The 224,853-nt window shown below is 64.4% G+C and carries 212 protein-coding genes, 3 tRNA genes, 5 pseudogenes and 4 riboswitches (1 of these 224 only partly in view); of the genes and pseudogenes, 127 read left to right on the top strand and 93 right to left on the bottom strand.

Features of this window, described 5'->3' with window-relative positions:
* From ACVIGB_RS13680 to ACVIGB_RS13645, 8 genes are all read right to left on the bottom strand, one after another.
* On the bottom strand, positions 1-642 hold the 5' portion of the coding sequence (locus tag ACVIGB_RS13680; RefSeq protein ID WP_456722299.1) for a P1 family peptidase. 354 nt of this gene lie to the left of the window's left edge; 642 of the gene's 996 nt are visible here — the first part of the coding sequence; its start codon is at positions 640-642; its stop codon lies off the left edge, out of view.
* Between the two features lie 197 nt (positions 643-839).
* Positions 840-2,399: a GMC family oxidoreductase gene (locus tag ACVIGB_RS13675; protein WP_456722300.1), complete on the bottom strand. Its 1,560-nt coding sequence runs from the start codon at positions 2,397-2,399 to the stop codon at positions 840-842.
* Between the two features lie 149 nt (positions 2,400-2,548).
* On the bottom strand, positions 2,549-4,159 hold the full coding sequence (locus ACVIGB_RS13670; RefSeq protein WP_456722301.1) for an ABC transporter substrate-binding protein: 1,611 nt from the start codon (positions 4,157-4,159) through the stop codon (positions 2,549-2,551).
* 262 nt (positions 4,160-4,421) lie between these two features.
* Positions 4,422-4,538: riboswitch (glycine riboswitch) on the bottom strand.
* Positions 4,539-4,541: 3 nt separating this feature from the next.
* A riboswitch (glycine riboswitch) is annotated at positions 4,542-4,651 on the bottom strand.
* A 274-nt stretch (positions 4,652-4,925) separates the two neighbouring features.
* Positions 4,926-6,044 (bottom strand): branched-chain amino acid ABC transporter substrate-binding protein, encoded by a 1,119-nt coding sequence (locus ACVIGB_RS13665; protein WP_212309946.1) that lies wholly within the window; start codon positions 6,042-6,044, stop codon positions 4,926-4,928.
* 166 nt (positions 6,045-6,210) lie between these two features.
* Positions 6,211-6,960: an ABC transporter ATP-binding protein gene (locus ACVIGB_RS13660; RefSeq protein WP_171947637.1), complete on the bottom strand. Its 750-nt coding sequence runs from the start codon at positions 6,958-6,960 to the stop codon at positions 6,211-6,213.
* A complete protein-coding gene (locus tag ACVIGB_RS13655; RefSeq protein WP_456722302.1) occupies positions 6,957-7,790 on the bottom strand; it encodes an ABC transporter ATP-binding protein in 834 nt (277 codons plus the stop codon). The genes ACVIGB_RS13660 and ACVIGB_RS13655 overlap by 4 nt, the downstream gene beginning before the upstream one ends.
* Positions 7,787-9,112: a high-affinity branched-chain amino acid ABC transporter permease LivM gene (gene livM, locus ACVIGB_RS13650; protein ID WP_092115273.1), complete on the bottom strand. Its 1,326-nt coding sequence runs from the start codon at positions 9,110-9,112 to the stop codon at positions 7,787-7,789. The genes ACVIGB_RS13655 and livM overlap by 4 nt, the downstream gene beginning before the upstream one ends.
* 10 nt (positions 9,113-9,122) lie before the next feature.
* On the bottom strand, positions 9,123-10,040 hold the full coding sequence (locus tag ACVIGB_RS13645) for an ABC transporter permease subunit (protein WP_092115272.1): 918 nt from the start codon (positions 10,038-10,040) through the stop codon (positions 9,123-9,125).
* 278 nt (positions 10,041-10,318) lie between these two features.
* On the opposite strand from ACVIGB_RS13645, the gene ACVIGB_RS13640 reads away from it, so the two are divergent.
* Positions 10,319-10,462 (top strand): hypothetical protein, encoded by a 144-nt coding sequence (locus tag ACVIGB_RS13640; protein ID WP_176530348.1) that lies wholly within the window; start codon positions 10,319-10,321, stop codon positions 10,460-10,462.
* A gap of 104 nt (positions 10,463-10,566) precedes the next feature.
* Here ACVIGB_RS13640 and ACVIGB_RS13635 read toward each other — a convergent pair whose 3' ends face one another.
* Positions 10,567-11,325, bottom strand: coding sequence for a hypothetical protein (locus tag ACVIGB_RS13635; RefSeq protein WP_456722303.1), 759 nt, complete (start codon positions 11,323-11,325; stop codon positions 10,567-10,569).
* Between the two features lie 182 nt (positions 11,326-11,507).
* Between ACVIGB_RS13635 and ACVIGB_RS13630 the strand changes: the two are divergent.
* A pseudogene (locus tag ACVIGB_RS13630) lies at positions 11,508-12,036 on the top strand (hypothetical protein).
* A 129-nt stretch (positions 12,037-12,165) separates the two neighbouring features.
* A complete protein-coding gene (locus ACVIGB_RS13625) occupies positions 12,166-12,666 on the top strand; it encodes a DUF3806 domain-containing protein (RefSeq protein WP_456722304.1) in 501 nt (166 codons plus the stop codon).
* On the opposite strand, the gene ACVIGB_RS13620 is transcribed toward ACVIGB_RS13625, so the two are convergent.
* The 4 genes from ACVIGB_RS13620 to ACVIGB_RS13605 all read right to left on the bottom strand — a co-directional run bounded on the left by ACVIGB_RS13620 (position 12,612) and on the right by ACVIGB_RS13605 (position 17,813).
* Complete coding sequence (locus ACVIGB_RS13620; protein WP_456722305.1) at positions 12,612-13,001, bottom strand: carboxymuconolactone decarboxylase family protein; 390 nt, start codon at positions 12,999-13,001, stop codon at positions 12,612-12,614. The genes ACVIGB_RS13625 and ACVIGB_RS13620 overlap by 55 nt on opposite strands.
* Positions 13,002-13,040: 39 nt before the next feature.
* Positions 13,041-15,467: an SIR2 family protein gene (locus ACVIGB_RS13615; protein WP_456725183.1), complete on the bottom strand. Its 2,427-nt coding sequence runs from the start codon at positions 15,465-15,467 to the stop codon at positions 13,041-13,043.
* A 183-nt stretch (positions 15,468-15,650) separates the two neighbouring features.
* Entirely contained in the window at positions 15,651-16,433 is a 783-nt protein-coding gene (pcaD, locus tag ACVIGB_RS13610; protein WP_092125773.1) for a 3-oxoadipate enol-lactonase, read from the bottom strand.
* Positions 16,434-16,457: 24 nt separating this feature from the next.
* Positions 16,458-17,813: a 3-carboxy-cis,cis-muconate cycloisomerase gene (locus ACVIGB_RS13605; RefSeq protein WP_456722306.1), complete on the bottom strand. Its 1,356-nt coding sequence runs from the start codon at positions 17,811-17,813 to the stop codon at positions 16,458-16,460.
* Positions 17,814-18,023: 210 nt separating this feature from the next.
* Between ACVIGB_RS13605 and ACVIGB_RS13600 the strand changes: the two genes are divergently transcribed.
* The 19 genes from ACVIGB_RS13600 (at position 18,024) to ACVIGB_RS13510 (ending at position 35,880) form a co-directional block, all read left to right on the top strand.
* Positions 18,024-18,470 carry an SRPBCC family protein gene (locus ACVIGB_RS13600; RefSeq protein ID WP_016840413.1) on the top strand — a complete coding sequence of 149 codons (447 nt, stop codon included), beginning with the start codon at positions 18,024-18,026 and terminating at the stop codon, positions 18,468-18,470.
* 168 nt (positions 18,471-18,638) lie between these two features.
* Positions 18,639-19,124, top strand: coding sequence for a (2Fe-2S)-binding protein (locus ACVIGB_RS13595; RefSeq protein ID WP_456722307.1), 486 nt, complete (start codon positions 18,639-18,641; stop codon positions 19,122-19,124).
* 37 nt (positions 19,125-19,161) lie between these two features.
* Positions 19,162-19,968 carry an FAD binding domain-containing protein gene (locus tag ACVIGB_RS13590; RefSeq protein WP_092115265.1) on the top strand — a complete coding sequence of 269 codons (807 nt, stop codon included), beginning with the start codon at positions 19,162-19,164 and terminating at the stop codon, positions 19,966-19,968.
* 102 nt (positions 19,969-20,070) lie between these two features.
* Complete coding sequence (locus ACVIGB_RS13585) at positions 20,071-20,979, top strand: AAA family ATPase (protein WP_092115264.1); 909 nt, start codon at positions 20,071-20,073, stop codon at positions 20,977-20,979.
* Positions 20,980-21,178: 199 nt separating this feature from the next.
* Positions 21,179-22,381, top strand: coding sequence for a vWA domain-containing protein (locus ACVIGB_RS13580; protein WP_171947635.1), 1,203 nt, complete (start codon positions 21,179-21,181; stop codon positions 22,379-22,381).
* A 29-nt stretch (positions 22,382-22,410) separates the two neighbouring features.
* Entirely contained in the window at positions 22,411-22,734 is a 324-nt protein-coding gene (locus ACVIGB_RS13575; protein ID WP_456722308.1) for an XdhC family protein, read from the top strand.
* Positions 22,735-22,902: 168 nt separating this feature from the next.
* A complete protein-coding gene (locus ACVIGB_RS13570; protein WP_456722309.1) occupies positions 22,903-23,604 on the top strand; it encodes an XdhC family protein in 702 nt (233 codons plus the stop codon).
* Entirely contained in the window at positions 23,601-25,205 is a 1,605-nt protein-coding gene (locus tag ACVIGB_RS13565; RefSeq protein ID WP_456722310.1) for an NTP transferase domain-containing protein, read from the top strand. The genes ACVIGB_RS13570 and ACVIGB_RS13565 overlap by 4 nt, the downstream gene beginning before the upstream one ends.
* A 234-nt stretch (positions 25,206-25,439) precedes the next feature.
* Positions 25,440-25,844, top strand: a complete 405-nt coding sequence (locus ACVIGB_RS13560; protein ID WP_456725184.1) for a DUF4189 domain-containing protein — start codon at positions 25,440-25,442, stop codon at positions 25,842-25,844.
* 207 nt (positions 25,845-26,051) lie between these two features.
* Positions 26,052-26,462 (top strand): DUF2000 family protein, encoded by a 411-nt coding sequence (locus tag ACVIGB_RS13555; protein WP_092115259.1) that lies wholly within the window; start codon positions 26,052-26,054, stop codon positions 26,460-26,462.
* Positions 26,463-26,812: 350 nt separating this feature from the next.
* Positions 26,813-27,538, top strand: coding sequence for a TetR/AcrR family transcriptional regulator (locus ACVIGB_RS13550; protein ID WP_456722311.1), 726 nt, complete (start codon positions 26,813-26,815; stop codon positions 27,536-27,538).
* Complete coding sequence (locus ACVIGB_RS13545; RefSeq protein WP_456722312.1) at positions 27,535-28,320, top strand: HlyD family secretion protein; 786 nt, start codon at positions 27,535-27,537, stop codon at positions 28,318-28,320. Before ACVIGB_RS13550 ends, ACVIGB_RS13545 begins: the two co-directional genes overlap by 4 nt.
* Entirely contained in the window at positions 28,317-29,276 is a 960-nt protein-coding gene (locus tag ACVIGB_RS13540) for an ABC transporter ATP-binding protein (RefSeq protein WP_456722313.1), read from the top strand. The genes ACVIGB_RS13545 and ACVIGB_RS13540 overlap by 4 nt, the downstream gene beginning before the upstream one ends.
* Positions 29,277-29,281: 5 nt before the next feature.
* Complete coding sequence (locus ACVIGB_RS13535; RefSeq protein ID WP_456722314.1) at positions 29,282-30,445, top strand: ABC transporter permease; 1,164 nt, start codon at positions 29,282-29,284, stop codon at positions 30,443-30,445.
* Positions 30,446-30,556: 111 nt separating this feature from the next.
* Entirely contained in the window at positions 30,557-31,870 is a 1,314-nt protein-coding gene (locus ACVIGB_RS13530) for an adenylate/guanylate cyclase domain-containing protein (RefSeq protein ID WP_456722315.1), read from the top strand.
* A 71-nt stretch (positions 31,871-31,941) separates the two neighbouring features.
* The gene (locus ACVIGB_RS13525) at positions 31,942-32,670 is read left to right on the top strand and encodes a GntR family transcriptional regulator (protein WP_456722316.1); all 729 of its coding nucleotides are present in this window, start codon (positions 31,942-31,944) and stop codon (positions 32,668-32,670) included.
* 45 nt (positions 32,671-32,715) lie between these two features.
* Positions 32,716-33,960: an MFS transporter gene (locus ACVIGB_RS13520; RefSeq protein WP_456722317.1), complete on the top strand. Its 1,245-nt coding sequence runs from the start codon at positions 32,716-32,718 to the stop codon at positions 33,958-33,960.
* A gap of 15 nt (positions 33,961-33,975) precedes the next feature.
* Entirely contained in the window at positions 33,976-34,875 is a 900-nt protein-coding gene (locus ACVIGB_RS13515) for an amidohydrolase family protein (protein WP_456722318.1), read from the top strand.
* 90 nt (positions 34,876-34,965) lie between these two features.
* Positions 34,966-35,880: a PhzF family phenazine biosynthesis protein gene (locus ACVIGB_RS13510; RefSeq protein ID WP_456722319.1), complete on the top strand. Its 915-nt coding sequence runs from the start codon at positions 34,966-34,968 to the stop codon at positions 35,878-35,880.
* On the opposite strand, the gene ACVIGB_RS13505 is transcribed toward ACVIGB_RS13510, so the two are convergent.
* Together ACVIGB_RS13505 and ACVIGB_RS13500 are read right to left on the bottom strand one after the other, a co-directional pair.
* Positions 35,877-36,338: a DUF488 domain-containing protein gene (locus ACVIGB_RS13505; protein ID WP_456722320.1), complete on the bottom strand. Its 462-nt coding sequence runs from the start codon at positions 36,336-36,338 to the stop codon at positions 35,877-35,879. The genes ACVIGB_RS13510 and ACVIGB_RS13505 overlap by 4 nt on opposite strands.
* Positions 36,339-36,348: 10 nt before the next feature.
* Positions 36,349-37,176 (bottom strand): DUF72 domain-containing protein, encoded by an 828-nt coding sequence (locus ACVIGB_RS13500; protein WP_171947634.1) that lies wholly within the window; start codon positions 37,174-37,176, stop codon positions 36,349-36,351.
* A gap of 141 nt (positions 37,177-37,317) precedes the next feature.
* On the opposite strand from ACVIGB_RS13500, the gene ACVIGB_RS13495 reads away from it, so the two are divergent.
* From ACVIGB_RS13495 to ACVIGB_RS13445, 11 genes are all read left to right on the top strand, one after another.
* A complete protein-coding gene (locus tag ACVIGB_RS13495; protein ID WP_092115248.1) occupies positions 37,318-37,689 on the top strand; it encodes a hypothetical protein in 372 nt (123 codons plus the stop codon).
* Positions 37,690-37,756: 67 nt separating this feature from the next.
* Positions 37,757-37,960 (top strand): hypothetical protein, encoded by a 204-nt coding sequence (locus tag ACVIGB_RS13490; RefSeq protein WP_176530371.1) that lies wholly within the window; start codon positions 37,757-37,759, stop codon positions 37,958-37,960.
* Between the two features lie 244 nt (positions 37,961-38,204).
* Positions 38,205-39,338: a glycosyltransferase gene (locus tag ACVIGB_RS13485; RefSeq protein ID WP_456722321.1), complete on the top strand. Its 1,134-nt coding sequence runs from the start codon at positions 38,205-38,207 to the stop codon at positions 39,336-39,338.
* Between the two features lie 7 nt (positions 39,339-39,345).
* Positions 39,346-40,848: a glycosyltransferase family 39 protein gene (locus ACVIGB_RS13480; protein WP_456722322.1), complete on the top strand. Its 1,503-nt coding sequence runs from the start codon at positions 39,346-39,348 to the stop codon at positions 40,846-40,848.
* 77 nt (positions 40,849-40,925) lie between these two features.
* On the top strand, positions 40,926-41,621 hold the full coding sequence (locus ACVIGB_RS13475; RefSeq protein WP_456722323.1) for a DUF899 family protein: 696 nt from the start codon (positions 40,926-40,928) through the stop codon (positions 41,619-41,621).
* A gap of 329 nt (positions 41,622-41,950) precedes the next feature.
* Positions 41,951-43,174, top strand: a complete 1,224-nt coding sequence (locus ACVIGB_RS13470; protein WP_456722324.1) for a DUF2778 domain-containing protein — start codon at positions 41,951-41,953, stop codon at positions 43,172-43,174.
* A 192-nt stretch (positions 43,175-43,366) separates the two neighbouring features.
* The gene (locus ACVIGB_RS13465) at positions 43,367-44,323 is read left to right on the top strand and encodes a GAF domain-containing protein (RefSeq protein ID WP_456722325.1); all 957 of its coding nucleotides are present in this window, start codon (positions 43,367-43,369) and stop codon (positions 44,321-44,323) included.
* A gap of 187 nt (positions 44,324-44,510) precedes the next feature.
* Entirely contained in the window at positions 44,511-46,028 is a 1,518-nt protein-coding gene (gene adh / locus ACVIGB_RS13460; protein WP_456722326.1) for an aldehyde dehydrogenase, read from the top strand.
* A gap of 85 nt (positions 46,029-46,113) precedes the next feature.
* Complete coding sequence (locus ACVIGB_RS13455; RefSeq protein WP_092125767.1) at positions 46,114-46,464, top strand: DUF779 domain-containing protein; 351 nt, start codon at positions 46,114-46,116, stop codon at positions 46,462-46,464.
* 108 nt (positions 46,465-46,572) lie between these two features.
* Positions 46,573-48,069, top strand: a complete 1,497-nt coding sequence (locus tag ACVIGB_RS13450) for an AMP nucleosidase (RefSeq protein WP_456722327.1) — start codon at positions 46,573-46,575, stop codon at positions 48,067-48,069.
* A 297-nt stretch (positions 48,070-48,366) separates the two neighbouring features.
* On the top strand, positions 48,367-49,173 hold the full coding sequence (locus ACVIGB_RS13445) for a Crp/Fnr family transcriptional regulator (protein WP_456749146.1): 807 nt from the start codon (positions 48,367-48,369) through the stop codon (positions 49,171-49,173).
* A 16-nt stretch (positions 49,174-49,189) separates the two neighbouring features.
* On the opposite strand, the gene ACVIGB_RS13440 is transcribed toward ACVIGB_RS13445, so the two are convergent.
* The 5 genes from ACVIGB_RS13440 to ACVIGB_RS13420 all read right to left on the bottom strand — a co-directional run bounded on the left by ACVIGB_RS13440 (position 49,190) and on the right by ACVIGB_RS13420 (position 51,959).
* Entirely contained in the window at positions 49,190-49,387 is a 198-nt protein-coding gene (locus tag ACVIGB_RS13440) for a hypothetical protein (RefSeq protein WP_456722328.1), read from the bottom strand.
* A gap of 41 nt (positions 49,388-49,428) precedes the next feature.
* Positions 49,429-49,641 carry a hypothetical protein gene (locus ACVIGB_RS13435; RefSeq protein WP_092115238.1) on the bottom strand — a complete coding sequence of 71 codons (213 nt, stop codon included), beginning with the start codon at positions 49,639-49,641 and terminating at the stop codon, positions 49,429-49,431.
* A 216-nt stretch (positions 49,642-49,857) separates the two neighbouring features.
* Entirely contained in the window at positions 49,858-50,304 is a 447-nt protein-coding gene (locus tag ACVIGB_RS13430) for a phasin family protein (protein WP_456722329.1), read from the bottom strand.
* A gap of 422 nt (positions 50,305-50,726) precedes the next feature.
* Complete coding sequence (locus tag ACVIGB_RS13425; RefSeq protein WP_456722330.1) at positions 50,727-51,356, bottom strand: glutathione binding-like protein; 630 nt, start codon at positions 51,354-51,356, stop codon at positions 50,727-50,729.
* A gap of 9 nt (positions 51,357-51,365) precedes the next feature.
* Entirely contained in the window at positions 51,366-51,959 is a 594-nt protein-coding gene (locus ACVIGB_RS13420; protein ID WP_456722331.1) for a cysteine hydrolase family protein, read from the bottom strand.
* Positions 51,960-52,087: 128 nt separating this feature from the next.
* Between ACVIGB_RS13420 and ACVIGB_RS13415 the strand changes: the two genes are divergently transcribed.
* From ACVIGB_RS13415 to ACVIGB_RS13400, 4 genes are all read left to right on the top strand, one after another.
* Positions 52,088-52,924 (top strand): LysR family transcriptional regulator, encoded by an 837-nt coding sequence (locus ACVIGB_RS13415; RefSeq protein ID WP_456722332.1) that lies wholly within the window; start codon positions 52,088-52,090, stop codon positions 52,922-52,924.
* Positions 52,925-53,272: 348 nt separating this feature from the next.
* Positions 53,273-53,342 (top strand) — tRNA-Phe (locus ACVIGB_RS13410).
* A gap of 3 nt (positions 53,343-53,345) precedes the next feature.
* Positions 53,346-53,412, top strand: a tRNA-Ile gene (locus ACVIGB_RS13405).
* A gap of 334 nt (positions 53,413-53,746) precedes the next feature.
* On the top strand, positions 53,747-54,898 hold the full coding sequence (locus tag ACVIGB_RS13400; RefSeq protein WP_456725186.1) for an SPFH domain-containing protein: 1,152 nt from the start codon (positions 53,747-53,749) through the stop codon (positions 54,896-54,898).
* A gap of 268 nt (positions 54,899-55,166) precedes the next feature.
* Here the strand turns inward: ACVIGB_RS13400 and ACVIGB_RS13395 are convergent, their stop codons facing one another.
* Entirely contained in the window at positions 55,167-55,760 is a 594-nt protein-coding gene (locus ACVIGB_RS13395; protein ID WP_456722333.1) for a TetR/AcrR family transcriptional regulator, read from the bottom strand.
* 219 nt (positions 55,761-55,979) lie between these two features.
* Here ACVIGB_RS13395 and ACVIGB_RS13390 point away from each other — a divergent pair, with 219 nt between their 5' ends.
* Complete coding sequence (locus ACVIGB_RS13390) at positions 55,980-56,780, top strand: DUF3313 domain-containing protein (protein WP_456722334.1); 801 nt, start codon at positions 55,980-55,982, stop codon at positions 56,778-56,780.
* Between the two features lie 185 nt (positions 56,781-56,965).
* On the top strand, positions 56,966-60,325 hold the full coding sequence (locus tag ACVIGB_RS13385; protein WP_456722335.1) for an adenylate/guanylate cyclase domain-containing protein: 3,360 nt from the start codon (positions 56,966-56,968) through the stop codon (positions 60,323-60,325).
* A gap of 81 nt (positions 60,326-60,406) precedes the next feature.
* Here the strand turns inward: ACVIGB_RS13385 and groL are convergent, their stop codons facing one another.
* On the bottom strand, positions 60,407-62,047 hold the full coding sequence (groL, locus tag ACVIGB_RS13380; RefSeq protein WP_092115232.1) for a chaperonin GroEL: 1,641 nt from the start codon (positions 62,045-62,047) through the stop codon (positions 60,407-60,409).
* A gap of 42 nt (positions 62,048-62,089) precedes the next feature.
* A complete protein-coding gene (locus tag ACVIGB_RS13375; RefSeq protein ID WP_092115231.1) occupies positions 62,090-62,404 on the bottom strand; it encodes a co-chaperone GroES in 315 nt (104 codons plus the stop codon).
* Between the two features lie 390 nt (positions 62,405-62,794).
* Here ACVIGB_RS13375 and ACVIGB_RS13370 point away from each other — a divergent pair, with 390 nt between their 5' ends.
* Both ACVIGB_RS13370 and ACVIGB_RS13365 read left to right on the top strand, forming a co-directional pair.
* Positions 62,795-63,085: an usg protein gene (locus tag ACVIGB_RS13370; RefSeq protein ID WP_092115230.1), complete on the top strand. Its 291-nt coding sequence runs from the start codon at positions 62,795-62,797 to the stop codon at positions 63,083-63,085.
* A gap of 110 nt (positions 63,086-63,195) precedes the next feature.
* Positions 63,196-63,774, top strand: a complete 579-nt coding sequence (locus ACVIGB_RS13365) for a cupin domain-containing protein (RefSeq protein ID WP_207830855.1) — start codon at positions 63,196-63,198, stop codon at positions 63,772-63,774.
* A 115-nt stretch (positions 63,775-63,889) separates the two neighbouring features.
* Here the strand turns inward: ACVIGB_RS13365 and ACVIGB_RS13360 are convergent, their stop codons facing one another.
* On the bottom strand, positions 63,890-65,146 hold the full coding sequence (locus tag ACVIGB_RS13360) for a NupC/NupG family nucleoside CNT transporter (RefSeq protein WP_456722336.1): 1,257 nt from the start codon (positions 65,144-65,146) through the stop codon (positions 63,890-63,892).
* A 114-nt stretch (positions 65,147-65,260) separates the two neighbouring features.
* On the opposite strand from ACVIGB_RS13360, the gene ACVIGB_RS13355 reads away from it, so the two are divergent.
* The gene (locus ACVIGB_RS13355) at positions 65,261-66,484 is read left to right on the top strand and encodes an MFS transporter (RefSeq protein WP_456722337.1); all 1,224 of its coding nucleotides are present in this window, start codon (positions 65,261-65,263) and stop codon (positions 66,482-66,484) included.
* 335 nt (positions 66,485-66,819) lie between these two features.
* Here ACVIGB_RS13355 and ACVIGB_RS13350 read toward each other — a convergent pair whose 3' ends face one another.
* Positions 66,820-67,581, bottom strand: a complete 762-nt coding sequence (locus ACVIGB_RS13350) for an SDR family oxidoreductase (protein WP_456722338.1) — start codon at positions 67,579-67,581, stop codon at positions 66,820-66,822.
* Between the two features lie 12 nt (positions 67,582-67,593).
* Positions 67,594-68,355 (bottom strand): peptidase, encoded by a 762-nt coding sequence (locus ACVIGB_RS13345; RefSeq protein WP_456722339.1) that lies wholly within the window; start codon positions 68,353-68,355, stop codon positions 67,594-67,596.
* A 295-nt stretch (positions 68,356-68,650) separates the two neighbouring features.
* On the opposite strand from ACVIGB_RS13345, the gene ACVIGB_RS13340 reads away from it, so the two are divergent.
* Positions 68,651-70,246: an ABC transporter substrate-binding protein gene (locus tag ACVIGB_RS13340; protein WP_456722340.1), complete on the top strand. Its 1,596-nt coding sequence runs from the start codon at positions 68,651-68,653 to the stop codon at positions 70,244-70,246.
* Positions 70,247-70,273: 27 nt separating this feature from the next.
* Here ACVIGB_RS13340 and ACVIGB_RS13335 read toward each other — a convergent pair whose 3' ends face one another.
* The 4 genes from ACVIGB_RS13335 to ACVIGB_RS13320 all read right to left on the bottom strand — a co-directional run bounded on the left by ACVIGB_RS13335 (position 70,274) and on the right by ACVIGB_RS13320 (position 74,381).
* Positions 70,274-70,699, bottom strand: coding sequence for a carboxymuconolactone decarboxylase family protein (locus ACVIGB_RS13335; RefSeq protein WP_456722341.1), 426 nt, complete (start codon positions 70,697-70,699; stop codon positions 70,274-70,276).
* A gap of 152 nt (positions 70,700-70,851) precedes the next feature.
* Positions 70,852-71,694 carry a transglutaminase family protein gene (locus tag ACVIGB_RS13330; protein WP_456722342.1) on the bottom strand — a complete coding sequence of 281 codons (843 nt, stop codon included), beginning with the start codon at positions 71,692-71,694 and terminating at the stop codon, positions 70,852-70,854.
* Between the two features lie 153 nt (positions 71,695-71,847).
* Positions 71,848-72,792 (bottom strand): alpha-E domain-containing protein, encoded by a 945-nt coding sequence (locus ACVIGB_RS13325; RefSeq protein WP_092115222.1) that lies wholly within the window; start codon positions 72,790-72,792, stop codon positions 71,848-71,850.
* A gap of 170 nt (positions 72,793-72,962) precedes the next feature.
* Positions 72,963-74,381, bottom strand: a complete 1,419-nt coding sequence (locus ACVIGB_RS13320; protein ID WP_163161604.1) for a circularly permuted type 2 ATP-grasp protein — start codon at positions 74,379-74,381, stop codon at positions 72,963-72,965.
* 227 nt (positions 74,382-74,608) lie between these two features.
* Here ACVIGB_RS13320 and ACVIGB_RS13315 point away from each other — a divergent pair, with 227 nt between their 5' ends.
* The 3 genes from ACVIGB_RS13315 (at position 74,609) to ACVIGB_RS13305 (ending at position 76,689) form a co-directional block, all read left to right on the top strand.
* On the top strand, positions 74,609-75,361 hold the full coding sequence (locus ACVIGB_RS13315) for a competence/damage-inducible protein A (RefSeq protein ID WP_456722343.1): 753 nt from the start codon (positions 74,609-74,611) through the stop codon (positions 75,359-75,361).
* Between the two features lie 6 nt (positions 75,362-75,367).
* A complete protein-coding gene (gene gpt / locus ACVIGB_RS13310; RefSeq protein ID WP_092115219.1) occupies positions 75,368-75,895 on the top strand; it encodes a xanthine phosphoribosyltransferase in 528 nt (175 codons plus the stop codon).
* 170 nt (positions 75,896-76,065) lie between these two features.
* A complete protein-coding gene (locus tag ACVIGB_RS13305) occupies positions 76,066-76,689 on the top strand; it encodes a hypothetical protein (protein WP_456722344.1) in 624 nt (207 codons plus the stop codon).
* Positions 76,690-76,705: 16 nt separating this feature from the next.
* Here the strand turns inward: ACVIGB_RS13305 and ACVIGB_RS13300 are convergent, their stop codons facing one another.
* On the bottom strand, positions 76,706-77,728 hold the full coding sequence (locus tag ACVIGB_RS13300; RefSeq protein WP_456722345.1) for a methionine synthase: 1,023 nt from the start codon (positions 77,726-77,728) through the stop codon (positions 76,706-76,708).
* Between the two features lie 100 nt (positions 77,729-77,828).
* Between ACVIGB_RS13300 and ACVIGB_RS13295 the strand changes: the two genes are divergently transcribed.
* From ACVIGB_RS13295 to ACVIGB_RS13285, 3 genes are all read left to right on the top strand, one after another.
* The gene (locus tag ACVIGB_RS13295) at positions 77,829-78,533 is read left to right on the top strand and encodes a glutathione binding-like protein (RefSeq protein WP_092115216.1); all 705 of its coding nucleotides are present in this window, start codon (positions 77,829-77,831) and stop codon (positions 78,531-78,533) included.
* 100 nt (positions 78,534-78,633) lie between these two features.
* The gene (locus ACVIGB_RS13290) at positions 78,634-79,245 is read left to right on the top strand and encodes a DsbA family protein (RefSeq protein WP_456722346.1); all 612 of its coding nucleotides are present in this window, start codon (positions 78,634-78,636) and stop codon (positions 79,243-79,245) included.
* Positions 79,245-80,216 (top strand): NADPH:quinone oxidoreductase family protein, encoded by a 972-nt coding sequence (locus tag ACVIGB_RS13285; protein ID WP_456722347.1) that lies wholly within the window; start codon positions 79,245-79,247, stop codon positions 80,214-80,216. The genes ACVIGB_RS13290 and ACVIGB_RS13285 overlap by 1 nt, the downstream gene beginning before the upstream one ends.
* A 161-nt stretch (positions 80,217-80,377) precedes the next feature.
* Here the strand turns inward: ACVIGB_RS13285 and ACVIGB_RS13280 are convergent, their stop codons facing one another.
* The 11 genes from ACVIGB_RS13280 to ACVIGB_RS13230 form a co-directional block, all read right to left on the bottom strand.
* Positions 80,378-81,055, bottom strand: coding sequence for an esterase/lipase family protein (locus tag ACVIGB_RS13280; RefSeq protein ID WP_456722348.1), 678 nt, complete (start codon positions 81,053-81,055; stop codon positions 80,378-80,380).
* On the bottom strand, positions 81,052-81,942 hold the full coding sequence (locus tag ACVIGB_RS13275; RefSeq protein WP_456722349.1) for a crotonase/enoyl-CoA hydratase family protein: 891 nt from the start codon (positions 81,940-81,942) through the stop codon (positions 81,052-81,054). Before ACVIGB_RS13275 ends, ACVIGB_RS13280 begins: the two co-directional genes overlap by 4 nt.
* 135 nt (positions 81,943-82,077) lie before the next feature.
* Positions 82,078-83,496, bottom strand: a complete 1,419-nt coding sequence (locus ACVIGB_RS13270; protein ID WP_456722350.1) for an amidase — start codon at positions 83,494-83,496, stop codon at positions 82,078-82,080.
* A complete protein-coding gene (locus ACVIGB_RS13265; protein ID WP_456722351.1) occupies positions 83,489-84,661 on the bottom strand; it encodes a M20 aminoacylase family protein in 1,173 nt (390 codons plus the stop codon). The genes ACVIGB_RS13270 and ACVIGB_RS13265 overlap by 8 nt, the downstream gene beginning before the upstream one ends.
* A gap of 5 nt (positions 84,662-84,666) precedes the next feature.
* Complete coding sequence (locus ACVIGB_RS13260; protein ID WP_456722352.1) at positions 84,667-86,187, bottom strand: M81 family metallopeptidase; 1,521 nt, start codon at positions 86,185-86,187, stop codon at positions 84,667-84,669.
* Positions 86,188-86,431: 244 nt separating this feature from the next.
* The gene (locus ACVIGB_RS13255; RefSeq protein ID WP_456722353.1) at positions 86,432-88,096 is read right to left on the bottom strand and encodes an ABC transporter ATP-binding protein; all 1,665 of its coding nucleotides are present in this window, start codon (positions 88,094-88,096) and stop codon (positions 86,432-86,434) included.
* A complete protein-coding gene (locus tag ACVIGB_RS13250; protein ID WP_092115207.1) occupies positions 88,093-88,980 on the bottom strand; it encodes an ABC transporter permease in 888 nt (295 codons plus the stop codon). The genes ACVIGB_RS13255 and ACVIGB_RS13250 overlap by 4 nt, the downstream gene beginning before the upstream one ends.
* A 3-nt stretch (positions 88,981-88,983) precedes the next feature.
* The gene (locus ACVIGB_RS13245; RefSeq protein ID WP_176530409.1) at positions 88,984-89,925 is read right to left on the bottom strand and encodes an ABC transporter permease; all 942 of its coding nucleotides are present in this window, start codon (positions 89,923-89,925) and stop codon (positions 88,984-88,986) included.
* Between the two features lie 263 nt (positions 89,926-90,188).
* Positions 90,189-91,505 carry an ArgE/DapE family deacylase gene (locus ACVIGB_RS13240; protein ID WP_456722354.1) on the bottom strand — a complete coding sequence of 439 codons (1,317 nt, stop codon included), beginning with the start codon at positions 91,503-91,505 and terminating at the stop codon, positions 90,189-90,191.
* Between the two features lie 126 nt (positions 91,506-91,631).
* Entirely contained in the window at positions 91,632-92,939 is a 1,308-nt protein-coding gene (locus ACVIGB_RS13235) for a D-amino acid dehydrogenase (protein ID WP_456722355.1), read from the bottom strand.
* A 68-nt stretch (positions 92,940-93,007) separates the two neighbouring features.
* A riboswitch (glycine riboswitch) is annotated at positions 93,008-93,122 on the bottom strand.
* 3 nt (positions 93,123-93,125) lie between these two features.
* A riboswitch (glycine riboswitch) is annotated at positions 93,126-93,231 on the bottom strand.
* Positions 93,232-93,323: 92 nt separating this feature from the next.
* The gene (locus ACVIGB_RS13230) at positions 93,324-94,454 is read right to left on the bottom strand and encodes a M20/M25/M40 family metallo-hydrolase (protein ID WP_176530412.1); all 1,131 of its coding nucleotides are present in this window, start codon (positions 94,452-94,454) and stop codon (positions 93,324-93,326) included.
* Between the two features lie 269 nt (positions 94,455-94,723).
* Between ACVIGB_RS13230 and ACVIGB_RS13225 the strand changes: the two genes are divergently transcribed.
* The gene (locus ACVIGB_RS13225) at positions 94,724-96,343 is read left to right on the top strand and encodes an ABC transporter substrate-binding protein (protein WP_456722356.1); all 1,620 of its coding nucleotides are present in this window, start codon (positions 94,724-94,726) and stop codon (positions 96,341-96,343) included.
* Positions 96,344-96,427: 84 nt separating this feature from the next.
* Here the strand turns inward: ACVIGB_RS13225 and ACVIGB_RS13220 are convergent, their stop codons facing one another.
* On the bottom strand, positions 96,428-96,742 hold the full coding sequence (locus tag ACVIGB_RS13220; protein WP_456722357.1) for a hypothetical protein: 315 nt from the start codon (positions 96,740-96,742) through the stop codon (positions 96,428-96,430).
* A gap of 281 nt (positions 96,743-97,023) precedes the next feature.
* Here ACVIGB_RS13220 and ACVIGB_RS13215 point away from each other — a divergent pair, with 281 nt between their 5' ends.
* Both ACVIGB_RS13215 and ACVIGB_RS13210 read left to right on the top strand, forming a co-directional pair.
* Positions 97,024-97,311 (top strand): PilZ domain-containing protein, encoded by a 288-nt coding sequence (locus ACVIGB_RS13215; protein ID WP_456722358.1) that lies wholly within the window; start codon positions 97,024-97,026, stop codon positions 97,309-97,311.
* Between the two features lie 194 nt (positions 97,312-97,505).
* Positions 97,506-99,428 (top strand): phospholipase D-like domain-containing protein, encoded by a 1,923-nt coding sequence (locus ACVIGB_RS13210; protein ID WP_456722359.1) that lies wholly within the window; start codon positions 97,506-97,508, stop codon positions 99,426-99,428.
* An 18-nt stretch (positions 99,429-99,446) separates the two neighbouring features.
* On the opposite strand, the gene ACVIGB_RS13205 is transcribed toward ACVIGB_RS13210, so the two are convergent.
* A tRNA-Leu gene (locus ACVIGB_RS13205) sits at positions 99,447-99,533 on the bottom strand.
* A gap of 186 nt (positions 99,534-99,719) precedes the next feature.
* On the bottom strand, positions 99,720-100,166 hold the full coding sequence (locus ACVIGB_RS13200; protein ID WP_456722360.1) for a MarR family winged helix-turn-helix transcriptional regulator: 447 nt from the start codon (positions 100,164-100,166) through the stop codon (positions 99,720-99,722).
* Positions 100,167-100,313: 147 nt separating this feature from the next.
* Between ACVIGB_RS13200 and ACVIGB_RS13195 the strand changes: the two genes are divergently transcribed.
* Positions 100,314-101,096 carry an alpha/beta hydrolase gene (locus ACVIGB_RS13195; RefSeq protein WP_456722361.1) on the top strand — a complete coding sequence of 261 codons (783 nt, stop codon included), beginning with the start codon at positions 100,314-100,316 and terminating at the stop codon, positions 101,094-101,096.
* A 91-nt stretch (positions 101,097-101,187) separates the two neighbouring features.
* Here ACVIGB_RS13195 and ACVIGB_RS13190 read toward each other — a convergent pair whose 3' ends face one another.
* Genes ACVIGB_RS13190 through ACVIGB_RS13175 form a run of 4 tightly spaced genes read right to left on the bottom strand, consistent with a single transcriptional unit; the run spans position 101,188 to position 104,805 of the window.
* The gene (locus ACVIGB_RS13190) at positions 101,188-102,210 is read right to left on the bottom strand and encodes a quinone oxidoreductase family protein (protein WP_456722362.1); all 1,023 of its coding nucleotides are present in this window, start codon (positions 102,208-102,210) and stop codon (positions 101,188-101,190) included.
* A 9-nt stretch (positions 102,211-102,219) separates the two neighbouring features.
* On the bottom strand, positions 102,220-103,128 hold the full coding sequence (locus tag ACVIGB_RS13185) for a 3-keto-5-aminohexanoate cleavage protein (RefSeq protein WP_456722363.1): 909 nt from the start codon (positions 103,126-103,128) through the stop codon (positions 102,220-102,222).
* Positions 103,129-103,138: 10 nt separating this feature from the next.
* The gene (locus ACVIGB_RS13180) at positions 103,139-103,894 is read right to left on the bottom strand and encodes an SDR family NAD(P)-dependent oxidoreductase (protein WP_456722364.1); all 756 of its coding nucleotides are present in this window, start codon (positions 103,892-103,894) and stop codon (positions 103,139-103,141) included.
* Between the two features lie 8 nt (positions 103,895-103,902).
* Entirely contained in the window at positions 103,903-104,805 is a 903-nt protein-coding gene (locus tag ACVIGB_RS13175; protein WP_456722365.1) for a dioxygenase family protein, read from the bottom strand.
* 125 nt (positions 104,806-104,930) lie between these two features.
* Between ACVIGB_RS13175 and ACVIGB_RS13170 the strand changes: the two genes are divergently transcribed.
* Together ACVIGB_RS13170 and ACVIGB_RS13165 are read left to right on the top strand one after the other, a co-directional pair.
* The gene (locus ACVIGB_RS13170) at positions 104,931-105,944 is read left to right on the top strand and encodes a LacI family DNA-binding transcriptional regulator (RefSeq protein ID WP_456722366.1); all 1,014 of its coding nucleotides are present in this window, start codon (positions 104,931-104,933) and stop codon (positions 105,942-105,944) included.
* 301 nt (positions 105,945-106,245) lie between these two features.
* Entirely contained in the window at positions 106,246-106,680 is a 435-nt protein-coding gene (locus ACVIGB_RS13165) for a twin-arginine translocation pathway signal (RefSeq protein WP_456722367.1), read from the top strand.
* 51 nt (positions 106,681-106,731) lie between these two features.
* Here ACVIGB_RS13165 and ACVIGB_RS13160 read toward each other — a convergent pair whose 3' ends face one another.
* Positions 106,732-107,934, bottom strand: a complete 1,203-nt coding sequence (locus tag ACVIGB_RS13160) for an FAD-dependent monooxygenase (protein ID WP_456722368.1) — start codon at positions 107,932-107,934, stop codon at positions 106,732-106,734.
* A 7-nt stretch (positions 107,935-107,941) separates the two neighbouring features.
* Positions 107,942-108,187, bottom strand: a complete 246-nt coding sequence (locus ACVIGB_RS13155; protein WP_092115185.1) for a zinc-finger domain-containing protein — start codon at positions 108,185-108,187, stop codon at positions 107,942-107,944.
* 249 nt (positions 108,188-108,436) lie between these two features.
* Here ACVIGB_RS13155 and ACVIGB_RS13150 point away from each other — a divergent pair, with 249 nt between their 5' ends.
* Together ACVIGB_RS13150 and ACVIGB_RS13145 are read left to right on the top strand one after the other, a co-directional pair.
* Positions 108,437-109,570, top strand: coding sequence for a hypothetical protein (locus ACVIGB_RS13150; protein WP_456722369.1), 1,134 nt, complete (start codon positions 108,437-108,439; stop codon positions 109,568-109,570).
* 76 nt (positions 109,571-109,646) lie between these two features.
* The gene (locus tag ACVIGB_RS13145) at positions 109,647-110,399 is read left to right on the top strand and encodes an alpha/beta fold hydrolase (protein ID WP_456722370.1); all 753 of its coding nucleotides are present in this window, start codon (positions 109,647-109,649) and stop codon (positions 110,397-110,399) included.
* 15 nt (positions 110,400-110,414) lie between these two features.
* Here ACVIGB_RS13145 and ACVIGB_RS13140 read toward each other — a convergent pair.
* Positions 110,415-111,746 (bottom strand): annotated as a pseudogene (locus ACVIGB_RS13140) (hypothetical protein); the annotation flags it as partial.
* Between the two features lie 242 nt (positions 111,747-111,988).
* Between ACVIGB_RS13140 and cysE the strand changes: the two are divergent.
* On the top strand, positions 111,989-112,816 hold the full coding sequence (gene cysE, locus ACVIGB_RS13135; RefSeq protein ID WP_092115182.1) for a serine O-acetyltransferase: 828 nt from the start codon (positions 111,989-111,991) through the stop codon (positions 112,814-112,816).
* A gap of 138 nt (positions 112,817-112,954) precedes the next feature.
* Positions 112,955-113,173, top strand: coding sequence for a DUF3126 family protein (locus ACVIGB_RS13130; protein WP_050406403.1), 219 nt, complete (start codon positions 112,955-112,957; stop codon positions 113,171-113,173).
* Between the two features lie 145 nt (positions 113,174-113,318).
* On the opposite strand, the gene ACVIGB_RS13125 is transcribed toward ACVIGB_RS13130, so the two are convergent.
* The 5 genes from ACVIGB_RS13125 to ACVIGB_RS13105 all read right to left on the bottom strand — a co-directional run bounded on the left by ACVIGB_RS13125 (position 113,319) and on the right by ACVIGB_RS13105 (position 117,859).
* On the bottom strand, positions 113,319-114,065 hold the full coding sequence (locus ACVIGB_RS13125; RefSeq protein ID WP_456722371.1) for a TSUP family transporter: 747 nt from the start codon (positions 114,063-114,065) through the stop codon (positions 113,319-113,321).
* Positions 114,066-114,180: 115 nt separating this feature from the next.
* Positions 114,181-114,843: a family 16 glycoside hydrolase gene (locus ACVIGB_RS13120; protein WP_456722372.1), complete on the bottom strand. Its 663-nt coding sequence runs from the start codon at positions 114,841-114,843 to the stop codon at positions 114,181-114,183.
* Between the two features lie 74 nt (positions 114,844-114,917).
* Positions 114,918-115,874 carry a Fe-Mn family superoxide dismutase gene (locus ACVIGB_RS13115; protein WP_456722373.1) on the bottom strand — a complete coding sequence of 319 codons (957 nt, stop codon included), beginning with the start codon at positions 115,872-115,874 and terminating at the stop codon, positions 114,918-114,920.
* Between the two features lie 36 nt (positions 115,875-115,910).
* The gene (locus tag ACVIGB_RS13110) at positions 115,911-116,555 is read right to left on the bottom strand and encodes a hypothetical protein (RefSeq protein ID WP_092115178.1); all 645 of its coding nucleotides are present in this window, start codon (positions 116,553-116,555) and stop codon (positions 115,911-115,913) included.
* 593 nt (positions 116,556-117,148) lie between these two features.
* Entirely contained in the window at positions 117,149-117,859 is a 711-nt protein-coding gene (locus ACVIGB_RS13105) for a hypothetical protein (protein ID WP_456725187.1), read from the bottom strand.
* 219 nt (positions 117,860-118,078) lie between these two features.
* Here ACVIGB_RS13105 and ACVIGB_RS13100 point away from each other — a divergent pair, with 219 nt between their 5' ends.
* Together ACVIGB_RS13100 and ACVIGB_RS13095 are read left to right on the top strand one after the other, a co-directional pair.
* On the top strand, positions 118,079-118,408 hold the full coding sequence (locus ACVIGB_RS13100) for a DUF6949 family protein (protein WP_092115175.1): 330 nt from the start codon (positions 118,079-118,081) through the stop codon (positions 118,406-118,408).
* 155 nt (positions 118,409-118,563) lie between these two features.
* Positions 118,564-119,094 carry a gamma carbonic anhydrase family protein gene (locus ACVIGB_RS13095; protein ID WP_092115174.1) on the top strand — a complete coding sequence of 177 codons (531 nt, stop codon included), beginning with the start codon at positions 118,564-118,566 and terminating at the stop codon, positions 119,092-119,094.
* Between the two features lie 4 nt (positions 119,095-119,098).
* Here ACVIGB_RS13095 and ACVIGB_RS13090 read toward each other — a convergent pair whose 3' ends face one another.
* The gene (locus tag ACVIGB_RS13090) at positions 119,099-119,353 is read right to left on the bottom strand and encodes a hypothetical protein (protein WP_092115173.1); all 255 of its coding nucleotides are present in this window, start codon (positions 119,351-119,353) and stop codon (positions 119,099-119,101) included.
* An 87-nt stretch (positions 119,354-119,440) separates the two neighbouring features.
* On the opposite strand from ACVIGB_RS13090, the gene ACVIGB_RS13085 reads away from it, so the two are divergent.
* The 3 genes from ACVIGB_RS13085 to ACVIGB_RS13075 all read left to right on the top strand — a co-directional run bounded on the left by ACVIGB_RS13085 (position 119,441) and on the right by ACVIGB_RS13075 (position 120,760).
* Positions 119,441-119,752, top strand: a complete 312-nt coding sequence (locus tag ACVIGB_RS13085) for a hypothetical protein (RefSeq protein ID WP_456722374.1) — start codon at positions 119,441-119,443, stop codon at positions 119,750-119,752.
* 155 nt (positions 119,753-119,907) lie between these two features.
* Positions 119,908-120,408 (top strand): hypothetical protein, encoded by a 501-nt coding sequence (locus ACVIGB_RS13080; RefSeq protein ID WP_456722375.1) that lies wholly within the window; start codon positions 119,908-119,910, stop codon positions 120,406-120,408.
* Positions 120,409-120,610: 202 nt separating this feature from the next.
* A complete protein-coding gene (locus tag ACVIGB_RS13075) occupies positions 120,611-120,760 on the top strand; it encodes a hypothetical protein (RefSeq protein ID WP_456722376.1) in 150 nt (49 codons plus the stop codon).
* Between the two features lie 396 nt (positions 120,761-121,156).
* Here ACVIGB_RS13075 and ACVIGB_RS13070 read toward each other — a convergent pair whose 3' ends face one another.
* From ACVIGB_RS13070 to ACVIGB_RS13060, 3 genes are all read right to left on the bottom strand, one after another.
* Positions 121,157-121,648, bottom strand: coding sequence for a hypothetical protein (locus ACVIGB_RS13070; protein WP_456722377.1), 492 nt, complete (start codon positions 121,646-121,648; stop codon positions 121,157-121,159).
* Between the two features lie 159 nt (positions 121,649-121,807).
* Positions 121,808-122,347, bottom strand: a complete 540-nt coding sequence (gene fabA / locus ACVIGB_RS13065; protein WP_456722378.1) for a bifunctional 3-hydroxydecanoyl-ACP dehydratase/trans-2-decenoyl-ACP isomerase — start codon at positions 122,345-122,347, stop codon at positions 121,808-121,810.
* 24 nt (positions 122,348-122,371) lie between these two features.
* Positions 122,372-123,001 (bottom strand): TetR/AcrR family transcriptional regulator, encoded by a 630-nt coding sequence (locus ACVIGB_RS13060; protein WP_456722379.1) that lies wholly within the window; start codon positions 122,999-123,001, stop codon positions 122,372-122,374.
* Between the two features lie 171 nt (positions 123,002-123,172).
* Between ACVIGB_RS13060 and ACVIGB_RS13055 the strand changes: the two genes are divergently transcribed.
* On the top strand, positions 123,173-123,511 hold the full coding sequence (locus ACVIGB_RS13055; protein ID WP_456722380.1) for a hypothetical protein: 339 nt from the start codon (positions 123,173-123,175) through the stop codon (positions 123,509-123,511).
* Positions 123,512-123,641: 130 nt separating this feature from the next.
* Here ACVIGB_RS13055 and ACVIGB_RS13050 read toward each other — a convergent pair whose 3' ends face one another.
* From ACVIGB_RS13050 to ACVIGB_RS13035, 4 genes and pseudogenes are all read right to left on the bottom strand, one after another.
* The gene (locus ACVIGB_RS13050; protein ID WP_092115167.1) at positions 123,642-124,256 is read right to left on the bottom strand and encodes a transglutaminase-like cysteine peptidase; all 615 of its coding nucleotides are present in this window, start codon (positions 124,254-124,256) and stop codon (positions 123,642-123,644) included.
* Between the two features lie 334 nt (positions 124,257-124,590).
* Positions 124,591-125,209: pseudogene (locus ACVIGB_RS13045) on the bottom strand (PilZ domain-containing protein).
* Positions 125,210-125,358: 149 nt separating this feature from the next.
* A complete protein-coding gene (locus tag ACVIGB_RS13040) occupies positions 125,359-126,915 on the bottom strand; it encodes an FAD-dependent monooxygenase (RefSeq protein ID WP_456722381.1) in 1,557 nt (518 codons plus the stop codon).
* 271 nt (positions 126,916-127,186) lie between these two features.
* Positions 127,187-128,146 carry an acyl-CoA desaturase gene (locus ACVIGB_RS13035; protein WP_456722382.1) on the bottom strand — a complete coding sequence of 320 codons (960 nt, stop codon included), beginning with the start codon at positions 128,144-128,146 and terminating at the stop codon, positions 127,187-127,189.
* 173 nt (positions 128,147-128,319) lie between these two features.
* Between ACVIGB_RS13035 and ACVIGB_RS13030 the strand changes: the two genes are divergently transcribed.
* Positions 128,320-129,282, top strand: a complete 963-nt coding sequence (locus ACVIGB_RS13030; RefSeq protein WP_456722383.1) for an MBL fold metallo-hydrolase — start codon at positions 128,320-128,322, stop codon at positions 129,280-129,282.
* A gap of 29 nt (positions 129,283-129,311) precedes the next feature.
* Here ACVIGB_RS13030 and ACVIGB_RS13025 read toward each other — a convergent pair whose 3' ends face one another.
* A complete protein-coding gene (locus ACVIGB_RS13025; RefSeq protein ID WP_456722384.1) occupies positions 129,312-129,839 on the bottom strand; it encodes a hypothetical protein in 528 nt (175 codons plus the stop codon).
* Between the two features lie 235 nt (positions 129,840-130,074).
* On the opposite strand from ACVIGB_RS13025, the gene ACVIGB_RS13020 reads away from it, so the two are divergent.
* The 3 genes from ACVIGB_RS13020 (at position 130,075) to ACVIGB_RS13010 (ending at position 134,494) form a co-directional block, all read left to right on the top strand.
* The gene (locus ACVIGB_RS13020) at positions 130,075-131,226 is read left to right on the top strand and encodes a zinc-binding dehydrogenase (protein ID WP_456722385.1); all 1,152 of its coding nucleotides are present in this window, start codon (positions 130,075-130,077) and stop codon (positions 131,224-131,226) included.
* 122 nt (positions 131,227-131,348) lie between these two features.
* Positions 131,349-133,295 (top strand): cyclic nucleotide-binding and patatin-like phospholipase domain-containing protein, encoded by a 1,947-nt coding sequence (locus ACVIGB_RS13015; RefSeq protein WP_456722386.1) that lies wholly within the window; start codon positions 131,349-131,351, stop codon positions 133,293-133,295.
* 59 nt (positions 133,296-133,354) lie between these two features.
* On the top strand, positions 133,355-134,494 hold the full coding sequence (locus tag ACVIGB_RS13010; protein ID WP_456722387.1) for an amidohydrolase/deacetylase family metallohydrolase: 1,140 nt from the start codon (positions 133,355-133,357) through the stop codon (positions 134,492-134,494).
* 690 nt (positions 134,495-135,184) lie between these two features.
* On the opposite strand, the gene ACVIGB_RS13005 is transcribed toward ACVIGB_RS13010, so the two are convergent.
* Positions 135,185-135,865 (bottom strand): Crp/Fnr family transcriptional regulator, encoded by a 681-nt coding sequence (locus ACVIGB_RS13005; protein WP_456722388.1) that lies wholly within the window; start codon positions 135,863-135,865, stop codon positions 135,185-135,187.
* Between the two features lie 2,116 nt (positions 135,866-137,981).
* Between ACVIGB_RS13005 and ACVIGB_RS13000 the strand changes: the two are divergent.
* Positions 137,982-138,428 (top strand): annotated as a pseudogene (locus tag ACVIGB_RS13000) (amidohydrolase family protein); the annotation flags it as partial.
* Between the two features lie 211 nt (positions 138,429-138,639).
* Entirely contained in the window at positions 138,640-139,488 is an 849-nt protein-coding gene (locus ACVIGB_RS12995; protein WP_456749145.1) for an SDR family NAD(P)-dependent oxidoreductase, read from the top strand.
* Between the two features lie 25 nt (positions 139,489-139,513).
* Here the strand turns inward: ACVIGB_RS12995 and ACVIGB_RS12990 are convergent, their stop codons facing one another.
* Positions 139,514-140,737, bottom strand: coding sequence for an ABC transporter substrate-binding protein (locus ACVIGB_RS12990; RefSeq protein WP_456722390.1), 1,224 nt, complete (start codon positions 140,735-140,737; stop codon positions 139,514-139,516).
* 515 nt (positions 140,738-141,252) lie between these two features.
* Between ACVIGB_RS12990 and ACVIGB_RS12985 the strand changes: the two genes are divergently transcribed.
* Positions 141,253-143,262 carry an SPFH domain-containing protein gene (locus ACVIGB_RS12985; RefSeq protein ID WP_456722391.1) on the top strand — a complete coding sequence of 670 codons (2,010 nt, stop codon included), beginning with the start codon at positions 141,253-141,255 and terminating at the stop codon, positions 143,260-143,262.
* A 319-nt stretch (positions 143,263-143,581) separates the two neighbouring features.
* On the opposite strand, the gene ACVIGB_RS12980 is transcribed toward ACVIGB_RS12985, so the two are convergent.
* Positions 143,582-145,192 carry an ABC transporter substrate-binding protein gene (locus ACVIGB_RS12980; protein ID WP_456722392.1) on the bottom strand — a complete coding sequence of 537 codons (1,611 nt, stop codon included), beginning with the start codon at positions 145,190-145,192 and terminating at the stop codon, positions 143,582-143,584.
* 363 nt (positions 145,193-145,555) lie between these two features.
* Here ACVIGB_RS12980 and ACVIGB_RS12975 point away from each other — a divergent pair, with 363 nt between their 5' ends.
* The 4 genes from ACVIGB_RS12975 (at position 145,556) to coaA (ending at position 150,375) form a co-directional block, all read left to right on the top strand.
* Positions 145,556-146,416: an FAD binding domain-containing protein gene (locus tag ACVIGB_RS12975; protein ID WP_456725188.1), complete on the top strand. Its 861-nt coding sequence runs from the start codon at positions 145,556-145,558 to the stop codon at positions 146,414-146,416.
* Positions 146,417-146,420: 4 nt separating this feature from the next.
* Positions 146,421-146,903: a (2Fe-2S)-binding protein gene (locus tag ACVIGB_RS12970; RefSeq protein WP_456722393.1), complete on the top strand. Its 483-nt coding sequence runs from the start codon at positions 146,421-146,423 to the stop codon at positions 146,901-146,903.
* Positions 146,900-149,158: a xanthine dehydrogenase family protein molybdopterin-binding subunit gene (locus ACVIGB_RS12965; protein WP_456722394.1), complete on the top strand. Its 2,259-nt coding sequence runs from the start codon at positions 146,900-146,902 to the stop codon at positions 149,156-149,158. The genes ACVIGB_RS12970 and ACVIGB_RS12965 overlap by 4 nt, the downstream gene beginning before the upstream one ends.
* A gap of 254 nt (positions 149,159-149,412) precedes the next feature.
* A complete protein-coding gene (gene coaA, locus ACVIGB_RS12960) occupies positions 149,413-150,375 on the top strand; it encodes a type I pantothenate kinase (RefSeq protein WP_456722395.1) in 963 nt (320 codons plus the stop codon).
* Between the two features lie 222 nt (positions 150,376-150,597).
* Here coaA and ACVIGB_RS12955 read toward each other — a convergent pair whose 3' ends face one another.
* Positions 150,598-151,542 carry an ornithine cyclodeaminase family protein gene (locus ACVIGB_RS12955; protein ID WP_456722396.1) on the bottom strand — a complete coding sequence of 315 codons (945 nt, stop codon included), beginning with the start codon at positions 151,540-151,542 and terminating at the stop codon, positions 150,598-150,600.
* Positions 151,543-151,685: 143 nt separating this feature from the next.
* Here ACVIGB_RS12955 and ACVIGB_RS12950 point away from each other — a divergent pair, with 143 nt between their 5' ends.
* A complete protein-coding gene (locus ACVIGB_RS12950; protein ID WP_456722397.1) occupies positions 151,686-152,426 on the top strand; it encodes a bestrophin-like domain in 741 nt (246 codons plus the stop codon).
* A 145-nt stretch (positions 152,427-152,571) separates the two neighbouring features.
* The gene (locus ACVIGB_RS12945) at positions 152,572-152,952 is read left to right on the top strand and encodes a COG4315 family predicted lipoprotein (RefSeq protein ID WP_456722398.1); all 381 of its coding nucleotides are present in this window, start codon (positions 152,572-152,574) and stop codon (positions 152,950-152,952) included.
* A gap of 110 nt (positions 152,953-153,062) precedes the next feature.
* Here ACVIGB_RS12945 and ACVIGB_RS12940 read toward each other — a convergent pair whose 3' ends face one another.
* Entirely contained in the window at positions 153,063-153,644 is a 582-nt protein-coding gene (locus ACVIGB_RS12940; RefSeq protein ID WP_456722399.1) for an HdeD family acid-resistance protein, read from the bottom strand.
* A 239-nt stretch (positions 153,645-153,883) separates the two neighbouring features.
* Here ACVIGB_RS12940 and ACVIGB_RS12935 point away from each other — a divergent pair, with 239 nt between their 5' ends.
* Positions 153,884-154,105: a dodecin gene (locus ACVIGB_RS12935; RefSeq protein ID WP_092125751.1), complete on the top strand. Its 222-nt coding sequence runs from the start codon at positions 153,884-153,886 to the stop codon at positions 154,103-154,105.
* 327 nt (positions 154,106-154,432) lie between these two features.
* On the opposite strand, the gene ACVIGB_RS12930 is transcribed toward ACVIGB_RS12935, so the two are convergent.
* Complete coding sequence (locus tag ACVIGB_RS12930) at positions 154,433-154,993, bottom strand: N-acetyltransferase family protein (RefSeq protein WP_456722400.1); 561 nt, start codon at positions 154,991-154,993, stop codon at positions 154,433-154,435.
* An 18-nt stretch (positions 154,994-155,011) separates the two neighbouring features.
* Positions 155,012-157,370: pseudogene (locus ACVIGB_RS12925) on the bottom strand (Orn/Lys/Arg family decarboxylase).
* 54 nt (positions 157,371-157,424) lie between these two features.
* On the opposite strand from ACVIGB_RS12925, the gene ACVIGB_RS12920 reads away from it, so the two are divergent.
* Positions 157,425-158,687 carry an acyl-CoA dehydrogenase family protein gene (locus tag ACVIGB_RS12920; protein WP_456749144.1) on the top strand — a complete coding sequence of 421 codons (1,263 nt, stop codon included), beginning with the start codon at positions 157,425-157,427 and terminating at the stop codon, positions 158,685-158,687.
* Between the two features lie 39 nt (positions 158,688-158,726).
* On the opposite strand, the gene ACVIGB_RS12915 is transcribed toward ACVIGB_RS12920, so the two are convergent.
* From ACVIGB_RS12915 to ACVIGB_RS12900, 4 genes are all read right to left on the bottom strand, one after another.
* Positions 158,727-159,149 carry a cupin domain-containing protein gene (locus ACVIGB_RS12915; protein WP_456722403.1) on the bottom strand — a complete coding sequence of 141 codons (423 nt, stop codon included), beginning with the start codon at positions 159,147-159,149 and terminating at the stop codon, positions 158,727-158,729.
* 147 nt (positions 159,150-159,296) lie between these two features.
* A complete protein-coding gene (locus ACVIGB_RS12910) occupies positions 159,297-159,914 on the bottom strand; it encodes a tetratricopeptide repeat protein (protein ID WP_456722404.1) in 618 nt (205 codons plus the stop codon).
* A gap of 362 nt (positions 159,915-160,276) precedes the next feature.
* Positions 160,277-162,010, bottom strand: a complete 1,734-nt coding sequence (locus tag ACVIGB_RS12905; protein WP_456722405.1) for an adenylate/guanylate cyclase domain-containing protein — start codon at positions 162,008-162,010, stop codon at positions 160,277-160,279.
* 142 nt (positions 162,011-162,152) lie between these two features.
* Positions 162,153-162,707 carry a PAS domain-containing protein gene (locus ACVIGB_RS12900; protein ID WP_092115143.1) on the bottom strand — a complete coding sequence of 185 codons (555 nt, stop codon included), beginning with the start codon at positions 162,705-162,707 and terminating at the stop codon, positions 162,153-162,155.
* 453 nt (positions 162,708-163,160) lie between these two features.
* Here ACVIGB_RS12900 and ACVIGB_RS12895 point away from each other — a divergent pair, with 453 nt between their 5' ends.
* Positions 163,161-163,994 carry a rhomboid family intramembrane serine protease gene (locus ACVIGB_RS12895; protein ID WP_456749143.1) on the top strand — a complete coding sequence of 278 codons (834 nt, stop codon included), beginning with the start codon at positions 163,161-163,163 and terminating at the stop codon, positions 163,992-163,994.
* A 204-nt stretch (positions 163,995-164,198) separates the two neighbouring features.
* Positions 164,199-164,627, top strand: coding sequence for a CBS domain-containing protein (locus tag ACVIGB_RS12890; RefSeq protein WP_092115142.1), 429 nt, complete (start codon positions 164,199-164,201; stop codon positions 164,625-164,627).
* A gap of 17 nt (positions 164,628-164,644) precedes the next feature.
* On the opposite strand, the gene ACVIGB_RS12885 is transcribed toward ACVIGB_RS12890, so the two are convergent.
* Positions 164,645-165,691: a patatin-like phospholipase family protein gene (locus ACVIGB_RS12885; protein WP_425304804.1), complete on the bottom strand. Its 1,047-nt coding sequence runs from the start codon at positions 165,689-165,691 to the stop codon at positions 164,645-164,647.
* A 258-nt stretch (positions 165,692-165,949) separates the two neighbouring features.
* On the opposite strand from ACVIGB_RS12885, the gene ACVIGB_RS12880 reads away from it, so the two are divergent.
* Positions 165,950-167,020 (top strand): hypothetical protein, encoded by a 1,071-nt coding sequence (locus tag ACVIGB_RS12880; protein WP_456722406.1) that lies wholly within the window; start codon positions 165,950-165,952, stop codon positions 167,018-167,020.
* A 280-nt stretch (positions 167,021-167,300) separates the two neighbouring features.
* Entirely contained in the window at positions 167,301-169,799 is a 2,499-nt protein-coding gene (locus ACVIGB_RS12875; protein ID WP_456722407.1) for a putative bifunctional diguanylate cyclase/phosphodiesterase, read from the top strand.
* A 245-nt stretch (positions 169,800-170,044) separates the two neighbouring features.
* Here the strand turns inward: ACVIGB_RS12875 and ACVIGB_RS12870 are convergent, their stop codons facing one another.
* Complete coding sequence (locus ACVIGB_RS12870; RefSeq protein ID WP_456722408.1) at positions 170,045-171,079, bottom strand: methyltransferase; 1,035 nt, start codon at positions 171,077-171,079, stop codon at positions 170,045-170,047.
* Positions 171,080-171,254: 175 nt separating this feature from the next.
* Here ACVIGB_RS12870 and ACVIGB_RS12865 point away from each other — a divergent pair, with 175 nt between their 5' ends.
* Entirely contained in the window at positions 171,255-172,826 is a 1,572-nt protein-coding gene (locus tag ACVIGB_RS12865; protein ID WP_456722409.1) for a winged helix-turn-helix domain-containing tetratricopeptide repeat protein, read from the top strand.
* Positions 172,827-172,929: 103 nt separating this feature from the next.
* Here the strand turns inward: ACVIGB_RS12865 and ACVIGB_RS12860 are convergent, their stop codons facing one another.
* Positions 172,930-173,493 carry a nitroreductase family protein gene (locus ACVIGB_RS12860; protein ID WP_176530462.1) on the bottom strand — a complete coding sequence of 188 codons (564 nt, stop codon included), beginning with the start codon at positions 173,491-173,493 and terminating at the stop codon, positions 172,930-172,932.
* 84 nt (positions 173,494-173,577) lie between these two features.
* Positions 173,578-175,623 (bottom strand): threonine--tRNA ligase, encoded by a 2,046-nt coding sequence (gene thrS / locus ACVIGB_RS12855; protein WP_456722410.1) that lies wholly within the window; start codon positions 175,621-175,623, stop codon positions 173,578-173,580.
* Between the two features lie 228 nt (positions 175,624-175,851).
* Between thrS and ACVIGB_RS12850 the strand changes: the two genes are divergently transcribed.
* Together ACVIGB_RS12850 and ACVIGB_RS12845 are read left to right on the top strand one after the other, a co-directional pair.
* Positions 175,852-177,141 (top strand): ATP-dependent Clp protease proteolytic subunit, encoded by a 1,290-nt coding sequence (locus tag ACVIGB_RS12850; protein WP_456722411.1) that lies wholly within the window; start codon positions 175,852-175,854, stop codon positions 177,139-177,141.
* Between the two features lie 120 nt (positions 177,142-177,261).
* The gene (locus ACVIGB_RS12845; protein WP_456725189.1) at positions 177,262-178,398 is read left to right on the top strand and encodes an MFS transporter; all 1,137 of its coding nucleotides are present in this window, start codon (positions 177,262-177,264) and stop codon (positions 178,396-178,398) included.
* A gap of 72 nt (positions 178,399-178,470) precedes the next feature.
* Here ACVIGB_RS12845 and ACVIGB_RS12840 read toward each other — a convergent pair whose 3' ends face one another.
* Complete coding sequence (locus ACVIGB_RS12840; protein WP_456722412.1) at positions 178,471-178,638, bottom strand: hypothetical protein; 168 nt, start codon at positions 178,636-178,638, stop codon at positions 178,471-178,473.
* Positions 178,639-178,740: 102 nt separating this feature from the next.
* A complete protein-coding gene (gene yidD / locus ACVIGB_RS12835) occupies positions 178,741-179,052 on the bottom strand; it encodes a membrane protein insertion efficiency factor YidD (protein ID WP_456722413.1) in 312 nt (103 codons plus the stop codon).
* A 282-nt stretch (positions 179,053-179,334) separates the two neighbouring features.
* Here yidD and ACVIGB_RS12830 point away from each other — a divergent pair, with 282 nt between their 5' ends.
* Positions 179,335-180,252, top strand: a complete 918-nt coding sequence (locus ACVIGB_RS12830) for a hypothetical protein (protein ID WP_456722414.1) — start codon at positions 179,335-179,337, stop codon at positions 180,250-180,252.
* 21 nt (positions 180,253-180,273) lie between these two features.
* On the opposite strand, the gene ACVIGB_RS12825 is transcribed toward ACVIGB_RS12830, so the two are convergent.
* Positions 180,274-180,720, bottom strand: coding sequence for an iron-sulfur cluster assembly scaffold protein (locus ACVIGB_RS12825; RefSeq protein WP_298373163.1), 447 nt, complete (start codon positions 180,718-180,720; stop codon positions 180,274-180,276).
* 239 nt (positions 180,721-180,959) lie between these two features.
* On the opposite strand from ACVIGB_RS12825, the gene folE reads away from it, so the two are divergent.
* The 10 genes from folE (at position 180,960) to ACVIGB_RS12775 (ending at position 189,922) form a co-directional block, all read left to right on the top strand.
* On the top strand, positions 180,960-181,640 hold the full coding sequence (gene folE, locus ACVIGB_RS12820) for a GTP cyclohydrolase I FolE (RefSeq protein ID WP_456722415.1): 681 nt from the start codon (positions 180,960-180,962) through the stop codon (positions 181,638-181,640).
* A 28-nt stretch (positions 181,641-181,668) separates the two neighbouring features.
* On the top strand, positions 181,669-182,097 hold the full coding sequence (gene hisI, locus ACVIGB_RS12815; RefSeq protein ID WP_229167966.1) for a phosphoribosyl-AMP cyclohydrolase: 429 nt from the start codon (positions 181,669-181,671) through the stop codon (positions 182,095-182,097).
* Positions 182,098-182,346: 249 nt separating this feature from the next.
* Entirely contained in the window at positions 182,347-182,958 is a 612-nt protein-coding gene (locus ACVIGB_RS12810) for a c-type cytochrome (RefSeq protein ID WP_456725190.1), read from the top strand.
* A gap of 13 nt (positions 182,959-182,971) precedes the next feature.
* On the top strand, positions 182,972-184,222 hold the full coding sequence (locus tag ACVIGB_RS12805; RefSeq protein WP_456722416.1) for a c-type cytochrome: 1,251 nt from the start codon (positions 182,972-182,974) through the stop codon (positions 184,220-184,222).
* A 113-nt stretch (positions 184,223-184,335) separates the two neighbouring features.
* Positions 184,336-184,515: a hypothetical protein gene (locus tag ACVIGB_RS12800; protein ID WP_212309828.1), complete on the top strand. Its 180-nt coding sequence runs from the start codon at positions 184,336-184,338 to the stop codon at positions 184,513-184,515.
* On the top strand, positions 184,515-185,078 hold the full coding sequence (locus tag ACVIGB_RS12795; RefSeq protein ID WP_456722417.1) for a cytochrome C oxidase subunit II: 564 nt from the start codon (positions 184,515-184,517) through the stop codon (positions 185,076-185,078). Before ACVIGB_RS12800 ends, ACVIGB_RS12795 begins: the two co-directional genes overlap by 1 nt.
* Entirely contained in the window at positions 185,068-186,693 is a 1,626-nt protein-coding gene (locus ACVIGB_RS12790; protein ID WP_456722418.1) for a b(o/a)3-type cytochrome-c oxidase subunit 1, read from the top strand. The genes ACVIGB_RS12795 and ACVIGB_RS12790 overlap by 11 nt, the downstream gene beginning before the upstream one ends.
* Positions 186,690-187,481: a c-type cytochrome gene (locus tag ACVIGB_RS12785; protein WP_456722419.1), complete on the top strand. Its 792-nt coding sequence runs from the start codon at positions 186,690-186,692 to the stop codon at positions 187,479-187,481. The genes ACVIGB_RS12790 and ACVIGB_RS12785 overlap by 4 nt, the downstream gene beginning before the upstream one ends.
* A gap of 92 nt (positions 187,482-187,573) precedes the next feature.
* Positions 187,574-188,578, top strand: a complete 1,005-nt coding sequence (locus ACVIGB_RS12780) for a transglycosylase SLT domain-containing protein (protein WP_456722420.1) — start codon at positions 187,574-187,576, stop codon at positions 188,576-188,578.
* A gap of 162 nt (positions 188,579-188,740) precedes the next feature.
* The gene (locus ACVIGB_RS12775) at positions 188,741-189,922 is read left to right on the top strand and encodes a DUF2336 domain-containing protein (protein WP_092115130.1); all 1,182 of its coding nucleotides are present in this window, start codon (positions 188,741-188,743) and stop codon (positions 189,920-189,922) included.
* 54 nt (positions 189,923-189,976) lie between these two features.
* Here ACVIGB_RS12775 and ACVIGB_RS12770 read toward each other — a convergent pair whose 3' ends face one another.
* From ACVIGB_RS12770 to ACVIGB_RS12760, 3 genes are all read right to left on the bottom strand, one after another.
* A complete protein-coding gene (locus ACVIGB_RS12770) occupies positions 189,977-190,555 on the bottom strand; it encodes an Hpt domain-containing protein (RefSeq protein ID WP_456722421.1) in 579 nt (192 codons plus the stop codon).
* A gap of 9 nt (positions 190,556-190,564) precedes the next feature.
* On the bottom strand, positions 190,565-191,110 hold the full coding sequence (locus ACVIGB_RS12765) for a response regulator (RefSeq protein ID WP_092115128.1): 546 nt from the start codon (positions 191,108-191,110) through the stop codon (positions 190,565-190,567).
* Positions 191,111-191,228: 118 nt separating this feature from the next.
* Complete coding sequence (locus tag ACVIGB_RS12760; protein ID WP_456722422.1) at positions 191,229-192,008, bottom strand: NAD kinase; 780 nt, start codon at positions 192,006-192,008, stop codon at positions 191,229-191,231.
* A 162-nt stretch (positions 192,009-192,170) separates the two neighbouring features.
* Between ACVIGB_RS12760 and ACVIGB_RS12755 the strand changes: the two genes are divergently transcribed.
* Entirely contained in the window at positions 192,171-193,754 is a 1,584-nt protein-coding gene (locus ACVIGB_RS12755; protein ID WP_456722423.1) for a S10 family peptidase, read from the top strand.
* A gap of 282 nt (positions 193,755-194,036) precedes the next feature.
* On the opposite strand, the gene ACVIGB_RS12750 is transcribed toward ACVIGB_RS12755, so the two are convergent.
* Positions 194,037-194,918, bottom strand: a complete 882-nt coding sequence (locus ACVIGB_RS12750; RefSeq protein WP_456722424.1) for a LysR substrate-binding domain-containing protein — start codon at positions 194,916-194,918, stop codon at positions 194,037-194,039.
* A 182-nt stretch (positions 194,919-195,100) separates the two neighbouring features.
* Here ACVIGB_RS12750 and ACVIGB_RS12745 point away from each other — a divergent pair, with 182 nt between their 5' ends.
* Positions 195,101-195,562 (top strand): (2Fe-2S)-binding protein, encoded by a 462-nt coding sequence (locus ACVIGB_RS12745; RefSeq protein WP_456722425.1) that lies wholly within the window; start codon positions 195,101-195,103, stop codon positions 195,560-195,562.
* A 2-nt stretch (positions 195,563-195,564) separates the two neighbouring features.
* Positions 195,565-197,742: a molybdopterin cofactor-binding domain-containing protein gene (locus ACVIGB_RS12740; protein WP_456722426.1), complete on the top strand. Its 2,178-nt coding sequence runs from the start codon at positions 195,565-195,567 to the stop codon at positions 197,740-197,742.
* Between the two features lie 275 nt (positions 197,743-198,017).
* Here the strand turns inward: ACVIGB_RS12740 and ACVIGB_RS12735 are convergent, their stop codons facing one another.
* The gene (locus ACVIGB_RS12735) at positions 198,018-199,397 is read right to left on the bottom strand and encodes a M20/M25/M40 family metallo-hydrolase (protein WP_456722427.1); all 1,380 of its coding nucleotides are present in this window, start codon (positions 199,395-199,397) and stop codon (positions 198,018-198,020) included.
* A 182-nt stretch (positions 199,398-199,579) separates the two neighbouring features.
* Entirely contained in the window at positions 199,580-200,476 is an 897-nt protein-coding gene (locus ACVIGB_RS12730) for a DUF2189 domain-containing protein (protein WP_456725191.1), read from the bottom strand.
* A gap of 567 nt (positions 200,477-201,043) precedes the next feature.
* Between ACVIGB_RS12730 and coxB the strand changes: the two genes are divergently transcribed.
* The 6 genes from coxB to ACVIGB_RS12700 all read left to right on the top strand — a co-directional run bounded on the left by coxB (position 201,044) and on the right by ACVIGB_RS12700 (position 206,589).
* Positions 201,044-201,877 (top strand): cytochrome c oxidase subunit II, encoded by an 834-nt coding sequence (gene coxB / locus ACVIGB_RS12725; RefSeq protein WP_229168327.1) that lies wholly within the window; start codon positions 201,044-201,046, stop codon positions 201,875-201,877.
* Positions 201,878-201,948: 71 nt separating this feature from the next.
* Entirely contained in the window at positions 201,949-203,724 is a 1,776-nt protein-coding gene (ctaD, locus tag ACVIGB_RS12720) for a cytochrome c oxidase subunit I (RefSeq protein WP_092115121.1), read from the top strand.
* Entirely contained in the window at positions 203,721-204,425 is a 705-nt protein-coding gene (locus ACVIGB_RS12715) for a cytochrome c oxidase subunit 3 (RefSeq protein WP_456722428.1), read from the top strand. Before ctaD ends, ACVIGB_RS12715 begins: the two co-directional genes overlap by 4 nt.
* Before the next feature lie 15 nt (positions 204,426-204,440).
* Positions 204,441-205,163 carry a heme-copper oxidase subunit III family protein gene (locus tag ACVIGB_RS12710; protein WP_092115119.1) on the top strand — a complete coding sequence of 241 codons (723 nt, stop codon included), beginning with the start codon at positions 204,441-204,443 and terminating at the stop codon, positions 205,161-205,163.
* A gap of 9 nt (positions 205,164-205,172) precedes the next feature.
* Positions 205,173-205,580: a cytochrome C oxidase subunit IV family protein gene (locus tag ACVIGB_RS12705; RefSeq protein WP_456722429.1), complete on the top strand. Its 408-nt coding sequence runs from the start codon at positions 205,173-205,175 to the stop codon at positions 205,578-205,580.
* A 100-nt stretch (positions 205,581-205,680) separates the two neighbouring features.
* Positions 205,681-206,589, top strand: a complete 909-nt coding sequence (locus tag ACVIGB_RS12700) for a heme o synthase (protein ID WP_456722430.1) — start codon at positions 205,681-205,683, stop codon at positions 206,587-206,589.
* 131 nt (positions 206,590-206,720) lie between these two features.
* Here ACVIGB_RS12700 and ACVIGB_RS12695 read toward each other — a convergent pair whose 3' ends face one another.
* Together ACVIGB_RS12695 and ACVIGB_RS12690 are read right to left on the bottom strand one after the other, a co-directional pair.
* Positions 206,721-206,939 carry a GDCCVxC domain-containing (seleno)protein gene (locus ACVIGB_RS12695; protein WP_456722431.1) on the bottom strand — a complete coding sequence of 73 codons (219 nt, stop codon included), beginning with the start codon at positions 206,937-206,939 and terminating at the stop codon, positions 206,721-206,723.
* Between the two features lie 101 nt (positions 206,940-207,040).
* Positions 207,041-207,190, bottom strand: a complete 150-nt coding sequence (locus ACVIGB_RS12690; RefSeq protein WP_456722432.1) for a hypothetical protein — start codon at positions 207,188-207,190, stop codon at positions 207,041-207,043.
* On the opposite strand from ACVIGB_RS12690, the gene ACVIGB_RS12685 reads away from it, so the two are divergent.
* The 16 genes from ACVIGB_RS12685 (at position 207,189) to ACVIGB_RS12610 (ending at position 221,374) form a co-directional block, all read left to right on the top strand.
* Positions 207,189-207,746 carry a sigma-70 family RNA polymerase sigma factor gene (locus tag ACVIGB_RS12685; RefSeq protein WP_456722433.1) on the top strand — a complete coding sequence of 186 codons (558 nt, stop codon included), beginning with the start codon at positions 207,189-207,191 and terminating at the stop codon, positions 207,744-207,746. The genes ACVIGB_RS12690 and ACVIGB_RS12685 overlap by 2 nt on opposite strands.
* Positions 207,743-208,384: an NrsF family protein gene (locus ACVIGB_RS12680; protein ID WP_456722434.1), complete on the top strand. Its 642-nt coding sequence runs from the start codon at positions 207,743-207,745 to the stop codon at positions 208,382-208,384. The genes ACVIGB_RS12685 and ACVIGB_RS12680 overlap by 4 nt, the downstream gene beginning before the upstream one ends.
* Positions 208,385-208,500: 116 nt before the next feature.
* Complete coding sequence (locus tag ACVIGB_RS12675) at positions 208,501-208,770, top strand: hypothetical protein (RefSeq protein ID WP_456722435.1); 270 nt, start codon at positions 208,501-208,503, stop codon at positions 208,768-208,770.
* A 114-nt stretch (positions 208,771-208,884) separates the two neighbouring features.
* Positions 208,885-209,244 carry a hypothetical protein gene (locus ACVIGB_RS12670; RefSeq protein WP_456722436.1) on the top strand — a complete coding sequence of 120 codons (360 nt, stop codon included), beginning with the start codon at positions 208,885-208,887 and terminating at the stop codon, positions 209,242-209,244.
* Between the two features lie 101 nt (positions 209,245-209,345).
* Positions 209,346-209,753 carry a FixH family protein gene (locus ACVIGB_RS12665; protein ID WP_456722437.1) on the top strand — a complete coding sequence of 136 codons (408 nt, stop codon included), beginning with the start codon at positions 209,346-209,348 and terminating at the stop codon, positions 209,751-209,753.
* Positions 209,750-211,213, top strand: a complete 1,464-nt coding sequence (locus ACVIGB_RS12660; protein ID WP_456722438.1) for an efflux RND transporter periplasmic adaptor subunit — start codon at positions 209,750-209,752, stop codon at positions 211,211-211,213. Before ACVIGB_RS12665 ends, ACVIGB_RS12660 begins: the two co-directional genes overlap by 4 nt.
* On the top strand, positions 211,210-214,413 hold the full coding sequence (locus ACVIGB_RS12655) for an efflux RND transporter permease subunit (protein ID WP_456722439.1): 3,204 nt from the start codon (positions 211,210-211,212) through the stop codon (positions 214,411-214,413). Before ACVIGB_RS12660 ends, ACVIGB_RS12655 begins: the two co-directional genes overlap by 4 nt.
* Before the next feature lie 101 nt (positions 214,414-214,514).
* Positions 214,515-214,952 carry a hypothetical protein gene (locus ACVIGB_RS12650; protein ID WP_456722440.1) on the top strand — a complete coding sequence of 146 codons (438 nt, stop codon included), beginning with the start codon at positions 214,515-214,517 and terminating at the stop codon, positions 214,950-214,952.
* Between the two features lie 77 nt (positions 214,953-215,029).
* The gene (locus ACVIGB_RS12645; RefSeq protein ID WP_456722441.1) at positions 215,030-215,353 is read left to right on the top strand and encodes a hypothetical protein; all 324 of its coding nucleotides are present in this window, start codon (positions 215,030-215,032) and stop codon (positions 215,351-215,353) included.
* Between the two features lie 9 nt (positions 215,354-215,362).
* Positions 215,363-216,781, top strand: coding sequence for a TolC family protein (locus ACVIGB_RS12640; RefSeq protein WP_456722442.1), 1,419 nt, complete (start codon positions 215,363-215,365; stop codon positions 216,779-216,781).
* A 12-nt stretch (positions 216,782-216,793) separates the two neighbouring features.
* Positions 216,794-218,149, top strand: a complete 1,356-nt coding sequence (locus ACVIGB_RS12635) for a multicopper oxidase family protein (RefSeq protein WP_456722443.1) — start codon at positions 216,794-216,796, stop codon at positions 218,147-218,149.
* Between the two features lie 56 nt (positions 218,150-218,205).
* On the top strand, positions 218,206-218,667 hold the full coding sequence (locus ACVIGB_RS12630; protein ID WP_456722444.1) for a cupredoxin domain-containing protein: 462 nt from the start codon (positions 218,206-218,208) through the stop codon (positions 218,665-218,667).
* A gap of 29 nt (positions 218,668-218,696) precedes the next feature.
* Entirely contained in the window at positions 218,697-218,993 is a 297-nt protein-coding gene (locus ACVIGB_RS12625; RefSeq protein WP_456722445.1) for a copper-binding protein, read from the top strand.
* Between the two features lie 165 nt (positions 218,994-219,158).
* Positions 219,159-219,908, top strand: a complete 750-nt coding sequence (locus ACVIGB_RS12620) for a cation transporter (protein WP_456722446.1) — start codon at positions 219,159-219,161, stop codon at positions 219,906-219,908.
* A 148-nt stretch (positions 219,909-220,056) separates the two neighbouring features.
* Positions 220,057-220,332, top strand: coding sequence for a hypothetical protein (locus tag ACVIGB_RS12615; RefSeq protein ID WP_456722447.1), 276 nt, complete (start codon positions 220,057-220,059; stop codon positions 220,330-220,332).
* Between the two features lie 172 nt (positions 220,333-220,504).
* Positions 220,505-221,374 (top strand): DUF1932 domain-containing protein, encoded by an 870-nt coding sequence (locus ACVIGB_RS12610; RefSeq protein ID WP_456722448.1) that lies wholly within the window; start codon positions 220,505-220,507, stop codon positions 221,372-221,374.
* Positions 221,375-221,591: 217 nt separating this feature from the next.
* On the opposite strand, the gene ACVIGB_RS12605 is transcribed toward ACVIGB_RS12610, so the two are convergent.
* A complete protein-coding gene (locus tag ACVIGB_RS12605) occupies positions 221,592-222,149 on the bottom strand; it encodes a tetratricopeptide repeat protein (RefSeq protein WP_092115103.1) in 558 nt (185 codons plus the stop codon).
* Between the two features lie 286 nt (positions 222,150-222,435).
* On the opposite strand from ACVIGB_RS12605, the gene ACVIGB_RS12600 reads away from it, so the two are divergent.
* The 4 genes from ACVIGB_RS12600 to ACVIGB_RS12585 all read left to right on the top strand — a co-directional run bounded on the left by ACVIGB_RS12600 (position 222,436) and on the right by ACVIGB_RS12585 (position 224,849).
* Positions 222,436-222,756 carry a His-rich protein BRANT gene (locus tag ACVIGB_RS12600; protein WP_456722449.1) on the top strand — a complete coding sequence of 107 codons (321 nt, stop codon included), beginning with the start codon at positions 222,436-222,438 and terminating at the stop codon, positions 222,754-222,756.
* Between the two features lie 218 nt (positions 222,757-222,974).
* Positions 222,975-223,415 (top strand): hypothetical protein, encoded by a 441-nt coding sequence (locus tag ACVIGB_RS12595; RefSeq protein WP_456722450.1) that lies wholly within the window; start codon positions 222,975-222,977, stop codon positions 223,413-223,415.
* Between the two features lie 281 nt (positions 223,416-223,696).
* On the top strand, positions 223,697-224,413 hold the full coding sequence (locus ACVIGB_RS12590; protein WP_456722451.1) for an outer membrane protein: 717 nt from the start codon (positions 223,697-223,699) through the stop codon (positions 224,411-224,413).
* 196 nt (positions 224,414-224,609) lie between these two features.
* Positions 224,610-224,849: a DUF6719 family protein gene (locus tag ACVIGB_RS12585; protein ID WP_050402822.1), complete on the top strand. Its 240-nt coding sequence runs from the start codon at positions 224,610-224,612 to the stop codon at positions 224,847-224,849.
* Positions 224,850-224,853 lie beyond the last annotated feature (4 nt).

Raw genomic sequence — 224,853 nt, 5'->3', positions numbered from 1 at the left:
CGGCGTGAACGCGGACGGCAGGCCGCGACCGCCGAACTCGCCGCCGACCTCGAACGGCGCTGCCCAGAACCACGGGCCGCTGCCGACCGTGACGCTGCCGACCGCGTTGACCACCGCGAGCGCCGCGACCTTGACGCCGTCGTCGGTGACGGCCGACGCCGAGCCGAGGCCGCCCTTGAGGGTGGCGGTGGTCGCGCCCATGCCGGCGCCGACGCTGCCGAGCTCGAAATTGCCGGAGGCGGCATTCGCCGCCGCATAGCCGAGATCGCGATAGGGCGGAAAGCGTCCCCACGCCTTGTTGCCGCCGTTGAGCAGATCGAAGCAGATCGCGCCCGGCACGATCGGGATCACCGCATCGCGGATCCGAAAGCCGCGGCCGCGCTCGGCGAGCCAGGCCTGCACGCCGCCGGCCGCGTCGAGCCCGAGCGCCGAGCCGCCCGACAACGTAATGGCGTCGATCGCCTCGACGACGTTATGCGGGGACAGCAGCGCATCCTCGCGGGTGCCCGGCCCGCCGCCGCGGACATCGATCGAGGCCACCGCCGGCCGCTCGAACAGGATGGCGGTGACGCCGGAAGCAATCACGGCGTCGTCGGCGTGGCCGACGCTGACGCCGGCAATATCGGTGAGAAGGTTTTTCACGATTGAGTCCGTCCGCGCCTTGTCCGAGCTTTGGCTGCTCGAACCGGTATAGCAGCCGCGGCGGCCTCGGCCAGAGCGTTTTCGAGCGAAGTGGACACCGGTTCGCGTGAAGAAAACGCGTCAAGACAAGAATCTAGAGCTTCGGTTCTGATTCAATCAGAACCGAAAATGCTCTAGAGGCGCGTTGACGGCCTGGTTTATGACCTCATCATCCGGGCAATGGCTTCGCCAATGACAACCGTTGTGAAGTGCGTATTGGCCCGGCAATCGGACGGCATGATCGATGCGTCCGCGACCCGCAGGCCGCCGATGCCCTTCACCGTACCGTCGGGATTGACCACGCCCGCGGGATCGTTGACGCCGGCCATCCGGCAGCTGCCGGCTGCATGCTGGATATCGCCGGTCTCCCGTCGCAACACCGCCTCGAGCTCGGCTGTTGGCAGGGCTGCGGCGGCTGGCAGGGTCAGCTCGGTATCTCCGAGACGGATCCAGTCCGATATGCCGGCCAGTTCCGGCTGGGTGGCCAGGACGGCGAACCGCTTCACCGCATCGGTCATGCGCAGCATGTCGCGTTGATCGGCCAGCATGTTCTCCTCGACGATCGGATCGATCATCGGATCGGGCGAAGCCAGTTTCAGCTGACCACGCGAATAGGCATTGAACAGTCCTGCGCCGATCGCTCCGGGATTTCCGATACCGCGATGGTTGAAACCGATCATGATCATATCGCGCTTGCCGCCGTCGGCGAGACCGGACGAATATGTCACGCAGCAATTGGTGTGACGCGTGTCCCGATCGGTGGGCCGCAGCTCCTCACGCAGCTGGATCGTCATGCGAAACAGCGGATGGTCGAAGAAATTGCGGCCGACCGGCAGATCACGCTCGACCGCGATCCCCATGGCTCGCAGCTCTTCCGCCGGGCCAATGCCCGATCGCAGCAGGATCGCGGGGCTGTGGATGGCGCCGCCGCACAGTACGATCTCGCGTGCGTCGATCTCGCTGGTGCCCTGGCCGTCGATATGGACCCGGACGCCGGTCGCCCTGCCGTCGCGGATCAGGACCCGGTCGACCAGCGCCTTGCCACGGATCTCCAGATTGGCGCGGCCACGCGCCGGCTCGAGATAGCCTTCGTTGGTTGTGATGCGACGGCCGTTGCGGCTGTTGATCGGATAGCAGGCAACGCCTTCGCCATCGGGGCCGTTGACGTCGGCGCACCACGGATAGCCGCTGGCGAGCGCCGCATCGCGCAGGCCGCGATCAATCGGGCCCCACGTCGCTAGCGGCGCGCGATAGACCGGTAGCGGTCCGCCGCGTCCATGTCCCTTGGTGTCGCCGAATTCCGCGTCGTCCTCGATGTCCGAGAAAAACGGCATGATCTCGCGCGCGGACCAGCCGGTGCAGCCGAGCGCGGCCCATTCGTCGAAAGCATCCGCGACGCCGCGAATGGCGATCTGGCCGTTCATCATCGAGCTGCCGCCCAGCCCCTTGCCGCGCCAATAGAAGCGCGGCTCCTGCCCCGCGATGCGGCGGGTCAGGAGGTCCGGCCACTGCCACTTCTCCTGGAATTCCCGGCGGTGAATGATGGGAATCGGGTTGGGCGTCCTGATCTCCCAGGGTGCTTCATCGGCACGCCAGTCGAGGCCCGCTTCGAGCAGCAGCACCCGCCGCTTTCGATCCTCGGACAACCGGGCGGCAATGGCAGCGCCGGCAGAGCCGCCGCCGACGACGATCACATCGTACGTGGTATCAAGTGACATGGCATCAAACCTTGCTGCGTCGGAAAGTCCAAACAAGGGACATCAGATGGCATCCCGATATCTCTGATGTTTCTCGTTTCATCGCCCGCTGGAGACTTCGGCCTGTCCCGGATAGCCGCCAGCGTCGATCAGAATCATGTGGGTTGAGATTACTCGGGTTTATCGATGTTCCAGAACAGCGGCGTGGCCGGACCATCGAGCATGCCTGTCAGCTCCTTGTGCCACACGCTCGGCGCAAAATACTGGCCCAAGGGAACGTAAGTCACCTCGTCGAGCGCGCGCGCTTGAATCTCCGCCGCGATCTTCTTCTGGGCCTCGGGCGAGCCGGCGCGGGCGAAGGCATCGCGAAGGCTCTCTATTTGCGGGTCGTCCGGCCAGCCGACCCATCCGCCCTTGCGACCCCTGCTGTTCAGGGGAGCGCTCACGACAGGATTCATGATGTCGGCAATACCCCAGTTGGTGAAGAACATGTTCCAACCGCCATCCTTCGGCGGCTTCTGGCTTGCGAAGACCATGTTCGCTGTCTGCCAGTCCATGGACTGGACCGTCACCTGGAAGCCGGCTTGACGCAGCAGCTGCGCCGCGACGATGGGCTGCGTCTTGAGGGTCACCACATCGGTCGGTGCCAGCATCACGACCGGCGTGCCGTCGTAACCGGATTCGGCCAGCAGCTTCTTGGCCTCGGCCATGCCGCCGCCCTTGACGAGAGAGTCCGATCCGAGATCGGAGGCGAGCGGTGTGTCGCAGCCGAAAACGGCGCCGCAAATCTTATAGAGCTTCGGATCCCCGACCATGGCGTCGAGTATGTCCTTCTGGCTCAGCGCCATCATGGCAGCCCGGCGCACCTTGACGTTGTCGAATGGCGGATAAAGAAAATTCATCCGCCCGATGGTCTGGAAGCCGAGGCCGCTCAAAGGGCGCGACGTCAAATCCTTGTCGGCTTGCAGGATCGGCAGCATGTCGAATGACGGCCGCTCCAGGAAATCGATGTCGCCGGACTGAAGCGCGCTGGTTGCAGTCTGAACGTCGGGCATCGTGATCCATTCGACGCGATCGACCTTCACCACCTTGCCGCCTGAGGTCCAGCTTGGCGGCTCGGCGCGCGGCACGTAGTCCTTGTTCTTCTCGTAGACGGCCTTCACGCCGGGCTGGAATTCCGCCGCGACGAACTTGAAAGGTCCCGAGCCGATCTGCTCGGGGATCGGCCGATCCGACGGTGTGTCGGCAAGGCGCTTCGGCATCATGAAAGGCACCAGCGTGGATGGCTTACCGAGCGACTCCAGCACCAGGCCGTAGGGTTCCTTGAGTTTCAGCACGATCGTCCTGGTGTCGGGGGCCTCAAGGCCGGCGGTGAAGTCCATCAGCTTCTGGCCCATGCCGTCGACGGCGGCCCAGCGCTTCAATGACGCGATGCAGTCATCCGCAGTCACCGGCGTTCCGTCATGCCACTTCAGGCCGTCGCGCAGCGTGAACGTGTAAGTCAGCTTGTCGTCGGACACCTTCCAGTCCGCCATTTGAGGCCGGATCGTGAAACTGGAATCCATCGCTACCAGCGTGTCGTAAACCATATAGCCGTGGTCACGCGTGATGTAGGCCGACGAAACGATCGGATCGAGCGCTCGCAGGTCCGAATGCATCACTGCCCTGATCGTCTTGGCGTGAGACAGGCCCGGCCATACCAGCGCGGTGGCGATCAGCAGCCCGCGTAGCGCGGTTTTCATTGACATCGGGGTGTTTCTGGCTCGCGGGGTGGCTGACATCATTTTCCTCGGATGAACGCTGAACGGACTTTGATCGGCGCGTTGAAGAGCGCATTGGTTGGATGGTAGCCGCCCGCCGGTTCGGGATGGCTTTTGTCGCGGCGTCGAGACATCCGTCGAAGGCAATCGCGCGTCCGCGTCACACGGATGGTCGTTGCGCCGGTGAGGCCGGCGCCGACGGGTGCAATGAAGGGCATGTCTTGAAGAGGCTCCCGGACGCTAGAGTCGCCCCGACGCCGGCGTAAACCGGTGGAGGCGCCCCATCTGTCTCGGTACCTGAGAGCTTGATCCGCTGCAGCCGCTGCTCAATGCAATGGCTCGATGACGGATATCCCCTTCGGTGGACACCGCATCGAGGATACGGTGTCTCTCTCCAGATCGTCCTGACGACACGGTCCTTGTGCCTGAGAGTTTCCGGGGCGGTTGCTCCGTCGGCGCCGAACACGAAAACGATGCGCTCGCTTTCGTTTCGATCTCTCCCGCATCGTCGCGTTGGACTATCAAAACGATATTGTGCGCTCCCAAGCCAGGCAAGACTAAACTTCAATCGGGATCTGCCCACATCATATGCGATCAGTCTTGCGAGGCTCATGGCTCCGCCAACTGCGTGGTCGTGCAATTCGGAATTGGAGCTGCGGAAACAGAAACGGTATTTCCGTCTGCGAGGCTTCGTGCGACAGGCCGGGCGTCGCGATCCTGCCCAACAAAAAACGCCCCGGCGGACCGGGGCGTTTTCGTTGCTCTGACTGGATCAGGCGCGAGAGGCTCAGGAGCCCTTCGGATTGATCTCGGTGTAGTTGCCCTTGGCGTCCCACTTGTAGACGACGTAGTCGATCGCCTTGATGTCGCCCTTGGCGTCGAAGCCCATCTTGCCGAGCACGGTGTCCCAGTCGCCGGCCTTGATGGTGTCCATCACCTTCTTGGCGTCGGTGCTGCCGGCCTTGGCGACGGCCTGCGTCCAGACCTGCATCGCGGCGTAGGTGTAGAGCGTGTAGCCTTCGGGATCGATGTTCTTGGCCTTGAACTTCTCGACGATCGCCTTCGCGGTCGGCTTGTTGCGCGGATCGGGGCCGAAGGTGAACAGCGTGCCTTCGGCGGCGGGGCCGGTGATCGAGGCGAACTCCTTGTCGTTCATGGCGTCGCCCGCCATCAGCACGGTCTGCAGGCCCTGGTCGCGCATCTGGCGCAGGATCAGGCCGGCTTCCTGATGGTAGCCGCCGACATAGACCAGATCGATATTGTCGCGCTTCAGGCGCGAGACGATCGAGTTGAAGTCCTTGTCGCCCTTGTTGTAGGACTCGAACATCTTCTCCTGGAAGCCGGCCTTGTTCAGCGCCTTCTTGGTCTCGTCGGCGAGGCCTTTGCCGTAGGTGGTCTTGTCGTTCAGGATCGCGACGTTCTTGCCCTTGAAGTTCTTCATGATGTAATCGGCGGCGACCAGGCCCTGCTGGTCGTCACGGCCGCAGACGCGCGCCACGTTCCAGAGCTTGCGCTCGGTGAACAGCGGGTTGGTCGAGGCCGGGGTGATCTGCAGCACGTTGGCGTCGGCATAGGCCTCGGAGGCCGGGATCGACGACGACGAGCAGAAATGGCCGGCCACGAACGGGATCTTCGCGGAGCCGATCTTTTCCGCGATCGAGCGCGCCTGCTTCGGATCGCAGGCATCGTCGTCGGCTTCCAGCGCGAGCTTCTTGCCGAGCACGCCACCGGCGGCGTTGATGTCGGCGACTGCCTGCTCGGCGCCGTTCTTCATCTGCCGGCCAAAAGCGGATTCGGAGCCCGTCATCGGGCCCGCGACTGCGATGGTGATGTCTTGCGCGAACGCGCTCGCCGATAATGCGAACGACGCGCCCAGTGCCAGGCCGATCAGCTTCAGTGATTTCATGAGACGTCCCTCGTGGTCGTTGCCTCTTGCGGAAGGGCCCGGCACGCCGGGCCCCAAAACCGCGGGCATTCTCGGCTGATTTCGCGGCGAAGTCACCGGCAATTTTCAGGCAAATCGACGCTGCATCAGCCGCATCCTGCTGCAAGGGGCGGCGCTCGGGGCTGAGCTAGCCGCGGCGGCCGCCTTCCAGATAGGCGGCGCGGATTTCCGGGCGCTGCAGCAATTCGGCGCCGGTTCCGGCCAGCGTGATCAGGCCGTTGACCATGACATAGCCGCGATGGGCGAGCTTCAGCGCATGGTTGGCGTTCTGCTCGACGATCAGCACGGTGAGGCCATCCTGCCGGTTCAGCGTGCGGATGGCGTCGAAGATCTGGCGTGCGATCAGCGGCGCGAGGCCGAGCGAGGGCTCGTCCAGCATCAACAGGCGCGGCCGGCTCATCAGGGCGCGGCCGATCGCGAGCATCTGCTGCTCGCCGCCCGACAGCGTGCCGCCGCGTTGTGCGACGCGCTCCTTCAGCCGCGGAAACAGCGCGAACACGCGCTCCAGCCCGGCCTCGCGTTCGGCCTCGCTGCATTCGGTGGCATCGGCGCCCATCTGCAGGTTTTCCGCGACGCTCATGCGCGGAAAGATCCGCCGGCCCTCGGGCGATTGCGCGATGCGCAGCCGCGCGATCTCGTGGGTCGGCACGCCGGTGATGTCATGGCCGTCGAATTCGACGGTGCCGGCGCGGGCGCGCGGCCGGCCGAAGATCGTCATCATCAGCGTCGACTTGCCGGCGCCATTGGCGCCGATCAGGGCGACGATCTCCCCTCGATTGATCTCGATGTCGACGCCCTTCAGCGCCTCGATCTTGCCATACGCCGCACGCACGCCGCGCACCGCGAGCAGGGGCGTGATTGCCGCTGCCGCGCTCACGTGCCGCTCTCCATCACGGCGATCGCCTCTTCCTCGTCGGCGCCGAGATAGGCGGCGATCACCTTGGGGTCGTCGCGCACCGCTTGCGGCGTGCCTTCGGCGATCTTGACGCCGTAGTCCATGACCACGATGTGATCGGAGATCTCCATCACCACAGACATGTCATGCTCGATCAAGAGGATCGAGGTGCCCTGTTCGTTGCGGATCGACAGCAAGAGCTCGTTGAGCCCGCCGCTCTCGCGCGCGTTCAGTCCGGCGGCCGGCTCGTCGAGACAGAGCAGCGCCGGCTCAGTGCACATCGCGCGCGCGATCTCGAGCCTGCGCTGGTCACCATAGGGCAAATTGCCGGCGGCATCGTCGGCGCGGTCGAGCAGGCCGACGCGGTTGAGCCAGCTCCGCGCCAGCTCGATGGCGCGCGCTTCGGCCTCGCGCCAGGACGGCAGCCCGAGCAGGCCGAGCAGGGTCAGGCCCGAGGCGCGCATCAGCGCGTTGTGCTGGGCGACCATGAGGTTTTCCAGCGCGGTCATGCCGGGAAACAGCCGGATGTTCTGGAAGGTGCGCGCCACCTTGGCCTGCTTGGAGATGCGGAAATCGTTCAGCCGCTCGAGCTGGATGGAGCGGCCGTCGTCGTGGGCGAGGCGGATCGCACCGCCGCTCGGCCGGTAGAAGCCGGTGATGCAGTTGAAGACGGTGGTCTTGCCGGCGCCGTTCGGCCCGATCAGCGCAGTGATCTTGCGCCGCTCGGCCGCAAAGGAGAGCTCGTTGACCGCGACGATGCCGCCGAAGCGCATCATCAGGCGGTCGACGGTGAGGATGTGGTCGCCGCTCATCCGTGGCCCTCCTTGACGAGGTCGGAGGAGATCGCCTGGTTGCGCTCCAGGAACACGGTCGGCGCGCGATGGCCGATCAGTCCGCGCGGCCGCCAGATCATCAACAGCACCATCGCGATGCCGAACACCAGCATGCGGTATTGATCGAGGCCGCGGAACAGCTCGAAGCCGCCGATCATGGCGAGCGCCGCAAGCGCGACGCCGAGCTGCGAGCCCATGCCGCCGAGCACCACGATCGCCAGCACCAGCGCCGATTCCTGGAAGGTGAAGGATTCCGGGCTGATGAAGCCCTGCCGCGTGGCGAAGAACGCGCCGGCGAGGCCGCCGAACATCGCACCGGTCGCGAATGCCGTCAGCTTGGTGGTCGTGGTGTTGATGCCGAGCGCGCGGCAGGCGACCTCGTCCTCGCGCAGCGCCTCCCAGGCGCGGCCGATCGGCAGCCGCCGCAGCCGGATCGTCACCCAGTTGGTGAGCAGCGCCATCGCCAGGATCAGATAGAACAGGAAGACGAGGCGGTGGGTCGGCGAGAACTCGATGCCGAGCTTGGCGGCGAGCCCGTCGTCGCCCGGCGTCAGCGGAATGCCGAACATGGTCGGGCGGGGAATGCCCGAGACGCCGTTGGGACCGCCGGTCAGGCTCTGCCAGTTGATGATGACGAGGCGGATGATCTCGCCGAAGGCGAGCGTCACGATCGCCAGATAGTCGCCGCGCAGCCGCAGCACCGGGAAGCCGAGCAGCACGCCCCAGAACGCCGCGAGGATGCCGGCGAGCGGCAGGCAGACCCAGAACGACAATCCGAAATTGGTCGCAAGCAGCGCGTAGGAATAGGCGCCGACGGCATAGAAGGCGACATAGCCGAGGTCGAGCAGGCCGGCGAGGCCGACCACGACGTTCAATCCCCATCCCAGCATCACATAGGTCAGGACCAGGATCCCGAGGTCGAGAATGTAGCGCTGATCGTAGAAGATCACGGGGACGAGGAAGGTGAAGACCAGCAGCGCCGTCGCGAGCCAGCGGCCCGCGAATGCAAGCGTGGTTTGCACCGGCTTGGGGACGATGCGCACCTTGTCGACCGGGCCCCACCATTGCCGCAACAGTTCGACGATGATGCTGCCGCCGAACACCGTGCCGACCATGGCGGCGAGGTCGCCGAACCGCGTCCAGTAGATCAGGCCGCCTTGCGGTCCGGCCTCGGTGCGCACGCCGATCATCAGCGAGAACAGCACCAGCGCGACCAATGCGCTGATCAGGGCTTTCTTGAGAATGAAGGCGCCGCCCGAGGGCTGCGCGGCGTGCGAGGGGCGGGCTGAGGTCGCGCTCACGAAGTGCCTGTCAGACTTTTTCGACTTCGGGACGGCCAAGCAGGCCGGTCGGCATGAAGATCAGCACCACGATCAGGATCGAGAACGCGGCGACGTCCTTGTATTCCACCGAGAAATAGGCCGACCAGAACGTCTCGATCAGGCCGATCGCAAGCCCGCCGAGCATCGCGCCCGGCAGCGAGCCGATGCCGCCGAGCACGGCGGCGGTGAACGCCTTGATGCCTGCGACGAAGCCCATGAAGAAATCGACCAGGCCGTAATACAGCAGATACATCATGCCGGCGACGGCGGCGAGCGCGGCGCCGATCACGAAGGTCATCGAGATGGTGCGGTCGACATCCACCCCAAGAAGCGCGGCCATGGTCTGGTCCTGCTCGCAGGCGCGCATGTCGCGCCCGAGCCGGGTGCGCGACACCAGCCAGGTGAACAGCGCGAGCAACACGATGGTGGCGAGCACGACCATGATCTGGATGTTGGAGAGCTGCACGGCGAAGCCTTGCGCGCCCTCATGCAGGGTGTAGCCGCCGGTGATGATCGGCGGCACCGGCTTGACGCGCGCGCCCTGCGACACCTGCGAGAAGTTGGTCAGCACGAACGACATGCCGATCGCCGACAGCATCGGCGCCAGGCGGAACGAATGCCGCAAGGGCCGGTAGGCGATGCGCTCGATGGTCCAGCCATAGAGCGCGGTGATCGCCATCGAGACCAGCAGCACGATCAGCAGGATCAGGGGGATCGCAGTGAGGCCGAGCGACACCAGCACCAGGAACGAGATCAGCGCGATGAAGCCGCCGATCATGAAGATGTCGCCATGGGCGAAGTTGATCATGCCGACGATGCCGTAGACCATCGTGTAGCCGATGGCGATCAGGCCATAGATCGAACCGAGCACGAGGCCGTTGATCAGTTGCTGGGCGAAATAATCCATGCGCTGCCGTAACTCGAGGGGTGACGCGCCGAGGGCCCCCGGCAGCCTGATCCGTCGCGTCGTGGTATTTTCTAACAGTGGAACCCCGGCGGCGGCAACAGCGTGGCAGCAGCAGACGAGGGCTTGTACATAACTACTTCGGCGGGTGCGGTTCCGATGTCACAGGGTCGACACCCCGTTGCCTTGCAATGATCGCGCCGGAACCCATGTTCCCCGAGCAACCGCGGTCCTGACGGTGCGTTGTCCCGAGCTTGATGAAAGCAAAGGGAGTTAAGCGAATGAGCAATCAGAACCAGAACCCCGGCCAGCAGAACCAGAACCCGAGTCAGAAGCCCGGTCAGCAGCAGGGCGGCGGCCAGAAGCCTGGCCAGCAGCAGCAGGATCCCGGCCGGCAGGGCCAGAAGCCCAATCCGGAGCGCTAGTTCGGCGCAATTGAGCAGATTCAACCCAAGGGCCTCGCCGAACGGCGAGGCCTTTTTGTTCGGGACTTCTATTTCGTTGGGTCTTCCGCTTCTGCCTGTGTTGCTCAGGCCAGCTGATCGGCGAAGCGGCCGCGGAAGGCATATGAACCGAAATGCGTGAGCTCGCTTCGAAGGTCCAGCCAGATTTCGCCGCCGAGATCGATCCAGCGCCGGCAGAAGGCGTAATCTTCGGACAAATACTCGCCGGTCGTCTTGTCGATCATACATTCGAACAGCGAGACGCGGTCGAGGTCGGCGCGAACCAGGTCGCCGGTGTTCAAGTCGTTGCTTTTGTGGTTCGCCCGATATTTGAGCTCGGGATGGGCGTCGCACAGCCTGACGAGGGCGGATCGCTTCATCATCAGGAAGCCGGTTCCGGCATATCGGACCTTGGCGAAGCCATCGCCGCGAGCCGTGAGCTGGTCGCCCTCCCATGTGACGACATAGTCCAGCGAGGAAGACGCGAGGTTCTTGCGCTTGGCTTCCGCAGCCCGCTGCACCTTTGCCCAATCGATGTGCTTGAGCGGGTAGGCCGCGGCCGCAACATCGGTGCCGCAATCCAGCAGCCGGAACACGGCCTCGGGTTCGAACCCGATATCGGCATCGATGAACAGCAGATGGCTGGCGCCGGATAGGAGGAACTGGTGGGCCAGTTCGTTCCGGGCGCGCACGATCAGCGATTCGTTTCCTATCAGGTGGAACTGGATGTCGATGCCCCGGGCAGTGGCCGCAGCCTGAAGCTTCAGGGCGGACAGCACATAGGCCATCTTCAGGTCGCCGCCGAAACAGGGCGTCGCGACGAAAACGCGGGTTCTTTCGGTCATTTTACCCCCTCTATCCTGACTGGCGCCGATCCTGGCCGGGCCCGATCGCATCGATCCGGAACCATCGCACCGCGCTTAACCTTAACAAAGGGTTTAAATTGCTGCCGGCAATCGATCGGCGTTACCTCGCAGGCTGAACCGTCGCCGATCCAAAAGGCGCCGGAGAGAAGCGGGAAGCGGCAATGTCGAGCAACTGGCGGATCAGCTCCTTCAACGGCGCGCTGCTTGCGGCCTATTTCATTCCGGTCTGGACCATCATCGCCTTCAGCATCATGGTGTCGCCCGATCCACGGCCTCTATGAGCGGCCGAGCGTATCGATCGCGCTCTATGCCAGCGACCACCTGCACCTCGCCAAGATGGCGACGGTGCGGCTCGCTTGGCTGCTGGCGCTGGCGCGGATCACCGTGGTGGCGTTCTTTGCGGTCTTCCTCGCGATGGCCGCGTTCTCGCCGTTGCGCAAGAGCAGCAGCGGCGCCGACGAGGCGCTGGCGGTCGCGCTCTGCCTGGGCAGCGTGCTGAGCTTCGCCAGCATGATGATGGCATCCAAGGTCGGCGAGATCGAAGCGTTGCGGATGCATGCGGCCGAGCTCCTGATGCTGCTCGGCACCGCGATCGTGATGCTGTTCGAGACCTCGCCGAAGCCCGTCACCAAGGCGCCGGCCGCCGAGGCAAGCGCACCGGCAAGCGAGCTATCCCTTCAGCAGCCCTAGCAGGTTCGTTGAAGAACCCATAGCCTGTCCGCTTTCGGCATGGTTCAATCGGTGATGCATGTTCGCCGTCGCCTGCAATCTTGTGCGGGCGCCCAAGCCGATCGTGGCGTCCACATCGCGAGATTCTCGATGGAACAGAAAATTGAGCCGCTTTCAGAAGCTGATGCGGCGCACGTCGAAAAGCAAAGGTCGTGGGTTCGAGATCACTATGCGCCAGAAACTCGCGATCAGTACGAAACCCTTGAAGGGAAGCTCACCCTTCTTGAAACGATCATAAAAGAAAAGTGGATCGAACCACATGAGACTTGGAAGCTGCAATGCCTCGGCATCACTTTCGGTGATGCCTTGGCTCAGGAAATGGGGCTTTCTTGGACTGCCGTCGAAGATCAGTACGGGCGCGATCCGGCGCTTCACGAACCGGGAACAACGATCCTGGTCTTTCCGCTGACGACGATTTCCAAGCGAATTGAGCGCGGGGAAACGGTATCTGTTCGCGACCTGTTTGCAAAAGCTTGCGACTATCGCGAGCGTCAGAGCCAAGATTCGGTAGGCCGAAACGCGCTGATTGCCATTGTTCAATGGCCTGCCGCCAGCTCGGCGATGATCGCGCCGGCTTCCTTGACGGCGTGATTGGCCGCGGGCACGCCGCAATAGATCGCCTGCTGCAGCAGGATCTCCTTGATGTCCTCGGGCGTGAAGCCGCCTTCGCTGAGCGCTGCGCGCACATGCAGGCGGAACTCGTCCCACTGGCCGAGCGCGACCATGGTGCCGATCACGAGCACGCGGCGCGTGCGGTGATCGAAATGCGGCCGGGTCCAGATGTCGCCCCACGCATAGCGCGTGATCAGGTCCTGGAAGTCGGTGTTGAACGCGTTGCGGTTCTTGATCGACTTGTCGACCCATTCATTGCCCAGCACCTTGCGGCGCTGCGTCATGCCGTCGTCGCGGCGCTGATTGTCGTCCATCGTATCCCTAGCGTGGTAGCCGGTCGTAGCTGGTCAACACTACTTATCGTTTTCATCCAGAATCTCAAGGCAATCGAAGATGCTCTTCCTTGCGGTGGTGAGCATCCTCGATGGCCTTACGGCTTTCAGCTCCTCGATCCGCTTCGTCCATTCGATGAGGATGGCGCGCGTCATTTCCTTCTGCTTCTTCGAAAACGCGATCACGCGCATTTCGACAAACTCCGGGAAGAGCATCACCACCTTGAAGGGGTGGTTGCCGGTGCTCTTCATGTAGGTTTGTTGCATCGCAAGCTGGCTGGATTTCTGGAAGGATTCGAAGAAATCAGACCACAGGTTCGTCTTGGACCTGCTCTCGATCAGGAACTGGGCGTAGCTGTTCTCGATCTTGTAGCGATAGAAGTCCGAACGGCGATCCAGGATCTTCATGGCCTCCATGAAATATCGGTTCGCTGCGGTGTAGTCGCCGAACGAGCTGGCGGCGATTGCGTATTGCAGCCAGTAGTAGGGGCTGAAGTCCTTGTAACCCAGGTTGCCCACCTGATCGTAGAAGTCGGCGATCTTGAGATACTTGTTCTTCGTCACACCGATCAGGGAGTCGATGTTCGAGAATTGCATGACCTTGCTGTTGAAGGTTCGGTACCGTTCCGCGCGCCTGAACCTCTCGGAGCTGGTTGCCAGCGCGCGCTTCAGGACATCGAAGATGACCAGGTCGGAAACGATGTTCTTCAGGACGTATCGCGCCAGAATGGGCGATCGTGCCAGCACCTCGATTCCGGAAAGTGCAAAGAACTCCCGGACGTAGCTGTCCTTGATCATCGAGTTGATCTTGAAGACGTCGAATCCCAGCAGTTCCGACAGGAACTCGTAGGTCGGGCGCATTTCGATCGCGTTCATGATGAGAGCCAGGACGATCGCCGGCTGCCCCTCGTTGGTGCCGCGGCCGAAATAAGCCCGGATCTTTTCGTCGGCCGACACCGAGCCCACCACGCCGAGCATGACCGATTGCATCTCGTATCGGCAATCTCGCGCGATGATCTTCTCCTTGTCGGAGGACGTTTTCGCCTTCGGAAAGTTTGACCAGTACGCGCCGGAATTGAGGATTCTGATCAGCGCCGCGACGTCGACCTCCAGTATCTTGTTGACGTCGAACTCGACCGTGGATTTTGGGACCACGTGCCTCAGCTCCGTCAGCTTGATCTCGAATGCCGACGAGCGCGCCGTCAAAACGATCCGGGCGCGAGATAGTTGCGAAAATAGCGGAGCCAGCAAGTCATCGTTGTCGATCAACTCTTCGACGACGATGACGTAGTCGGTCAGCTTGCTGAAGAATTCGATATCGAAGGCAAATACGTCTGAGCGGCGAGCGAAGGTGAAGACCCGCAGCCCCGCAGATAGCAGCTGGAACATGATCTGTTCCAGCACGAGCGTCTTTCCGTTGCCCGTCTGGGCATGGATCACCACGCTCGATCCCTCGTTCTTGAGGGCAGCGACGATGTTCGGTGCTATCGCGCGATTGACGACATACTCTCGCGAGGGGGACAGCTTTGACGACCAGAACAGCTTCCGGTCATAAACACCCCTGATCAGCAGCGCCGCAACGTCCCTGTCCGTGATGGTTTCGGCCACGGGCATCGCAGGCAGCAGGACTTCCTCGAAATTTTCCGGACCCAGCACATTGGTCGCGGAAATTCCGTTCGTCAAAACTTCGGAGATGACCTCTGCGAGGCCTTCGTTTCCGACCTTCAGCACGCTTCCAAAATGCTTCAGAAACCGCTCGTCCGCGTTGGATAGTCCCTTCCACTGGATCGCAACCGTCTTCTCCTTCAGGTTCGGGTTCTCGCCCAGGATTCGGGAGATGTCGGTGTCATAGAGCGAATAGCCGGCGAACACGATCAGGTCCGAAAGCAGGAAGTCCTGCCGCAGCGTCGCCGCCCAGCCGGAAGCAAACAGGTTTGAATCGATATAGGACGTGAACGTCAGGGCGAAGTCGTCGATCGTGGTTTCGCTGTCGATTGCCCCGACATATCCATTGATGTGAACAATGTGGCGATCGTCACCCTCGAATGTGAGTGGGATCGATGCGCGAGAAAACGACCGAGGTCGTGTTCCGTTGGGGGCGGCGACGTGTTCGGCAACGTCGTCATAGTTGGTGGTATAGATGCGCTTCCAGGGGTAATTGAGAACTTTTCGCTGTTGTTCGGTGATGCTCTTGATCGAGAATGTCGACTTGATCAGCTTCACCAAAGCCAGTGGATCGCCGTTCTGTTCCTGATAGATTTCCGACAGGATCGTCAGGGGAACGGAGCTGTTCTCACCGATGGCTTGCGACAGCTCCGCCGCAAAATCCTTGGCAAGCGGTACCGGTAGGTCCCGGCTGTTGGTTGCTCCGTCGGAAAAGCCAGCGCCCAGAAAAAGAATGGCGCCGCCTGGGCGTGGGTGCGCCAGCTTACGGCGAAGATCCTCCATCGTAATCACTTTTGAATCCCTCAATAATTACGGTGCCTATCCTCGTCGGTTGATCAATGGGGCATCCTAAGGTTGAAATTTGGCCATTCTGATATGCGTCAGGATGCGATGCAATCGAAATAGAGTGGATTTTCTAGAAAATGGCTGGGGTCGCGTGGCGATTCCGCAAGCGACCTTTGTTTCCTAACGTTGCGTCAGGAAGCCGACCACGGCTTCGGTGAAGGCGTGCGACTGCTCGACATTGGAGATGTGCGCGGCATCGAGCAGTGTCATGCTGGCGCCGGGAATGCCGCTGCGGATCATTTCACCCGCCGACACGGGCGTCGCCATGTCCTGCTTTCCCGCGATCACCAGGGTCGGGCTCTTGATCCTGGGCAACAGCGCGCGCTGGTCGAGCGTCGACAGCGCTTCGCAGCAGGCGAGGTAGCCCTCGACGGGAGAGGCCAGCAGCATCGCCTTCATGCGTGCCGCGGTCTCCGGCTCACGCTCGCGGAAGTCGGCGGTCAGCCAGCCCGCGATCACGGCGTCGGCGACCGCCGCGATGCCGCCTTGCTTCACCGCCTTGATGCGGTTCAGCCAGTTGGTGGGATCGGGATAGTAGCAGGCGGTGTTGGCGAGGATGATCTTGCCGAATCTTTCAGGGGCGTTGGCGCCGAGCCATTGCCCGACCATGCCGCCCATCGACAGGCCGCACCAGTGCACCTTCTCGATGTTGAGGTCGTCGAGGATCGCGAGCACGTCGCGGCCGAACCGCTCCATCGCGTAGGGGCCCGCCGGCACGCCGGATTTGCCGTGGCCGCGACGATCGTAGCGGATGACGCGGAACATCTGCGTCAGCGCCCGCATCTGCGGCTCCCACATCTGCAAGGTGCAGCCGAGCGAGTTCGACAGCATCAAGGTCGGTCCGCCGTCGCGGCCATCCACCTGGACGTTGAGCAGGCATCCGTCGGCGTTGATCATCGGCATCGTCTTGTCCCTCTCGTCATCCCGCTACTTGTCGTCCAGTGAAGCCAGCAGGCGGTCGATCAGCGCCTGCGAGGCGCCCTGATAGGCCATCGGCTCGAACAGGTCCGCGATGCGCTTGGCATCGAGATGCGCGGTGACCTTGGCGTCCGCCGACAGCACGTCGCGCAAATGCTTCCTCTCCGCGACCGCTTTCTTGCTGGCGGCCTCGATCAGATGATGGGCGTCGCTCTTGCCGATCGTTTCGGCGAGCGCAAAGGTGACGGCTTCCGCCATGATCAACCCATGGGTCGCATCGAGATTGACGCGCATCCGCGCCGCATCGACCTCGAGCCCTTCGGCGAGATCGACCATGGCGGCGAGCGCGCCCGAGGTCACCAGCATCAGGCCCGGCAATGTCGGCCATTCCGCATGCCAAGGGCCGGCGCTACGCTCATGGTCCTGCACCTGCGCGGCGAGGATCGTAGCAGTGAGGTTGGGCGCCATGGTCGCAGCCCCCAGCGCGCTCGCGGCGGCGACCGGATTGCGCTTGTGCGGCATGGTGGAGGAGCCGCCGCGGCCGGCGCCGGCGGGCTCGAAGGCTTCGCCAACATCGGTCTGCATCATCAGCGAGACGTCGCGCGCGATCTTGCCGCAGCTGCCGGCGAGGATCGCGAACACCGAAGCGGCCTCCGCGATGCGGTCGCGGTGGGTGTGCCAGGGCGCATCGGGCAGGGGCAGGTCCAGCTCTTTCGCAAGGCAGGCTGCGACCGCCAGGCCCTTGTCGCCGAGTGCGGCGAGCGTGCCGGCGGCGCCGCCGAATTGCACGGCCAGCGTCTCGCGGCGCAGGCGCAGCAAGCGCTTGCGGGATCGATGCAGGGCCGCGGCATATTCGGCGAGCTTCAGGCCGAACGGCATCGGCAGCGCATGCTGCAGCCAGGTCCGCGCCACCACCGCGGTGTTGCGATGGGCAAGGGCAAGCCCGGCAAAACCCGCAACGGCGCGGTCGAGATCGGTGAGCAGCGCATCGATGCCGGCGCGCAGCGACAGCATGGTCGCGGTGTCGATGACGTCCTGGCTGGTCGCGCCCCAATGCACGTAGCGCGCCGCCTCGGCATTCGCCTTGGCGACATTGGCGGTCAGGGCCTTGACCAGCGGGATCGCCAGATTGCCGGATCGCGTCGCGGCATCGGCCAGCGCGGCGAGGTCGAATGATTCGGCCTTGCAGGCCGCTGCGATCGGTCCCGCGCTAGCTGCGGGAATCACGCCGCAGGCCGCTTCGGCGCGGGCCAGCGCGGCCTCGAAATTCAACATGTTCTGCAAAGTGGTGGCGTCGTCGCACACCGCGCGCATCGCGGCGCTCGACAGCATCGGCGCAAGCAGGGGGGAGAGGGCTGTGCTCATGGCGCGCGACCTAACCACTGTCGCGCGCTCCTGCCAATGCCCTGCCGCTGGCGCCAATTTCGGCAGCGCCGATTGCGCGATTTTGTGAACAGCGGACGCGTCTTGCTGCGGTGCGAATATGCATCGCTCATCCTCCGAAGGTGCCCTTTCCTTTGCGCCCCGGCTGCTTTACTTGGGGGCAAAGGTTCTAGCGATCGAGGAGGTCCCCCCATGGCCATGACAATGACCGGCGAAGTCCAGCTTGCAGCGCCGCGCCAGGCTGTGTGGGACAAGCTCAACGATCCCGAAGTGCTGAAGGCCTGCATTCCCGGCTGCGAAGAGCTCGAGAAGACCGACGAGGGCGGCTTCCGCGCCACCGCGAAGATGAAGGTCGGCCCGGTCTCCGCCCGCTTCAAGGGCAAGGTCACCTTGAGCGATCTCGATCCGCCGAACGGCTACAAGATCTCAGGCGAAGGCGAGGGCGGGGTTGCCGGCTTCGCCAAGGGCGGCGCCACCGTCGGCCTCGCCGACAAGGATGGCGGCACGCTGCTGAGCTACAACGTAGAGGCGCAGATCGGGGGCAAGCTCGCCCAGCTCGGCCAGCGCTTGATCAACGGCGCCGCCAAGAAGCTGGCGGACGAATTTTTTGCAAATTTCGCCAAAGCGGTGCAGGGTTAACCCCGCAGGCGGGCCGGCTTATTCAGGCCCCGCCGTGCCTTGCCGTTATGTCCTGGGTGGGTGGCTCGAAAGGTTGCCCATCGCGGGGCGCGCCCATATTATGCCGTCTGGAATGATTTTAAACCGCCTGCTTCGCCGATATGCGGTGGCGCAGATAAGAGAGTGCTGATGGCCAAGATTTCAATGATCGTGAACGGCAATCCCGTTAACGCGAATGTCGACCCCCGTACCCTTCTGGTCCAGTTTCTGCGCGAAAACCTGCGGCTGACAGGTACCCATGTCGGCTGCGACACCTCGCAGTGCGGCGCCTGCGTCGTGCATCTGGACGGCAAGGCGGTGAAGTCCTGCACGACGCTTGCGGTGATGGCTGACGGTCATGAGGTCAAGACCATCGAGGGGCTGGCGGCCGATGGTGCGCCGCTGCATCCGATGCAGGAGGCCTTCCGCGAGCATCACGGCCTGCAGTGCGGCTTCTGCACGCCGGGCATGATCATGACCGCGGTCGACCTGGTCCATCGCAAGGGCTACGACCTCTCCGACGAGGTGATCCGCGAAGAGCTGGAAGGCAATCTGTGCCGCTGCACCGGCTACCAGAACATCGTTGCTTCGATCGCCGCCGGCGCCAAGGCGATGGCCAAATCGGACCTCGCCTAATCAGCAATTCGTCGCGACAAGCGATCAGGACATTCCAATGTACGAATTCAAATATCATCGTCCCGGGACCGTGCGGCAGGCCGCCAACCTCCTGGTGAAGAACGAGGACGCCAAGCTGATCGCCGGCGGTCACACGCTGGTGCCGGTCATGAAGCAGCGGCTCGCGAGCCCGCCGCATCTGGTCGACCTCTCCCATATCGAAGGTCTCGACACGATCGAGATGAAGGGCCGCTCGCTGGTGATCGGCGCCACCGCCAAGCACGCTGAGGTCGCGAACTCCGCGGTCGTGGGCGAGGCGATCCCGGCGCTGGCCGAGCTTGCCGGCATGATCGGCGATCCTGCCGTGCGCCATCGCGGCACCATCGGCGGCTCGCTCGCCAACAACGACCCGACCGCCGACTATCCGGCAGCGGTGCTGGCGCTGGGTGCGACCATCGTCACCAACAAGCGCCGCCTCAAGGCCGAGGAGTATTTCCAGGGCCTGTTCACGACTGCGCTCGAGGCCGACGAGATCATCACCAAGGTGATGTTCCCGCTGCCGAAGAAGGCGGCCTATGTGAAGTTTCGCAACCAGGCCTCGCGTTATGCGTTGGTCGGCGTGTTCGTGGCCAAGCGTCCGTCCGATGTGCGCGTCGCGGTCACCGGTGCGGGCTCCGACGGCGTGTTCCGCGTCACCGCGTTCGAGGAGGCCCTGAAGAAGCGCTTCTCGCACAAGGTGCTCGACGGCATCGCGGTTGCGGCCGATGGGCTGAACAGCGACCTGCACGGCAGTGCCGAATACCGCGCCCATCTGATCGGCGTTTTGGCGCGCAGGGCGGTGGAAGCCGCCAACGCCAAGGACTAGATCCAAGGGACTAGATCCCAAGAGCTGGATCCCAAGGTCTAGTTCCACGAACCAAATCCACGGCGTGATTTTGCTAACCCCTGTTCGAAGACTGGCTGTTCCATGAGTGCACCGGCGTTACCCACTTCCGTCGATGCGCTCGAGGAGCTGCTGACATCGCGCGGCTATCTCGCCGAGCGGTCGCTCGCGACCGTGACCTATCTCGCGCTGCGCATGGGCCGCCCGCTGTTCCTGGAAGGCGAGGCGGGCGTCGGCAAGACCGAGATCGCAAAGGTCTTGTCGGCGGCGCTCGGGCGCAAGCTGATCCGCCTGCAATGCTATGAAGGCCTCGACGTCGCCTCCGCCGTCTATGAGTGGAGCAGCGCCGCGCAGATGATCGCGATCCGGTTGGCGGAAGCCTCCGGCGATACCGATCGCGACCAGCTCGCGAGCGACATTTTCGCCGAGCGCTTCCTGATCAAGCGGCCGCTGCTGCAGGCGCTCGAGCCCGACGTCGCTGGCCCCCCGGTGCTGCTGATCGACGAGCTCGACCGCGCCGACGAGGCGTTCGAGGCGTATCTGCTGGAAATCCTCAGCGACTTCCAGGTCACCATCCCCGAGCTCGGCACCGTGAAGGCGCCGGCGCCGCCGATCGTCATCATCACCTCGAACCGCACCCGCGAGATCCACGACGCGCTGAAGCGGCGCTGCCTCTATCACTGGGTGGATTATCCCACAGCCGACCGCGAGCTCGCGATCGTCAAGTCGCGGGTGCCGAACATTTCCGCGAAGCTGTCGCAGCAGGTCGTCCGCTTCGTGCAGGCGCTGCGCAACCAGGATTTCTACAAGTCGCCGGGCGTCGCCGAGACCATCGACTGGGCCACCGCGCTGTCCGAGCTCGACGCGCGCTCGCTGACGCCGCAGGTGGTCGGCGACACGCTGGGCGCACTCTTGAAGTACCAGGACGACATCGCGCGGATGCAGGGCGATGCGTTGCAGAAGACATTGAAGGAAGCGACGAGCGAGACGTAAGGCTCGCGCGTCACAACAAGTTCGTCATTCCGGGATGCGCCGTCCGAACTCGGGCTTACCCGAGTTCGGCAGACTTAAGTGTCCAAATCGGCAACAGCCGACTTGGACGGCGCGAGCCCGGAATCCATACTCACGATCGTGGTTATGGATTCCGGGCTCTCGCTTCGCGAGCCCCGGAGTGACGGGAGTGGATAGACCTATGGCCATCAACCACCTCGCGCCTCCGACGGGCCACATGGCCGACAACGTGATCGGCTTTGCCCGCGCGCTGCGGGCGGCCGGGCTTCCCGTCGGGCCGGGCTCGGTGATCGATGCGCTCGATGCGCTGCAGCTGATCGAGGTCGGGCATCGCTCCGACTTCTACGCCACGCTGGAGGCGATCTTCGTCAAGCGCCATGAGCATGCGCTGATCTTCCGCCAGGCCTTCGAGCTGTTCTTCCGCGCCGCCGAGGAGTGGAAGAGCATGCTGGATTCCGTCCCGCTGCCCGACCACGCCAGGAAGAAGCCGCCGCCGGCCTCGCGCCGCGTCCAGGAGGCGATGGCGCAGCCGGCGAAGAGCGAGGAGCGGCCGCAGGCCCAGGAGCAGGAGCTGAAGCTCTCGGTCTCCGACAAGGAGGTGCTGCAGAAGAAGGATTTTGCGCAGATGACCGCGGCCGAGATCGCCGAGGTGACGCGCGAGATCGCCAGGATGCGGCTGCCGCAGGCCGAGCTGGTGACCCGCCGCTACCAGCCGGATGCGCGGGGCTTGCGGCTCGACATGCGCCGCACCGTGCGCAACTCGCTGCGCACCGGCGGCGAGATCATCGATATCAGGAAGCTCGGCCGGATCGAGAAGCCGGCGCCGATCGTGGCGCTGCTCGATATCTCCGGCTCGATGAGTGAATACACCCGCCTGTTCCTGCACTTCCTGCACGCCATCACCGACTACCGCAAGCGGGTCTCGGTGTTCCTGTTCGGCACCCGCCTGACCAATGTGACGCGCGCGTTACGGGCGCGCGACCCCGACGAGGCACTGGCGAGCTGCACGTCCTCGGTCGAGGACTGGGCCGGCGGGACGCGGATCGCGACCTCGCTGCATACCTTCAACCAGCTCTGGGCCCGCCGGGTGCTCGGGCAGGGCGCGATCGTCCTCCTTATATCCGATGGACTAGAACGCGAGGCCGATGCCAAACTGGCCTTCGAGATGGACCGATTGCACCGCTCCTGCCGCCGCCTGATCTGGCTCAACCCGCTGCTGCGCTATTCCGGCTTCGAGGCCAAGGCCCAGGGCATCAAAATGATGCTGCCCCACGTTGACGAATTTCGCCCGGTGCATAACTTGACGTCTATCAAGGGCTTGATCGGGGCGCTGTCATCCCCGCCGCCGGCGCACCACCGCAGCCTGATCCGTTCTGTAGCCTAAGAAGCCTGACCCGATAGCAGGAGGCCACCATGCTGAACCGCGACGAAGACATCCTTCAGGCCGCCGAGACCTGGCAGAAGCAGGGCCATGGCGTGGCGCTCGCCACCGTAGTCGAGACCTGGGGCTCGGCGCCGCGCCCGGCCGGCTCGAGCCTCGTCATCAATGACGACGGCACGTTCCTGGGCTCGGTCTCCGGCGGCTGCGTCGAGGGCGCAGTGGTAACGGAAGCGCTCGACGTGATCGCGAGCGGCCAGCCCAAAATGCTCGAATTCGGCGTCGCCGACGAGGCGGCCTGGAATGTCGGCCTGTCCTGCGGGGGCACTATCCGCGTGTTCGTCGAGAAGGTCGGGTAGTGCCGCCGATTTGAAGTTCCTGTAGTGCATGCCGCGCGTGCGTTTCTGGAACTTCAAATCGATAAGCGGCACTAAAATCGTCAAGTTGCAAGTGCCCCTCTTGTTTCCGAAGTTCGTACGAGAGGGCGCCGCGAGAGAGGTACGAACTTCGGAAACGGGGCACTTGTCGTGAAACTCGAGATCCTCAAAGAGCTGAACGCCGAGCGCGCCGCGCGCCGTCCGGTCATCATTGTCACCGACACTGCGAATGGCGAGCAGCGCCTGGTCAAGGCGAAAGACATCGCCGCCGATCCACTGCGCGCCGAGCTTGCCAAGCAGCTCAGGATGGGCAAGAGCGGCAATGTCGAGGTCGCGGACAAGAAGCTGTTCCTCAACGTCTACGCGCCGACCGCAAAGCTCGTGATCATCGGCGCTGTCCATATCAGCCAGGCCTTGGCGCCGCTGGCGCGCTCGCTCGACTATGACGTGACCGTGGTCGATCCGCGCACCGCGTTTGCAAGCCCCGAGCGTTTCCCGGACGTGCCGCTGGTCGCCGAATGGCCCGACGTCGCGCTGCCGCCGCTCAATGTCGATCACTACACCGCGTTCGTCGCGGTGACGCACGATCCCAAGATCGACGATCCGGCGCTGCTGCACGCCTTCGACCGCGACTGCTTCTACATCGGCGCCCTCGGCTCGCGGAAGACCCACGCCAAGCGCGCCGATCGGCTGCGCGCGCAGGGCGCCAAGGACAGCGACATCGCGCGCATCCACGCGCCGATCGGCCTCGACATCGGCGCGGTGTCGCCGTCGGAGATCGCGGTCGCGATCATGGCCGAGATCACCGCGCAGCTGCGTTTGCCTCCCAAAGAAAAAGAAGAAGCGGCATGAAGTTCGGTCCCGCCAGTCCGGCCGACGCGATTGGCGGCGTCACCGTGCATACGCTCCGCCAGGGTACGCTGGTGCTCAAGAAGGGCACCACGATCGGCCCTGATGAGGTCGAGGCGCTGACCAAAGCCGGCGTCAAGGACGTCGTCGTGGTGCGGCTGGAGGAGGGCGATGTCTCCGAAGACGTCGCGGCCGCCAGCATTGCGCAGGCGGTGGCGGGCGAGGGCGTCAATGTTGAGCGCGCCTTCACCGGCCGCGCCAATCTGTTCGCGGCGCGCCCCGGCGTGCTGGTGGTCGATCGCGCCGCGGTTGATCGCATCAACGGCGTCGACGAGGCCATCACCTTTGCAACGCTCTCAGCGTTCAAGCCGGTGGTCGAAGGCGAGATGATCGCGACCGTCAAGCTGATCCCGTTCGGCGTCGAGGGCCGGCTGCGCGATGCGGCCGTCGCCGTCGCCGGCAAGGGTACGCTGCGGATCGCGCCTTACGTGATCCGGAAGGTCGGCGTGGTCTCGACGCTGCTGCCGGGCCTCGCGCCGAAAGTGATCGACAAGACGCTGCGCGTCACCGCCGAACGGCTCGCGCCGGCCGGCGCCACCATCATCGCCGAGCGCCGGGTGCCGCATGACGAGACCGTGCTCGCCGCCTCGATCAAGGAATTGCTCGGCCTGGGCGCCGAGCTCGTCATCGTGTTCGGGGCGTCGGCGATCGCCGACCGCCGCGACGTCATCCCGGCTGCGATCACAGAGATCGGCGGCGCGATCGAGCATTTCGGCATGCCGGTCGATCCCGGCAATCTGCTCCTGATCGGCAGCGCCGGCGGCGTGCCGGTGCTGGGCGCGCCGGGCTGCGCGCGCTCGCCGGTCGAGAACGGTTTTGACTGGGTGCTGATGCGGCTGCTCGCCGGCATCAAGGTGACGCGGTCGGATCTCACCGGCATGGGCGTCGGCGGCCTGTTGATGGAGATTGTGACGCGGCCGCAGCCGCGCACCGTTCCCGACACCGAAGGCAACCGCAACGTCGCGGCGATCGTGCTCGCCGCCGGCCGTTCGACCCGGATGGGCGGCCCGAACAAGCTGCTCGCCGAGCTCGACGGCAAGAAGCTCGCGCGGATCGTCGCCGAGCAGGCGCTGGCCTCGAAGGCTTCGGAGGTGATCGTCGTCACCGGGCACCAGGCCGATCTGGTCGAGCAGGCGCTTGATGGACTCAAGGTCAAGTTCGTCCGCAACCCGGATTTCGCCGGCGGTCTCGCCAGCTCGGTGAAGGCGGGCATCTCGGCGGTCTCCGACAGCGCCGACGGCGCGGTGGTCTGCCTCGGCGACATGCCGCTGATCGATGCGAAGCTGATCGATCGCCTGATCGAAAACTTTGCGCCCGACCGCGGCCATCTGATCGCGATCCCGGTCAGCGAGGGCCGCCGCGGCAATCCGGTCTTGTGGTCGCGGCGTTTCTTCAAGGAATTGATGACGCTCGACGGCGACATCGGCGCGCGTCATCTGATCACCAAGCATTCCGAGGTGGTCGCCGAGGTCCCGGTCGAAGGCAACAGCGCCTTCCTCGACATCGACACGCCGCAGGCGCTGGAAGCGGCAAGGCGCGGGTAGCTCCATCCACCGTCGTCCCGGCCAAGCGAAGCGCGAGCCGGGACCCATAACCACAGGATGCACTTGTTGTGCGACGCTGGGGGCCCCAGCGAATTCGATCACACAAGGCGGTGGTAATGGGTCCCGGCCTTCGCCGGGACGACGAGCGGATAGAACTCGTCGCAACCCGTCATTCACCATCTGGAAACGACCCCTTTGTACAGTCCGCGCCGGACTTTGGGGGATTTCCGCTTGATCATTTCGACCGCCGCCGCGCGGCGCCGCGCGCTGACGATTCTCGTCCTGACATTGCTGCTCGGTGCCACGCGTTTCTCCGTGGAAACCTTCGTCCCCAAGGCGCACGCCGCCGGCGCGTTCGCGGTCGGCAAATGCGGGGCGTATGGCCAGGCCTACGACTATCCGGCGGAAGGCGCGGCGCGCGCCGCGGCGCTGAAGCAGTGCAAGGGCGATTGCACCACGGTGACAATGAAACGCGCCTGCGCCGCGCTTGCGATCGACATGAAGAATCCCTGCGGCGCGCATGGCTACGCGGTGGCGCCGAAGATCTCGAGCTCGCTCAATGCCGCGACCAAGAAGTGCTACGACTATGGCGGCAAGGAATGCGTGATCCGCGCCTGGGCCTGCGACGCCAAAGGGTAAGCGGTCCGTTCGCGAGGCCGCGTGAGGGCTTGCGACATTCGGAAACAACAACTCGGCTCTCGTAGCCCGCATGAGCGAAGCGATATGCGGGTTCGACCGCCCCGGATATCGCTTCGCTCATCCGGGCTACGCGCTGTCACCAATATGCTAGCGTGCCTTGCGCCGCCAGGGCTGGCCCGGCCACAGCTCCGCCGCTAAACTCCCGCCATGCAGTTCGACACCAAGATCGCGGTCGTGATCCGCACCGACCTGGAAGTCTGGCAGAAGCTCAACGTGGCGTCGTTTCTCGCCGGTGGCATCGCCGCTTCCTTTCCAGAATGCATCGGCGAGAACTACGAGGACGGCTCGGGGACCGGATATCTCTCCCTGATCGGCCAGCCGATCCTGATCTATGGCGCCGACCGTGCACAGTTGTCGCGCGCGCTGGATCGCGCGCTGGCGCGCGACGTGCGGCCGGCGCTCTACACCGAGGACATGTTCAGGACCACGCATGACGCCGCCAACCGCGAGGTGGTGAAGGCGGTGGCGCGAAGTGATCTCAACCTCGTCGGCCTCGCCTTTCGCGCCGAGCGCAAGGTGGTCGACAAGATCCTCGATGGGCTGAAGTTTCATACGTAGTCGGGCCAACTCTTTCCGAATCAGGGGCGAGTAGGATGGGTAGAGCGCAGCGAAACCCATCATCTCGCCACGCGGAAGAAAGTTGATGGGTTTCGCTGCGCTCTACCCATCCTACGAACCGGCAATTTAATCATTCGGCTTTTCATGGGTGCGATCGGCGCCCGGCTTTCCCTGCGCCCTCTGATCGCCGGACGGGCGAAAAATACCCAGCATGCTCGGGCGTTTAGGCCGCGATGGCGCGGTCGTATGCCCGCATCCCAGGATCGAACTCACAACAGGAACAGTTGGTGTCGCCGCGCGTCTTCCCTGATCGAATTGACAATGACTGACCAGTCAGTCATATTGTGGCCATGACAAAGCGCACCGAAAAGACGACCCGCACCCAGCCTGCCAAGCGCCGGACCACGATCCGCCCTGCCGCGGCGAGGATCCCGAAGGTGGCCTCGGCACCCTTGCCTGAGGCGAAGCCGGCTGCGAGCCGCGCCGGGAAGTCGGCGGAGCGGCGCGCGGCGATCATCGAGGCGGCGATGGACGAGTTCATCGCACGCGGCTTTGCCGCGACGCGGCTCGACGACGTCGCCAAGCGCGCGGGCGTCGCCAAGGGCACGCTCTATCTCTACTTCAAGGACAAGGAAACGATGTTCGAGGAGCTGATCCGCACCGCACTGGTGCCGCTGATCGGCCGCTTGACCGCGCTGCCCACCATCACCGGTCCCGTGCGCGACGCGGTGGAGGGATTTGCCGAGACCTTCATGCGCGAGATCGTGGCGACCCGGCGCGGCGACATCATCCGCCTGATCGTCGCCGAAGGGCCGCGCTTCCCGGCGATCGCCGATTTCTATTTCCGCGAGGTGGTGTCGAAGGGCCTGACCGGCATGAAGGCGCTGGTCCAGCTCGCGATCACGCGCGGCGAGATCAGGCAGCGGGAGCTCGGAGATTTTCCGCAGCTGGTCGTCGCGCCCGCGATCGTCGCGGTGATCTGGCAGAGCCTGTTTGCCCGGCACGCGCCGCTCGACGGGCTCGCGATGTTCAAGGTGCATCTCGATCTGATCTTCGGCGAACGGAGGAAGACATGACCGCGTCGCGCATGATGAAGCTGATGACGGTCGTCGCGCTGGCGGCGGCGCTCGCCGGATGCAAGGAGAAGCGGGACCCCGGCTTCCAGGGCTGGGTCGAGGCCGACATGATCTTCGTCAGCCCCGATGAATCCGGCCGCGTCATCAAGCTCAACGTGCGCGAGGGCGACGAGGTCAAGCCCGGCGATCAGCTCTATTCGGTCGACGACGATCTGCAGCGCGCCGATCTCAACCAGAACAACGCGACCCTGGCCAACGCGCAGCAGAGCTATGACCGCGCGGCGTCGCTGCGCGGCACCGGCGCCGGCACCCAGGCCAATCTGGATTCCGCCGTCTCGGCGCTGCGCGTCGCGGAGGCGCGCGTCGTCACCTCGCAGACGCGGCTCGACCGCCGCAGGGGCTTTGCGCCGATCGCGGGCGCGATCCAGCAGATCTATTTCCGCGAGGGCGAGATGGTGCAGGCGCAGCGGCCGGTGCTGTCGATCATGCCGCCCGGCAACATGAAGCTGCGCTTCTTCGTGCCGGAGACCGAGCTGCCGAAGCTTGCGCTCGGCGACGAGGTGAGGGTGACCTGCGACAATTGCGCGGCCGACCTGACCGCCAAGATCTATTTCATCGCCACCACGGCGGAGTACACGCCGCCCGTCATCTACAGCCTCGATGAGCGCAACAAGCTGGTCTACCTGATCCAGGCGCGGCCGAGCCGGCCCGACGTGCTGCGCGTCGGCCAGCCGATCAGCATCTACCTCAACCCCAAAACGCCAATGGCGGACCGCAGATGAACGGCGGCCCCACCAGCGCGCGGCCCGACGCATCGTCCATCGCGATCGATGTGAAGGGCCTGACCAAATCGTTTGGCGGGCGCGAGGTGGTCCATGACCTGTCGATGCAGGTCAAGCGCGGCTCGATCTATGGCTTCCTCGGCCCCAACGGCAGCGGCAAGACCACGACCATCCGCATCCTGTGCGGCCTGTTGACGCCCGATAGCGGCGAGGGCACCTGTCTCGGCTACGACATCCGGCGCGATGCCGACAAGATCAAGCGCAAGGTCGGCTACATGACGCAGCGCTTCAGCCTCTACCAGGATCTGTCGGTGCGCGAGAATCTGGAGTTCGTCGCGCGGCTCTATGGCATGCCGGACGCGCGCGGCGCCGCGGCCGACATGATCGCGCGGATCGGGCTGAAGGGCCGCGAGGAGCAGCTCGCCGCCAATCTCTCCGGCGGCTGGAAGCAGCGGCTGGCGCTCGGCGCCTGCACGCTGCCCAATCCGCAATTGCTGCTGCTGGACGAACCGACCGCCGGCGTCGACCCGAAGGCGCGGCGCGACTTCTGGAACGAGATCCACGCGCTCGCGGCCGAAGGCCTCACGGTGCTGGTCTCGACCCATTACATGGACGAGGCCGAACGCTGTCATGAGATCGCCTATATCGCCTACGGTCACTTGCTGGCCCACGGCACGGTGGATGAGGTGATCGCGGCCTCCGCGCTGTCCACCTGGACCGTGACGGGCGAAGACTTCAACGGACTGATGGCCGAACTGTCAGGCAAGCCCGGCGTCGACATGGTGGCGCCGTTCGGCACCAGCCTGCACGTCTCCGGCCGCGACACGGCGGCGCTCGAGGCTGCCATCGCGCCTTACCGCGGCAACTCGAAGTGGCACTGGCAGCCGAGCGAGCCGTCGCTCGAAGACGTCTTCATCGATCTGATGGGGCGCTCCAAGGACAACTTCCAAGGATAACCGCCATGAGTGCGACGGGTACGATCCGAAATGGCGAGGCGAGGGAGCCGGCGTTCGGCTTCTGGCGGCGCAGCTATGCGATGCTGGTCAAGGAATTCATCCAGCTCCGCCGCGACCGCGTCTCGTTCGCCATGATCATCATGCTGCCGGTGATGCAGCTCACGCTGTTCGGCTACGCCATCAACACCACGCCGCGCAATCTGCCGACCGCCGTGCTGACCCAGGAGGACACCGATCTCGGGCGTTCGATCCTGAAGGCGATGGAGAACACCGCCTATTTCCATTTCGTCCGCGAGGTCCACACCGTCGAGGAGTTCGACGAGTTGTTGCAATCCGGCAAGGTGCTGTTCGGGGTCGAGATCCCGCGCGGCTTCGAGCGCGCGGTGCGGCGCGGCGACCGGCCGGCGCTGCTGGTCGCGGCCGATGCCACTGACCCCACCGCGGCGGGTTCGGCGCTCGGTACGCTCGGGCCGCTGGTGCAATCGGCGCTGGCGCACGATCTGCACATCGGCGATCCTCCGGACATGCCGTTCGAGATCCGCGCCCATGCCCGCTACAACCCGGCGGCGGATTCGCGCCTCAACATCGTGCCCGGCCTGGTCGGGACCATCCTGACCATGACCATGCTGATCTTCACCGCGCTCTCGGTGACGCGCGAGATCGAGCGCGGCACCATGGAGAGCCTGCTCTCGATGCCGATCAAGCCGGTCGAGGTGATGTTCGGCAAGATCATCCCCTATGTGCTGGTCGGCTTCATCCAGGCCACGCTGATCATCGCCATCGGTATCTTGCTGTTCGGCGTGCCGGTGCTCGGCAGCCTGACGCTGCTGGCGCTGCTCACCACGCTGTTCATCACCACCAATCTGTCGATCGGCTACACCTTCTCGACCATCGTGCAGAACCAGCTGCAGGCGATGCAGCTCTCGATGATGTTCTTCCTGCCGAGCATCCTGCTGTCCGGCTTCATGTTTCCGTTCGCGGGCATGCCGGTCTGGGCGCAATATATCGGCGAGGGGCTGCCGCTGACCCATTTCGTCCGCATCGTCCGCGCCATCATGCTGAAGGGCGCCGGGATGCCGAACCTGCAATACGACACCATCGCGCTGGTCGCCCTGATGCTGTTCGCCATGACCGTTGCCGTGACGCGCTTCCGCCGCACGCTCGATTGAGGCAGAATGCGAGTGATTGTTGATCGTCATTCCGGGGCGCCTCGACGGGGCGAGCCCGGAATCTCGAGATTCCGGGTTCGCTTCGCGCCCCGGAATGACCGGGGCGGGGAAATGGCGGAATCTTCGGATAGTGACAGCGCAGCGGCAGGCACGACCGTATCCGTCGATTTCAACCACGCTTTGATGCGCGAGGTGATGACCACCGAGCTGCTCCGCATCAAGGTGCTGATCGGCACCGCCATCGTGCTGGGGGCGATCAGCCTGCTGGTGTATTTGTTCGCGCCCGAGGCGGTCAGCCGGGTCTGGCACGGCAACCTCGACCCCGCCTACATCTTCTATGTCACCGTTCCGCTGATCCTGTTCGAGATCTGGGTGCATGGTGCGATCAGCTGGTACAGGCGCAACGGCCGCGACCTGCCGGTGATCCGGCGCTACATCGGCGTGCTGGTCGAGACCTCGCTGCCGACCGTCGTGCTGGCGCTGCATATCGACAGCATGGGCCGCCAGGAGGCGCTCGGCTTCGTGGCTCCGCTGATCTATTTCGTGTTCATCATTCTCTCGACGCTGCGGCTCGATTTCTGGCTCTCGACCTTCACCGGATTCGTCGCGGCGACCGAGCTGTTCTACATGGCGGTGTTCTTCCATGCGGCCGATGGCGTCGCGGCCGATCAGGGCATCTATTATCACGCCGCGCGCAGCACGATCATCCTGATCTGCGGCGTGCTCGCCGGCGCGGTCGGCTTGCAACTGCGGCGGCAGTTCGCGGCCAGCATCGCCGCCGCCACCGCACGCGACCGCATCACCAATCTGTTCGGCCAGCACGTCTCGCCGCAGGTGGTCGAACGCCTGATGGCGGAGGGCGCCACCACCGCGAGCGACATCCGCCGCGTCGCCGTGATGTTCGTCGATTTCCGCAGCTTCACCGCGGGCGCGCGCTCGCGCTCGCCGCAGGAGGTGGTCGACCGGCTCGACGGCGCCTTTGCCGTGCTGGTCGATATCCTCGATCGCCATGGCGGCATCGTGAACAAGTTTCTCGGCGACGGCTTTCTCGCGCTGTTCGGTGCGCCGTTCGAGGCCGGCGACGCCGCGCATCAGGCAGTCGCCGCCGCGCGCGAGATGCTGGCCGCCAACGAGCGCACCAATGCGTCGTCGAGCTGGCCGCTGCGCATCGGGATCGGCATCCATATCGGCGAGGTCGTGGCCGGCAATATCGGCTCGCCGCGGCGCAAGGAGTACACCGTGATCGGCGATACCGTGAATTTTGCCGCGCGGCTCGAGGCGCTCAACAAGGAGCTCGGCTCGCAATTCCTGATCTCGTCCGCGGTGCGCGAGGCGCTCGGCGACGCGTGCCCGGACGCGGTGTCGCGCGGCGAGATCCCGGTGCGGGGTTACGAGCATCCGGTGCCGGTCTGGCAATTGGGGTAGGCAACAGCATCCAGATTTGAGGTAATAAGGTAGCGATTGACGTCGCATCATATACTCATATAGATGACTATATGAATTCAGCTCTCGACGGCCGCCTGCCGCGCTACCAGCGTCTCCGCGACGACCTCGCGGCGCGCATCAATCGCAATGAATGGCGTCCCGGGGACCTGATCCCCTCGGAGGCCGAGCTCGGCGCGCATTACGGCGTCGCGATCGGCACCGTGCGAAAGGCGATCGATCAGCTCGTCAGCGACGGCGTGCTGGAGCGCCAGCAGGGCCGCGGCACCTTCGTGCGCCGCGCGCGGTTCAATTCGTCGCTGTTCCGCTTCTTCCGCTTCCAGTCGGAGAGCGGCGAGCGCCGCGTGCCGCAAAGCCGCATCCTGCGGCGCAAGGCGGTGCCGGCGACTTCGGCGGTCGCCTCGGCGCTGCGCATCGGCGTCGGCGAGCCCGTCATCAGCCTGTCGCGCCTGCGGCTGATCGACGACGTGCCGCTGCTCGCCGAGGAGATCTGGCTCGAGAGGTCGCGCTTCGAGGCGCTGCTCGCGCTCGCGACCTCCGAGTTCGGCGACTTGCTGTATCCGCTCTATGAGGACCGCTGCGGCCAGGTCGTGGTCTCCGCCGATGAAATCCTCACCGTCGAGATCGCGACCGAGATGCAATCGCGCCTGCTGCGATTGGAGGCCAACGCGCCGCTGATCGTGATCGAGCGCCTGGCCTTCGATCTGGAGCGGCGGCCGATCGAATGGCGCCGCTCGCGCGGGCCGGCGGATCGCTTCCGCTACCACGCCGAGATCAGATAGCGCGGCAGTCGAACACAACAACATAAGAATTCACAGGGAGAAGAAATGGCAAACTGGTACAGCGAATGCTCGCCGCTTGAGCGGCGCACCTTCTGGGCAAGTTTTGGCGGCTGGGGGTTAGATGCGCTCGACGTCCAGATGTTCAGCCTCGCCATTCCGGCGCTGATCACAGCCTTCGGGATCAGCAAGGCCGATGCAGGGTTGCTCGGCTCGGTCACGCTGTTCTTCGGCGCGTTCGGCGGCTGGCTTGGCGGCGCGCTCGGCGACCGTTTCGGCCGGGTGCAGGCGTTGCAGATCACGGTCGCGACCTTCGCGCTCGCGACCTTCGCCTCGGCCTTCGCGATGAACTACAGCCAGCTCGTGGTCCTGAAGGCGATCCAGGGCATCGGCTTCGGCGCCGAATGGGCCTGCGGCGCGGTGCTGATGGCCGAGATCATTCGCGCCGAGCATCGCGGCAAGGCGCTCGGCGCCGTGCAGAGCGCCTGGGCGGTCGGCTGGGGCGCGGCCGTGCTGCTCTCGGCTTTGGTCTTCACCTATGCGCCCGCCGATATCGCCTGGCGCATCCTGTTCGCGGTCGGTCTGATCCCGGCGCTGCTGATCCTGTACATCCGCCGCGGGCTGAAGGAGCCGCCGCGCGCCGCAGCGCGCGAGGCCGAGCCGCCGTTCTTCGCGACGCTCGCCGGAATCTTTCACCGCGACGTGCTGCGCTCGACCTTGATCGGCGGCCTGTTCGGCATCGGCGCCCATGGCGGCTATGCGGCGCTGACGACATTCCTGCCGACCTTCCTGCGCGAGGTGCGGCATCTCTCGGTGCTCGGCTCCAGCGCCTATCTCGCCGTAATCATCGTCGCCTTCTTCTGCGGCTGCGTGGTGTCGGGGATCATCAGCGACCGGATCGGGCGGCGCGCCAACGTGACGCTGTTCGCCGCCGCCTGCGTCGTGACGGTGCTGGTCTACATCTTCGCGCCGCTGTCCAATTCGCAGATGCTGGTGCTCGGCTTTCCGCTGGGCTTTTTCTCGGCGGGCATTCCCGCCAGCATGGCGGCGCTGTTCAGCGAGCTCTATCCGGCCGGCGTGCGCGGGACCGGCGTCGGCTTCTGCTACAATTTCGGCCGCATCGTCTCCGCGGCGTTTCCCTTCCTGGTCGGCTACCTCAGCGATCACATCGGCCTTGGTGCTGCGATCGGGATCGACGCGGCGTTCGCCTATTCGCTGGTGCTGGTCGCGGTGCTGATGCTGCCGGAGACCCGCGGCAAGGTTTTCGAGCAGGCCGCCGCCACGCGCGCGTGATGATGAGGAATGATCATGACATCGTACGAACATGGGTTGACGCGGCGCCGGTTTGCCGCGGGAGTGGTTGCCGTGCTGTCGGCAGGCGGATTGACGAGCAAGGTGAGGGCTGAGGTGCCGAAACTCGCGATCGATACCCACGCTCACGTCTTCCATCGCGGGCTGAAGCTCGCGCCCGGCCGACGCTACGCGCCCGACTACGACGCGCCGCTCGCGCTCTATCTGCAGCAGCTCGACCAGAACGGCATCACCAATGGCGTGTTGGTGCAGCCGAGCTTTCTCGGCACCGACAATTCCTATCTCGCCGAATGCCTGAAGGCGACCAATGGCCGCCTGCGCGGCATCGCCGTGGTCGACGTTGCTGTTGCAGCCGACGAGCTACGCGCGCTCGATCGCGCCGGGGTGGCGGGCATCCGTCTCAATCTGGTCGGCCAGAAGCTGCCCGATCTTTCGTCGCCGGAGTGGACGGCGCTGCTGGCACAGATCAGGACGCTCGACTGGCAGGTCGAGATCCAGCGCAACGCCAGCGATCTCGCGACGCTCGTGCCAACGCTGCTCGACCAGGGCGTGAAAGTCGTGCTTGATCATTTCGCTTTGCCCGATCCAAAGCTCGGCATCGACGATCCCGGATTCCGGTCGGTCCTCAAGCTGGGCGCGACGCGCAATGTCTGGGTCAAGATTTCGGCGCCCTATCGCAACGGCGCGGCCGGTGAGGCGTTCACGAAGCAGGCCTATCCGCTGCTGCGCAATGCCTACGGCGTCGACCGGCTGCTGTGGGGCAGCGACTGGCCGCACACGCAATTCGAGGCGACGCAGAGCTACGGGAAGAATCGCAAATTCCTCGACGAGCTTATCACCGATGCCGATGAGCGCGCCCGCGTGCTCGCATCGCCGCGCGAGCTGTTTCGCTTTTAGCTCGCGCGATTGTACCGAGCGCTCTGAAAGGCGTCATTGCTGCTGTGCTACGATGACGCCATCGGAATGACCGGCACAAGGACACGCAAGATGCAGCGCCGCTATATCACCGTCGACGTTTTCACTGACCACGCCTTCGGCGGCAATCCGCTCGCCGTGGTGCTCGACGCCGAAGGGCTGTCGACCGCGCAGATGCAGGCGATCGCGACCGAGTTCAACTATTCCGAGACGACCTTCGTGCTGCCGCCGCAGGACAAGGCCAACGACGCCCAGGTTCGCATCTTCACGCCGGTCAGAGAACTGCCGTTTGCCGGGCATCCCAATGTCGGCACCGCCTTCGTGCTGGCACAGCTTGCGAAGGAGCCGAAGCCACGCCTGATCTTCGAGGAGAAGGCGGGGTTGGTCCCGGTCGATATCGCCCGGGAGGGCGGCAGGGTCGTTGCCACTGAACTGACCGCGCCGCAGCCGCTGTCGCGCCTGTCGCAGTTCTCCGCCGCCGAGGTCGCGAGCCTGTTCTCGCTCACGGCAGACGACGTCAGGACGGATCGCCAGGCACCGCAGGTGGTCGGCGTCGGAACGCCGTTCCTGGTCTTTGAAGTCGCATCGCGCGATGCGGTGCGGCGGACAAAACCGGATGCGGCGGCGTTCGGCCGCTTCTTCCCGCGTGACGGAGCATTCTCCGCGTACTTCTACACGCGCGACGTCCCCGCCGCGGAGGCGCCTTGCGATCTGCAGGCACGGATGTTCTTTCCGGGATCAAGCGGCCTGATCGAGGACCCGGCCACGGGCAGCGCCACGGTTGCCGCGGCCGCGCTGCTTGCCGCGCTCGATTCGTTGCGCGGCGGCACCCTGAAGCTGACGGTCGGTCAGGGTTTTGACATGGGCCGGCCGAGCCTGCTGCTGACCCGCGTGCGCAAGCAGGATGGCGCAATCGTATCGGCGCATGTCGGCGGGGCCTGTGTGCAGATGATGGAGGGGACGTTGCGCCTGGAGGGGAAAGGCTAAACTTGCGGCGCTGCCAGGTTCTCGATCTTGACGCCGTCGCGCTCCTCGATGATCTCGGCGATCCAGCGGCGGTGACAATGTTCGTGGTCGCGCTCGTAGCAGAGGATGCAGACCGGCCCGGACTTCTTGACCAGCGCCGACAGCTCGTCGAGCTGCTCCTTGGCCTGCACCGTCTTGAGGTGCGCCGAATAGATCTTGTGCAGCAGCGCATATTGCCCGCTGCGCGCCGCCTCCCGGCCGCTCTTCGGGGTGCCGAGGCCGCGGAGGTGGACGTAGCCGATGCCGCGCTCGTCGAGGCCCGCGGCGAGCTGGCTCTTGGAGAAGCCGGGACGGCGCGACGAGGCCACCGCGCGAACGTCGACCAGCAGCTTGACGCCGGCATGCTCGAGTTCGTCGAGCACGGCCTTGGACGGCGTCTGCTCGTAGCCGATGGTGAACAGCTCTTTCGCCTTCGCCATCGGTTCTCCCTCACTTCACCCGTTCGATCAATTCCATCGCGCCCGCGGGCGCGCGGATCTTGCCCTCATGGATCACGTAAGCGAACACGTCGCGCGGCGTCTTCTTCGGCGCTGATTTGTCGACCCGCGGCAGATCGTCCGGCTCGCTGCCGCCGGCCCAGTCCTGAAATCGCTTGGCCCAGGCGTCGAGCTGCTTCGGCGGATAGCAGGTCTTCAGTTCGTCATTGCCCTTCTGTAGCCGGGCATAGACGAAGTCGCTGGCGACGTCGGCGATCGCCGGATATTTGCCGTGCTCGGCGAATACCACCGGCACCTCGTGCTCGCGAATGAGGGCGATGAATTCGGGCACGCAAAAACTGTCGTGGCGCACTTCGACGACATGGCGCAGCGCGCGTCCGTCGAGCTTGCGCGGCAACAGTTCGAGGAACTTGCCGAAATCGGCGCCGTCGAACTTCTTGGTCGGCGCAAACTGCCAGAGCACCGGGCCGAGCCGGTCCTTCAGCTCCAGCACGCCCGAATCATAGAACCGCTTCACCGAATCGCCGGCCTCGGCGAGCACGCGGCGGTTGGTGGCGAAGCGCGGCCCCTTCAGCGAGAAGATGAAGCCGTCGGGCACCTCGCTCGCCCATTTGCGAAAGCTCTCCGGCTTCTGCGAGCCGTAATAGGTGCCGTTGATCTCGATCGAGGTCAGCTTGGAGGCGGCGTAGGACAGCTCCTTCGCCTGCGTGAGCTTCTCGGGATAGAACACCCCGCGCCACGGTTCGAAGGTCCAGCCGCCGATGCCGATATAGATGTTGCCTGCGTCTGTCTTGGTCGCCTTGGTGGGAGCTTTGGCCACGACTGCACTCATCGCGAGGAGGGGGAACGGGGATCGAGAGTAGTCAAAATAATCGTGATTGGCCAGTTTGCCAGATTGGCGCGGCGGTGCTTATCGTCGCTCTCGCTCTTCGCTACGATGCGCCAAAATGGAGAACAACACATGCGCATGCTGGTTGCGGCCGCCCTTCTGATCACGTCCTCCGCTGCCATATCGTCCGCTGCAATGGCCGACGAGGTCGACGATGCGCACAAGCTCGCGATCACCGGTCGCGACGCCTACTGGAATTGTCTCGCCCGCGAATATCCCCGCGACAGCAACAAGACGCTGTCCGACCAGGAGTTCAGCTCGCTGATCGCCAATGTCTGTCCCTCGGAGCGACAGAACTTCCGGGTGTCGCTGATCGACTTCCTGTCGCTGCAGTTTCCAAAGCAGGATGCAGACGCCAATCTGACCACCGCCAACCGCGCGATCGAGCTGGCGCAGAAGGACATCGTGACCGCCTTCACCCGGCGCAGAGCCGCGGCGAAATAGGTTCCCGAATCCTGTTGCGGCCGGCCGATTTTTGATATCAATCCGCGCAGGCAAGGGGATGATCGGCATGAGATCACAATCGACGGCAGGCTTCTTGGGCGCAGTGGTCGCAGCCGTCGCGCTCGCGGCGGCGTTCATCTACGGGCCGTCGCCGAGCCAGCTGCGTAACCCGACCCAGCCCGCAGCAGTGCAGGCGGCTCCCGCCACCGAAGCCGCGCCGGCGGCCCCGGTGCCACGCGGCCCGGTGATCCGGGAAGTCCCCAACAACTAGCGCCACCGGCCCCTTGCGGACCGCCTGAGGCCTTCCCATCTAGCCTCCAACGGCGACGTTGCAGCTTAGGGGCTCCGGCGCTGGGACGACCACGACATTGTTGGCTGCGCCGGATGTACGCGCGCCCCTTGTTCGTGGTCGTTGGCATTTTCGGGGTATTTTGCCCCGTTTTCCCGTTTTCCGAGACGGCGTTTGGGCCGGCCCGCCTTGGCAGCGGGGGAGGCTGCGGCTATACGCTGCGCTCATGAATGACGCTATCAAGCTCGCCCCCGAAACCTCCTCGCAGGCAGCAAGTTTGCCTCAGCTTTCGGTGGTCGTCCCGACCTTCAACGAACGCGACAATGTCACGGTGCTGTACCGCCGGCTCGACGCGACCCTGAAGGACGTGTCCTGGGAGGTCATCTTCGTCGATGACAATTCGCCCGACGGTACCTGGGACGTGGTGCGCGCCCTGGCGCGGAAGGATTCCCGCGTGCGCTGCATCCGCCGGATCGGCCGGCGCGGCCTGTCCGGCGCCTGCATCGAGGGCATCCTGGCGTCGAGCGCGCCCTATGCCGCGGTCATGGACGCCGATCTCCAGCATGACGAAACCCAGCTCCCGAAGATGGTCGCGCTGCTGCAGAGCGGCGAGGCCGAACTCGTGGTCGGCAGCCGCTATATCGAGGGCTACAAGACCGAAGGCTTCAACAAGCAGCGCGCCGGCGCCAGCGCCTTTGCCACCGAGATCGCGCGCCGCTCGTTGAAGGTCGAGATCGCCGACCCCATGAGCGGCTTCTTCATGATCCGCCGCGACCGTTTCGAGCAGCTCGCGCCGCAGCTGTCGACCCAGGGCTTCAAGATCCTGCTCGATGTCGTGGCGACGGCGGAAGGCAAGCTGCGCGCGGTCGAGATTCCCTACACCTTCGGTGCCCGCCAGCATGGCGAGAGCAAGCTTGACTCGATGGTCGCGCTCGACTTCCTTGGTCTGGTGCTCGCGAAGCTGACCAACGACGTGATCTCGCTGCGCTTCATTCTGTTCGCAGCGGTCGGCGGGCTCGGCCTGCTGGTGCATCTCAGCGTGCTGTTCATCGCGCTGGAATTGTTCAAGGCGCCGTTCCCGGAGGCCCAGGCCGCCGGTGCGATCGTCGCCATGACCAGCAACTTCATCCTCAACAATTTCCTGACCTATCGCGACCAGCGGCTGAAGGGCTTTGGCATCCTGCGCGGCCTGCTGCTGTTCTATCTGGTCTGCAGCGTCGGCCTGCTTGCCAATGTCGGCGTCGCGTTCTCGGTGTACGACCAGGAGCCGATCTGGTGGCTTGCGGGCGCGGCCGGCGCGCTGATGGGCGTGGTGTGGAACTACGCGATGTCCGGGTTGTTCGTCTGGCGCAAGCGATGACGGTGGCATGAACGCGAGCGAGGCGCGGCTGGCCCGGAACGCCGCTCTTGCGGTGTGCGCGCTGGTCGTGTTGCGGCTGGCCGCCGCTGCATGGACGCCGCTGACCTTCGACGAAGCCTATTACTGGATGTGGTCGAAGGCGCTTGCCGGCGGCTATTACGACCATCCGCCGATGGTGGCGATCGTGATCCGGCTTGGCACCATGATCGCGGGCGATACGCCGTTCGGCGTGCGGCTGGTGTCGATCCTGCTCGCGTTGCCGATGAGCTGGGCAATCTATCGGGCGGCCGAAATCCTGTTCGGTGGTCAGCGCATCGCCGCGAGTGCAACCATCCTGCTCAATGTCACGCTGATGGCCGCCGTCGGCACGCTGATCGTGACGCCGGATGCGCCGCTGCTGGTTGCGGCGAGCTTCCTGCTGTATTCGCTCGCAAAGGTGCTGGAGAGCGGCCGCGGCGCCTGGTGGCTCGCGGTCGGCGTCAGCGCAGGCCTGGCGCTGCTGTCGAAATACACGGCGCTGTTCTTTGGACCCGCGATCCTGATCTGGCTTGCGATGGTGCCGAAGCTGCGGCGCTGGTATCTCTCGCCTTGGCTCTATCTCGGCGGCCTGGTTGCGGCCGGCCTGTTTGCGCCGGTCATCCTCTGGAATGCCGATCACCAATGGGTGTCGTTCATCAAGCAGATGGGCCGCGCCCGGATCGAGGACTTCCGGCCGAACTACATCGCCGAGCTGATCCCGACGCAGTTTGCGTTCGCGACGCCGTTGGTCTTCATCCTCGGTGTGATGGGCCTCTACGCGCTCTACCGGCGCCGCGCCGGCGCGATGCCCGCGCGCGTGCTGGTCAACACGATGTTCTGGACCATCGTGGTCTACTTCACCTGGCACGCGCTGCATGCGCGGGTCGAGGCCAACTGGTTCGCGCCGGTCTATCCGGCCTTTGCGGTAGCGGCCGCGGTCGCGGCGATCCAGGTGCAGTGGGCGCCGCGCGAGCAACGCACGATCGATTTCTGCCGCCGTTGGGCCGCGCCCACCGGCGTCGTGCTGTTCGCGCTGCTGATCGTGCAGGCCAACACCGGCATGCTCTCGGGCTACCGCCGCGACGCCACCGTGCGCAGCGTCGGCGTCGGCTGGCAGGAGCTCGCGGGCGAGATCGAGGCGGTGCGCGCGCGGTCCGGCGCGAGCTGCGTGCTGTCGCCGGATTACGGCACCACCGGCTGGCTGGCCTTCTATCTCCCCAAGGGCACCTGCGTCGCACAGCAGGGCCAGCGCATTCGCTGGGTCAATATGCCCGAGCCGAGCCCGGCGCAGCTGGCCGGCAAGCTGTTGTATGTGCACGAGGTCGAGCAGCCGATGCCGGCCTCGGTGCGCGACAATTTCGCTCATGTCGAAACGGTGGCCGAGGCCAAACGCATGCGCGGACCGCTGGTGATCGAGAATTACGCGCTTGATCTGCTTGATGGCGCCAAGGGCGAGGTCTTCGACCGTTCGCCGCCGCCGGAACTGCAATAATACCGTCGCCGTTGATGTCGGATCGTCCGGTTCCGGCTCGTCTTCCAGGGAGCCCGTCAACCACGCGAGGTTCCAACATGACCAGTTCGGTCCTCAAGCCCGCCGCCGAACTTGCCAGCACCAATGCCAGGCGCTTTCCCAATGAGAGCGCCGAATATCGTCGGGCGCGCCAGGCGCTGCTCGTCGAGGAGATCGAGCTGCGCCGGCACATCGCGCGCGTCGCCGAGTTACGCCGCGCCTTGCCGCCGGGTGGCGAGGTGACCAGGCCCTATGAGTTCACGGGCGAGTCCGGCGCGGCCTCGCTCGCCGATCTGTTCGGCAACAAGCAGACGCTCATCATCTACAGCTACATGTTCGGCCCGCAGCGCGAGAAGCCGTGTCCGATGTGCACATCGTTCATGGGCACATGGGAGGAGAAGCTGCCCGATATCGAGCAGCGCGTGTCGTTCGTGTTCGTGGCGCGCTCGCCGATCGCGCGGCTGATCGAGGCGAAGAAGGCGCGCGGCTGGACGCGTCACAAGGTCTATTCGGATGCGTCGGGCGATTACACGCGCGACTATGTCAGCGAGGATGACAGCGACGTGCCCGGCTACAATGTCTTCGCGCGCCAGAGCGGCGTGATCCGACATTTCTGGGCAGGCGAAATGGGAGCCGGCACGGTCGACCCCGGCCAGGACCCGCGCGGCGCGCCGGACATGGATCCGCTCTGGACCGTGCTCGACACCACGCGCGAGGGGCGCGGCGCGGACTGGTATCCGAAGCTCAGCTATTGAGAGATGGTTTTTGCTCGATCCCCGCTCGATTACGGGGCGATCGGCAAGGAAATTCTCCCTAGGATTTATCTCGGCATGCGGTAGCGGAACCGCGTGCCGGAATGTTCCATCATGGGACAAAAAAGCCGTTTTGGCGGTCCAATGCCATCTTAAAAAAGCCCTACGCCAGAGGCACTTCCCGCGTTGCAGGGGATCGCATCCGGTTAAGTCGCATTTAACTAAAAGTCGCCTTAATGGCCGTCTGTGCCCCCGCGCGACGTTGAGCCGAACACCGTTCGACGATGCGTCGAGTGAGGGACAAAGGTGGACCTGTTTTGAGCGCCGGGCGTATGGGTACGAGTGCGAGTGCGTATGTTCTTGGGGCGCCAAGCCGCAAGAATTCCTCCCGAAAAATCCTCCCACAGCATTTCCTCGGCAGCGCCGCGGTGGCGGGGCTGGTGCTTGGCTGCGCCTGGACCGTCTATGCCAACATCTTTGCGGCGAGCGTCTATCCGTCAGTCGGCAATGCGTCGTTTGACGCGCCGGTGGTGAAGCGGCCCGTTGCGGTCGCCGCGCGGCCCGCACCCGCGTTCAACGAGGTGTTCGCGTCCTTGACGCCTGCGCCGGCAGCGGCCGCAAAGACCGAGGTCGCGAAGTCGGAAGCCCCGACACCGTCACTTATGTTTAACGATCGGTTTGCGGCCGCCGCGCCCGAGGGCGTCGCGTCCAGCGTCGTGGCCGACGCCGCACCGCAGATCGATCCGATCAAGCAGGCCGCTGAACCCAAGGTCGCCGTAGCGGCGAGGGCGGTGGCGACGGCGGAACTCGCCGAGACATCGAAGCCGTTGCCGGCGCCGAAATCGGTCGAGACCGCCAAGAAGCAAGCCGCCGCCAATCTGAAGGTGGCGCTCAACGATCCCGCTGCGACGGTTGAGCCCAAGGGAATTGAGAAGGCGCCCGAGGCGAAGCAGGCGACCAAATCCGGTGGCGTCCGTGACATGGCCGCGCGCGCCAAGGCCGCAGTGCTGTCGATCGCATCGAGCGAGCGGCAGACCATGGTCGAGAAGCTGTGGGGCAAGCGCGAGTCGAGCGGCGGGCTGCTCTCCTTCGCTTCCGCCGATGCCAATGTCACCGGCAGCATCCCCTCGACGCTGGACCAGAGCCCGATGCTCGGCGGCTCGCCGCCCTATGACCGCCAGACCGCGGTCTACGACATCTCGGCCAAGACCGTGTATTTGCCGGACGGCACGCGGCTCGAGGCGCATTCCGGCCTCGGCTCCCGGCTCGACGATCCCAGGTCCTCGCATATGAAGATGGTCGGCGTGACGCCGCCGCACATCTACGAGCTCAAGCCGCGCGAGGCGCTGTTCCACGGCGTGCCGGCGCTGCGGCTCAATCCGATCGGCGGCGAAGGCAAGATCTTCAACCGCGACGGCCTGCTCGCGCACACCTTCATGCTCGGCCCGAACGGCGACTCCAACGGTTGCGTCTCGTTCAAGGACTATTACGCGTTCCTCGATGCCTACCGTAACAAGGGCATCCGCCGCCTCGCGGTCTTGGCGAGGGTTCAGTAAGCGCCGTCCTGCTGGGGGCGCTGCCCCCACGGCGTGAACGAGCGATGCAGCCCCCGTACCTGTCCGAAGGTCGCGGTGGCCATCCCTTGAAAGGCTGTTGGGGGCGCTATATCCTGCGAAATACAAGGGTGCCAGGGCCAACAGCGCCGCGCTCCCGAGGGTCACAGAACCCGCGGAGCAGGGGAGGGAAGCATGAGCCGGTCGCCAGGCGTCATGCACACGGACAAGGTTCTCGACGTGCTGGCCGGAGGCGGGGCGCCATCCGACCTGTCGGCGTCGTGGCGTCGTTCCGGCCATCTGCATGCGCTCGATCCGGCGAGCCGCCTGCCTTCCCATCGTCTCGGCCAGGCTGACATCGCCGCTGCACAGCAACGCCTTGGCGAATTCCTGAAAGTCGCCCAGAGCACGCTGGACCGGCTGTTCCTTGCCGTGGGCGGGGTCGGCTGTTCGGTGCTGCTGGCGGACCGCGACGGCGTCGTCGTCGACCGGCGCGGCGCGGGCGCCGATGATGCGACGTTCGACGCCTGGGGGCTCTGGACCGGTGCGGTCTGGAGCGAGAAGTACGAGGGGACCAACGGCATCGGCACCTGCATCGTCGAGAAGCGCCCGCTGTCGATCGACCGCGAGCAGCACTTCTTCACGCGCAATTCCGGACTGTTCTGCACCACCGCGCCGATCTTCGACGAGCATGGCGAGCTTGCCGCGGCGCTTGATGTGTCGTCCTGCCGCGCAGACCTGACCGACGGATTTTCCCGGCTGATTGCGACAACGGTGACGGACGCCGCGCGCGCGATCGAAGCCGAGAATTTTCGCCGGGCGTTTCCCGATGCGCGAATTCTGCTGACACCGCGTAGCGAGCGCGCCGTCAACTCGCTGCTCGCGGTCGATCGCGACGATCTCGTGATCGGTGCAACGCGCGCCGCGCGCCGTGCGCTTGGCCTCAATGCGGCGTCGCTGGCGCGGCCGTTGCCGGCGGCCGATCTGATCGGCGAGACGCGCGACGACGGCGGCCTGGCTGCCGCGGAACGCGCAGCGTTGCAGCGCGCGCTGGCGCGCGCCGGCGGCAATGTGTCGAAGGCCGCCAAGGATCTCGACATGTCCCGCGCCACGTTGCACCGCAAGCTGAAGCAGCTCGGCTTGCATCGCTAGAGCATACCCGAAGGCTCAGAACCAGCGCCCGGAGCGTTGCCGCGCCTGTGCCAATTTGCGGCGCACTCTGTCTCAGATTTGCGACAGTTCCCCTGCGGCCCTTGGGGCGGGCCCCTGTTCTGTCTGCCTGATTTGACCGAGCGTCCCGGCCAACGCCGTGTGCATCGGCGTGCCAACGGAGGAACACATGAACAAGGTTGACATGCAGTCCGTGCTCAAGGCGCCGTTCGCCAAGCGCTACGGCAATTTCATCGGCGGCGAATGGCGTGAACCCCGCTCCGGAAAGTATTTTGAGAACATCTCGCCGGTGACCGGCCTTCCGGTCTGCGAGATCCCGCGCTCCGACGCGTCGGATATCGAGGCCGCGCTCGATGCCGCACACGCAGCCAAGGACGCCTGGGGCAAGACCAGCGTCGCCGAGCGCTCGCTGATCCTCAACAGGATCGCCGACCGGATGGAGGCCAATCTCGAAAAGCTCGCCACCGCCGAGACCTGGGACAACGGCAAGCCGATCCGCGAGACGATGGCCGCCGACATGCCGCTGGCGATCGATCACTTCCGTTATTTCGCCAGCGCGATCCGCGGACAGGAAGGCTCGATCTCGGAGATCGACCACGACACGATCGCCTATCACTTCCACGAGCCGCTCGGCGTGGTCGGCCAGATCATTCCCTGGAACTTTCCGATCCTGATGGCGACCTGGAAGCTTGCGCCCGCGCTCGCCGCCGGCAACTGCGTGGTCATCAAGCCGGCCGAGCAGACGCCGGCCTCGATCCTGGTCTGGCTCGAGCTGATCGGCGATCTCTTGCCCAAGGGCGTGGTGAACGTCGTCAACGGCTTCGGCCTCGAGGCCGGAAAGCCGCTCGCCTCGTCGAACCGGATCGCCAAGATCGCCTTCACCGGCGAAACTACGACCGGCCGGCTGATCATGCAATACGCGTCGCAGAACCTGATCCCGGTGACGCTCGAACTCGGCGGCAAATCGCCCAACATCTTCTTCAAGGACGTCTGCGCGGAAGACGATGATTTCTTCGACAAGGCCGTCGAAGGCTTCGTGATGTTCGCGCTCAACCAGGGCGAGGTTTGCACTTGTCCGAGCCGCGCGCTGATCCACGAATCGATCTATGACCGCTTCATGGAGCGCGCGCTGAAGCGCGTCGAAGCGATCACCCAGGGCAGCCCGCTCGATCCGACCACGATGATCGGCGCGCAGGCGTCCTCCGAGCAGCTCGAGAAGATCCTCTCCTACATCGACATCGGCAAGAAGGAAGGCGCCGAGGTGCTCGCCGGCGGCGAGCGCAACAATCTCGGCGGCGGGCTCTCGGGCGGCTACTATGTCAAGCCGACCGTGTTCAAGGGCCACAACAAGATGCGCATCTTCCAGGAGGAGATCTTCGGGCCCGTGGTGTCCGTGACCACCTTCAAGAATGACGAAGACGCGCTCTCGATCGCCAACGACACGCTCTACGGCCTCGGTGCCGGCATCTGGAGCCGCGACGTCAATCGCTGCTACCGGTTCGGCCGGGCCATCCAGGCCGGCCGGGTCTGGACCAACTGCTACCACGCTTATCCGGCGCATGCGGCGTTCGGCGGCTACAAGCAGTCCGGTGTCGGCCGCGAGAACCACAAGATGATGCTCGACCACTACCAGCAGACCAAGAACATGCTGGTGAGCTACAGCCCGAAGAAGCTCGGCTTCTTCTGATATTCCGGCCGCCCCCGCGTTCAGGGGGATGAAGACCACAGGCTTCGGCGGGGTGTCCCGCCGAAGCTCCATGACGGAGGCCGAGATGGCTGACAAGGTGACCGCGACGCCGGCTGCGCTGGCGCTGATTGCCGAGATCGTCGCCGATCATGGGCCGGTGCTGTTTCACCAATCGGGCGGCTGCTGCGACGGTTCGTCGCCGATGTGCTATCCGCAAGGTGACTTCCTGATCGGCGATTATGACGTCAAGCTCGGCGAGATCGGCGGGGCGCCGTTCTACATCAGCGGCGCGCAATACGAGGTCTGGAAGCACACCGATCTGATCATCGACGTCGTTCCCGGCCGCGGCGGCATGTTCTCGCTCGACAATGGCCGCGAACGCCGGTTCCTGACCCGGTCCGAGATCTGCGCGCTGCCGCCGCGCCAGACAGGATAGGGCGATTCGGCGCGACCGGCGCCGATCTGGAACTGGAGGCCATTGTCGCTATACTGCGCTGATCCAGGGCGAGTCCAAGCTCGGCAACGGATCCGGTGCAAAGCGAACATGTCTCCGACACCCCCCATCGAAACCCCACCGCCGATCGCGACCGAAGCGTTCGTCGATGCTGGCGCGGCGGTTGCCCGTCTCGAAGAGATCTATGAGCGCAACACCGGATTCCTGCGCAGTCGCTTCGAGGCCTATGTCAACGGTGTGCCGTGCACGACGCGGGTGCGGGCGCATTACCCCTTCGTCCGCATCACGACCTCGTCGCATGCCCGGCTCGATTCCCGTCTCGCCTACGGTTTTGTCGCGGGACCTGGCGTCCACGAGACCAGCATCACGCGGCCGGACCTTTTCCGGACCTATCTCACCGAGCAGATCGGGCTCCTGATCAAGAACCATGGCGTGGCGGTCGAGATCGGCGAGTCCAACGAGCCGATTCCGATCCATTTCGCCTACCGGCGCGACATCAATATCGAGGCGGCGCTGACCATCGCCGACAGTTCGGCGTTCACAAGGTCGCTGCGCGACGTGTTCGATACGCCCGACCTTGCGGCGATGGACGATGCGATCGCCGACGGGACGTTTGAACTAACGCCGGGCACGCCAGAGCCGCTGGCCCTGTTCCGTGCCGCGCGCGTCGATTACTCCTTGCGCCGGCTCTATCACTACACCGGCACCGATCCCGAGCATTTCCAGAATTTCGTGATCTTCACCAACTACCAGTTTTATGTCGACGCCTTCGCGCAATCGAGCCTGCAGCGTCTCGCATCAGGTGAGGAAGGCCTCGAGGCGTTCGTCGCGCCCGGCAATGTGATCACGCGCAATGCGCTGGCAGGCGGCGGCGTGAGCGGGACGGCCTCGGATCGCGTCCCGCAGATGCCGGCGTTTCATCTCGTCGAGCCCGGCTATCGCGGCATCACTCTGATCAATATCGGGATCGGTCCATCGAACGCCCGCAACATCACCGATCACGTCGCGGTGCTGCGGCCGCATGCCTGGCTGATGATCGGGCATTGCGCCGGCTTACGCAACACGCAGCGGCTCGGCGATTACGTGCTGGCCCATGGCTATGTCCGTGAGGATCACGTGCTCGATCACGAGCTGCCGCTCTGGGTGCCGATCCCCGCGCTTGCGGAGATGCAGGTCGCGCTGGAGGAGGCGGTCGGCGAGGTCACCGGGCTCTCCGGCTTCGAGTTGAAGCGCCTGATGCGCACCGGCACGGTCGCGAGTGTCGACAATCGCAATTGGGAAATCAGCGGCCCGCAGGTGATCCGGCGGATGTCGCAATCGCGCTCCATCGCGCTCGACATGGAATCGGCGACGATCGCCGCCAATGGCTATCGCTTCCGCGTGCCCTACGGCACGCTGCTGTGCGTTTCCGACAAACCGCTGCACGGCGAGATCAAGCTGGCGGGCATGGCGAGCGAGTTCTATCGCCAGCGCGTCGGCCAGCATCTACAGATCGGCCTGAAGGCGCTCGAAAGGCTGAAGGACCAGGAGTCCGAGCGGCTGCATTCGCGCAAGCTGAGGAGCTTTGCCGAAGTCGCGTTTCAATAACTCCGTTCGCTAAGCCGCAGACTACGCTCGAGCTCGGCCTTCAGATCGTTGAACGACTCCTGCACGTATTTCGCCAGCTGGCTGCCTGACGCAGCGGAATCGAAGGCATCATTCTCCGCGCGCGGAAATTGGAACTTTTGGGTTCCGCAGTTCTACGGTCCGACCATGCGCATTTTGCTGTTGCGTCCGGCGGCGCATTTGCATCTAACTTCCCGGAGTACTGCCTGCAGAAAATTCCGCCTTGCGGTCAAGCGTTTGGAGTTTGTTTTTGAGAGCGTGTCTGAGTGAGTTGGTTGCGTGTCGCTTCACTACGGGTCCCCGCTAGTGAGTGCTTCCGGCGGAAGTGGTAATCGCCTTCTTGCAACACTGCCGGCAGCGGACCGCGATCTGCTGGGTCCCGAGCTCGAGACGGTCGCGCTCGATCAGGATGCGGTCCTGGCGCGAGCCGGTGACGAGATCGACTACGTCTTCTTTCCTCACAGCGGGGCGATCACGCTGATGATCGACATGGCGGACGGGCAAACGGTTGCGACCGGCGTAGTCGGGCGCGAAGGGGCGGTGGGCAGTCTTTCGGTGCTCGGGTCGTCCCCGTCGGGTGTTACCGCAGTGGTTCGTGCGGCGGGCACCGCCTCGCGGATCTCCGCGCCGCGCTTTCATGCCGCCTTCGGCCGCAGTCCCGCGATCCGGCAGGCGATGCAAAAGCACATGAGGTCGATGCTGATCCAGTTCCAGCTCGGCTCCGCCTGCAATGCGCTGCACCCGGTCGAGGCCCGCATGGCGCGCTGGCTGCTCCAGCTTCGCGATCGCGTCGACAGCGACGTCCTCCCGCTGACCCAGCAGGCGCTGTCGCAAATCCTCGGTGTGCGACGAACGACGGTGACGCTGCTGATGCGCAATCTGCGCACGCGCGGCGCGATCAAATCCGATCAACGAGGCCGGATCGAGATCGACCGCTCGCGGCTCTCGGCGGCGGCATGCGAATGCCACCACGCCATGCGTCTCGAAGCCGAAGCGATATTCTCGGACGATAAGGCCCGATCTCGCGCGGCGGCTCGAACCGACAGTCGGCGCATCTCCGAAATCGAGACGGACGACGCGCTGTGAGCGCGGTGCGGCGCGATCAGCTTCTCCGCCACCGATCAAGCTTCTGTGCAGGGGTGGATGCCGTCTCGAGCTTCGCAATCTCGCGCAGCACCTTCGCAGTCTGGCGCAATTCATTGCGCTCCGGTCCCGGCTTCAGCCGTCGTGCTTCGTCGAGAAAGTCCCTGGCCTGCAGCAGCCAGGTGGATGTTTCCTTTGCGATCTGCATGCGCGCCATGGTGTCCCTCCACCGCGATCATCAATGGTCTGTGTCGCCGTTCATGCCGGCGAGCCGGCGCGGCAGCGCCGCACGCGGATGCTCGGCTCGTCGACCCATGCGTCCCGCGCGAACCAGGCGTGATCAATGCGGCAGAATGGGCAATTGGTTCGCGAGAAGAACACCGCGCTGCGTCTAAAGCTCTCGCGATCGGTCCGGATGCCGGTGGAAATCGGGTGTCCGGTTTGCGGACATTTGACCATGAGCATGCCCATGTGAGCCTCCCTCGATATTGCTTTTGCTCTTTGCAGAAAAGCACCGGCCGGCTGGATTGCGCCCGTTTGTCGGTGCGGCTACTTGGGGGGCATCGCGCACCTTCGGCATTTGACGGAGCATCGGGCAGTGGGGGCTGCATGCTCGTCGCTGGGCTTATTCCAACCGGCCGGATCCCTCCTCAAGCGAATCCTCGACGTGAATTGAGCGCCGCTTTTTTAGCCGGCTTGGTGGAGAACCTTGGCGAAGTGCTTCTTGACCGGTTCACTTGTTTCCCTGGCAAGCTTCTGGCCAAGCGCCCACAATTCCCTGTTCTGGTCGGATGCCAAATCGAAGGCCTTGCGGGCCTGCTCAGTGGACAAGGTCAGGACATCTGCCGCTGACTTGCTGCCGAGGAGCTGGACGAAGAAATCGAGCGCGGAGGCCGCATTGGCGTGCGAGATTTCGAACACCCTAAGCCCGTAGTCGGTCGCGCCTCGCGCATTGCACGAATACGCTTCGCCCAACGCCTCCGTCATCTGTTTGGAGGCGACCTGCGCGCGGGCAAACCCTTGCTCGGCAAGATCGCCGATCACGCCGGGCAAGCCGATCTTCGGGAAACTCAACAACGGCATTCCGAAGACATTCGTGCCGTTTACCGTGACTTTCATTTCACCTTCACTCAAGGTGCAGTCCCCTTCTCAAGCGAAAGAATTCCTCGCAACGCTCGCTCGCGTCACGAGAGCTGACGCTCCGTGTTCGATTCAGATTTGGGTGAGCTTCGATCCAGTCCCGACACTACTCTGCGGAATGAAAGCGCGACTGTCGGTTCGGTTTGCGACTCTCGCGAAGAATTTTTTTAAGATTGTCAACTCACACCAACGTATGTTTACGGGTGCTGTGCATACTGTGGATATCGTGAGCAGCAGAAAACGCCTGCTTCAGCGTGAGGTTGCGCAAAGCATTCGCAGGGGGCGGTGTGGAAGGGGCCCAGCTGGTTTGCCCAAATCAAAAACGCCGGCATTGCCAGGCATTGCGGCCTTCGCGTTCTCACGGCACCGCCTCTACCACCTCCAGCGGAGGGTCTAGCGGTTCGTGCCCGCTGCGATCATGCTGTTACTGTCTTCCACAATTGCGTCTCGATGCCGATCGCGGCCTCGACCTGTGGCCGCACCTGCATCCGCGCGAGATAACCGGCCAGATCGGGCCATTGCGCAAGGTCGACACCGGCATGGCGAAGCAGCAGCAGCGCCCAGGCGAGATAGCCGTCGGCGACCGTGAAGCGGTCGCCGACGAGATAGTCGCGACCATTGAGGCGCGCGGCGGCGACCGACACGGTTTGCCCGATCCGTTCGCGCGCGCTGGCCTTCGATGCATCGTCCTTGTACCAGAAGGTCGGAAACAGGAAGCCTTTGTGGATCTCGGTGCCGATGAAGCTCAGCCATTCCTGCAAGCGATAGCGGTCCAGATCGCCCGGCGGCGGCGCGAGACCGAGCTCGGGCTTCCGATCGGCGATATACTGCAGCACGGCCGCGCTTTCGGTCAGCCGCTCGCCGTTCTCAAGAACCAGTACCGGCACCGCACCCTTCTGTGACACCACGCGAAAATCGCTGTCGTCGTCCAGCACCTTCTTGGTCCAGATATGGGCCAGGTGGTAGCGCGCCTCGATGCCGGCTTCCATCAACGCGATGCGGCTGGCGAGCGAGCAGGCCATGGGAAAGAAATAGAGCTGGAGCATATTGCATCCTCAGGCGAGGGCGTTGCCGCGCGCGATGATCGCGAAGCGGTCGGACAGTTCGGCGAGGGCGACGTCGTGAATGAGCTTCGCGGCGATCGTGCCGCCAGTGCCGTCGGGCAGGTCGCGGGTGGCGCAGCTGTCTGCGTCGATGGTGGTGCGGAAGCCGAGATCGAGCGCGGCGCGGGCGGTCGAGCTCACGCACATATGCGTCATGAAGCCGGCAAGCACGAGCTCCTTGCGGCCGGTCGCGGCAAGCTGCGCGTTCAGGTCGGTGCCGGCGAATGCGTTCGGCAATTGCTTCTCGATCACGATCTCACCGGGCCGCGCCGCCAGCGGCGCGACGATCGCGCCACGCTCCGCGGTGCGATCGAACAGGCTTCCCGGCGCTCCCTTGTGCGCGATGTGGATGATCGCAGCGCCGCTTTCCCGCGCGCGAGCGAGCAATGCGATGGCGCGCGCTATCGCGGGTTTGGCGTCGGGCAAGGCGAGGGGACCGGCGAGATATTCGTTCTGGATATCGATCAGCACGAGGCAGCTGTCGCCGAGGCGGGGCGGGGTGAGGTCGATACCGGCAAGCTGCATCAGCGTTTTGGCTGCGGTCATGGTCCTGAGAACTCCGGAGGATGCGTCTTGCGAAAATATAGCCGCGGACCGGCCTGCTGTTATGCAGGGATATTGCAGCCGGTGGCTGCGTTATTGCAGGCAGGCCGGAGGCGATGTAGCCTGAGGCCATGAACTGGGACGACCTTCGCATCATCGCGGCCGTCAGGGACGAGGGCACCTATGCCGGCGCCAGCGCGCGGCTGCGGATCGACGAGACCACGGTCGGCCGCAGGCTGGCGCGGATCGAGCGTGCGCTCGGGCTGCGTTTGTTCGAGGCTGCCGACGGCATCCGCAAGCCGACCCGGCAGTGCGACGTGGTGCTCGCGCACATCCAGGCGATGGCCGCGCATGCCGAGGAGATCGGCCGGATCGGCGAAAGCCTGCCCGGCCCGGTCGGCCGGCTGCGCATCGCCTCCACCAATGCGATCGCGGAGGAGGTGCTGGCGCCGCGCACCAGCGAATTGCTGCGCGCCCATCCGGGCCTGACGTTGCAGTTTCTGACGTCGAGCGAGAATGTAAAATTCTCGCGCTGGGAGGCCGATCTCGCGATCCGCCTGCGCAAGCCCGACAAGGGCGACTTTGCGATCTCGAAGCTCGCCGAAGTCAGGCTGTATTTCTTCGAGCCGGTCGCGACGACAGCGGGCGAAGCAATGACGTGCGCGTATCCCGACGAGCTCGGAGGGATTCCGGAAATGCAGTTCCTGCGCGGAAAGCGGCTTCGTGCGCGCTGCGTGACCGACAATGTCCGCATCATCCACAAGCTGATCCAGTCGCATCAAGCAGTCGGTGTGCTGCCGGAGCACAGTTGCGTGGACCTGATGACCGATCGCCGTCTGCGCGCCACGCTGCTGCCGAAGCGGCGCGACGTCTGGCTTCTGGTGCAAAGCCATCTCAAGCGCGATGCGGCAACGCGAGTGACCATCGACTGGCTGCGCGCCTGCTTCCAGGACGTCGCACGCGGCTGATGGGTGGGCGGAAGCAGGCGCGGATTTCTCCTCTCGTCATTCCCCAGTGCGCAATTGCGCACCTGAGGGCGGCGCGCAGCGCCGAGCCCGGAATCCATTTCCCAGCGAAACTTGCGGCTCGATGGATTCCGGGCTCTCGCTTCGCGAGCCCCGGAATGACGAGGAGAAGGGTGCGACGGTGGCGCCACAACGCATCCCGTCATGAAAAAATCACACGCCGCCTCTTGCAACCTGGGCGCGCTTCGTTTATTAGCCCGCTCCTTCGCTTCGGCCACGGGTTTGGGCTCGTTGAGATCCCGACTGGCGCGAGCCGCTCTGCGGTGTCGTGTTCCGCCGAAATGAAGATCGCGAGATGTAGCTCATGGAGAGCATCGGGGATGAAACCCCGAAGGCACCGGTTCGATTCCGGACGTCTTACAAAGGATAGCTCAGTTGGTTAGAGCAGGTGAATGATACTCATCGTGTCGCGGGTTCGATTCCCGCTCCAAGCGCTCCGTTCAGCCTGAAAAGCTGATACCTCTGAAGGGGACCGGACGCGCGCTTCAGTCGCAGTCCGGCCGTCCTGCCGCAAGGCTCTTCGTCCGAACATCGACACTGTGAGACCGGCTTTGCGCCGCGGTGGATACCGCTTGCGCTGATGCCGGGTGGCTCCGCTCGGCCGTGCGGCACTTGCCGCGCGAACGCGCGCGTGCGCCCGTCATCGCGCAGGCTCAAGCCACGGCCCGCTTGGCTGACAGGAAGCCGCGTTCGCGTCCTCACGTCCTTTGCAAACTGAAACCCGCTCTCTGGCCCACGGGCCGGAAAGCAACGATGGAGGCTGCCATGACCTGGCATGTTCTGACGACCATAGTGACGGTGAAGGATGGCGAGCGCGCGTTGCTGACGCGCGACGGCCGGCTCGAGCAGGTGCTCGCGCCCGGACGTCATCGCCTGTTCGATCCCCTGCATCAGCTCAAGGCCGAGCTGTTCAGCGTCGTGCGGACCGAATTCCCCGCGGATCGTTACGCGGTGATCAAGGCCGCGCGCCCTGATCTCGCCGACGAGCTGTTCGAGGCGGTCGAGACTCGCGCGAACGAGATCGCGATCGTCAGCCTCGACGGCCGTCCCGTTCAGCTGATGACGCCCTGGCAGACGCGCGTGTACTGGAAGGTCGCGACGTCGGTTGACGTCGAGCTCATCGACGTGACCAGCGATGTCAGGGTCACGGCCCGCCACCTCGCGATGATCCAGCCCAACCGGGCCGGCGTCATCACCGAGGCGGTGGTCGAGAACCACGAGGCCGGTCTGCTCACCGTTGAGGGCAAGCTGGTTGAGCGGCTCGCGCCCGGCCGGCACGCGTTCTGGATCGCGGGCCGCAAGATCGAGGTCAAGCGCCTCGACCTGCGTCCTCAGGCGATCGAGATCACGGCGCAGGAGATGCTGACCAAGGATCGCATCGCGCTGCGCGTGACGCTGACCGCGTTCCGCCGGATCGTCGATCCCGAGCGGGTCGTGGCCGCGGTGCCCGACGTGGATGCGTGGCTGTACCGCCTGGTGCAGTTCGCGATCCGCGAGGCGGTGGCCGGCCGCACGCTGGACGAGGTACTGTCTGCGAAGGCGGCGCTCGACGAGGAGCTTCGCGACTATGTCCGCGCCCGTGTCGCGGATTCCGGCGTCGAGGTCACCGAGCTCGGCGTGAAGGACGTGATCCTGCCCGGCGAGATCCGCGAGCTGGTCAACAAGGTGGTGGAGGCGGAGCGGGTGGCGAAGGCCAACCTGATCCGCCGGCAGGAGGAGACCGCGGCGACGCGTTCGCTGCTGAACACCGCCAAGCTGATGGAGGAGAACCCTCTGCTGTTGCGGCTCAAGGAGCTGGAGTCGCTCGAGCGTCTGGTCGAGAAGGTCGGCCGCATCGACCTGCATGCGGGCGACGGTCAGGGCCTCGATGCGCTCCTGACCAAGCTGGTCCGCCTCAAGGCGCCCGAGAGCGCGTAAGACAGGAAGGGCCGCCCACGGGCGGCCCTTCGAGTTTTGGAAGCAGCGTTGATCGGCCAGCGGCGCGGAAATCTATCTTTCGTCATTCCCCGGTGCGCAATTGCGCACCTGAGGGCGGCGCGTAGCGCCGAGCCCGGAATCCATAACCACGACTGTCGAGATGATCCCGGGTTGGTGGATCTCTTTCCAGGGATATCGAAATTGAAATTTGTGGTTATGGATTCCGGGCTCGCGCTTCGCGCGCCCCGGAATGACAAGAGAAGTGGAGTCAGATCTCGGCCTTCAGCTTCGCGAAGGCATCCTGGACGTATGTCGTGAGCTTACGCTTGCGGCCCTGCTCGATCCATTTGTCGACGGCGAGACGAAGCGTTCCGATCGAGACCATCGCGACGAGACGGAGCGGCTCGCGGCGTTCCTTGTCTGGCCATATCTCGCAGAGGGCCTCGAAAACCACCTGTTCGCGCCGCAGATTATTGCCGTACCTGCTCGCGCTTAACGCCTCGCTCTGCCGGATCAGGCGAATGATCGCCATGAGTCGAGAGGTCTCGAAACGGGCAGCGACGTCGAGCAGCGCTTCGCGGACGACATCGATCGGTGAACCGGCGGCGGCATTTCCCAGGACTGACGCCCTGAGCTCGTCATCATAGCCGGCAAGATGCGCGAGCAGGATGTCGTCCTTGCTCTTGAAATAATAGAAGAAGGTTCGGCGCGAGATGCCGGCCGCGGCCGCGACCTCGTCCAGCGTTGTTGCCTCGTAGCCCTTGGCAAGAAACAACTCGATGCCGACCTCGGCGATATGCTGAAGCGTCTGCCGACGATTGCGCTCGCGCAGGCCTTCGGGTTTCGAGAGGGGGTCGGGCATCAGCCGCTTCTCTCATCAGGATGAAATCAGGAGCCGGCGGTCACGCCTTAAAACCGCCCAACACGAAATTTACACCAAGTGTAATATTTACACCTAGTGTAAGTCGCCGGTGCCCCAATGACAACCTGCTTACGCGTGAGTTGGATCAAATTGCTTCCGGAGGCAAATGGATTCTCGAGCGGGCGGGGGGCGCAACTGCGGGGCTGGGCGGGGGCGACGTTGCTCGGTCTGCTGGTCTCGGGCTGCGCGACCGCGACGCTGGATCAGGCCGGTTCACTCCGCTCCTACGACAATATGGAGCAATCGGACGGGATGTTGACTCGTTCGAAGCTGCGGGTGAGCAAGGAAGAGGTGCTGGCGGCGAAGACGATCAGGATCGTGCCCACCGTGTTCTCGGACGGAACGGCAGTGCCCTTCACGGCTGCACAGCGCAGGCTCGTCACCAACGCCGCCGACCGGGCATTGTGTGCGGGCCTGAGCGAACGCTTCTACGTGGTTGCGTCGGAGCCGGCGGACCTGACCGTTCACGCCGTCATCACGCATGTGGTGCCGACCGATCCGACGGCGGTCGGCGTCTCCAAGGGTGTGTCGGTGGCGAAGACGATTCTGTTGCCCGGCGTGCCCGTGCCCGTTCCGCGCATTCCCGTGGGGCTCGGCAGCCTGTCGCTTGAAGCCGAGGCGCGTGATCCGGCCGGACAGCAGAAGGCGGCGATGGTCTGGGGCCGCGCGGCCAATGCCTTCGACAACGGGCGGATGTCGGAGGAAGGGGATGCGTACGGCCTTGCGGCATCGTTCGGCGGCGATTTCAGCCAGATGTTGGTCACCGGCGTGACGCCGTTCGGCGGCGTGCCATCGATGCCCTCGATGCAGCGGCTCGGCTTCCTGCTCGGCGGCGCGCCGAAATATCCGGCGTGCGAGGCGTTCGGGCGCGCACCGGGTCTCGTCGGCATGGTCGGCGACAGCGCCGGCGTGCCGCCGGACTGGACCGACAAGGGACCGGTTGCAGCGAAGGTGGAGTGAGGCGGCCGGCACGCTTACGAATGTTCGCGTGCACACGGCTGTAACGGGGCACCGCGGTGGCACAATTCGCGTATCCTGCCCTGCGTGGACTTGCCGCAAAACAGAAGGTGCCAGCACAGACAGATTGCGATAACGTCTGTTCGCCGTGGTCCATTCGGCCAGCCGTCAACCCGTCGGTGAAGCCAATGCAGCAGATTGCGGAATGGCTCGACAAGCTGGGGCTTGGGCAATACGCGCTGCGTTTTGCCGAGAACGGCATCGATGTTGGTGTTCTTCCCGAATTGACGGATGAAGACTTCGACAGGCTCGGGGTCCTGCTCGGCCATCGCCGCAAGATGCTGCGTGCCATCGCCGATTTCAATCAAACCGAACTGATCGCGGCGCCGGTTCCATCGCACGATGCCGAGCGACGCCATCTCACCGTGATGTTCTGCGACCTGGTCGGCTCGACGGCCTTGTCGGCGCGTCTCGATCCCGAGGACATGTGGGAGGTGATCCGCGCCTATCGCGCGGCCTGTGCGCGCGTAATCGCGACATATGATGGCGTCGTTGCCAGATTTATCGGCGACGGGATCCTCGCTTATTTCGGCTATCCCCGTGCCCACGAGGATGACGCGGAGCGCGCGGTGCGCGCCGGCCTCGATGTCATCGCCGCAATCGGCAAGCTCGAGACCCGCGCGGAAGAGGGAGTTGCGGTACGGATCGCGATCGCAAGCGGGCTTGTCGTGGTCGGCGACCTCGTCTCCGGCGGCGCATCGGAGGAGCAGGCGCTGGTCGGCGATGCGCCGAACATCGCGGCGCGGCTGCAGAGCCTGGCGGAGCCGGGCGTGGTCGTCGTGGCCTCCTCGACACGCCGGCTGCTCGGCAATCTGTTCACGCTTCGCAACCTCGGTCGCCGCGAGGTCAAGGGTATCTCCGAGCCGATCGCGGTGTGGGCCGTCGAAGGCGAGCCGGCATCGGAAAGCCGTTTCGAGGCGGTGCGGACCGCGCGCTCGATCGGCTTTGTCGGCCGCAAGGCGGAGATCGAATTTGCATTGTCGCGCCAGCAACTGGCGTGGCAGGGCCAGGGCCAGGCAGTGCTGATATCGGGCGAAGCGGGCATCGGCAAATCCCGCATCGTGGCGATGCTCTCCGACAGCCTCGCGCCCGCGACGTACCGCCGGGTGCGCTATCAATGCTCGCCCTATCATACCAACAGCGCGCTGCATCCCTTCGTCGCCCAGCTCGAGCGTGCCGCCGGCATCCGCCTGGAAGATGTGCCGGAGCAGAAGCTGGACAAGCTCGAGGCCATGCTGGCGCTCGGGACGCAGCATGTGCCCAGCGTGACACCGCTAATCGCGGCGCTGCTGTCGATCCCGACCGGTGACCGCTATCCGCCGCTCGGCCTGAGCCCGGCGCAGCAGCGGCGGCAGACATTCGCAGCGCTGCTCGACCAGCTCGAGGGCCTTGCCCGGCAGCAGCCGGTGCTTGTCGTCTGCGAAGACATGCATTGGGCCGATGCCACGTCGCTCGAATTGCTCGACCTCGCGGTCGACCGGATCAGGGGACTGCCGATCCTTATGCTGATGACGTTCAGGCCCGAGTTCGAACCGCCGTGGGCGGGGCTCGCCAATGTCAGTCTGCTGCGGCTGGATCGGCTCGATCGGCAGGACACGCGCGCCCTGATCGAGCAGGTGACTGTCGGCCGGTTGCTACCCGGCGAGATGATGACACAGATCATCGAGCGGACGGATGGTGTCCCGCTGTTCGTCGAGGAGCTGACCAAGATGGTCATGGAATCGGGGCTGCTCGTCGAGAATGCCGGACGCTACCGCCTCGACACTCCGCTGCCGCCGCTGGCGATCCCGGCGACGCTGCAGGACTCGTTGATGGCCCGGCTCGACCGCCTGGCGCCGGTCAAGGAGGTGGCGCAGATCGGCGCAGCGATCGGCCGTGAGTTCTCATACGCGCTGCTGCGCAGCGTGGCCGGTCGCGATGATCTGACGCTTGCCGCGGCGCTCGCCCAGCTCGAGGAGGCGGAGTTGCTGTTGCGTCGGGGCACGCCGCCGGATTCAAGCTACAGTTTCAGGCACGCATTGGTCCAGGAAGCGGCTTACGAGAGCTTGCTCAAGAGCCGCCGGCAATTGCTCCACAAGCAGATCGGCGATGTGCTGCGCGCCAAGTTTGCCGAGATCGCCGAGATCGAGCCGGAAGTCGTTGCGTATCATTTCACCGAGGCGGGGCTCGGCCAGACTGCGCTGGCGTGGTGGCACAAAGCCGGTCAGCAGGCGCTGAAGCGCTCGGCCTATTGCGAGGCGATCGCACATCTCGGCAAGGCGGTCGCCATCGCCGATGAACTGCCCGACGAGCGGGGGCGGATGATCGGCCGGCTCCATCTGCAAATCGCCTACGGCCGCGCGCTGCGGGGCAGCCTTGGGCACAGCGCCCCCGCGACGGTGGCCGCCTGGACGCGAGCCCGGCGGTTCGCCTCTGACATTGACGATCCAATTGAACTGGCGCCGATCCAGTCGGGCCTCTTCAACGCCTGCTTGACCCACGGTGAGCTCGCGCCGATGCGGGAGTTGGCGGAGGCGATCATGGGCGCGGCGGAACGGCATCCGGAATCGCCGGTGGCGACGATCGTCGCGGGCTGGACCAGCGGAGTGACCTGCTGGTTTGCGGGCGACTACCTGAGTGCGGGCATCCATCTCGAGAAGGCGTTCGCTGCCTATGCGACCGAGCCGGATCCGGCAACGTTCAAGGCGTCGACGCTCGATCTGCCGTTCGTCATCATGAGATTTCTGGCGCTCGTGCTCTGGCCGCGTGGCGAGATCGATCGAGCCCGGCAGCTCGCGGGCGCAGCGGTGAGCGTCTCCGGAGAACAGCGCGCGCTCGCGCGTGCCAATGCGCTGGTTCACAAGGCCGTTTTCGACGGGCTGTGCGGCAGCCGGTTGCGGCAGACCGAGACGATCCTTGCCCTCGGACTGGCGCAGGATCACACGATGCCGCTGTATGTCGCCGCCGGCACCTATCTCAATGGTTTGGCAAAGTGGCGTGCCGGCGACCTGGAGGCAGGTCTCGCGGAGATGCAGCGCGGCTGGACATTGCTTCACGAGAACGACTGCTACCTCTGTGATCCCTTCTGGGGACTGCATATCGCGGTGGCGAACGCGGACGCAGGGCATGTCGAGGCGGGGCTCGACATCATCAACGAGCTGATCGACGCGACCGAGCAGTCCGGGCAGCACTGGCTGGATGCCGAGCTGTACCGTGTATTGGGCGAGCTGCGCTCGCGTCGCGACACCCCCGACGTTTCCGGCGCCGAGGATGCCTTCCACCGCGCCCTCGAGATTGCGCGAAGGCAACAGACGAAGACTTTCGAACTGCGCAGCGCGCTTGGAATTGCGCGGCTGTATGCCGGCAATGGCCGGGCGGACGCGGTGCCAGAGGTGCTTGCGCCGGTGCGCGCATGCTTCGATGCCGGGCAGGATCTCGCCGAGATCCGCGATGCCGACGAACTGCTCAGGCAGCTGGATTGGTCGGCGCGTCACTCCCGTGCGTCGTGACGGATACCGGTGGAGGCAAAACAAAAACCCCGGCATCGCTGCCGGGGTTTTGCATTTCGTAAATTGCCAGAGAGGCTGGACTCAGAAGTCCATGCCGCCCATGCCGCCGCCCGGAGGCATTGCGGGGCCGCCGGAGTTCTTCTTCGGCAGCTCGGCAACCATCGCTTCCGTGGTGATCAGCAGCGCGGCAACCGAGGCAGCGTTCTGGATCGCGGTACGGACGACCTTGGTCGGGTCGATGATGCCCTTCTTGACGAGATCGGCATAGTCGCCGGTCTGGGAGTCGAAGCCGTAATTGTAGGCCTTGTTCTCCAGGATCTTGCCGACGATGACCGAACCGTCTTCACCGGCGTTGATCGCGATCTGGCGAGCCGGAGCCGACAGCGCCTTGCGCACGATCTCGACGCCGGTCTTCTGGTCGTCGTTCTTGGTGCGCAGGCCCTTGAGCTGCTCGGAAGCACGGAGCAGGGCGACGCCGCCGCCCGGGACGATGCCTTCCTCGACAGCCGCACGGGTCGCATGCATCGCGTCATCAACGCGATCCTTGCGCTCCTTCACCTCGACCTCGGTCGCGCCGCCGACGCGGATCACCGCGACGCCGCCTGCGAGCTTGGCGAGACGCTCCTGCAGCTTCTCACGGTCGTAGTCCGAGGTGGTCTCCTCGATCTGCGCCTTGATCTGGGCAACGCGGGCGTCGATGTCGGCCTTCTTGCCGGCGCCGTTGACGATCGTGGTGTTTTCCTTGTCGATCATCACCTTCTTGGCGCGACCGAGCATCTGCAGCGTGACGTTCTCGAGCTTGATGCCGAGGTCTTCCGAGATGGCCTGGCCACCGGTCAGGATCGCGATGTCCTGCAGCATGGCCTTGCGGCGATCGCCGAAGCCCGGAGCCTTGACGGCCGCGACCTTCAGGCCGCCACGCAGGCGGTTGACGACGAGGGTGGCGAGGGCTTCGCCTTCGACGTCTTCAGCGACGATGACCAGCGGCTTGCCGGTCTGCACCACGGCCTCGAGCAGCGGCAGCAGCTCGTTCAGCGAGGAGAGCTTCTTCTCGTTGATCAGGATGTAGGCGTCGTCCATCTCAACGCGCATCTTGTCGGCGTTGGTGACGAAGTAGGGCGAGATGTAGCCGCGATCGAACTGCATGCCCTCGACGACGTCGAGCTCGGTCTCGAGCGACTTGGCTTCCTCGACCGTGATCACGCCCTCGTTGCCGACCTTCTTCATGGCGTCGGCGAGGAACTTGCCGATCTCGGCATCGCCGTTGGCCGAAATGGTGCCGACCTGGGCGATCTCCTCGTTCGAGGTGACCTTCTTCGAGTTCTTCTGGAGGTCCGCAACGACGGCTTCGACCGCGAGGTCGATACCGCGCTTCAGGTCCATCGGGTTCATGCCGGCGGCAACCGACTTGGCGCCTTCACGCACGATCGCCTGGGCGAGCACGGTGGCGGTGGTGGTGCCGTCGCCGGCCGCGTCAGCGGACTTGGAGGCGACTTCGCGCACCATCTGGGCGCCCATGTTCTCGAACTTGTCCTCGAGCTCGATCTCCTTGGCGACGGTGACGCCGTCCTTGGTGATGCGGGGAGCGCCGAACGACTTCTCGAGCACCACGTTGCGGCCCTTCGGGCCGAGAGTGACCTTCACCGCATTGGCGAGGATGTCGACGCCGCGCAGCATCTTGTCGCGCGCATCGACGGAGAATTTGACTTCTTTAGCTGCCATCTGAATTTTTCCTTGAGATTTACCTGGGAGGGAAAGAGGCGCTTAGGCCGCCTTCTTCTTGGAAGCGGGGACGTCGAGCACGCCCATGATGTCGCTTTCCTTCATGATCAGCAGGTCTTCGCTGTCGATCTTGACCTCGGTGCCGGACCACTTGCCGAACAGGACGCGGTCGCCGACCTTGATGTCGATGGGGATCAGCTTGCCAGCTTCATCGCGGCCACCCGGGCCAACGGCGATCACTTCGCCCTGCGAGGGCTTTTCCTTGGCGCTGTCCGGAATGATGATGCCGCCAGCACTCTTCTCTTCGGCGTCGATGCGCTTGACCACGACGCGGTCGTGAAGCGGACGGAATTTCATGCAGTCCTCCTAAACATTTGCGGATGCTGTAGATTTTTTGGCTGTTAGCAGTCGAGCCCGGCGAGTGCCAGGTGACTGTGCAGGAGATAAGCCAACGCCTGGCAGCGGGCAAGTGGCTCTAGCAGAAAAATTGGCACTCGCGAATGACGGCTGCCAGGATCATTTCGAGATCATTTCGGCATCCTTAATGCCGCCGCGCAGGGTCGCCGGGGCTATTAGCAGATGCGGTAAGCTGCTGCTAACGCAAGAAATTTCAACAACCTATTAAACATTTAGGCTTGAGATGGGTTAGTCGCGTGCGTCACATTTCTCTCATGTGAGCGCATCCATTGCCGGTGGTCCGGCGGGGGTCGGCCGCCATGTGAATGCGCTCCGTCACAGGAGGTTGGCATGGTCTCGCGAGTTGGTGGGGTTGTTTCCGACGATTTCCGGAAGCAGTTGCTGGGGTATGGGCTGACGACGGCGCAAATCCTGTATCGGATGCCGGACCATCCCTCGTTGCTGCAAACCTATGTCTGGCAGAACTACGACCTGTTTCCGAAATTTCCGGCGCTGCGGGATTTCCTCGCCTTCTGGCAGGAGAAGCTCGAAGGCCCGCTGTTCTCGGTGACGGTGGCGCATTCCAAGCTGGTCAAGCCGGCCGAACTGCGCGCCGTCGACGGCGTGTTCCGGCTGCACTGATCCGCAAAGGGGGCAAGGCAAGGGGCGAGGCGCGGCTTGCGCCTTTGCCCACCTCGCGCGGCGCGACTTGTGTTAGCCTTCGCCCGTCACAAAAAGACGGGAGGCGAACAATGGCCAAGAAGACGGCATCGAGATCCGCAGCCAAGACCGCGGTGAAGAAGAAATGGTCGGGGCTTGGCGCCGGCGCCAAGAAATCGTCGGCGAAATCGTCCGCGCGCAAGACCGTCAAGTCCAAGGGCCGCGTCTCGGCGGCCAAGAAGAGCGCGCCCAAGACGGCAACCAAGGCACCAACCAAGGCACGGCCGAAGCAGCGCGTCGCCATCAGCCATCACCACGAAGAGGATTTCAAGGCCGACGGGCTGCGCGCCTACGCCAAGTACCGCGACCTCGGTATTGCCGCAGCATCCCATGGCCTCGCGCAGGCGCATGTCATCCGGCTGCAGGGACCGTGCAATCCGGACGAGGTGTCGAAGCTGCACTTCCACGACGTCGACTTCCAGATGGTCTATGTGCTCAAGGGTTGGGTGAAGACCTACATGGAAGGCGAAGGCGAGACGCTGATGAAAGAGGGCAGCGCCTGGACCCAGCCGCCGCGCATCCGGCACATGATCCTGGACTATTCCGACGACGTCGAACTGCTGGAGGTGATCCTGCCGGCCGAGTTCAAGACGGTGGAGTTGAAGGCGTAGGTATCGCTGCGTCATGGCCGGGCTTGGCGGCATCGTAGCCCGGATGGAGCGAAGCGAAATCCGGGATTCGCGCCCGCAGTCGGACGGCCCCGGATTGCGCTGCGCTCCATCCGGGCTACGGCGTTGTCATCATCCCCACGATCGCGCCCATCAGGCAGGTCGTCAGCGTGCCCGAGACGATCGACTTCAGCCCGAGCGCGTTGATCTCGTCGCGCCGCTCGGGCGCCATGATGCCGAGGCCGCCGATCATGATCCCGAGGCTCGCGAAGTTGGCAAAACCGCACATCGCGTAAAGCATGATCAGGCGTGAGCGCGGATCGAGCGCGTCGGGGCCGAGCTTCGACAGGTCGACATAGGCGATCAGCTCGTTCAGCACGGTCTTGGTGCCCATCAGGCTTCCGGCCGTGATCGCCTGCGGCCATGGCAGGCCCATCAGCCAGCACACCGGCGCCATGACGTAGCCGAGCAGCCGTTGCAACGACATCTTCGCGCCGCCGATTTCCGGCAGCAGGCCGATGATCGCGTTCGCCAGATACACCAGCGCCACCAGCACCAGCAGCATCGCGATGATGTTCATCAGCAGCTCGAGGCCCGCGACGGTGCCCTTCACGATGGCGTCCATCGTCGATGACACCTGAACATCGGGATCATCGAGCGATCCGCCGGTGCGCCTGTCCGACGTTTCCGGCACCATGATCAGGCTGACAAGGATCGCGGCCGGCGCGCCGAGCACCGAGGCAATAACGAAATGCGCGGCCGCATCTGATATCAGCGGCGCGAGCAGCGTCGCATACAGCACCAGCACGGTGCCGGCGATCCCGGCCATGCCGCCGGTCATCACCAGAAACAATTCGCTGCGGGTCAGCTGCGCCAGATAGGGGCGGATGAAGAGCGGCGCTTCCACCATGCCGAGGAAGATATTGGCGGCGGTGGAAAGCCCGACCGCGCCGCCGACACCGAGCGTGCGCTCGAGAATCCAGGCCATGCCGCGCACGACAGGCGGCAGCACACGCCAATAGAACAACAGCGTCGTCAGCACGCTCATGACCAGCACGATCGGCAGCGCCTGGAAGGCGAGGATGAAATCCGAGCCCGGCGCCTTGGGATCGAACGGCGCCGGACCGCCGCCGACATAACCGAACACAAAGGCGGTGCCGGCGCGCGTCGCGGCCGCGATGGTGCCGACGGCATCGTTGATCGCCCCGAAGGCCTGCGTCGCCAGCGGCACCTTGATCAGCACCAGCGCGGTGACGATCGTGACGACAAGTCCGATGGCCGCCTGCCGCAGCGACACCTTCAGGCGATTTTCGCTCAGCGCCCAGGCGATCACGAGCAACGCCACCACGCCGAACGCCGATTGCAATTGTAACATCACGCCCCCAAAAACCTTCGCGGATTATGGCAGGGGCCTCGCGCAGCGCAATGCTGTTGCGCGTTCATCCCGAATCCATTGACAAGTTGCAGGGGCTCAGTCACGCAATCATGCATGTCCTCCGCCACGCCGGCCGGCGCCCGCGATCTGCTCGGCCACAGACCGTTCCTGTTCTTCTTGTCGTCGCGCAGCCTGTCGCGCTTCTCCAGCCAGATCGGCGCGGTGGCGATCGGCTGGCAGATCTATGATCTGACCGGCAGCGCGTTCGACCTCGGCATGGTTGGATTGGTGCAGTTCCTGCCGACGGCGCTGCTGGTGTTCGTCGCCGGCCACGCCGCCGACCGCTTCGAGCGCAAGCGTGTGGTGCAGGCCTGCCAGGTGGCGGAAGCGCTGACCGCATTGTTTCTCGCCGGAAGCACATTTGCCGGCACCATCTCCGAGATCCAGATCTTCGCTGCGACCTTCGTGCTCGGAATCGCCGGCGCGTTCGAGAGCCCTGCGACTGCCGCGCTGTTGCCGCTGATCGCGCCGCAAGGCTCGCTGCAGCGGGCGACCGCGATCTCGAGCGGCGCTGCCCAGGTCGCGACCATCACCGGACCCGCGCTCGGCGGCTTCGCCTATGCGCTGATGCCGAGCGCGCCCTACGCCATCATGATGGTGTTCTGGCTGTTCGGTGCGCTGCTCACCGGCGGCATCGGCCGGCTGCAGCAGGCGGCGGCGAAGAACGGCGAGGTGTCGGATGACCTGTATGCCGGCGTCACCTTCGTTCGCAGCAATCCGGCGATCCTCGGCACTATCTCGCTCGATTTGTTCGCGGTGCTGTTCGGCGGCGTCACCGCGCTGCTGCCGATCTACGCGCGCGACATCCTGCAAACCGGCCCGCTCGGGCTCGGCATCCTGCGCGCCGCGCCCGCGGTCGGTGCGCTCTTGATGACGATGGTGCTGGCGCGGCACACCATCGACCGCCGCGTCGGCATGCGGATGTTCCAGGCGGTGATCGTGTTCGGCGTCGCGACGGTGGTGTTCGCGCTGTCGCAATGGATGTGGCTGTCGGCGCTGGCGCTCGCGGTGCTCGGCGCTGCGGACACGATCAGCGTCGTGATCCGTTTCTCGCTGGTGCAACTCGCCACCCCCGACGAGATGCGCGGCCGCGTCGGCGCGGTGAACTTCCTGTTCATCAACGCGTCCAACCAGCTCGGCCAGTTCGAGAGCGGCGTCACCGCGGCGCTGCTCGGCGCCGTGCCGTCGGCCGCGCTCGGCGGCGTCGCGACGGTCGCGATCGCGCTGCTCTGGATGAAGCTGTTCCCGACGCTGCGGGATGTCGAGAAGCTGGAGTAGGGAGGCTATCCCCACCCGTCATTGCGAGGAGCGAAGCGACGAAGCAATCCATCTCTCCCCGCGGGGATCGATGGATTGCTTCGCTTCGCTCGCATGACGGTACACAATTTCGGAATAATAGAAGAATATCGCTGATTTGCCCGACGTGTCAAGTTGCGGTGTCGAACGCCGGCAGCCGCCGGCTACTTTGCATGGGGTTGTTTTCGATATTTTGGCCGTGCGCCCCTGGAACGGTATGGCCGGGACATAGGCGGATCGGAAGCGACGCCGTCCTTCGGACGGCTATGCCCGGCCATGACGACGTGATCGTCCTGCCGCAAGCAGGGAGAAGAAGATCAGCCCCGGCCCACGAACGGCATCTTGGTCGCCATCACGGTCATGAACAGCACGTTGGCGTCGAGCGGCAGGCCGGCCATGTAGGCCACGGCATCGCCGACCGCCTTGGCGTCCATGCGCGGCTCGTGCTTGGTGGTGCCGTCCGGCTGCAGCACGCCGGGGCCGCTGACCATGCGGTCGGTCATCGGGGTCGCGGCGTTGCCGATATCGACCTGGCCGACCGCGATGTCGTACATGCGGCCGTCGAGGTTGGAGGCTTTGGTCAGGCCGGTGATGGCGTGCTTGGTCGAGGTGTAGGCCGCCGAGAACGGCCGCGGCGCGTGCGCCGAGATCGAGCCGTTGTTGATGATGCGGCCGCCGCGCGGCGTCTGGTCCTTCATGATGCGGAAGGCATGCTGGGTGCACAGGAACGGCGCGGTGAGGTTGGTGTTGACCACGGCCTGCCACTGCTCGAGGGCCAAGTCCTCGAAGTTCACCGGCGGCGCGCCCATGCCGGCATTGTTGAAGAGAACGTCGAGCCGGCCATAGGTCGCCTTCACCTTGTCGAACAACGCGGCGATCGCGGCCGGGTTGGCCATGTCGGCTGAGACGCACAGGCTCTTGCCGGCGGGACCGAGCTTGGCCGTCTCTTCCAGCATCTCGATGCGGCGCCCGACGAGCACCACGGTGTAACCCTTGTCCATCAATGCGAGCGATGCCGCGCGTCCGACACCGGTGCCGGCGCCGGTCACGAGCGCGATCTTGCTGGTTGCTTCGGTCATCCGAGTTTCCTCTTACTTGGTTTTTGCTTCGGTTTCGTTCTTGTAGGGTGGGCGTGGAATATTCTGGTGCGCCGCGCGCAGCGCCGCCGACCAGCGCGAGCGCAGATCGTGGAAATAGGGCTCGCCGGCCTCGATGCGGTGATTGAGATCGGCCTCGCAGGCGTCAGTGCGCACCACCAGCACGTCGATCGGCAGGCCGACGCCGAGGTTGGAGCGCATCGTCGAATCCATCGAGATCAGCCCGGTCTTCAGGGCCTCGTAGAGCTCGACGTCGTAATGCATGGCGCGGTCGAGCACCGGCTTGCCGTATTTGTGCTCGCCGATCTGCAAATACGGCGTATCGGTGGTGCATTCGATGAAGTTGCCGGCGGTGTAGACCATGAACAGGCGCATCCGCGAGCCCTTGATCTGGCCGCCGAACAGGAACGAGACGTCGAAGGAGATATCTTCGGAACGCAGCGCATCGCCCTCGGTGGTATGCACGGAGCGGATGGCGCGGCCGATCCGCTGCGCTGCCTGGAACATGGTCGGCGCGTTCATCAGCGTCTCGAGCTCGCCGGTGTGCGGATCTTCCATGCCCTCGGTCAGGGTCGAGAGCACCGACTGGCTGATCGCGAGATTCCCCGCGCTGGCGATCGCCATGATGCGGTCGCCGGGCTTTTCGAAGATGTGCAGCTTGCGGAAGGTCGAGACGTTGTCGAGGCCGGCATTGGTGCGGGTATCGGCGATCATGACGAGGCCGTCGCGCACCAGAATTCCGCAGCAATAGGTCATTTGCAGTCCTCAAACGGTCCGAGTTTCTCGGCGCCAAACGTGTAGCCAATTTCGAGGTCGCATCCAACCCTAATTCCCCGTGACGGGACATGCGATGGCCGGTCAAGAGGGGTCCGGCGACGGTCCGCGTGAGGCCTTTTCCGCCGCTGGCCGCCTGAGAATCCCGTGCTTGCCCGGCCTCGTTCTGCGTTGCGCGCAGCCGGCAATGATCTGCGCTCCCGTGTCATTGCGGGGCACCTGGCGTTGTGGTCGACTGCCCACAACCGACAACAACAAGAAATTCCGGGAGGCGAGAATGTCGTTCAAACTGGCCACGTGCATCATGGCATTGGGCGCAGCAGTGATGGCTGCGAGCCCTGCAACGGCGCAGAAGAAGGGCGGCACCTTGCGGCTCTATCACAACGACAATCCGCCCTCGACCTCGCTGCTCGAGGAATCCACCATCGCCTCGGTGATGCCGTTCGCGGCGGTCTTCAACAACCTCGTGGTGTTCGATCCGGCCAAGGTGCATGAAAGCATCGACACCGTGATCCCCGATCTTGCCGAGAGCTGGTCGTGGGACCAGACCAACACAAAGCTCACCTTCAAGCTGCATCACGGCGTGAAGTGGCATGACGGCCAGCCGTTCACGGCCAAGGACGTGCAGTGCACCTGGCGGATGCTGATCGGCAAGAGCGAGACCCAGGACTTCAAGCGCAATCCGCGCAAGGTCTGGTATTCGAAGCTCAAGGACGTCAGCATCAATGGCGACGATGAAGCGACCTTCGAGCTGACCGAACCGCAGCCCGGCCTGCTGGCGCTGCTCGCCAGCGCGTTCTCGGTGGTCTATCCCTGCCACGTGCCGCAGCAGGTGATGCGCACCAAGCCAATCGGCACCGGGCCGTTCAGATTCGTCGAATTCCGGCGCGGGGATTCGATCCGTCTGGTGCGCAACCCCGATTACTTCAAGAAGGACCGGCCGTATCTCGACGAGATCACGGTGCGCTCGATCGACAGCCGCGCCACGCGCATGCTGGCGTTCGCGACCGGCGACTACGACATCACATTTCCGTCCGACGTCAGCATTCCCCTGATGAAGGACGTCAAGGCGCGGGCCCCGAACGCGATCTGCGAGATGACCTCGACCAATCTGCAGATCAATCTCTTGGTCAACCGGGTCAATCCGCCGTTCGACAATCCGGAGATCCGCAAGGCGATGTCGCTGGCGCTGGATCGCAACGCCTTCAACACCATCCTGTTCGAAGACACCGGCCGGCTCGGCGGCGCGATGCAGGCCAAGCCGGAAGGCGAGTGGGGCATGCCGCCGGAGATCCTGTCGACGCTGATGGGCTACGGCGCGGATACCGAGAAGAATCTCGCGGACGCGCAGGCGATCATGCAGAAGCTCGGCTACACGGACGCCAAGCCGCTGTCGATCAAGATCCAGACCCGCAATCTGCCGACCTATCGCGACCCGGCGGTGATCCTCGCCGACCAGCTCAAGAAGATCTACATCGTCGCCGAGCTCGATATCCTCGACACGCCGCGCTGGTACTCGCGGCTGCAACGCAAGGATTACACGATCGGCCTCAATGTCACCGGCGTCAGCGTCGACGATCCCGACGGCAATCTGGTCGAGAACTATTCCTGCAACTCCGAGCGCAACTATACGCAATATTGCAATGCCGAGGTCGACAGGCTGCTGGCTGCGCAGTCGCGCGAGGTCGACAAGGACAAGCGCCGCAAGATCGTGTTCGACATCGAGCGCCTGCTGGTCGACGATGCGGCGCGGCCGGTCATCCTGCACTCATCGGCCGGCAATTGCTGGCAGCCCTATGTGAGGAATTTTCATCCGCACGACAACAGCCAGTACAACAATCTGCGTTTCGAGGATGTCTGGCTGGACAAGTGACGCGACGTAGGGGCGGGCGCAGGCTCGTTACGGCTCCTGGCTTCGTCCCGCCGGTGCATCGACGAGGAACGCCTCGTCCACCGGCACGCCGAGCGCGGTGACCAGACGGTTGGTTTCGGCGGCCATGCCGACGATCGCCAGCATTTCCTGATATTCGGCCTCGGTCATGCCCTTGGCGCGTGCGCTCGCAGTATGCGAATGGATGCAGTAGCTGCAGCCATGCGCCACCGAGACCGCAACATAGAGCATCTCTTTGACCTTTGGGTCGAGCGCGCCCGGCGCCATCACCTCCTTGATGCTCTCCCAGGTCCGCCGAAGGGTCTTCGGATCATGCGCGAGCGCGCGCCAGAAATTGTTGATGAAGTCCGAGTTCCGCGTCTTGCGGATGTCGTCGAAGACGGCGCGTGCGTCGGCCGAGAATTCGTCGTCGGAGAGCAGTTTCACAGTTGCCATGGTTTCTCTCGCTGATCCGGTTTGCAGCAGCGATCATAGCACCCCTGCCGTCATTGCGAGGAGCGAAGCGACGAAGCAATCCATGCCTCCGCAAGCGGTCAGATGGATTGCTTCGCTGCGCTCGCAATGACGGATGCGGAGAGGGATCAGCCTTACGACTGCGTCTGGCTCTGCCACTGTCCGGGGCGGCCGGCCTGGTCGACCTTGACCGCGACCGTCAGCGTCTCGTTGCCGCCGCCATAGCGGGTGCCGCGGACCGGGGCGGCACCGAGATAATCGAGGCCGATCGCAACGCGGGCATGGGCGTCGGTGGTGCAGATGCCGTTGGCGGGGTCGAAACCGACCCAGCCGAGATCGGGCACGAAGGCCTCGGCCCAGGCGTGGCCGGCCTGCTGGTTGACCATGCCGTCGGAGCGCAGGAAGTGGCCGGAGACGAACCGCGCCGGAACGCCGCCGGCGCGGGCGCAGGCGATCAGGATGTGCGCGTAGTCCTGGCAGACCCCACGCTTCAGCGCGAACGCCTCGGAGGCCGAGGTGGCACTGTTGGTCGGGTCCTCGTCGAAGGTCATGTGCTCGTAGATCTGCACCATCACCGCGTGCAGGAAGCCGAGCACGTCGGCGCCGGCTTCCGCGCGCAGCTCGCGCACGAAACTCGTCATCGCCGGGTTGAGATCGGTCAGCGGCGTGGCACGCAGGAACAGGCTCGCCGGAAACCGCTCGTCGGTGCCTTTCAGCACGCCGCCGGTGTCCTGGGTCTCGACCAGGCCCTCGCAATGGATCGTAAGGTCGGTGATCGCGCCGTGCGTCAGCACATGGGTGACGTTGCCGAACGCGTCCTCATGGGTGTCGAGCCGGGAATCGGTCGAGACGTCGATCTGCCAGTCGGCGACATACTGGCCGTCATGGCTGCCCGGCGTCATCCGCAGAATCTGGATCACGCCCGAGGCCGCCGGCTCGTAGCGATAGGTGGTGGTGTGGGCTATCCGCAGGCGCATGGTTCAACCGGGATTCAGTCGGTCTTTGGGGGCAGGAACATCATGCCCCGGGCATCCACGTCTTTCTTCCTAATCGGCCGCGAAAGCAAGACATGGGTGACCGGGATCAACCCGGTCATGACGACATTTTGAGCACTTTTCCCGCCGTGGCGGTCAGATCAAATATTGCTTGGCGACGATCTCGCCCAGCCGCGAATTATCGGCAAGGAATTCCTGGATGAATTCATGGACGCCGTGCTGGAAGATATCGTCCATATGGCTGTGCTCGAGCCGGTTCCTGATGCCGCGGGCGTGGCGCTGGGCGGCGCCCTGGCGGCCATAGGCGACGCCGATCTGGTCCAGGTTGCGCACCAGGTTGCTGTAGCAGCTGGCAAGCGACCGCGGCAGCGTGTCGTTGAGGATCAGGAGGTCGGCGATCAGCCAGGGCTTCAGGGTTTCCCGGTACACCCAGTGATAGGCGGTCGTTGCCGACACCGAGCGCAGGATCGAGGTCCACTGGTAGTAATCCAGCGGGCCGCCGACATGCTCCTCCTCGGGCAGCAGCATGTGATACTTCACATCGAGAATACGTGCGGTGTTGTCGGCGCGCTCGAGATGCACGCCGAGCCGCGAGAACCAGTAGGCGTCGTTACGCAGCATGGTGCGGTAGGCCGAGCCGTCGAAGCGCAGCGAGGTCTCCTGCACGAAGCGCAGGAATTTGGCCAGCTCCTCGCGGTTGGCGGGACCCTTGTTCCAGACCGCCTGCAGCTCGATCCACGACGAGTTGATGGTGTCCCACATCTCCGACGTCAGCGCGGTGCGCACCGAACGCGAATTGAGCCGCGCGGCCTCGATGCAGTTCTTGATCGAGGACGGATTCTCCGACGAGAAGGACAGATACTCGACGACGTTCCGCTCGTTGGCTTCTTCGTAATGGTCGTAGAAGGCCGCGCCGACACCGGCGGTGAGCAGCGCGGAATCCCACTCATTGGTCTTGCCGATATAGGCCGCGGGCAATGCGGTGACACGGAGCGTGGCGTCGATCGTGCGCGCGAGATACTCGGCGCGTTCGACATAACGGGCCAGCCAGAACAGGTTTTCGGCGGTGCGCGACAGCATGCGATAGTCCCTACAAGACGAAACGTGTTTCACCTCCCCCTGAAAGGGGGAGGTCGACGCGCAGCGGCGGGTGGGGGTCCTCTCTCCATTCGGCGTATGCGGCCGACCCCCACCCCGACCCTCCCCCTTGCAGGGGGAGGGAGGTCTCGCGCAGCGCGTTGGGCTTCAAATCACTCACTCAGAATCCAGGTGTCCTTGGTGCCGCCGCCCTGGCTCGAATTGACCACGAGCGAGCCTTCCTTCAGCGCGACGCGGGTCAGCCCGCCGGGCACAATGGTGGTGTGGCTAGAGCCGGTCAGCACGAACGGGCGGAGGTCGACATGGCGCGGCGCCAGGCCCTTGTCGGTGCAGGTCGGGCAGGTCGACAGTGCCAGCGTCGGCTGGGCGATGAAGCCCTCCGGCTCGCGCTTGAGCTTGTCGCGAAACGCCTCGATGGTCGCCTTGGTGGCGGCCGGACCGATCAGCATGCCGTAGCCGCCCGAGCCGTGCACCTCCTTGACGACGAGGTCGGCGAGGTTGTCGAGCACGTAGGACAGGTCCTGCGGTTCGCGGCAGCGCCAGGTCTGCACGTTCTTCAGGATCGGCTCCTCGCTGAGGTAGAATTTCACGATATCGGGCATGTAGGAGTAGATCGCCTTGTCGTCGGCGATGCCGGTGCCGACCGCGTTGGCGAGCGTGATGTTGCCGGCCGCATAGGCCGACATCAGCCCGGGGACGCCGAGCGCGGAATCCGGCCGGAAGGTGAGGGGGTCGAGGAAGTCGTCGTCGACGCGGCGGTAGATGACGTCGACCCGCTTCAGGCCTTCGGTGGTGCGCATGAACACCTCGTCGTTCTTGACGATGAGGTCGCGACCCTCGACCAGCTCGATGCCGAGCTTGTCGGCCAGGAAGGAGTGCTCGTAATAGGCCGAGTTGTAGACGCCGGGCGTCATCAGCGCGACCGTCGGCTCGGCGGAGGCGCTGTGCGGCGCCACCGACCGCAGCGCCGACAACAGCTCGTCCGGATAGCGCTCCACCGGCGCGACACGGTGCCGCGCGAACAGGTCCGGAAACAGCCGCATCATGATCTCGCGGTTTTCCAACATGTAGGAGACGCCAGACGGCGTGCGCGCATTGTCCTCCAGCACGATGAAGTTGTCCGGATCGGTGCGGATGATGTCGATGCCGGCGATGTGGACGTAGATGTCGTGCGGCACATCCTGGCCGTTCATTTCCGGCCGGAACACCGGGTTCTGGAAGATCAGGTCTTCGGGGATAATGTTGGCGCGCAGAATGTCGCGGCCGTGATAGATGTCCTTGAGGAACATGTTGAGCGCGAGCACGCGCTGCTTGAGGCCCTTCTCCAGCAGCGTCCACTCGGTCGCCGACATGATGCGCGGAATGACGTCGAAGGGGATCAGCCGTTCCTGGGCCTCGGAATCGCCGTAGACCGCGAAGGTGATGCCGATCCGGCGGAACAGCAGCTCCGCTTCCTGGCGTCGATATTCGAGCGCATCCGGCGGCGTCTCTTTGAGCCAGCGGGAGAGCTCCTGGTAGGCCGGGCGGAGATCCTCGCCGAGGCCGTTCATCTCATCGAACGCGACTGCCATATATCCCGATTGCCCTCCCAAGCCATGTGACACAGTGCATGACTTGATGGGATGGTAGCAAGGGGCGGGCCAGCGCGATATGCATTGGCTTCTGGCATTTGCTAAGGGGGAGGCGGAAGGCCTGCCCGAAAAACCGGCTGAGGTCTGCTTAATTCGGCGGCAAAACCCCGTGACATCAAGGCATTGGAACGGCAATGTCAGGGGATCAAGTTTAAGGAAATGAGACCATGAGCGAGATCGTCACGGCGGGGATATTGGTGATCGGCGACGAGATCCTGTCCGGCCGGACCAAGGACAAGAACATCGGCTTCATCGCCGAATACCTGACCAATATCGGCATCGACCTGAAAGAGGTCCGCGTCGTTGCCGACGACGAGGCCGACATCGTGTCCGCCCTTGATGCGCTGCGGCATAGGTACAATTACGTGTTCACCACCGGCGGCATCGGGCCGACCCATGACGACATCACCGCCGACAGCGTGGCGAAGGCGTTCGGGGTCGAGATCCACCATCATCCCGACGTGGTGGCGCGGTTCAGGGAGCGCTGGACCGAGCAGGACCTCAACGAGGCGCGGCTGCGGATGGCCCGGGTGCCCGATGGCGCCGAGCTGATCCAGAGCGCGACCATCCTGGCGCCGGGCTTCAAGCTCGGCAACGTCATCGTGATGGCCGGCATCCCCACCATCATGCAGGCGATGATGGACATCGTGGCGCCGACCCTGAAATCCGGCGTGCGGATGTTGTCGGACTCGGTCCGCGCCGACGCAAGGGAAGGCGACATCGGCGGCCCGCTGCGGGCGATCGCGGAAGCCAATCCCGACACCATCATCGGCAGCTATCCGTTCCAGGACGAGAACCAGAAGCCGAACACCAATCTGGTGGTGCGCTCGCGCGATCCGGAGAAGCTCGCCGCCGCGATGGCTGCGGTGAAGGAGATGTTGAAGCAGGTGCAGGCCGTGCAGAAGAAGCCGGCGGGTTGAGGCGACATGGTTGAACGAAATTCTGAACAGAATGCGCAGGATCGGGCCGGCAGGCCGTTCCCGGTCTCGTGGGATCAATTCCATCGGGATTGCCGGGCGCTGACCTGGCGGCTCAACGAGGTTGGCCCGTTCCACGCGGTGATCGCGATCACCCGCGGCGGGCTGGTGCCGGCGGCGATCGTGGCGCGCGAGCTCGGCTTGCGGGTGATCGATACGGTCTGCGTCGCCAGCTACGACCACGACAAGCAGGGCGACCTGAAAGTGCTCAAGGGCATTTCGGAGCAGACCGCCAAGCTCGGCGGCGGCACCGGCAAGGGGCTTCTGATCGTCGACGACCTCGTCGATACCGGCAAGACCGGCAAGCTGGTGCGCGAGATGCTCCCCGATGCGCATTTCGCAACGGTCTACGCAAAGCCCAAGGGCCGCCCGCTGGTCGACACCTACATCACCGAGGTGTCGCAGGACACCTGGATCTTCTTTCCCTGGGACACCGCGCTGTCGTTCCAGCCGCCGATCCGCGACGGGGCGGCATAGAGAGTCACCTCGCCCCGCTTGCGGGGAGAGGTCGGATCGCATGCAGCGCAGCGCAATGCGATCCGGGTGAGGGGGACTCACCGCGAGTTCATCTCTCACTATCTTTGCGGACACAGCCCCTCACCCCGACCCTCTCCCCGCAAGAGCGGGGCGAGGGGGAAGTCAGAAGCATGCCCCTGCAAAACCGCGTCACCCCGACAGGCGACATCGTCGCGGCCGAACATCGCGGCACCTTCACCGGCAATCGCGGCATCATCCACGATCCCGCGACCCGCACACTGTTGAACAAGCGCTGGTCGAGCCCGGCCTGGCTCACCTGCGTCTGCGAGTTCAGGGGACGGCGACGCGAGGTGATGAGCCAACAGAGCTGGACCGAGCTGTTCTTCCTCGATGAAGCGACCGCATTCGCAGCCGGGCACCGGCCCTGCTTCTACTGCCGCCGCGACGACGCCAAGCGGTTTCGTGCCGCGTGGGAGGAGGGTAACGGCACGAGCGATCTCAGCGCCAAGGCGATGGATGCGGTACTGCACGCCGAGCGGCTCGATCGCGGCAAGAAGCGGCTGCATCCACTGCCGATGCCGCTCGCCGCGCTACCTGACGGCGCGATGGTACAGGCGAACGGCGAGAGTTACCTCGTTGCCGGTGGCAGGACCTTGCGCTGGTCGTTCGCCGGCTACGAGCGGGCCGACGTGACCGGTCCCGCGATGCTGCTGACGCCGCCGTCGACCCTCCGTGCGTTTCAGGCCGGCTATCGGCCGGTGCTGCATCCGAGCGCGGCGGCCGCACTGGGCTGAGCCACCGGCGCTGCTCTTACGCCAGCCGCTGCCGCGCCAGTTTCGCGCCGGCACCGAGCGCGATCAGCTTGGCTTCGGCGATGTCCCGCCGCATCGGGGCCATGCCGCAATTGGTGGTCGCGATGATGTTGCCCTTCGGTACGAATCTCGCGACTGCCTCGATCACCTTGACGACGTCCTCCGCGGTCTCGACCTCGTCGCTGGCGACGTCGATCACACCGGCCTGGACGATCTTGCCGGGGAGCGCCGCGAGCAGTTCGATCGGCACCTTCGAGTTGCGGCATTCGATCGCGACCTGCTGGATCGTGCTCTTGTCGATCACCGGGAAGGTCTCTTCATATTGCCGCCACTCGCCGCCGAGCGTCTGCTTCCAGTCGGTGTTGGCCTTGATGCCGTAGCCGTAGCAGATATGCACGGCGGTGGCGCAGGTCAGGCCTTCGGCGGCGCGCTCCAGCGCCTTGATGCCCCAGTCGCGGACTTCGTCCATGTAAACGTTGAAGGCAGGCTCGTCGAACTGGATCATGTCGACGCCGTCGGCCTGCAACGCCTTGGCCTCCTGGTTCAACATCTCGGCGAAGGCGAACGCCATCTTCACGCGGTCGCCGTAATATTTGTCGGCGATGGTGTCGATGATCGTCATCGGGCCGGGCAGGGTGAACTTCAGCCTGTTCCTGGTGTGGGCGCGCGCCGCGCGCGCCTCGCTTTCATGGACGCGGCCCTTGAGCTGCAGCGGCGCGACCACCTGCGGGACCATGGCCTTATAGCGGTCCTTGCGGATGCCCATCTCGACCTTGTGGGCGAAATCGATGCCCTCGATCCGTTCCAGAAAACCGTGCACGAAGTGCTGGCGCGCCTGCTCGCCTTCGGTGACGATGTCGACGCCGGCATCTTCCTGCAGCTTGACCGCGAGCACCGTGGCATCGCGCTTGGCGCGGGCGAGTTCGGCGCCTTCGGATTTCCACGGCGCCCACAGCATGTTCGGCTCGGCGAGCCATTCCGGCTTCGGCAGGGAGCCTGCAATCGTCGTTGGAAACAGCATGGGTGCCTCCCGGTGGGTTCTGATTGAGCGCCTGTGTGCCATGCCCTAAGGTGAACGTACAGAACAACAAAAGTCTTTGTGACGGGGGAATAGGACGCCGATGATCGACCTGCACTACGCGCCGACGCCAAACGGCTGGAAGATCTCGATCATGCTGGAGGAACTGGGGCTGCCCTATCAGGTGATCCCGGTGAACATCCGCGCCGGCGAGCAATTCCGGCCCGAATTCCTGGCGATCAGCCCGAACAACCGCATCCCCGCGATCGTCGACCATGCGCCTGCCGACGGCGGCGGTCCGTTCTCGGTGTTCGAGACCGGCGCGATCCTGATCTATCTCGCCGACAAGACCGGCCGTTTCCTGTCGCGGGAGCTGCGTGCGCGGTCGAACGTCATCCAATGGGTGATGTGGCAGATGGGTGGCCTCGGGCCGATGCTCGGCCAGCACGGCCATTTCGCGCTCTATGCCGCCGAGAAGATTCCGTACGCAATCGAGCGCTACCGCGACGAGACGGCGCGGCTCTATGGCGTGCTCGACCGCCAGCTCGGCAAGACCGGCGCCTATATCGCGGGCGATGATTATTCGATCGCGGACATCGCCTGCTTCCCCTGGACCATGACCCACAAGGCGCAAGGCTTTACCCTCGACGATTACCCGAACATCAAGCGCTGGTACGCGACCGTGCGCGCCCGGCCGCAGGTCCAGGCGGGCCTTGCGATCGGAAAATTCGTCAAGGAGCCGTTTGACGAGGAATCACGCAAGAACATGTTCGGCCAGCGTGCGAAGGAGTTGGTCGAGAAGAATTAATGTCAGTTATTCCGCGGCGCGACACAGTCGCGAGGTCCGCGCCTTGCAGCGCATCCCGGAATGACGACAATGACTATGGAAAAGACAAAGGGAAACGCCAATGATCGAATTCTTCTTCGACTGTTCCAGCCCGTGGACCTATCTGGCCTGGCACAACATCCAGCCGATCGCGAAGGAGTTCGGTGCGCCGATCAGCTGGCGGCCGATCCTGGTCGGCGGCATCTTCAACACCGTCAATCCGTCGGTCTACGCGCAACGCGAGAAGCCGGTGCCGCTGAAGGCGCGCTACATGAAAAAGGATCTCGCCGACTGGGCGCGCTCGGCCGGCCTTGCGATCAAGATGCCGCCGACCGTGTTCCCGGTGAACAGCGTGAAGGCGATGCGCGGCTGCATCTGGCTCGGCAACGAGAAGATGGTGCCGTTCGCCCGCGCGGTGTTCGAGGCCTATTGGGGTGACGACAAGGACATCTCGCAGGATGCGGTGCTGACCGGGATCTGCAGCAAGCTCGGGATCGATCCGGCGCAGTTCCTGGCCGGTATCGGCGACCAGGCGATCAAGGACCAGCTCAAGGCCAACACCGAGGAGGTGATGGCGCGCGGCGGCTTCGGCTCGCCCACGATCTATCTCGACAAGACCGACATGTATTTCGGCAACGACCGCCTGCCGTTGATCCGCGAGGCGCTGGCCCGCCTCAAGGCGCGAGCCGCCTGATGCCGAAAGCTGTCGTTTGCCGCGAGCTCGGCCCGCCCGAGCGCCTGCAACTGGAAAGCTTTGCCTCGGTGCCTTTGCAGCCGGGGCAGGTGCGCGTCGCGATCCGTGCCGCCGGGATCAATTTCCCCGACATCCTGATGGCCGCCGGCGAGTACCAGCTCAAGCCGTCGCTGCCGTTCACGCCGGGCTCGGAGGCTGCCGGCGATGTCGTCGAGGTCAACGGAGCGTCTGAAGTCGCCGTCGGCGACAAGGTGATCGTCAAGATGCGCTTTGGCGCCTATTGCGACGAGACCGTTGCGACACCGTCGCAGCTTGTGCCGGTGCCGTCGACCTTCGACTATGCCGAAGGCGCGACCTTCCTTGCCGCGCACGGCACGGCGCATCACGCGCTGATCGATCGCGGGCAGATCAAGCCGGGCGAGGTGCTGCTTGTGCATGGCGCCGGCGGCGGCGTCGGGCTTGCCGCGGTCGAGATCGGTAAGCTGCTCGGCGCCACCGTGATCGCGGCGGCCTCGAGCGAGGAGAAGCTTGCGGTTGCCAAAGAACGTGGCGCGGATCATCTCGTGCTCTACGCGCGCGAGCCGTTCCGCGATGCGGTCAAGCGTCTCACCGACGGCCGCGGCGCCGATGTCGTGTTCGATCCCGTCGGCGGCGAGGTGTTCGAGAACTCGATGCGCTGCATCAACTGGGGCGCGCGCATTCTCGTGGTCGGCTTCACCGGCGGTATCGGTCTCGCCCGCACCAATCTGTTGATGATCAAGGGCGCGAGCGTGCTCGGCGTTCGCGCCGGTGAGGCAGTGCGGAAGAACCCCGCGCTCGGCGAGGTCAGGGTCAAGGCGCTGAGCGAATGGGCCGAGGCCGGACGGGTGCGACCGAATATCTCACACCGGCTGCCGCTAGAGGACTACGCGAAGGCGATGCGCCTCTTGATCGAACGCAAGGCGATCGGGCGTGTGGCGCTGTTGATGTAGTAGTTCGTCATTGCGAGCCAACGGGTCGCGCGAACGCGCGCCCGATGACAGGCTCCACGAAGCAATCCATGCTCACCGTGTGGAAGGTATGGATTGCTTCGTCGCGGAGTTTATCATCGGGCCGGCCGAAGGCCGGACCCGTTGGCTCCTCGCAATGACGGTTACGCCTTTGCGAACTTCCCATTCCGCAAAAACACAAGCGTCTGCGCGATCGCCTCGCGGTTGCGTACCAGCCAGGGATGCGAGGTGCGGATCACGATGTGATCGGCCATGCCGTCGAGCCGGGTGTTGGCAACCGACACCCGGCCGTCATGCGGCCGCGGCAGTCCCATGGACGTGATCGGATAGACCGAGCGGTTGCCGGCGATGACGCCGGCCTCATAATCGATCGCCGGCAGCAGCGCGCTGGTCGTGGCATCGCGGCGGGTGACGAGCTGCTGGCCGGCCGGACCGAAGAAGGCACGATAGGCTGCGAGGTGCTTCAGGCGGTCGGCGATCTCGCTGCCGCCGTTCGGCGTGCCCAGCATCACGACGCGGCCGAGCCGCGCGGGGCGATGTCGTGCGAGGTAGACGCGTGCGAGCAGGCCGCCCATCGAATGGCAGACGAAATGCACGGAAGCGCCGTCGAGACCACGCTCGAACAGATCGATGGCCGGATGGATGTCCTCCGCCAGCGCATCGAGCCCCTTGCGCCGGCTGTCATAGTCGAGATTGAGGGTGGCAAAACCGGCATCCCTGAGCGCCAGCTCCATCCTGCGAAACGAGCGCGCCGTCCTGCTGATGCCATGCAGCAGGACGACGCCGTCAGGAGTGGACGCCGCGGGACGCCGTTCGCTCACTTATAGTCGCGCTCTTGCCACCACGGGAAATAGTCGGGCATGTCCGACGACACCTTGTTCTTGAACTGTGCCGGGCGCTTTTCCAGGAACGACACCACGCCTTCCTTGACGTCCTCGGAGCGGCCGCGGGCATAGATGCCGCGGCTGTCGACCTTGTGCGCCTCCATCGGGTCGTCGGCGCCCATCATGCGCCACATCATCTGACGGATCAGCGCCACCGACACCGGCGCGGTCTTGGCCGCGAATTCCTTCGCGAGCGCGCGTGCGGTCGGCAACAGATCCTCCGGCGGCACCACCTTGCTGACGAGCCGGCCGGCAAGCGCTTCCTGTGCCGGGAAGACGCGGCCTGAGTAGCACCACTCCAGCGCCTGCGAGATGCCGACGATGCGCGGCAGGAACCAGCTCGAAGCGGCCTCCGGCACGATGCCGCGCTGGGAGAACACGAAGCCGAAGCGCGCGGCTTCGGAGGCAATGCGGATATCCATCGCAAGCTGCATGGTGACGCCGATGCCGACTGCCGGGCCGTTCACCGCGGCGATCACAGGCTTCAGGCACTTGAAGATGCGCAGCGTCACCTGGCCGCCACCGTCGCGCACCTGCGGATCGCTGTAGTCGACGCTGCCGTCGGCATTGCGCTTGACCGGACCGCGCCGCGCATCGCGGTCGAAAGTGTTGGCGCCGGAGGATAGATCCGCGCCGGCGCAGAAGCCGCGGCCTTCACCGGTCACGATGATGGCCCTGATGTCGTCGTCCTTGTCGGCCTTGTCGAACGCGCCGATCAGCTCCTGCTGCATCGTGGCGTTGAAGGCGTTGAGCTTGTCGGGCCGGTTCAGCGTGATGGTCAGGATCTGCTCGGCGACCTCGTACTTGATCGTCTCATACGCCATGGGGATGATTTCCTCTCGGTTTTCTTGAATGAACGGCGCTGGCGCGCGTCTCCATTCAGTTAACCCGGCAATCATCCCTTGTGAAGAAGTCGGATGCGCGGTGTGGTTCCGCGCATCCTGACTTGCGTTGAGGCGCTACTTCTTCGGCGGCGTGGGCCACGGCTTCTGCGGGCCGCGCAGGCCTTCGAACGCCTTGCCGATGCCGAGCACGCCGATGTCGTCGAAGCGGCGGCCGATGATCTGGACGCCGATCGGAAAGCCCTTCTTGTCATAGCCGCCGTTGATCGACAGCGCCGGGTTCTCCGACATATTCCACGGCACGGTAAAGCAGATGTGCTCGAACGGCTTTGCGGGGTCGTTCAGTGGTGCTGCGAATTCCGCCGGGAAGTTCACGACCGGCGACACCGGCGAGATCACGTAGTCGACGTCGCAGAACAGCTTTGCGGCGGCGGCGCGGATCGCCATCGTCTGATTGAAGCCGCGCACCACATCGACGCCGGAGAGCTTTGCGCCGGCCTCGGCCCAGTTGAGGATGTAGGGCAGGGTCTTGCCGCGGTCGGCCTGCGACAATTTCGACAGCTCGTCCCAGGTCCGCGCACGCCAGAAATTGTCGAGCCCCTCGAGCATCTCAGGCGTCAGGATGCCGTCGATCTCGGTGATGACGGCGCCGGCGGACTCGAACGCCTTCGCCGCCTTGACGACGACCTCGCGAACGTCCTTCTCAACCTTCTGGCCGGATCCGGCGTCGAGCATCAGCCCGATGCGCAGCTTGCGCGGCGACTTCTCCAGCGCCTTCCAGTTCACCTCGAGTGCCGGCAGGCTCATGCCGTCGCGGCGGTCGGGGCGCGACAATACGCTCATCATCAGCGCGGCGTCGTCCACGGTGCGGGTCATCGGCCCCGCCACGCGGCCGACATAGGGCGGATCGATCGGCACGCGGCCGAGACTTGGCTTCAGGGCGACGAGACCGCACCAGGAGGCCGGCAGCCGCACCGAGCCGCCGATGTCGGTGCCGAGATGCAGCGGGCCGTAGCCGGCCGCACCGGCCGCGCCCGCGCCTGCGCTCGAGCCGCCGGGATTCTTGCTGATATCCCAGGGGTTGCGGGTGAGCGGATGGAACGACGACAGCCCCGACGACAGCATGCCGTAATCCGGCATCGTCGTCTTGGAGAAGATCACGCAGCCGGCTTCACGCAACCGCGCGGCAGGTGGCGCATCCTTTTCCGCATCCGCAAGCTTCACGCTGGCGGCACCCAGCGGCACCGGCTGGCCCTTGGTCGCGACGTTGTCCTTGATGGTGACTGGCACGCCGTCGAGCGTGCCGACCGGCTCGCTCTGCTGCCAACGCTCGGTCGCAGCTTTGGCGACCTTCCGCGCGCCGTCGGGGTCGTACAGGTACAGCGCCTTGATGTGCGGCTCCCAGGTCGCGACCTGGGAGATGATTTCCTCGAGCACCTCGGACGGCGAGAACTGCTTTGCACGGTAGCCGGCGAGCAGGTCGACGGCCGAGAGAGCGTGCAGCGACGTGATGGCGTCCCCTTTCGGCTTATGCATGCGCACCTGCCGGCATACGTTTCTCGATGATGCGGGCGAACATGCTGGCGCCGATCGGCAGGATCTTGTCGTCGAGAACGTAACCGGGGTTGTGGACGGGCACTGAACCGTCATGGCCGACCCAGAAATACGCGCCGGGAATGGCCTGCATCATGTCGGCGAAATCCTCGCTGCCCATCTTCGGTGTCGAGCGGGTGATCACCTTGGCCGGATCGACCACGGTGCGTGCGACTTCCTCGACGACGCGGGACTGCTCTTCCTGATTCACCAGTACGCTGAAGCCGTCGCGGATCTCGACCGAGATTTCGGCGTCATATGCCGCCGCAAAGCCGGCGGAGATTTCGCGCATCCGCTTGCGGATCAGCTCACGGATCTCGTCGGAGAAGCAGCGCACCGTGCCGCACATCCAGGCTTCGCCGGGAATGACGTTGTACGCCGACCCGGAATGGATCTGCGTGATCGACAGCACCGCAGCCTGCAGCGGATCGACGTTGCGGCTGACGATCGACTGCAACGCCTGTCCGAGCGTCATTGCGATCACGACCGCGTCCTTGGAGCGCTCCGGCATCGCGCCATGCGCGCCGTAGCCCTGGATCCTGATGTCGAAGAAGTCGGCTGCGGCCATTGCCGGGCCCGGCAGGATCGCGATCTCGCCATGGTTGAGGTCGGGCGCGTTGTGCAGGCCGTAGACCTCGTCGCAGGGGAACTGCTTGAACAGGCCGTCCTTGATCATGGCGCGCGCGCCGCCGAGGCCTTCCTCGGCCGGCTGGAAGATGAAATGCACGGTGCCGTCGAAATTGCGGGTCTCGGCGAGATAGCGCGCCGAGCCGAGCAGCATCGTGGTGTGGCCGTCATGGCCGCAGCCATGGAAGCGGCCGGGGATGGTCGAGCGCCACTTCAGATTGGTGTTTTCCTCCATCGGCAGCGCGTCCATGTCGGCGCGCAGGCCGATCTTCTTGCTGCTGTTGCCGTTGCCCTTGAGCACGCCGACCACGCCGGTGCCGCCGAGGCCGCGGTGCACCTCGATGCCCCAGCTCGTGAGCTTGTCGGCGACAATGCCGGAGGTGCGGACCTCCTCGAAGCCGATCTCGGGATGCGCATGCAGATCCCGTCTGATGGCGGTGAGTTCGTCGGCAAAACTGTCGATGCGCTCAATGGTCGGCATGATCTCTATCCGTTTGTGCGTGATGGGGAGGAGGGGGTGAAAGTGGGGCCATTAGGCTTGATACGAATGCCGGGACGCAAATGTTTCCACGGCAGTGTGGCGGTATCGGCCGGCATGGCGCCGGGCGCGGCGCAGATCAGCAGTTTCTCGGCGATCGGCTCGAAATCGGCGCGGAAATGCACCGAGCTCTTGTTGACCAGGATCTTCTGCGCGGTCGGCTCGATGCCGACATAGCGGTACATCGACTGGTCGGCAAGCTGGGCCTTGTAGGAGCCGACGACGACGCGGACGTCGCCGACCCGCAGGCAAGCCGAGGGCCCCATATCCATGTCGCGGCCGCCGAAATAGGGGCCGGGCGCAACGAACCTGCCGTCCGAGAGCTGCTCGACCACGAAAGTCTCCCGGTATGGCGCGTCGCCGGGAATGCCGGACTTGCCGCCGAGCTCGAGCGTGACGGTTGAGCCGACGCCTGCCGTGTGCGCAGCCTTCGCCGATTGCGGGTCGTAGATCACGCCGGTTGCGGCACTCGCCCTGTTGCGCACCAGCGCGCGCAGCATGCCCGTGGTGTCGGAATCGCCGCCGGCGCCGGGATTGTCCTGGGTGTCGGCGATGATGATCGGCTTGCTGGCCGACTTCGCCAGCTCCATCGCCAGCTGCACACCTTCGTCCGGCGAATAGATCCGGCCGTCGAAATCGTCCTCATGGCTCTCGACCAGGGCGACGACCTTGTCGGCCGCCGCATCTGCATCGGCTTGCGTCCGGCCATAGGCGAACACGCTCGGCCCGCAATCCCTGAAATCGGCGGCCGGGAAGCCCGGCGCAAACGACAGCGTCGGCACGGAATCGCTCTCGAGGGCCGCGAGCTTCTGATAGATGCCCTTGGTGGGCTGGTCGTTGGTGCATTGCCAGCTGATCGGGATCAGGAACGGCAATTGCCGGAATGCCTTGGCAAACCGCTGTCCTGTCTTCAGCATCAGCGCCAGATGCCGGGCGCAGGCGCGGCCGGTGTCGGCCATGTCGACATGCGGGTAGGTGCGGTAGGCGATTAGTGCATCGGCATGTTCGATCATCTGGGGCGAGACGTTCGCATGCAGATCGAGGCTCACCACCAGCGGCAGGTCGTTGCCGATGGCCTTGCGCACGCGGGCGAGCGTTTCGCCTTCGCCGTCGTCATAATGTTCGGTGACCATGGCGCCGTGCAGGTCGAGATAGACGGCATCGATCGGGCCGGCCGCGACAATGCCGTCGACCATTTCCGTCACGATCCGCTCGAACGCGTCCTTGCTCACATGCGCCGACGGGCTCGCCGCCGCGAAAATCGTCGGCACCAGCTCCCAGCCATTGGCTTCCGCGGCCTCGACAAAGCCGGCGAGGCCGACATTGATCTTGCGCATGACCTTGAGCACCTCGGTGCCATGCGTCATCGACGGCCAGCCGCCGCCGTGCACGAAGTCGTCATAGGTTGCCTTCGTCGGTGCGAAGGTGTTGGTCTCGTGCAGGAAGCCGCCAACGGCAATGCGGGTCATCAAGTTGGTCTCGATACGTTTCTTCGATCATGATGCGAACGGAACGGTTCGCGCCACGATCTCGTTGGTTGGTTTGGGCGTGTTCTTTCGGGAAGACCGGCGTCCACCTTCCAGGCCATGCCCTAGCGCGCGACGTTAAGCGTGTCGTCGCGCCAAGCGCAAGCCGGGGAGCACCTCCGGATTTGCATGCCCTATGGGCGTATTGAAAGGCCCAAAGGTACGTCGCGAGGTTAAGTCTAAAGACCTAGGCCGTTGCCACGAGGCCTTCCGAAACGGGGCGGAAATTCGCAAAATCCCAGCCACGCCCGGGCGCAGCCTCGAGCAGCGCACGGGTGTAGGCCTGCTGCGGATTGGTCAGCACCTCGGCCGCCGGTCCCTGTTCCACAACGCGGCCATGTTGCATCACGGCGACGTCGTCGCAGATCTGTGCAGCGACGCGCAAATCATGCGTGATGAACAACAGCGCGATGCCGAGCCGTCGCTGGATTTCGTCAAGCAGATTCAGCACCTGCGCCTGCACCGAGACGTCGAGCGCGGACACCGCCTCATCTGCCACCAGCACGTCAGGATCGAGTGCCAGCGCGCGCGCGATCGCGATGCGCTGGCGCTGGCCGCCGGAGAACTGGTGCGGATAGCGCGAGATCGCGTCGGGCGGCAGGTGGACGAGCTCGAGCAGCTCGCGGGCCCGCGCCAGCGCATCCTTGCGCGGCATGCCGTAATTGACCGGGCCTTCTGCGATGCTCTCGCCGACGGTGACGCGCGGATTGAGCGAGCGGTAGGGGTCCTGGAAGATGATCTGGATCTTCTGGCGATGCGGCTGCAACAGCCGGCGCGACAGGTCGGAGATCTCGCGGCCGACGAGGCGCACCCCGCCCGAGGTCGGATCGATCAGGCGGACGATGCAGCGCGCCACCGTCGACTTGCCGGAGCCGCTTTCGCCGACGATGCCGAGCGTGCGGCCCTTGCGCAGAGTGAGCGTGACGTTGCTGGCGGCGGCGACCTCGCGGGCTTTGCCGTACAGCGACCGCTCCCGGTAGACCTTGCTGAGCTCGTTGGCTTCCAGCACGACCGGCTCCTTCGTCTCCGGGCGTGGCGCGCGCGGCACGAGGCTCGGCACCGCGGACAGCAGGTTGCGGGTGTATTCCATCGTCGGGTTGCGCAGCACATCTTGCAGCTGGCCGGTCTCGACCAGCCGGCCGTGCCGCATCACCGCGACGCGGTCGGCGATCTCGGCCACCACGCCCATGTCGTGGGTGATGAACAGAACCGCTGTGCCGTGGTCGCGCTGCAGGTCGCGGATCAAAGTGAGGATCTGCTTCTGGGTGGTGACGTCGAGCGCGGTGGTCGGCTCGTCCGCGATCAGGAGCTTTGGTTCCAGCACCAGCGCCATCGCGATCATGATGCGCTGGCGCTGTCCGCCCGAGAGGCGGTGAGGGTAGGAGGAGAAGATGCGCTCCACATCCGGCAGCCGCACATGCTCCATCATCGCCAGAATTTTCTGACGCCGCGCGCGGGAATCGAGATCGGTATGGGCGCGCAGCACCTCGTCGATCTGGCGGCCGACCGGCACCACGGGATTGAGCGCGGTCATCGGCTCCTGAAAGATCATCGCCATCCGCGTGGCACGGAGCTGGCGCAGCCGCCGGTCGGTCGCGGTGAGCAGTTCCTCGCCGACCAGTTTGACGCTGCCGCCGGACGGCACCAGCGTGCCCTTCTGCAGCAGGCCCATCGTGGTCAAAGAGGTCACCGACTTGCCCGAGCCGCTTTCGCCGACAAGGCAGAGCGTCTCGCCCTCGCGCACCTGCAGCGACAGGTCGTCGATGATGCGGTGCGCGTCAGCCTTGCGGCCGAGACCGACGACGAGATTGTTGATGTCGAGGACGACGTTGGAAGAGCTGGTTGTGGTCACTTGCCCTCACGCTGTTTCATGCGGGGATCGAGCGCGTCGCGCGCGGCGTCGCCGATCAGGTTGACGCTGAGAATGGCGATCGAGAGCAGCAGCCCCGGCCAGAAGATCAGCGACGGCTTGACCTGGAAATAGGCACGGCCCTCGGCCATGATGTTGCCCCAGGTCGGCGTTTCCGGCGAGATGCCGGCGCCGAGGAACGACAGGATCGCCTCGGTCAGGATCGCGGATGCGCAGACATAAGTGCCTTGCACGATCAGCGGCGCGATCGTGTTCGGCATCAAATGCCGCCACATGATCTTCGGCAGGCTCGAGCCGAGCGAGATCGCGGCCTCGACATAGGGCTCCTCGCGCGCGGTCAGCACCACCGAGCGCACCAGCCGCGCCACGCGCGGGATCTCGGGGATGGTGATCGCGACCATCACGGTCCAGATGCTGGCGCCGGACAGCGACACCACGGCGATCGCGAGCAGGATGGCGGGGATCGCCATCAAGCCGTCCATCACGCGCATCATCACCGCATCGACCCAGCGGAAGAAGCCGGCGACGAGGCCGATCAGGAGCCCGATGGCGATCGAGCAGACGGCGGCGCCGAGCCCGATCAACAGCGAGATCCGTGCGCCATAGATGACGCGCGACAGCAGGTCGCGTCCATAGGCGTCGGTGCCGAGCAGGTATTGCGCGCTCGACGGCTTCAGCCGCTGCGCCGGCGTCAGCAACAGCGGATCGTGCGGCGCGAGCAGCGGCGCGAAGATCGCCATCAGGATGATCAGGACGAGGCAGATCGTCGCAACCGCGATGATCGGCGTCGACGCCAGGAAGCCGAACTTGACGCGGAACGGCCGGGTGACGGGGATGGAGGATTCGGGAAGGGTTTCGATCGCCATTGCTCAGTACCGGATACGAGGATCGAGCAGGGTGTAAGCGAGGTCGATCAAGAGATTGACCGCGACATAGATACCCGATGTCAAAAGGATCATGGCCTGGATCACCGGATAGTCGCGCGCCAGCACCGCATCGACGGTGAGGCGGCCGATGCCGGGCAGGTTGAACACGCTCTCGGTGACGACGACGCCCGAGATCAGCAGCGCGAAACCGGAACCGATCACGGTGATGACGGGGACCGCGGCGTTGCGCAGCGCATGGCGCAGCAGCACGCCGGTCTCGCCGATGCCCTTGGCACGCGCGGTGCGCACGTAATCCTCACCCAGCACATCGAGCATCGAGGCCCGTGTCATGCGTGCGATCAACGCGACATAGATGAAGGAGAGGGTGCAGGTCGGCAGGATGATGCGCTCGAAGAACGGACCGAAGCCGGCCGAGATGCTCTTGAAGCCCTGCACCGGCACCCAGCGCAGATCGATCGCAAACACCTGGATCAGCACATAGCCGATCACGAACACCGGCACCGAGAAGCCGAGCACTGAAAGCCCCATCACGCAGCGGTCGATCCAGGTGCCGTGCTTCCACGCCGCGATCACGCCGAGCGGCACCGCCACCAGGATCGAGAGGACGATGGTGGCCAGCGCGACCGAGATCGAGGGCTCGAGGCGCGGGCCGATCATCTCGAGGATCGGCTTGTTCGAGATCAGGGAGACGCCGAGGTCGCCGTGCAGCAGCTTGGCGACCCAGGTGTAGAACTGGATGTAGATCGGCTCGTTGAGACCAAGCGAGGTGCGGATGCGATCGAGCTGTTCGGGTGTCGCATTGTCGCCGGCGAGAATGGCGGCCGGGTCGCCCGGCGTCAGCCGTAGCAACAGGAACACGAACAGAGCCACCACGCCCATCACGGGAATGGCGGCGAGGATGCGGCGGAGGAGATAGCCGAGCATCGTTGCTATCTCCTGCCGTCAGATGGTGCGAAGCGAAGGCTGGGCCGCATCATACTCATGGTGTCCCCGTGATGTGTCTCATGCGCTTCTGCGTGTTGTCTCAAGGCTAGCGCGAATGTGATGAATTTGCAGGCAAATACTGTGCCAGTGGCGACGTTATATCAAGGCGCGGTTCAGGCCGTTGGAAGCCTCCCCTGGTCTGAAGCTGCTATTTCGAATTGCACATGTCGCCATGTGCCACTGACCTGAAACGACAAGTCCATTCACGCTCGCGTCACGCCGCACCAATTGGCGACGAACAGTGCGATGCTCTGCGTCGTCTTGCGAAGGCTGTCGAGCTCGACCCGTTCGTTGAACGCATGCGGGCCGATACCGTAAGGACCATAGCAAAGTGCGGGTATGCCGTAGTCGACGCAATAGTAGCGGGTGTCGTTGACGGCCGTGGACAGGCGCTCCTGCATTGGAGCCTGGAAGACGGAGCGATGGGCGGCAGACAGAGCGGCTTCCGCTTCGCTGCCGGGCTCGCACACCGCCGGGTCCGCCTGAAAACCGCTCCACACCAGCTCGGCAGGATTGTCGGACAGGAAGTCGTCGGCCTTGTGCGCTTCAGCCAGGCATTCCTCGATGCCACGCATCGCCTGCTGCGGTGTTTCGCCCGGCAAGAGACCGAGCCGGCAATCCAGCTCGCACCACGCCGCGGTCGAACTGGCCCAATCGCCGCCTTTGATGATCCCGACGTTGAACTTGATCGGATTCTTGACACTGCGGAACCAGCTGTTGTCGAGCGCCCGGGCATTGAGTGCCTTGGTGTAATCCTGAAACGCGCGCACCAGATGCATCGCCGACAGGATCGCGCTGGTACCGGCCTCGGAATAGGCGACATGCACCGGCGTGCCGCGGACGCGCAGGCGAAACCAGACGGCGCCGACCTGGGCGCGCGTGACCGTGTGTCCGGTCGGCTCGGGAATCAGGCAGGCGTCGGCGCGATAGCCGCGCATCAACGTCGACAGTGCGCCGTTGCCGGTGCTCTCTTCCTCGGTCACGGTCTGCAGATGGACGCGCCCGCCCGGGGCATACCCGGCGTCGCGGATGGCATCGAGCGCGAAGATCATTGCCGAGACACCGGCCTTCATATCTTGCGCGCCACGCCCGAACATCCAGCCGTCGTGCACGGCGCCCGAGAACGGCGGCTGCTCCCAAAGATCAGCGGGCCCCTCCGGCACCACGTCGATATGACCTTGCAGGATCAGGCTGCGTCCGCTGCCTTTGCTGTCGAGCGTCGCAACGACCTGCTGCGATCCGGCAAGGTCGATGCCGTCCATCGGTGCAGCCTTCGCATGACTCATCAGGTTGACGTCCGCAAGGCTGAACGTATCGACCTCGTAGCGGCGCTTTGCGAATTGCTCAGCCAGCCAAGCTTGTTGCGGCGCTTCCTGTCCGCGCAAGCTGCGGAACTGCACCATGCGCGACAGGAACGCGATCTGATCGTCGAAGTTTCGATCGACGGCCGCGCACAGCTCCGCGGCAATCTGATCCGGCTTGGTCAACGTCTCACGCGTGTCCGCCACCCCAATGCGCATTGTCCCCTCCCGCGCTGAAGCGCTTTTCCCCGATGTGACGCTAGTCCTTGTCATGCGGTGTTTCTCAGCGAATTCCGACTTGGCCACACGCAAATACGCTCATATTCTTCCTCGTCGGCTGGATAATTAGGGGAAAGCTGCGCGGGCGGTCTCGGTCGCATCGACCTGCGACGGTACCATTGAGGGCGTGTCGAGGTCGCGCCAGTCATCGATCGCGCCTGCCACCATCTGCGCCGTCGCAGCCGACAACGTCCAGCCGAGATGACCATGGCCGGTGTTGTAGAACACGCCCGGAAACCGTCCGGCGCGCACCACCGGCATCATGTTCGGCATCATCGGGCGCAGGCCGGCCCATGGCACGACGCTCGACGTGTCGATGCCGGGAAAATGCTGCCGCACCCAGTCCACCAGCGGCTGGATGCGGTCGGCGCGAATGTCGCGGTTGAAGCCGTTGAACTCGGCGGTGCCGGCGACGCGGAAGCGGTCGGCGCCGAGCCGGCTGGTGACGATCTTCGCGGCTTCATCGAGCAGGCTGACGGTTGGCGCAGCGTCCTGGCTTTGCGGCGCATCGAGCTGCACGGTGATCGAATAGCCCTTCACCGGATAGACGTTGACGCGGTCATTGAGCATGCCAGCGAAGTGGCGGCTCGCGACGCCGGCGCAAATGACGATGCCGTCCGCCTGCAACTCATGTCGCGTCGCGACGCCAGCATCGTGTGAAGCGGCTTCGTTCCAGCCGATGCGGAAACCGTCGTCGCCGCGTGCGATCGCATCGACGTCGGCTTCATGGACGAAGCTTGCGCCGCGGCGGATGCAGGCGTCGGCGAGGCCGCGCGTGAACTTGTGGATATCGCCGGTCGCGTCCGACGGCGTGAAGAATCCACCATAGCAGGTCGTCTGCAGCGCGGGTTCGATGCTGCGGATTTCGTCCGCCGTCACCGGCCGGCGGTCGAGCCCGCCTTGTTGCAGCAGCGTGTTGACGCGCAGGCCCGCCTCGAAGCCGGCCTTGTCGTGATAGACGTGCAGGATGCCGCGGCGTTCGAGATCGAAGGCGATGTTCTCGCGCTGGGCGATCGAGAACAGATGCTTGCGCGCTTCGATTGCGAGCCGCGTGGTCTCGATGGTGTTGGTGCGATAGCGGCCGATGTGGCCGACGAACTCGCCGATCCAGGAATATTTGTGCCAGCTCGGCTTCGGATTCATCAGCAGCGGCGCGTCGCTTCGAAGCATCCAGCGCAACCCCTTGAGAATGGTCGCGGCGCTGTTCCACACTTCCGCATTGCTGGCAGAAAGCTGTCCGCCGTTGGCGAACGAAGTTTCCATCGCGGCATAGCGATGCCTGTCGAGGACAGTCACCCGGTAACCGCGTTCGAGCAGGGCATAGGCCGTCGTCACGCCGGTGATGCCGGCGCCAATGATTGCGATGTGAGGCATGGTGGTCTTCAGGCTCCCGTGGGTTAGAGTCGCCGAACCACCGGTGAAACCGGCTGTTTCGACGCCCCATCTGTCACGGTACCTGAGAGCTTGATCAGCATCGGGCCTCGGCCCAATGGCAGACTATCCCCTTCGGTGGACGTCATGGCCGTTTCCATTTGGCCATGCCGTCTCTCTCCAGATCGTCCTGACGATACAGTCCTTTTGCCTGAGAGTTTCCGGGGCGGTTGCTCCGTCGGCGCCGAAGCAACAACACGAATGTTGTGGCTTCGATCTCTCCCGCATCGTCGCGTTGGACGGCCGGACCGTAGGCGAAGCCTTAAAATTGGACAAGGCTAAATTTCGGTCCGGCAGTGCCAACGTGTTGTGCAGTGCAAATCGATGTCAGTCCAGCGTCGCCAGCAGTGCCGCCATCAGGCGGCCGCGCTCGGCGAGGCTCTCGATCTCGATATGCTCGTTGAGCGTATGTGCATCGGCGCCGCGAACGCCGAGGCCGTCGAGGGTAGGGATGCCCATCGCACCGGTGAAGTTGCCGTCCGATCCGCCGCCGGCGCTGCCGTGCGGCAGGTCGAGGCCCATCGCCGCTGCAAGGCCCTTGGCCTTTTCATAGAGCGCCATGGTGCCGGCATCCGGCTCCCACACCGGGCGGGTGACGCCGCGCGTCACCTTGAAGGTGACGTCGTTGGCGGTGCCCGACAGCGCCAGCATGCGCTCGACGCCGCGGTCGAGATCGGCCTGGCGCTTGGCCATGCTGAGCGCTTCGCCGGTGCAGGTCGTTGCGACGCAATTGACCCATTGCCCGCCATGCACGATGCCGACCGAGAAGGTGCAGTCTTCGGTGGTCATGCCATCGATCGCAATGATTTGCCGGGCCATTTCGCGGATCGCGGAACGGCCGGAGGACAACGTCGCGCCGGCATGGCTCGGCTTGCCGACAGCTTCCAGATTGAAGCGCGCAATCGCGTAGCGGCCGGTGACGACGCCGTTGTTCGGCCGTCCGGGCTCCGGCACCAGCACGTATTTGTTGCGCGCGGCTTCCGCCTCGATGATGTCGCGCGTCGATGGCGTGCCGACCTCTTCATCGGGCGTGAACAGCACGGTGATCGGCAGCGGCGTCGTAAAGGACGCGCGTGCCAACTGCCGGATCGCCTCGATCGACAGATAGTTGCCGCCCTTCATGTCGAAGATACCGGGCCCGAAGCACTTGTTGCCTTCGCGCCGCCACGCCAGCTTTTCGATGGTGCCGACCGGGTGCACGGTGTCCAGATGGCCGGCGATGAGGATGCCGGGCTGGCCTTGTTTCGGATGGGGAAAACGGGCGCGGACGCAGCCGGCAAAGCCCTGGCGTCCCGCGATGCGTTCGATCGTCGCACCCATGACCGCCATCTCGCGCGCGGCGAGGTCGAGCATGCGCTCGACTGCGGCCGCATCCCATGTCGGGCTCTCGCATTCCACCCAGCTGCGCAGCCCCTGCAGCATCGCTTCGGAATCAAAAGGAAGATTGGCGGGGTTCATGTCTTTTCTCTCTTGTTGTTTGTGCGCGCCGATACGCGTTCGCGTGCCGTACGAAAAGCTCGGAAGACGAGTTTGTAAAGTCAAATGCGCTGCACCAGCGGTTCATTCGTTCGTATACGTTCGATCCTGCCGGAAACCGATTGACGCGCATTGCGCTTGATGCAAGTCTCGATTTCACAAGCCATACAGCATGTTAGTTCGCCTAAATAACGAACCGCATGCATAACGAATAAGCCGGCTTTGACCAGTTACACGTCAGGAGAAATTGCATGTTCCCTATCTCGCGTTGGAAGCACCGCACGCTAGCGGCTGCGTTGACGGCGCTCGCGCTGTCGTTCGCGCCGCAGGAATTGTCCTTTGCGCCGGAGGCCATGGCCGCGGGCAAGACCATCACCGCGGTGATGCACTCGGATCTGCGCGTCATCGATCCGATCCTGACCACGGCCTATATCACGCGAGACCATGGCTACATGGTCTACGACACGCTGGTCGCGACCGACTCCAACTTCAAGATCCAGCCGCAGATGGCGGACTGGAAGGTGTCCGACGACAAGCTCACTTACACGTTCACGCTGCGCGATGGCTTGAAGTGGCACGATGGAACGCCGGTGACCGCGGAAGACTGCGTCGCTTCGCTGAAGCGCTGGGCCAAGGTCGACGGCATGGGCCAGAAGCTGATGGACTTCACGGCGAGCTTAGAGGCCACCGATGCGAAGACGATCACGCTGAAGCTGAAGGAGCCCTACGGCCTGGTGCTGGATTCGATCGGCAAGCCGTCGTCGCGCGTCGCCTTCATGATGCCGAAGCGGCTGGCCGAAACGCCTCCGGACAAGCCGATCCCGGAGCAGATCGGCTCGGGTCCGTTCAAGTTCGTCCAGGCCGAATTCCAGCCGGGCGTGAAGGCGGTCTATGTCAAGAACAATGACTACGTGCCGCGCAAGGAGCCGGCGAGCTGGACCGCGGGCGGCAAGGTCGTGAAGGTTGACCGCGTCGAGTGGGTCACGATGGCCGACGCGCAGACTGCGATGAACGCGCTGCAGTCCGGCGACATCGATTTCCTGGAGAACCCGTCGTTCGACACGTTGTCGATCCTGGAAGGCGACAAGGACCTGAAGGTCGAGACGCTGAACAAGTTCGGCTTCCAGACGCTCGGCCGCATGAACTTCCTCTATCCGCCGTTCGACAACATCAAGGTTCGCCAGGCGGCGCTGATGGCGATCAACCAGAAGCAGGTGCTCGACGCGCTGGTCGGCAATCCGAAGTACTACAAGACCTGCGTCTCCTTCTTCATCTGCGACACGCCGTTCGCGTCCGAAGTCGGCGGCGAGACCTTGTTGAAGGGCGGCGACATGGCGGCCGCCAAGAAGGCGCTTGCCGAGTCGGGCTATGATGGCACGCCCGTCGTCATCATGGCGCCGGGCGACGTCACCACGCTCAAGGCGCAGCCGGTTGTTGTCGCCCAGCAACTGCGCGACGCCGGCTTCAAAGTCGACCTGCAGGCCACCGACTGGCAGACCGTGGTGACTCGCCGCGCCAGCCAGAAGGCGCCGAAGGATGGCGGCTGGAACATGTTCTTCACCAACTGGGTCAGTGCCGACGTCTCCAACCCGATCGCCAACCTCTCGATTGGCGGCCAGGGCAAGAATGGCGGATGGTTCGGCTGGGCCGACGATCCGAAGATCGAACAGCTGAAGGACGCCTTCGTTCGCGCGCCGTCGCTCGACGAGCAGAAGAAGATCGCGGCCGATATCCAGAAGGAAGCCTACGAGCAGGTTATCTACATTCCTCTCGGTCAGTATCAGGGTCCGAGCGCCTGGCGGAAGTCGCTGTCCGGTGTGCTCGATGGTCCGGCAACGCCGATCTTCTGGAATATCGACAAGTCCGAGTAAGCTTGCGGCTTGATGCAACACAAACGGCCGGGACTTGTCCCGGCCGTTTTCGTTTCGCGCAGCCGTTCCGCGACGGCGGCTAATCTAGTGGCCCGATTTCGCGTTGCTGGTGCTCGACAGGTTCGAGAGCTGGGTCTGTCCGACACCGGCGCCGTTCATCCAGGCCATCGCTCCCGCGGCAAACGCCAACAATCCGTAAAGCACGATCGCGCTGCGAATCCAGCGCCGGTAGATCGCGCGCTCGTCGGGCGTCGCATCAAGGAATTTCTGTGCGTTGAGCCCGTTGCTGCAATGAGCCGCGTCGTCGCCGTGCTCGACGACGGAAGCGCCATGATCGGGCGCGGTATTGCCGACAATCTGATTGCGACCGGCAATCCGATTGCGATCAGCAATCGTCATCGCCTATCTCCAACTCATTGATCTCGAAATCTGAGGGCCGCGAAATGTGCGGCCGGAATTTCCAATGCGACGACACTACACCACGTGGCGATCGCGGCATGTGAACCCTGCCACACCCGCAAAACACGATGAGGTGATGCAAGCATCGTGACGCCGCGGCTGCCTGCTCAAGTCGTGGGCGGGCGCGTGGCATACCAATTTGGATAGCGGCGGCTTTAAGGTTCCCGTCAGTATTGCATCGTAGTCTGACCGCCGACTTGTGTACCTACCGCGACGGGCCCATGGCCGACGACCATAGCAGGCCCGCACCGGCCAGCGCGCAACAGCCAATGCCGACCGAGAAGCGCCGTGCCGGCGCGCGCCGCCGCGTGCTCAAGTCGGGAGCGATCGAGTTCGGCAATGAAGTGATCGCCTGTACGGTCCGAAATGTCTCGCCTCAGGGCGCCTGCATCGAGGTCAACTCGCCGCTGTGGTTTCCCGACCGCTTCACCCTCGGCGTCGACGGCCAGCGGTGGCCGTGCCGCATCGTATGGAAGAAGCAGAAGCGGCTGGGACTGGCGTTCGATTAGGGCTCGATGCCCGGCGCGCCGCGTCGCGCCGATTTGCACGAACAGTTGTCGTCTATTTCACAAACTACCCAAGGTTACCGGGGTATTGTCCGACGGGCCGATATCGGTGCCGCTCCAGGATGCACGCTCTCACCGTGCAAGGTGGCGTCCATTGTTTCGCTCCTGCGGATTCACCCAGCCTCGGGGAAATTGTGATGACCATCAATGTCAAGGCCTACGCGAACGCCGATGATATCCTGATCGCCTGGCAGCCGGACATCTGGTCGAACGACTGGGTCGGTTTCCAGCTTGAGCGGCGCAACAACATCACGCAACAGACGACCGTGCTGTCCAACCGCATTCCGCCGAAGCCCGGCGAGAAACCGGTCGCGGACGCCGGCATCTCCTCGACGCAATCGCCGTTCCGGCGCTGCATCTGGACCGATCACAGCGTCGTCGACACCGACAACGTCTCGTACCGCGTCACCGCGATGAAGGGCGGCGCGAACGGGACGTTCACGCCCGATGCCGCCACGGTGACGGCCTGGACGACGCCGACTGTTGCTTCGGGCGATGCGGGCGGCGGCTTGTCGGCTTATTTCAACCGCGGCACCCTGATGTCGCAGATCGTCAGCCGCTTCGTGCAGGGCGATACGTCCGACGACGCGCTGCGCAATTTCGTCAAGGGCCTGTCCGACCCGGCCAACCAGGCGCGGCGCTACCTTTCAGGCGACGCCCTGCACGAGATCCTGGCCTTTCTGCACGATGCCGATCTCCGCGGCAGCCAGATCCATGCCGCCATCTACGAGATGAATGACGAGGAGCTGGTCGGCGCACTGAAGCCGTTCGGCAGCCGCGGCAACGTCCTGCTCGGCAATGGCAGTGCGACCAAGCCGAACATCGCGGGCGAGCTCAGTGGCGCCGGCCTGACGGTCAAGCATCGCGATCTGTCGAATGCGGGCAGGTCGTCGCCGAGCGTCCACAACAAGTTCGTGGTCGAGAGCGACGCGCATGGCAACGCGATCCGCGTGCTGACCGGCAGCACCAACTGGACCACCACCGGGCTGTGCACGCAGCTCAACAACGTGCTGATCATCGAGAATGCGGTGATCGCCAAGCGCTACCTCGATCAGTGGGGCAAGCTGGTCGCCGCGGGCAATGCCATGCCGCCCGCGCTGAAGACGTCGAATTCCAGTCCGACCAGCGACAGCAACATTTCGGTCTATTTCGCCGCGACCAACGGCGAAGCCGAGTTCAAGCCGGTACTGGACCTGATCAAGAACGCCAAGGACGGCGCGCTCTTCCTGATGTTCATGCCGGGTCAATCGCCGCTGCTGGATGCGCTGTTGGTCCGCGCACAGCAGAACGACATCTATGTCCGCGGCGTGGTGTCGACCATGATGGCCAGCAAGAACGGCGACATCGTTTCGGTCGGCGGGGAGGTCGTCAAATCGGGCGCGCCGCAGCAATCCTTCCATGACGACGTCCAGCTGCCGCATGGCGTGAGCGCGACCAACGAACCCTCGTGGGCCGACGTCGAATTCAGCGTCCAGCAGATCCGCAACGCGGGGATGATTGCGATCGTTCACTCCAAGACCATCGTGATCGATCCGTTCTCCGACAATTGCGCCGTCATCACCGGATCGCACAATTTCTCGGTTGCCGCCTCGGAGAAGAATGACGAGAATCTCGTGATCATCCGCGGCAACAAGCAGCTTGCCCAGGCCTATGCGCTGCACATCAACGGCGTCTACGACCACTACTCCTGGCGCGGTTATCTCGGCAGCGGCGGCAATCCGGATCAGATCTATTCGTTCGACGGCTGGAAGCCGGGCGGCGGCAAGGAGCAGGAGCTGGATTTCTGGATGGAGGAGCCGATGCCGCCGCGCCCGACGCGTAGTGGCGGCAGCGCGGCGCAACAGCCCAGTGTGGCTAGCGGGGCGTCGGCGAAGACAGCCGTCAAGAAGACCCCCAAGAAAGCCCCGCAGAAAGCCCCGAAGAAATCGGCCAAGAAAGCCGCCAAGACGTCAGCCAAGAAATCGGCGAAGAAGGCGAAGGCCAGCAAGCCGGCAAAGGCAAAGAAAGCCAAGGCCAGGGCGACGAAGGCCAAGGCAAAGAAGGCGAAGGCCAAGAAGTAAGAGTGGTGCGCAACAGACTGGTGCGGGCGGTGGGACTCGAACCCACATGACGTTGCCGTCGAGGGATTTTAAGTCCCTTGCGTCTACCAGTTCCGCCACGTCCGCATCTTGACTTTATTGAGTTTTCGCAATTTAGACCGAGAGACTTTCCAATATCCCTCGGCGGTTTTCCAAATCTGGTTTCGTTCTGTTCCGGACAAAACCCCGGCGGGCGCATCTTCTAGCTCTTCGTCGTCAGCCGGGCAAACGCCGGGATAACGTATCGCAGGACTGAACGGCGCGGTTTGTCCGTTAGCCCGTTCCTGAATTCGTCAACGCGTTGCGAAGCGCCTGGACGCGCTTGTTGAGTGAGATGAGTTCGTCGACCGTCAGGCCGGACCGCTCCAGCAAGGTGTCGGTCAGACAGCCGGTGCGCGATTGCATCGCCTTGCCGCTGTCGGTCAGGTGAACTCCGACCTGCCGTTCATCCTCCACACTGCGCCGGCGCACGACGAAGCCGGCGCTTTCGAGCCGCTTGACCAGCGGCGTGATGGTGCTGGGTTCGAGGGCGAGCCGGTCGGCGATTGCCGAAATCATCTGCCCGTCCTTTTCCCAGAGCACGCTGAGAACGAGGTATTGCGGATAGGTGATGCCGAGGCCGTCGAGCAGGGGCTTGTAGGCACGGTTGATCGCAATGGTCGTCCCGTAAAGTGAGAAGCAAAGCTGGCTATCCAGCGGAATTGGTCCCGGATTTGGCATGGGAGGGGCCCTTTCGATGTGGTTTGCTCAACATACCACAAAAATAATTATCGCGATAAAAAATATCTGGACAAGCAAATCCAGTGCGGCTATACGATGATTATCGCGATAAAGATTATCGCGAAATAAACATCCAGGAGAACTTCAATGTCTGTTGTCACCAAATTGCTCGCCGCCGCAGCGTCGCTGGGCCTCGCCATCGCGACGATCCCCGCCGCCCACGCCCAGTCCGCCCCGGTCAAGTCGATCGTCCTCGTCCATGGCGGTTTCGTCGACGGTTCGGGATGGGAAGGCGTCTACAAGATCCTGAAGAAGGACGGCTACAAGGTCAGCGTCGTCCAGAACCCGACCACCTCGCTGGCGGACGACGTCGCCGTCACCAAGCGCGCCATCGCCGCCGCCGACGGCAATGTCATTCTGGTCGGTCATTCCTATGGTGGCGTCGTCGTCACCGAAGCGGGCACCGATCCGAAGGTCGCGGGGCTGGTCTACATCACGGCGTTCGCGCCCGACCAGGGTGAATCGGTCGGCAAGCTGATCGCCAATCCTCCTCCCGGCGCGCCGGTGCCGCCGATCCTGCCGCCGAAGGACGGCTTCCTGTCGCTCGATCACGCGAAGTTCGCCGCCGCCTTCGCAGCCGATGTGAAGCCCGATGTCGCAGCATTCATGGCTGACTCCCAGGTGCCGTGGGGTGTCGCTGCCTTGAATGGCGAGGTGTCCGTGCCGGCCTGGAAGAGCAAGCCGAGCTGGTACCTGGTGGCAACCAACGACAAGATGATCCCGGTCGACGCGCAGCGGATGATGGCCAAGCGCGCCGGTGCCAAGACCGTCGATCAGGCCGGCAGCCACGCCGTGTATGTCTCGAAGCCGGAGGCAGTGGCAAAGGTCATCGAGCAGGCCGCCAAGGGCGTCAGCGACAAGCAAAAGTAACGCGGCCGTCCGTGACCGAGCTCCCCGATCGCGCCCGCGGTCGGGGAGCTTGCGCAAGCGGGCGCCTCGCCGAAGCGAACGACATTCATGATCAGGCTCCCGGTCGCAGTACGACACGGTTGCGCGATGATCCGATCACGGCGGTGTAGGCCGCCTTCGTCTCAGCAAGCGGGTAGATCGAGGACGGGATGATCGGATAGGGGCGCAGGAAGCCGCCGGCGAACCCTGGTAGCACGCTGCGCAGCAGCTCTGCACTTTCGATCGTGGAAAACGCAAGCGTGTCGACGCCGACATACGTGTGCCGTCCGCGATAGAATTCCAGGATGTTGAATTTGACCGTCTGGTTGGTCGTGGCAATCAGGATCTGCCGCCCGGCCTTTGCAAGCGAATGATGCGCATCGTCGAAATAGGGGTCACCGACCGTGTTGAAGACGATATCGGCTCCGTGGCCGTCGGTCAGTTCGCGCACACGTTCCGCGACGTCGGCCGTCGAGGAATTGATGATCTCGATCGGAACGTTGGCGTGGCCTTCGTAGGGTTCGTCCTTGCGCACCGCGCCGATCACCCTGGCGCCTTGCCAGGTCGCAAGCTGGACCGCAGCCTGCCCGACCTTGCCGTTGACGCCCATGATGAGGACATGTTCACCGGGTCTCGGCGCGCCGGCTCGCCGAAAGCCTTCGATGGCTGTCACGAACGGTACGCCGATCCCTGCAGCCTCATCCATTGAAATTCCGTCCGGCTTTTCGACCAGGGCCGCGGCCTCGACGACGACATGGCTGGCGTGCGTACCGTCGCGGCGGATTCCGAGGTCGCCCGACGAACCGAACACGGCTTTTCCGATCAATGCGTCCGGCCCTTCGACCACCCGTCCGGAAAAATCACGGCCCGGGGTTCTTGGGAAAACCGCATAGGGCATCAATCCCGTGGCGGCCTTGACGTCCGACGGGTTGACGCCCGCAGCTTCGATCGCAACCACGACTTCGTGCGGTTGCCGCGTGAGCGAATGTTTCTCGATGGACGGCGCGATCGCCGCCGCATCGGCGGCCTTGGCATTGAGCCGCACGCAGGTCGCCTCGACGACGACATCGGTCCCCGATCCGGTGATGGCATTCATAGCTCGCTCCTAAGCCTTGATTGTCTTCGTGGGCGAGGGCAGGCCGACGATCCGCCGGCTGTCCTCGATCGTCGCGACGGCGCCTCCGAGATCCTCGACGATGCGGCGCGCCTTTGTGACCATTTCCGCGTTGGAGGTCGCGAGCTGGCCGCGGGTGAGATAGACCGCATCTTCCAGGCCGATCCGCACGTGACCGCCCGCAAGATAAGATTGTGCAACCGTCGTGAATGCGGCCTTGCCGATGCCGACCGCGGTGAATTCCGCGTCCGACGGCAGCAGGCCGCGCGCGTACAATACGGTTTCCGGGGCAGGCTGAAAGCCGTAACGAACGCCCATCACGAAGGAACACAGGACTGGCCCTTGCAGGGAGCCGTCGGCCAAGAGATCGCGCATCAAGGCGATATCGCCGGAATCGAACAGTTCGATCTCCGGTTTGACGCCGGCGTCCGCGATCACTTTCGCCATCCGGCGAACGTTCGCCGGCGTATTGATCACGACCTCGCCTCCGGAGTTCATGGTGTTGAGATCGAGCGTGCAGATGTCCGGTCGCAGCACGGCGATGTGCTCGACCCGCTTCTCCGGCGCCATCAGGGTCGTGCCCTCGGCGGCCACCTTCGGATCGTCCTTGGATGGAACAAAGCGTCCGCCCGGTCCGGTCGTGATGTTGAGGATTAGCGCGGGATTGCGCGCGCGAATGCGCTCGACGACGTCGACATAGTGGTCGAGCAGCATCGAGGGACGGCCGGTAAGCGGGTCCCGAACGTGGATGTGGACGATGGCGGCGCCCGCATCGGCGGCGTAGAGACAGGCGTCAGCGATCTGCGCCGGCGTGATGGGAAGATGAGGGGTCTGCTCGGGCGTCGTCAGGTTGCCGGTTACGGCGCAGGTGATGATGACCTTTTCGCGGGGGGATCGCATGGAGGCTCCTTCAGAGCGAGCGGCCGCCGTCGACCACGAAAGTCGTTCCGGTAGCGAAGCCGAGTTGGGTTGCACAGGCGAGAATGGCCGAGGCGATGTCCTCTGCAGTCGCGATCCGCTTCAGCGGTGTCGTCGTCGCGGTCTTGGCGTTGAAGTCCGCGCCGCGCCCCGGAACGAAGCCGGTGTCGACCACGCCGGGTGCGACCGCGAGCACCCGCACCTCGGGGGCCAGCACGCGGGCGAGCGATTTCGTCATCACGTCGATGCCGGCCTTGACGGCGCAATAGGCGATCGAGGACCCGATCCCGTTGGTGCCCGCGATCGATGATATCGAAACGACGAGGCCGTCACCGGATGCCTTCAGCAGCGGAGCGAAGGTGCGGATCGCCGCAAACTGTCCGCGCCAGTTGACCGCGAACATCCGGTCAATCAGGTCGTCGTCCAGCGCGTCGAGATCGGCGTGAGGCACCGACTTGGTAAAGCCGGCGGCGTTGACGAGAATGTCGAGCCGGCCGAAGCGCCGCTCGATCTCGGCGCGCAGTGCCGTCAGGGTTGCCGTCTGCGCGACGTCGGCGATCAACGCGGCGTGGCCGTCTCCAGGCAAGGATTGCACCACGGTTGCCGCGGCGGCGGTCTCGTCCGGAACATCGCGGTGGCTGATTGCGATGCGGGCGCCGAGTTCGGCGAAGCGCTTGGCGGACACGGCCCCGATGCTGCCGGCGCCGCCTACGACGAGCACGACCTTGTCCTTCATGGATTGATTCATCGTCAGCCTCACTTGATCGGTGGCTTGGGGAGGATCGCTTCACCGTTTTCCATGGTGAAGCGATAGTTCAGCGTGTACCAGGGAGCGCGGACCCCGGGCGCCGGTGGATCGCCGTCGTCATGCCGGCGATAATCGCCGACCAGCGCGCGCGTCACCCCGAACACCACGTCGCTGTCCAGGTGCTCATCGTGGTCGACGAAGACCTGCGTGATCAGCGTCTTGTAGCCGGGCTTGAAGCCCAGGAAGTGGATGTGTGCCGGCCGGTAGGGATGCCTGTTCTGGGCGCGCAGCATGTCGCCAACCGGGCCGTCGGTCGGCACGGGATAGCCGGCGGGCTTGACCGATCTGAATGAGAACCGACCCGCTGCGTCGGTGGTGAACTTGCCGCGCAGGTTCATGTCTGCCTGTGTTTCGTCCTGGTTCTCGTAGAGGCCGACCGGTGAGGATTGCCAGACGTCGACCTCGACATTGGCGAGGGGCTTGCCCGCGATGTCGACGACCTCGCACGCGACGAAGAGTTCGGGGCCGGGTGTCGCAGAACGAACGATCGATGCCCCATTCTCCGTTCGGGGAGAATTGGCCCGCCAGAACGGGCCCAGCAATGCTGCCGCGGTTTCGGTCGCACCGGCGTTGCCGTTGTTCAGCAGGCAGACCAGCGTCGAGAAGCCGGTCGCATCCGCGAAGAGGATGCCCTCGTTGTGGCTGTCGTGGGTGGCCTGTCCGATCCGGTTCAGGAAATCGATGCCGAGATCGTATTCCGCCTCGCTGAGTTTCACCTCGCGGGCGAAGGCATGGAGGTGCCTGACGAAGGCTTCCATCACTGTTCGGAGCCGCGCATTGTCGGTCGACGCCATCGCCCGCAACACGCTCGGCGTCACGTCCTCGAGCTTTTCGATAATGCCGTGAGCCATCGGTGCGCTCCCAATTTGGTTGCTCAGATTGCAATCGTTTGCATGAGATATTGCAATCGATTGCAATGAGTCAAGGGAAGCGCTATGCTCATTTCGCAAACGAGCTAAGCAGCAGGAATCGCTGGGTGAATCGAGCCGTCACGACAATCAAGCAGATCGCGGACGCCGTTGGCGTTCACCCCTCGACGGTGTCGCGGGCCCTCGATCCCAAGAAACGGCATTTGGTCGCGGACGACGTCGCCAGGAGGATCTCCGTCCAGGCGGAGGCGCTAGGCTACCAACCGAACCGGCTGGCGGCCAATCTGCGACTGGGGCGATCCGATCTCGTCGGTGTGCTGCTGCCCGACATCACCAATCCGGTGTTCGCTCCGATCCTTGGCGGCATTACGGAGGTTCTCTCTGCGGAAGGCTACGCACCGATCGTCGCGGACGCCGGGAATGTATCGTCGCAGCAGATCTCCTTTGTCGAGCGATTGCTCAGCCAGCGGGTCGATGGTCTGATCCTGGCGACGGTTTCGCAGGATGACGAACTCGTCGGTTTCTGTATCCGGCGCGGCGTTCCCGTGATTCTGGTCAACCGATCCGAAGCGCGCGATCGCGTCTCTTCAGTCGTCTCGGACGACGAAATGGGAATGCGTCTCGCCGTCGATCATCTCGTCGATATCGGACACCGCCGCATTGCGCATATCGCAGGGCCGCTGTCGACATCAACCGGCGCGCTGCGGCGTGATGGCTTCGAGCGCGCGATGGCGCGGCACGGATTGACCGGGGTCGTACGCGAAGCCGCGGGGTATACGCGCGAAGGCGGCGCGCTGGCGGCGACGTATCTCGTCGGCGGGCCGCATCAGGTGACTGCGATCGTTGCCGCCAACGACCTGCTGGCGATCGGTGCCCTGGACGCCCTGCAGAAACGGCACCTGCGGTGCCCGGAGGATGTCTCGCTCGTCGGTCACAACGACATGCCACTCGTGGATGTCGTCTCGCCGCCCCTCACCACCGTGCGCATCGAGCACCGCGAGATGGGGCGGATCGCTGCCAGAATGCTGATCGAAATGCTCCAGAGCAAGTCGGCCGAGATCCGGCACGTCGTACTTCCTCCTGAATTGGTCGTCAGGAAATCCACGCAACCGGCAGCCTAGACATGCGCACGTCTTCAACGCGGTCGTACGCTTGTGTCCGGTCCGCGACCTCCATCCTGGGATGCTTGATCAAGCTACTGTCGCAAGGGGGCGGTGCCTGGTATCCATCTTGGCGTAGCCCCGCGCTCCGCTATCCGCTGCTACCAGGCGCGCTTTCAAAGGCTTAACCTGCGGCTTGCAATTCCATTTGCTTCAGCGGCCGAGCATTGGGATAAGCGGCGCGCCGCCGCGATTGAGCCTCAATCCGGACACCGGCGGCTGCTTTAGGCAATCTCAACACTGTCGGACTTAAGAAAGCTGAATGTCTGTTCGTCCCTCACGCCGCCCAAATCTGTCGCGCGCGGCAGCCATCGTTGCGCTGCTCGCCTCGGCTGCGGGCGTTTCCGGTTGCGCGCAGATCGGTGACAGCGTGCCGTCGGCATTCGCCGATCCCGCCAAATACGATTTGTATGATTGCAAGCAGCTCGAGACCGAGCGCAAGAATCTCGCGTCTCGCGCGACGGATCAGGAAAAGTTGATGGCCAAGGCGGAGACCGGCGTCGGCGGTACCGTGGTCTCCGAGATGGTCTATCGCAACGAGCTGATCTCGATCCACGCCCAGCAGAGGCTTGCGGATCAGGCCTGGCGCGCCAACAAGTGCCATGAGAGCCCGCCGGACACGCCGGCGGCGGCCGCACCCGCGGCGCCTGCGCCGGGGGCAAACGGCCCGCGCGCGCCGCGAGGCCTCGTTCGCTAAGTCAACGTTTCCGGACGAACCGGTTGCTGTGTGCGCATAGGCGCGCTCGGCTCAGGCGCGCCAGTCGTAGATCCAGTCCTGCCGCGCCAGCATGCGCTGCGGACCGATGGCGCGGATCGCAAGATCGCGCGCGATCGCCAAGGGTCCGCTCAAATGATAGATGCGGCCCTGCTGCCGCGCCATGCGCTGCACCTTCAGCACGCGGCCGCGCCGCATCTCGGCGTAGCGCTTCAACGCGGCGGGAATGCCTGCGGTGTTTTCGCCGGTGCAGTCGGCCAGGGCCTTGGCGAGCACGGCCGCATCCTCGATCGCCATGCCGGCGCCTTGCGCGGCAAACGGCAGCATCGCATGCGCGGCGTCGCCGAGCAGTGTCACCGCCCCTTCGCTCCAGCGGCCGATGTCGGGCAGGGTGAACAGCGCCCATTTGCGCCAACCATCGACCGCGCCGATCAGCATCCGCGCCGTGGCGGGCCAGCGCGCGGTAGCGAACGCGCCCTTGATCTCGTTGATGTCACCCGGCGCGCTCCAGCCTGGCCGGTTCCAGGTGCCGGACACGATCGCAACGACGTTGACCTGGCGGCCGGCCGAGATCGGATAGGCCACGAGATGCGCGTCCGGTCCCATCCACAGCTGCACGCGCGGCGCGGTGTATTCACGCGGCAGGGCGGTCGCGTCCAGCGTGCCGCGCCAGGCGATCAGGCCGGAGAATTGCGGTTGTACATCCGGAAACAAATGTCCGCGGACCGACGACCAGATGCCATCCGCGCCGATCAGCGCAACGGCCAATTCCTCTTGCCGTGCGTTGCCGCGGCGCTGCACCACCGTCAGCCCCTTGGCGTGCTTGGTCACGTCCTCGAACTGGCAGCCGAGCCGCAGATCGATATCGGGATGCTCGTTGACGGCGGCCTGCAACGCGGCCTGCAGATCGGCGCGGTGGATCACCCAATAGGGGGCACCGGCGCGGAACTCGGCGGCCCGGCCGAGCGGCATCCGCGCGATTTCGCCACCGGCCCGCGCGCTCAGGATATTGACGGATTCCGGCGTGACTGCGCGCCGCGCCAGCGGTTCCTTGAGTCCGAGCTCGACCAGGATGCGGCTGGCATTGGGAGAGAGCTGGATGCCGGCGCCGGCTTCCTCGAGCCGCTCGGCCTTTTCCAGCACGACGACGCGAAAACCCTGTGCCGCCAGGGCCAGCGACGCCGTCAGTCCTCCGATCCCAGCGCCGGCAACGATGACGGTTCGCGTCAGCGCCACGGAGCGGTCAGGCGACCTTGTCTTTCAGCACGCATTCCGGCGGCCGGGCTTCGCCGGCAGCGAGGTCGGACGCGAAGCGATAGAGCGTCGAGCAGTACGGGCAGATGATCTCGCTGTCGTTGCCGAGGTCGAGGAACACGTGCGGATGGTCGAACGGAGGGTTGGCGCCCACGCACATGAACTCCTGCGACCCGATCTCGATCACCGAGACACCGGCATCGTTATGGAAGTGCGGGACGACGTGGTCGGACATATTCTCACCTTGGTGGCAACGATGGGCAGACGCAATCAACAGCATGCGGCATCGCGAAATGCCGCGCACCATACTGGCGGGAACAGTTGATTCCTAGAGCCCCGATGGCTCATTTGCTCATGCAAATTCGACACAATCTTGTCGTCCCAGAGAAGCCCTTCTTTGGTCGGAGCCGTTGTGTCGCAAAAACGGCACACTATTTCCAAGGCCAACTGAACAAGGCGAATTAAACTAGAGGTTTTCAGCGGAATGAACGGGGTGCGCCTCAGTTTTGCGGTGGCCGGCCTGGTAGCGAGCGCTGCCGTGGGCGCGGCCATTTGGCCGCACGCCCGGGACGCCGGCACGGTGCTGTCAGCGCGGAACGATCCGGCTGCGCTCGCCGATCTCAGGCTCAATTCCGTCCTGCGCAACAACCCGGCGTTGATATCGGACAATATCGAGGCGGCACTCGCCTCCGGAGATGCCGATCTTGCGACCAGCTTTGTCGCGCTCGCAAGCGAGAAGAACATCGCGCTCAGTGATGAACTCACAAAGCGCGTCGACGACGCGCGCGCCGAGCAATCGTCCACCACGCATTTCGCCAAGGGATTTGCCACCGGCCTCGTGACCGGCAATGCCGACGATGTCGCAAGCCTGTCCGGCACCGTCGCGGGCGATCTGTTCGTGTTCGGTGACGTCAGGGACGTCGTGCGCGAGGGCAAGCATCTCGTGATGGGCGAGGATACCGACCGACTGGTGCTTGGCCTTGCGGCCGCCGGGCTCGCCGTGACCGCGGCCACCTATGTGTCGGTCGGCGGCGCCGCGCCGTTGCGCGCCGGACTGACGCTGGTCAAGGATACGCGCAAGGCCGGACGGCTGAGCGAGGGGATGATCGAATGGGCCGGGCGCTCGACCCGCGAGGTGGTCGATCAGCCGGCGCTGCGTGAGGCAGTCGCGTCCGGCTCGGTGCTGCGGCCGGCGGAAACTGCAACCGCGATCCGCGCGGCATTCCGCGCCGAGAAGGCCGGCGCGCTGGTGCGCGTCGCCAAGGACGTCGGACGCATCGGCGAGGCGGCCGGGGTTCGTGCCGCGCGGGACACGCTGAAGGTCGCGGAGAACCCGCAGGAGATCGCGCGCGCGGCCCGCATCGCGGACGTGAAGGGCGGCCAGACCCGCGCGATCATCAAGCTGCTCGGCCGCGGCGCGCTGCTGCTCGCGGCCGGCACATTCAATCTCACCATGTGGCTGTTCGGCGCGCTGCTTGCGCTGTTCGGCTTCCTGTCGTCGATCAAGGCCACCACCGAGCGAGCCACGGCGTGGTGGCTCAGACGAAGCAAGGCGCTGCGCCTGAAGCGGCAGATGACCGCGCAGGCCGCGCTGGCGAGTATACCCGTCCAAGGCTAGGTTTCACGCTAAGCTTGCGGTCGCCGGTCGATCGCAAATCCCAAATCCAAAATCCCAAGAAAAAACGGAATCGAAGATGCCGAGTTTCCACCACGGCGATGTTGAGATTGCCTATATCGACGAAGGCGCGGGCGAGCCGATCGTGCTCGTGCACGGCTTTGCGTCGAGCAAGAACGTCAACTGGATCTATCCGACCTGGGTGTCGGAGCTCGTCAAGGCTGGCCGTCGCGTCATCGCGCTCGACAATCGCGGCCACGGTGAATCCGCCAAGCTCTACGATGCCGCGCAGTACGAGATCGCGACCATGGCAAGCGACGTGATCGCGCTGATGGATCATCTCGGAATCGCGCGCGCCGACATCATGGGCTATTCGCTGGGCTCGCGGATGACGGCGATCCTGGCGCGTGAGAATTCCGATCGGGTGCGTTCGGCGATCCTCGGCGGCATCGGCATCGGGCTGATCGAGGGCGGCGGTCCCGGCGAGGCCGTTGCGCTGGCGCTGGAGGCGCGGTCGCTCGACGATGTCACCGATCCGGTCGGCCGCACCTTCCGCGCCTTCGCCGATCAGACCCGCTCCGACCGCCGCGCGCTCGCCGCCTGCCTGCGCGGCTCGCGCCGCCTGATGACGCGCGAGGAGGCCGCCGGGATCCGCGTGCCGGTCCTGATCGCGGTCGGCAGCAAGGACGAGATCGCAGGCTCGGCGTCAGCGCTCGGCCGGATCATTCCGGGTTCGCAGGTGCTCGACATTCCGAACCGCGACCACATGCGGGCGGTCGGTGACAAGGTCTACAAGACCGGCGTCATCGACTTCCTGTCGCGGCGAAAATAGCTCATCGGCATCGTTCTCGGCATCGTCCTTGGCGAAGGCGCGCGTCGCCGCGATCAGCACCACGAAGGTCGCAACCCACACCATGCGCGCGCCATAGCGGTCATGGGGCCCCGAGATCACGCCACAGACGGCGGCATTGCCGAGCAGAGCGAGCGTCACCGTGCCCGCCAGCAGCGTCAAATCGTCGAGCCGCCGCTGCCACAGTCCACGGCCGAACAGGATCGCGACCAGGAGCATCGAGGCCAGCGCGACCGGCACGTGGATGCGATTGATCGCGGTGAAGTCGAGGGCCCATTGTTGTTGCCGCGCGGCGCGCATCGGCGCGACCTGCTTGGGAATATAACGCTCGATGATGCCGTAGGTGTGCGGGATCCAGCCCGAGGAGCCTTCGCCGGTCGCCCCATCCATCAGCTGGTCGGCGGTTGCCGCCAGCGCCGCCTTGGCCTGCCATCCCGGATATTCGGCGAGCGAGCGCACCACGATGTGGCCCATCTCGTCATTCAGTCCCTGAAAGCGGCCGAGCGTGTTGAACATGCTGTGACCCCACAGGAAGTCGTCGGCGGTCGGCGGCAACTGGTCGCGATAGGGGCACAGCTTCAGGTTCTCCCTGGCGCAATGATCGCGCAGATATTGCGCGACGATGCCATCCTGCAGCATGCGGCCGAAGGCGACGCCATAGCCGCCGGGTGTCCAGGCAAGCTGACCCGACAGCGCGAAGTTGGCCGCCAGCAGCATCACGGCGGCGGTGACGATGGTCAGGCTGCCCTGCACGAGCCCCGCGACCGGGACGCGGCGGCCGAGCCACGGACGCAGCATCCAGCCGACGCAGCACAGGCCGAGCAGCACCGCGAGCGTCGCGCTGTGCGTGGCAGCGGAAAACGCTGTGAATCCGAACAGCACCGCCTTCTCGAGCGTCGAAATCCTGTCGCCGTGCAGGACGAGGATAAAGAGCGCGAGCACCGAGAGGCCGGCAAAGATGTCGGTCAGCAGCATGCTGGCGAGCCAAGGCAGGGCGGTGGTTGCGATCAGCGCGAGGCTGATCGCGATCAGCCGGACCGGCCGGGCGAGCTCGAGCATGCGCAGGGTCAGTTGCAGGATCCACAGCGTCGCCAGGGTCTGGATGCCGAGGTTGAGCCAGAAGCCCGATGTCTCGCCGACATGCAGGTAGATGCCGAACACCGTCGACCGGCTCGGCACCAGGTAGCCCTCGTACCAGCGCGCCAGATAGCCGCCGGTATCCCATTGGAGCAGCGGATAGCCGTTCCAGAAGGCAGGCGCGAGCAGGAGGAGGGGAATGGCAATGGTGGCGATCCAGACCGACCGTGCATCGGTCAGGCGCCCACGCAACGTCCGGGTATTGATGGTATTTCCCCCTTTTATTGGGGCCGACCATGCCCAAAACCACACTCGGGACGAAATCCGCCAATAGTTGCAGAAGCGCGGCTTGATTTCGGCAAAATCCCGACCAATTCCCCTAGACATCGGCCCGGGGGCGTTCGGCTGGGGTTTACCGTACCGAGCCCTCCCGGGACGCGCTGGGGTCACCGTGCTATAACGCACATCAGAACAACCGAATTGCGAGAGCAGCTATGGCAGTTCATCAGGTCAATCCGCAGGGGGCGAAGCTCGCGGCACTCGATCCGATCTGGGATCGAATCCGCGGCGAGGCGGAAGACATCCTGCGCCGCGAGCCGGAGCTCGCATCCTTCATCTATGCGACCGTGTTGCATCATGAGCGCCTGGAAGATTCCGTGGTCCATCGCATTGCCGATCGGCTCGACCACGCCGCGCTGTCGGGCGACCTGATCCGCCAGACCTATGGTGAGGCATTGCGCGATGAGCCCGATATCGGCAACGCCTTCCGCGCCGATCTCGTCGCCGTCTATGACCGCGATCCCGCGACCTCGCGCTTCATCGATCCCTTGCTCTACTTCAAGGGCTTCCACGCGCTGCAGACCCATCGTCTCGCGCACTGGCTCTATCAGAAGGGCCGCAAGGATTTTGCCTTCTACCTGCAGAGCCGCTCGTCGGCGGTGTTCCAGACCGACATCAATCCGGCGGCCAGGATCGGCCGCGGCATCTTCCTCGATCACGCCACCGGTTTCGTCTGCGGCGAGACCGCGGTCATCGACGACGATGTCTCGATCCTGCATGGCGTCACGCTCGGCGGCACCGGCAAGGAGAACGAGGATCGCCATCCGAAGATCCGCCACGGCGTGCTGATCGGCGCCGGCGCCAAGATCCTCGGCAATATCGAGATCGGTCATTGCGCGCGGATCGCGGCGGGCTCCGTCGTGGTCAAGCCCGTGCCGCACAACGTCACGGTCGCGGGCGTGCCGGCGAAAATCGTCGGCGAGGCCGGCTGTGCCGAGCCGTCGCGCACCATGGACCAGATGCTGAACGCGATCGGGCTTTGATTTCACTCGCTTTCTGATCGGTACCGCGCTTTCGCGTGTGCGCAACATCACGTCGCCAAAGCCTGAAAAGGCTCTGGCGATCTTTGCCGTCTCGTCCTAAAACTCCCCCGAAAATCATCGACCCGATTGGAGACGGCTGTGGACGTTCAGGAAGTCAGGAAGCTCGACGCGTATCTCAAACGCGTGTTCAGCAATCCCAAGATCCGCGTGGTGCCGCGGCCCAAGAAGGACGACTCGGCCGAGGTTTATATCGGCGAGGAGTTCATCGGCGTGCTGTTCGTCGACGACGAGGACGATGATCGCTCGTTCCAGTTCCAGATGGCCATCCTGGAAGAAGATCTGGGCGAGCAGGGCTGAACTGCCTCGCCGCGACCAGCGCCGTCGTATGAGCGTCGGCGCTGGTGAGCATTCGCCTGCCGCGGCCGCTACGCGGGTCAATGAATCTGACAAGCTCGGGCTCCGCGCCGGCGACCAGACTGGCCGCGGGTCCAAGAAACGCGACTCAGGCGCCGCGTGAGACCATTGCTGGCACGATCAGCGACAGGCCGGCGAGCAGCAATAGTGTCAACACCACCTTGCGGAACATCTCGTCATCGATCTTTCCGTACAGCCTGAAGCCGCTCCAGAGGCCGGCGAGCAGAAATGGCAGACCCAGGCCGTACAATTTGACGGTTTCGGACGTGAAGGCGCCGGTGACGCCCATCGAAATCGAGATCACCACAAAGGCGGCGAACAGGACCGGCTGGAACACGGCGCGCTGCGTATCCTTCGTCCAGCCGCGCCATTGGCAGGAGATGGTTGAGACGACGCCACCAAGTCCGGTGAGTCCGCCGACCAGCCCGTTGACGAGGCCGATCGCAATGTCCGGCACGATCCCGATCTTCATCGGACTGAACGCCGGTCGCGCCAGACTGTAGATCGCGTAAGTTGCCAGCAGTGTACCGACACCAAATCTCAAATAGACGGGGCTGAGATGGGTGAGCAGGACCACGCCGGTCGGGATGCCAATCGTCGTGCCAAGCGACAACGGCCAGATGGCGTGCCAGTTCAGCGCCTGCCGCAATTTCAGGATGCCGTAACCCTGCGTGAGCAGGCCGTAGCCCGCGATCAGCGCCGCGGTCTGGATCGGCGTGATGATGTGCAGCCACACACCCGACACCACGAGGCCCATCGCAAACCCCGAAAAGCCGCTGACGAACCCGCCTGCAAGAGCGGCGAGAACAAAAAGAACGAGACCCACTCCATCCATCGGTCACTCCCCCAAAAGCGAGGTGACGCACACTTGGATGGAAATTCCATCTGATGGGGAGGATGCGGATCCCCGCGTTTGCTAATCGGCAGTTGCCAGCGCTTGGCCAACTCACCTATTTCGCTTCTCCGTAGGTGATTTGATCAAATAGCGTCACACTGTCGGCCTTGGTCCAAAGCCCGACCTTGCCCGCATCGCCGAATGTGGAATCCTCCACCTCAAACAATTGCTTGCCGTTGAAAGATACAACGAAGCGCGAGGCTTTGAAGTCGACACGCAGGGTGTGCCAGGTGTTGGACGGAACCTTGATATCGGTTCCATAGCCTCCCTTGCGGCCCACAATGTCGAGCGGGCTTCGAACGCCGTTCACAGTCTTGTAGAGGACGACATTGTCCTCAAGTGCGTTGGCGCGGGTCACGTAATAGTTGTTCGCGTCCTTCGCTCGCCAAACAATACCGGCGGCGCGGTCCTGGGATCCCGCGACAGCCTTGAACCTGACCTCGACAAAGCCGTCCTTGATGCTGGTGTCGTACTTCAACAGCAGCGGGTAGGTGGCCCGGCCAGATTGCTTGACCACCTTCGATTTCGACGGCGCCGTCTCATCGTTTTCGACCGTCCATCTCGAATCGCCCGATCCCGTGACGGTGGCAGTCCAGCCGTCGGGCGCCACACCGATCTGGGTACTCTCAAAACCGATTGCGTATCTTGACATGTCGTTCGCTCCCAAGAGAAGCAGTGTAGCTGCGGCGAGGGCGATGCGCTGTTGGGGATGGGGCATTTCCAGACTCCCGTCAGATCGAGAATTCCGGTGTGCGGATGTCGCCGTCAAAATGCGAACTGATCCGGCGCGGATCATTCGAAAAGCCGCACCGGACCCTTGATTGCCTTCCAGGCGTAATGCCCGCCCGCCATGTAGCGGGCATCAAACCCAGCCTTGCGCAGCGCTGAAGCCGTCTGACAGCCGATGTGGAAGCCATAGACACAGAACGTGACGACGGGTTCGGTTTTGGACAGGGTGCCGATCCAGTCATCCAGATGTTCCGGGTCGCGCCAAACGGCTCCGTCCATGATGTCCTGGGCTTTGGAGGAATAGTGCTTTGGTCGCGTATCGATAATCTGAACTGACGTTCCCGATTTCAGCATCTCTCTGACTTCCTCGACGGAAATCGACGGTACGTCACCAAATTCCTGTTGCTCGAGGGGCCGTGGTGGCACGACCTTGATGGCATCTTCGTATCGCAGCTTTACTGCGGACCAATCGATGTTGCGCATGAAGGCCGCGATGTACGCATTGGCGTTCGCGCCAAATTCCAGATGATACGCGTGTTCGTACATGTCCAGGGCGAGTATCGGGATGCCACCGGCGATGCTCTGATTGTGCTCCGATCCGATCTGATTGATGAGCCGCCCGGCGCGCGGTACATATGTCAGCAACACCCAGCCTGAGCCGCCGGCCAGCCCGTCGGCAATTCCGACAAACTCCTGACGCCATCGATCTACCGAACCGAAGTCTTTCGTGATGGCGCTCGCGAGGGTGTCGGGCAGGACGCGCCCGTCGCCACCGAGGCTCGCAAAATACAATTCGTGCAGAAGAGTCGAGTTGAGCGCGACGATCTCGTCGCGCTTCAGACGTGCAAGCGATTGGCCGGAGGTGTTGCCGAGGTCGAGTTGATCAATCTCCTCGGCGATTGCGTTCAAGCGACTCAAGGCCGCGCCATAGTTGTTTTCATAGTGACTTTCGATAAGCCGTGCGGAGATCCCGTTCAACGTCCAGGGACGACAGTAAAGTGGTGCTAGCTGGTAGCGCATTCTTGTTCTCCTTTGATGGTCCTGATTTCCTGATCGTCAATCGAGGGACCTGATCTCAAGGCCCTCGAAGATGGTTATGCCGTCGGTTTCGGTCCACAGGCCGACTTTGCCTGGAGGGCCTGGAAACCTCCTGTCGGTCGCGACAAAAAGCTCCCTTCCGTCGAAGAGCACCGTGAGGCGGTCATCTCTCGCCGCAATTCCGAGCGTGTGCCATGCTTGGCGCGACACGTTCACCTCCATGCGTCCGATCAACTCGCGGCTTCCGTTAGCGACGCGATAGAGGTTCACGCTATTGTCCAGCGCGTCGGCGCGCATGGCGTAGTAATCATCGAACGATCTGAACCGGATGAACGCGCCGGCGGTCTGACCGATCTTTCCCGAAATGATCATGAAGCGTGTCGACACATAGACGTCGCGCCCGGAGAAAGGGCGGTAGAGGAAGAACGCCGAGCGATTCTCGTCGGGCTGGGGATCGATCTGCGCCAATCCTCGACCAGCATCGTTATCAACGACCAACCATTTGCTCCGCCTGACGTCGCCGGAGGCGGCAAGATCAAAATCGTCGAGTTTCTTTGCTGTATCGAACGTGATGCCGACCGCCGGTCCACCCGGTGGCGTTGGACCGCATGCAAACAAGGCCATGCAAAATGGCAGCAGGCATGGAAAACAGCGCGTCGTCACGGCTTTGCGCCCCTAACGCGAGGCTCTGCCGGGTCGGGAAGCTGTTCGAATTCTGGGATACCCATTGCGCGCAGCGCAATAAGGAATCCTTCCCGGACTTCCTCTCCGTTCCGGTGATAGACGGCGACCGGAGATCCATCGGAGCAATCGTCCCGACCAGGTTGAGTAGGCCCAGACCAATCTTGCCGCTCGCCGGTGACGAGTTCGTCTGACTTTGCAGGAGCAGGATCAATATCTGCCGGGGTCCGCGCAGAGACAGACCGTAGGGCAAATTTGCTGGGGAGGAATGGAGGCTTCCTTTCGTCCATGTGCGCATGACCTCGACAAGTCGAGCGTTGCACAGTTCTTGGACCGAAGCCTCAAGGGGAGACCGTACTTCCCCTAGCCACGTCATAGTCCAGCGAGGCGACAAATGCAATATGCATCAATCGGCACGGATGCCCGTCTCACAATGCATGCAGCGCCACCGACGGTGCTTCTTGCTGCAACGCAATGAGTTCGAGGTCGGCGCATCGTTTCTTTGCGCCAAAGCTAGATGCGAGCCCGTCGTGCGGCGGCGCTACGCGCCGACCGGGTGGCCCGCAATGACGGCGTTACCCCTTCGCGCTATGCATCTGCGCGGAGAGGCGGTTCATCGCGATGGCGATGTCGCGCCATTGCGCCAGCCAGCCGCGCGGAAAGCGGAAGGTCAGGTCGGCGCCCTCGATGCGCTGCTCACTCAGGCACATGCCGGGCGTCGACGTATCGCGCGTGCAGCGTGCGATCAGCTGCGGCTCGGTCGCGGTGAACAGGTCCTCGCCGCCATAGGGCGTGCCGTCGCGGAACGCGCGTGCCGTCAGGCCGTCATCGGTGTTCGCACGTTCGTCGAGATAGCGCGGATAGATCGTGCGCAGCCGCATGTCCGGCGCGAGTGAATCGTGATGTGCCGCGATCGACACGAAGATCCTGTCGATCGGCTGCACCTTGTCCTCGATCGTCTCGGCGCTGTAGTGCTTCGGCGCGGCAGGCGCCTCCAGCGACGGATAGAGGAAGCTCAGATCGACGCGCTCCTGCGGTCCGGAGTGGCGCTGGATCTTCATGCGCACCGCCATGGTCGGCACGTTGAACAGCGTGCCGCCGACGCTCACCGGCAGCCGCGACGGATCGCTCGGCGGGACAGTCGTATAGGTCGGCCACAGCAGATAGGCGACGAGCGCAATCGCACCGGCCGCGATGACCGCCGAGGCGATGATCGGAACGAGATGCGCGCGCGGATTGCGGCGGGTGTCGCGGGCGGGATGCTGGGCGGTCGAGAGAAGCGTCATGAGCGAGGCAAAGAGCAGGTCGGGAGTGGCCGAATCACCTGCCGAATATGCCACGTGACGCGGAATTTCCGTAAGATTCCAATGGAATCCCGCAGCGAATGGCCATGCACAAACGCCGCGCCGGGCGCTGCCGGTTAACCTTTCCTTAAGGATGATGTGGCGGCCCGCCGCCAATTCTGCGAAGCAGGGTGAGTGGCCTGTTGCGTAGCGGAAGTTCCGATGTCGCCCGATACCTTGAATTCCCTGTTCTCGCTCTTCATCGGTTTCGCGCTCGCCGGCGCATTGGCCAGCGGTTATCAGGCGATGGCGGAGCGTCCGGCCGGCTTCGGCCTGCTGCAGGAGGGCGTGGCGCCGAGGACCTTCGCCGCGGTCCCGTTTCTCGTCTTCGCTGCACCGTTCATCATCATGCGCAACACGCTGCGCGGTGCGCGCATCGAGCGCCGCCGTTTCGAGTTCGTGATGATGGCAACCGTCATTTCCGGCTTCTGGAGCCTGATGTCCGGCACCTTCTTCGTGATGACGCTGCGCGCTGCCGGCGTGATCGGGTGATCCGCGCTGGATCCTGATCCGTGTCCGGATCATGGCCGCGCTTGCTTGAAACCACGTCGTCCGCTGTGCCAAGGTCACTTTGATCTGAGCTTCGACGCGTTTTCTTCACGCGAACCGGCGTCCACTTCGCTCGAAAGCGCTCCAGGGAGACCTCTATGGCGATCTACGAACTCGACGGGCAGGGGCCCGATCTTCCCGCCGACGGCAGCTACTTCATCGCCGACAATGCCGTTGTGATCGGCAAGGTGCGCCTCAAATCCGCGGCGAGCGTCTGGTTCGGCGCCGTGCTGCGCGGCGACAATGAGTGGATCGAGATCGGCGAAGGCTCCAACGTCCAGGACAATTCGACCCTGCATGTCGATCCCGGCTTTCCCCTGACCATCGGCAACAACGTCACGATCGGCCACAATGCGATCGTACACGGCTGCACGCTGGAAGACGGCGTGCTGATCGGGATGGGATCGATCGTGATGAACGGCGCGCGCATCAGGCGCGGCAGTGTCGTCGGCGCTGGCTCCGTCATCACCGAGGGCAAGGAGTTTCCGGAAAATTCCCTGATCATCGGTGCGCCCGCGCGCGTGGTGCGCACGCTGGACGCCGCGCAGGCGGAGGCGTTGTCGCGGCCGGCGAAGTCCTATGCGATCCGTGGCCCGCAGTACAAAGCCGGACTGAAGAAGATCGGCTGAAGCCTCAGCGCTTCCGGTCCTGCTTGCGTGCGCGCTTCGGTGTTGCGGGGTCTGGCTTCGCTGCTTCCCGCAGCCCTGCTGTCTGCGGAAGTCTCGCGCTCTTGCGCAGCGCATCCTTCAGGTCGATCGGAATACCGTGCTTCTTGAGGAGGTCGGCGAAAGCTTCGTCGGCAAGCTCCTGCAACGTCGCCATCCGGTCGCGCCCAAGCTGCTTCAGCTTGTCGAAAGTGTCGTCGTCAAACTCGATCAGCTTGCGCAAATTGCATTGCTCCCAAACTGTATTGCCCCAACGCCTGTGGGAACCGGCGTTTTGCGGACCCGTTGATGTCCGCAAGGGAGAATTGCCATGCGCAAATTATCCGTCACCGTCGCGTCAGCGACAATCGCGATTCTGCTGGCACCCACGATTACCGTTGCTCAAGGTACTGGAAGCGGCACTGGGAGCGGGAGCCCCTCGTCAGCCAGCCCGACATCGCCGCAAGTCGCGTCACCGCCGCCCGGCACCAACAGCGCCGGCACGGCGCAATCCTCCGGCCGGCTGAATACCGGTGAGGGCGTCACCACCGGCTCGGCGTCGAGCGAGAGCATCGACAGGGCGATCGCCGACGAGAACAGGACGGTCGACCGCCGGGTCAACGGCATCTGCCGCGGCTGTTAACTTTTGACGGCTGCGCCTTGATGAACGCGGGTCGCGCAGAAGTGAGCGCGACATGAGCGCGCGGTCGAAGCCACGGTCCTACATTGAGTTAGCATGCGCGGGACGCGGCGGAGGAGGCTTGCAAAGAAAAGCCTTGGAAACAGGAGTAACGGGTGATGTTGCGTAAAACGATGATTGCCTTGCTGGCGACGGCATCGGTCGGCCTGTTCACGGTCGACGCTGCGTCAGCGCGAGGTGGTTTTGGTGGCGGCGGCTTTCACGGCGGTGGTGGCTTCCACGGTGGTGGTGGCTTTGGCGGCTTCCACGGTGGCGGCGGCGCTTTCCGCGCCATGGGCGCGGGCGGTGGCTTCCGGTCGGCCGCGATCGGCGGCGGTTGGCATGGCGGCGGTTGGCATGGTGGAGGCTGGCACGGCGGAGGCTGGCATCGGCGCGGCTGGGGCTATCCGTTCGCCGCGGCCGCGATCGGCTTCGGCCTGGGCTACGGCGCCTACGATTACTATGACGGCTACTACGGCAACCCGTACTACGCCGGTTACGGCTACGACGACGGGTATGGCTACGGCTATGGTTACGGTGACGGCGGCTGTTATGTCGTGCGCCGTCGCATGTTGACGCCGTATGGCTGGCAGGTGCGACCGGTGCAGGTTTGCAACTGAGACATCTGCTGACGCATGGCCGGTCCATCGGATCGCCATGCTGATGGTCTTGGAATCATCGCTGCGGCCTCGGTGTCTTGATGCCGGGGCCGTCGCGCACTGGTACGCGGCTTGCAGCGCATTGCAGCAGTCTGTGTGTGAACGCGTCGCGAAAACAAACGGTCCGGCTGCGATTGGAGCCAGGCCTCAGAGGATCTCAGAGATGCTGACCATTCCTGATCTGACATTGCTGTTCATGGTTGTTGTTTCGGGCCTCGCCATCGCATTCGTCTACATGCTCCACGAGCTCGAGCCGAAGCTTGCACGGCTGCGGCAGCGGGGTGAGCGCGTCTTGCGCGACCGCACCAGGTAGACGGCATCGCGGATCGCTTCGGCTTCAGCCGCAGCGACATTGCGCGTGCGGAGCTGTGGCTCAGCACGGCGCGTTTTCGGGGTCGGCAATCCAGAGATAGGGAATTCACGGCCGCAAAAAACAAGGCCGTCGACGTAGTATACCGTCAACGACCTTGCCAGCCCCGGATATTGAAATCGGCTCACGCCATCCGGTGATTAAAGATGACTCGGATTCGAAGTCGGATATGTGAACCAGTTCACAAAGTCCGGATTAATTCACGGTAACGGGCACTCTTGCGAGGCTGCCGCCGGCAGGCCTGGAGCTGGAAGTTCCACCTTAGGTCCTGATGTTGCTCGGGATTTGGCGCTTTTTGATGGCCGGGCCGGTGAAAGGGCGCTCGGCCGCCATCAATCCTCAACCGCGCGATCCGCGGCGCTTCCGGTTGGCGCTCCGGGTGGCCTTCGACCGCTTGCGCGGCTCGGGCTCGGCGGCCGGCTCATTGGCCTGCGCGCTCGCGAGCGACTGGCGCAGGCCTTCGACCTGCTCGGTCAGTGCGGCGACCTGGTCGGATAGTTTCTTGGCGTCGGCCTGCTGCGCGGCGAACTGCTTGCGCATGGCCAACAGCTGGTCCTGCACCTCCTGCAACTGGTCGATGGATTCCTGCTGGGTCACCTCCATGCCCTTGGTCTTTTCCACCAGGGCCTCGGAGACCTGCGCGGTCCGCGCCTGCAACTGACGGACGGCGACCATCCGGTCGGTCTCCGGCACGTTGCCGCTGAAGGCGCGCCACAGCGCGATCGAGCCGATTCCGAACAGCACGAGCACCAGCGCCACGGCGCCGATCGCGATCGGCTGCACGCCGATCAGGCTGCTGGCCTGTGCATTCCGGGGGGCAAGTTCGACCATGCGACCAGAACCGGACATCAATTGAAAGGTTCCGAATAGCACAACCGCGATGCGGGCAAAACCCCCGGGGATTCAAGCAGGTGGCGCGAGGAGTGCAAAACTCGGCGCAAGTTCCGGGGCTGTTGCCCCAAAACGGGACTGCCCGACGCGCACGCCGCCTCAGCGCGTCGGCGCGATCAGGCCGACCCTCATGTCCTTCGCCAGATAGACGCACGCGCCGTCGGCGAGCACACGGCCGTCGGCGATGCCCAGCACCAGCCGGCCGCGCCTGATCTGACGCATGTCGACCTCGTAGCGCACGAGCCTGACGTCCGGCGTGATGTGGCCCCTGAACTTGACCTCGCCGACCCCGAGCGCGCGGCCTTTGCCCGGTGAGCCCGACCAGCCGAGCCAGAAGCCGATGATCTGCCACATCGCGTCGAGCCCGAGGCAGCCGGGCATCACGGGGTCGCCGGCAAAGTGACAGGCGAAGAACCAATGGTCCGGTGCAACGTCCAGTTCGGCGGCGACACGGCCCTTGCCGAAGGCGCCGCCGTCGATGCTGATCTCGGTGATGCGGTCCATCATCAGCATTGGCGGCGCCGGCAGCTGCGCATTGCCGGGGCCGAAATGGCCGCCCGCGCTCGAGCGCAGCAGATCCGGCTTGCTGTAGGACGATTGCGGCGTGTGAAAATCATGCGGGTTGAACAAGATGGCCACCGACCTTGGGGTTATAGTTGAACATTAGAAGCGGCTGCGCCGCGCGGCTTTTGGCTTCACCGGCGGGGACTTCGCAGTCAGGCGCAGCGCCGCGGCCATGAAGGCCCAGATGTCGCCGGTCAGCCTTGCCGGATCCGGCCGCCGGTCGGCGGTGAGCGCGCCGATCAGCGCCTGGCGGATGCCGCCGATCATCAGCGCAATGGTGAGGTGAGGGGCGAGGTCACCGGGTACGATCCCGTCGCGCTGCGCGGCCTCCAGCATGCGCGCACCGGCTGCAAGCTGGCGGCTGGTGAAGGCGGTCTCGACATCGAGCACTTCGGGCGCCCGGCTCAGCGGTCCGATCACCAGCGGCGCAAACGGGTGCTCATAGTGAAAGGCGACATAGGCGCCGATCCGTTCCTTCTCCCGGTCCGCCCAGTTGCTGGCGGACAGCTTGGCACCGCCGAAGGCCGCCTCATCCAGATGCTCATAGAAGTCTTCGACCACGGCCGCGATCAGGCCGGCCTTCGATCCAAAGTGGTGATAGGCGAGCCCGACCGAGACCTGCGCCCGTCTTGCGACGGCCTGCATCTCGAGATGCCCTTGGCCTTCGATCAGCTCCTCTTGGGCTGCGGCGAGCAGCCGATCCCGTGTCCCCTGGCTCGTCGCGCCCATCGTTTGTCCATGGCTGAATTGAATTCAATTCAATAGGGCGGATGCTAGGATGTCAAGCTTGGGGCGTCGGCTGGCCGAGCGCACCGGCGCAGGGGATGCGATGGCGTTTGCGATCAAGACCGAGATCGGGGAACCGCGGGCGAAGGCGTCATCTTCACCGCGCAGAAGACCATGTACGGCGGCAAGCTGATCGCGGCCGACGACATCGTGTTCGTGTTCGCGAGCGAGAACGAGGGCGGCAACGGCCTGATCGCACGGGCGGTGGTGACCTCAGCCGAACCGGTGCCGCGCAAGCTGGATGTCGCCAGGCAAACGCCGCGTGTCAGCATCGCGGTCAGGCGTGTTGCGCTGGTGAAGCGGCCGCTGGGACGCGACGCGCTCAAGCGCTTCAAGGATTGGGACGACGGCCGGCCCGAGACCGAGCTCAACTTCAAGTTCTATCGGCAAGCCTCCAACAAGATCGTCGGCATCTCGGACGAGACGGCGGCCTTCCTCGATCGGTTCTTCTGATCGGCGGCCGCCGCGTCCCCTCAAAAAGTTGCGGCCAGGCTTTGGGGGAAGCCTGGCCGCGCGCGAACCGGTCTGGGACGGGGAGGGGTGGGGATGTGACCGGGTCGCGAACTCGATTCCTTGTTGCCGCTCAGCGCGAGCTTGCCGTTGAAACTGCGGGGCGGTTGTCGCCGAGCGAGACCCACACATTGGGATCGCTCTGCGATTGCCGCTTGACGAAGCGGTAGCCGGTCTCCGTCCAAGCGACGATGCTCTCGTTCTGGTTATCGAGCACGAACTCGCCCTTGTCGGTCTTCACCGTCAGCACCGCGTGGCCTTCGCCCTTCTTGTCGCGGACCACCGTGATCAACAGCGCCTCGCGCGGCCAGCCGGCATCCATCAGCATCTTGCGCTTCAGGAGCACGTAGTCCTCGCAGTCGCCGTAGCCGTCTGATGGCAACGACCATTTCTCGATCACGCCCCAATGATCCATGTCGGTCATCGGCTTGATGGATTCGTTGACCCACTTGTTGACCCGCACGAGGTCGCGCCAAGCGGTCTGCGACAACACGATGTCGCGTGGTTGCGTCTTGCCGCCGCGGCACTCGGCGGGATTGTCGGCGCAGAATTCGACCCAGCCGATCGGCGAGCGCGCAACGTCACCCAGGCTGGCGTAGACCACGTCGCCGGCCTTGGCCGACACGCACGTCGCAAACAGAATGGCGGCAACCGCCAAACCTTTCCCCTGTCCCCTGAACCCAAACATCGTGGCCCCCGTTCTTCTTGTTGGGACCACGTTTCGCACAAAGCTTTTGCGCCGCCGCTAAGTGCGCGAAGTAGATTTGACGCGAATACTGGTAAAAGCTGCGGCGAATTCGATCTTTACTTGAATCGAATTCGCGTAAAATTTTAAACATCTGCAATTGATTCAAATTTTATCTATTAACGCGGCAAACGCTGCGCCTGCACGGTTTGTCGTCTCAAACGCTCTGGCCGTTAACCGCCGATTTTACTGCGCCAAACGCGCGCGAAGGCGGCCACCGGTGCACCGGAGGCCGCCTTCGCGGGCTGAAAACGGGGGTCTCGAGCGGTTTTTCGCTTTACCTCGCGGTAACGCTCTCTTCGAGCGTTTCCGCCGACTGCTCGTGGACGAACTCGAGCGCGAAGCCTTCCTCGAGATTTCGCACCACGCGGGCCTGCACCCTGCCGAGCATCACCAGCGACTTCAGCGGCGGGCGGTTCTCCGCGGCAATCGCAGCACCGGACAGCGAAAGGTCGATGATGCGGCAGGTCATCCGCGAGCCGTCTTCCTGGGTGAGCAGGGCGATCGGGTTGCGCGGCACGATACGGTCGTGGCGGCGATCCTCGGGCAGATTGAGGATGTCGCGGTTGGCGAGCCAGGTGAGCTGGGCGGCGAGCTTGTCGCGCTTGCGCGCGGTGGCGCCGATCGTCATCGCAAAGCCGTTGTCGATGATGCGGGTGATGCGGCCCTCGACCCGGCCGATATGGTCGAGATAGGCGATCACGCGGTCGCCGACATTGCCGATGCCGGGCGCCAACAGCGCGAGGCCGCCCGGGGACATGTTGATAATCTGGCAGGGAAACTCGCGCCGGTCGGGGCAGCATGTAGCGGCCGAGCAGGTGCACCTTGACGCGCTGGAAGCGCCGCCGCTCCTCGGCAACGGGGACGACGGTAGTTTTCTTTTGTGCAAACGACATCACAACAAACCCGGCCACCGTCCATTCGGAGCCCCGACGACCCTAAGGCTGATAGGGTTAACGGGGCGTTACGGTTGTGAAAGGGAACCCGGACACGGAGCGAGAGTGACAAGTGAAGCTCACGTGCGCCGTATCCAGGGGCGTTAGGCTCATGCAGATGCCGCGTCAGGTTCTCCGAACCATCGCGCTGCGGCTTGAGCAGTCTGCTCCAGATCCGGCTCGATGTCTGTGGCCCAACCCACAAACCCATCGGGGCGCACCAGCACCGCGTTCAAGCCCAGCCGATCCGCGGCATCGCTTGCGACATAGCTGATCCGCCCACGCCAACGCTCGGCCAGCGCGCGCAGAGGAGAGCGCGGCTCGAAGTCGAGCAGCAGGCCGCGTCCATCTCTGAGCAGTTCGCCGAGCCTCGTCCCGCAGGCGAGCGCGAAGTCGGGCGCGCTGCGGCCGACCAGCGGATGGCCGCCGCCAAGATTGTAGCGCAGCGAAACGCCCCACACGCGCTCGGCAAAATAGGTCGCGCCGTCCGGCGTCGCGATGAGATCGCGGATGATGGCTTCGAGCGCGCGCGAACTCCGGCTCGGCCGCATCAGCGCGACCTGGGCGCGCGACCAGTCGAGGATCTGCGCGCCCACCGCATGCCGTTCGCTGCAATAGCTGTCGAGCAGACCGGCCGGCGCGTCGCCGCGGATCGTGGCGGCGAGCTTCCAGCCGAGATTCATCGCATCGCCAAGCCCGAGGTTGAGGCCCTGGCCGCCCAGCGGAGAATGGATGTGCGCGGCATCGCCGGCGAGCAGCACGCGTCCCCTCCGGTAAGCCGTCGCGTGACAGGCGCGATCCGTCCAGGTGGTGGCAAGCGGGAGCGCCGTCAACGTCACGTCGGTCCCGGAGACACGGCGCAGCACCGCCTGCACATGCTCGCGCGTGATCTCGTGGGTGCGGTGGAAGGCGCCGCCGTCGAAATCGACCATCGCGATGGTGCCGGGCCGTGCGTAGGTATACATGCCGGTCGGCGTGTAGTGGCGGCCCGGACGGAGTTTGTCCGGATCGGCGATGTCGACCTCGACCGAATAGCCGGTGAACTCGGGATCGGTGCCGACAAACTCAAAGCCGCCGGCCTTGCGCACAATGCTGCGGCCGCCGTCGCAAGCGACCAGCCAGCGTCCATGAAACGTCTCGCCGCCGGCGCGAACGATCACGCCGTCATCCGCCTGATCGAACGCCTCGACGGCCGCGCCGCGCCTGATCTCGACACCCATCGCGATTGCGCGCGCGGCGAGCGCGGATTCGAGCGACTCCATGTCGACCGCCATGCTGGTGCCGGCCGGACCCGGCAGGCGATAGGACCATTTCGAACTGTCGATATCGTCGTGATAAAACTGGATGCCGGCGAAATGGCCCGCCGGGCGGCGCGGCTGCTGCATCCAATGCGCGCCGCTCGACGCGTTGCTGCCCGAGCCATCATTCGCACGCGGCGGTGCCGCGATCCCGTCCAGCATCCCGCGACGATAGAGGGCCTCGATGCTGGGCGCCGAGAGGCCGCGCATGCCGAACGGCAGCCGCTTCAGCGGTGAGCGTGGGTCCGCGGCCTGCTCCAGTACCAGCACCGAGCACCCGGCAAGCCGCAGCTCGCAGGCAAGCAGCAGGCCGACCGGACCGGCGCCGGCGATGACGACGTCATGGGGAAGGGGGTGGTGGTTGTGCATGAACTGCTCCTGTGTCGATGTTCGACCGGAGCGGTTCGTCGGGTTGAGAACCACACGGACGAACAATGGACGCTTCGATAGCGTCCGGTGTTCGTCGTGGGGATCTCATGCACGCAGCGAGAGACCAGAGCTTTCGTTTTCGAAACGACTTCGATTTCGAAAGGACTTCGTTTCGAAAGGACTTGGGCTTACCAAACCAAGTCTGCCTTTTCCGACACGGGCGATATAGCGGCATCGCGATAGCTCCGCAACGGCGATCTGTGCGTGCAGCTTATGGGAACAACGCAGGGCCGCGATGTCCCGGTGCGACCGCATCGGCGTTGCCCGCGTTGTCGACGCGGCGCGAGCCCGGGCGCGGCGCAAGATTGTCCGGCGTCTTGATGTTGCTGGCGAGGCCTGCTGCCTCGAAGGCCTTGATCAGCCACCAGCCGAGATCGATCTGGCCCGGCAACAGCCCGAGCTTCGCGGAGCCGGGATAGGCGTGGTGATTGTTGTGCCAGCTCTCGCCCATGCTGATCAGCCCGGCGATGCCGACATTGTAGCCCTGGGCTGCGACGCCGTCGATGACCCAGGTCTGTCCGCCCTTGCGATGCGAGTAGTGACCGATCAGCCAATGCCCGGTGACGCAGACGGCGACCCGGACGCAGATGCCCCAGACCAGCCAGCTCCATGAGCCGATCGCAAAGAACAGCAGGGCCCAGGGCAATTGCTGCCACATCCAGCTTCGCTCGACGAAAGCATAGAAGCGGTCGTCGGCAAGCCGCTGTTCGAGCCGGAAGACCGGCGGGTGCGTCAGCAACAGCGTGCAGTGCAGTTGCCACCAGGCATCGCGCCAGAAGCCGGCGCGGTGGCAGGAATAGTCGTGGCACGCCGCCTGGCGCTGCGCCCAGTCGCGGAAATCGTGCAGCCGCACCATGCCGTAGGGGCCGGCCATTCCGACCAGCGTGCCGAGATAGACGCAGAGCCGTTCGAGCCATAGCGGGCAGTCGAAGCTCGCATGGATCAGGCGGCGATGCATACCGACCGAATGCCCGAAGCACAGCGTGATCGCGCTGGTCACGATGAACAGCGCGAACGCGCTCCACGAGAACAGCAGCGGCCCGAACACGATCGCGACCGCGGTCATGCTGCCGAGCCACAACGACTTTGCCGGCGCCCATTGCACGCGCCCGTCGAGCGGGTCGGTGCTGTCGTCCGCGAAGATGCGCTCGGACCCGGGTTGCAGATTCATTCCGTAACCTGAAATTGTGCCGCAGGTTTGGATGGAGCGGCCGTTGCTGTCAATCCGCTGTGCACCTCCATCATGTCGCAGTCCGCATTGGCATCTCCGGCGACTTCACCTAGCCTGTCGTGGCTTAGTAGGCTCATCGGCTTAGTAAGCGCTTGGGGCGGAGACGTTCGATCATGCGACTGAAATTCTGGCTTGCGCTTGCCGCGGCGATCCTCGCCGGCACCGGCATGGCACGCGCCGCCGAGATGCGGGTCACCTTGCTCGGCACGGGCACGCCGACGCCGCGGCTCACCAGCTTCAGCGCCGCGACGCTGGTGGAGGCGGGGCCCGAGAAGCTGATCTTCGATTCCGGGCGCGGCTCGACGATCCGCCTGTTCCAGAAGAAGATCCCGATCGGCGCGATCACGGCGCACTTCATCACCCATCTGCATTCCGACCACGTCGTGGGCCTTCCCGACATGTGGCTGACGGGATGGATCGGCACGCCGTTCGGCTCGCGCAAGACGCCGATGGTGATCTTCGGGCCGAAGGGCACGGTGGCGATGACCGAAAACCTCACCAAGGCCTTCGCCGAGGATATCCGCATCCGGATCGATGACGAGGACTACCCGTCGTCGGGCGTTGCGTTCGCGGCAAAGGACATCGAGCCCGGCCCGGTCTACGAGAACAACGGCGTCAAGGTCACCGCGATCGAGGTCAATCACGGCGAGAAGATCAAGCCGTCGTTCGGATATGTCGTCGAGTATGATGGCAAGAAGGTGGTGCTGTCGGGCGACACCAAGCCGGACGGGCGGGTGGCGAAGGCGGCCGAGGGTGCCGACCTCCTGATCCACGAGGTCGCGCTCATCGATTCCGACCTGTTCAAGGCCTACCCGAACTATCGGGCGATCGAGAACCACCACACCTCACCGGAAGAGGCCGGCAAGATCTTCGCGCAGGCCAAGCCGAAGCTTGCGGTCTACTCGCACATCGTGTTCGCGAGCCAGCCGCCGACGCAGGACGTGCCGGAGGACGCATTGCTGAAGCGGACGCGCACGACCTATCAGGGACCGCTGGTGATCGGACGCGACCTGATGTCGTTCGTGATCTCTGACAAGGTCGAGGCCTTCACATCCGACGGCACCGCGATGAAGTGACGACGGCCGTGTGCAGGCGACGCGGCGGGTTACTTGGCTTCGGCGTCCATGGCCGGTTCGGCCGGCACTGCCGGTGGTTCAACAGTCACGGCCTTCAGCACTTTGCGTTTCGCCGCGCGGACCTCGAGCTGCAAAGGCGGCTGATAGGAGCCGGCTGGCGGTTCGAACATGAAGCCGTGGTGCCCATCGCCCTTGTTGAGCTTGAGAAGATCCTTGCGGAATTGATCGGCGACGACTTCGGCAACAAGGTCGCCGTTGAAATAGATATCGATCGTGACCCGTTTGTCGGGGTGCTGGTCGTACAAGGCCCAGCCGGCGATCCGGTTCTCGTTGAAGACGTCGACGTGGCCGGTGACCTCGCCCGAGAGGCTCTCGATGCCGGCTTCGATCACCTCGAGGTCGCTCTTGTAGATCGATCGCGTGACGTCGAAGCTGAAATGCGCGGTATCGACACATTGGTCGAGCAGGTTCTGCCGATGCTCCTTCATTCGTTGCAGCGTGTCCAGCTCGCCCAGCTTGACGTACATGCCGACGATGCCTTCGATACCAGGATTCATGGTGTCGTTCCCCGCAATGCCACAAGCCTATTGGCCCTCAGTTGCGTTCACAATCAACGGTTCTTTGCGATGCTTTTTCGCGGAAAAATACTCCCGTCAAGACTTGAAGCGCGTCGTCCCGCCAGGGTCTGTCATGAAGGCCTTCATGACAGGCGTTCATGACATCCCGATCGTCCTGACCTAAAGTCGGTGCGGCCGAACCCGGCCCAATGACAAGGACAGGGAGAGCGAACCGATGGAGCAGATCCGCGTCTGCACGCATGACGGACCTGGAGCCAAGCCTGTAATCCGGACCGTGCCATGGCCGGATGTCGGCAAAAAGGCGGCCTTGATCAAGGTCGGCGCCTGCGGCGTTTGCGGAACCGACCTGCACATCCTGAAGGGACACTGGCCGAAGCCGCTGCCATGGCCGTTCACGCTCGGCCACGAGCTCGGCGGCGTGATCGTCGAATGCGGCCCGGAATTCACCGAAGACTTCATGAGCAAGCCGCTGCAGGTGGGATCGAAGGTCATGATCCCGCCCTTGATGCCGTGCGGCCGCTGCTATTACTGCATCCATTATCCCGAGAGCGCCAACAAGTGCCTGACGCCGGTGTACTACGGCCGCTATCTCGGCTTCGACAAGGCGCCGCACATGTGGGGCGGCTGGGCCGAATATGTCTACGTCGATCTCGACATGCTGCCTGGCACCAAGATCTACAAATTGCCCGACGACATGTCGCTGCGGCTGGGCGCGCTGTCGGAGCCGTTGACCTCCTGCATTCGCGCCTTCAACCGCGCCAGCCGCGCCGGCGGCTTCAGCTGGGGCGACACGGTGGTGATCCAGGGCTCCGGGCCGATCGGCATCCTCGCGGTCGCGGCGGCGCAGGAGATGGGAGCGGGGCGCGTGATCTGCGTCGGCGCGCCGGAGGTGCCGCGGCTGGCGCTGGCGCGCAAGTTCGGCGCCGAGGCGACCGTCGATATCGAGCAGCTGAAGACGCCGGAGCAGCGCATCAAGGCGGTGCGCGACATCGTCGGCGGCTTCGGCGCCGACCTCGTGATGGATTGCTCGGGCCATCCGACCGCCGGCCCCGAAGGCATCGAGATGCTGCGCGACGGCGGCACCTATGTCGAGATGGGCCAGTTCACCGACGCCGGCTCGATCAATACGTCGTGGCACCGCATCTGCACCAAGGACCTCAACGTGCTCGGCTCCTGGGGCTTTACCGGCAACGACCTGCCGCTCGGCGTCGACATGCTCTACCGCACGCGCAACAAATATCCATGGCTCGACATGCAGACGATCTATCCGTTCACCGAGGACGGCGTCGCGCGCGCGGTGGCGGACGCGATGGCGATGAAGACGGTGAAGTCGACCATCGTGCCGTGGCCGGAGCTGGTCGGGTGATGCAGGCCAATGGAAGCGTCGCTATTCCTGTTGCAGTGCTCCCAAGGAATGTTGGCCGGGGTCCCGTCAGGACCGGCCTGATATCGCTCGCCGGGACGGCGGCCCGGCGCTAACATCCGCGCATGCAATCGAACCGTGTGCCGCCGAGCGCAACGTTTGCGTGGGGAAACCTGTCCGAGGACTTCGCGCTGTTCCGCACGCTCAGCCCTGAGCAGCGGCTGATCGCCTTTGGCGCGATGACCCGGCGCGACCTGGTGCGTGGCGAGCTGCTGGTGGAGCAGGGCGGCGCCTCGGATTCATTGTTCTTGGTGCTGCACGGCGCGCTCGCCGTGCACCGGACCGATCATCCCGAGCCGATCGCGGAGCTTCGCGCCGGCGAGCTTGTCGGCGAGATCGGCTTCTTCGCCAACATCCCGCGCACGGCCAACGTGATCGCGATCCGCGATTCCAGCGTGCTGGTGTTGACGCGGGCGGCCTATGCGAGGCTGGTGCAGGAAGCGCCCGGCATCGTCGAGGCGCTGCTTGCCGCGCTCGCGCAGCGGTTTGCCATCCAGACCGCGCGCCTGTTGCCCGTCCGGGCGTCACCAAAGGCGCGCACCGTCGCGCTGATTGCGGGCGGACGGGAGCCGGTGCCGGCTGCCTTCGAACAAAGGCTGCGCCTGAGCCTTGCCGCCGCAGGCGCCGAGATCGTCGATCTCGCGCGCGTTCAGGCGATGTTTCCCGGCCGCGCGCTGGACTCGTCCGAGGTCGCCGACTGGCTCAACCGGATCGAGTATGACGCGCCGCTGGTGGCTTATTTCGGTGGTGAGGAAGCATCCGAATGGGCGCGCAAGACCATTCGCCAGGCCGACCTCGTGGTGCTCGCCTGCCGCGGTGATGCTCCGCCGCCGGTTCTCACCGATCTCGAAAGCTTCGCCTGCGCCGTGCATCCGGCGTCGGCGCGACGCCTGGTTCGTGTTCATGATATCAGGCAACACGAGGTCAGCGGCACCGCGGCCTGGCTGGCGCGGCTGCCTTGCTTCATGCATCACCATGTCGCGCTCGAGGACCAGATCGACATCGAGAGCCTGGTGCGCTTCCTGTGCGGTCGCGCCGTCGGGTTTGTCGCCGGCGGCGGCGGCAGCCTCGGCACCGCGCATGTCGGCGTCTACAAGGCGTTTCGCGAGCGCGGCGCGATGTTTGACATCTTTGTCGGCACCAGCGTCGGTTCGGCGATGGCGGCCGGCTTTGCCAAGAACTACGACGCCGAGCATCTCGAGCGCGGCACCCATGAAATCTTCGTCTCCAGCCGCAGCTTCCGTCGCCCGACCTGGCCGCGCTACGCGCTGCTCGACCACAAGGCTTTCGATCGGGCGCTTGCCGATCAGTACGGCCACACCTGCCGGATCGAGGATTGCTGGCGGCCGTTCGCGGCGGTCGCGACCAACCTGTCGACGCACAGTCTCGAATTGATCAGGACCGGCCTGCTCTGGCAGGCGGTGCGGGCATCGAGCGCCATCCCCGGCCTGCTGCCGCCGTTCTATACCAAAGACGGCTCGATGCTGGTCGACGGATGCCTCGTCGACAACGTTCCGCTGGCGCAAATGCATCAGATGAAGAGCGGACCGAACCTGGTGGTGCATTTCGGCGAGCCGGCGACCGAGATGTTCGACGTCGACTATGCCGCGCTGCCGGGAAGGTTCGAGCTGCTCGCGTCGCTGCTGACGCCGTTCCGGAGGAAAGCGCTGCCGGCCGCGCCGAGCGCCGTCAATGTGTTGTGGCGAAGCCTCGTCGCGCACCAGCGCTACGATACGCTGCCGACCACGCCGCTCGACCTGGTGATGCGCCCGCCGACGCCTGATGGCGTCGACGTCACCGATTTCGATCGCCATCAGGAAATCTTCGAATCCTCGTACCGGTGGGCGCAGGAGACCATTGCCGCCTCGGAGGCGGCGCATAATCCGGCCATTGCAGCCATCGTTGCGTCGGCCAAGGGTGGGGACAAGGGTGCGGACTTGTCCGCGGACAACAGCGCGGATCAGACGACGACGGTGACGGCACCCATTTCCCATCAGGTCCGCGTCGGCTGAACGTCTTGCAGGCGGCGCCGAAGTCGACCATCGTGCCGGACTGAAATCCGGAGATGACGATGCCTTTCGATTTGATTCTGCGCGGCGGACGGGTGATCGACCCGTCGCAAAAGCTGGATGCGGTGACCGATGTCGCCTTTGCCGGCGGCAAGGTCGCGGCGGTCGGCCGGGAGCTGAAAGCCGATGCCGCAACCGAGGTCCGCGATGTATCCGGGCTGATCGTCTCGCCGGGGATCATCGACCTGCACACCCATGTCTATTGGGGCGGCACCTCGCTCGGCATCGACGCGGAGGAATTTTGCCGGAACTCCGGCGTCACCACCTCGGTGGACACCGGCAGTGCCGGCCCCGGCAACTTTGCCGGTTTCCGCAAGCACGTGATCGAGCCGAGCCAGGTCCGTATCCTCGCCTATCTGCATGTCTCGCATGCCGGCATCTTCGGCTTCTCGGACCGCGTGATGGTCGGCGAGAGCGAGGAATTGCGGCTGATGAATCCGGTCGAGGCGGCGCGCGTGGCGGACGAGAACCGCGACCTCATCGTCGGCATCAAGGTGCGGGTCGGACTGCACGCCTCGGGCACCTCGGGGCTCGTGCCGCTCGAGATCGCGCTCGAGGTTGCGGAGGAGGTCGGCATGCCGCTGATGGCGCATATCGATCACCCGCCGCCGAGCTATGAGGAGGTGCTCGCGCGCCTGCGCCCGGGCGATGTGCTGACCCATGCGTTCCGACCGTTCCCCAACACGCCCGCGACCGCGCAGGGCACGGTCAAGAAAGTGGTGCTGGAGGCGCGCGAGCGCGGCGTGCTGTTCGACATCGGCCATGGCAAGGGCTCGTTCGCCTTCAAGACCGCGCGCGCGATGCTCGCCAACGGCTTCTATCCCGACACCATCTCTTCCGACATCCATCAGCTCTGTATCGACGGCCCGGCCTTCGACCAGGTGACGACGATGTCGAAATTCCTCTGCATGGGGATGCCGCTGCCGGACGTGATCGCGGCGTCCACCGTCAACGCCGCGATGGCGCTGCGGCGGCCGGAGCTCGGCAGCCTGAAAGTGGGCAGCGTCGGCGACGCCACGCTGATCTCGATCAGGGAAGGGCAGTTCGACTATGTCGACGTGGTCGGCGAGCACCTGACGGGTAATCGCAAGATCGCATCCGAAGGCGTTGTGATCGGCGGCCGCTGGTGGCATCCGAGATAGGGCGGTGACTCAAAAAATCGCGTCTGCCTTGTCCTCAAAAAGGCGACATCGAAGGTGCAGCCGCTACGTCGGCGCTTGGAGTTGTCCCCGAAGCCATGCATTCGTTCTGAGGGAGTTCAGCGGGTCGATTTGTTCGACCGCAGTCGGATGGACGTGATCGCACGCAGAGTATTCGCACGTCCGGATGTCGAGGCCCATAGGGCCGGATGTAACCCCCGCCCACATGGTTCTTGTTTGGCACACGGCGCAAGTTGGTCGACGGCTGATCATGGATGCTTCGCCTTCGTTCAGACGGGAGCGTCACAGAACTCTCAGTCACCGGTAGTTACCGAGGGAGCGAGGATGAAGCGCAGCATGGAACCTTCACAATACCGCCCGCTGTTCCGTTTTGCTCACATTCGGAAATAGTTCACGCATCGTTAGCGAACTACGACGCTCCCGGATTCAAATTGGGACAAATGCCTTGAAGCGAGAACCGCCGAGTGTGGCAGTGGCAACGGTCAGCCACGGATATCACTTCATCCAGATCGAACACACCAGCGACAACTTACGCTCTGGTCCTTCCGAATCTCGGGAGGGGCCGGTGCGATGCCCGGCGCGTCCGTGCAATTGGCTCTGAAGGGTTTAGTCGCCCCTAGCAACGCGGCGGTTGGCGTTGGCCCGTGACGCTTGAGGCGCGATTTTATCGTTTTACAGTTCGCGCTTGATCTCGGGCTTGTCGTACAAGACTGCGTTCAGCAATGAACTGTTGACCTCGATTTTTCCGTTGTAGCTGATGAAGCCGAGCTTGCGGAATCTGTTCATGAAGAAGCTGACGCGGGATCGCGTCGTTCCAATCATTTCGGCCAATGTCTCCTGGCTGATATTCGGACTGATCGGTTGAGGGTTGCCCTCCTTGCCGAAATTCGCCAGCAGGAGTAGCAGGCGCGCCAACCGTTTTTCACTGGAGTTGAAGAGCTGATCGATCAGGTCCTCTTCAATCCGGCTGTTGCGGGTCAGCAGATAGGCTATGAACAGCTCCGAAAACTTGGGTTCATCGTGCAATGCCGCGATCATGGCGGTCTTCGTTATCGCGGTCACCAGGCATTCCTCCATCGCTGTCGTCGTCGCGATACGCAGCGAATGGCCGTTCATGCAGCCTTCGCCAAAGAACTGGCCGGCCTCCAAAATGCCGACCACGGCTTCCTTGCCTTGCTCTGATATGACAACAACCTTGACCCGGCCTCTCTGGATATAGAAAACCGTATTTGCCACGTCGCCCTGCGCAAAGACGATCTCATCCTTGCGAAACTCAAGGATGGTCTTCCCTTCGCCTACCTTGGCGAGAAACTCCTTTGGATCAAATATTGCGTGGTTGGTCTTTTCTGGCATGTCCCGTTTCGTCCGCGCGTGGTGGGACGTCTAGCTTACCATTCAGTCGCCGACGTTCGAAGTGAAAGTGCCGCACAAGGAGGCTCTTCGCAGCCCGGATGAGCGAGGAAGTACCCGGCTGCCGATAAGCGAATCGGGCGGTCAGCAGACCAGGCCCGAGCCGGACCCAACAGGTCGCAGACACCGCCTGGAGTTGGCGGCTAGGTCGCAACTGCAAAGCTTCCAGTCGTCTTGCATTCCGGGCACTCGAAGGTACGGACTTCATGACCGGGTTGAACAGGCGCGATGCAAGCCAACCGCATAGGCTTGCCGCACCTGGAGCACGGAAGAATTCCGATCTCCGCGCGGCTGTATAGCGGATTTGGCTGGATGGATGACATCATGCATCCCCTGTATTGGGCGGGAGCATTACCGATCTCTGTGTCGCCGATAATTGCCTATTGCGGACGGCGATGGAGCTAGTCTTGCTCGACGCAACAATCCGGGCTGGTCAATATTGACCACTATTGAAAATTTCGTTCAGCAAGATGGCCCCAATGTGGGGGACACTGAGGCCGTCTAAGCAGGATGCCTTGGGCAGGAAGGCGATCCATGTAGCGTTAAGACTCCCGAACAACACTTGTTCCGGGTCATTATGTTGTGGAACAGGATCTGCGCCTACAGCATGCAACGTCCGAGTTGGGTCATTCGCGTCGATTTGACAGTCGAGCAGTTGCTTCCGGTCTACCCACAACTCCGGACATGACGTAGGACCGCGACAATTGTTGCTAAGGGCCAAGAGGCGGAATGGCATCGCATCAAGAAATGAAAGAGGTCGCCAACTGAGGCGGGCCTTATTTGCTGATGTGTTCGAAATTGAACATCCGGAACTGCCAAGACATGGACATACTCGAATCATGGCCTCAAAAACGAAACCGCTTAGCCCGGAAGAGTTTGCTTCCTTGCTTATAGTCGGCAACACATCTGCCGTAACCAGTCCTCCAGCAGTGATCCCGGCCGAACACAGCACCCGGCTGATCGCAATGGGTTACATGGTCGAACTATCGGGCCGGCTGCGAATGACCACGCAGGGCCGAATGCAAATATATGCGGGACAACTCGTCACCGAGGTAGGCTCACAACGCCACCAAGCCGAATGAATGCCTGGTGGCGTTGCGCTAGCCCCGGATAGAGCAATCCTCCGGTGCGCTAGACCACCACACGGCTTAGCTCTCGTCTGAGCAAAATTGCTCACTTTTCATTTTTGGATGGATGATCTTGGTCCGGGAGATGCCAGCCACTCAGTCATGTGGGTGGCGGCTTCATCGTGCCGCGCTCTCCGCAGCCGCGACTCTCGTTCTGAATCCGGTGGAAGTTGTGGTTGGCGCGCCCTCGCAGGTCTTTGGCTTCCTCGGCAAGGCGCGCTTCAAGAGAATGAATCTGCTTAACCCGGCCTCGTTCTCTCTGCATGGCTCCTCTTTGGAACCCTCGAGGAATCGGAACCGTTGGAATGGTTGGGTGCCTTCCGTTGCTGGGGCGTGCCTGATCCGGGCGGTCCCGGCTTTCAGCCCCCAAGCCCGGCCGGGACCGCTCACTTAAGGTCTCTGTCCATGGCCCTCAACGTGAGGCGGCCTTGCTTCTCAGTGCGGTCGCTTCAATGGGCCTAAGATCCGTCTCATTGTTTCGGGCGATTTTAGTGGATCTGGACCGTCACAATCAATGCAGCGGAACTCACGACCGCCCGTCTGCGCTAGCAGCCATCTCATGGGCTCGCTGCATTTCCTGCAGAGAGGCGGGGGCGTATTTTTCGGCATGAATACTCTCGCGGTATCGGCGGGAGCACAAAACTCTCAGTCACCGATGGATGCCGAGGGCGGGCGATGATCCGGGCACTAGGCGCCTTTCATTTGAGCAAGTCGACTCACACCTTGCTGGTGCCCCAGAACATCTGGCCAAAACCATTTCAGTAGCTGGCCGGAAGTCCGCTTTGGGTCCAGGCTGTGTACACCCAGTCTGGGTCAGAGTCGGGAGTCGGAGCGCGTAACCGCAACGTCCGCTTCGCTGCATTCCCAACAATCAGGTCGGCATCGTCGAGAAGCTGTGGGCGATCAAGGGCTCGATCGAGGACGGCTTCATCGCGCTGAATACGGTGAAGAAGGTGGTGCTGGAGGCGCGCGAGCGCGGCGTGCTGTTCGACATCGGCCATGGCAAGGGCTCGTTCGCCTTCAAGACCGCGCGCGCGATGCTCGCCAACGGCTTCTATCCCGACACCATCTCTTCCGACATCCATCAGCTCTGTATCGACGGCCCGGCCTTCGACCAGGTGACGACGATGTCGAAATTCCTCTGCATGGGGATGCCGCTGCCGGACGTGATCGCTGCGTCCACCGTCAATGCCGCGATGGCATTGCGGCGCCCGGAGCTCGGCAGCCTCAAGCCGGGCAGCGTCGGCGACGCCACGCTGATCTCGATCAGGGAAGGGCAGTTCGACTATGTCGACGTGGTCGGCGAGCACCTGACGGGTAATCGCAAGATCGCATCCGAAGGCGTCGTGATCGGCGGCCGCTGGTGGCATCCGAGGTAGCGCGCGTACTCACAAAGCCCGCGAGCGCTTTGCCTTCATAAAGGCGACATAGAAGCCGGTGTGAATGAATGCCGGCAAGGGGCAATAGCGGACATCCCGCACACTTTCCAATCGCTTGAAAGTGCGGTCATATGGCGTCCAGTGATACCTTGGACGTTTGACGGTTGGCGTCTTGGGGCGACGGTGTCCGCTTGCACGGGGGAGAATGCGCGTGAAGGAACTCGCTGGAAAGACCGCGTTCGTGACCGGTGCAGCGTCAGGCATCGGATTGGGGATCGCGACCGCTCTCGCCCAGGCGGGGGCGAAAGTCATGCTTTGCGACATTGATGAAGCGGCTCTGTCCGCAGCGCTCAAGCAACTGAGGCTCACCAACGTCGATGTCGACGGCGTGAAAGCGGACGTTTCACTCAAAGCCGAACTCGTGGCGGCCGCCGAAGCCACGACTGCCCGCTACGGCAAGGTGCATATCCTCGTCAACAACGCGGGCGTCGGCGGCGGTGGGCCCTATGGCGCCTGGACCGACGCGTCATGGGATTGGACCATGGGCGTCAACCTGATGGCGACCATTTGGGGGATCGAGATTTTCGGCCCGTTGATCGAGGAGCATGGCGAGGGTGGACACATCGTCTCCACAGCCTCGATCGCTGGCCTTATTTCGGGGGAGAGCAATGCATACAACGTTTCCAAGTATGGCGTTGTCGCGCTGTCCGAGGGCCTGCGGCGTGAACTCGCGCCCCGCGGGATTGGCGTATCGGTGCTGTGTCCAGGGTTCATTCGCACTCATATCGTGGACTCAAGACGCAATCTCCCCAAGCGCTTCAAGGGGGCGGTCCGTGCCTTGCCGACTTCGGGCCCACGTGCCCTGCAGATCAATATGGTCCGGGCACGCATCTCTCAGGGCATCGATCCCATGTATGTCGGTGAACTCGTCCGCGAAGGCGTCGAAAAGGACTTGCCATATATCTTCACCGACCTCGAATTTGAGCCGATGATCGAAGCGCGCTTCGCCGCAATCAAGGAAGGCTTTGACCACATCCGCGGGCGCAACCCGAAACGTTGAGCATCCGAGATGACCGGTGGATCCTCTAGTCGGCGACGATTGGCCCGAACGGTTCCCATCGTTCGCCGGTGAAGCGCATCATCCGGAACTGCTTGATCACACGATAGTCGGTGCGGCTGGTGTTGATGGCAAGGCCCGGCAGCAGCAGGTCGAGCTTGACGTCCTTCAGACTGGCGGCCTGACGCATGATGTTGTCGCGCGAGACATCGTCGCCGCATTGTTGCAGCACGCGCACCAAGAGCTCGGCTGCGCTATAGCCGTAGACCGTGAAGAGGCTCTTCCTGTCGCCGTCCGGATAATACGAGTCCATGAACGCGCGCCATCGTTTCATGCCCGTATCGTCCGCCCAGGTCGGGTCGCCGGCCTCCTTGAACGAGCTTGCCGAGATCAGCCCTTTGGCATTCTCTACTCCCGCCGGCACCAGCACCGCGTCGATCGATGACGAGCCGACGCCGAGCAAATGCAGCGGCTGCCAGCCGAGTTCGGCCGTCTTGCGGATGGCCTGGGCGGCGAATTTCGGTGCAGCCATGTCGATCAGCACATCGACCGCTGCGGCCTTGAGCCGGACCACCTGCGTATCGAAGGTCGGGTCCGTTGCATCATAAGGGGCTTCGGATGCCAGCATGGCCGGCGCCCGCGCGCCGAGCGCGTCCTTCAGCCCCGCGAGATACTCCTTTCCGCTCTCGTCGTTCTGGTAGAGCAGGCCGATCCTGGCGTTAGGATGATTGTCGAGAATGAACCGCACATAGACGCGGATCTCGGTCCGCAGGTTCGGCGCGAACCCCATCGTCCAGGGAAAGTTGACCGGATCCTCGAACCGCGTGGCGCGCCCGCCTGCGAACAGCTGGGGGATATGGCGGTCGTTGAGATATTTCTGCACCGCGATGTTTGAGGCGTTACCGACGCCCTGGAACGTGAACAGAACCTCGTCGCGCTCGACGAGTTTGCGAACCTGCTCGACCGTCTTGGCCGGCGTTGCGGCATCGTCATAGGACATCAGGTTGATCCGGCGGCCGTTGATGCCGCCGCCGTCGTTGATCATCCGGAAGTAGGCGGCCTGCACCTTGCCAATGACGGAGAAAGCCGACACCGGGCCGCTATAGGGCATCGTCTGTCCGATCCTGATTTCGCTATCGCTGGCGCCGGAATCGTATTTGCGGTCTTCGGCAAGCAGGTCGGTCGCCGCAGCAAGCAGACTGAGGCTGATGATCGCAGCTCCGGCGGTCGGTCTGTACCAGCTCTTACGCATCACGCGGCTCTACGGCTGCCGATGTCGTCGACGGGACGTCGCGCGCGCCGGCCTGCTGCAACGCAAGTATTCCCTCATGGTAGAATCCGCGTGCTTCCATGCCGGTTTCTCGCGACGCCGGTTCAGCAAACAGACTCCATAGCATTAGCGCGCGCATGCGGTCTCGCGATGTGTCGGGCGTTTTGCCCGAAGCGGCGTCGACATATTCCCGGCTGATCAGTGAGCCACATTGCTATGAAGGCGTGAGCTCCCCGGCCGGGACTTCGCGCCTCTTGCGCGCCAACGCCGCGTCAAGCGCGCCGCTGCGAATGATGTGCAATCGCAGCACGCCGTTCGCGCCGACCGATGTCGCGCGATCAGTCCGGCGGTTCATGCTGTCATCAAAAAAAGATTGGCAGTGCGAATAATGTTCACGCCTTGCGGCCCCTGGGCCGCCAACCACATCTCCGCACCGCAATTCTTGGGTGCAGGTTTGGGCTCCCAAACCGCCCAGTTGCGAATTGTGGAGATGGACTATGGACTTCCTCGGTTTTCTTAATGGTTCAGGTTTAACCCAGCCTGCCATTTGGATCGCTGCAGCGGTCGCATGTGTGATCCTGCTGCGCATATCGAACGTATTTCGTTACATTCCCAACAATCAGGTCGGCATCGTCGAGAAGCTGTGGGCGATCAAGGGCTCGATCGAGGACGGCTTCATCGCGCTGAACGGTGAGGCCGGCTACGAGCCGGAAGTGCTGCGCGGCGGCCTGCACGTGATGTTTCCCTTCATGTACCGGATCCACCGCTCGGACCTCGTGACCGTCGGCCAGGGCAAGATCGCCTATGTGTTCGCGCGCGACGGTGCGCCGTTGGAGCCCTCGCAAGTGCTCGGTGCCAACGACACTGAAGACAAGTCGGACTTCCAGGACGCACGCCGATTCCTGCTCGGCGGCGGCCAGAAGGGGCCGCAGCGCAAGGTCCTGCGCGAAGGTACCTATGCGATCAACACCACGCAGTTTGCCGTCATCACCGACGAGCGCGTCTATGGTCATGCGCTGAGCGAGCGGGAACGCGGCGTACTCGAGAGCATGCAGCTCACGATCACCGAGCGCTGGGGCTTTGCGCCGGTGGTGCTGGCGGCCGATCACGACCTGGTCGGCATCGTCACCGTGCATGACGGCCCGTCGCTGCCTCCGGGCGAGATCATCGCGCCCGAAGTCGGCATCGAGTTGCGCGACGCGGCGACCTTCCACAACAATTTCCAGGAGCCCGAGAAATTCCTGCGCGCCGGCGGTTATCGCGGCCGCCAGCTCCAGGTCATCGTCGAGGGCACCTGGTACATCAACCGCCTGTTCGCGACCGTCGAGGCGGTGCCGAAGACGGTGATTCCGGTCGGTAATGTCGGCGTCGTCATCTTCTACACCGGCCCGCGCACCGACGACGTCTCGGGCGAGCAGTATCGCCATGGCGAGCTGGTGCTCAACGGCAGCCGCGGCGTCTGGAAGGACCCGCTGTTGCCCGGCAAGTACGCCTTCAACACCTATGCCGGCAAGATCGAGGTGATCCCGACCGTCAACTTCATCCTGAAATGGGTGCGTGGCGAGGTCGGCTCGATGAAGCTCGACGAGAACCTGTCGGAGATCTCGCTGATCACCAAGGACGCGTTCGAGCCGACGTTGCCGCTCTCGGTGGTGATGCATATCGACTACAAGAAGGCGCCGATGATCATCCAGCGCTTCGGCGACGTGAAGAAGCTGGTCGAGCAGACGCTCGACCCGATGGTCAGCGCGTTCTTCAAGAACATCGCGCAGAAGATGACGCTGATCGAGCTGTTGCAGAACCGCGCCGCGATCCAGGAGGAATCGGCACGCGTGATGAAAGCGAAGTTCGAGGGCTATTCGCTCGACCTCCAGGAGGTCCTGATCGGCACGCCGCGCGCGGCCGTGAACGACCACACCATCGAGAACATCCTGATCCAGCTCCGCTCGCGCCAGATCGCGCGCGAGCAGATCGAGACCTATCAGGAGCAGGAGAAGGCCGCGGTGCAAGAGCGCGCGCTCAACGAAGCCAAGGCGACGGCGGCGGCGCAGACCGCGCTGACGCAGTCGCTGATCCAGGTCAAGGTCAACGAGAACGAGGGCGCGGCTGCGCTCGCCCGCGCGCAGAAGGATGCCGAGACCCGCAAGGTGACCGCGGCCGCGGTCGGCGAGCAGTCGCGGCTGGAAGGCCAGGGCGAGGCCGACCGGGTGCTGGCCGTCGGCGCCGCCAACGCGCAGGCGACCAAGCTATCGGTCGATGCCTATGGCGGGCCGGAATACCGGCTTGCCGAGCAGAACTTCGCGAAGTTCGCCGAGGCACTGACCCGGATCAACCAGCCGCTGGTGCCGCAATTCCTGATGTCGGGTGGGCAGGGCCAGGAGGGCAACAGCGCGGGCCTGATCCCGACCGCGATGCTGAGCTCGATGTTCGGGCAGATGATGCCCGGCGCGTTGGAGAAGCTGAAGGACGAGGCGCCGAAGGCCGCGCGCCGCACCAACGGCCAGTGAGGTGACGATACTCAGGCGAAGTCGAATAGCAGGGAAGTGCGCTCCCTCTCCCGCTTGCGGGGGAGGGGCATTTGCGAAAATTCGGAATATTAGAAATGTATTGGCGATTTGCCCGACGTGTCAAGTTGCCCGGTGGTACGGCGGCGGCCGTCGGCTACTTTGCATGGGGTTGTTTTCGATATTTTAGCAGCGCGCAGCGGGGCGGCCCGGGGGTGGGGGCTCTCTCCGCGAGCCACGTTGTGGAGAAAGCCGATCAACCTGCCTGCGTGCTGCGGCTAACCGAACGATGATCTGCGGCGCAAAGATCGCGCCGCCGATCCTATTCCGTCTTGTCGACGTTCCAGAACACCGGCGGCGCCGGGCCTTCCAGCACGCCGGTGAGTGATTTGCGCCAGGCGCTCGGCAGGCGGAACTGGCCGAGCGGGACATAGATCACCTGCTCGTAGGCTTGCTGCTGGATCTCCACCGCGAGCTTCTTCTGGTCCTCAGGTGAGGTGGCGCGGGCGTAGGCGTCGCGCATCTGCTCGAGCTTGGCGTCCTCGGGCCAGCCGAACCAGGCCCGCTTGCCGTTCGCGGCGATCTGGTTGTTGACGATCGGGTTCATCACCTCGGTCGCGCCCGTGAAGGTGAAGAACAGGTTCCAGCCGCCTTCCTTGGGCGGCTTCTGGCTGGCGCGGCGGCTCACCACGGTCTGCCAGTCGGTCACCTGCGCATCGACATTGAAGCCGGCCGCGCGCAACAGCTGCGCCGCGACGGTCGGCGGCCCCTTCAGTGTCTGCACGTCGCCGGGGATCATGATCACGACGGGCGTGCCGTCATAGCCCGAGGCGGCCAGTGCCTTCTTGGCCTCGGCCATGCCGTTGCCCTTGATCAGCGTCTCGGCGCCGGCGTCGCTGGCGAGCGGCGTGTCGCAGGCGAAATAGGAGCCGCAAATCTCGTAGTACTTTGAGTTGCCGACGGTGGCGTCGAGCACGTCCTTCTGGTTCATCGCCAGGAATGCCGCGCGGCGGATCTTGGGATTGTCGAACGGCGGGTGCAGGAAGTTCATCCGGCCTTCGATCTGGAAGCCGAACTTGTTCAGCACGGCCACGGTGAGATCGGAATTGGCCTCGAGCACCGGCACCAGGTCGATCGAGGGCTGTTCCAGGAAATCGATGTCGCCGGATTGCAGCGCGTTGATCGCGGTCTGCGCGTCGGGCATCGTGATCCATTCGACGCGATCGACCTTCGCGACCTTGCCGCCCGACAGCCAATCCGGCTTTTCCTTGCGCGGCACGTAGTAGGCGTTCCGCTCATAGACCGCCTTCACGCCCGGCTGGAATTCCGCGGTGACGAATTTGAACGGCCCGCAACCGATCTGCTCGGCGATCTGCTTGCCCGGTGGCGTCTCCGCGAGTCGCTTCGGCATCATGAAGGCGACATAGGAGGAGGGCTTTGCCAGCGACTCCAGCACCAGGCCGTACGGCTCCTTGAGCTTGAGCACGATCGTCTTCGGTCCGCCGGCCTCGAGGGAGGCGGTGAACTCGGCCAGCTTCTGCGCCATGCCGTCGACGACGGTCCAGCGTTTCAGCGAGGCGATGCAGTCCTCCGCCGTGACAGCCGCGCCGTCATGCCATTTCAAGCCGTCGCGCAGCGTGAAGGTGTAGGTGAGCTTGTCGTCCGAGATCGTCCAGTCCGCCATCTGCGGCCGGACCTTGAAGCTTGAATCGATGCCGAGCAGCGTGTCGTAGACCATGTAGCCATGGTCGCGGGTGATGTAGGCGGTGGTGAAGCCGGGATCGATGATGCGCAGGTCCGAATGCATCACCGCTGATATGGTCTTGCCCTTGCCGGCGGCGATGGCTCTCGACGAGAGGAGAGCCGGGGCCGCAATCGCCGGCGGCACGCTGGCCGCGAGCTTGAGGAGCGTTCTGCGCGAAACATCGACCATTCGCCGTCCCCCGATTTTGTCGTTGCGCCGGCACCTAGGCCGCAGCGACCCGCATGCTTCACCAATCTGTGACGCAAAGCAAGCAAGGGCCATGCCGCCAATCTCGGAATTTCGGCGGTGGGTTCGCATCGACCCGTGACGTGAACGTTTGATGACCCGCGGCCGCGGCGCGCGCCACCGCAGACACCGCGCAAGCGCGCATCCTGCATAGGAGCCTGCGCTTCCTGCCGCACCTCGCAGGCTGTTCGGACGGCGATCCGCCGTGTAGGGTTGCGGGTCTGCCGGCCAGCAATAAGGCCATATCGCGCACATCCCTGAGGGAACAAGCAGCCGAGGGAGACCAGAAGAACCGTCATGACCGATATCCGATACGTAGCACCGCGCACGCTTGATGAAGCGATCGGCGCATTTGCTGCCGCCGGGAGTGCCGCCCGCATTATGGCAGGGGGTACCGACTTATTGGTGCAAATGCGCTCCGGCCTGGTGCGGCCGGGATTGATCGTCGACATCAAGAAGATCGGCGAGATGACCGAGATCTCTGAGGCCGCCGATGGCGGTTTCCGCGTCGGCGCCGCCGTCTCCGGCATGGAGCTCGCCGACCACGCGCGCTTCGGCAAGATATGGCCAGGCGTGCTCGAGGCCGTGAACCTGATCGGCTCCAAGCAGGTGCAGGGCCGGGCCTCCGCTGGCGGCAATCTGTGCAACGGCTCGCCGGCCGGCGACAGCGTGCCGGCGATGATCGCGGCGGGCGCCGTCGTCACCGTGCAGGGCCCGAACGGCCGCCGTGAGCTCAAGGTCGAGGATGTGCCGGCCGGGCCGGGACGGACCAACCTCAAGCCGGGCGAGATCCTCGTCAGTTTTGCGCTCCCGCCGCGGCCCAAAGGCTCGGGCGATGCGTATCTGCGCATGATCCCGCGCACCGAGATGGACATCGCGGTGGTCGGCATCGGCGTCAGCCTGACCTTGCAGGACGGCGTCTGTACCGCGGCCCGCGTCGGCCTCGGCGCGGTGGCGCCGACCGCGCTGCTGGTTGAACCAGCGGCAAAGGCGCTGATCGGTTCGAAGCTGGACGATGCCGCGCTCGAGGCCGCCGCTGCCGCATGCCGCGCCGCCTGCCGTCCGATCGACGACAAGCGCGGCACCATTGCCTACAGGACAAAGACCGCCGGCGTGCTGCTCAAGCGCACCGCCGCGATCGCCGCTCAGCGCGCCGGAGGACACTAGCACCATGCCGAAACTGCACGTCACCACCTCCGTCAACGGCGAGCCGGTCGAATTCCTGTGCGAGCCATATGAGACCATGCTCGACGCCTTGCGCGGACAATTGGGGCTCACCGGCTCCAAGGAAGGCTGCGCCTCCGGCGATTGCGGCGCCTGTTCGATCACGCTCGATGGCCGGCTGATCTGCTCCTGCCTGATGCTCGCGGCCGAGGCCGATGGCCACGAGATCCGGACCATCGAGGGGATGGCGAAGGGCGGCGAGCTGCATCCGTTGCAGCAGAAATTCCTCGAGCACGCCGCGCTTCAGTGCGGCATCTGCACCTCGGGCATGCTGGTGGCCTCCGAGGCGCTGCTGGCGCGCAACGCGAATCCGACCGAGGAGGAAGTCCGCTTCTGGCTCGCCGGCAATCTCTGCCGGTGCACCGGTTACGACAAGATCGTCCGCGCGGTGATGGAGACCGCCGCCGAAATGCGGGAGATGCGGCCATGAACGTCGTCAACAACAAATGGATCGGCCAGCGCACCATCAGGCCCGATGGCGTCGACAAGGTGACCGGCCGCGCGGCGTTCGCCGCCGACACCACCATGCCCGGCATGATCTGGGGCAAGGTGCTGCGCAGCCCGCATCCGCATGCTCGCATCAAGTCGATCAGCACCGCCAAGGCCGAGGCGCTGCCCGGCGTGAAAGCGGTGGTCACTTCGCGCGACATCGTCGACTTCACGATCGAGAAGGGTGCCGTGATGCTGGGCATCCAGGACATGCGCTGGATGTGCCGCAACGTGATGGCGCGCGACAAGGCGTTGTTCCCCGGCCATCCCGTCGCCGCCGTCGCCGCGACCACGGAGGCGATCGCGGCGGAAGCCTGCAAGCTGATCGAGGTCGACTACGAGGTGCTGCCCTGGGCGATCGAGATCGACGACGCCTTGAGGCCTGACGCGCCGATCCTGCACGAGTTCAACAAATTCGACGGCAAGCCCTCGAACATCATGGGCCGCATCGAATCCAAGAAGGGCGATATCGCGCAAGGTTTCAAGGATGCCGATGTCGTGATCGAGCGCTCCTTCACGACGCGCCCGGTGCACCAGGGCTATATCGAGCCGCATGCCTGCCTGATCTCGGTCGCGGCCGACGGCAAGACCACGATCTGGTCGTCGAGCCAGGGCCAGTTCATGGTGCGCGCGATGACCTCGATGCTGACGGGCATCCCGCAGAGCGACATCCGCGCGATTCCCGCCGAGATCGGTGGCGGCTTCGGCGGCAAGACCATCGTCTATCTCGAACCGCTGGCGACTTTGCTTGCCAAGAAATCCGGCCGCCCGGTCAAGATGGTGATGACGCGCGAGGAGGTGATGCGTGCAACGGGCCCGACCTCAGGCTCGAAGAGCACAGTGAAGATCGGCGCGAAGAAGGACGGCACCATCGTCGCCGCCCACGGCAGCTTCTATCTGCAGGCCGGCGCCTTCCCGGGTTCGCCGATCCGCGGCGCGGTCGGATGCAGCTTTGCGCCCTACGACATTCCGCATGTGCTGTCGGAAGGTTTTGACGTCTGCTCCAACCGCTCCAAGGTCGCAGCCTATCGCGCGCCCGGCGCGCCGATCGGCGCCTATGCGGTGGAATGCGTGCTCGACGAACTCGCAGAAAGCCTCAAGATGGATCCGCTGGCGCTGCGGCTGAAGAACGCGGCCAAGGAAGGCACCAAGGCGGCGCACGGCCCGGTGTTTCCGCGCATCGGCTATATCGAGACGCTGGAGGCCGCGAAGAACCATCCGCATTATGCCGCGCCGCTCGGCAAATATCAGGGCAGGGGTATCGCCTCCGGCTTCTGGTTCAACGCCGGCGGTGAATCATCCGCGCAGGTCAACATCACCGAGGACGGCAACGTCGTCGTCACGACGGGGCATCCCGATATCGGCGGCTCGCGCGCCGGCATCGCCAACATCTGCGCCGAGCTGCTCGGCATCGATTACAAGCGTATCTCCGTCATCATCGGCGATACCCAGACCGTCGGCTTCTCCAATCTCACCGGCGGCAGCCGCGTGCTGTTCGCCTCCTCGATGGTGGTGACCCAGGCGGCCGACAAGGTGATCGCGACCTTGCGCGAGCGCGCCGCGAAGATCTGGGAGATCGACCCTGAAGCGGTCAAATGGGAGAACGGCGCCGCGCATCCGGTGAGCCCGAATGCCGGCCAGTTCGAGCCGTTGACGCTCGCCGACCTTGCCGAGAAGGCGCCGTCGCAGGGCGGCCCGATCGGCGCCAGCGTGCAGCTCAACACCCAAGGCGCCGAGGGCGGCTTCGGCACGCATATCTGCGACGTCGAGGTCGATGTCGATCTCGGCATCGTGCGCGTGATCCGCTACACCGCCGTGCAGGATGTCGGCCGCGCCGTGCATCCGAGCTATGTCGAGGGCCAGTTGCAGGGCGGCGTCGCGCAGGGCATCGGCTGGGCGTTGAACGAGGAGTACATCTACAACAAGGACGGCAAGGTCGATAATCCCGGATTCCTCGACTATCGCATGCCGGTCTGCTCCGACCTGCCGATGCTCGACTGCGCGCTGGTCGAGGTGCCGAACCCGAAACACCCGCAGGGCGTCAAGGGCGTCGGCGAAGTGCCGCTGGTGCCGGTGATGGCGGCAGTCGCCAATGCCGTCCACGACGCGCTCGGCAAACGCTTCTACAGCCTGCCGATGTCGCCGCCGAAGGTCTCGGCGGCGCTGGACGCGCCGGCGCAGCAGGCCGCGGAGTAGGGAGCGTTGGGCGGGTTAGGCGCAAGCCGTAATCCGCCATTGCTTCTCAGATCGAGCGGCGGCGGGTTACGCTGCCGCTAACCCGCCCTACGATCTGGCCGAGACTGTCACCTTGTAGCCCGGATGAGCGAAGCGATATCCGGGGGAGAGACCGTCCCGCATGTCGCTGCGCTCATGCGGGCTACGCGTTTGCCATCAAGCCTCCGCACCACGGCCATTGACGTCGCTGGCTTCAGCTCGGCAAGATCGACGGGATGCATCAGGCTCACCGTGAACGGATGAGAATGACCCACCCCGACGAGCTCTCCGCCTACATGATGTTCGGCCGCGGCGACTGGGCGGCATTGCGCTCCAGCACGTCGCTGACGCTATCGGATGCCGATCTCACGGCGCTACGCGGCTTGAACGGGCCGATTACGTCTGCCGAAGTCAGCGGCGTGTATCTGCCGCTGACGCGCCTGTTGAACCTGCATTTCTCGGCCGCGCGCAATCTGATGCAGGTCAAGGCGGAGTTTCTCGGCCGGCCGGCCCGCCATTCGCCCTACATTGTCGCGTTGGCGGGGAGTGTCGGCGTCGGCAAGAGCACCTTTGCGCGTGTGCTGTGTGCGCTCCTGGCCGGCTGGGCAGACCACCCGCGCGTCGAGCTGGTGACGACCGACGGCTTCCTGCATTCCAACGCTGTTCTTGAAGAGCGCGGCCTGATGCGGCGCAAGGGCTTTCCCGAGAGCTACGACCTGCCGCGGATGCTGCGGTTTCTCGCGGCCGCCAAGACGGGTGAAGGTGAGCTCGAGCTGCCCGTCTACTCGCACCTGATCGGCGATATCGTGCCGTCGGAACGGCAGGTCATCCAGCAGCCGGACATCCTGGTGTTCGAGGGCCTCAACGTGCTGCTGGCGCGCGGCACGGCGCCGGTGGTGGTCTCGGATTTCTTCGATTTCTCGATCTACCTCGATGCCGATGAGGCGGACATCCAATCCTGGTATGTCGAGCGCTTCCTCAGGCTGCAGCCGACCGCGTTCCGAAACCCCGCCTCCTATTTCCACCATTACAGGGACCTGCCGCCCAGCGACGCGCGCGAGGTCGCGGAGCGGCTGTGGCGCGAGCATCATCGCGCCAATCTCAGGGAGAACATCTTGCCGACGCGGACGCGGGCCGACATCGTGCTGCGCAAGCGCTCCGACCATTCGATCGGTGAGGTCTGGCTGCGGGAGACGTAGCGCAAAGATGTAGCCCGGATGAGCGAAGCGATATCCGGGGAGGCTGGTCCCGCATGTCGCTTCGCTCATGCGGGCTACTGAATAACTGCGTAGGGCGCGTTAGGCGACTGCGCCCGCCGTAGCTCAACGAGCGAAGGCGGAAGCCGTGACCCGCCGTCTCTCCGCGTATCGAGTTGCGCCGGCGGGTTACGCTGACGCTAACCCGCTCTACGTTTTCGTGGCTTACCGTAGCTCCTTTCCCAACTGCGCAAGCACCGTCTCGCAGGTCATCAGATCGAGATGCCCGCCGCCGGCGTTCTTGAAGAAGGTGATGTCGTCGGCGGACAGGCGGCCGGCGACCTTGCTGGTTGCGAGATCATAGTGATCGCCGAGCACGTCGCTCTCCTTGATCGCGCCGCTCGCGATCGGTTGCAGGATGTCGCCGACGCCGTCGAAGGCGGATTCCCTTCGGTCGACGAAGATGCGCGAGCGCCGCGCCGCCTCGTCGTCGGCCTCGCGGGTGTCGGGGGTGAAGCCGCCGACCAGATCGAGATGGGCGCCTGGCTTCAGGTTCGCGCCCTTCACCAGCGGCTCGCGCGAGCGGGTGCAGGTGGTGATGATGTCGGCCTCGCGCGTCGCGGCATCGAGATCGGTGACGACATCGGCGGCGATGCCGTCGCTTTCCAGCAGCATGGCGAGCTCCTGCGCGCGCTCGACCGTCCGGTTCCAGATCCGCACCCGCTCCAGCTGCGGCCGCACCGTGCGATGGCCGCGCACCAGCCAGCGCGCCATCTCGCCGGCGCCGACCACCAGCAGCGTCGCGGCGTCCGGCCGCGCCAGATGCTTGGCGCCGAGCGCGGAGTCCGCGGCGGTCTTCCAATGGGTGATCTCGGCGGCGTCCATCACCGCCAGCGGCCGCCCGTCATTGCCGTCGAACAGCACGCAGACCGCCTGCACGGCCGGCAGCTTGCCGTGCGCAAGGTTGCCCGGAAAGCTGGTGTACAGCTTGGTCATCATGAAGCGGCCGGCATCGACCGCGCTGCGGGTCACCAGCTGCTGGCCCCTGTCGTCGCCGAGATAGCCGTCCTTGACGGCGATCTTCGGCCGCCGGTGCGCGGCCTCGATCGCTTCGATCAGGATCGGAAAGGTCAGGACGCGGTTGACCTCGCGGTCGTCGACAATATGCACTGTTTCTCTCCTCGGGCGCGCCGGACGCCTCAAAAAGCGCTCCGGACTGATAGCGCGTAGGGAAGGCCAGTCAACCGGACATGCGCCGCCGCGCGGCACTTGCTATCCTGCGCACCTGATTCTCTCGCAGGTCTTTGCAAGCCGTGGTTGCAGTCGTCGTCGCCGTCCTGATCTTCATGCTGCTCGGCGGCGCCGCGCTTGCGACCATGGCGATCCATGGCCGGCTCCAGGACCATCACCGCAGCGACGAGACCAATACCTCGGTACGCCTGGTCGCGACCCTGTTCGTCACCATGCCGTCGCTGCTGCTCGGCCTGATGATGAACAGTTCGGCCAACACCTATGTGGCGGTTGACCGCAACCTGCATGTGTTCGCCACCGACCTCATCCTGCTCGACCGCAGCCTGCGGCCGCTCGGTCCCAGCGCCGACGAGTCGCGCAAACGGCTGCTCGCCTATGTCGAGCAGGCGCTCAAAGATGTGCCGATCTCGCGCGCGAACGAGGTGTCCGAACGTCTGCTCGACGAGGTCGGCACCAGCCTCCGCGAGCTGAAGTTCGACGACGAGCAGAGTGTCGCGCTGTGGAACGAGGCCCGGTCGGTCTACCGGCAGGCGGTGCAGCAGCGCTGGACCTTTGCCGAGCAGTCCGACAGTTCGTTTCCGTCGCCGCTGATCTGCATCCTGGTCGGGTGGCTGACGCTGATGTTCGCGACGCTGGGCTTTCGCGCGCCGCGCAATGCGGTGGTGGTCTCGACCACCATCGCCGCCGCGGCGCTGATCTCGGCCGCGATCTATCTGATCCTCGAAATGAGCACGCCGTTCTCCGGCCCGATCCAGCTCTCCGACCGCCCGCTGGTGCGCGCGGCAGAGGAGATCAGACGGTAGCTGCCGGTATCGGCACGCGCTCTCGGCTTTATTCCCCTTACGTCCGTCGCCCGGCCGGAAATTGTTTCCGCGCCGCCGGCGGAATAGTGGAGGTTTTCGCGCGTCCTTACGCATGCAAGCCATTTGCATTCGAAAAGGAGACATCATGAAGACAACGCTCGCGCTCGCCACCGCCATGTCGTTTGCGCTCGCATCCGCCGCGCTTGCCGCGTCGCCGACCAAGACCGGCACCACGGCGAAGGGCTCGGTCCTGACAGATACCAAGGGCATGACGCTCTACACCTTCGACAAGGACACCGAAGGCAAGTCGGCCTGCAACGGGGCCTGTGCGACCAACTGGCCGGTGCTGAAGGCGGAAGCCAGCGACAAGGCCGAAGGCGGCTACACCATCATCTCCCGTGACGACGGCTCGAAGCAGTGGGCCTACAAGGGCAAGCCGCTCTATACCTTCGCCAAGGACCAGAAGGCCGGTGACATCACCGGCGACGGTTTTCTCAACGGCGCCTGGCACCTCGCGCAGCCCTGAGGCGTTGCGGAGGACCGCAGGGCGGGTGAGCGCAAGCGTAACCCGCCCTTTCTCCGCGTACGAGATTTGCGGCGGGTTAGGCTGACGCTAATCCGCCCCACATTCTCGCTTCACGCTCGCTGCTTCAGCGCCATGCCCATGCTGATCCAGCTGACGCCGGCGCAGATCAGGTCGACGCTGAGGAAGATGCCGAGCACGTAGAGGCTCGACACCGGCCAGCGCGCCAGGATCATGGCCCCGAGCACCAGCGTGATCAGCCCGGAGATCGCGACCATTCCCCACGGCGCCGCCGAATTCATGCCGAACGCCAGGAAGATGCGGACGATGCCGGAGACCACCAGCGCGATGCCGAGGAATAGCGTCAGCGTTGCAGCTGCGAGTAGCGGGTTCTCGAAGGTGATGAAGCCCGCGACGACATAGAGCGCGCCGAGCAACAGCCAGAACAGGAACTTGCCCCAGGTCTTGAACTGGAACGCGTTGATGATCTCGGCAACGCCGGCGACGATCATCATCGCGCCGACGAACAGCACGCTGACGACGGTGGCGAAGAACACGCTGCCGAAGGCGAGCACGCCTGCGATCAGGTAGATCACGCCCAGGGCGACGATCCAGCCCCACTTCGCGCGAAGATGGGCAAGCCCGGATCCGAGGCTGTGAGGAGGTGTGGCGGGTGAGCTGGACGCTGTGGACATCGATCGCTCCCGAATACGAGGTCAAGCCATGCTACCATAGGTGACGGAGCGGACAAGGGCAGGTGCCTCCCTGGCACGAAATGCATGCTGGCACCAAAGGCGCCGCGACGCGTTGATTCAATTCGTCCGGTGTGTTGCCGCGCAGCATTCGTCGTTTGACGACGGCCCGCATCGGACGACGGACTGTCCGGATCGGAGTGCAAATTGTCCGGATCGCGCATCCACCCAAGGAGGTCGACATGCCCACCACGCACGACAAGGACCACGTCTACAAGATCCTCGAACTGGTCGGATCATCGGACAAGAGCATCGAGGCGGCGATCGAGAACGCCGTCAGCCGCGCGTCGGCGACGATCCGGGAAATGAAATGGTTCGAGGTGGTGCAGACCCGGGGCCATATCGAAGGCGGCAAGGTCGGGCACTACCAGGTGACGCTGCGGGTCGGGTTCACGCTGGAATAGGGCGGTCTCAGTTCGTCACCCACTACAACTGTCATCGCCCGGCTCGACCGGGCGACCCAGTACGCCGCGGCCTCTCGGCTCAAGCACTGGCGTCTCTGGAATACTGGATCACCCGCTTTCGCGAAGGCGGGTGATGACACCGAACTTGCTCGAGATCGCGCCACACATTCGATGTCGTCCTGGCGAAAGCCAGGACCCATTACCCCAAATCTAAATTGTCGTGCGACGCTGGGGCCGCTGTCTCGTTCATCACCGAATGCGGTGGTTATGGGTCCTGGCTTTCGCCAGGACGACGAATGGCAGGGAGCCGCGCAGCTCCATCACCCATCACCGCCGCGACAGCGGCGCGGGTGGCGGCGGGGCGGTCGAGCCGGCGGCGAGCGAGCGCTGCACCATCACGGTGTCGGACCAGCGGCCGTAGCGATAGGCGACACCGGGCAGATGGCCGACGCGGGCAAAGCCGAAGCGGTCGTGCAGCGCCAGCGACGCGGCGTTGTCGCTGTCGATGTAGCCGATCATCTGGCGGAAGCCGGCCGCCGCGCAGGTGTCGACCAGTTCCTGCAACAGCCGGCCGCCGACGCCCTTGCCGGTGAAGCCGTGGTGAATGTAGATCGAATGCTTCACCGTATAGCGATAGGCCGGGCGCTTGCGGAACTGGACCACATAGGCATAGCCGACCACCTCGCCGTCGCACAGCGCGACCAGATGCGGCAGGCGGGTGTTGCGCAGATTCTTGCGGCGGTCGCGCAGGTCGTCGGGCTCCGGCGTGCCGGAATCGTCGACGCTCTCCTCGATGCCGTGGCGGATGTGATAGCGGTAGATCGACAGCATCGCATCGACGTCGCTGTCGCGCGAGGGTCGGACGGTGATCTTGTGATCATTCTCCATTGTCTTGCGTCCGCTGGCCTATTCGGACACGACATAGGTGTAGAAGCGGACGCGGCCCGCGTCGTCGATCTCCTTGTAGATGCCCTGGACCTCGACCTCGAAGCCCGGGAATGCATTGAAGCTCGCCTCGAACATCTTGAGGTAGTCGATCATCGGCTTGCTGCGTTCCGACAGCCGTTCGCCGGGCACGATGGTGGCGATGCCGGGCGGGTAGACCACGAACGGCGTCGCGGCGATGCGGCCGAAGATCTGGTCGATCGGCAGATAGTCGACGTCGTTGCGGATCAGATATTGCGCCGCCTGGCGCGGCGACATCGCGATGTCAGGCAGATGTTCGGGCAGGAATTGCTTGGCCTGCAGCGTGCTGACGCCGCCGTCGCGGAAGAAGCGGTGCATGTCGCCGCAGAGGTCGCGCAGCCGCACGCCGGTGTAGCGTTGCGGGCGGCGGCGGAAGAATTCGGGGATGACGTCCTCAACCAGCGCGTTGTCGTCGTGCAGCTTCTTGAAGGCGACGAGCCCGGACACCAGCGTGCCGGCCTTGCTGGCCTCGACGCCTGGTGTCAGCAGGAAGAGCAGGGAGTTGAGGTCGTTCTTCTCGGCGACGATCTGGTTCTCGCGCAGATATTGCGCGACGACCGGCGCGGGGATGCCGTGGTCGGCATAGGCGCCGGTGGCGTGGTCGAACCCCGGCGTCAGCAAGGTGAGCTTGTTCGGGTCGGTCATGGCAAAGCCCGAGGTCAGCTCCGGGAAGCCGTGCCAGGTTTCGCCCGGGCTGAGCTGCCAGTAGGACGGATTGGTCGCCAGCTGATCGGTCGAGATCGTCTCCCAGGCGACATTGTGCACGCCGTTCTCGCGCGCGACATCGGGGATCATCACGCGGTCCGGCACGAACGGCTCGAAGAACCAGCGCCGTTCCGCGCGCGTCTCCTTCTCCTCGAACTCGCGTTTCACCGCGCGGATCTTCTTGCGCAGCTCGATGCCGAGCCGGATCGTGTCGTCCCACAGTACTTCGCCGGAGCGGCCCTTCATCATCTGCGCGCCGACGTCGAGCGAGGCGAAGATCGGATAGAACGGCGAGGTCGAGGCGTGCTGCATGAAGCTTTCGTTGAAGCGGGCGGTGCTCGACCCGGCGCTTCTGGCCCTTGATGTGGCGGTCGCGGATGTGGATCTGCGAGGCCTGCGAGAAGCTCGCGAGCTGCTTGTGGGTCGATTGGGTCGCGATGATGCCGGGCGCCTCGGGGCCGAGATTGGCGAGCCCCATCGCGAAGCGGCCGGAATAGATCGGGTGGAATTTCATGAAGCCGGCCCAGGCCTCGTCGAACAGGATATAGTCGCAGAGGTGGCCGATCCGCTTGAGGATCATCTCGGCGGAGTGGATGGTGCCGTCATAGGTGCACTGCTCGACCACGGCGACGCGGAACGGACGCTCCTTCTTCCAGGCGTTCTCGTCCTTGACCAGCGGGTGCTTGCGGATCTGGTCGCGCAGCGCGCCCTCGTCGAGCAGGTCCCAGCGCATCGGGCCGATCAGGCCCCAGGCGTTGCGCACCGTCGGCACATAGACCGGGATGCCGCCGCCGATCAGGAGCGCGCCGTGATGCGCGGCCTTGTGGTTGTTGCGGTCGAACAGCACGAGATCGCCGTCGGTGACCAGCGAGCCGAGCGCGACCTTGTTGGATGTCGAGGTGCCGTTGAGCACGAAATAGGTCTTCTCGGCGCCGAAGATCTTGGCGGCTTCCTTTTGCGCCCGCAGCGCCGGCCCCTCATGGGTGAGGAGGTCGCCGAGATCGAGCACGGAATTGTCGAGGTCGTCGCGGAACACCGCCTCGCCGAGATGCTCGACAAACACCCGGCCGATCGGGCTGCGGCTGTAGAACACGCCACCATTGTGGCCCGGGCAGGTCCAGAGCTGGTTGCCTTCCTCGGCGTAGTCGACCAGCGCCCCGAAGAACGGGGTCTTCAGGTTCTCGGCATATTGCTTCAGCCTGGAGATCAGGTTCTTGGCGATGAAGGGCGGGGTTTCCTCGGACAAGAACACATAGCCGTCGATGAAATCGAGCACCTCGACCGGCAGGTCCTCGAACCGCTTGCGGCGGATCAGCAGGAGGATCGGGAAGTCGAGGCCGCGCCGGCGCATCAGATTGATCAGGGCCGCGGTCTTGCCCTCGAGGCCCTTCTTGCCCCAGTCGACCACCATGCAGCCGATCGCCGCATCGGTCTGCACCGCGATCTCGGCATCCTCCAGCTTGCGGGCGCGGACCACTTCGAAGCCGGAGCGCTCGATTTCGGCGATGATCTGGTTGAAGCGGATGCCTTCGAGGTCGTCGGCCTCGAAAACCGGCGCCGCGAACAGGAAGTTGAAGCGTTTGAAATAGTCCATGCATGTCCCCGAGACTGGTCCGCTGAACCTGTCTGCACAATTCGTGACAAAGAGATGACAGTCCCTCTGCGACGCCGGGCGCCATGGCCAAATCCGCGTCTCCGCGCTGAACTCCCGATATTGCCAGCTCTCGGAAAGGAAGGCGTCATGCCCCAGCCTGCCAAGGATATTGCCATGACCACGGTTGCGGAACATTTGGCCGCCCTCGAGCGGCTTGCCCCGCTGATTGCCGAGCAACGGGCGGATTTCGACCGGGAGCGCCGGCTTCCCGACGCCGTGGTCCGCGCCCTGGCCGAGGCCGGAATGTTTCGGCTGTACCTGCCGAAGGCGCTGGGCGGGCCGGAATTCTCGCCGCTCGACTTCATGACGATCGTCGAGGCAGCCGCCGCGCTCGACGGCTCGGTCGGCTGGCTGGTCGGCAATGGCGGCGGCATGAGCCGGGCCGGCGGCTATCTGCCGGAGGAGGTGGTGCGGGGCTGGTTCGCCGATCCGCTCGCGTTCATCGCGAGCGCCACCGGGGCGATCGGGACGGCGGTGGAGGTCGAGGGCGGCTATCGGATCAGCGGACGCTGGCCGTTCGGCAGCGGCGCGCCCCACGCGACCAGGTTCATGGGGCTGGCGAGCGTCAAGGGGCCCGACGGCAAGGACAGCCCGCCGATCTGCTGCTACGTCGATCGCGCCGACGTCCGCCTCCACGACACCTGGTTCGTGTCCGGACTACGCGCCACCGGAAGCTGCGACTTCGAGATGCAGGATTGCTTCGTGCCTGACAGCCACACCCATCTGCTGGTCGACTTCAAGCCGACCCAGCCGGGTATCCCGTACCGGCTGCCGGGTCTGGCAGCGTTTTCCTGGACCGTCTCGGTCGTGCCGCTCGGGATCGCGCGCGGCGCGCTCGACGCCTTCATCGCGCTCGCGGGCAAGAAGCCGCGGCTCGGTGGCGTCGGCCAGCTGCGCGACGGCGAACTGGTCCAGGCGATGGTCGGCCGAGCCGAAACGGCGCTGCGCTCCGCGCGGGCGCTGTTGGTCGAGGACATGACGGAGCTGATGGCGGCGAGCGAGGCCGGAGGTGAGCGCCTGATCGAAGCACGGCTGCTGCACCGGATCGCCTGCGCCAACGCCGGCGAAAGCGCGGCCCGAATCGTCGAGATGATCGCGGCGGCCGCCGGCACGGCCGCGATCTTCGAGACCGGCACGCTGGAACGTTCGATCCGCGACGTCCAGGCCGCGATCAAGCATGTCGCGATGACCCCGATCAGCTACGGGCTGGTTGGCCGCGTAAAACTCGGCCTGCCGCTCGGCACGACGCGGTTTTGAGCAGGGCCGCCGGCGGTGCAGGTTTCTTGCGTCGAGTGGTCAGGAAGCGACCGGCACCAGGCCGTAGCGCAGCATCGTCTCTTTCATCCTGGCTGGATCGGGGACACCCCCCGCCATCAGGGCCGCCATGTCCTTGAAATATTGCGGTCCGAGCGCGCCGGGGCTGAGGAGGCAGAGGCAGGTCGCCGGACCGTTCGAGCGGTTGGTGAAGCCGTGCACGACACCGCGCTTGATGAACACTGACTCGCCGGGCGCGATGTCGATCTCCTTGCCGTCGACCCGCCAGGTCGAGACGCCCGAAAGCCCGTAGATCGTCTCGTCCCAGCTCTCGTGATAGTGCGGAATCGGCATCCGGGCATTCGGTTGCAGCGTCATCTCGAACAGATCGACGCTGCCGCCGGTGGTCTCCTTGCTCTGCAGGAATTTGAGCTGCAACGTACCGAAATCAATCAGGTCGGGCATGACGGACTCGCAAATGGTTCCGGTGCCCACGATAGCGGACGGCGCCGAAGGAAGCCAACGGCGCGTGCAGCTCGGACGCGCGAAGCGATGTCCGGGCCGGATCGAGTGATCTCGCATTCCGCTTATGCCGGCTCCGCGCCGGTGCGTTCAGTAGACGAGGTTCGTACCCGGCGGCTTCTCCAGTGCCGCGGCCAGCGTGCGATACTCCTCGCAGTCGGTGCCGCAGATCTCGGCGATCCGCTGCAGATGATACTGCGCCTGGTCGCGGTTGCCCTGTTCGATCTGCCACAGGCCGTAGTAGTTCCACGTCAGCACGTGGTTGGGATCGGCCTTCAGCGCGCGCTCGTACCAGACCTGCGACTGCTTGTAGTCGCCGAGCTTGCGATAGGAATAGCCGATCAGGTTGGCGACGTTCGGATGATCGTCGCGGCCGAGCGTGTGCAGCTGATCGATCGCGGCGGCGTAGTCGTTGCGTTCGTAGATCGTCGCATAGGCCGCGCGATAGCCGTCGCGGAATGCCGGATCATCGAAGCCGGATTGCTTGATCGGCTTCTTGACCCTGTGCGTGGTCTTTCTGTCCTTCTGCTGGGGATAGGCCGGCGCAGGCGTGCTGTAGCTCGACCCGTAGAAGTCTCCGCCGCCTGCTCCTCCTCCGCCGCCGCCACCACCTCCACCGGCGGCGAGGGCGGTGTGCGGTGGGAACAGGATGATCGGCGCTGTCAGAAATGCCGTAAGCATTGCGAGCTTCATCGGTGACTTGATCATGCGCATCTCCCGACTTGACGTGGACAGTCATTGATCTGAAGCACTAACTCCCGATCGCGAGAGACATTCCGCGCGTTCTGAAAAATTGTTTGCCGATGCGGCAATCGCACTGTCGCTTCCGGAGCTCGTGCTTGCACGTGCGCCGAATGTTTTGTTCGCACCATCGAACGGCGGAGCCGAAACTAACATCGGTGTTAGAATCGCGCCGGTCGCACAAGGGCAGTGTGAAGGGCAGGTCAGCGTCAATGCGTGTAGCCCGGATGAGCGAAGCGATATCCGGGATCTTTCTTTCCGCATATCGCGGAGCCCGTCATCGCGCGCATTTCGCGCGACCAGTTGGTTCATGTGGGCTGCAAGTCTCGCTATTTCTGCTCCAGGTGCCAGGCGCCGTCCCAATCTGCCGCCGGCGGATTTTGCCTGAACGCTGCGACGCGCGCCTTCATGGCGATCGACGGTCCGTCGCCCGGCGCCGCAGCCAGTGCCGCAGTGAAAGCTTGCTCGGCGTCGTCCCAGCGGCGGTCGCGATAGGCGGCGAGACCATCGGCGTAGCGCTGCCGCAACTCGGTCTGCGCCGGCGTCAGTTGATCCTTCTTGCCGAGGATCTCGAACACGGCGACCGGCTGGGTCTGGCCGACGGCGACGAGGCGGTCGACCTCGCGCAGCTCGATGGTCGCGGCGCAGGCGCTCCCGGTGGCTTCCGAGATCAGGCTGCGGCTGCCGTAGAACTTGTTGGCGCCTTCCAGCCGCGAGGCGAGGTTCACGGTGTCGCCGAGCACGGTGTAGCTCATCATGAATTCGGAGCCGATGCTGCCGACCAGGACCTCGCCGGTGGCTATCCCGATGCGGATGTCGCAGTCGGCCGGGATGGCGCGCACGCCGAGCAGCTCGGGCAGATCCTTGCGCAGCTGGCTGACCTGGCCGATCATGTCGATGGCGGCAAGCGCGGCCAGATGGGTCTGCTCGGCCTCCTCGACGAACGGGGCACCCCAATAGGCCATGATGGCGTCGCCGATATATTTGTCGATGATGCCACGATGCGCGTGGACCGGCGCGGACATCGTCGACAGATAGAGGTTCATGATCTTGACGAGGCCGCGCGGCGTCACGCCTTCGCTCAGGCTGGTGAAGCCTTTCATGTCGCAGAACATCACCGTCATGATGCGGCGCTGTCCTTCGGTGGCGGCGATCGCCGGCTGCTCGAGCAGGCCCTCGGCGATCCGCGGATTGATGTAGCGGCCGAAGGTCTCGCGGATGCGCTGGTTGTGACGCAGCGTCTCGATCATGCGGTTGAAGGCGGCCGACAGCTGGCCGATCTCGTCCTGGGTCGTGATCGCGATGGTGCCGTCGAGGCGGCCCGCCTCGACCTCGCGGGTGCCCTCCAGCAGCCGCATCACCGGGCGCGTAATGCCGCTGCCGACCAGCATCGCGAACACGAAGCCGAGGATCGCGGCAATCCCGGTCACGACACCGGAGATGATGATCGCCCGCTGCTGGGCACTCATCACCTTCGCGGCGGCCGAAGCGACCTGCGCCAGCATGTCGGTACGAATGCCTTCGATCTTGTTGTTGAAGTCGTCGCGCAGGACGTCGGCGCGCAGCGTGGTCGCTTTCGCGGCCGCGAAGTCCTGGGCGTCGAGCTGGTCGAGCAGCGTCTTGTTCTCGGCGTTCAGGCGCATCAGGAGATCGTTGACGGCATTGTCGATGCGGTCATCGAGGCGCCCGAGGGCGGCGTTGTCCGACGGGGTCGAGGGATCGGCGATGATCGAATCGATCAGCACGCGCGCCGCGTCGGCCTCGCGCTTGATCTGGGGCTCGATCTCGTCGAAGGTCTTGCGCGCCGCGTCGTAGCCGCTGGCTTCCCCCGGCGCCTGCATCTTCGCCATCATCATCCGGCGCATCGCCAAAGACCGCTCCAGCGAGCGGATGTTGACGCGGGCGAGATGACCATAGGCGGGGATGTAGCGGTTGGTGAGCTCATCCAGCAGATGGCCGACCTGGCCCGCCATCACCATCGACAGCAGCGAGGTGATCACCGCGAGGACGATGAGTCCCGCGGCGATGCCGACGATCTTCTGCCTGATCGAATTGCGAAACATGCCCAGCCCGGCCGCAGCTGCAATAAGCGGATCACCCCCGCCATGGCGGCGAACCAGCTAATAGAGTTCCGCGGCCCGCGGTGCAAGCGACCGGCGTGGCCGGTCTCGCCGCCGGACGAGGGCTGAGGGCTGGCGTCGGGGGCTAGCGCAGTCCTTCGTAGACCATGAGGCCGCGCGCGATCGCGAGCTTGCGCAGGGTCCGCGGCACCAGCCGCTCCTGGGGATGCAGGTAGCGCCACGAGGTCAGGACGAGGTCGTGCAGCCGGGTGACGTCATCCTCGAACGGGGCGAGCAGGCCGGTCAGGCTCGCCGGCATATGGACGCGGGCGGTGAAGGGCAGCAGCAGCAACTCAAGGTGCGCCTTGGAGCCGGTTTCGGTCGTGGCGGTGATGCCGGCGATGGCCGGCAGGGTCTCTTCGACGACACAGGTGATGATGTCTTCGATCTCGCCGCGGCTCTCGTCGGTGAAAAGGGCGGAAAAGCTGCGGTTCTTGAGGTCGCAGCCGAGCAGGGCGGAGGTGCGGGTGCCGGCGACGCGGAACGGAAAGCGGGTCTCGCCGTCATAGGACAGCACGAAGATGTCGGACAGCAGCTCGCGCACCGCGGACGGTTCGAATTCACTCCGGTCGGGTGCACGCGCAGTGCCGCGCTTCGCATTCCAATAGGCGAAGAATTCGCGGCTCGAGCTGTGTTTCATCTAAAGAACCTTGCCCGGCACCTGGGCTCGGCGGGACACATCTGTCCCGGTTTTGCTCAGGCGCCTTCCCTTCTCTGTTGTGCAGGGAAGGCTGTGCAGCGTCCATGCCGTGGCCGCGGTTTGGGCGGCTTATCGGCAGCTTTGTGTTGTTAACGTAAATTTAACTATGTCCTTGGCGGCCGCGGAACCTCCGCGTAGGGTCCGCGCGTTCCCGTTCGCCGGCTGCCCAAGCGCCGGCGTGGTTGGTACACAGGTGGCGTCAAACAGTTTGGTCACCGTGCGGGGAGGGGTGGGGATGTTCTCCCGATCCCTCTGGGGCACGAGAAGACCAGCCGATCGGGGAGGGCGTTCTCAGCGCCCTCCTTTATCTTTTGTCCCGATCGCTTTCGTCTCGATCCTGGCGCCGCGCGACACCCGGTGTCCGATTTCGGGATTGTGCACTTGCACAGCGGCATGAAAGCCGCCTATCTGGGATGCACAGCCGCGTGCGAGGTCGCCGACCCCTTGGACTCCCATCCCGAATCCCCGCTCGAGCCGCCGCCGGAGGCGCCGCGCGAGCCGATCCTGACCTTGCCGCCGGCGCTCACCGCCTACATCCTCCTGATCGCGGTGATCCATCTGCGGGTGCTGCTGCCGCCGGAGATGGAAAACTGGACCATCGACGTCTTCGGCTTCATCCCGAAGCGCTACGATTCGACGCTGCTCGACATCACCTTCCCGGGCGGAGACGGCGCCAAGGTCTGGACCTTCGTCACCTATTCGCTGCTGCACGCCAACCTTACGCATATCGGCTTCAACGTGCTGTGGCTGCTGCCGTTCGGCAGCGCGCTGGCGCGGCGCTTCGGTGCGGTGCGCTTTTTTGTCTTCATGGCGGTGACGGCGGCCGCCGGCGCGCTCGCGCATCTGTTGACCCATGAGCACGCCATTGCGCCGATGATCGGCGCGTCGGCCTCGGTGTCGGGGACGATGGCGGCGGCGATGCGCTTCGCCTTTGTGAAGGGCAGCTTTCTGTCGTTCAGCCGCGGCGATGCCGACGCGGCCGCCAAGGTGCCCGCGCTGTCGCTGTGGCGGGCGCTGCGCAACGGGCGGGTGCTCGCGTTCCTGGCGATCTGGTTCGGCGTCAATATCCTGTTCGGCGCCACCTCGCTGTCGCTCGGTGCTGAGGACGCGAGCGTCGCTTGGCAGGCGCATATCGGCGGCTTCCTCGCCGGGCTGTTGCTGTTCTCGCTGTTCGATCCGATTCCGCGCGCGCGAGATGATGCTGCGGTTGCGTCGTCGCTGGACTAGTCCGGCCGCGTCTGATCGCCGCTTGCGGCTCGGTTCGAATTCCATCATCATCTTTGCGACACAGAACAAAGCGGGCCGACACATCAAGCCCAGCTACCGACCGCGCCCCCGGAACCGAAATCGGCGCGGAACTGTTGATTGAAGACTCTGGCGAACAGGCTCGACCCCGCTGAAGCGGGCGCGAGCGGATTCAGGGAGGCGGCAATGACGGTACGTTCCATTCTCGATGCAAAGGGCCATCAGGTCATGAGCGTCGCGCCCGGCGCGAAGCTCTCGGCCGCGGTCAAACTGCTCGGCGAGCGCAAGATCGGCGCCGTGCTGGTGATGGAGCAGGGCCGGATGGAAGGCATCCTGTCGGAGCGCGACATCGTGCGCGTGCTCTCAGAGCGCGGCGCGGGCGTGCTGGAGGAACCGGTGAGCGCGGTGATGACCAAGAAGGTCGTGAGCTGCCGCGAGTCCGATACCGTCAGCGGCCTGATGGAGATGATGACCACCGGCAAGTTCCGCCATCTCCCTGTCGTCGAGGACGGCAAGGTGGTCGGGCTGATCTCGATCGGCGACGTCGTCAAGCGCCGCGTGCAGGAATATGAGCACGAGCAGGAAGCGCTGCGCGACTACATCAAGACCGCCTGAGCAAGACCGCCTGAGCGCTATTTCCCGGTGGTGCCCGCGCCGTTGGACGGCGGCACCAGGATATCGATCGCTTCCTCGATCGCGCCGATGGCGCGTTCGGCCGCGCGGATGCCGTGCGCGATCAGGTCGTCGGCGCGATGGAAGTCGAACCAGCCGATCTGACCGACGCGCGGCGAGATCAGCATGTCAGGCGGATCGCCGGCGAGGCGCGCACGGGTGATGCGGTCCTGCATGATGTTGAAGGCGTCGACCATGACGCTCGAGATCCCGGGCCGGCTGGCGCTGCCGAAAAACTCCCGCTTCACGGTCCGTTCGGCGGAGAAAAAGCGGCCGAACCGCCGCTTCGGAGGTTCCGGCTCGATTTCTGCCTCGGCGGTCACCGCGACTGTCACCTCGGGCGCGGCGGACGGTCCGTGATTGTAGATCGTGGTCGAATGCGCGAACACGTCGCTGGAGAGGTTCGCTGCAATGACGATCTCGGCGCCGAGGGCGCGGGCGGCAGAAACCGGCACCGGATTGACCAGCGCGCCGTCGACCAGCCAACGGTCGCCGATCAGCACCGGCGCGAAGATGCCGGGCAGGGCGTAGGAGGCGCGCATGGCGTCGACCACGCGGCCCTGGGTCAGCCAGATCTCGTGCCCGGTGCGGACTTCGGTTGCGACGCTGGCGAACTTGATCGCGAGATCCTCGATCATGACCTGGCCCAGCGCTGCCTCGATCTCGGCGGCCAGCTTGGCGCCGCCGATCAGGCCGGAGCCGTTGAGGCGGATGTCGAGGTAGCCGAGCACGCTGCGCGGCTGCAGGCTGCGGGCCCACTGCTCGAGCTTGTCGATGTGGCCGGCCGCATAGGCGCCGCCGACCACGGAGCCGATCGAGGTGCCGACCACCACGTTGGGGACGATGCCATGGGCGAGCAGGGTCTTGATGATGCCGATATGCGCAAAGCCGCGCGCGGCGCCGCCCCCGAGCGCAAGCCCGATCACCGGCCGGCGAACCGTTCCCAGCCCTACCTTGTCGGCGCCGTCGGAGCTCTTTTGGCCTCGGCCCATCCAGCTATCCAACACGGCAAATCTCCTGCCAGCGCGAGACTAGGCCGCGCGGCATCGCTGCGCCAGCGTCGTCCGGTTTCATGGTTATTCCCCCACAGGCATGATTCATGCCCCGGGTGGACCGCGGTAGGCAGGGAATGTGACTGGACCGCGACGATAGGACTAACATCGGCTTGATCGAGCGGTTCCAAACCGGGGACAGTGCCCCCGGGACTGTGACAAAGCATTGGACGAAGGCTTGAATTTGCCGCGTTTTCGTTGAAAAGCATGGTGATGACTTCGAGGGGCAACGGCATCGGCGGATGCGGGCGGGGCACGCGGCTCCTTCCGCTATTGACGCTTGCGGCATTTTTGCTCGCCCTGATCCCGACTTCCGTGTCGGCGCAGTTCTTCAGCGACCGGCCACCGCCAATCCCGCCTGCCTCGGTTCCGGACGTACCGTCCGGCCCCGCGCTCAATTTGGCGCCGCCGTCCGGGCCCGGTTCGGGGCCCGTTCTGCCCGGTCCGCTGACCCAGCCGACCATCGTCCAGCCGTCGATTGCGACCGTGCCTCCGGTGACGCCGCCGGCCGGCTCGCCGACCGCCGGGCAGGCGGTGCTGTCGCTGACGGCGCGATACGGCAAGGACCTGCCGGTGATCAATGCCGGGCTGGTGTGGCGGGTGTTCGCCGACAAGCCGGATGACAACGGCACCTACAAGCTGATCCGCGAGGAGCGCGGCGCGACGCCCAACCTCGTGCTGCCGCCCGGCAACTATGTCGTCCATGTCGCGCTCGGCCTCGTCAGCGCGGTCCGCGCCGTCAGCCTGAAGTCGGAAACCGACCGCGAATCCTTCGTGCTGCCGGCCGGGGGCCTGCGGATCGAAGGCCGGGTCGGGTCCAGCAAGATCCCGCCCAACCAGATTTCGTTCGCGATCTACAAGGGTAGCCAGTTCGACGGCTCGGACCGCGGCCCGCTGGTGCCAAACGTGTCCGCCGGCGACGTCGCGCTGCTGCCGGAGGGCACCTACTACATCGTCTCCAACTATGGTGACGCCAACTCGGTGGTGCGCTCCGACATTCGCGTCGCGGCGGGCAAGCTCACCGACGTCACCGTCACGCATCGCGCGGCCGTCATCACCCTCAAGCTGGTCAGCGAGAAGGGCGGCGAAGCACTCGCCAACACCGCATGGTCGGTGATCACGCCGGGCGGCGACGTGATCAAGGAATCGATCGGCGCGTTCCCGCGCGTCGTGCTCTCCGAAGGCGAGTATCGTGCGATCGCCAAGAACGAGGGCAAGGTGTTCGAGCGTCCCTTCAACGTCGTCAACGGCGTCGATGGCGAAGTCGAGGTCGTGGCGCGCTGACGCCCGGCTGCGCTGCATTCATGCAGCTGTCATAGTCTCTAACGTGAACTAACCATCGCGCCAGTTTGAGCTGTCATAATCGCTGGCGGCGACGCACGGGCTCGCTATTTTTACATGGCGTTAAGCCGCGGTATGACTTGGATGCCACGGGGACTAAAGCGCGCTGAGTTCAAATTGTGTCGTCATCGCGCCTTGGCTTTTTGCTTGAGCATGATCCCTTCGGAAAGCTGTATCGCACTTTCCGGATCATGCTCCGGCGTTTGCGTGAACGGGGCGTGCCATGATCATGGCCAACAAGAAATCAGCAAAGACTTCGGCCAAGTTCAATTCCGAGATGTTCGCCGACGTTCCGGTTCTGCAACGGAAGTGGCAGGCGGCAGTCCGTCCCGGTGAAAAGCTGCCGCATTATGAAGACGTGATGCTCGGCAGTCTTGGCCGGCTTGCCGATCACATCGTGCTGCTGCGGAACGTCGACGGCGTGCTCAGCGTCTCGCACACCGGCCGCTACGTCCAGACCTGGCTGAACGACGAGCGCTGGGACATTCCACTCAGCGCGCTGCCGCCGGACTGCGCGACGGCATTGACCGAAGCTGCTGCGAATGCGCGCGAGAACTGCCGGCCCTATCTCGCGTCGGCGCATTGCGTGCGCGACGGTCTGGTGCGAACCTTTGATGTGCTGGCGCTGCCGACGCGGTCGCGCTGGGGCGGCATCCTGGTCGGCGTCTATGTCAACGAGCGCAATGCGCAGTACAATCTTCTCGATACGATCTTCTCGGCCACCGACGAGGGCGTGCTGTCGCTCGCCGCGATCCGCGACGCGCGGGGCGAGGCGGCCGACTTCCAGATCGTGCATCTCAACCAGGGTGCCGCAAGGCTCCTGATGCAGCCCGCGACCGAATTGCTGTGGCGCCGGCTCAGCGCCGGCGGCAATCCGCTCGCGGCGCCGGCGGTGATGAACCGCCTGCGCGGATTCGTCGGAAGCGGATTCGTCGGCAACGGTCCTGGCGGCCAGTTCGAGATCGACAGCGGCGATCGCTGCCTGCGGCTCGGCGTCACGGCGTTCGGCGACATGCTGTCGCTGACCGTCTCCGACGTCACCGCGCTGAAGCAGCGCGAGCAGTCGTTCCGTCTGCTGTTCGAGAACAACCCGATGCCGATGTGGGTATTCGACGCCGGCACGATGGAGTTCCTCAGCGTCAATGACGCCGCCGTTCAGCACTATGGGTACAGCCGGGAGAGATTTCTCGGCATGACGCTGCGCCAGATCTGGCCGGAGGATGAGTGGGCCATGCACAGCGCCGCCTTGCGCGAGGTCGGCGACGTCTATCAATCGAGCCGCGACTGGCGGCACATCAAGGCTGATGGCATCGAGATCCATGTGCTGACCTTCGGACGCAGGGTGGCGTTCGAGGGCCGCGACGGCTATCTGGTCGCAGTGGTCGACATCACCGAACGCCGCGCCGCCGAAGCGCGGATCGCACACATGGCGCACCATGACGGTCTCACCAACCTGCCGAACCGCGACTTCTACCAGGAGCGCCTGCGCGAGGCGCTGGAGCGCGGCCGCTCCGGCAATCGGCGCGTCGCTGTGATGTGCATCGATCTCGATCTGTTCAAGAACGTCAACGACTCCTTCGGGCATCCGATGGGCGACCGGCTGCTCAAGCTGGTGGCGGAGCGTTTGCGCGAGGTGGTCCGCGACGACAATGTCGCGGCCCGCCTTGGTGGTGATGAGTTCGCGATCGTGCTTGCCGCGGATGTCTCGCCGAACGAAGCGAGCGCTTTCGCCGAGCGGCTGATCGATGCCCTGAGCGCGCCCTACAAGATCGACAGGCTCGAAGTCGTGGTCGGCGCCAGCGTCGGGATCGCGCTGTCGCCGGGCGACGGCACGACGTCGGAAGACCTGATGCGCAATGCCGACATGGCGCTGTATCGCGCCAAGTCCGACGGCGGCGGCGTGCATCATTTCTTCGAGCCGGAGATGGATCAGCAGGCGCAGAAGCGCCGCGACATGGAGCGCGATCTGCGCGCCGCCTTCAGCAACGGCGAATTCGAGCTGCACTACCAGCCGCTGGTCGACATCGCCGCCGACCGCATCAGTGGCTTCGAGTCGCTGCTGCGGTGGCAGCACCCGCAGAAGGGCATGATCTCGCCCGCAGAGTTCATCCCGGTTGCGGAAGACATCGGCCTGATCGTCGCGCTCGGCGAATGGGTGCTACGCGAGGCCTGTGCCGAGGCGATGAAGTGGCCCGCCGACGTGAAGGTCGCGGTCAATCTGTCGCCGGTGCAGTTCCGCAGCCGCAATCTGGTCCAGGCCGTGATTTCGGCGTTGGCGCATTCCGGCCTGTCGGCGCGTCGGCTCGAGCTCGAGATCACCGAGTCGGTGTTCCTGGCGGAGACGGAGGCCAATCTCGCGATCCTGCATCAGCTGCGCGAGCTCGGCGTCAGCATCTCGATGGACGATTTCGGCACCGGCTATTCCAGCCTGAGCTATTTGCGCAGCTTCCCCTTCGACAAGATCAAGATCGACCGCTCCTTCGTGAAGGATCTGGCGCAGCGCTCCGATTGCCTGGCGATCGTGCGCGCGATCTCGGGCCTCGGCCGCAGCCTCAAGATCACCACGACCGCGGAAGGCGTCGAGACAACAGACCAGCTCGACTGGCTGCGCGCCGAGGGTTGCAACGAAGTGCAGGGCTTCCTGTTCAGCGCGGCGCGGCCCGGGCACGAGATTGCGGCCCTGCTGCGCGGCTTTGCGGAGCGCGCGTCGAAGGCGGCTTAGGCGCGTCCAACGCGTCATGCCCGGCAATGACTCGGACCTCGTAGCCCGGGTGAGCGAAGCGATACCCGCGGCGCGGGTCCCGCATATCTGTCATCGGGCTCGCGTTCGCGCGACCCGTTGGCTGATGCGGGCTACAATGCTGCGCCTGACTAGGACGCGGAACCATTAAGGCGCAGCCATAGCCTGATTGACGCGAGTTGATATCAACCTGCGGCCCCCGGTGAGTCCAAGCGGACCTTGCGGACTTAGGCCAGAACGGCTTCTACGACGCTCACCGGTGATTGTGTTGCCACGACGCGACTGAGGCGGAAACCAGCCTTGTCCAATAGACTGGCGTACTCGGTTTCTGTGCGCTCCTGCCCACCGATCAATGCCAACATCACCATATCCAGTATCTTCCCTGGATGTGGAGCGTCACCGGGAGGCAGGACCATCTCGACAATCAGCAGTCGTCCATCCGGCTTCATGGCTTTGCGACAATGACCTAGAATTGCCAGGCACCGGTCATCGTTCCAATCGTGCAAGATATGCGACAAGATGTAAGCGTCGCCGCCCGAGGGCACTGACAGGAAAAAATCTCCAGCCTCGACGGTTACGCGACCCGTAACACCGTTCGTTCTGAGCAACTTTTCCGCATCGACCACGACGTGCGGCCGATCGAATAACAAGCCTCGAGGCTCTGGGTATCGTCCAAGTATAGCGGCGAGCATATTGCCAGATGCCCCTCCAATATCGAAGACGGTCTCGAACATAGAAAAGTCGTAGGCGGCCGCGACAGCTGGAGGTTCTGCTCCATGAAGCCCAACCATTGCTTCACTAAACACTGAAGCGTCTTCGGGATGTTGAGCAAGGTAGTCGAAGAACGGCATCCCCTGTGCTTTTTCGAAGCCTGTACGGCCCGTTTGCAAGGAATGAAGTAGATTGGCGAAGCCACTTCCGACCCAACTACTTCCTGTCATCAGCAAGGTCGATCTTGCCGAGCCCGGAGCGTCCGACCTTAATGCCTCACCGAGCGTCGTTAACGAAAATCGCAGTCGTTCACCTTCGGTGAGAAGCCCCAGACTGGCCATCGTCCTCATCAATCTGTGTAAGGACGGGGCGTGCAGAGCTGATGGGCCGGCCAGCTCCACTGCACTCTTTGGTCCATCAGCAAGTTTATCAGCCAACCCAAGCTTCGCCGCGATGTGCACGACATTGGCGACCGCGCCGCCTGTCCCCATCTGTATCAGTCGAGCATGCGGTGGAAGGCACTGAGCAGCCGCCTGAATCGATTCCGACATAACCTGTTCCAAGTTTCGAGCGTCTCTTCGGGGGTATTTTCAGTCAGACGAGAGTGCCAAGGCATGGGCAGGCACGCCTGACCTACGGCTTACTTTTTCCTTACCGGCAGCTTATTCTTGGAGTTGCGACCGGTGCTGTGCCTCGACGATCGGAGGCCACTTGGGGAACGGCAGCTTGCGCTATTTGTTCGAGAACTACGTATTCGACACGGACCGCCGCGAGTTGCATCGCGGCGCGGAAGTCGTCGCCATCGCGCCAAAGGTATTCGACCTGCTCGATTATCTGATCCGCAACCGGGAGCGCGTCGTCAGCAAGGACGACCTCATCAATACCATTTGGAACGGGCGCAGTGTGTCCGACGAAGCGCTGACAACTCGCCTCAATGCCGCGAGGAACGCGATCGGCGATTCCGGCCAGGAACAGCGCCTGATCAAGACACTGCCGCGAAAGGGCTTCCGTTTCGTCGGACCCATCCTGCAAGCGCAAGGACCCGCCGGCGCGCCGATCGCCGACGACCGTCCGATGGAACACCCGAGACCCGTCCTTGCGCTTCCCGACAAACCTTCGATCGCGGTGCTTCCCTTCCTGAATCTAAGCGACGATCCGGAGCAGGAATATTTCGCCGACGGCATGGTCGAGGATATCATCACGGGACTGTCGCGATCGAAATTGCTGTTCGTCATTTCGCGGAATTCGAGTTTCACCTACAAGGGCGAAGCCGTCGACATCAAGCGGATCAGTAGTGAGCTTGGTGTCCGCTACGTACTGGAAGGCAGCGTGCGCAAGGCCGGAAAACGGATTCGTGTGACCGGGCAATTGATCGACGCGTCCACGGACGCGCACATCTGGGCGGACAAGTTCGATGGCGAGCTCGAAGACATCTTCGATTTGCAGGATCGCCTGACGAGCGCCGTGATAGGCGCGATGTCTCCGCAGCTTGAGCGGGCCGAGATAGAGCGCGCACGGCGCAAACCGACCGAAAGCCTCCAAGCCTATGACTATTATCTACGCTCCAAGTTCAGCATCTACCAGTGGACACGGGAGGGCAGCGATGAAGCTCTCAGGATGACTAAACTTGCCATTTCGCTCGATCCTGCATTTGCCGTCGCCTACGCCTCTGGAGCCAACATTTTTGGTCAGAAGAAAGGGTTCGGATGGATCGAGGACGCGGCAAAGGAGCGGGCCGAAAGCCGACAACTGGTCGAACGAGCGGTGCATCTCGACCAGGACGATCCTCTGGTGCTTGCGCACGCAGCACATGTTTATTCCTACATGCTCGAAGAGCCGGAGACCGGCTCGGCTCTTGCCGCAAGGGCCATTGCACTCGATCCCAATCTGGCCATGGCGCGCCTGTGGGCAGGTTGGGCACAGGTTTTTCTCGGCAATCACGATGCAGCGATCGAGCAATTCTCGGCAGCAATTCGCTTGAGCCCGGTCGATCCCCACCTGTTCATTCCGCAAACCGGGATGGCCTTCGCTCATTTCTTTGCCGGGCGGTATGAGGAAGCTCTGTCCCGCGCCACGAGCGCCATCCAGCGCCAGCCGAATTTTCCGGGCGCGCAGCGAATACTGATGTCGAGCTTGGCGATGATCGGGCGCATCGCCGAAGCCCGTCGCGCGTGCGACGCCGTCCTGCAAACCGACCCCGCTTTGCGCATTTCCGGCATCAAAAGCTCGCCATTTCGCCGGCTCGAAGATGTCGAGAAATTGGGCCAAGCGTGGCGAATAGCCGGCGTGCCCGAATGACTGCCTTTGCCGCATATTGCGCTGCGCACGAACTTGGTCGCTATAGCGGCAAAGCCGACGCAGGCATCTTCGCATCACGCGGTCTGGTTTGTGGGTACACGGCCTAGAACCGCGTCACGATATCCGACAGCACCGGGCGCGGGCGATCCTCGCTCGGCTTGGTCGGCGTGCCGATATGAATTAGCCCAGCGAGCTTCTCGTCCGGCTTCAGGCCGAGACCGTCGAGCACGTCGCGGTCGAAGGCGAACCAGCCGGTCAGCCAGCAGGCGCCGTAGCCGAGCGCGGTCGCGGCGGTGACGATGTTCATGGCGCTGGCGCCGGCCGACAATTCCTGCTCCCACGGCGGCACCTTCGGGTGCGGCTTGGTGAAGGAGACCACGCCGATCACCAGCGGCGCATCGGTCAGGCGCTTCTTCTCGACCTCGATGTCGGTGGCGGGCGCGCCGGGATTCTTGCGGGCAAACACCTTCGCGATCACGTCGCCGGCGCGGCCGCGGGCCTCACCCTCGAACACGATGAAGCGCCAGGGCGCCAGCTTGCCGTGGTCGGGCACGCGCGCGCCGATGGTCAAAATGGTCTCGAGCTCGGCCGCGGACGGGCCGGGGCCGGTCATCTCGCGCGGTTTCATCGAGCGGCGCGTCTTCAGGAGTTCAATGGCATCGGGCACGGAAATGTCCTTCAAGTGGAGTCGTGCCCCCAAGATGGGGGCGCGACCAGGCCGACGAAAGGCAGTTTAGACCGATTGTGAAGATCAGGCGACCGATCGCGCCCGTTTCACGTCCGGCGGTGTCGCTTCATCCACCAGCGCGGCGATCGCCTCATCGGTCGGCATCACGGTCTGCCGCTCGCTGCCGAGGCGGCGGACCGAGACCGAATGCGTCTCGGCTTCCTTCTTGCCGACGACGAGCAGGGCCGGGATCTTGGCCAGCGAGTGCTCGCGGACCTTGTAGTTGATCTTCTCGTTGCGCAGGTCGATCTCGACGCGCAGGCCGGCGCGGCGCGCCGCGGCCGCCACCACCTTGGCGTACTCGTCGCCCTCGGAGGTGATGGTCGTGACCACGAGCTGGGTCGGCGCCAGCCACAGCGGGAAGTTGCCGGCATAGTGCTCGATCAGGATGCCGATGAAGCGCTCCATCGAGCCGCAGATCGCGCGGTGCACCATGACCGGCACCTTCTTCGAGCCGTCGTGATCGATGTAGAACGCGCCGAACCGTTCCGGCAGGTTGAAGTCGACCTGGGTCGTGCCGCACTGCCAGTCGCGGCCGATGGCGTCGCGCAGAACGTATTCGAACTTCGGCCCGTAGAACGCGCCTTCGCCCGGGTTGATCTCGGTCCGGATCCGGTTGCTGCCCTTGGCCTTGATCTCCGACAGCACGGTCGCCATCACGCGCTCGGCGTGATCCCACATCTCGTCAGTGCCGACCCGCTTTTCGGGCCGCGTCGAGAGCTTGACCGTGAGCTCGCCGTCGAAGCCGAAATCGGCGTAGGTCGACAGGATCAGCTCGTTGATCTTGAGACACTCATCGGCGAGCTGCTGTTCGGTGCAGAACACATGGGCGTCGTCCTGGGTGAAGCCGCGCACCCGCATCAGGCCGTGCATCGCGCCCGACGGCTCGTAGCGATGCACGACGCCGAACTCGGCGAGCCGCAGCGGCAGGTCGCGGTAGCTCTTCAGCCCGTGCTTGAAGATCTGCACGTGGCCCGGGCAGTTCATCGGCTTCAGCGCGAACCAGCGCTTGTCCTCGGCCTCGTCGCCGGCGGACTGCGCCGCGAACATGTTCTCGCGGTACCAGTCCCAATGGCCCGAGGTCTCCCACAGCACCTTGTCGAGGATCTGCGGCGCATTGACCTCGCTGTAGTCGCCGAGCAGCCGGCGCCGCATATAGGCGATCAGCTGCTGGAAGATGGTCCAGCCCTTCGGGTGCCAGAACACCACGCCGGGGCCTTCTTCCTGGAAGTGGAACAGGTCGAGCTCGCGGCCGAGCTTGCGGTGGTCGCGCTTCTCGGCTTCCTCGATCTGCTTGAGGTAAGCGTCGAGATCTTCCTGCTTGGCGAATGCCGTGCCGTAGATGCGGGTCAGCATCGGATTGTTGGAATCGCCGCGCCAATAGGCGCCGGCCACCTTCATCAGCTTGAAGGCGTTGCCGATCTTGCCGGTCGAGGTCATGTGCGGGCCGCGGCAGAGATCGAACCAGTCGCCCTGGAAATAGATCTTGATCGGCTCGTTGCCGGGAATCGCGTCGACCAGCTCGACCTTGAAGGCCTCGCCCTTGTCGCGGAACACCTGCTTGGTCTTCTCGCGATCCCAGACTTCCTTGGTGAACGGCTTGTCGCGCGCGACGATCTCGCGCATCCGCTTCTCGATGGCGGCAAAATCTTCCGGGGTGAACGGCTCATTGCGGAAGAAGTCGTAATAGAAGCCGTTCTCGATCACCGGGCCGATCGTGACCTGGGTGCCCGGCCACAGCGACTGCACGGCTTCGGCGAGCACGTGCGCGGCATCGTGCCGGATCAGTTCCAGCGCGCGGGGATCTTCACGGCTGATCAACTCGATCTTGGCGTCGGCTTCGATCGGATCGTTGAGATCGGCGAGTGTGCCGTCGAGCGCCATCGCGACGGTGCGCTTGGCGAGCGAGGGCGAAATGCCTTTGGCGATGTCGAGGCCGGTGGTCCCTTTCGGGAAATCGCGCCTCGCTCCATCAGGGAAGGTGAGGGCGATCTTGTTCACGGGTTCTGCGGGTTTGAGGTTAGAGAGGCTGTACTGGAATCCGGAACCGGATTTGGGCGTGTCTGCCATCGATGTCTCCTGTAGCTCACTCCTGCGAACGAGCGCAGGTAAGCGGAAGCAGCGGTATAGCAGGGGATTTGACGCCTGCAATCCGGCAATATCAAGAAATTGGGCCTCCGGCCGCACCGATTCGAGAGAAGCTCGCCTGCACCTGACGGCACCAAGCGTTGCGACGCTGCCGATCATCGTTTAACGTCGAATGTCCACTCTCCCGCCATCGCGCCATCCGCAAGGTTCATGTTTTCCCGTCTCCTGCTTTTCGTGGCGTTGCTTCTGGTCCCGGGCGTCTTGCGGGCGGAAGAAGCACCGGTCGAGAAGGCCGGGTTTGCGAAAAGGCTGACCATCTATCTCGCCAAGGGACCGGCGAATGCCTGCGGCGCCGGTTGCGATCGCTGGATCGCGATCGAAGGCGAGATCGATCGGAATGCCGCGGCGCGGATTCGCAGCTTTCTGCTTGTCGTCAAGGACCCGCAGCTTCCGATCTACCTCCATTCGCCGGGCGGAAACGTCGAGCAGTCCTATGCGATCGCGCGGTTCCTGCGTGCTCGCAACGCGATTGCCCGGGTCGGCCGCACCAGCGTGCCGGCCTGTTCGACGGGCACGCAGATCGACGCCGCCTGCGAGAAGATCAAGGCTGTGAAAGGCGAGGTCGAGGCCGAACTCACCACGCGCAACGCGATGTGCGTTTCGGCCTGCGCCTATCTGTTCCTGGGTGCGACCAACCGTGAAGTGGCACCCGACTCGGTGCTCGCGGTGCATAACTCCAAGCTGATGTTCGTCGTCCACGGGCATCCGCCGCCGCAGGTCATCGCGGATTTCAGGCGGCGCGAGATGGTGAGCGCCGATCGCGACCGCAACCTGTTCCTCGCGGCGATGGGAATCAGCCATGAGCTCAGCGAGCTGATCCGGACCGTGAAGTTCGAGAACCTGCACGTGCTGACGCGGCCGGAGCTCTATCGATTTGGAATCGATACGCGGCCGCTGCCGGAAACGCTGTGGGCGGTGGAGAAGGAAACCCGGCCCTATGTCCGCAAGATCGCGCAGCAGAGAAAAGGCGACGGCAGCTCGTTCCGCATGATGGAGTGGCGCCTGTTCTGCGAGAACAAGGATCGCGGGCGGCTGATGTTCGTGCGCGAGTTCGACGAGGGCGCCGCCGGCAAAAGCACTGTGGTGATGATGGCCGGCGCCGCCAAGGCGATCGCATTCGGCAGATTGCCGGCGCGGTTCGGCAAATACGAGGTCTGGAGCGACCCGGTGGGGTCGGACATCGTCAAGGCGATGCTGGCGGTCCCGCATCTGCAGATCGGCGAAAGCACGCCGTTGTCGGACGGCAAGTCCGGTATCAAGTCCGATCTCAAACCTGACTTCGCGACAATCGATATCGACACGACCGGGCTGGAGCAGGGCTGGACGCAGCTATTGGCGTCGTGCCCGGCAGCAAGCGCCGGCCCGAAGCCTGCGAGCCCGTTGCCAGCCGCTGTGTCGCCGAGCGTCAACGCGGTGCCGGCCGCATCGCCGTCGCCATGAGTGCAAGAGGCGCCATTCGATCACGTGCCATCGATCACGTGCTATGCATTTAGATGCAGTTGCATTGATTTCGAGGTCTGCTATCAACGCGGCGTGAAACGCTTCGCTCCCACCGCATTGATGCTCGGCAATATCGTCACCGGCTGCTCGGTGCTGGCGCCGGCCGGCATGCTGGCGGAGCTGTCCAACGGGCTCGGCGTCACGATCCACGCCGCGGGTCTCCTGATTACCTTCGGCGCGATCGTGCTGTGCGTGGGCTCGCCGGTGACGGCGTGGCTGACCAGCCGGTTCGAGCGGCGGGCGCTGCTGACGGCGACGCTCCTGGTGCTGGCGCTGACCAACGCGGCATCGGCCTTCGCGCCGGATTACGAAAGTCTCCTGATCATCCGCCTGATGATGCTCGCGGTCGGTGTCCTCTACACGCCACAGGCGGCCGGCACCGCGGCCCTGATCGTGCCGGTGGAGAAGCGCGGCAGCACGATCGCCTATATCTTCCTCGGCTGGTCGCTCGCCGCCGCGATCGGGCTGCCGTTGATCACCTTCATCGCAAGCCGCTACGGTTTTCGCGTGACCTATGGCGCGATCGCGCTGACCGGGCTCGTGAGCTCTTTGCTGCTGTGGTGGCGGTTGCCCGGCGGGTTGCATGGCGCGCCGGTCGACTTGAGGACCTGGGCCGATCTCGGCCGCAATCCGACCGTTATCCTGCTGCTGTCGATCACGACGTTGCAGATGTCCGGCCAGTTCGTGGTGTTCACCTTCATGGGGCCGCTGCTTGGCAAATTGACCGGTGCCAACGCGGACGCCGTCGGGATCGTGTTCGCGCTCTACGGCATCTTCGGGTTCGTCGGCATTGCGATCGCAACGCGCATCGTGGATTCCTGGGGCGCTTGGAAGACGTCGGTGCTGTTCACGGTGCTGCTGCTCGCCGGCGTGGCCGGCTGGGCGCTGAGCGCCGGTGCCTACGCATTGATGGCCGCCTCGGTTGCGGTGTGGGGCCTCGGCTTTGCGTCGACCAATTCGATGCAACAGGTGCGTCTGGTCGGCGCGGCGCCGACGCTCGCGTCGGCGTCGGTCTCGCTCAACACCTCGGTGCTGTATATCGGCCAGGCGATCGGCTCGGCGATCGGCGGATTGCTGTTCGCGCGCGAATGGCTCTACAGCGCGGGCTATGTGGCCACGGCCTTGGTCGCGGCGGCCCTTGCGGTCGTGGTCATGACGCGGCCGCGACAGACGGTGCGCGCTGCCGCAGCCGAGTGAGCCTCGCGCTTGACGCGCTCGAGAGCGTTTTCGAGCGAAGTGAATAACGGTCCGCGAGAGACGCGTTGCGCGTCACCACTTCACGCTCTGGCTGGGCACGATGAATGCCGTCGTGCTCGGCTTTTTCGGATTGTGGGTGAAGTAGCCGTAGGCGGCAACGATCACGACCAGCAGGGCAAGCGCGGCCAACAAATCGACCTGCCGGGGATCGTGACCATTGTGGCTGGGTTTCCAGCGCATTGTTGTTTCCTCCCCGAGGGGCAATGAAACAATGCGCCAAGTATCGCCACAGTTCCGCCGGACAGCAATGCGCGCCGAGCTTGGGAGCGCCGCAGCAATCGATCAACTGTCGTTGACGCCGCGCCAGCGGCCGTAGCGCCAGGGCAGATACCAGTGCGCCCCAGGCGGCCTCGTCTGCGGGACATTATCGATGCCGGAGGTTCCCCAGGGCTGGCAGCGCAGCAATCTTGCCAGCGTCATCCACCCGCCGGCCCATAATCCGAAGCGCTCGATCGCCTCGTCGCCATAGACCGAGCAGGTCGGCAGATGCCGGCAGTTGTAGCCGACCAGCGGCGACAGCGTGTGCCGATAGATCCAGATCAAGGCGCGGCCAAGGTTGCGCGGCATGCGGCGCATGGTGGTGGCACAGTCCATGCATCGCGGATGGTGTGTCGTTGAATGATCGGTCGGTGACATACGCAAGTATGTACGTAATCTTGCGGGGGTTCCAAGCTAAGGAACTGTTCAATTGCAGATATTTACGCCACAGTTGGCCACTATTGCACAGCAGCGGTCGCGCTGCAGCAAGGGCTCTATGGACGGTCCAGGTCAGCAACGCTACCGTTCCCATTACGCGCCGATGACAGATTCGTGGCGCATTGCTATGGGGCCATTGCCACCGCTCGCATCACCAAGGGCTTGGGGGAAGGAACCAAATTGAGGCTCGCGAACTCGCTTTCATTGCGCAGTTGGGTGCTCACCGGCGCCGTTGCCCTTTGCCTTGCGGTTTCCGGCACCGCCACATGGGCGGGTAACTCCACGCAGACCAACTCGACCCTCGAAGAACGTAAGCTGCCGATGAAGTTCAGCTGGATCGCCTGCCAGCCGAATTGCCGCGGCTGGGTGTCGGCGGTCGGCATCATCACGGCCGACAGCCCCAAGGAATTCGACGAGTTCGCGCGCAGCCGCCAGCTCAACGGTGCCACCATCGTGCTCGACTCCAGCGGCGGCTCGGTCAACGACGCGATCGCGCTCGGCCGCCGCTTCCGCGGTCTCGGCGCTCTGACAACGGTCGGCACCAGCGTCGTCAATGCGGCCGCGCAGGGCGACCGCGCCAGCGTGCTGCCGGATGCCTATTGCGAGTCAATGTGCGTGTTCCTGCTGTTGTCGGGCAAGACGCGCTATGTTCCACCGGCCGCGCACATCCGGGTGCATCAAATCTGGATGGGCGATCGCGCCGATGACGCCAAGGCCGCCAGCTACACCGCGCAGGACCTGATGATCGTCGAGCGCGATATCGGCCGTCTTGCCAAATACACCTTCGAGATGGGTGGGGCGGGTGAACTGTTGTCGCTCGCACTCAGCGTGCCGCCATGGGAAGACCTGCACGAATTGTCGGCGGCTGAATTGCGGCTGACCAATCTCGTCACCACCGATGCGGTCGCCGACGTGCTGCCGCATCAGGACAACGCAATCCCGGTCGCCGAGGCGAAGCCGAAGAACGCCGATCGCTTCGCGAGCAGCGCGATGGAAGGCGAGGCGCTGCCACAAGCCGCGAAGGCGACCAAGACCGCCGAGGCCGTGGTGCCGACCGGCGGCACCGCCGCGCCGACGCCGGTCCAGCCGTCGCAGTAAGGTTGAGGCTGGCGGTCGGGCTTACGCCGGCTGCCTTGCCTTGGCCTCGATCTGGCCGATCGCATCGACCACGGCATCAAAAGTCAGCAGGGTGGAAGCGTGGCGGGCCTTGTAGTCGCGCACCGGCTCGAGCAGCGCGATGTCGGCCCATTTGCCACCCTGCGGAGGCTGGCCATTTTCCTTCAGCATCTTGCGGACGGTCTCGCGCAATTCGCGCAGCTCATCCGCGGTCGACCCGACCACATGGCTTGCCATGATCGAGGAGGAAGCCTGGCCGAGCGCGCAGGCCTTCACGTCATGGGCGAAGTCCGTTACCACGGGGCCGTCCATCTTGAGGTCAACCTTGACGGTCGAACCGCACAATTTCGAATGAGCGGTGGCACTGGCGTCCGGTTCGGCCAGCCGTCCGAGGCGCGGAATATTGCCGGCCAACTCAATGATCCGCTTGTTATAAATGTCGTTCAGCATGGGGGCAGGTGCCTGGTTCCGGCTGTGCCGGGCGCTCTTGGCGGCTGGGTCTCACCGTCCTATATATGAACGGCATCGTCCGAAACATAGCCCGGCTATGCTTCCACCGCGGGTCACTTGCGCCGCGGCGGTGCTACAAAGATGGGACTCAGGCGCCCGGCGGTTCGACGATCCGCCCCGTCTGCCCGGTGACACATCCGGTCCAAGGGCAAATGCCTGGCCGGTCGAACGGAGAAGACATGGACGCCTTGATCAAACCGATTCGCCCCAACAAGCCGGCCGATGCGAAGGCCAGCGAACTCGACCCTTCAGAATTCATGGCGGCGGCCGTCCGTGCCGATCAGCCGCGCCCGTCGCGGGCGGAGGCCGAGGACGCCGTGAAGACGCTGCTCGCCTATATCGGCGAGAACACCGGCCGCGAGGGCCTGCTCGACACGCCGCGCCGCGTCGTCGAGGCCTATGACGAGCTCTATCAGGGCTATCATCAGTGCCCGGCCGAAGTGCTGAACCGCACCTTCGGCGAGACCGCCGGTTACGACGATTTCGTCCTGGTCCGCGACATCGAATTCACCTCGCAGTGCGAGCATCACATGATGCCGTTCTACGGCAGGGCGCATATCGCCTACACGCCGGTGGAGCGCGTCGTGGGTCTCTCCAAGCTGGCGCGGCTGACCGACATCTTCGCCCGCCGCCTGCAGACCCAGGAGCATCTCACCGCGCAGGTCGCGGCCGCGATCGACGAGGTGCTGAAGCCGCGTGGCGTTGCCGTGCTGATCGAGGCGGAGCATACCTGCATGTCGGTGCGCGGCGTCGCCAAGCATGGTGCATCGACCTTCACCAGCCGCTTTACCGGCATGTTCCGCGACAATCCGGCGGAGCAGCAGCGTTTCTTGTCCCTGGTGCGAGGGCCGAGCCGGTAACCTCGCATTTTCCTGAGCGAGGTTTTCCGTGTCCGCATCGACCCACGATCACGACCGCGAAGAAGGGCTGGCCTTCCAGCCCAAATTCGACGCGACAGGTCTTGTGACCTGCGTCGCGACCGATGCCGCGACCGGCGACGTGCTGATGGTCGCGCATATGAACGACGAAGCCCTGCGCAAGACGATCGCGACCGGCGAAGGCTGGTACTTCAGCCGCGCGCGCAATGCGCTGTGGCGCAAGGGCGAGAGCTCGGGCCAGACCCAGCGCGTGATCGAGATCCGGATGGATTGCGATCAGGACGCGGTGTGGATCAAGGTCGAGCAGATCGGCGCCGCCTGCCACACCGGACGGCGCTCCTGCTTCTATCGTGCCGTGAAGGGCGAGGGCGGCAATGTCAGCCTGTCCTTCGTCGACGCCGAGCGGCTGTTCGATCCGGCGCAGGTCTACCGCAAATAGCGCATTGATCTGAATCAATTGCGACGCGTCGAGCTGAATCAAATTCGTTGCGTCGCTTCAAGCCGCGGCGCGTCGAAGCATTGAGCTCCGTTGCTCGCCCTCTCGCGATGTGCCTATAATTCCCCATCGTCGTCGCGCTGGGGGTGAACTGTGGCGCATCGTCTGATACCGCTGCTTGCGCTTCTTGCTTGGGCTGGGTTGCCGATCGGTGCGGCGCAATCGCAGACAACCGAGCGCGCACCCGACACCATGGCCGCCCGCGTTCTTGCCTGCGCGCCCTGTCACGGCGCCGAAGGCGAGGGCACCAGCGACGTTTATTTCCCGCGCCTTGCCGGCAAGCCGGCCGGCTACCTCTATAACCAGCTGATCGCGTTCAGGGATGGACGGCGGAAATATCCGCCGATGAACTACCTGCTGGAGTTTCAGACCGACGATTATCTGAAGAAGATCGCCGAGTATTTCGCTTCGCTCAGGCCGGCATTTCCGCCGCCGGTCCCGCCGGTCGACAGCAAGGAGATACTGGCACGCGGCGAGTCCATCGTGAAGAACGGCGATCCGCAGCACGGCATTCCGCCCTGTTCGGCCTGTCATGGTCAGGCACTGGGCGGCATGGAGCCCGGCATCCCGGGCCTGCTTGGCCTGCGCGCGGCCTATATCAGCGGCCAACTCGGCGGCTGGCGCTACGGCACGCGGACCGCGCTCGCCCCCGATTGCATGCAGATCGTCGCGAGCCTGCTGACGGAGGACGACGTGAAGGCGGTGGCTGCCTATTTGTCGTCCCGTCCGGCGCCGGCGGATCCGTCCTTCGCGCCGCGAGGCAGCCTGCCGATGCCGCTCGAATGCGGCAGCGAACCGCACTGAAGGGATCGTGTAGATGTCGCGAACCTCTACAGCACTGCTGGTCGGATTGATGCTCGCATGCGCGCCCGTCGCCGCACGCGCGCAGCAGAAGGCCGCCGATCCTGCCGTGATCGCCAAGGGCGAGTATCTCGCGCGCGCGGGCGATTGCATCGCCTGCCACACGGCGCGCGAAGGCAAGACCTTCGCCGGCGGCCTTCCGATGAAGACGCCGTTCGGCACGCTCTACACCTCGAACATCACGCCCGACCCGCAGAATGGGATCGGCACGTGGACGTCGGATCAGTTCTACCAGATGATGCATAATGGCCGCTTTCCCGATGGCGGGCTGGTCTATCCGGCGATGCCGTTCGCGTCCTACACCCAGGTGACGCGCGAGGACAGCGATGCGATCTACGCCTATTTGCGCACCGTGGCGCCGGTCAGGCAGCTCAACAAGCCGCATGACCTGACATTCCCGTTCAACAACCGCTCGCTGATCCTCGGCTGGCGCACGCTGTTCTTCAGGGAAGGCGAGTTCAAGCCGGATCCGGGCAAGTCCGCCGAGTGGAACAGGGGCGCCTATCTCGTCGAAGGGCTCGGCCATTGCGGCATGTGTCATACCCCGATCAACGCGCTCGGCGGCAGCTCGCAATCGCAGGCCTTCGAGGGCGGCCTGATCCCAATGCAGAACTGGTATGCGCCCTCCTTGACCTCGAACAAGGAGACGGGCCTCGGCGACTGGACGATCGAGGAGATCGTCGACTATCTGCGCAAGGGCGTCTCCGCCAAGGGCGCCGTGTACGGGCCGATGGCCGAGGTCGTCTACAACAGCCTGCAATATCTCAATGACGACGACGTGCGCGCGATGGCGATCTATCTGAAGGGCCTTGCGCAGCGCGGTTCGCCTGAGAAGCCGTCGACGCCGCTGCCGTCGGCCGAGAGCAGCCTGCTGCTCTCCTTCGGCAAGCCGATCTATGACCGTGAATGCGCGAGCTGCCATGGCGCGACCGGGCAGGGCATGCCGCCGGACTATCCGCCGCTCGCCGGCAACCAGTCGATCCAGATGGTTTCCGCCGTCAATCCCATCCGCATGGTGCTCAATGGCGGCTATCCGCCGGGTACATCAGGCAATCCGATGCCGCACGGCATGCCGCCATTCGCGCAGAAGCTGTCGGATGACGAGGTCGCGGCGGTCGTTACCTACATTCGAACGGCGTGGGGCAACCGGGGCGAATCGGTGTCGGCGCGGCAGGCCAACGAATTGCGTGCAGCAACGCTGAACTAAAGCATGATCCGGAAAAGTGCGACGCGGTTTTCCGAAAAGATCATGCTCAAACAAGGAGCCAGGGCGTGATGACGATTCAACCTGATCCCATCGCGCTCTAGGGGAACGCGATCATGATCAACTCATCCTCGCCGCAACCGCCTGCATCCGTCTCGGAAGACGAGGCCGTCGAGACCATCGTTCGCGCGGGCCCGAGCGGCGCGGTCGCGGTCGCAGGTGTAGCAACGGCCATCGTGGTCGGCTTGTGGTTTGCGTTCTATCTGCTCGTCTTCCTGCCGCGGAGCGCGCCCTGATGACGACCGAGACGGACCATAGCCTCGGCGAAGCGGTTGCCGCACAGATCGAGCGGCGCTGGGCGACACTCTCGATCGTCATTGTCGGCCTCCTGGTCGGCATGGCGGCCTATATCGGCATTCATCAGGCGACGATGCCGCAGGGCCGGGTCGAAACCGCCGATCCCAAGACGTTGCATCTGTCCGGCGAATTCACCGAGAGCAATCTCGGCAGCGAAATGGAGGCCGACGGCTCGGTCACCGTGCGCGCCATCGGCCAGCAATATTCCTTCACGCCGCAATGCATCGTGGTGCCGGCGGAGACCCCGATCACCTTCCGCGCCACCAGCGCGGACGTCGTCCACGGATTCCTGATCGAGGGCACCAACATCAACACGATGCTGGTGCCGGGCTATGTCACGGCGTTGCCGGTGCGCTTCAAGGCACCGGGCGATCACGTGATGCCATGCCAGGAATTCTGCGGCATCGGCCACCAGGGCATGTGGGGCAAGGTCAAGGTGATCGACAAGGCCGCGTTCCGCGACAAGGCCGCAGCGAAGCGGAGGCTGACCTGTGTTGACTAACAAGCGGCTGATAGCGGCGCATTTCTGGCTCGCCTTCATCGTGTTCGGCGTCGCGCTGGTGCTCGGCGCCTGGCAGATGTTCGTGCGCAGCCCGTTGAATGCCTGGCATTTCAACCCGGAATTCTACTATCGCTCGGTCACCGCGCACGGCTCGGCGATGGGCTACGTATTCCCGACGCTGATCGCGATGGGCTTCGGCTATGCGATCACCGAAGCGTCGCTGGAGAAGGCGCTGATTGGACGGCGCTGGGCCTGGGCCGGCTTCTTCCTGGTCGCCGTCGGCGCCGTTGTCGCGATGATCCCGGTGTCGCTCGGGCTCGCCTCGGTGCTCTACACCTTCTATCCGCCGATGGTCGGCAATCCCTTCTATTACATCGGCGTCGTCATGGTCGTGGTCGGCTCATGGATCTGGGTCGCGCTGATGGTGACCAATTTCGTGATCTGGAAGCGCGACAACCCGGGCAAGCCGGTGCCGCTTGCGATGTACGCCAATGTCGCGGGCTCGTTGCTCTGGGGCTGGACCGCGGTCGGTGCCGCGCTGGAAATCCTGTTCCAGATCCTGCCCGTGGCGCTCGGACTCAAGTCGACGATCGATGCGGGGCTGGCGCGCGTTTTCTTCTCGTGGACCCTGCACGCCATTGTCTATTTCTGGCTGATCCCGACCTACATCGCCTACTACACGATCTTCCCGCGCGCGATCGGCGGCCGGCTCTATAGCGACGCGATGGCGCGGATTTCGTTCATCCTGTTCGTCGTGGTGGCGATGCCGATCGGCGTGCACCATCTGTTTGCCGATCCGCAGGTCGGTGCCGGATTCAAGTTCATGCACTCGGTGTTCACCGGCCTCGTCGCGCTGCCGACGCTGCTCACGGTGTTCACGATCTGCGCATCGGCGGAGATCGCGAGCCGCCTGCGCGGTGGCCGCGGCGCATTCGGCTGGATCGGTGCGCTGCCGTGGTCCAATCCGATCATGCTGGCGACGGCGCTGTCGCTGGTCATGCTCGGTTTCGGCGGCGCCGGCGGGCTGATCAACATGAGCTATCAGCTCGATGCCGCCGTGCACAACACGCAGTGGATCACCGGCCATTTCCACCTGATCTTCGGTGGCGCCATCGTGATCATGTATTTTGCCATCGCTTATGATCTGTGGCCGCATCTGACCGGGCGGGCGCTGGACAGTTTCGGCATGATGCGCACGCAGCTCTGGCTGTGGTTCATCGGCATGATCGTGACCACCTTCCCGTGGCACTATGTCGGTATTCTCGGCATGCCGCGCCGCATGGCATATTATGACTATGCCAACCCGGCGATCTCGCCGCAGGCCTTCTCGGTTGCGATGTCGGCGATCGGTGGGTTCATCCTGCTGCTGTCGGGGCTGCTGTTCCTGCTGGTGCTGATCCGCGGCCAATTCGGCGCGCGGGGCGAGGCGGGTGCTTACCGTTTCGCGGTGCCGCTGCACATGCCGGCGCGGATTCCGGTCGCGCTCAACTCGTTCGGTCTCTGGCTCGCATTGATGGTCGGTCTCACCGTGGTGAACTATGGCTTCCCGATTGCGCAGCTGATGGCGTTGAAGGAGACCAGCGTGCCTGCGGTCTATGTCGGAGCAGGCCGATGAGTGATCAGCAGCTGTTCTCCCCGCGCAATCCGTGGTTCGGCATCAGCGTCGGCGTTACGGCCGCCCTTGCCGTGCTGTCGGCCATCGCTGGCCTGATCTGGTTGCCGCTGGCGCAACCCAACCTCAAGCTTGCCGGCGTCTGGGACGCGATCTGCAGCGCGGCCGGCGTGCCGGGTGCCGCCGTGCAGGAGACCAGCGTCAAGCCGGATTTCAAGACCTCCAATGTCGTCATGACGTCGGAGATGCTGACCAAGGTCGATCAGGTCTCGATCGGGCGGGGCGCGACGCTGGCGCAGCGTTGCGCGATCTGCCACGGCCCGCAGGGCGTCAGCGATGCCCGTTCACCGAACCTCGCCGGGCAGTTTGCCGCGGTGACGTACAAGGAGCTCAACGACTTCAAGACCGGCGCGCGGGTCAGCGTCGTGATGAGCCCGTTCGCGGCAGCCATGAGCGACCAGGACATGAAGGACGTTGCGGCCTATTACGCCTATCTGCCGCGGGTGCCTTCGGACAGTCTGGACACCGGGCGCCCCGCGCCGGCGGTCGTGGTGACGGGCGCCCCGATGCGCAACATCCCGCCTTGCGGCTCCTGCCATGGCGATATCGACAACAAGGCGGGAAGCCCCTGGCTCGGCGGCCAGTCGGCGGTCTACATCAAGGCGCAGCTCGAGGCTTTTGCGTCCGGGGCCCGCCGCAACGACATCAGCCAGCAGATGCGCAACATCGCCCGCCAGATGACGGCCGAGGAAATCGACCAGGTCGCCCGCTACTATGAAGCCCAGCCCTGAGCCGGAAGTCTTAACGTGTCGTTAACCATAATTACGGCAGGTTGTCGGGACATGGGTGCCGATTACCGGCGCCCGGCAAGGCACCCGGACAGATGGCGGTCGACCTCTTCAATGCGACGGCTTCGGCAGGTGTCGATGCTTCGCGCCTGAAGGTCGCCGGTTCGATCAAGCAGGCGGCCGCGACCACCGGCACGAGCTTCGAATATTTGCTCACGACCGCAAAGATGGAATCCAATTTCAATCCGCGGGCCGGCGCCACGACCTCGTCGGCGCACGGACTCTATCAATTCATCGACCAGACCTGGCTCGGCACCGTCAAGGAGGCCGGAAGCCAGCTCGGCTACGGCCAGTATGCCGACGCCATCACCAAGAATTCCGACGGCAGCTATTCGGTCAGCGATCCCTCCGCGCGGAGCGCAGTCATGAAGCTGCGCGACGATCCCGATGCGGCGTCGTCGATGGCGGCGGTGCTGACGCAATCCAACAGCTTCAAGCTCACCGGAACGCTCGGCCGTCGTCCGACCGATGCCGAGCTCTATATGGCGCATTTCATGGGCGTCGGCGGCGCCGGCAAGCTGATCTCGAACGCCGAGGACAGTCCGAGCGCCAACGCCGCCGCGATGTTTCCGAAGGCGGCGGCCGCCAACCAGTCGATCTTCTACGACAAGTCGGGCAGCGCGCGCAGCGTCAGCCAGGTCTATTCGGTGCTGACCACACGCTACGCCGCGGCTGCGAATTCAAGCGACACGCGCACGGCCTTTGCAGCGGCGGGCGGCGGCACCATGAGCCCCAATGCGATCGCAAGCGCTGCGCCGACACAAGCGCCGGCCATGGACACCGCGTCCTATCTTTCGACCTTCCCGAATGCCCGCGCGGCCTCATCAGCCGGTGCGACCTCGGCCGTCGCATCGGCACAGCCGGCGCCGGCCTTCCGCTCGCTCTACCAGGGCGGCGACCGTTCGGAGCCGATCTCGCCGGCGGTGCAGGAACTGTGGGGCAATTCCGCATCGCTGACCACGTCGGCGACGCCAAAGGTCCGCGCGCCCGGACGCCTTGATCTGTTCAGCGACCCGAACGGCACCTACAGCAGCGGCTAGCCTGGCTGGTTTCGCAGTTGCGTTGGCGCGCCGTGGCCGTCTTAACGAAACGTCAATAATCCCAAACGTTTATGGTGAACCCTTTGTTAAGCGTCATGGTTTATTTTTCCTTGTAGTGGCGTCGTATGTCGATGCCGTCTCGTTGCGTAAGCCGGCAGGACCATGATCGTTCGGCAGTTCATTAGTTGGATTAGGACCGCTCCAGCAGGCGAGCGGGCAGAGGCGACACGGGCGTTGGCCCGGGCCTGGCTCATTTCGGATCTCACCGAGGACGACCGCATCGCAGCCGAAGGCGCGCTGCTGATGCTGCTCGACGACCCGTCGCCGCTGGTGCGACAGGCGATGGCCGAGGTGTTTGCATACAGCGCGGAGGCGCCGGCTACGATCGTGCAGGCGCTGTCGGCCGACCAGCCGGCGATCGCGCTGCCGGTGCTGGAGCATTCACCGCTGCTGATCGATGCCGACCTGGTCGACATCGTCGCGACCGGCTCCGACGAGATGCAGTGCGCGATCGCGCGCCGCGCCAATCTGCCGGCCTCGGTCGCCGCGGCGATCGCCGAGGTTGGCTCGGCGGCGGCTGCGCTCGAGCTGATCGAAAATCCCTACGCCGGGCTTGCGCCGTTCTCCTGGGACCGCATCGTCGAGCGTCACGGCCATCTCGCCGCCATCAGGGAATCGATGCTGCAGCTGGAAGATTTGCCGTCGGCGACGCGGCTCGCGCTGGTCGCAAAGCTCTCCGATACGCTGGCGCAGTTCGTCGTCGCGCGAAACTGGCTCGGCGCCGACCGCGCCGACCGCATCGCCGGCGAGGCGAAGGAGCGCTCCACGGTCAACATCGCCGCGCGTGCCTTCGGCGACGACATGCAGAACCTGATCACGCATCTGCGTGCCACCGGCCAGCTCACTGCCGGGCTGATCCTGCGCGCGCTGCTGTCGGGCAATCTCGATCTGTTCGGGGCTGCGCTCGCCGAATTGTCGGGGCTGCCCTATGGCCGGGTTTCCGCGCTGTTGAACGACCGCGGCGGCAACGGCCTGCAGGCGCTGCTGCGGCGCGCCGGCCTGCCGGAATCCACCTACGCGGCGTTCCGCGTCGCGCTCGAGGCCAGCCACGAGGTCGGCTACGTCGACAGCGGCGACGGCGCCGCGCGGCTGCATCGCCGCATGGTCGAGCGCGTGCTGACCCATTGCGAGACCGATCATTCGGCGGCCGAACCGCTGCTGATCCTGCTGCGCCGCTTTGCGACGGAATCGGCCCGCGAGGATGCGCGCATGTTCTGCGAGGAGCTCGCCGCGGAAGACGCGGTCGCGGTGCTGCCCTACGACGACGATCTGATCGCGGCCTGACAGCCGCGTTCTCCCGAGATTGACGATGATTGAAGCCGCCGCCGCGGCGCGCGGCTATTCGCTGGGTGCGATGCTCGGCGCGAGGATGGCCTCGAGATGCTCGGGCCGGTCGCGGTTGGCGTGGGTCAGGAATTCATCGGCGATGCCGCGGAGCTGCTTGCTCAACACGCCGGCCACGACCGCGGTATCGAGCTTGGTGCGGTTCCGTACGATCGCCTGCACGGCATTGATGTGGTGGGCAATCAGCTGCTGCGGCACCGCGGCGAGGTCAGGCGCGTGCTCGATGATGCGGCACAGGCTCTCGGCCGCCGCCGCCGCCGAGGGATAACCGAATGTCGCGGCATCGCCCTTGATGTCGTGCGCGGCGCGGAACAGCTCCTCGCGCGTCGTGTCGTTGAAGCCTTCGCGCTGCACCGTGGCGTGCGCGGCGGAGAGGCGGTCGGCCTCGATCGTCATCCATTCCTTGAATTCGCCCGACAGCCCGGCGAGCGCCTTTTCGGCGCGGCCGACGGGATCGTCGAGATCGCTCTCGGGGACGCGCAGCAGCACCTTGCGCAGCGGGTTCGGCTGCGTGATGACATGGTGGGTGCCGAAACTCTTGACCTCGATCGTCCCGGGTTTGTCTTTCGCCATGGCGATATCCTAAATGGTCGAGCGCGCCTTCTCGAGCAGCGACGGCTGTTGCAGGATTTCGACCTCGCCGCTGCCGCGGCGTTCGGGGCCGATATAGGTATTGGTGGTGTTGCGGCGGCGGTCGGGACCGAAATAGGTCTTGGTCTTGATGAACGGGCGCGGATTGGCGACCACGTTCATGATCCGCTGATAGAGGCCCTTGGCCGAGATCGGCTTGGCCAGGAATTCGGTGACGCCGGCATCGCGCGCCACAGTGACGCGGCGCTTCTCGGAATGGCCGGTCAGCATGATGATCGGTGCGTAGGGGTTGCCCTTGGATTCCGGCTGCCGGATCATCTGCGCAAGCTCGAGGCCGTCGAAGATCGGCATCGACCAGTCGGTGATGACGATGTCGGGCACGTAATGGGTGTACATCTCGAGCGCGGTGGCGCCGTCCTCGGCCTCATACACCTCGCGCGCGCCGAATGAATGCAACAGCGTCCGCAGGATGCGGCGCATGTGCGGATTGTCGTCGCAAATCAAAAATCGCAGCTTGTTGAAATCGATGCGATACATGGTCCGGTCCCGAACGGGCATACCGGGCCAATGCGGTATTACCCAGCGTTAACCATATCCCGCCCGCGGTTAATGATTGGTTGCCGGGCAAGGGAGCAAGGGTCGGGCCGGCGCGCCGTCAATAGCCGAACTGCTCGCGCAGGATACGCTCTTCCAGCGAGTGGCCGGGATCGAACAGCATCCGCATCGCGATCGTCTTGTCGGAGAGCACCTCGACCCGGCGGACGTCGCGGACCTCGTCATGGTCGGCGACCGCGGCGACCGGGCGCTTCTCGTCCTCGATCACCTCGATCACCACGAAGGCGGAATTCGGCAGCAGCGCGCCGCGCCAGCGCCGCGGCCGGAACGCGCTGATCGGGGTCAGCGCCAACAGCGCCGCGTTGATCGGCAGGATCGGCCCCTGGGCGGAGAGATTGTAGGCGGTCGACCCGGCCGGCGTCGCCACCAGGATGCCGTCGGCCATCAGCTCGGGCATCCGCTCATGCTCGTCGATCAGGATGCGCAGCTTGGCGACCTGGTAGGTCTGCCGGAACAGCGCCACCTCGTTGATGGCGTGATGCAGATGCACCGCGCCGTGGATGTCGGTCGCGCGCATCAGGAGCGGATTGATCAGCGACTCCCGCGAGGCGGCCAACCGCGTGCGCAGATCGTGCGTCGAATATTCGTTCATCAGGAAGCCGACGGTGCCGCGATGCATGCCGTAGATCGGCTTGCCGCTGCGCATGTTGGCGTGCAGCGTCTGCAGCATCAATCCGTCGCCGCCGAGCGCAACCACGACGTCCGCATCAGCGGCCGAATGGTTGCCGTACATCGCGGCCAGCTGCTCGAGCGCGGTCTGCGCTTCTGAGCTCGCGCTGGCGACGAAGGCGATCTTGTCATACCGCTTGGAGCTAGCCATCGCTCACGAACTCGTTTGGCACGGAACACGCCGCGCTCGTCTATACATCCCGGGCGGCCTTGTCGAGATGGTCCCGTGAGAGACCCGATGCCCAACGGGTGCCGCCAGACTAGCGCAGTTCGATAGTGATATGCGTAAATGTCGGCCCAGGGAGTGAACGGCATGGCTAACAGTTTTGCGACACAGCTCACCGCGGCGTTGCTGGTGGCCTGCCTCGCAACCGCGGTGCGGGCCGACGACGAGACCCCGCAGCCGTCGCCGTCGCCGAGCGCGCAGGCCCCAAGCGGTCAGAACCCAAGCGGCCAGAAGGGACGGGCAGGGCGCGGCGAGGCCGGCTCCGGCGCCAACGCCGCGGCCAACGCGCCTGCCGCCGAGCAGCACCGCCTGCCGCCGGATTCCACGACCAAGCAATCGGTCGCGCTCCCCGGCCGCACGCTCGCCTTCAGCGCGACCGCGGGCTCGATCCGCGTGTTCGACGACAAGGGCGAGCCGCTCGCCGACATCGCCTACACCTCCTATCAGCTCGATGGCGCCGAGAAGGCGAGCCGCCCGGTGACGTTCCTGTTCAACGGCGGGCCGGGCTCCGCGTCGGCCTGGCTGCAATTCGGCAATGTCGGGCCGTGGCGACTCCCGTTCGACGGAGCGGTGGCCTCGGCCTCGCCGGAGCTGCAGCCGAATGCCGACACCTGGCTCGATTTCACCGATCTTGTCTTCATCGATCCGGTCGGCACCGGCTACAGCCGTTTCGTCACCACCTCGGAGGATGCGCGCAAGCGCTTCTTCACCGTCGATGGCGATGCCAACTCGGTTGCGCTGGTGATCCGCCGCTGGCTGGAGAAGTACGATCGGCTGACCTCGCCGAAATACGTCGCCGGCGAAAGCTATGGCGGCATCCGCGGACCCAAGGTGGTGCGCAATCTGCAGATGCAGCAGGGCGTCGGCGTGCGCGGCCTGGTGCTGATCTCGCCGGTGCTCGATTTCCGCGAGTATACCGGCTCCAGCATCCTGCAATATGTCGCGAGCCTGCCGACCATGACGGCGGTCGCTCGGCAGGCGAAGGGGCCGGTGACGCGCGAGGATCTTGCCGACGTCGAGAGCTACGCGCGCGGCGATTTCCTGCTCGATCTCGTCAAGGGGCAGGCCGATACCGAGGCCACCGCGCGGCTCGCCGACAAGGTCGCGAGCCTGACCGGCATCGATCCGGCGGTGAGCCGCAGGCTCGCCGGCCGCTTCGACATCGGCGAATTCCGCCGCGAGTTCGATCGCAAGAACGGCAAAGTGACGGGCCGCTACGACGCCTCGATCGAAGGCTTCGATCCCTATCCGGACTCCAGCTCCTTCCGCTTCAACGATCCGTCCGGCGATCCGCTGATGGCGCCGCTGACCAGCGCCGCCGTCGATCTCACGACGCGCAGACTGAACTGGCGGCCGGACGGCTCCTATCATCTGCTCAGCGAAAGCGTGAGCAAGGGCTGGGAGTTCGGCCACGGCATCAGCCCGCCGGAATCGGTGACGCAGCTGCGCCAGATGCTGGCGCTCGACCCCAAGCTGAAGCTCCTGATCGGTCACGGCCTGTTCGATCTCGCAACACCGTACTTCGCCTCGAAGATCATCCTCGACCAGCTGCCGGCCTTCGCGGGTCCGAGCCGCACCAGGCTCGCGGTCTATCCCGGCGGCCACATGTTCTACTCCCGCGACGGCTCGCGCCAGGCATTCCGCAAGGAGGTCGAGGCGCTGGTGAAGTGAGGGGCGCGGCGTGGATTGCTTCGCGTGCCGCAAATGTTGTCGTCGTCCCGGCGAAAGCCGGGACCCATGCGCCGCGGCGTGTGTTGTGAACGGGACTCGTGATTCCAACGTCGTGCATCAACTGGCATCGGTGGTTATGGGTCCCGGCCTGCGCCGGGACGACACCATGTCTGTTGCGCGACTTGCGTGCAAAACCCATCATCACTCCCGCGGCCCGTTTGATGGGTATCGCTTCGCTCCACCCATCCCACGATTCCACGACTCCGGTTATTCGTCGGATTCTCACCCATAGGTCTCCACGATGAAGTCGATCAAGGCGCGCAGCTTCGGCGTCATCTTGCGGTTCTTCGGCCACAGGATCTGGCGCGCGCGGGCTTGCGTCGAGTAGTTCGGCAGCAGCACCTGCAGCCGCCCGGCGGCGATATCGTCGGCCAGCAGCTCGTCGCGCATCAGCACGATGCCGGCGCCGACCAGCGCCGCATAGCGGATGCCGAATGCGCTGTTGATGAAGAGGCGGCTCGCGACATCGACATGCACTTCGCCCTCCGGTCCGACGAAGGTCCATCGCTGCCCGTCCGACCAGCCGGGATAGCGCAGGCATTCATGGTGGACGAGATCCCCCGGATGCGTTGGTGTGCCGCGTTCGGCGAGATAGCTCGGCGCAGCGCACACCACGCCGGTGTAGGGCGACAGCGAGCGCGACATCATGGTGGAGTCGGTCAGCGTGCCGACGCGGATCGCGGCGTCGAGGCCTTCCTCGAGCAGATCGACCATCCTGTCGCTGAGCACGAGGTCGACCGAGACTTCCGGATATCTCTTCATGAAGCGGACCAGCGCGGGCGCCAGGTTGTACGACCCGAAGGCGACCGAGGTCGCCACGCGCAGCTTGCCGCGCGGCGCGCTCAACGCCTCCTCGACCAGCGCATCGCCGGCCTCGGCCTGTTCCAGCAAATGCTTGCAGTGATCGAGATAGCTGCGGCCGAGTTCGGTGAGGCCCTGCCGCCGCGTCGACCTGTTGATCAATTGCGAGCCGAGCCGGTCCTCGAGAAAACGGATATGCTTACCGATCATGGTCGGCGAGATCCGCAGCTCTTTGGCCGCCGCGGTGAAGGAGCCGAGATCGGCAACGCGGGCGAACACGGACATGCTGGTCAGTCGATCCATGATTATAAACCAATGGTTATTTCATTGCGCATCGTCGCGCCGCTTATGCGGCATTGGAATTGGATTTATTACCATAGGTGAGTAATCGGCGCGAATGCGCGTGCGATCGCTTTGGAATGTGCCGGTTGCGCCCGGAGGGGCGGAGTCCGAGCGGGGCCTCGAACCAGGACAGGAGTGTCAGGATGCCTTTCCAGATCATGATCAATGGGACCAGTCATTCGGTCGACGCCGACGGCGATACGCCGCTGCTGTGGGTGCTGCGCGACGTGCTCGGCATGACCGGCACCAAGTTCGGCTGCGGCATGGCGTTGTGCGGCGCCTGCACGGTGCATCTCGATGACAGCCCGGTGCGCTCCTGCATCACGACCATCGACAGCATCGGCGACTCCAAGATCACGACCATCGAGGCGATCGGCAAGACGCCGGCGGGCAAGAAGATCCAGGACGCCTGGCTCGCGCATGAGGTGCCGCAATGCGGCTACTGCCAGTCCGGGCAGATCATGTCCGCCTCCGCCTTGCTCGCAAGCAAGCCGAAGCCGACCGATGCGGATATCGACGACGCGATGTCGGGCAATATCTGCCGCTGCGGGACCTATGTCCGCATTCGCGAAGCCATCAAGCAAGCCGCGCAGTCGGGAGGTTGATCATGACGCTGATGAACAATGTGTCTGAGCGCGCCGCCGATCTGTCGCGGCGCAATTTCCTCCGCACCAGCGCGATCGCAGGCGGCGGCCTGCTGCTCAGCGTGAGCCTGCCGTTCGCCAGCCGCGAGAGCGAGGCTGCGACGTCCGATGGCTTCGCGCCGAACGCGTTCATCCGGATCGGCGGCGACGGCAAGGTCGTGCTCACCATGCCCTATGTCGAGATGGGGCAGGGCACCTACACCTCGATCCCGATGCTGATCGCCGAGGAGCTCGAGATCGGCCTGACGCAGGTGCAGCTCGAGCACGCGCCGCCGAGCGACAAGCTCTATGCCAACCCGCTGCTCGGCGTGCAGGCCACTGGCAATTCGAATGCCATGCGCGGCGCCTGGCAGCCGATGCGGAAAGCCGGCGCCACCGCGAAAGCGATGCTGGTCGCGGCCGCGGCGAAACGCTGGAACGTCGATCCCGCCGCATGCCGCGCCGAGAATGGCGAGGTGCATCATGCAGCCTCGGGACGCAAGCTCGGTTACGGCGAATTGGCGGCCGACGCGGCGCAGATGCCGGTGCCGGACAACGTGACGCTGAAGAGCCCGGCCGAGTTCAAGCTGATCGGCACGCCGGCCAGGCGGCTCGATACGCCCTCCAAGATCAACGGCTCGGCGGTCTACGGTATCGATGCACGGCCGCCCGGCGTGAAGGTCGCGACGCTGGCGCAGTCGCCGGTGTTCGGCGGGCGGGTCAAGCGCGTGGATGATGCGGCGGCAAAGGCCGTCAACGGCGTGCGACAGATCGTGAAGCTCGATGACGCGGTCGCCGTGGTGGCCGATCACATGGGGGCGGCGAAGAAAGGTCTCGCGGCGCTCACGATCGAGTGGGACGAGGGGGCTCACGCCAAGCTCGCCACGTCAGATATCGCGCGCGAGCTCGAGACCGCCACGACGAAGCCCGGCGCCGTCGCGCAAAATGTCGGCGACGCCGACAAGGCGCTGGCGGGCGCGGCGACCAAACTCGAGGCGACCTATCAGCTGCCGTTCCTCGCCCATGCAACGATGGAGCCGATGAACTGCACCGTGCATGTTCGCGCCGACGGCTGCGAAATCTGGGTCGGCAACCAGGCGCTCTCGCGCGTGCAGGCGGTGGCCGCGAAGATGCTGGACCTGCCGCCGGAGAAGGTGGTGGTGCACAATCATCTGCTCGGCGGCGGTTTTGGCCGCAGGCTCGAGGTCGATGGGGTGATCCGCGCCGTGCAGATCGCAAAGCAGGTCGACGCGCCGGTCAAGGTGGTGTGGACCCGCGAGGAGGACATCCAGCACGACATGTACCGGCCGTACTGGTGCGACCGGATTGCGGTCGGTCTCGATGCATCGGGCAAGCCGGTGGCCTGGAACAATCGGTTCGCGGGTTCTTCCGTCATTGCGCGGTGGGCGCCGCCGGCGTTCCGCAACGGTCTCGACCCCGACACGACAGAGGGGGCGATCGACCTCGTCTATGACATTCCGAACTTCCACGTCGAATATGTCCGGGTCGAGCCGCCCGGCATTCCGACCGCGTTCTGGCGCAGCGTCGGGCCCTCGCACAACGTGTTCGTCACCGAAAGCGTGATCGACGAGATGGCAGCGGCCGCCAAGCAGGATCCCGTCGATTATCGCCGGGCGCTGCTTGGCAAATCGCCGCGCGCCAAGGCGGCGCTCGAGCTTGCCGCGGCCAAGGCCGGCTGGGGCGGCAAGTTGCCGGCCGGGCGCGGCCGCGGCGTGTCGTTGCAATTCGTGTTCGGCAGCTACCTCGCACAGGTCGCCGAGGTCGAGGTTGCCAAGGACGGCTCGGTCCGCGTCCACCGCGTCGTCTGCGCGATGGACTGCGGCACCGTGGTCAATCCCGACACGGTGCAGGCGCAGTTGCAGAGCGGCATCAATTTCGGGGTCACCGCCGCGCTCTATGGCGAAATCACGCTGAAGGACGGTCGCATCGAGCAGAGCAATTTCGACAGCTACCAGATGCTGCGGATCGACCAGGCGCCGGCCATCGAGGTCCATATCGTGCCGAGCACCGAGCCGCCCGGCGGCATGGGCGAGACCGGGACATCGGGAATCGTGCCTGCGATCAGCAATGCGATCTTCGCGGCAACCGGCAAGCGGCTGCGGAAGATGCCGGTCGATCCGGCGGTGTTGAAGCAGACGTGACCGATTGAGAGATGGCGCAGCTGTGCTTCGCGGGCCGAAGGTGACTTCGGCTCGCGCGCGGCACCGCGTTCTCGCGACATGATCTGTCCGAGTTCTGCTCTTCCATCCGCCCTCTCGCTTGACGAGGGCGCAGGGAAAGCCGGGTGCCGATCGCACCCATGAGTCCGGTGCAACAAAAAGCACGGGAGGTAGGCCACAGGTGTAACCGGAGCAATCCCGGCTTTCCCTGCACGATGGCCTTACGGGTCTTGTTCTATTGCCTCGACAGGCGGGGTCTAGCCCTCGCGCCGGAACTGGCCGAGTTCGTGCAACAATGCAGCCCCGGTCCGCAAGCCGCTGTAGAAGCAGTCCAGCGTCATGTTTTCGTTCGGCGCATGGTTGGCTTCGTCCGGATTGGCATAGGGCGTGACGAAGGCAGGGATGCCCAGGAGCTTGGTGAACACGTAGTTAGGCAGACTGCCGAAGCCGGCCGGTATCAGCAGCGGCTCCTGGCCATGGGCGGCAACGAAGGCGCGGCGCAGCGGCGCGGTGTAGGGCGAGGCGATCGGCGTCTTCGAGGGCTGCATTCCCATGTCTGCAGCGACGAACTCGACCTCGGGCGCGTGTTTCGCGACGTGAGCCCGGACCTTGCGCAGGATGTCCTCGGCGTCCTGAGCCTCGACGAGACGGATGTCGCATTTGACGAAGGCCTCGTTCGGCAGCACCGTCTTGGTGCCGGGGCCGCCATAGCCGCCGTGGAAACCGTTGATGGTCAGCGTCGGCTGGAAGCAGAGACGGTCGTAGAAGGGGCGGTCGGCAGGCGCGTCGAGGCGCTTCAGTGCAAGGCTCGCTTTGACGGCTTCGATATCGAGCGGCAGGCGCTCGATCGCCGCCAGTTCCTCAGCCGCCGGTGGCTCGACGGCATCATGCAGCCCCTCGATGGTGATCTCACCGGCCGCGTTCTTCATCGTGCCGAGAAGGTGGACCAGCGTCCAGATCGGGTTCGGCACGACGCCGCCGAAGTTGCCGGAATGGACGTCGCGGTTGGCATGGCGGCAGCGCAGCTCGAAGGAGACGACGCCGCGCGAGCCGAACTTGATCGTCGGTGCGCCGCTGGCATGGCGCGGGCCGTCGGCGGTGACGGCAAGATCGGCCTTCAAGAGATGCGCGTTGGCGCGCACGAAACCGGCGATGTGCGGGCTGCCGATCTCTTCCTCGCCCTCCAGCAGCAGGATGACGTTGCAGGGCAGTTCGCCGTGCACCTTGAGATGGGATTCGATCGACAGGATCTGGGCGAGGTGCTGGCCCTTGTTGTCACCGACGCCGCGCGCATAGAGCCGGCCGTCCCGGATCGTCGGCTCGAAGGGCGGCGATATCCATTTCTCGAGCGGGTCGGCCGGCTGTACGTCATAGTGTCCGTACAGCAGGACGGTCGGCTTGCCCGGTGCCTTCTCCCAGCGCGCCACCACCATCGGATAACCCTCCGTCGGGACAAGGCCGGCTTCGAGGCCGATCCCTGTGAGCATCTCGACCAGCAGGGCGCCGACCTCGGCGATGCCGATGTTCTCGGCACTGATGCTTGGATGGCGCAGATAGGCGATCAGGCGCTGCAGGAAGGTGTCGCGGTTGGATTCGATATGAGTGAAGACGGCAGCCAATGCGTCGGACGAAGCCATGATGAGTACCTGACAATCGAGCGGTCGTCGCGCCGGAAGACGCCGGCGCGATCAGCGTCGGATTGCGCGAGCGCTTTACCTGCCTCCAAAGAGACAATCAACGGGGAGACGTCAATCGCCATCGGCGCGACAACAACTACGTCCGCTATGCCCTGCGAGCGATCAAGCTCGCGCCGGTATCACTAACGCTCACGGCTCCACGGGAAGAGCGAGGCCGGGAAATCGGCCGCGTAGCGGTGACCGATCGGCGGGCGGGGATCTTCTTGCGGAGGATTCGGGTCAGGCTCGATCACCTTCCTGTAAAGATGCCAGGTCGCATGACCAAGCACCGGCAGAACGACGCAGAGACCGACGAAGAATGGCAGTGAACCCACGGCCAGCAATACCGCAACGATCAATCCCCACGCCGCCATCTCAATTGGATTCATCATCACGGCCCGTATCGAGGTGCGGATCGCATCGATCGCTGTCGCATGGCGGTCGAGCATCAGTGGAAACGAGACGACGCTGACGCACAGGGCAGCCAGGGCGAAAAGGAAGCCGACGCCGCATCCGACGATGATGAGCGACCAGCCTTCGGGTGTCGTCAACACGCGCTCTGCGAAATCAGGGATGCTCGCAGCCGGAGCATAGCCGAAAGTCGCAATGTAGATCGCGTCCGCGGCGGCGATCCAGACCCCGAACAGAACGAACAGGAGAATGCCAAGTTCGAGCATGGCGCCGAACGACGGCGCGCGCAGCACCTGCATTGCATCCCAGGCTCCTGGCTCCTCTCCTCGCTCGCGGCGGCGGCTCAGTTCGTAGAGGCCTAATCCGGCGAAAGGACCGATGAGGGCGAAGCCGGCGGCGAGCGGAAACAGCAGCGGCAGAACCGAATAGCCGATCACAAGTCTGAACAGGACAAGTCCGAGGACGGGGTACATCACGCACAGGACGATGGCGTGGGTCGGGATGGCCTTGAAGTCTTCCCAGCCGAGGCGCAGCGCGTCGCCTAGGTCTGAAAGGCTGATCTTGCGAACGACAAAGGCGGTCGAGACGCCAAACAATTGCAGTTTGGGTCGTGCGAATACGGTAGTCATGGTTCCGGCCTCCTTGCTTGTGCCCGCAGGGGAACGGAGCGCCATCAACACACGCACATCCGCCTCATGCGCGAAAATCGCGACTGAGTCCGGCAAATCAGATTCAACCGGAAGGAGCTTGCCGGACGACATCTGTCGCAACCGGTCCAATCAAACTAGTCCGATACGCAGCAGAAGCAAGATGGCGGATGCGGTCGGGAGAATTGTGCAATCGCACAGGCCAGGTTTTGCGATGCACCATCTGATGGCGGGTCCCGATCGGTGCTCTCCGGCACGCAATGCATTCGCGCCAACGCGCGCCGGACAGAGGCGGGACATACTCCTCTATTGACGCCGGGCTCGACGAGTACCATCTTGAATGCACTGAACGCCCCCAAGCTCCGATGAGATTGCGGCCGTGACGTTGATCCTTTGTCATGATGTCCCAGCGTCGCGACCGGCAGAATGGGCGAGGCAAAAGGCACGGTGATGGTGTACGTGACACCATACCTTTGACACCATACCTTTGACCTGAGCTCCGCCCTTTCGTTCGTCTCCGTAGCCTTCAGTGGCAAGGAGGAATGAGGGATGGCTGTCGCGCTCGTACTGCTCCTGGTTGCAGTCGCCTCGGTGCTGTTTCACATCTACAGCCCGTGGTGGTGGACGCCGATCGCCTCAAACTGGCGCTACATCGACGACACGATCAACCTGACGTTCTGGATCACCGGTGCGGTTTTCTGCGCGGTCATCGCGTTTATGGCTTACTGCGTGTTCCGCTTCCACCACAAGGAGGGACGGCGGGCCGCCTACAATCCCGAAAACAAGAAGCTCGAATGGTGGCTCAGCATCGTGACGGCAGTCGGCGTCGCCGCCATGTTGGCGCCCGGCCTGGTCGTCTGGCACCAGTTCGTCACCGTTCCCGACGACGCGACCGACGTCGAGGTCGTTGGACAACAGTGGATGTGGAGTTATCGGCTTCCGGGAAAAGATGGCCGGCTCGGCACGTCAGATGCGCGCCTGATCAGTCCCGACAATCCTCTTGGGTTGAATCCCAACGATCCGAACGGACAGGACGACATCGTCGTTCAAAGCGACGATCTGCATCTGCCGGTTGGGAAGCCGGTGAAGGTGTTGCTCCGCTCAATCGACGTTCTGCACGATTTCTACGTGCCTGAGTTCCGGGCCAAGATGGACATGATACCGGGCTCGGTGACCTATTACTGGTTCACGCCCACCCGCACCGGAACGTTCGACGTCCTCTGTGCGGAGCTGTGCGGTACCGCGCACGCGCAGATGCGGAGCAGGGTCGTCGTGCAGGAAGCGAAAGAATACCACGCGTGGCTCGAGAGGCAGCGGACGTTTGCGGAGTTGTCAGGGCAGCACGACGTCGCGAAGGCCGCGTACAGGACTGGTCGCGAATGAACATGCCGACGAGGATCAGCCGGATATGAGGTGAACTCGTCGCTGAGCGGAAGACCAAGGAGGCTATTCCGATGGTCGATATCCCGTTTGATGAGGTTGCAGGCATCCCGCCCGCCGAAGTAGGTGAGGTCGAGCTCTATCACCCGCACAGCTGGTGGACGAGGTACGTCTTTTCGCAAGACGCCAAGGTTATCGCCGTCCAGTACTCGATCACGGCGATGTCGATCGGGATGGTTGCGCTGGTGCTGTCGTGGATGATGCGGCTGCAACTGGGATTTCCCGGCACATTCTCCTTCATCGACGCCAATCAGTACCTTCAGTTCATCACCATGCACGGCATGATCATGGTGATCTACCTGCTCACGGCGTTGTTCCTCGGCGGCTTCGGCAACTACCTCATCCCGCTGATGGTCGGCGCGCGGGACATGGTCTTCCCCTACGTGAACATGCTGAGCTACTGGGTCTACCTGCTCGCCGTGCTGGTGCTGGTCGCGACGTTCTTCGTGCCCGGTGGGCCGACCGGCGCCGGCTGGACGCTTTATCCACCCCAGGCGATTCTCTCCGGTACCCCCGGGCAGGATTGGGGCATCGTTCTCATGCTGGCCTCGCTGATCCTGTTCATCATCGGCTTCACGATGGGCGGGCTCAATTATGTGGTGACAGTGCTGCAGGCCCGCACGCGCGGCATGACATTGATGCGGATGCCCCTGACGGTGTGGGGCATCTTCACGGCCACCGTGATGGCGCTGTTGGCCTTCCCGGCGCTGTTCGTCGCCTCGGTGATGCTGTTGCTGGACCGTCTCCTGGGAACCAGCTTCTTCATGCCGACGCTGGTCGAGATGGGCCAGCTGACGAAATATGGCGGCGGCAGCCCGATCCTGTTCCAGCATTTGTTCTGGTTCTTCGGCCACCCCGAAGTCTACATCGTCGCCTTGCCGGCCTTCGGCATCATTTCAGATCTGATCAGCGTCCACGCGCGAAAGAACATCTTCGGCTATCGCATGATGGTTTGGGCGATCGTGGCAATCGGTGCGCTCAGCTTCGTCGTATGGGCGCACCACATGTATGTGAGCGGCATGAACCCGTATTTCGGGTTCTTCTTCGCCACCACGACACTCATCATCGCCATCCCGACTGCGATCAAGGTCTACAACTGGGTGCTGACCCTGTGGCGCGGCGACATCCATCTCACGGTGCCGATGCTGTTCGCGCTCGCATTCATCATCACGTTCGTGAACGGCGGCCTGACCGGACTGTTTCTCGGTAACGTGGTTGTGGACGTTCCGCTGTCCGACACGATGTTCGTTGTCGCACACTTCCACATGGTGATGGGTATCGCGCCGATCATGGCCGTGTTTGGCGGGATCTATCACTGGTATCCGAAAGTCACCGGACGCATGCTCAATGAGGCGCTTGGACGTTTCCACTTCTGGGTGACGTTCATCGGGGCCTATGCGGTCTTCTTCCCTATGCACTATCTGGGCCTGCTCGGGATGCCCCGCCGCTATCACGACATCGGCGAGACAACCTTCGTCCCGGCATCCGCCCACGACCTCAATGCGTTCATGAGTGTGGCGGCGCTGATTGTCGGCTTCGCCCAGCTTGTCTTCCTGTTCAATCTCATCTGGAGCCTGTTCAAGGGAAAAGAGGCTGGCAGCAACCCCTGGGGAGCCGCCTCGCTGGAGTGGCAGACACCGGAAACCCCGCCCGGACATGGCAACTGGGGCAAGGACCTCCCGATCGTCTATCGCTGGGCCTACGATTACAGCGTGCCGGGCGCTGCGGGGGATTTTGTGCCGCAAAATGAACCGCCGGCCGGATTGGCGCCGCAGGGAGCCCATCCGTGAGTGCCATCATCCTGTTCACTGTTACAATCGCAGCGATCGCGGGATGGTGGCTCTCGCAGCAGCGGCTGGCCGCCAAACCCTGGCTCGAGCAAGGGGTGGACGTCGATCTTCGCGGTGAGCGCGGTTCGTCCGTGCCTACGGCGAAGATCGGACTGGGCGTATTTCTCGCAGTCGTCGGCTCGTTGTTCGCGCTCCTGATCAGCGCCTACTCGATGCGTAACAGCATGGTGGACTGGCGGGAGCTGCCCCTGCCCAGGCTGTTGTGGGTCAATACCGGCGTCCTGGTCATCAGCAGCGTGGCGCTGCAATGGGCGTACATGGCCGCGCGACGCGACGACATTGACGGCCTGATCGTCGGCCTGCTGATCGGCGGAGCATCCGCCGTGACCTTCCTGGCCGGGCAGCTATTGGTCTGGCAGCAGCTGAAGGTCGCCGGCTATTTCGTGGCGTCCAATCCAGCCAATTCCTTCTTCTACCTGATCACCGCGGTGCACGGACTGCATCTGATAGGCGGTCTGGTAGCGCTCGGCAGGACGACCGCCAAGGTGTGGCGTGGCGCGCCGATGATGCAGATGCGCCTGAGCGTGGAGCTCTGCGCCATCTATTGGCATTTCCTGTTGTTGGTCTGGCTGATCTTGCTCGGTCTGATGACGGGCTGGACCGACAGTTTGGTCGACATCTGTCGCCAGTTGCTCACCTAGCGAGGGCGGGAAACGATGACGGAAACCACACTTGCACCCCCCCAGACGTCGCCCGGAACGATACCCGGATTGCGCGGCATCGCCGCCGACTGGGCCTCGGACCAGCGTGCCTTCAAGCACGTGTCCTGGGGGAAGGCCATGATGTGGATCTTCCTTCTGAGCGACACCTTCATCTTCAGCTGTTTCCTGCTGTCGTACATGACGGCGCGAATGTCGACGACCGTGCCGTGGCCCAATCCCAGCGAAGTCTTCGCGCTGAATCTCGGCGGCAAGCACATCCCGCTCATCCTGATCGCGATCATGACTTTCATCCTGATCAGCAGCAGCGGGACGATGGCGATGGCCGTCAACTTCGGCTACCGCAGGGATCGCGTCAAAACGGCAGCCTTGATGCTGGCCACCGCGGCATTTGGCGCGACGTTCGTCGGAATGCAGGCCTTCGAATGGACCAAGCTGATCATGGAGGGCGTGCGGCCGTGGGGCAACCCGTGGGGCGCGCCGCAATTTGGTGCATGCTTCTTCATGATCACCGGCTTCCACGGCACCCACGTGACCATCGGCGTGATCTTCCTGATCGCCGTCGCGCGAAAGGTTTTGCGGGGAGACTTCGACGTCGAAAGGCGTGGCTTCTTCACGAGCCGCAGGGGATATTACGAGATCGTCGAGATCATGGGCCTGTACTGGCACTTCGTCGATCTGGTGTGGGTGTTCATCTTTGCCTTTTTCTATCTCTGGTGAGGTTGGCGCATGACAAACGCAGCGGTACATGTGGAAGGGCAGGCAACGCAACATGCGCTGCACGCGTATGCGCACGACGCAGTCGCATCAGGAGCCACGCACGCAGAGGGCCAGCAGCATCCGATCAAGCTCTATCTCGTGGTCTGGGGATGGCTGTTCGTGCTCAGCACCTGCTCATACCTCGTCGACTTCTTTGGCATCCATGGCCATCTCCGCTGGTCACTGATCCTGCTGTTCATGGTGCTGAAGGCCGGCCTGATCGTTGCCGTGTTCATGCACATGGCCTGGGAGCGGTTGGCGTTGGCCTACGCCATCCTGTTGCCGCCGGTGCTCGTGTTGGTTTTTGTAGGGATCATGGTGTTCGAATCCGACTATACGCATCTGCTTCGGGTCATGTTTTTCGCGCCAGCGAGCTAGAGGCAGGACGGCTGAGAACTCGCCACGTCATCTGGGACTCTGCGAAGAAGGCCTTCAACCGATGGCCTTTTGAGTATCGAACTGACGAGGAATCAATCTCGTGCAAATCAATCGTTCAATTCTTCGCCGGAGCTATACCAACATCGGAGACTACGTTGCACTGACGAAACCGCGCGTCATGTCGCTGGTCGTCTTTACCGCACTGGTCGGTCTTATGGTCGCACCAGGCGGCATCGATCCCGTGACCGGCGTCGTTGCTCTTGCTTGCATAGCTGCGGGAGCTGGCGCCGCAGGTGCGCTCAACATGTGGTACGACGCCGACATCGATGCGGTGATGGCGCGGACCGCCATCCGTCCAATTCCCGGCGGCCGTGTATCGCGCCCGGAAGCACTGGTTTTCGGATTGATGCTCGGGACGTGCGCCGTCCTGACCCTCGGCACTTTGCTGAATATGGCCGCTGCTGCACTCCTTGCCTTCACGATTTTCTTCTACGTGGTCGTCTACACGATGTGGCTCAAGCGCCGAACACCGCAAAACATCGTCATTGGCGGTGCCGCTGGCGCACTCCCTCCGGTGATCGGCTGGGTCGCCGTCACCGGAAGCGTCGGGCTCGAGCCGCTCATCCTGTTCTTGATCATCTTCCTCTGGACGCCACCCCACTTCTGGGCATTGTCGCTCAATCTTGCTGGAGAATACGCCCGCGCCGGTGTGCCGATGTTGCCGGTCGTCGCCGGCAAGACCGAAACAAAGCGCCAGATTCTTCTCTATAGCGCGCTTTTGGTTCCGATCTCGCTGCTACCCTATGCACTGGGATTCGCGGGGGGCATCTATGGCGCGGCCGCGGCGATGCTGGGAGCGATCATGATCTTTCTCGCATGGCAGGTACGTCGAAGCCACGACAAGGAAAGGCGGCCTGCTCGCCGCCTGTTCGTGTTTTCGATGCTCTATCTGGTGCTTCTTTTTGGTGTGCTGCTGATGAATGCTGCACCCTACGCCCAGTCCTACTAACGCGACGCATTCGAATCGACAGCCGCAGGGCTTGCTTCGTGCTGTCCCCGGCGAGACTGGGCTTGCCTAGCCGATAAACCAACATCTTCGCTGCGGGGCGTGCGCCGCCGGACAAATCAGTGGCAGGGGGCTCAGGCTGGCCCGGGCCCGCCACAGCATTCGCCGCGCGTCTGCACCGGAGGGCAGGCGACCGTCCCGTAAGAGCAGAACACGCAGCAATCGCCGGCAAGCGGCTTGAGGCGGGTGCCGCAGCCGCGGCAGTCGTAGAAGAATTGGCAGGCATCGGTCGGCATGGTTTCGGTCGCGGCGAATCCGCAGGCCGGACAGGTCAGGGTCGAGACGAGTTGCATGGGCCGTGGGTCCGTTGGTTAGTCCCTCATGTCATTTCGGCGATAGCACAGGTCAAGGCCCCATCTGGCAGGATTGTGATCGGCGGCCGCCAAAGACGGGCTTATCCAGCCGGGATGAAGCCGCAAACTGTCGGGATGATGTGTGCGAACTGAGCTGAACCCGTCGCGGCCTCGAAAATATTCGTGGTCCGGCCGATCAGGCTGTAACCAAACCGGTCGCCTGAGCGAACCAGACCATAGATGCGCTGCATGACGACCGCGGAAAACGAGCTCAAGCCACTGATGCTTGCCAGCCAGGATGGCGATGCGGCGGCCCACCGGGCGTTGCTGGAGCGCCTGAGCCGGCATTTGCGTGCCTACTACAAGAGCAAGCTTGCGAGGACCGGCCGCGGCGCGGCGGAGGCGGAGGACCTGGTGCAGGAGGCCGTGTTGGCAATTCACCTCCAGCGACACACCTACGACCCGGCACAGCCATTGACGCCCTGGGTGCACGCGGTCGCGCGCTACAAGCTGATCGATTTCCTGCGTCGCACGCGGGCTTCGCGCGCCGACGTGCCGATCGATGAGGCCGACGACATCACAGCCCATGACGATCATATCGGCGCCGAGAGCAGCTTTGACCTCAGGCGATTGCTCAAGCAATTGCCGGCGAACATGCAGTGCGCGATCGCGGCCGTGAAGCTCGATGGATTGAGCGTCGCCGAAGCAGCGCAGCGGTGCGACATTTCGGAATCCAGTGTGAAGGTCAGCATTCATCGCGGGCTGAAGGCCCTGGCCGCGTTGATCGCCGGGAGGACGGAGCCATGAAGACCGATGACCTCATCGCGGCGCTCAGCAACAATGTCGAGCCGGTCGATCGCCGGCTGGTCGGCCGGACCGTTGCTATCGCGCTCGGGCTGGCGTTGGTTGCCGCACTTGGCCTCGTGCTTGCCGGGCTTGGCGTCCGCGCCGACCTGACCACGCCGCGTGCCTTGACCTTCCTCTTTCTGAAACTCGCATTCGCGCTGGCTACTGTCGGCGCGGCGTCGGTCTATCTGGCCCGGCTGGCGCGGCCGGGCGGCGAGCGAAGGATCTCGCTTGGACTTGCCGCACTCCCGTTCGGGGCGATCATGCTGCTTGCTACCATCAGCCTCGGACAGGCGCCCAGCTCTCACTGGGACAGGATGGTCATGGGAGACCAATGGCTCGAATGCCTCATCTCGGTTCCGATCATCGCGATCGTGCCGTTTGCCGTGGTGATCTGGGCAGTCAGAAAGGCGGCGCCGACCAATCTGGTGCAGGCGGGGGCATTCGGCGGCCTTGTCGCAGGTGGCGTGAGCGCCGTCGCCTATGCACTCCACTGCACCGATGACTCGTTGCCCTTTGTCGCGCTGTGGTACGGCGGCACGATCGTGCTGTGCACACTTGCGGGCGCGGCATTGGGACCGCGGTTGCTGCGCTGGTGAAAGGCAGTGATCGGACCTCTCACGTCGGCGTGAGCGTGTAACCGGGGAAACATTGGCTCCGAACTCATGATCAGAAGCGCAAATCAATGCGCTTCAGGAAAATGATGGAGCCGATGATGTCGATCAACAAATGCCTTCTTGCCTTCTCAATCCTCGCGCCGCTGGTGGTGGCGTCGGCGACCGCGCAAGCGGGCCTGACCGCCTCCGACAGGAGATACTTGCCCAATGAGGCCGCAGAAACCGCATCGGCGGCTACGGTTGCCGCGCAGCGCGACCCGATGTCTGCATTCGGCTACGATCAGGGAGCGATGCGCGTGCAGCCGGCGAGCGTCCCGGACGCTGCCCGGACGCCGTGGCGCTATCACGGCGGCCCGAAGGCTCGATAGGCGCGGCATGCGGGCGCCAAGCCGGGATGAACGATTAACCACCCAATCTCCCGCTGGTGCAGTTGTGAACAGGGTGACCTTTTCAGCACCCGTCCTTTGTGAGACTGTCGCAACATGAATGTTCGCCAATTGTTCAGATTGCTGCTCGCCGTCCTCGTGACGGCAGGCCTGACAATTGCGCCGCTGGCGACGCCCGCGGCGGCCGGATCTTCGTTGACCGGTATGAGCCAGATGGCGGACATGTCTGACATGGCGGCCGATATGCCGTGCTGCCCCGACAAGCAGAAGAGCAATGATTGCCGGGATTGTCCGCTGGTTGCGATTTGCATGTTGAAGGTCCTGCACGAGGGACCATCGACCCTCGGCTTCGCGGTGAGGCCGGCGACGCAGCTGCAATTGCATCCGCATGACGATCTGGTCGCTGACGGGCTGGTCCGTCCGCCACCCGACCATCCTCCTCGACATTTGGTCTGACTGGCGCCGCAAGCGCCGGTTGCTGCCGCGCGACCTTCTGGCGCGTGGACGTCGCATGCCGCGCAAGCGGCAGACCAAATCCAATCGAGGAATAAAACGAAATGACGTCGTTCAATACGCCGCGTGCCGTAGCGGCCGCGCTCATCGGCCTGGCGCTGACTGGCACCGCCACTGTCGCGCTCGCCGACATCAAGGACTACGAATTCCAGCTCGTCGACCAGACAGTTCAGGCCGGTCCGGACAAGGTTGTCACCGTCCGGCTGATGAACAGGAAGACCGGCAAGGTCGTACCTGACGCCGTGATCTTCGCGGCGCGGCTCGACATGGCCCCGGACGGCATGCAGGAGATGGCCACCAAGGTCACGCCGATGCCGGGGACCGAACCCGGCACCTATCGGTTCAAGGCGAACTTCGGCATGGCCGGGCGCTGGCAGCTGTCGCTCGGCGCGAAGGTGCAGGGCGAGACCGGCACGGTCGAAAGCAAGCTCGTCGTCACGGCCGGAAAATGAACCGGCTCGCTCTGGCAGGCGCTGCCGCTGCGATCGTTGCAGCGGCAGGCGTCACCTATCTCGGTCGCGGCCTGCCGCCGTGGCTGGGCGCAAATCTCGCTGCCTCTGCCGCGCAAGCGGCCGAAGCCGGCGCGCCGATCTATTTCCGCGATCCGGACGGCAAGCCGTCCTACTCGCTGACGCCGAAGAAGACGTCCGACGGCCGCGACTACCAGCCGGTCGCGGCCGGCGCCGATCTCAGCTTCGACGAGCCGGAGGCGCCGATGGCGATGCCGGCGGACAGCAACGCCACGGCCGCCAAGGGCGAGCGCAAGGTCAAATATTATCGCAATCCAATGGGGCTTCCCGACACCTCGCCGGTGCCGAAGAAAGATTCCATGGGGATGGACTACATCGCCGTCTACGACGGCGAGGACAGCGACGACGGCTCGATCACGTTGTCGCCCGGAAAAATCCAGCGCACCGGCGTCAAATCCGAAGCGGCGGAGATGCGCCGCATCCGCACGCTGGTGCGTGCCCCCGGCACGATCCAGCTCGACGAACGGCGGGTCTCCGTCATCGCAATGCGGGCCGAGAGCTACGTGCAGAAGGTCGCCGACATCACGACCGGCAGCCGGGTGACGAAGGGGCAGCCGTTAATGGAGATCTACAGCCCGGCGGTGTCGTCCGCGGCGGCCGAATATGTCGCGACCATGACCTCGAAAGCGATCGCGAATATCGAGCCCTACGGACGCGGCTCCAAGCAGCGGCTGACCAATCTCGACGTTCCCGAGACCGTCATCGCCGAGATGGAGAAAAGCCACACGGTGCCGCTCGCGATCCAGTGGTTGTCGCCGCGCGACGGCATCGTGTTGCAGCGTGCCGCGATCGAGGGCATGCGCGCCCAGCCGGGCGACGTGCTGTTCCGGATCGCCGACGTCTCTGTCGTGTGGGCACTGGTCGATGTCGCCGAGCGTGATCTCGGCAATATCGTGGTCGGGCAGAAGGTCGCGGTGCGGGCCCGCGGCTATCCCGGCCGCACGTTCATGGGCCAGATCAGCGTGATCTATCCGCAGGTCAACAAGGACACGCGCACCGCGCGGGTGCGGATCGAATTGCAGAATGCCGATCTCGCGCTGCTGCCGGACATGTATGTCGACGCCGAGATCGACATTGGCAGCGCGGCGCCGGTGCTGACGGTGGCGGAAAACTCCATCCTCGACACCGGGAGCCGCCAGACCGTGCTGATCGACCGCGGCAACGGGCGGTTCGAGCCGCGTGAGGTCAAGCTCGGGCGGCGCGGCGAGGGCTATGTCGAAATCCGCGACGGGATCGCGGAGGGCGATGCGGTCGTCACGTCGGCGACCTTCCTGATCGATGCCGAAAGCAACCTGAAGGCGGCGATCAAGGGCTTCGCCGAGGCCGGCGCTGCGCAAGCGGCAACGGCCGACCGCCAGATGACGGAGGGAGGCCGGCCATGATCGCACGTGTCATCGCCTGGTCGGCGCGCAACCTGCTGCTGGTGCTGTTCGGCACCGGCTTTGCGGCCGCCGCGGGTCTCTACGCGTTGCTGCATCTGCCGCTCGATGCGATCCCCGATCTCTCCGACACCCAGGTCATCGTCTACACCGAGTATCCCGGCCAGGCGCCGCAGGTGATCGAGGACCAGGTCACCTATCCCTTGACCACGGCGATGCTGACGGTGCCGAAGTCGAAGGTCGTGCGCGGCTTCTCGTTCTTCGGCGTCTCCTTCGTCTATGTCATCTTCGAGGACGGCACCGACATCTACTGGGCGCGCTCGCGCGTGCTCGAATTCCTCAACGGCGCGGCGTCGCGGCTGCCGGCCGGTGTCTCCCCGACCATCGGTCCCGATGCGACCGGGGTGGGGTGGGTCTACCAATATGCCGTGATGTCGAAAGAGTTGAATCTTGCCGACACCCGCACGATCCAGGACTGGAATCTGAAATTCGCGCTGGCAAGAGCGGAAGGCGTCGCCGAGGTCGCGAGCGTCGGCGGCTTCGTCAAGCAGTACAATGTGATCCTCGATCCGCAGCGGATGCGCGACCGCGGCATCACCATGCAGCGGATGCGCGATGCGATCCGCGCCAGCAATGCCGATGTCGGCGGCCGCACCGTCGAGCTCTCCGAGTTCGAATATGTCATTCGCGGCAAGGGTTATCTGAAGGACATCAACGATCTCGGCAACATCGTGCTGAAGACCGACAACGGCACGCCGGTGCTGCTGCGCGACGTCGCCCGCGTCGAGCTTGGCCCCGACGAGCGGCGCGGCATCGCCGAATTGAACGGCGAGGGCGAGGTGGCGAGCGGCATCGTGCTGCAACGCTTCGGCGTCAATGCCCTCGACGTGATCGAAAACGTCAAGAAGCGCTTCAAGGAGATCGCGACCAGCCTGCCGAAGTCGGTCGAGATCCTGCCGGTCTATGACCGGTCCAACCTGATCTATGCGGCGATCGACACGCTGAAGCGGACGCTGTTCGAGGAGAGCGTCGTGGTCGCGCTGGTCTGCTTCGTGTTCCTGCTGCATGTCCGCAGCGCGCTGGTCGCGATCCTGATGCTGCCGGTCGGCGTGCTGATGGCGTTCGGCGCGATGAAGCTGCTCGGGATCGGCTCCAACATCATGAGTCTCGGCGGCATCGCGATCGCGATTGGCGCCATGATCGATGCGGCGATCGTGATGATCGAGAACGCGCACAAGCACCTGGAGCGGGCCGAGCCCGGCCGGTCGCGGGTCGCGATCCTGATCGAGGCTGCGGCGGAGGTGGGACCGGCGCTGTTCTTCAGCCTGCTCATCATTACCGTGTCGTTCATGCCGATCTTCACGCTGGAGTCGCAGGAGGGGCGGCTGTTCTCGCCGCTCGCTTTCACCAAGACGTTTGCGATGGCGGCCGCCGCGTTGCTGTCGGTGACGCTGGTGCCGGCGCTGATGGTGATCTTCGTCCGCGGCAGGATCGTTCCCGAGCACAAGAATCCGATCAATCGCTTCCTGATCTGGATCTACCGTCCCATCATCAATGGCGTGTTGCGGGCCAAGACGCTGGTGATCCTGCTCGCGCTCGCAGCGATCGCCGTTACGGTCTGGCCGGCCCGGCAACTCGGCACCGAGTTCATGCCCGACCTCAACGAGGGTACGCTGCTTTACATGCCGACCACGCTGCCGGGGATTTCGGTGACCAAGGCGGCCGAGCTGCTGCAGATGCAGGACCGCATCATCCGCAGCTTTCCGGAAGTCGTCTCGGTCTACGGTAAGGCCGGCCGCGCCGCGACCGCGACCGATCCGGCGCCATCGGAGATGTTCGAGACCGTGGTCAACCTCAAGCCGAAACAGCAATGGCGCAAGGGTCTCACGCTCGACCGCCTGATCGCCGAGATGGACAAGGCGCTGCAATTCCCCGGCGTCTCCAACGCCTGGACCATGCCGATCAAGGCGCGCATCGACATGCTGTCGACCGGGATCCGGACGCCGGTCGGCGTCAAGGTGATCGGCCCCGATCTCGCCGTGATCGACAAGCTCGCCCGCCAGATCGAGCAGGTCGTGAAGGGCGTGCCCGGCACCTCGTCGGCCTATGCCGAGCGCGGCCTCGGCGGCTACTACCTCGAGATCACGCCGAACCGCGAGGCGTTGTCGCGCTACGGCATCGCGGTGCAGGACGTGCAGGACACGATCGCGACCGCGCTCGGCGGCCAGACCGTCACGACGACGGTCGAGGGACGCCAGCGCTTCACCGTCAACATGCGCTATCCGCGCGACCTGCGCGATAATCCAGGCGCGATCGCCAGCGACATCCTGGTGCCGATGCCGGCGGGCGGGGCGGTGCCGCTCGGCGAGGTCGCCGATATCACGCCGGCGCGCGGGCCGACCACGATCCGGACCGAGAACGGGCAGCTTGCGACCTACATCTATGTCGATATCCGCGATCGCGATCTCGGCGGCTATGTCGCGGATGCGCAGCGCGCGGTGCAGGCCGCCGTGCAGTTTCCGCCCGGCGCCTACGTGGTCTGGAGCGGGCAGTACGAATATCTGGAACGCGCCGCGGCGCGGCTCAGGATCGTGGTGCCGGTGACGCTTCTGATCATTTTCCTGCTGCTCTACCTCAACTTCCGCTCGGTGGCGGAGACCATGATCGTGATGCTGTCGCTGCCATTCGCGCTGGTCGGCGGGCTCTGGCTGATGTGGGCGCTCGGCTTCAACCTGTCGGTTGCGGTCGCGGTCGGCTTCATCGCGCTCGCCGGCGTCGCCGCCGAGACCGGCGTCGTGATGTTGATGTATCTCAACCATGCGCTGGCCGAGATCACCGCGCGTCGCGTCGCCGAGGGCCGCACGATCGGTCGCGACGATCTCAACCACGCGATCATCGAGGGCGCAGTCGAGCGTGTGCGGCCGAAGATGATGACGGTGGTCGCCATCATGGCCGGGCTATTGCCGATCATGTGGAGCACCGGCACCGGCTCCGAGATCATGCAGCGCATCGCGGTGCCGATGATCGGCGGCATGATCTCGTCGACATTGCTGACGCTGATCGTGATTCCTGCGATCTTCGCCGTCGTGAAGGGCTTCGCGCTTGGCGCGAGGGCGCCGGAAGCGGATGTCGTTGCGCCGGTCGTGCGCCAGCGTGTAGCAGGGGCAAGGAATCCGTTGGCGGGTTCAAACCGGATTGAATGATACCCTGCGGGGGTATATAGGATGGCGGTTCGCGGCCGACTGATTTGCAGTCGGGGTGCGGGCGAGGTGAGTTCGGGGCGATCACACAGGTGTTGGTGCGGTTGACGAGGTCAGGGCGGGTACGGGCGGGATGTTCCATCATCCTGGCCTATCTGTTCTGCGTCCTCGCGCCGTCCGTCGCGCTCGCATTCGGGGCGCCGTTTCCGTGCCTGACCGATGAGGTCCAGCCGGCCGCAGTGCAGGCGCATGATACCTCGATGGCGCATGCGGATGGCGCCGCGCACGATCATGCCGCCCACGATCATGGCGGCATGCATATGCATCATGCCGCCGATGGCGCTGAACCACCGTTGAAGCACAGCCACGACGGCAAGAACGCGCCGGGGCCGTGCTGCGCGATGATGTGCGTGTCGGCGCTGCCGGCCGATCTTCCGTCCGTCGCTGCTCCCTTGCACCCGATCGCGACCCGTCTCGCCGAGGCCTTCCAGAGCCTGCACAGCGAGGCGCCCGCGCGGCTCTATCGTCCCCCTATCGCCTGATCCTCAGCTGACATCGTGGCTGCGCCGCGCGCTCGCGTGCGCATGCCTGTCATTCATCTGACGATCGGGACAGATCCATGTATTCGCATTTCGGGGCGAGACCCGCCGCCGTGGCCAACAGGCTTGGCAACCGGCTTGGCCGGCGCGCGCCATCCACCTTCGTGTTGCGGATGGCCGCCGCCATCCTCGCGGCTGTGCCGCTCGCCGGCTGCATGGCCGACGGCCGGCCGCTTGCCGCCGCAGGCGATCCGGCAAACCCGTCGGCGGGCAGCACCAGCGTCGGCTACCGCTCGACGATCGCGCCCTACAGCAGCCTGCGTCCGGCGACGCCGCTGCCCTGGCGCGAGCGTAACCACGGCGTGACGCCGCAAACCAATTCCCAACCCAAACCGGATCGGTAGGAGTGCGCCATGCGATATCTGGCCATTGCGCCGATCCTGCTGCTGACATCCGCGCTTGCAGGATGTGCCTCGTTCTCGCCCGACAGCGGGATGGGCGTCGTCTCCGATGTGACCGAAATGGCGATCGGCAAGGACGTTGCCTTCGTTCGCTCGGCGGACGAGGCCGCGACCGTCGATGCCGCAGTGAAGCGGCTGCTCGCCCGCAACCTGACCGCGGATGCTGCCGTCCGGGTCGCGCTATTGAACAACAAGGGGTTGCAGGCCGCCTATAACGAGCTGGCGCTGGCGGAGACCGATCTCGTCGCCGACAGCCTGCCGCCGAATCCGACCTTCTCGGTCTCCCGCATCACCGGAAACGGCGCCAGCGAGGTCGAGCGGCAGGTGGTCGGTGACATCCTGGCGCTGGCGACGCTGCCGGCGCGCTCCGAGATCGCGCGCGAACGCTTCCGCCAGGCGCAGCTCAGGGCCGCGCTCGCCACCTTGCGGCTCGCCGCCGAGGTGCGGCGCGCCCATGTCGCGGCTGTCGCCGCGAACGAGACGGTCGCGCTGCTGACGGATGCAAAGGCGACCGCCGAATCGACCGCGCAGCTCGCCAAGAAACTCGGCGAGACCGGCGGCATGAACAAGCTCGACCAGGCCCGCGAACAGGTGTTCTACGCCGAGATCACCGCCGATCTCGCCAGCGCGCGGCAGAACGCGGCGAGCTCGCGCGAGCGGCTGGCGCGGCTACTCGGGCTCTGGGACGGCGATCTCGGCTTCCGGATTCCGAGCAAGCTCCCGCCGCTGCCGAAGCGGCCCCTGGAACAGCCGTCGATCGAGGTCGCCGCGGTCGGTCGTCGCGTCGATCTGCAGATTGCGCGGATGGAGATCGTCGCGCTTGCTAAGGCGCTCGATCTCACCGAGGCCACGCGCTTCGTCACGCTGCTCGACGTCGCCGGCATCGACAGGCGGACGCGCGATCCGGAAGGCCCGCCGTTCAAGGAGCGCGGCTTCGACGTCCAGTTCCAGATCCCGATCTTCGACGGCGGCGAGGTGCGGGTGCGTCAGGCGGCGGAGACCTACCGGCAGGCGATGAATCGCCTGACCGAGAAGGCCATCAATGTCCGCTCCGAGGCGCGCGACGCTTACCGCGTCTACCGTTCGACCTACGACATCGCGAGCCACTACCAGCGCGAGGTGTTGCCGCTGCGGCAGATCATCACCGAGGAGATGCAGCTGCGCTTCTCCAGCATGCAGGTCGACGTGTTCGCGCTGCTGACCGAAGCGCGGCTGCGGCTCGGCTCGCTGCGCGCGGCGATCGACGCCAAACGTGACTTCTGGCTGGCGCAATCCGACCTGCAATCCGCAATCAACGGCGGCGGCCCGGCGGCCGCGCCATCGACACCATCCGCCATCGCGTCGACCGCACCTGCGGCCGGCGATCATTGAGAGGAGACGTAGATGTTTTCACGTCGAGGATTTTTGGGGAGCGCGGCGCTGGTCACGGCAAGCGCGGTCAGCGGCCGCGTTCAGGCTGCCGCCATTCCGGAGGCGCCGACCATGGACAGGGCGGTGATGCAGCCGCCGCTGCATCCGTCGAGCGGGCCCGACTACCGGCCTGTGGTGACGCTCAACGGCTGGTCGCTGCCGTGGCGGATGAACGGCGACTGGAAGGAATTCCATCTCGTCGCCGAGCCGGTGGTGCGCGAATTCGCCGACGGCATGAAGGCCAATCTATGGGGCTATAACGGCCAGGCGCCGGGACCGACCATCGAGGCGGTCGAAGGCGACAAGGTCCGCATCTTCGTCACCAACAAGCTGCCGGAGCACACCACGGTGCACTGGCACGGCATGATCGTGCCCGCGGGCATGGACGGCGTCGGCGGCCTCAACCAGCCGCACATCAAGCCGGGCAAGACCTTCGTCTACGAGTTCGAGCTGAAGCACAGCGGGACCTTCATGTACCACCCGCATTCCGACGAGATGGTGCAGATGGCGATGGGCATGATGGGCATGTTCATCGTGCACCCGCGCGATCCGGCGTTCCGTCCCGTGGATCGCGACTTCGTCTTCATCATGAGCAGCTACCTCATCGATCCCGGCACCTATCTGCCGAAGGTCAACGAGATGACCGATTTCAACATGTGGACCTGGAACAGCCGCGTCTATCCCGGCATCGATCCGATGCCGATCCGGCTTGGCGACCGGATCCGCGTGCGGATCGGCAATCTGACCATGACCAACCATCCGATCCATGTGCACGGACACAATTTCGCGGTGACCTGCACCGACGGCGGCTGGGTGCCGCAGAGCGCACAATATCCGGAGACCACGACCGACGTGCCGGTCGGCTCCGTCAGGGCGTTCGACATGCTCGCCGACAATCCGGGCGACTGGGCGTTTCACTGCCACAAGTCGCACCACACCATGAACGCGATGGGCCACGACGTGCGCAACTTCATCGGCGTGTCGCGCAAGGATCTGGCGAAGGCGGTCGGCAAGCTCGCGCCGGACGCGATGGTGATGGGATCGACCGGGATGGCGATGGGCAACATGGAGATGCCCGCGCCCGACAACACGCTGCCGATGATGACCGGAACGGGGCCGTTCGGGCCGATCGAGATGGGCGGCATGTTCACGGTGATGAAGATCCGCGAGGGGCTCGGCCGCGACGATTACGCCGATCCCGGCCCCTACAACTATCCGCCGGGCACCGTCGCCTACGAGGTTGACGCGCCCACTGCCGAGCCCGCGCGTCAGCCGCCGGCTCCTCCCGAACGAAAAGCCAAACCATCGATGAAGGGAATGAAGATGTAGCGGATCGATGCGCCGTCCAACGAAACGCAAGCAACAAACTCAGAATGGAGAATCCGATGAATCACCGCACCACGATCGGCATCGCCCTCGTTGCGCTGTCGATCACCGCGGCGCCGTCGCGCGCTCACGAAAAACACGGTCACAAATCCTATTCGGCCGGCGAGCCCGGCGATCCGAGCAAGCCGTCGCGCACGGTCGAGGTCGAGATGAAGGAGATGGAGTTCACGCCGTTCCGCATCGAGGTCAAGCGCGGCGAACAGATCCGCTTCGTGATCAAGAATGCCGGCACCGAGGATCACGAATTCCTGCTCGCGACCACCGCGGAGAATTTGAAGCATGCCGAAGTGATGAAGAAGCATCCGCACATGGAGCATGACGATCCGAACGGCGTCCGCCTCGCGCCCAAGAAGGCCGCGGAGATCGTCTGGAAGTTCACCAGGGCCGGGACCTTCGAATATTCCTGCCTGATCCCCGATCACCGCGATTACGGGATGACCGGCCGCGTCATCGTGAAATGAAACCAGCAACGAGAGAAAGGACGACAACGATGAACAGGATGATCCGGATTGCAGCTGCAGCTGCGCTGGCGCTGACATTCGGCGGCGCTTTCGCGCAGGCCGCAGCCATCAACGGCGAGGTCAAGAAGATCGACGAGAGCGCGGGCAAGATCACGCTCAAGCATGGCCCGGCCAAGAGCCTCGGCATGGACGAGCCGATGACGATGGTCTACCGGGTCAAGGATCCCGCGCTGCTTAAACAGGTCAAGGTCGGCGACAAGATCAAGTTCGAAGCCCAGGAGGGCGACGGCGGCTACACCGTCACCGCGATTCAGAAGGCGAAGTGAGGTGACACCCGTATCGTCGCTCCGCGCGCGATGGGCTGTCGGCTGAAACGCAGCCGGCAGCAGCAACGAGCGCAAGACATGATCGTCAAAGCAGAGCTGTTCCAGGCGGATCGGCTTGAATGCGTTGCACGGGTGGATTTATCCTGTGGTCTGGAAGGACAAACCATGAGCGATTGCTGCGAGCAGAAGACGTCCGAATGCTGTGCGCCACCGCCGCTGACGTTGCCGAAGAAGGCTGGCGCGCCGGCGTTGGATCGCAACCTCACGGCTGATGCGTGCGGCTGCTCGGGCGGCGTTCTGGTGTTTGACGGCCTCGATCCGCGCTACAAGCGCGTGCTCTGGACCGTCATTGCCATCAATGGCGCGATGTTCCTGACCGAGATGATCGCGGGTCAGCTTGCCGGATCGCAGGCGCTCAAGGCCGATGCGCTCGACTTCCTTGCCGATACCGTCACCTACGGACTGAGCCTTGCGGTGATCGGCGCAAGCCTGCGGATGCGTGCGTCGGCGGCGCTGCTGAAGGGCGCTTCGCTGAGCCTGATGGCGCTCTGGGTGGTCGGCTCGACCGTCTACCAGACTCTTATTCTCGGTGTGCCGAAGGCCGAGGTGATGGGCGCGATAGGGACGTTGGCGCTTGCGGCGAATCTGTCGTCCGTTCTGCTGCTGCTGCCCTACAAGAACGGTGATGCCAATGTCCGCTCGGTCTGGCTTTGCTCGCGCAACGATGCGATCGGAAATCTCATTGTGATGGTGGCCGCGCTCGGCGTGTGGGGAACGGCCACCGCCTGGCCCGATCTCGCGGTCGCCGCCGTGATGGCGATGATATTCCTGACCTCGTCGGTGCAAATCCTGCGGCAGGCGTGGGCCGAGTATCGCGAGGCGGCGCTGCGCAGCCCGACGGCGGCGCATGGCTGATTGAGCCGCACCTGCCCGTGTGCTGCTGCCCGAGGCGTGGCAGGGGCGCGGGAGTTCGCCTTGCATTTACCTTAAATGATGGCCCCGGGGGAACGTCCGTGGCAGCGGCGCGTTGCTGTGCATCATTCGTGCGCAGAAGGCCCCCTCCATGACAGTCAACGCGGCAATACTGATGGCGGCATTGGTGCTATCGGGAACCGTGTTGGCGCAGAGCTCCGGTCCGTCGGCCGGCTCAGCGGGAGCCGGGCAGGCCGCCAACGTCACCACCGGCCAGGCGATCAACACCAGCAAGCAGACCGGCGACGGCGGGCCGCCGGTCGCGAAGGCCGCGCACCCGGCAAAATCTGGGCAGGCCGCTGACGGCAGCACGGTCGGCGCGAGCCGTCCGCAAAAGCCCGACCGGCGCCTCGAGCACTACCCGTAACTATCAGTCATCCTGGGGATCTCGCCGGGCCCGAGCCGGTTCGGGACGCTCCACCGATCCTATGGCTGCGCGGATGCAGGGCACGGTTCTTGCTTAAGTCTGGTTGTGATGCGGCCCCGGTCGCGGACGGAGCGCCATGCGATGGGCGCGATCGCGACGGCGCGCTCACGACATGACGCAAGGCATTCGCATGACCCAGCAGGTGATCGGCTTTGTCGGCTTCGGAGAGGCCGCGCAATGCTTCGCGGCACACCTCGCAGCCAAGGGTGGTCCCGCGCCGCTGGTGTTTTGCGCAGGCAAGACCAATCGTCCGCCATATTCGGAAGGGTTCCGGGGCATGGCGTCCACATGCGGGGTTGAACTGGTCGACAGCCTGTCCGCGTTGATGGCGCGTGCCGACATTGTGTTCTCGGCGGTCGTCGTCGCAACCGCCGTGCCGGTCGGCGAGGCCATCGCCAGCCTGGTTCGGCCTGGCATGCTGGTGGTCGATCTCAATGCCTCCACGCCCAGGGCCAAGCGGTTGGTCGGCGATGCCGTTGCGGCGAACGGCGGCGCTTTCTGCTCGGGCGACGGCGCCGCGCGCTTCGCCGAATTGTTTGTGCCGTTGGGCTTCACCGTCGAGCTCGCCGGCCTGGAGGCCGGCACCGCCGCGGCGGTGAAGATGCTGCGCAGCGTGGTGACCAAGGGCATGGAGGCGCTGATCGTGGAGGCGCTGACCGCCGCCTCGCTCGCCGGGGTGCGCAGCGAGGCGCTGCGTGGCATTTGCGAACCGATGGATGCGACGCGCTACAGCAAATTCGTCGATATGTGCGTGCGCACCGACGTGCTGCACGCCGAGCGCCGCGCGGTCGAGATGGATGGCGTCGCGGAGGGGCTGCGCGAGATCGGCCTGCAGCCGATCATGACCGAAGCAACCGCCGCACGGCTCAGGACGTCGGCGAAGCTCGGCCTGCGCGATGATTTCGCGGCGCGCCAGGCCTACAGCGCCGACGACGTGCTCGATGCCTATGTGGCACGGATGGCCGACCTGCCGCAGCCGTAGTCGGTAAGATCGCGCGCACGGTTCGCAGTTCGTAGGATGGGTAGAGCGAAGCGAAACCCATCAATTCTGTCCGCGCGGTGAGATGATGGGTTTCGCGGAGTTTATCATCGGCCCGCGCTTTGCGCGGAGCCGTTGGCTCTACCCATCCTACGGATCAGCAAAAAGCCGGCGCGGTCGTCGTGACTGCGCCGGCTCGATGTTTGAACGGTTCGCTTGCTCAGTAAACCAGGCCGGTACCCGGGGGCTTCTCTAGCGCTGCGGCGAGCGAACGATATTCGTCGCTGCTGGTGCCGGCGAGCTGGGCGATGCGGTTCAGGTGATATTGCGCCTGATCGCGGTTGCCCTGTTCGACCTGCCAGAGGCCGTAATACTGCCAAGTGCGCACATGGGCCGGGTCGGCCTTGAGCGCGCGCTCGTACCAGACCTGCGAGACCTTGTAGTCGCCGAGCTTGCGATAGGAATAGCCGATCAGGTTGGCGACGTCGGCACGGTCATCCTGGCCGAGCGCCTTCAGCTGCTCGATCGCGGCGGTATAGTCGTGCTTGTCGTAGATCGTGGCATAGGCGGCGTGATAGCCGGCCAGGAACTTCTGATCGTCGATCGCGGAGCTCTTGTCCTTCTTCGCCTTCTTGCCCTTGCTGCCGCTGTCGGAAGCCGGCGGGGAGGGATTTTCGCCGCCTGCGGCGTAGGCCGAGATGACCGGCCCGGCGGCGAGGGTCATCGAGAGCACTGCGAGGCCCAAAAACTTCCAAAGAAACTTCGGCGACTTGCTCATTCCTGGTTGCTCCTGATCGTTCCTGATCGTGCTCGGTAATCCTACACCCAAGCCTGATGACTTGAACACCCGAGGGTGCAGAACATTCCCGCCCGGTCCCACGATTGGGTGATCCTCGCAATCGGCCGGCAGGGGCGGCCAACATGACCAAGATGTCATTCACATGAATGAATACCGTCAGCGCCCTTCAGAACGGGTTCAGTGCGCGGCCCATAAGGTCACGTGCATTGATCGGTGAGGCCGACCATCCGGCCGGAGACCTCTCGATCCCGCAGAGGAGACCACCATGCTGAAGACGATTTCCGCCGCGCTGCTCGCCATGTCCGTGATCGCAGCGCCCGCGCTCGCCGCTGAGGCCGGCAAGACTGCTGCGCCCGCGCCGGTGACCACGACCGCCCCGGCGACCAAGGCCGCCCCCGTCATCAAGAGCGAGCAGCTGCCGTCAAAGGTGCGCAACGCCAACGCCAAGATGCACCACAAGCACTATCGCCATCACCGCCACCACAAGCACATGGGCATGCTGAAGGTGAAGGCGCCGAAGCATGCGACCAAGCACATCCATGCGAAGGTCGCGACCAAGCACGTCGCGCCGGCCAAGCGCGGCTGATCAAGCGCGGCTGAGCCTGATCCGAAGGGCGTCGTTCGATCCACATTGCCCCGCTGCGCCCTTGGGATGCAGAACCGGCCCGTCCGTCCATTGCTTCCCCAATGGCGGCGGGCCGGAGTGCGTCGGGGCTTCGGTTGCGACGCTGGGCGCCGGCTCGGCAGGAACAACCGAGTTGCGAATTCCCCGCCTGGCGGTTTATGAGACGCGGCCGGGGACTCATGAAACAGCGTCGTTTACGGACCTCATCAAAACTGGCGGCGATCCTGCTGCTCTCGATCCCGCTTGCCGGCTGCCTCACCAGCGATGACGGCGGCGGCTCGACCACTTTCACCGACGATCGCGGCGTCGCCAACCAGCCGTTTCCGGACCGGTACCGCGACCAGATCCTGGCCTTCATGCGGACCTACCTGAACAATCCGGTCGGGGTCCGCGAAGCCGGGATTGCCGAGCCGGTGCAGCGCACGGTCGGCGGCCGGCTGCGCTACGTGGTCTGCCTGCGCTACAGCGCAAAGGATACCGACGGCAATTACCGGCCGGCCCGGGAGCGCGGCGTCCTGTTCGTCGACGGTCGTCTCGACCGCATCCTCGACAACGCCGCCGAGCCCTGCGCCGGCGCGTCCTACGCGGCATTTCCGGAACTGGAAAAGATGGCGCGCTGACGCGGTGGCTTGTCGCAGCAGCAAGCCTGAGCAGTTCGTTAGCGAACTCCGATCACTTTTCGGGGAGCGCTGAACTTCACCTTAGCCGTTTGCGACTTACATACAGCCGAAATACGGCTGCTTAACCGGTGAAAAAACCCTTCTGTGCCAAGGAACAAACGGGCGTTGTTGCGACCCTGTCACAGCTCGGAAACATCACAGGTCAGGCATTGCCCCAAAGCAACCTAATTGGCGTCACGTTGTTTGGCTTAACAGCGCAGCGTTCGTAACGGGGATCAGAGATGAAGAGGTTTTTGCTCGGCACAGTCGCGCTGGCCGCCCTTGCGGGCCCGGCATTTGCGGCTGACATGCCGGCCCGCACCTATACCAAGGCACCGCCGCCCTATACCGCCCCGGCGCTCATCTACAACTGGACCGGCTTCTATATCGGCGGCCATGTCGGCGGCGCGTTCACCGACGGCACCAATCTGATGGGCAGCGACGCGCGCTTCATGGGTGGCGTGCAGGGCGGCTTCGACTATCAGTTCGCGCCCAACTGGGTGATGGGTATCGAGGCGCAGTACTCCTGGCTGCCGAGCTCCTCGAACAATGGCCTGACGTTCCCTGCCGGAACGGTCGTGACCGGCAATACCGACCAGCTCGGTTCGGTGACCGGCCGTCTCGGCTACACCTGGGGTCCGGCGCTGCTCTACGCCAAGGGCGGTTACGCCTGGCGCGACAACAACAACATCACAGCGGCGGCCGGCGGCGTGCCGGCGGCCTTCACCACCGATGGCGGTCACAAGGACGGCTACACGGTCGGCGCGGGCCTCGAATACATGTTCGCCCCGAACTGGTCGGCGAAGGCTGAGTACCAGTACTACAATTTCGGCAAGACCACCTTCACCAGCGGTCCGGCCGACATTGTCGGCGCGAGCTTCCGGAACGACGAACACACCGTCAAGCTCGGGGTCAACTACCGCTTCGGCTGGGGCGGTCCGGTGGGCTCCCGCTACTGATTGCGTCGTCGTCGCATCGAGATCGAAAGGCCGGCCCTCGGGTCGGCCTTTTTTGTTGGCCGGCCGCTTGCCCGCGCCCCTACATTCACCCGACGTTCAGGCCTGATCGTGCAATGCAAAAAATAATTCCTGCATTGCACGGAACTTTCATCGTGATGCGCTATTGTGGGATCGCCGGGCTGGTGGACAAACAAACATGCGTAGCTTTGCGTTAGGGCTGATCATCTCTGCGGTCTCTGTGCCGTGCTTTGCCCAGACCATCCTCAAATCCGAACCCTTGGCGCTTGCGCCTTACGAGGTCGTGTTCGTGCAGGACGCCTCCTGCACGGCCGGCAAGGTGCTCAAGGTGACCGGGTCGATCCGCGGTCTGCATCGGCGGAAAATCTGCGTTTCGCTCGCCGCCGAACAGGCGTCGCTGGCGACGGCGACGCCGTAACGGC

Source organism: Bradyrhizobium sp. USDA 4341 (assembly GCF_054063755.1).
This window is presented reverse-complemented; position numbering and strand designations above follow the sequence as displayed.

Excerpts from the sequence above, each read along its gene's own strand:
- ACVIGB_RS13585 (WP_092115264.1), top strand. The coding sequence starts at position 20,071 with ATGAGTGCACCGGCGTTACCCACTTCCGTCGATGCGCTCGAGGAGCTG.
- ACVIGB_RS13640 (WP_176530348.1), top strand. The coding sequence starts at position 10,319 with ATGAGCAATCAGAACCAGAACCCCGGCCAGCAGAACCAGAACCCGAGT.
- ACVIGB_RS12750 (WP_456722424.1), bottom strand. The coding sequence starts at position 194,918 with ATGGATCGACTGACCAGCATGTCCGTGTTCGCCCGCGTTGCCGATCTC.
- ACVIGB_RS12800 (WP_212309828.1), top strand. The coding sequence starts at position 184,336 with ATGATCAACTCATCCTCGCCGCAACCGCCTGCATCCGTCTCGGAAGAC.
- ACVIGB_RS13575 (WP_456722308.1), top strand. The coding sequence starts at position 22,411 with ATGCTGAACCGCGACGAAGACATCCTTCAGGCCGCCGAGACCTGGCAG.
- ACVIGB_RS13415 (WP_456722332.1), top strand. The coding sequence starts at position 52,088 with ATGAACTGGGACGACCTTCGCATCATCGCGGCCGTCAGGGACGAGGGC.
- ACVIGB_RS13420 (WP_456722331.1), bottom strand. The coding sequence starts at position 51,959 with ATGACCGCAGCCAAAACGCTGATGCAGCTTGCCGGTATCGACCTCACC.
- ACVIGB_RS13180 (WP_456722364.1), bottom strand. The coding sequence starts at position 103,894 with ATGAATCAATCCATGAAGGACAAGGTCGTGCTCGTCGTAGGCGGCGCC.
- ACVIGB_RS13010 (WP_456722387.1), top strand. The coding sequence starts at position 133,355 with ATGCCTTTCGATTTGATTCTGCGCGGCGGACGGGTGATCGACCCGTCG.
- ACVIGB_RS12625 (WP_456722445.1), top strand. The coding sequence starts at position 218,697 with ATGAACAGGATGATCCGGATTGCAGCTGCAGCTGCGCTGGCGCTGACA.
- ACVIGB_RS13035 (WP_456722382.1), bottom strand. The coding sequence starts at position 128,146 with ATGAATCTGCAACCCGGGTCCGAGCGCATCTTCGCGGACGACAGCACC.
- ACVIGB_RS12795 (WP_456722417.1), top strand. The coding sequence starts at position 184,515 with ATGACGACCGAGACGGACCATAGCCTCGGCGAAGCGGTTGCCGCACAG.
- ACVIGB_RS12945 (WP_456722398.1), top strand. The coding sequence starts at position 152,572 with ATGAAGACAACGCTCGCGCTCGCCACCGCCATGTCGTTTGCGCTCGCA.
- coxB (WP_229168327.1), top strand. The coding sequence starts at position 201,044 with ATGGCTGTCGCGCTCGTACTGCTCCTGGTTGCAGTCGCCTCGGTGCTG.
- ACVIGB_RS13370 (WP_092115230.1), top strand. The coding sequence starts at position 62,795 with ATGGTCTCGCGAGTTGGTGGGGTTGTTTCCGACGATTTCCGGAAGCAG.
- ACVIGB_RS13620 (WP_456722305.1), bottom strand. The coding sequence starts at position 13,001 with ATGGACGACAATCAGCGCCGCGACGACGGCATGACGCAGCGCCGCAAG.
- ACVIGB_RS12615 (WP_456722447.1), top strand. The coding sequence starts at position 220,057 with ATGACAGTCAACGCGGCAATACTGATGGCGGCATTGGTGCTATCGGGA.
- gpt (WP_092115219.1), top strand. The coding sequence starts at position 75,368 with ATGGTTGAACGAAATTCTGAACAGAATGCGCAGGATCGGGCCGGCAGG.
- ACVIGB_RS13480 (WP_456722322.1), top strand. The coding sequence starts at position 39,346 with ATGAACGCGAGCGAGGCGCGGCTGGCCCGGAACGCCGCTCTTGCGGTG.
- ACVIGB_RS12665 (WP_456722437.1), top strand. The coding sequence starts at position 209,346 with ATGACGTCGTTCAATACGCCGCGTGCCGTAGCGGCCGCGCTCATCGGC.
- ACVIGB_RS12680 (WP_456722434.1), top strand. The coding sequence starts at position 207,743 with ATGAAGACCGATGACCTCATCGCGGCGCTCAGCAACAATGTCGAGCCG.
- ACVIGB_RS13060 (WP_456722379.1), bottom strand. The coding sequence starts at position 123,001 with ATGGGCGCGACGAGCCAGGGGACACGGGATCGGCTGCTCGCCGCAGCC.
- ACVIGB_RS12735 (WP_456722427.1), bottom strand. The coding sequence starts at position 199,397 with ATGGCTTCGTCCGACGCATTGGCTGCCGTCTTCACTCATATCGAATCC.
- ACVIGB_RS13305 (WP_456722344.1), top strand. The coding sequence starts at position 76,066 with ATGCCCCTGCAAAACCGCGTCACCCCGACAGGCGACATCGTCGCGGCC.
- ACVIGB_RS12655 (WP_456722439.1), top strand. The coding sequence starts at position 211,210 with ATGATCGCACGTGTCATCGCCTGGTCGGCGCGCAACCTGCTGCTGGTG.
- ACVIGB_RS13555 (WP_092115259.1), top strand. The coding sequence starts at position 26,052 with ATGCAGTTCGACACCAAGATCGCGGTCGTGATCCGCACCGACCTGGAA.
- ACVIGB_RS12740 (WP_456722426.1), top strand. The coding sequence starts at position 195,565 with ATGACGCTGATGAACAATGTGTCTGAGCGCGCCGCCGATCTGTCGCGG.
- ACVIGB_RS13465 (WP_456722325.1), top strand. The coding sequence starts at position 43,367 with ATGAGCCGGTCGCCAGGCGTCATGCACACGGACAAGGTTCTCGACGTG.
- folE (WP_456722415.1), top strand. The coding sequence starts at position 180,960 with ATGGACGCCTTGATCAAACCGATTCGCCCCAACAAGCCGGCCGATGCG.
- ACVIGB_RS13470 (WP_456722324.1), top strand. The coding sequence starts at position 41,951 with ATGGGTACGAGTGCGAGTGCGTATGTTCTTGGGGCGCCAAGCCGCAAG.
- ACVIGB_RS12640 (WP_456722442.1), top strand. The coding sequence starts at position 215,363 with ATGCGATATCTGGCCATTGCGCCGATCCTGCTGCTGACATCCGCGCTT.
- ACVIGB_RS13100 (WP_092115175.1), top strand. The coding sequence starts at position 118,079 with ATGTCGCCCGATACCTTGAATTCCCTGTTCTCGCTCTTCATCGGTTTC.
- ACVIGB_RS13545 (WP_456722312.1), top strand. The coding sequence starts at position 27,535 with ATGACCGCGTCGCGCATGATGAAGCTGATGACGGTCGTCGCGCTGGCG.
- ACVIGB_RS13355 (WP_456722337.1), top strand. The coding sequence starts at position 65,261 with ATGTCCTCCGCCACGCCGGCCGGCGCCCGCGATCTGCTCGGCCACAGA.
- ACVIGB_RS13345 (WP_456722339.1), bottom strand. The coding sequence starts at position 68,355 with ATGACCTATTGCTGCGGAATTCTGGTGCGCGACGGCCTCGTCATGATC.
- ACVIGB_RS13120 (WP_456722372.1), bottom strand. The coding sequence starts at position 114,843 with ATGCCCCATCCCCAACAGCGCATCGCCCTCGCCGCAGCTACACTGCTT.
- ACVIGB_RS13510 (WP_456722319.1), top strand. The coding sequence starts at position 34,966 with ATGCAGCGCCGCTATATCACCGTCGACGTTTTCACTGACCACGCCTTC.
- ACVIGB_RS12685 (WP_456722433.1), top strand. The coding sequence starts at position 207,189 with ATGACGACCGCGGAAAACGAGCTCAAGCCACTGATGCTTGCCAGCCAG.
- thrS (WP_456722410.1), bottom strand. The coding sequence starts at position 175,623 with ATGGCAGACACGCCCAAATCCGGTTCCGGATTCCAGTACAGCCTCTCT.
- ACVIGB_RS13085 (WP_456722374.1), top strand. The coding sequence starts at position 119,441 with ATGCGCAAATTATCCGTCACCGTCGCGTCAGCGACAATCGCGATTCTG.
- ACVIGB_RS13285 (WP_456722347.1), top strand. The coding sequence starts at position 79,245 with ATGCCGAAAGCTGTCGTTTGCCGCGAGCTCGGCCCGCCCGAGCGCCTG.
- ACVIGB_RS13655 (WP_456722302.1), bottom strand. The coding sequence starts at position 7,790 with ATGAGCGGCGACCACATCCTCACCGTCGACCGCCTGATGATGCGCTTC.
- ACVIGB_RS12695 (WP_456722431.1), bottom strand. The coding sequence starts at position 206,939 with ATGCAACTCGTCTCGACCCTGACCTGTCCGGCCTGCGGATTCGCCGCG.
- ACVIGB_RS12645 (WP_456722441.1), top strand. The coding sequence starts at position 215,030 with ATGTATTCGCATTTCGGGGCGAGACCCGCCGCCGTGGCCAACAGGCTT.
- ACVIGB_RS12840 (WP_456722412.1), bottom strand. The coding sequence starts at position 178,638 with ATGCGCTGGAAACCCAGCCACAATGGTCACGATCCCCGGCAGGTCGAT.
- ACVIGB_RS13395 (WP_456722333.1), bottom strand. The coding sequence starts at position 55,760 with ATGCCCGACCCCCTCTCGAAACCCGAAGGCCTGCGCGAGCGCAATCGT.
- ACVIGB_RS13315 (WP_456722343.1), top strand. The coding sequence starts at position 74,609 with ATGAGCGAGATCGTCACGGCGGGGATATTGGTGATCGGCGACGAGATC.
- ACVIGB_RS13400 (WP_456725186.1), top strand. The coding sequence starts at position 53,747 with ATGACCTGGCATGTTCTGACGACCATAGTGACGGTGAAGGATGGCGAG.
- ACVIGB_RS13155 (WP_092115185.1), bottom strand. The coding sequence starts at position 108,187 with ATGTCCGACCACGTCGTCCCGCACTTCCATAACGATGCCGGTGTCTCG.
- ACVIGB_RS13195 (WP_456722361.1), top strand. The coding sequence starts at position 100,314 with ATGTCTGTTGTCACCAAATTGCTCGCCGCCGCAGCGTCGCTGGGCCTC.
- ACVIGB_RS13595 (WP_456722307.1), top strand. The coding sequence starts at position 18,639 with ATGGCCAAGATTTCAATGATCGTGAACGGCAATCCCGTTAACGCGAAT.
- ACVIGB_RS13215 (WP_456722358.1), top strand. The coding sequence starts at position 97,024 with ATGGCCGACGACCATAGCAGGCCCGCACCGGCCAGCGCGCAACAGCCA.
- ACVIGB_RS12710 (WP_092115119.1), top strand. The coding sequence starts at position 204,441 with ATGACGGAAACCACACTTGCACCCCCCCAGACGTCGCCCGGAACGATA.
- ACVIGB_RS13115 (WP_456722373.1), bottom strand. The coding sequence starts at position 115,874 with ATGCGCTACCAGCTAGCACCACTTTACTGTCGTCCCTGGACGTTGAAC.
- cysE (WP_092115182.1), top strand. The coding sequence starts at position 111,989 with ATGGCAGTTCATCAGGTCAATCCGCAGGGGGCGAAGCTCGCGGCACTC.
- ACVIGB_RS13105 (WP_456725187.1), bottom strand. The coding sequence starts at position 117,859 with ATGACGCTTCTCTCGACCGCCCAGCATCCCGCCCGCGACACCCGCCGC.
- ACVIGB_RS12635 (WP_456722443.1), top strand. The coding sequence starts at position 216,794 with ATGTTTTCACGTCGAGGATTTTTGGGGAGCGCGGCGCTGGTCACGGCA.
- ACVIGB_RS13185 (WP_456722363.1), bottom strand. The coding sequence starts at position 103,128 with ATGCGATCCCCCCGCGAAAAGGTCATCATCACCTGCGCCGTAACCGGC.
- ACVIGB_RS13530 (WP_456722315.1), top strand. The coding sequence starts at position 30,557 with ATGGCGGAATCTTCGGATAGTGACAGCGCAGCGGCAGGCACGACCGTA.
- ACVIGB_RS13590 (WP_092115265.1), top strand. The coding sequence starts at position 19,162 with ATGTACGAATTCAAATATCATCGTCCCGGGACCGTGCGGCAGGCCGCC.
- ACVIGB_RS12875 (WP_456722407.1), top strand. The coding sequence starts at position 167,301 with ATGATCATGGCCAACAAGAAATCAGCAAAGACTTCGGCCAAGTTCAAT.
- ACVIGB_RS13080 (WP_456722375.1), top strand. The coding sequence starts at position 119,908 with ATGTTGCGTAAAACGATGATTGCCTTGCTGGCGACGGCATCGGTCGGC.
- ACVIGB_RS12940 (WP_456722399.1), bottom strand. The coding sequence starts at position 153,644 with ATGTCCACAGCGTCCAGCTCACCCGCCACACCTCCTCACAGCCTCGGA.
- ACVIGB_RS13550 (WP_456722311.1), top strand. The coding sequence starts at position 26,813 with ATGACAAAGCGCACCGAAAAGACGACCCGCACCCAGCCTGCCAAGCGC.
- ACVIGB_RS13125 (WP_456722371.1), bottom strand. The coding sequence starts at position 114,065 with ATGGATGGAGTGGGTCTCGTTCTTTTTGTTCTCGCCGCTCTTGCAGGC.
- ctaD (WP_092115121.1), top strand. The coding sequence starts at position 201,949 with ATGGTCGATATCCCGTTTGATGAGGTTGCAGGCATCCCGCCCGCCGAA.
- ACVIGB_RS13455 (WP_092125767.1), top strand. The coding sequence starts at position 46,114 with ATGGCTGACAAGGTGACCGCGACGCCGGCTGCGCTGGCGCTGATTGCC.
- ACVIGB_RS12675 (WP_456722435.1), top strand. The coding sequence starts at position 208,501 with ATGTCGATCAACAAATGCCTTCTTGCCTTCTCAATCCTCGCGCCGCTG.
- ACVIGB_RS13505 (WP_456722320.1), bottom strand. The coding sequence starts at position 36,338 with ATGGCGAAGGCGAAAGAGCTGTTCACCATCGGCTACGAGCAGACGCCG.
- ACVIGB_RS13225 (WP_456722356.1), top strand. The coding sequence starts at position 94,724 with ATGTTCCCTATCTCGCGTTGGAAGCACCGCACGCTAGCGGCTGCGTTG.
- ACVIGB_RS12745 (WP_456722425.1), top strand. The coding sequence starts at position 195,101 with ATGCCTTTCCAGATCATGATCAATGGGACCAGTCATTCGGTCGACGCC.
- ACVIGB_RS12775 (WP_092115130.1), top strand. The coding sequence starts at position 188,741 with ATGATCGTTCGGCAGTTCATTAGTTGGATTAGGACCGCTCCAGCAGGC.
- ACVIGB_RS12930 (WP_456722400.1), bottom strand. The coding sequence starts at position 154,993 with ATGGAGAATGATCACAAGATCACCGTCCGACCCTCGCGCGACAGCGAC.
- ACVIGB_RS12585 (WP_050402822.1), top strand. The coding sequence starts at position 224,610 with ATGCGTAGCTTTGCGTTAGGGCTGATCATCTCTGCGGTCTCTGTGCCG.
- ACVIGB_RS13485 (WP_456722321.1), top strand. The coding sequence starts at position 38,205 with ATGAATGACGCTATCAAGCTCGCCCCCGAAACCTCCTCGCAGGCAGCA.
- ACVIGB_RS13235 (WP_456722355.1), bottom strand. The coding sequence starts at position 92,939 with ATGCCTCACATCGCAATCATTGGCGCCGGCATCACCGGCGTGACGACG.
- ACVIGB_RS13260 (WP_456722352.1), bottom strand. The coding sequence starts at position 86,187 with ATGACCCGCATTGCCGTTGGCGGCTTCCTGCACGAGACCAACACCTTC.
- ACVIGB_RS13055 (WP_456722380.1), top strand. The coding sequence starts at position 123,173 with ATGTACGGCGGCAAGCTGATCGCGGCCGACGACATCGTGTTCGTGTTC.
- ACVIGB_RS12660 (WP_456722438.1), top strand. The coding sequence starts at position 209,750 with ATGAACCGGCTCGCTCTGGCAGGCGCTGCCGCTGCGATCGTTGCAGCG.
- ACVIGB_RS13250 (WP_092115207.1), bottom strand. The coding sequence starts at position 88,980 with ATGGCGATCGAAACCCTTCCCGAATCCTCCATCCCCGTCACCCGGCCG.
- ACVIGB_RS13385 (WP_456722335.1), top strand. The coding sequence starts at position 56,966 with ATGCAGCAGATTGCGGAATGGCTCGACAAGCTGGGGCTTGGGCAATAC.
- groL (WP_092115232.1), bottom strand. The coding sequence starts at position 62,047 with ATGGCAGCTAAAGAAGTCAAATTCTCCGTCGATGCGCGCGACAAGATG.
- ACVIGB_RS12630 (WP_456722444.1), top strand. The coding sequence starts at position 218,206 with ATGAATCACCGCACCACGATCGGCATCGCCCTCGTTGCGCTGTCGATC.
- ACVIGB_RS13295 (WP_092115216.1), top strand. The coding sequence starts at position 77,829 with ATGATCGACCTGCACTACGCGCCGACGCCAAACGGCTGGAAGATCTCG.
- ACVIGB_RS13450 (WP_456722327.1), top strand. The coding sequence starts at position 46,573 with ATGTCTCCGACACCCCCCATCGAAACCCCACCGCCGATCGCGACCGAA.
- ACVIGB_RS12850 (WP_456722411.1), top strand. The coding sequence starts at position 175,852 with ATGTTTTCCCGTCTCCTGCTTTTCGTGGCGTTGCTTCTGGTCCCGGGC.
- ACVIGB_RS13030 (WP_456722383.1), top strand. The coding sequence starts at position 128,320 with ATGCGACTGAAATTCTGGCTTGCGCTTGCCGCGGCGATCCTCGCCGGC.
- ACVIGB_RS12910 (WP_456722404.1), bottom strand. The coding sequence starts at position 159,914 with ATGATCAAGTCACCGATGAAGCTCGCAATGCTTACGGCATTTCTGACA.
- ACVIGB_RS12890 (WP_092115142.1), top strand. The coding sequence starts at position 164,199 with ATGACGGTACGTTCCATTCTCGATGCAAAGGGCCATCAGGTCATGAGC.
- ACVIGB_RS13515 (WP_456722318.1), top strand. The coding sequence starts at position 33,976 with ATGACATCGTACGAACATGGGTTGACGCGGCGCCGGTTTGCCGCGGGA.
- ACVIGB_RS13040 (WP_456722381.1), bottom strand. The coding sequence starts at position 126,915 with ATGCACAACCACCACCCCCTTCCCCATGACGTCGTCATCGCCGGCGCC.
- ACVIGB_RS13365 (WP_207830855.1), top strand. The coding sequence starts at position 63,196 with ATGGCCAAGAAGACGGCATCGAGATCCGCAGCCAAGACCGCGGTGAAG.
- ACVIGB_RS13520 (WP_456722317.1), top strand. The coding sequence starts at position 32,716 with ATGGCAAACTGGTACAGCGAATGCTCGCCGCTTGAGCGGCGCACCTTC.
- ACVIGB_RS12920 (WP_456749144.1), top strand. The coding sequence starts at position 157,425 with ATGACAGTCCCTCTGCGACGCCGGGCGCCATGGCCAAATCCGCGTCTC.
- ACVIGB_RS13145 (WP_456722370.1), top strand. The coding sequence starts at position 109,647 with ATGCCGAGTTTCCACCACGGCGATGTTGAGATTGCCTATATCGACGAA.
- ACVIGB_RS13275 (WP_456722349.1), bottom strand. The coding sequence starts at position 81,942 with ATGGCGTATGAGACGATCAAGTACGAGGTCGCCGAGCAGATCCTGACC.
- ACVIGB_RS13175 (WP_456722365.1), bottom strand. The coding sequence starts at position 104,805 with ATGGCTCACGGCATTATCGAAAAGCTCGAGGACGTGACGCCGAGCGTG.
- ACVIGB_RS13440 (WP_456722328.1), bottom strand. The coding sequence starts at position 49,387 with ATGGCGCGCATGCAGATCGCAAAGGAAACATCCACCTGGCTGCTGCAG.
- ACVIGB_RS13190 (WP_456722362.1), bottom strand. The coding sequence starts at position 102,210 with ATGAATGCCATCACCGGATCGGGGACCGATGTCGTCGTCGAGGCGACC.
- ACVIGB_RS13605 (WP_456722306.1), bottom strand. The coding sequence starts at position 17,813 with ATGAGCACAGCCCTCTCCCCCCTGCTTGCGCCGATGCTGTCGAGCGCC.
- ACVIGB_RS12980 (WP_456722392.1), bottom strand. The coding sequence starts at position 145,192 with ATGGTCGATGTTTCGCGCAGAACGCTCCTCAAGCTCGCGGCCAGCGTG.
- ACVIGB_RS13005 (WP_456722388.1), bottom strand. The coding sequence starts at position 135,865 with ATGCCAGAAAAGACCAACCACGCAATATTTGATCCAAAGGAGTTTCTC.
- ACVIGB_RS12915 (WP_456722403.1), bottom strand. The coding sequence starts at position 159,149 with ATGCCCGACCTGATTGATTTCGGTACGTTGCAGCTCAAATTCCTGCAG.
- ACVIGB_RS12900 (WP_092115143.1), bottom strand. The coding sequence starts at position 162,707 with ATGAAACACAGCTCGAGCCGCGAATTCTTCGCCTATTGGAATGCGAAG.
- ACVIGB_RS13070 (WP_456722377.1), bottom strand. The coding sequence starts at position 121,648 with ATGGTCGAACTTGCCCCCCGGAATGCACAGGCCAGCAGCCTGATCGGC.
- ACVIGB_RS13490 (WP_176530371.1), top strand. The coding sequence starts at position 37,757 with ATGAGATCACAATCGACGGCAGGCTTCTTGGGCGCAGTGGTCGCAGCC.
- ACVIGB_RS13265 (WP_456722351.1), bottom strand. The coding sequence starts at position 84,661 with ATGCCGACCATTGAGCGCATCGACAGTTTTGCCGACGAACTCACCGCC.
- ACVIGB_RS12895 (WP_456749143.1), top strand. The coding sequence starts at position 163,161 with ATGAAAGCCGCCTATCTGGGATGCACAGCCGCGTGCGAGGTCGCCGAC.
- ACVIGB_RS12845 (WP_456725189.1), top strand. The coding sequence starts at position 177,262 with ATGCTCGGCAATATCGTCACCGGCTGCTCGGTGCTGGCGCCGGCCGGC.
- ACVIGB_RS13580 (WP_171947635.1), top strand. The coding sequence starts at position 21,179 with ATGGCCATCAACCACCTCGCGCCTCCGACGGGCCACATGGCCGACAAC.
- ACVIGB_RS13360 (WP_456722336.1), bottom strand. The coding sequence starts at position 65,146 with ATGTTACAATTGCAATCGGCGTTCGGCGTGGTGGCGTTGCTCGTGATC.
- ACVIGB_RS12730 (WP_456725191.1), bottom strand. The coding sequence starts at position 200,476 with ATGACTACCGTATTCGCACGACCCAAACTGCAATTGTTTGGCGTCTCG.
- ACVIGB_RS13335 (WP_456722341.1), bottom strand. The coding sequence starts at position 70,699 with ATGGCAACTGTGAAACTGCTCTCCGACGACGAATTCTCGGCCGACGCA.
- ACVIGB_RS12770 (WP_456722421.1), bottom strand. The coding sequence starts at position 190,555 with ATGGCGAAAGACAAACCCGGGACGATCGAGGTCAAGAGTTTCGGCACC.
- ACVIGB_RS12760 (WP_456722422.1), bottom strand. The coding sequence starts at position 192,008 with ATGGCTAGCTCCAAGCGGTATGACAAGATCGCCTTCGTCGCCAGCGCG.
- ACVIGB_RS13475 (WP_456722323.1), top strand. The coding sequence starts at position 40,926 with ATGACCAGTTCGGTCCTCAAGCCCGCCGCCGAACTTGCCAGCACCAAT.
- ACVIGB_RS12620 (WP_456722446.1), top strand. The coding sequence starts at position 219,159 with ATGAGCGATTGCTGCGAGCAGAAGACGTCCGAATGCTGTGCGCCACCG.
- ACVIGB_RS12600 (WP_456722449.1), top strand. The coding sequence starts at position 222,436 with ATGCTGAAGACGATTTCCGCCGCGCTGCTCGCCATGTCCGTGATCGCA.
- yidD (WP_456722413.1), bottom strand. The coding sequence starts at position 179,052 with ATGGACTGTGCCACCACCATGCGCCGCATGCCGCGCAACCTTGGCCGC.
- ACVIGB_RS12690 (WP_456722432.1), bottom strand. The coding sequence starts at position 207,190 with ATGCAGCGCATCTATGGTCTGGTTCGCTCAGGCGACCGGTTTGGTTAC.
- ACVIGB_RS12705 (WP_456722429.1), top strand. The coding sequence starts at position 205,173 with ATGACAAACGCAGCGGTACATGTGGAAGGGCAGGCAACGCAACATGCG.
- ACVIGB_RS12985 (WP_456722391.1), top strand. The coding sequence starts at position 141,253 with ATGGACTTCCTCGGTTTTCTTAATGGTTCAGGTTTAACCCAGCCTGCC.
- ACVIGB_RS12765 (WP_092115128.1), bottom strand. The coding sequence starts at position 191,110 with ATGTATCGCATCGATTTCAACAAGCTGCGATTTTTGATTTGCGACGAC.
- ACVIGB_RS13625 (WP_456722304.1), top strand. The coding sequence starts at position 12,166 with ATGGAACAGAAAATTGAGCCGCTTTCAGAAGCTGATGCGGCGCACGTC.
- ACVIGB_RS13015 (WP_456722386.1), top strand. The coding sequence starts at position 131,349 with ATGCAATCGAACCGTGTGCCGCCGAGCGCAACGTTTGCGTGGGGAAAC.
- ACVIGB_RS12965 (WP_456722394.1), top strand. The coding sequence starts at position 146,900 with ATGAACGTCGTCAACAACAAATGGATCGGCCAGCGCACCATCAGGCCC.
- ACVIGB_RS13565 (WP_456722310.1), top strand. The coding sequence starts at position 23,601 with ATGAAGTTCGGTCCCGCCAGTCCGGCCGACGCGATTGGCGGCGTCACC.
- pcaD (WP_092125773.1), bottom strand. The coding sequence starts at position 16,433 with ATGCCGATGATCAACGCCGACGGATGCCTGCTCAACGTCCAGGTGGAT.
- ACVIGB_RS13495 (WP_092115248.1), top strand. The coding sequence starts at position 37,318 with ATGCGCATGCTGGTTGCGGCCGCCCTTCTGATCACGTCCTCCGCTGCC.
- ACVIGB_RS13435 (WP_092115238.1), bottom strand. The coding sequence starts at position 49,641 with ATGGGCATGCTCATGGTCAAATGTCCGCAAACCGGACACCCGATTTCC.
- ACVIGB_RS12780 (WP_456722420.1), top strand. The coding sequence starts at position 187,574 with ATGGCGGTCGACCTCTTCAATGCGACGGCTTCGGCAGGTGTCGATGCT.
- ACVIGB_RS13240 (WP_456722354.1), bottom strand. The coding sequence starts at position 91,505 with ATGCGCATTGGGGTGGCGGACACGCGTGAGACGTTGACCAAGCCGGAT.
- ACVIGB_RS13330 (WP_456722342.1), bottom strand. The coding sequence starts at position 71,694 with ATGCGCCTGCGGATAGCCCACACCACCACCTATCGCTACGAGCCGGCG.
- ACVIGB_RS13300 (WP_456722345.1), bottom strand. The coding sequence starts at position 77,728 with ATGCTGTTTCCAACGACGATTGCAGGCTCCCTGCCGAAGCCGGAATGG.
- ACVIGB_RS13050 (WP_092115167.1), bottom strand. The coding sequence starts at position 124,256 with ATGTTTGGGTTCAGGGGACAGGGGAAAGGTTTGGCGGTTGCCGCCATT.
- ACVIGB_RS13375 (WP_092115231.1), bottom strand. The coding sequence starts at position 62,404 with ATGAAATTCCGTCCGCTTCACGACCGCGTCGTGGTCAAGCGCATCGAC.
- ACVIGB_RS13525 (WP_456722316.1), top strand. The coding sequence starts at position 31,942 with ATGAATTCAGCTCTCGACGGCCGCCTGCCGCGCTACCAGCGTCTCCGC.
- ACVIGB_RS13670 (WP_456722301.1), bottom strand. The coding sequence starts at position 4,159 with ATGTCAGCCACCCCGCGAGCCAGAAACACCCCGATGTCAATGAAAACC.
- ACVIGB_RS13290 (WP_456722346.1), top strand. The coding sequence starts at position 78,634 with ATGATCGAATTCTTCTTCGACTGTTCCAGCCCGTGGACCTATCTGGCC.
- ACVIGB_RS13210 (WP_456722359.1), top strand. The coding sequence starts at position 97,506 with ATGACCATCAATGTCAAGGCCTACGCGAACGCCGATGATATCCTGATC.
- ACVIGB_RS13150 (WP_456722369.1), top strand. The coding sequence starts at position 108,437 with ATGAACGGGGTGCGCCTCAGTTTTGCGGTGGCCGGCCTGGTAGCGAGC.
- ACVIGB_RS13600 (WP_016840413.1), top strand. The coding sequence starts at position 18,024 with ATGGCCATGACAATGACCGGCGAAGTCCAGCTTGCAGCGCCGCGCCAG.
- coaA (WP_456722395.1), top strand. The coding sequence starts at position 149,413 with ATGCATCAGGCTCACCGTGAACGGATGAGAATGACCCACCCCGACGAG.
- ACVIGB_RS13425 (WP_456722330.1), bottom strand. The coding sequence starts at position 51,356 with ATGCTCCAGCTCTATTTCTTTCCCATGGCCTGCTCGCTCGCCAGCCGC.
- ACVIGB_RS12970 (WP_456722393.1), top strand. The coding sequence starts at position 146,421 with ATGCCGAAACTGCACGTCACCACCTCCGTCAACGGCGAGCCGGTCGAA.
- ACVIGB_RS12810 (WP_456725190.1), top strand. The coding sequence starts at position 182,347 with ATGGCCGCCCGCGTTCTTGCCTGCGCGCCCTGTCACGGCGCCGAAGGC.
- ACVIGB_RS13665 (WP_212309946.1), bottom strand. The coding sequence starts at position 6,044 with ATGAAATCACTGAAGCTGATCGGCCTGGCACTGGGCGCGTCGTTCGCA.
- ACVIGB_RS13645 (WP_092115272.1), bottom strand. The coding sequence starts at position 10,040 with ATGGATTATTTCGCCCAGCAACTGATCAACGGCCTCGTGCTCGGTTCG.
- ACVIGB_RS13025 (WP_456722384.1), bottom strand. The coding sequence starts at position 129,839 with ATGAATCCTGGTATCGAAGGCATCGTCGGCATGTACGTCAAGCTGGGC.
- ACVIGB_RS12880 (WP_456722406.1), top strand. The coding sequence starts at position 165,950 with ATGACTTCGAGGGGCAACGGCATCGGCGGATGCGGGCGGGGCACGCGG.
- ACVIGB_RS13165 (WP_456722367.1), top strand. The coding sequence starts at position 106,246 with ATGTCTGTTCGTCCCTCACGCCGCCCAAATCTGTCGCGCGCGGCAGCC.
- ACVIGB_RS13340 (WP_456722340.1), top strand. The coding sequence starts at position 68,651 with ATGTCGTTCAAACTGGCCACGTGCATCATGGCATTGGGCGCAGCAGTG.
- ACVIGB_RS12805 (WP_456722416.1), top strand. The coding sequence starts at position 182,972 with ATGTCGCGAACCTCTACAGCACTGCTGGTCGGATTGATGCTCGCATGC.
- ACVIGB_RS13220 (WP_456722357.1), bottom strand. The coding sequence starts at position 96,742 with ATGACGATTGCTGATCGCAATCGGATTGCCGGTCGCAATCAGATTGTC.
- adh (WP_456722326.1), top strand. The coding sequence starts at position 44,511 with ATGAACAAGGTTGACATGCAGTCCGTGCTCAAGGCGCCGTTCGCCAAG.
- ACVIGB_RS13270 (WP_456722350.1), bottom strand. The coding sequence starts at position 83,496 with ATGCATAAGCCGAAAGGGGACGCCATCACGTCGCTGCACGCTCTCTCG.
- ACVIGB_RS13075 (WP_456722376.1), top strand. The coding sequence starts at position 120,611 with ATGCTGACCATTCCTGATCTGACATTGCTGTTCATGGTTGTTGTTTCG.
- ACVIGB_RS12610 (WP_456722448.1), top strand. The coding sequence starts at position 220,505 with ATGACGCAAGGCATTCGCATGACCCAGCAGGTGATCGGCTTTGTCGGC.
- ACVIGB_RS13540 (WP_456722313.1), top strand. The coding sequence starts at position 28,317 with ATGAACGGCGGCCCCACCAGCGCGCGGCCCGACGCATCGTCCATCGCG.
- ACVIGB_RS12605 (WP_092115103.1), bottom strand. The coding sequence starts at position 222,149 with ATGAGCAAGTCGCCGAAGTTTCTTTGGAAGTTTTTGGGCCTCGCAGTG.
- ACVIGB_RS12785 (WP_456722419.1), top strand. The coding sequence starts at position 186,690 with ATGAGTGATCAGCAGCTGTTCTCCCCGCGCAATCCGTGGTTCGGCATC.
- ACVIGB_RS12905 (WP_456722405.1), bottom strand. The coding sequence starts at position 162,010 with ATGTTTCGCAATTCGATCAGGCAGAAGATCGTCGGCATCGCCGCGGGA.
- ACVIGB_RS12590 (WP_456722451.1), top strand. The coding sequence starts at position 223,697 with ATGAAGAGGTTTTTGCTCGGCACAGTCGCGCTGGCCGCCCTTGCGGGC.
- ACVIGB_RS13230 (WP_176530412.1), bottom strand. The coding sequence starts at position 94,454 with ATGAACCCCGCCAATCTTCCTTTTGATTCCGAAGCGATGCTGCAGGGG.
- ACVIGB_RS13200 (WP_456722360.1), bottom strand. The coding sequence starts at position 100,166 with ATGCCAAATCCGGGACCAATTCCGCTGGATAGCCAGCTTTGCTTCTCA.
- ACVIGB_RS13615 (WP_456725183.1), bottom strand. The coding sequence starts at position 15,467 with ATGGAGGATCTTCGCCGTAAGCTGGCGCACCCACGCCCAGGCGGCGCC.
- ACVIGB_RS13245 (WP_176530409.1), bottom strand. The coding sequence starts at position 89,925 with ATGCTCGGCTATCTCCTCCGCCGCATCCTCGCCGCCATTCCCGTGATG.
- ACVIGB_RS13020 (WP_456722385.1), top strand. The coding sequence starts at position 130,075 with ATGGAGCAGATCCGCGTCTGCACGCATGACGGACCTGGAGCCAAGCCT.
- ACVIGB_RS12755 (WP_456722423.1), top strand. The coding sequence starts at position 192,171 with ATGGCTAACAGTTTTGCGACACAGCTCACCGCGGCGTTGCTGGTGGCC.
- ACVIGB_RS12825 (WP_298373163.1), bottom strand. The coding sequence starts at position 180,720 with ATGCTGAACGACATTTATAACAAGCGGATCATTGAGTTGGCCGGCAAT.
- ACVIGB_RS13535 (WP_456722314.1), top strand. The coding sequence starts at position 29,282 with ATGAGTGCGACGGGTACGATCCGAAATGGCGAGGCGAGGGAGCCGGCG.
- ACVIGB_RS12870 (WP_456722408.1), bottom strand. The coding sequence starts at position 171,079 with ATGTCGGAATCGATTCAGGCGGCTGCTCAGTGCCTTCCACCGCATGCT.
- ACVIGB_RS13095 (WP_092115174.1), top strand. The coding sequence starts at position 118,564 with ATGGCGATCTACGAACTCGACGGGCAGGGGCCCGATCTTCCCGCCGAC.
- ACVIGB_RS13635 (WP_456722303.1), bottom strand. The coding sequence starts at position 11,325 with ATGACCGAAAGAACCCGCGTTTTCGTCGCGACGCCCTGTTTCGGCGGC.
- ACVIGB_RS12990 (WP_456722390.1), bottom strand. The coding sequence starts at position 140,737 with ATGCGTAAGAGCTGGTACAGACCGACCGCCGGAGCTGCGATCATCAGC.
- ACVIGB_RS13325 (WP_092115222.1), bottom strand. The coding sequence starts at position 72,792 with ATGCTGTCGCGCACCGCCGAAAACCTGTTCTGGCTGGCCCGTTATGTC.
- ACVIGB_RS13350 (WP_456722338.1), bottom strand. The coding sequence starts at position 67,581 with ATGACCGAAGCAACCAGCAAGATCGCGCTCGTGACCGGCGCCGGCACC.
- ACVIGB_RS13320 (WP_163161604.1), bottom strand. The coding sequence starts at position 74,381 with ATGGCAGTCGCGTTCGATGAGATGAACGGCCTCGGCGAGGATCTCCGC.
- ACVIGB_RS13675 (WP_456722300.1), bottom strand. The coding sequence starts at position 2,399 with ATGTCACTTGATACCACGTACGATGTGATCGTCGTCGGCGGCGGCTCT.
- ACVIGB_RS12670 (WP_456722436.1), top strand. The coding sequence starts at position 208,885 with ATGAATGTTCGCCAATTGTTCAGATTGCTGCTCGCCGTCCTCGTGACG.
- ACVIGB_RS12935 (WP_092125751.1), top strand. The coding sequence starts at position 153,884 with ATGCCCACCACGCACGACAAGGACCACGTCTACAAGATCCTCGAACTG.
- ACVIGB_RS12595 (WP_456722450.1), top strand. The coding sequence starts at position 222,975 with ATGAAACAGCGTCGTTTACGGACCTCATCAAAACTGGCGGCGATCCTG.